219 protein-coding genes and 5 tRNA genes (1 of these 224 only partly in view) are annotated in these 224,646 nt (G+C 62.4%); 118 read left to right on the top strand and 106 right to left on the bottom strand.

Annotation, left to right across the window (positions count from 1 at the left end; genetic code table 11):
• The first annotated feature begins 18 nt into the window (after positions 1–18).
• Both AC07OE_RS01680 and AC07OE_RS01675 read left to right on the top strand, forming a co-directional pair.
• Positions 19–522 carry a hemerythrin domain-containing protein gene (locus AC07OE_RS01680; protein ID WP_495068826.1) on the top strand — a complete coding sequence of 168 codons (504 nt, stop codon included), beginning with the start codon at positions 19–21 and terminating at the stop codon, positions 520–522.
• Between the two features lie 113 nt (positions 523–635).
• A complete protein-coding gene (locus AC07OE_RS01675) occupies positions 636–1,685 on the top strand; it encodes an NADP-dependent oxidoreductase (RefSeq protein ID WP_495068825.1) in 1,050 nt (349 codons plus the stop codon).
• A gap of 111 nt (positions 1,686–1,796) precedes the next feature.
• On the opposite strand, the gene AC07OE_RS01670 is transcribed toward AC07OE_RS01675, so the two are convergent.
• Genes AC07OE_RS01670 through AC07OE_RS01660 form a run of 3 tightly spaced genes read right to left on the bottom strand, consistent with a single transcriptional unit; the run spans position 1,797 to position 5,742 of the window.
• Positions 1,797–3,005, bottom strand: coding sequence for a serine hydrolase domain-containing protein (locus tag AC07OE_RS01670; RefSeq protein WP_495068824.1), 1,209 nt, complete (start codon positions 3,003–3,005; stop codon positions 1,797–1,799).
• Positions 3,002–4,030 carry a methionine synthase gene (locus tag AC07OE_RS01665; protein ID WP_495068823.1) on the bottom strand — a complete coding sequence of 343 codons (1,029 nt, stop codon included), beginning with the start codon at positions 4,028–4,030 and terminating at the stop codon, positions 3,002–3,004. The genes AC07OE_RS01670 and AC07OE_RS01665 overlap by 4 nt, the downstream gene beginning before the upstream one ends.
• Positions 4,031–4,047: 17 nt before the next feature.
• Complete coding sequence (locus AC07OE_RS01660; RefSeq protein WP_495068822.1) at positions 4,048–5,742, bottom strand: long-chain fatty acid--CoA ligase; 1,695 nt, start codon at positions 5,740–5,742, stop codon at positions 4,048–4,050.
• Positions 5,743–6,097: 355 nt separating this feature from the next.
• Here AC07OE_RS01660 and AC07OE_RS01655 point away from each other — a divergent pair, with 355 nt between their 5' ends.
• The 5 genes from AC07OE_RS01655 to AC07OE_RS01635 all read left to right on the top strand — a co-directional run bounded on the left by AC07OE_RS01655 (position 6,098) and on the right by AC07OE_RS01635 (position 10,594).
• Positions 6,098–7,132 carry an amino acid ABC transporter substrate-binding protein gene (locus AC07OE_RS01655; RefSeq protein WP_495068821.1) on the top strand — a complete coding sequence of 345 codons (1,035 nt, stop codon included), beginning with the start codon at positions 6,098–6,100 and terminating at the stop codon, positions 7,130–7,132.
• A gap of 117 nt (positions 7,133–7,249) precedes the next feature.
• The gene (locus AC07OE_RS01650) at positions 7,250–8,425 is read left to right on the top strand and encodes an amino acid ABC transporter permease (protein WP_495068820.1); all 1,176 of its coding nucleotides are present in this window, start codon (positions 7,250–7,252) and stop codon (positions 8,423–8,425) included.
• A 9-nt stretch (positions 8,426–8,434) separates the two neighbouring features.
• A complete protein-coding gene (locus tag AC07OE_RS01645) occupies positions 8,435–9,538 on the top strand; it encodes an amino acid ABC transporter permease (protein WP_495068819.1) in 1,104 nt (367 codons plus the stop codon).
• 9 nt (positions 9,539–9,547) lie between these two features.
• Complete coding sequence (locus AC07OE_RS01640; RefSeq protein ID WP_495068818.1) at positions 9,548–10,291, top strand: amino acid ABC transporter ATP-binding protein; 744 nt, start codon at positions 9,548–9,550, stop codon at positions 10,289–10,291.
• Between the two features lie 6 nt (positions 10,292–10,297).
• The gene (locus AC07OE_RS01635; protein ID WP_495068817.1) at positions 10,298–10,594 is read left to right on the top strand and encodes a hypothetical protein; all 297 of its coding nucleotides are present in this window, start codon (positions 10,298–10,300) and stop codon (positions 10,592–10,594) included.
• Positions 10,595–10,597: 3 nt separating this feature from the next.
• On the opposite strand, the gene AC07OE_RS01630 is transcribed toward AC07OE_RS01635, so the two are convergent.
• Positions 10,598–11,335, bottom strand: a complete 738-nt coding sequence (locus AC07OE_RS01630) for a M14 family murein peptide amidase A (protein WP_495068816.1) — start codon at positions 11,333–11,335, stop codon at positions 10,598–10,600.
• A gap of 190 nt (positions 11,336–11,525) precedes the next feature.
• Between AC07OE_RS01630 and AC07OE_RS01625 the strand changes: the two genes are divergently transcribed.
• Entirely contained in the window at positions 11,526–12,044 is a 519-nt protein-coding gene (locus AC07OE_RS01625; RefSeq protein ID WP_495068815.1) for a flavin reductase family protein, read from the top strand.
• Between the two features lie 10 nt (positions 12,045–12,054).
• On the top strand, positions 12,055–13,410 hold the full coding sequence (locus tag AC07OE_RS01620; protein WP_495068814.1) for a TAXI family TRAP transporter solute-binding subunit: 1,356 nt from the start codon (positions 12,055–12,057) through the stop codon (positions 13,408–13,410).
• Here the strand turns inward: AC07OE_RS01620 and AC07OE_RS01615 are convergent.
• From AC07OE_RS01615 to AC07OE_RS01605, 3 genes are all read right to left on the bottom strand, one after another.
• Positions 13,407–15,767 (bottom strand): DUF1631 family protein, encoded by a 2,361-nt coding sequence (locus AC07OE_RS01615; RefSeq protein ID WP_495068813.1) that lies wholly within the window; start codon positions 15,765–15,767, stop codon positions 13,407–13,409. The two genes, AC07OE_RS01620 and AC07OE_RS01615, sit on opposite strands and share 4 nt — an antisense overlap.
• A 34-nt stretch (positions 15,768–15,801) precedes the next feature.
• A complete protein-coding gene (gene ettA, locus AC07OE_RS01610; protein ID WP_495068812.1) occupies positions 15,802–17,463 on the bottom strand; it encodes an energy-dependent translational throttle protein EttA in 1,662 nt (553 codons plus the stop codon).
• A 76-nt stretch (positions 17,464–17,539) separates the two neighbouring features.
• Complete coding sequence (locus AC07OE_RS01605; RefSeq protein ID WP_495068811.1) at positions 17,540–19,768, bottom strand: DUF1631 family protein; 2,229 nt, start codon at positions 19,766–19,768, stop codon at positions 17,540–17,542.
• 295 nt (positions 19,769–20,063) lie between these two features.
• Here AC07OE_RS01605 and AC07OE_RS01600 point away from each other — a divergent pair, with 295 nt between their 5' ends.
• Complete coding sequence (locus AC07OE_RS01600; RefSeq protein ID WP_495068810.1) at positions 20,064–21,815, top strand: DEAD/DEAH box helicase; 1,752 nt, start codon at positions 20,064–20,066, stop codon at positions 21,813–21,815.
• The gene (locus tag AC07OE_RS01595) at positions 21,709–22,401 is read left to right on the top strand and encodes a Rossmann-fold NAD(P)-binding domain-containing protein (protein ID WP_495069125.1); all 693 of its coding nucleotides are present in this window, start codon (positions 21,709–21,711) and stop codon (positions 22,399–22,401) included. Before AC07OE_RS01600 ends, AC07OE_RS01595 begins: the two co-directional genes overlap by 107 nt.
• A gap of 7 nt (positions 22,402–22,408) precedes the next feature.
• Here the strand turns inward: AC07OE_RS01595 and AC07OE_RS01590 are convergent, their stop codons facing one another.
• The 3 genes from AC07OE_RS01590 to AC07OE_RS01580 are packed head-to-tail and all read right to left on the bottom strand — an operon-like array spanning position 22,409 to position 24,502.
• Complete coding sequence (locus tag AC07OE_RS01590) at positions 22,409–22,789, bottom strand: cupin domain-containing protein (protein WP_495068809.1); 381 nt, start codon at positions 22,787–22,789, stop codon at positions 22,409–22,411.
• Between the two features lie 20 nt (positions 22,790–22,809).
• The gene (locus AC07OE_RS01585; protein WP_495068808.1) at positions 22,810–24,027 is read right to left on the bottom strand and encodes an MFS transporter; all 1,218 of its coding nucleotides are present in this window, start codon (positions 24,025–24,027) and stop codon (positions 22,810–22,812) included.
• Positions 24,020–24,502: a MarR family winged helix-turn-helix transcriptional regulator gene (locus AC07OE_RS01580; protein WP_495068807.1), complete on the bottom strand. Its 483-nt coding sequence runs from the start codon at positions 24,500–24,502 to the stop codon at positions 24,020–24,022. The genes AC07OE_RS01585 and AC07OE_RS01580 overlap by 8 nt, the downstream gene beginning before the upstream one ends.
• Before the next feature lie 80 nt (positions 24,503–24,582).
• Here AC07OE_RS01580 and AC07OE_RS01575 point away from each other — a divergent pair, with 80 nt between their 5' ends.
• Both AC07OE_RS01575 and gloA read left to right on the top strand, forming a co-directional pair.
• Positions 24,583–25,128, top strand: a complete 546-nt coding sequence (locus AC07OE_RS01575; RefSeq protein WP_495069124.1) for a PaaI family thioesterase — start codon at positions 24,583–24,585, stop codon at positions 25,126–25,128.
• Between the two features lie 26 nt (positions 25,129–25,154).
• Positions 25,155–25,568, top strand: coding sequence for a lactoylglutathione lyase (gene gloA / locus AC07OE_RS01570; RefSeq protein ID WP_495068806.1), 414 nt, complete (start codon positions 25,155–25,157; stop codon positions 25,566–25,568).
• Between the two features lie 64 nt (positions 25,569–25,632).
• On the opposite strand, the gene AC07OE_RS01565 is transcribed toward gloA, so the two are convergent.
• Positions 25,633–26,604 carry a helix-turn-helix transcriptional regulator gene (locus tag AC07OE_RS01565; protein ID WP_495068805.1) on the bottom strand — a complete coding sequence of 324 codons (972 nt, stop codon included), beginning with the start codon at positions 26,602–26,604 and terminating at the stop codon, positions 25,633–25,635.
• 90 nt (positions 26,605–26,694) lie between these two features.
• On the opposite strand from AC07OE_RS01565, the gene AC07OE_RS01560 reads away from it, so the two are divergent.
• Positions 26,695–27,321: a LysE family translocator gene (locus AC07OE_RS01560; protein ID WP_495068804.1), complete on the top strand. Its 627-nt coding sequence runs from the start codon at positions 26,695–26,697 to the stop codon at positions 27,319–27,321.
• On the opposite strand, the gene AC07OE_RS01555 is transcribed toward AC07OE_RS01560, so the two are convergent.
• The 9 genes from AC07OE_RS01555 to AC07OE_RS01515 all read right to left on the bottom strand — a co-directional run bounded on the left by AC07OE_RS01555 (position 27,318) and on the right by AC07OE_RS01515 (position 37,319).
• The gene (locus tag AC07OE_RS01555; RefSeq protein WP_495068803.1) at positions 27,318–28,949 is read right to left on the bottom strand and encodes a methyl-accepting chemotaxis protein; all 1,632 of its coding nucleotides are present in this window, start codon (positions 28,947–28,949) and stop codon (positions 27,318–27,320) included. The two genes, AC07OE_RS01560 and AC07OE_RS01555, sit on opposite strands and share 4 nt — an antisense overlap.
• Positions 28,950–29,146: 197 nt before the next feature.
• Positions 29,147–29,626 carry a VOC family protein gene (locus tag AC07OE_RS01550; RefSeq protein WP_495068802.1) on the bottom strand — a complete coding sequence of 160 codons (480 nt, stop codon included), beginning with the start codon at positions 29,624–29,626 and terminating at the stop codon, positions 29,147–29,149.
• A gap of 31 nt (positions 29,627–29,657) precedes the next feature.
• A complete protein-coding gene (locus tag AC07OE_RS01545) occupies positions 29,658–30,305 on the bottom strand; it encodes a dihydrofolate reductase family protein (protein ID WP_495068801.1) in 648 nt (215 codons plus the stop codon).
• 192 nt (positions 30,306–30,497) lie between these two features.
• Positions 30,498–31,139, bottom strand: coding sequence for a bifunctional 4-hydroxy-2-oxoglutarate aldolase/2-dehydro-3-deoxy-phosphogluconate aldolase (gene eda, locus AC07OE_RS01540; protein ID WP_495068800.1), 642 nt, complete (start codon positions 31,137–31,139; stop codon positions 30,498–30,500).
• 33 nt (positions 31,140–31,172) lie between these two features.
• Positions 31,173–33,041: a phosphogluconate dehydratase gene (gene edd / locus AC07OE_RS01535; protein WP_495068799.1), complete on the bottom strand. Its 1,869-nt coding sequence runs from the start codon at positions 33,039–33,041 to the stop codon at positions 31,173–31,175.
• Positions 33,042–33,127: 86 nt separating this feature from the next.
• The gene (locus tag AC07OE_RS01530; protein ID WP_495068798.1) at positions 33,128–33,679 is read right to left on the bottom strand and encodes a nucleotidyltransferase family protein; all 552 of its coding nucleotides are present in this window, start codon (positions 33,677–33,679) and stop codon (positions 33,128–33,130) included.
• The gene (locus AC07OE_RS01525; protein ID WP_495068797.1) at positions 33,669–34,679 is read right to left on the bottom strand and encodes an XdhC family protein; all 1,011 of its coding nucleotides are present in this window, start codon (positions 34,677–34,679) and stop codon (positions 33,669–33,671) included. The genes AC07OE_RS01530 and AC07OE_RS01525 overlap by 11 nt, the downstream gene beginning before the upstream one ends.
• 25 nt (positions 34,680–34,704) lie before the next feature.
• On the bottom strand, positions 34,705–36,843 hold the full coding sequence (locus tag AC07OE_RS01520; RefSeq protein ID WP_495068796.1) for a xanthine dehydrogenase family protein molybdopterin-binding subunit: 2,139 nt from the start codon (positions 36,841–36,843) through the stop codon (positions 34,705–34,707).
• 11 nt (positions 36,844–36,854) lie between these two features.
• Positions 36,855–37,319, bottom strand: a complete 465-nt coding sequence (locus tag AC07OE_RS01515) for a (2Fe-2S)-binding protein (protein ID WP_495068795.1) — start codon at positions 37,317–37,319, stop codon at positions 36,855–36,857.
• A 222-nt stretch (positions 37,320–37,541) separates the two neighbouring features.
• Here AC07OE_RS01515 and pdxH point away from each other — a divergent pair, with 222 nt between their 5' ends.
• Positions 37,542–38,180 carry a pyridoxamine 5'-phosphate oxidase gene (gene pdxH / locus AC07OE_RS01510; RefSeq protein WP_495068794.1) on the top strand — a complete coding sequence of 213 codons (639 nt, stop codon included), beginning with the start codon at positions 37,542–37,544 and terminating at the stop codon, positions 38,178–38,180.
• A gap of 12 nt (positions 38,181–38,192) precedes the next feature.
• Here pdxH and AC07OE_RS01505 read toward each other — a convergent pair whose 3' ends face one another.
• Genes AC07OE_RS01505 through AC07OE_RS01480 form a run of 6 tightly spaced genes read right to left on the bottom strand, consistent with a single transcriptional unit; the run spans position 38,193 to position 42,409 of the window.
• Complete coding sequence (locus tag AC07OE_RS01505) at positions 38,193–39,143, bottom strand: AEC family transporter (RefSeq protein ID WP_495069123.1); 951 nt, start codon at positions 39,141–39,143, stop codon at positions 38,193–38,195.
• A gap of 21 nt (positions 39,144–39,164) precedes the next feature.
• Complete coding sequence (locus AC07OE_RS01500; RefSeq protein ID WP_495068793.1) at positions 39,165–39,695, bottom strand: DUF3299 domain-containing protein; 531 nt, start codon at positions 39,693–39,695, stop codon at positions 39,165–39,167.
• Positions 39,696–39,739: 44 nt separating this feature from the next.
• Positions 39,740–39,982: a hypothetical protein gene (locus tag AC07OE_RS01495; protein WP_495068792.1), complete on the bottom strand. Its 243-nt coding sequence runs from the start codon at positions 39,980–39,982 to the stop codon at positions 39,740–39,742.
• Positions 39,983–40,002: 20 nt separating this feature from the next.
• On the bottom strand, positions 40,003–41,211 hold the full coding sequence (locus tag AC07OE_RS01490; protein WP_495068791.1) for an ABC transporter permease: 1,209 nt from the start codon (positions 41,209–41,211) through the stop codon (positions 40,003–40,005).
• On the bottom strand, positions 41,208–41,900 hold the full coding sequence (locus AC07OE_RS01485) for an ABC transporter ATP-binding protein (protein WP_495068790.1): 693 nt from the start codon (positions 41,898–41,900) through the stop codon (positions 41,208–41,210). The genes AC07OE_RS01490 and AC07OE_RS01485 overlap by 4 nt, the downstream gene beginning before the upstream one ends.
• The gene (locus AC07OE_RS01480) at positions 41,897–42,409 is read right to left on the bottom strand and encodes a Fur family transcriptional regulator (protein WP_495068789.1); all 513 of its coding nucleotides are present in this window, start codon (positions 42,407–42,409) and stop codon (positions 41,897–41,899) included. Before AC07OE_RS01480 ends, AC07OE_RS01485 begins: the two co-directional genes overlap by 4 nt.
• A 105-nt stretch (positions 42,410–42,514) precedes the next feature.
• Here AC07OE_RS01480 and AC07OE_RS01475 point away from each other — a divergent pair, with 105 nt between their 5' ends.
• The 5 genes from AC07OE_RS01475 (at position 42,515) to AC07OE_RS01455 (ending at position 45,596) form a co-directional block, all read left to right on the top strand.
• Positions 42,515–42,688, top strand: coding sequence for a hypothetical protein (locus AC07OE_RS01475; protein ID WP_495068788.1), 174 nt, complete (start codon positions 42,515–42,517; stop codon positions 42,686–42,688).
• Complete coding sequence (locus AC07OE_RS01470) at positions 42,685–43,449, top strand: metal ABC transporter ATP-binding protein (RefSeq protein WP_495068787.1); 765 nt, start codon at positions 42,685–42,687, stop codon at positions 43,447–43,449. Before AC07OE_RS01475 ends, AC07OE_RS01470 begins: the two co-directional genes overlap by 4 nt.
• A gap of 5 nt (positions 43,450–43,454) precedes the next feature.
• Positions 43,455–44,345 (top strand): metal ABC transporter permease, encoded by an 891-nt coding sequence (locus AC07OE_RS01465; protein ID WP_495068786.1) that lies wholly within the window; start codon positions 43,455–43,457, stop codon positions 44,343–44,345.
• Between the two features lie 42 nt (positions 44,346–44,387).
• On the top strand, positions 44,388–45,311 hold the full coding sequence (locus tag AC07OE_RS01460) for a metal ABC transporter substrate-binding protein (RefSeq protein ID WP_495068785.1): 924 nt from the start codon (positions 44,388–44,390) through the stop codon (positions 45,309–45,311).
• A 96-nt stretch (positions 45,312–45,407) separates the two neighbouring features.
• On the top strand, positions 45,408–45,596 hold the full coding sequence (locus AC07OE_RS01455) for a hypothetical protein (protein ID WP_495068784.1): 189 nt from the start codon (positions 45,408–45,410) through the stop codon (positions 45,594–45,596).
• Here the strand turns inward: AC07OE_RS01455 and msrA are convergent.
• A complete protein-coding gene (gene msrA, locus AC07OE_RS01450) occupies positions 45,593–46,135 on the bottom strand; it encodes a peptide-methionine (S)-S-oxide reductase MsrA (protein ID WP_495068783.1) in 543 nt (180 codons plus the stop codon). The genes AC07OE_RS01455 and msrA overlap by 4 nt on opposite strands.
• A 166-nt stretch (positions 46,136–46,301) precedes the next feature.
• Between msrA and AC07OE_RS01445 the strand changes: the two genes are divergently transcribed.
• The 6 genes from AC07OE_RS01445 to AC07OE_RS01420 are packed head-to-tail and all read left to right on the top strand — an operon-like array spanning position 46,302 to position 53,773.
• The gene (locus AC07OE_RS01445) at positions 46,302–46,994 is read left to right on the top strand and encodes a TetR/AcrR family transcriptional regulator (protein WP_495068782.1); all 693 of its coding nucleotides are present in this window, start codon (positions 46,302–46,304) and stop codon (positions 46,992–46,994) included.
• A 6-nt stretch (positions 46,995–47,000) separates the two neighbouring features.
• Positions 47,001–48,134, top strand: a complete 1,134-nt coding sequence (locus AC07OE_RS01440; RefSeq protein ID WP_495068781.1) for an efflux RND transporter periplasmic adaptor subunit — start codon at positions 47,001–47,003, stop codon at positions 48,132–48,134.
• Between the two features lie 3 nt (positions 48,135–48,137).
• Complete coding sequence (locus tag AC07OE_RS01435; protein ID WP_495068780.1) at positions 48,138–51,290, top strand: efflux RND transporter permease subunit; 3,153 nt, start codon at positions 48,138–48,140, stop codon at positions 51,288–51,290.
• Positions 51,291–51,338: 48 nt separating this feature from the next.
• The gene (locus tag AC07OE_RS01430; protein ID WP_495068779.1) at positions 51,339–51,992 is read left to right on the top strand and encodes a protein-L-isoaspartate O-methyltransferase family protein; all 654 of its coding nucleotides are present in this window, start codon (positions 51,339–51,341) and stop codon (positions 51,990–51,992) included.
• 29 nt (positions 51,993–52,021) lie between these two features.
• Positions 52,022–52,363, top strand: coding sequence for a rhodanese-like domain-containing protein (locus AC07OE_RS01425; protein WP_495068778.1), 342 nt, complete (start codon positions 52,022–52,024; stop codon positions 52,361–52,363).
• Between the two features lie 57 nt (positions 52,364–52,420).
• Positions 52,421–53,773, top strand: a complete 1,353-nt coding sequence (locus tag AC07OE_RS01420) for a TolC family outer membrane protein (RefSeq protein WP_495068777.1) — start codon at positions 52,421–52,423, stop codon at positions 53,771–53,773.
• Here the strand turns inward: AC07OE_RS01420 and AC07OE_RS01415 are convergent.
• From AC07OE_RS01415 to AC07OE_RS01405, 3 genes are read right to left on the bottom strand one after another with little or no spacing between them, the layout of a single operon-like run.
• The gene (locus tag AC07OE_RS01415; protein ID WP_495068776.1) at positions 53,770–55,077 is read right to left on the bottom strand and encodes a 3-deoxy-D-manno-octulosonic acid transferase; all 1,308 of its coding nucleotides are present in this window, start codon (positions 55,075–55,077) and stop codon (positions 53,770–53,772) included. The genes AC07OE_RS01420 and AC07OE_RS01415 overlap by 4 nt on opposite strands.
• Positions 55,074–56,147, bottom strand: a complete 1,074-nt coding sequence (gene waaC / locus AC07OE_RS01410; RefSeq protein ID WP_495068775.1) for a lipopolysaccharide heptosyltransferase I — start codon at positions 56,145–56,147, stop codon at positions 55,074–55,076. The genes AC07OE_RS01415 and waaC overlap by 4 nt, the downstream gene beginning before the upstream one ends.
• The gene (locus AC07OE_RS01405; protein ID WP_495068774.1) at positions 56,144–57,520 is read right to left on the bottom strand and encodes a phosphomannomutase/phosphoglucomutase; all 1,377 of its coding nucleotides are present in this window, start codon (positions 57,518–57,520) and stop codon (positions 56,144–56,146) included. Before AC07OE_RS01405 ends, waaC begins: the two co-directional genes overlap by 4 nt.
• Positions 57,521–57,637: 117 nt before the next feature.
• On the opposite strand from AC07OE_RS01405, the gene AC07OE_RS01400 reads away from it, so the two are divergent.
• From AC07OE_RS01400 to AC07OE_RS01390, 3 genes are read left to right on the top strand one after another with little or no spacing between them, the layout of a single operon-like run.
• On the top strand, positions 57,638–59,203 hold the full coding sequence (locus tag AC07OE_RS01400; RefSeq protein ID WP_495068773.1) for a DNA-3-methyladenine glycosylase 2 family protein: 1,566 nt from the start codon (positions 57,638–57,640) through the stop codon (positions 59,201–59,203).
• 49 nt (positions 59,204–59,252) lie between these two features.
• Positions 59,253–59,747 carry a methylated-DNA--[protein]-cysteine S-methyltransferase gene (locus tag AC07OE_RS01395; protein ID WP_495068772.1) on the top strand — a complete coding sequence of 165 codons (495 nt, stop codon included), beginning with the start codon at positions 59,253–59,255 and terminating at the stop codon, positions 59,745–59,747.
• Positions 59,744–60,664 carry a DMT family transporter gene (locus AC07OE_RS01390; protein ID WP_495068771.1) on the top strand — a complete coding sequence of 307 codons (921 nt, stop codon included), beginning with the start codon at positions 59,744–59,746 and terminating at the stop codon, positions 60,662–60,664. Before AC07OE_RS01395 ends, AC07OE_RS01390 begins: the two co-directional genes overlap by 4 nt.
• On the opposite strand, the gene AC07OE_RS01385 is transcribed toward AC07OE_RS01390, so the two are convergent.
• Positions 60,636–61,295, bottom strand: a complete 660-nt coding sequence (locus tag AC07OE_RS01385) for a DUF1345 domain-containing protein (RefSeq protein WP_495068770.1) — start codon at positions 61,293–61,295, stop codon at positions 60,636–60,638. The two genes, AC07OE_RS01390 and AC07OE_RS01385, sit on opposite strands and share 29 nt — an antisense overlap.
• A 146-nt stretch (positions 61,296–61,441) precedes the next feature.
• Between AC07OE_RS01385 and AC07OE_RS01380 the strand changes: the two genes are divergently transcribed.
• A complete protein-coding gene (locus tag AC07OE_RS01380; protein WP_495068769.1) occupies positions 61,442–62,113 on the top strand; it encodes a glycine zipper 2TM domain-containing protein in 672 nt (223 codons plus the stop codon).
• A gap of 81 nt (positions 62,114–62,194) precedes the next feature.
• Here the strand turns inward: AC07OE_RS01380 and AC07OE_RS01375 are convergent.
• From AC07OE_RS01375 to folC, 9 genes are all read right to left on the bottom strand, one after another.
• A tRNA-Asp gene (locus tag AC07OE_RS01375) sits at positions 62,195–62,271 on the bottom strand.
• A gap of 70 nt (positions 62,272–62,341) precedes the next feature.
• Positions 62,342–62,417, bottom strand: a tRNA-Glu gene (locus AC07OE_RS01370).
• Between the two features lie 32 nt (positions 62,418–62,449).
• A tRNA-Ala gene (locus tag AC07OE_RS01365) sits at positions 62,450–62,525 on the bottom strand.
• A 74-nt stretch (positions 62,526–62,599) separates the two neighbouring features.
• Complete coding sequence (gene gltX / locus AC07OE_RS01360; RefSeq protein ID WP_495068768.1) at positions 62,600–64,000, bottom strand: glutamate--tRNA ligase; 1,401 nt, start codon at positions 63,998–64,000, stop codon at positions 62,600–62,602.
• Positions 64,001–64,002: 2 nt separating this feature from the next.
• Positions 64,003–65,214: an O-succinylhomoserine sulfhydrylase gene (locus AC07OE_RS01355; RefSeq protein WP_495068767.1), complete on the bottom strand. Its 1,212-nt coding sequence runs from the start codon at positions 65,212–65,214 to the stop codon at positions 64,003–64,005.
• Between the two features lie 3 nt (positions 65,215–65,217).
• Positions 65,218–66,720 carry an amidophosphoribosyltransferase gene (gene purF / locus AC07OE_RS01350; RefSeq protein WP_495068766.1) on the bottom strand — a complete coding sequence of 501 codons (1,503 nt, stop codon included), beginning with the start codon at positions 66,718–66,720 and terminating at the stop codon, positions 65,218–65,220.
• 14 nt (positions 66,721–66,734) lie between these two features.
• The gene (locus AC07OE_RS01345) at positions 66,735–67,220 is read right to left on the bottom strand and encodes a CvpA family protein (RefSeq protein ID WP_495068765.1); all 486 of its coding nucleotides are present in this window, start codon (positions 67,218–67,220) and stop codon (positions 66,735–66,737) included.
• A 13-nt stretch (positions 67,221–67,233) separates the two neighbouring features.
• Entirely contained in the window at positions 67,234–68,055 is an 822-nt protein-coding gene (locus AC07OE_RS01340) for an SPOR domain-containing protein (RefSeq protein WP_495068764.1), read from the bottom strand.
• A gap of 15 nt (positions 68,056–68,070) precedes the next feature.
• Positions 68,071–69,414, bottom strand: a complete 1,344-nt coding sequence (gene folC / locus AC07OE_RS01335; protein WP_495068763.1) for a bifunctional tetrahydrofolate synthase/dihydrofolate synthase — start codon at positions 69,412–69,414, stop codon at positions 68,071–68,073.
• 152 nt (positions 69,415–69,566) lie between these two features.
• Here folC and AC07OE_RS01330 point away from each other — a divergent pair, with 152 nt between their 5' ends.
• The 3 genes from AC07OE_RS01330 (at position 69,567) to argG (ending at position 71,712) form a co-directional block, all read left to right on the top strand.
• Positions 69,567–69,917 carry an ArsC family reductase gene (locus tag AC07OE_RS01330; protein ID WP_495068762.1) on the top strand — a complete coding sequence of 117 codons (351 nt, stop codon included), beginning with the start codon at positions 69,567–69,569 and terminating at the stop codon, positions 69,915–69,917.
• Positions 69,918–69,981: 64 nt separating this feature from the next.
• Positions 69,982–70,308: a pyrimidine/purine nucleoside phosphorylase gene (gene ppnP, locus AC07OE_RS01325; RefSeq protein WP_310344513.1), complete on the top strand. Its 327-nt coding sequence runs from the start codon at positions 69,982–69,984 to the stop codon at positions 70,306–70,308.
• Positions 70,309–70,380: 72 nt separating this feature from the next.
• Positions 70,381–71,712: an argininosuccinate synthase gene (argG, locus tag AC07OE_RS01320; RefSeq protein WP_495068761.1), complete on the top strand. Its 1,332-nt coding sequence runs from the start codon at positions 70,381–70,383 to the stop codon at positions 71,710–71,712.
• Between the two features lie 61 nt (positions 71,713–71,773).
• Here the strand turns inward: argG and AC07OE_RS01315 are convergent, their stop codons facing one another.
• The 4 genes from AC07OE_RS01315 to murB form a co-directional block, all read right to left on the bottom strand.
• Positions 71,774–72,619 (bottom strand): restriction endonuclease, encoded by an 846-nt coding sequence (locus AC07OE_RS01315; RefSeq protein ID WP_495068760.1) that lies wholly within the window; start codon positions 72,617–72,619, stop codon positions 71,774–71,776.
• A gap of 26 nt (positions 72,620–72,645) precedes the next feature.
• The gene (locus AC07OE_RS01310; protein ID WP_495068759.1) at positions 72,646–73,791 is read right to left on the bottom strand and encodes a Fic family protein; all 1,146 of its coding nucleotides are present in this window, start codon (positions 73,789–73,791) and stop codon (positions 72,646–72,648) included.
• Between the two features lie 223 nt (positions 73,792–74,014).
• The gene (locus tag AC07OE_RS01305) at positions 74,015–74,251 is read right to left on the bottom strand and encodes a hypothetical protein (protein ID WP_495068758.1); all 237 of its coding nucleotides are present in this window, start codon (positions 74,249–74,251) and stop codon (positions 74,015–74,017) included.
• Between the two features lie 90 nt (positions 74,252–74,341).
• Entirely contained in the window at positions 74,342–75,412 is a 1,071-nt protein-coding gene (murB, locus tag AC07OE_RS01300) for a UDP-N-acetylmuramate dehydrogenase (protein WP_495068757.1), read from the bottom strand.
• 34 nt (positions 75,413–75,446) lie between these two features.
• Here murB and AC07OE_RS01295 point away from each other — a divergent pair, with 34 nt between their 5' ends.
• Genes AC07OE_RS01295 through AC07OE_RS01285 form a run of 3 tightly spaced genes read left to right on the top strand, consistent with a single transcriptional unit; the run spans position 75,447 to position 77,547 of the window.
• Positions 75,447–75,932 carry a YajQ family cyclic di-GMP-binding protein gene (locus tag AC07OE_RS01295; RefSeq protein WP_310344497.1) on the top strand — a complete coding sequence of 162 codons (486 nt, stop codon included), beginning with the start codon at positions 75,447–75,449 and terminating at the stop codon, positions 75,930–75,932.
• Positions 75,932–76,585, top strand: coding sequence for a retropepsin-like aspartic protease family protein (locus AC07OE_RS01290; RefSeq protein WP_495068756.1), 654 nt, complete (start codon positions 75,932–75,934; stop codon positions 76,583–76,585). The genes AC07OE_RS01295 and AC07OE_RS01290 overlap by 1 nt, the downstream gene beginning before the upstream one ends.
• 8 nt (positions 76,586–76,593) lie before the next feature.
• On the top strand, positions 76,594–77,547 hold the full coding sequence (locus AC07OE_RS01285) for an HD-GYP domain-containing protein (RefSeq protein WP_495068755.1): 954 nt from the start codon (positions 76,594–76,596) through the stop codon (positions 77,545–77,547).
• Between the two features lie 18 nt (positions 77,548–77,565).
• On the opposite strand, the gene plsY is transcribed toward AC07OE_RS01285, so the two are convergent.
• Both plsY and ybaK read right to left on the bottom strand, forming a co-directional pair.
• Positions 77,566–78,207, bottom strand: coding sequence for a glycerol-3-phosphate 1-O-acyltransferase PlsY (plsY, locus tag AC07OE_RS01280; RefSeq protein ID WP_495068754.1), 642 nt, complete (start codon positions 78,205–78,207; stop codon positions 77,566–77,568).
• Between the two features lie 31 nt (positions 78,208–78,238).
• Positions 78,239–78,730, bottom strand: a complete 492-nt coding sequence (ybaK, locus tag AC07OE_RS01275) for a Cys-tRNA(Pro) deacylase (RefSeq protein ID WP_495068753.1) — start codon at positions 78,728–78,730, stop codon at positions 78,239–78,241.
• Between the two features lie 90 nt (positions 78,731–78,820).
• Between ybaK and AC07OE_RS01270 the strand changes: the two genes are divergently transcribed.
• The gene (locus AC07OE_RS01270; RefSeq protein ID WP_495068752.1) at positions 78,821–79,381 is read left to right on the top strand and encodes a hypothetical protein; all 561 of its coding nucleotides are present in this window, start codon (positions 78,821–78,823) and stop codon (positions 79,379–79,381) included.
• Between the two features lie 6 nt (positions 79,382–79,387).
• On the opposite strand, the gene AC07OE_RS01265 is transcribed toward AC07OE_RS01270, so the two are convergent.
• From AC07OE_RS01265 to AC07OE_RS01255, 3 genes are all read right to left on the bottom strand, one after another.
• On the bottom strand, positions 79,388–80,455 hold the full coding sequence (locus AC07OE_RS01265) for an aldo/keto reductase (RefSeq protein WP_495068751.1): 1,068 nt from the start codon (positions 80,453–80,455) through the stop codon (positions 79,388–79,390).
• Positions 80,456–80,523: 68 nt separating this feature from the next.
• Positions 80,524–81,360 (bottom strand): glycine-rich domain-containing protein, encoded by an 837-nt coding sequence (locus AC07OE_RS01260; protein WP_495068750.1) that lies wholly within the window; start codon positions 81,358–81,360, stop codon positions 80,524–80,526.
• On the bottom strand, positions 81,341–83,128 hold the full coding sequence (locus AC07OE_RS01255) for an acetate--CoA ligase (RefSeq protein ID WP_495068749.1): 1,788 nt from the start codon (positions 83,126–83,128) through the stop codon (positions 81,341–81,343). The genes AC07OE_RS01260 and AC07OE_RS01255 overlap by 20 nt, the downstream gene beginning before the upstream one ends.
• A 25-nt stretch (positions 83,129–83,153) precedes the next feature.
• On the opposite strand from AC07OE_RS01255, the gene AC07OE_RS01250 reads away from it, so the two are divergent.
• From AC07OE_RS01250 to AC07OE_RS01215, 8 genes are all read left to right on the top strand, one after another.
• On the top strand, positions 83,154–84,056 hold the full coding sequence (locus tag AC07OE_RS01250) for an alpha/beta fold hydrolase (RefSeq protein ID WP_495068748.1): 903 nt from the start codon (positions 83,154–83,156) through the stop codon (positions 84,054–84,056).
• A 46-nt stretch (positions 84,057–84,102) separates the two neighbouring features.
• Positions 84,103–85,377 (top strand): hypothetical protein, encoded by a 1,275-nt coding sequence (locus AC07OE_RS01245; protein ID WP_495068747.1) that lies wholly within the window; start codon positions 84,103–84,105, stop codon positions 85,375–85,377.
• Positions 85,378–85,453: 76 nt separating this feature from the next.
• A protein-coding gene (gene prfB, locus AC07OE_RS01240; protein WP_310344824.1) for a peptide chain release factor 2 occupies positions 85,454–86,558 on the top strand; the annotation gives its coding sequence in 2 pieces (ribosomal slippage) (positions 85,454–85,534 and positions 85,536–86,558; 1,104 coding nt in all).
• Positions 86,559–86,561: 3 nt separating this feature from the next.
• On the top strand, positions 86,562–87,236 hold the full coding sequence (locus tag AC07OE_RS01235) for an HAD family hydrolase (protein WP_495068746.1): 675 nt from the start codon (positions 86,562–86,564) through the stop codon (positions 87,234–87,236).
• Positions 87,220–89,886: an aminopeptidase N gene (gene pepN / locus AC07OE_RS01230; RefSeq protein WP_495068745.1), complete on the top strand. Its 2,667-nt coding sequence runs from the start codon at positions 87,220–87,222 to the stop codon at positions 89,884–89,886. Before AC07OE_RS01235 ends, pepN begins: the two co-directional genes overlap by 17 nt.
• Positions 89,887–89,903: 17 nt before the next feature.
• Positions 89,904–90,743: a tetratricopeptide repeat protein gene (locus AC07OE_RS01225; protein WP_495068744.1), complete on the top strand. Its 840-nt coding sequence runs from the start codon at positions 89,904–89,906 to the stop codon at positions 90,741–90,743.
• A gap of 9 nt (positions 90,744–90,752) precedes the next feature.
• Positions 90,753–91,784 (top strand): class 1 fructose-bisphosphatase, encoded by a 1,032-nt coding sequence (locus tag AC07OE_RS01220; RefSeq protein WP_495068743.1) that lies wholly within the window; start codon positions 90,753–90,755, stop codon positions 91,782–91,784.
• Between the two features lie 37 nt (positions 91,785–91,821).
• Positions 91,822–91,897 (top strand) — tRNA-Thr (locus AC07OE_RS01215).
• A gap of 85 nt (positions 91,898–91,982) precedes the next feature.
• On the opposite strand, the gene AC07OE_RS01210 is transcribed toward AC07OE_RS01215, so the two are convergent.
• Positions 91,983–93,212, bottom strand: coding sequence for an MFS transporter (locus tag AC07OE_RS01210; RefSeq protein ID WP_495068742.1), 1,230 nt, complete (start codon positions 93,210–93,212; stop codon positions 91,983–91,985).
• A 95-nt stretch (positions 93,213–93,307) separates the two neighbouring features.
• Here AC07OE_RS01210 and AC07OE_RS01205 point away from each other — a divergent pair, with 95 nt between their 5' ends.
• The 3 genes from AC07OE_RS01205 to AC07OE_RS01195 all read left to right on the top strand — a co-directional run bounded on the left by AC07OE_RS01205 (position 93,308) and on the right by AC07OE_RS01195 (position 95,532).
• Positions 93,308–94,222: a LysR family transcriptional regulator gene (locus tag AC07OE_RS01205; protein ID WP_495068741.1), complete on the top strand. Its 915-nt coding sequence runs from the start codon at positions 93,308–93,310 to the stop codon at positions 94,220–94,222.
• Between the two features lie 356 nt (positions 94,223–94,578).
• The gene (locus AC07OE_RS01200; RefSeq protein ID WP_495068740.1) at positions 94,579–94,788 is read left to right on the top strand and encodes a hypothetical protein; all 210 of its coding nucleotides are present in this window, start codon (positions 94,579–94,581) and stop codon (positions 94,786–94,788) included.
• A 12-nt stretch (positions 94,789–94,800) separates the two neighbouring features.
• Positions 94,801–95,532, top strand: a complete 732-nt coding sequence (locus AC07OE_RS01195) for a hypothetical protein (protein ID WP_495068739.1) — start codon at positions 94,801–94,803, stop codon at positions 95,530–95,532.
• A gap of 12 nt (positions 95,533–95,544) precedes the next feature.
• Here the strand turns inward: AC07OE_RS01195 and AC07OE_RS01190 are convergent, their stop codons facing one another.
• Both AC07OE_RS01190 and AC07OE_RS01185 read right to left on the bottom strand, forming a co-directional pair.
• Positions 95,545–95,994, bottom strand: a complete 450-nt coding sequence (locus AC07OE_RS01190; RefSeq protein ID WP_495068738.1) for a globin family protein — start codon at positions 95,992–95,994, stop codon at positions 95,545–95,547.
• Positions 95,995–96,209: 215 nt separating this feature from the next.
• Complete coding sequence (locus tag AC07OE_RS01185) at positions 96,210–97,556, bottom strand: sigma 54-interacting transcriptional regulator (RefSeq protein ID WP_495068737.1); 1,347 nt, start codon at positions 97,554–97,556, stop codon at positions 96,210–96,212.
• A 94-nt stretch (positions 97,557–97,650) separates the two neighbouring features.
• Between AC07OE_RS01185 and AC07OE_RS01180 the strand changes: the two genes are divergently transcribed.
• Together AC07OE_RS01180 and AC07OE_RS01175 are read left to right on the top strand one after the other, a co-directional pair.
• Complete coding sequence (locus tag AC07OE_RS01180) at positions 97,651–97,866, top strand: hypothetical protein (protein WP_495068736.1); 216 nt, start codon at positions 97,651–97,653, stop codon at positions 97,864–97,866.
• A gap of 10 nt (positions 97,867–97,876) precedes the next feature.
• Positions 97,877–98,647 carry a YdcF family protein gene (locus AC07OE_RS01175; protein WP_495068735.1) on the top strand — a complete coding sequence of 257 codons (771 nt, stop codon included), beginning with the start codon at positions 97,877–97,879 and terminating at the stop codon, positions 98,645–98,647.
• A gap of 1 nt (position 98,648) precedes the next feature.
• Here AC07OE_RS01175 and AC07OE_RS01170 read toward each other — a convergent pair whose 3' ends face one another.
• A complete protein-coding gene (locus AC07OE_RS01170) occupies positions 98,649–99,953 on the bottom strand; it encodes a hemolysin family protein (protein WP_495068734.1) in 1,305 nt (434 codons plus the stop codon).
• Positions 99,954–99,977: 24 nt separating this feature from the next.
• Between AC07OE_RS01170 and AC07OE_RS01165 the strand changes: the two genes are divergently transcribed.
• Positions 99,978–100,838 carry a symmetrical bis(5'-nucleosyl)-tetraphosphatase gene (locus AC07OE_RS01165; RefSeq protein ID WP_495068733.1) on the top strand — a complete coding sequence of 287 codons (861 nt, stop codon included), beginning with the start codon at positions 99,978–99,980 and terminating at the stop codon, positions 100,836–100,838.
• Between the two features lie 55 nt (positions 100,839–100,893).
• Here AC07OE_RS01165 and AC07OE_RS01160 read toward each other — a convergent pair whose 3' ends face one another.
• From AC07OE_RS01160 to AC07OE_RS01125, 8 genes are all read right to left on the bottom strand, one after another.
• Entirely contained in the window at positions 100,894–102,375 is a 1,482-nt protein-coding gene (locus AC07OE_RS01160) for a DEAD/DEAH box helicase (RefSeq protein ID WP_495068732.1), read from the bottom strand.
• Between the two features lie 153 nt (positions 102,376–102,528).
• Positions 102,529–103,431 carry a KPN_02809 family neutral zinc metallopeptidase gene (ypfJ, locus tag AC07OE_RS01155; RefSeq protein ID WP_495068731.1) on the bottom strand — a complete coding sequence of 301 codons (903 nt, stop codon included), beginning with the start codon at positions 103,429–103,431 and terminating at the stop codon, positions 102,529–102,531.
• The gene (locus AC07OE_RS01150) at positions 103,428–103,964 is read right to left on the bottom strand and encodes a deoxycytidylate deaminase (RefSeq protein ID WP_495068730.1); all 537 of its coding nucleotides are present in this window, start codon (positions 103,962–103,964) and stop codon (positions 103,428–103,430) included. Before AC07OE_RS01150 ends, ypfJ begins: the two co-directional genes overlap by 4 nt.
• Positions 103,965–103,976: 12 nt before the next feature.
• The gene (locus tag AC07OE_RS01145) at positions 103,977–105,230 is read right to left on the bottom strand and encodes an MFS transporter (RefSeq protein WP_495068729.1); all 1,254 of its coding nucleotides are present in this window, start codon (positions 105,228–105,230) and stop codon (positions 103,977–103,979) included.
• Between the two features lie 3 nt (positions 105,231–105,233).
• The gene (guaD, locus tag AC07OE_RS01140) at positions 105,234–106,544 is read right to left on the bottom strand and encodes a guanine deaminase (protein ID WP_495068728.1); all 1,311 of its coding nucleotides are present in this window, start codon (positions 106,542–106,544) and stop codon (positions 105,234–105,236) included.
• Positions 106,545–106,631: 87 nt separating this feature from the next.
• Positions 106,632–107,036 carry a 6-carboxytetrahydropterin synthase gene (locus tag AC07OE_RS01135; protein ID WP_495068727.1) on the bottom strand — a complete coding sequence of 135 codons (405 nt, stop codon included), beginning with the start codon at positions 107,034–107,036 and terminating at the stop codon, positions 106,632–106,634.
• On the bottom strand, positions 107,033–107,668 hold the full coding sequence (queE, locus tag AC07OE_RS01130) for a 7-carboxy-7-deazaguanine synthase (RefSeq protein WP_495068726.1): 636 nt from the start codon (positions 107,666–107,668) through the stop codon (positions 107,033–107,035). The genes AC07OE_RS01135 and queE overlap by 4 nt, the downstream gene beginning before the upstream one ends.
• Before the next feature lie 9 nt (positions 107,669–107,677).
• Complete coding sequence (locus AC07OE_RS01125; protein ID WP_495068725.1) at positions 107,678–108,781, bottom strand: BMP family ABC transporter substrate-binding protein; 1,104 nt, start codon at positions 108,779–108,781, stop codon at positions 107,678–107,680.
• A 157-nt stretch (positions 108,782–108,938) separates the two neighbouring features.
• Between AC07OE_RS01125 and atzF the strand changes: the two genes are divergently transcribed.
• The 9 genes from atzF to AC07OE_RS01080 are packed head-to-tail and all read left to right on the top strand — an operon-like array spanning position 108,939 to position 117,726.
• A complete protein-coding gene (atzF, locus tag AC07OE_RS01120) occupies positions 108,939–110,642 on the top strand; it encodes an allophanate hydrolase (RefSeq protein WP_495068724.1) in 1,704 nt (567 codons plus the stop codon).
• Between the two features lie 9 nt (positions 110,643–110,651).
• A complete protein-coding gene (locus tag AC07OE_RS01115) occupies positions 110,652–110,873 on the top strand; it encodes a DUF4089 domain-containing protein (protein WP_495068723.1) in 222 nt (73 codons plus the stop codon).
• On the top strand, positions 110,870–112,279 hold the full coding sequence (locus AC07OE_RS01110; RefSeq protein WP_495068722.1) for an AtzE family amidohydrolase: 1,410 nt from the start codon (positions 110,870–110,872) through the stop codon (positions 112,277–112,279). Before AC07OE_RS01115 ends, AC07OE_RS01110 begins: the two co-directional genes overlap by 4 nt.
• A 1-nt stretch (position 112,280) precedes the next feature.
• The gene (hpxZ, locus tag AC07OE_RS01105; protein WP_495068721.1) at positions 112,281–112,655 is read left to right on the top strand and encodes an oxalurate catabolism protein HpxZ; all 375 of its coding nucleotides are present in this window, start codon (positions 112,281–112,283) and stop codon (positions 112,653–112,655) included.
• Between the two features lie 12 nt (positions 112,656–112,667).
• Positions 112,668–113,777, top strand: coding sequence for an ABC transporter permease (locus AC07OE_RS01100; RefSeq protein ID WP_495068720.1), 1,110 nt, complete (start codon positions 112,668–112,670; stop codon positions 113,775–113,777).
• Positions 113,774–114,694 (top strand): ABC transporter permease, encoded by a 921-nt coding sequence (locus AC07OE_RS01095; protein WP_495068719.1) that lies wholly within the window; start codon positions 113,774–113,776, stop codon positions 114,692–114,694. The genes AC07OE_RS01100 and AC07OE_RS01095 overlap by 4 nt, the downstream gene beginning before the upstream one ends.
• 10 nt (positions 114,695–114,704) lie before the next feature.
• Positions 114,705–116,330 carry an ABC transporter ATP-binding protein gene (locus AC07OE_RS01090; protein WP_495068718.1) on the top strand — a complete coding sequence of 542 codons (1,626 nt, stop codon included), beginning with the start codon at positions 114,705–114,707 and terminating at the stop codon, positions 116,328–116,330.
• Entirely contained in the window at positions 116,327–117,010 is a 684-nt protein-coding gene (locus AC07OE_RS01085; RefSeq protein ID WP_495068717.1) for a cysteine hydrolase family protein, read from the top strand. Before AC07OE_RS01090 ends, AC07OE_RS01085 begins: the two co-directional genes overlap by 4 nt.
• Positions 117,010–117,726, top strand: a complete 717-nt coding sequence (locus AC07OE_RS01080) for a GntR family transcriptional regulator (RefSeq protein ID WP_495068716.1) — start codon at positions 117,010–117,012, stop codon at positions 117,724–117,726. The genes AC07OE_RS01085 and AC07OE_RS01080 overlap by 1 nt, the downstream gene beginning before the upstream one ends.
• A 6-nt stretch (positions 117,727–117,732) precedes the next feature.
• Here AC07OE_RS01080 and AC07OE_RS01075 read toward each other — a convergent pair whose 3' ends face one another.
• Entirely contained in the window at positions 117,733–118,815 is a 1,083-nt protein-coding gene (locus tag AC07OE_RS01075) for a DUF1989 domain-containing protein (protein WP_495068715.1), read from the bottom strand.
• 182 nt (positions 118,816–118,997) lie between these two features.
• Between AC07OE_RS01075 and AC07OE_RS01070 the strand changes: the two genes are divergently transcribed.
• The 6 genes from AC07OE_RS01070 to AC07OE_RS01045 all read left to right on the top strand — a co-directional run bounded on the left by AC07OE_RS01070 (position 118,998) and on the right by AC07OE_RS01045 (position 124,439).
• Entirely contained in the window at positions 118,998–119,759 is a 762-nt protein-coding gene (locus AC07OE_RS01070; protein WP_495068714.1) for a GntR family transcriptional regulator, read from the top strand.
• 36 nt (positions 119,760–119,795) lie between these two features.
• Complete coding sequence (locus AC07OE_RS01065) at positions 119,796–120,908, top strand: BMP family ABC transporter substrate-binding protein (protein WP_495068713.1); 1,113 nt, start codon at positions 119,796–119,798, stop codon at positions 120,906–120,908.
• A gap of 23 nt (positions 120,909–120,931) precedes the next feature.
• A complete protein-coding gene (locus tag AC07OE_RS01060; RefSeq protein ID WP_495068712.1) occupies positions 120,932–121,567 on the top strand; it encodes a flavin reductase family protein in 636 nt (211 codons plus the stop codon).
• A gap of 55 nt (positions 121,568–121,622) precedes the next feature.
• Positions 121,623–122,417: a tetratricopeptide repeat protein gene (locus AC07OE_RS01055; RefSeq protein ID WP_495068711.1), complete on the top strand. Its 795-nt coding sequence runs from the start codon at positions 121,623–121,625 to the stop codon at positions 122,415–122,417.
• A gap of 118 nt (positions 122,418–122,535) precedes the next feature.
• Positions 122,536–122,706, top strand: a complete 171-nt coding sequence (locus AC07OE_RS01050; RefSeq protein WP_495068710.1) for a hypothetical protein — start codon at positions 122,536–122,538, stop codon at positions 122,704–122,706.
• Between the two features lie 224 nt (positions 122,707–122,930).
• Positions 122,931–124,439 (top strand): aminotransferase-like domain-containing protein, encoded by a 1,509-nt coding sequence (locus AC07OE_RS01045; RefSeq protein ID WP_495068709.1) that lies wholly within the window; start codon positions 122,931–122,933, stop codon positions 124,437–124,439.
• On the opposite strand, the gene AC07OE_RS01040 is transcribed toward AC07OE_RS01045, so the two are convergent.
• From AC07OE_RS01040 to AC07OE_RS01010, 7 genes are all read right to left on the bottom strand, one after another.
• Positions 124,432–125,484 (bottom strand): adenosine deaminase, encoded by a 1,053-nt coding sequence (locus tag AC07OE_RS01040; RefSeq protein ID WP_495068708.1) that lies wholly within the window; start codon positions 125,482–125,484, stop codon positions 124,432–124,434. The genes AC07OE_RS01045 and AC07OE_RS01040 overlap by 8 nt on opposite strands.
• Entirely contained in the window at positions 125,484–126,470 is a 987-nt protein-coding gene (locus tag AC07OE_RS01035; RefSeq protein WP_495068707.1) for an aromatic ring-hydroxylating dioxygenase subunit alpha, read from the bottom strand. The genes AC07OE_RS01040 and AC07OE_RS01035 overlap by 1 nt, the downstream gene beginning before the upstream one ends.
• 83 nt (positions 126,471–126,553) lie before the next feature.
• Complete coding sequence (locus AC07OE_RS01030) at positions 126,554–127,717, bottom strand: BMP family ABC transporter substrate-binding protein (RefSeq protein WP_495068706.1); 1,164 nt, start codon at positions 127,715–127,717, stop codon at positions 126,554–126,556.
• A 49-nt stretch (positions 127,718–127,766) separates the two neighbouring features.
• Complete coding sequence (locus tag AC07OE_RS01025; protein WP_495068705.1) at positions 127,767–128,687, bottom strand: ABC transporter permease; 921 nt, start codon at positions 128,685–128,687, stop codon at positions 127,767–127,769.
• Positions 128,687–129,772 (bottom strand): ABC transporter permease, encoded by a 1,086-nt coding sequence (locus tag AC07OE_RS01020; RefSeq protein WP_495068704.1) that lies wholly within the window; start codon positions 129,770–129,772, stop codon positions 128,687–128,689. Before AC07OE_RS01020 ends, AC07OE_RS01025 begins: the two co-directional genes overlap by 1 nt.
• On the bottom strand, positions 129,765–131,333 hold the full coding sequence (locus AC07OE_RS01015; protein ID WP_495068703.1) for an ABC transporter ATP-binding protein: 1,569 nt from the start codon (positions 131,331–131,333) through the stop codon (positions 129,765–129,767). Before AC07OE_RS01015 ends, AC07OE_RS01020 begins: the two co-directional genes overlap by 8 nt.
• A 13-nt stretch (positions 131,334–131,346) precedes the next feature.
• Positions 131,347–132,279, bottom strand: coding sequence for a LysR family transcriptional regulator (locus AC07OE_RS01010; RefSeq protein ID WP_495068702.1), 933 nt, complete (start codon positions 132,277–132,279; stop codon positions 131,347–131,349).
• A gap of 86 nt (positions 132,280–132,365) precedes the next feature.
• Between AC07OE_RS01010 and xdhA the strand changes: the two genes are divergently transcribed.
• From xdhA to AC07OE_RS00995, 3 genes are read left to right on the top strand one after another with little or no spacing between them, the layout of a single operon-like run.
• Complete coding sequence (gene xdhA / locus AC07OE_RS01005) at positions 132,366–133,844, top strand: xanthine dehydrogenase small subunit (RefSeq protein WP_495068701.1); 1,479 nt, start codon at positions 132,366–132,368, stop codon at positions 133,842–133,844.
• The gene (gene xdhB, locus AC07OE_RS01000; protein WP_495068700.1) at positions 133,841–136,177 is read left to right on the top strand and encodes a xanthine dehydrogenase molybdopterin binding subunit; all 2,337 of its coding nucleotides are present in this window, start codon (positions 133,841–133,843) and stop codon (positions 136,175–136,177) included. The genes xdhA and xdhB overlap by 4 nt, the downstream gene beginning before the upstream one ends.
• A complete protein-coding gene (locus AC07OE_RS00995) occupies positions 136,174–136,500 on the top strand; it encodes a helix-turn-helix domain-containing protein (RefSeq protein WP_495068699.1) in 327 nt (108 codons plus the stop codon). Before xdhB ends, AC07OE_RS00995 begins: the two co-directional genes overlap by 4 nt.
• Before the next feature lie 5 nt (positions 136,501–136,505).
• Here the strand turns inward: AC07OE_RS00995 and AC07OE_RS00990 are convergent, their stop codons facing one another.
• From AC07OE_RS00990 to AC07OE_RS00955, 8 genes are all read right to left on the bottom strand, one after another.
• Positions 136,506–137,195, bottom strand: coding sequence for an ankyrin repeat domain-containing protein (locus AC07OE_RS00990; RefSeq protein WP_495068698.1), 690 nt, complete (start codon positions 137,193–137,195; stop codon positions 136,506–136,508).
• A gap of 9 nt (positions 137,196–137,204) precedes the next feature.
• Entirely contained in the window at positions 137,205–137,702 is a 498-nt protein-coding gene (locus AC07OE_RS00985) for a GlcG/HbpS family heme-binding protein (RefSeq protein ID WP_495068697.1), read from the bottom strand.
• A 153-nt stretch (positions 137,703–137,855) separates the two neighbouring features.
• Positions 137,856–138,224 (bottom strand): hypothetical protein, encoded by a 369-nt coding sequence (locus AC07OE_RS00980; RefSeq protein ID WP_495068696.1) that lies wholly within the window; start codon positions 138,222–138,224, stop codon positions 137,856–137,858.
• A 73-nt stretch (positions 138,225–138,297) separates the two neighbouring features.
• Positions 138,298–138,930 (bottom strand): response regulator transcription factor, encoded by a 633-nt coding sequence (locus AC07OE_RS00975; RefSeq protein WP_094477666.1) that lies wholly within the window; start codon positions 138,928–138,930, stop codon positions 138,298–138,300.
• A complete protein-coding gene (locus AC07OE_RS00970) occupies positions 138,927–140,456 on the bottom strand; it encodes a sensor histidine kinase (protein WP_495068695.1) in 1,530 nt (509 codons plus the stop codon). The genes AC07OE_RS00975 and AC07OE_RS00970 overlap by 4 nt, the downstream gene beginning before the upstream one ends.
• Before the next feature lie 13 nt (positions 140,457–140,469).
• Positions 140,470–142,083, bottom strand: coding sequence for a diguanylate cyclase domain-containing protein (locus AC07OE_RS00965; RefSeq protein WP_495068694.1), 1,614 nt, complete (start codon positions 142,081–142,083; stop codon positions 140,470–140,472).
• Positions 142,084–142,221: 138 nt separating this feature from the next.
• Positions 142,222–142,872: a Crp/Fnr family transcriptional regulator gene (locus AC07OE_RS00960; RefSeq protein ID WP_495068693.1), complete on the bottom strand. Its 651-nt coding sequence runs from the start codon at positions 142,870–142,872 to the stop codon at positions 142,222–142,224.
• 83 nt (positions 142,873–142,955) lie between these two features.
• Complete coding sequence (locus AC07OE_RS00955; RefSeq protein ID WP_495068692.1) at positions 142,956–144,296, bottom strand: glycerate kinase type-2 family protein; 1,341 nt, start codon at positions 144,294–144,296, stop codon at positions 142,956–142,958.
• A gap of 181 nt (positions 144,297–144,477) precedes the next feature.
• On the opposite strand from AC07OE_RS00955, the gene AC07OE_RS00950 reads away from it, so the two are divergent.
• Positions 144,478–145,914, top strand: coding sequence for an 8-oxoguanine deaminase (locus tag AC07OE_RS00950; protein ID WP_495068691.1), 1,437 nt, complete (start codon positions 144,478–144,480; stop codon positions 145,912–145,914).
• On the opposite strand, the gene gudD is transcribed toward AC07OE_RS00950, so the two are convergent.
• A complete protein-coding gene (gene gudD, locus AC07OE_RS00945) occupies positions 145,911–147,263 on the bottom strand; it encodes a glucarate dehydratase (protein WP_495068690.1) in 1,353 nt (450 codons plus the stop codon). The genes AC07OE_RS00950 and gudD overlap by 4 nt on opposite strands.
• Positions 147,264–147,324: 61 nt before the next feature.
• Complete coding sequence (locus AC07OE_RS00940) at positions 147,325–148,104, bottom strand: FadR/GntR family transcriptional regulator (RefSeq protein WP_495068689.1); 780 nt, start codon at positions 148,102–148,104, stop codon at positions 147,325–147,327.
• An 85-nt stretch (positions 148,105–148,189) separates the two neighbouring features.
• On the opposite strand from AC07OE_RS00940, the gene AC07OE_RS00935 reads away from it, so the two are divergent.
• The 13 genes from AC07OE_RS00935 to AC07OE_RS00875 all read left to right on the top strand — a co-directional run bounded on the left by AC07OE_RS00935 (position 148,190) and on the right by AC07OE_RS00875 (position 167,308).
• A complete protein-coding gene (locus tag AC07OE_RS00935) occupies positions 148,190–149,017 on the top strand; it encodes an NAD-dependent epimerase/dehydratase family protein (protein ID WP_495068688.1) in 828 nt (275 codons plus the stop codon).
• A 2-nt stretch (positions 149,018–149,019) separates the two neighbouring features.
• On the top strand, positions 149,020–149,928 hold the full coding sequence (locus AC07OE_RS00930) for an SMP-30/gluconolactonase/LRE family protein (RefSeq protein ID WP_495068687.1): 909 nt from the start codon (positions 149,020–149,022) through the stop codon (positions 149,926–149,928).
• A 27-nt stretch (positions 149,929–149,955) separates the two neighbouring features.
• The gene (locus AC07OE_RS00925) at positions 149,956–150,936 is read left to right on the top strand and encodes a TRAP transporter substrate-binding protein (protein WP_495068686.1); all 981 of its coding nucleotides are present in this window, start codon (positions 149,956–149,958) and stop codon (positions 150,934–150,936) included.
• Between the two features lie 69 nt (positions 150,937–151,005).
• Positions 151,006–151,500 (top strand): TRAP transporter small permease, encoded by a 495-nt coding sequence (locus AC07OE_RS00920; RefSeq protein WP_495068685.1) that lies wholly within the window; start codon positions 151,006–151,008, stop codon positions 151,498–151,500.
• Positions 151,491–152,843: a TRAP transporter large permease gene (locus AC07OE_RS00915; RefSeq protein ID WP_495068684.1), complete on the top strand. Its 1,353-nt coding sequence runs from the start codon at positions 151,491–151,493 to the stop codon at positions 152,841–152,843. Before AC07OE_RS00920 ends, AC07OE_RS00915 begins: the two co-directional genes overlap by 10 nt.
• A gap of 40 nt (positions 152,844–152,883) precedes the next feature.
• Positions 152,884–153,858: a Bug family tripartite tricarboxylate transporter substrate binding protein gene (locus AC07OE_RS00910; protein WP_495068683.1), complete on the top strand. Its 975-nt coding sequence runs from the start codon at positions 152,884–152,886 to the stop codon at positions 153,856–153,858.
• 27 nt (positions 153,859–153,885) lie between these two features.
• Positions 153,886–155,430: a galactarate dehydratase gene (gene garD, locus AC07OE_RS00905; protein WP_495068682.1), complete on the top strand. Its 1,545-nt coding sequence runs from the start codon at positions 153,886–153,888 to the stop codon at positions 155,428–155,430.
• A 27-nt stretch (positions 155,431–155,457) separates the two neighbouring features.
• Complete coding sequence (gene garL / locus AC07OE_RS00900) at positions 155,458–156,240, top strand: 2-dehydro-3-deoxyglucarate aldolase (protein ID WP_495068681.1); 783 nt, start codon at positions 155,458–155,460, stop codon at positions 156,238–156,240.
• A gap of 24 nt (positions 156,241–156,264) precedes the next feature.
• Positions 156,265–157,152 carry a 2-hydroxy-3-oxopropionate reductase gene (locus tag AC07OE_RS00895; protein WP_495068680.1) on the top strand — a complete coding sequence of 296 codons (888 nt, stop codon included), beginning with the start codon at positions 156,265–156,267 and terminating at the stop codon, positions 157,150–157,152.
• 4 nt (positions 157,153–157,156) lie between these two features.
• Complete coding sequence (locus AC07OE_RS00890) at positions 157,157–158,134, top strand: TRAP transporter substrate-binding protein (RefSeq protein WP_495068679.1); 978 nt, start codon at positions 157,157–157,159, stop codon at positions 158,132–158,134.
• Between the two features lie 35 nt (positions 158,135–158,169).
• Positions 158,170–158,796 (top strand): LysE family translocator, encoded by a 627-nt coding sequence (locus tag AC07OE_RS00885; RefSeq protein ID WP_479599413.1) that lies wholly within the window; start codon positions 158,170–158,172, stop codon positions 158,794–158,796.
• 651 nt (positions 158,797–159,447) lie between these two features.
• A complete protein-coding gene (locus AC07OE_RS00880) occupies positions 159,448–160,332 on the top strand; it encodes a hypothetical protein (protein WP_495068678.1) in 885 nt (294 codons plus the stop codon).
• A 343-nt stretch (positions 160,333–160,675) separates the two neighbouring features.
• A complete protein-coding gene (locus AC07OE_RS00875) occupies positions 160,676–167,308 on the top strand; it encodes an SPM autocatalytic domain-containing protein (RefSeq protein WP_495068677.1) in 6,633 nt (2,210 codons plus the stop codon).
• Between the two features lie 86 nt (positions 167,309–167,394).
• On the opposite strand, the gene AC07OE_RS00870 is transcribed toward AC07OE_RS00875, so the two are convergent.
• From AC07OE_RS00870 to AC07OE_RS00860, 3 genes are all read right to left on the bottom strand, one after another.
• Complete coding sequence (locus tag AC07OE_RS00870) at positions 167,395–167,898, bottom strand: FxDxF family PEP-CTERM protein (protein ID WP_495068676.1); 504 nt, start codon at positions 167,896–167,898, stop codon at positions 167,395–167,397.
• Between the two features lie 133 nt (positions 167,899–168,031).
• Complete coding sequence (locus AC07OE_RS00865; RefSeq protein ID WP_495068675.1) at positions 168,032–169,471, bottom strand: mannose-1-phosphate guanylyltransferase/mannose-6-phosphate isomerase; 1,440 nt, start codon at positions 169,469–169,471, stop codon at positions 168,032–168,034.
• Positions 169,472–169,503: 32 nt separating this feature from the next.
• Positions 169,504–170,607 carry a nucleotidyltransferase family protein gene (locus AC07OE_RS00860; RefSeq protein WP_495068674.1) on the bottom strand — a complete coding sequence of 368 codons (1,104 nt, stop codon included), beginning with the start codon at positions 170,605–170,607 and terminating at the stop codon, positions 169,504–169,506.
• Positions 170,608–170,986: 379 nt separating this feature from the next.
• Here AC07OE_RS00860 and epsA point away from each other — a divergent pair, with 379 nt between their 5' ends.
• The 22 genes from epsA (at position 170,987) to AC07OE_RS00750 (ending at position 195,378) form a co-directional block, all read left to right on the top strand.
• Positions 170,987–171,781 carry an XrtB/PEP-CTERM-associated transcriptional regulator EpsA gene (gene epsA / locus AC07OE_RS00855; protein ID WP_495068673.1) on the top strand — a complete coding sequence of 265 codons (795 nt, stop codon included), beginning with the start codon at positions 170,987–170,989 and terminating at the stop codon, positions 171,779–171,781.
• Positions 171,774–173,195, top strand: a complete 1,422-nt coding sequence (locus AC07OE_RS00850; RefSeq protein ID WP_495068672.1) for an undecaprenyl-phosphate glucose phosphotransferase — start codon at positions 171,774–171,776, stop codon at positions 173,193–173,195. The genes epsA and AC07OE_RS00850 overlap by 8 nt, the downstream gene beginning before the upstream one ends.
• 40 nt (positions 173,196–173,235) lie before the next feature.
• The gene (epsL, locus tag AC07OE_RS00845; protein ID WP_495068671.1) at positions 173,236–174,402 is read left to right on the top strand and encodes an XrtB/PEP-CTERM-associated polysaccharide biosynthesis outer membrane protein EpsL; all 1,167 of its coding nucleotides are present in this window, start codon (positions 173,236–173,238) and stop codon (positions 174,400–174,402) included.
• Positions 174,403–174,414: 12 nt separating this feature from the next.
• The gene (locus tag AC07OE_RS00840) at positions 174,415–175,362 is read left to right on the top strand and encodes an EpsD family peptidyl-prolyl cis-trans isomerase (RefSeq protein ID WP_495068670.1); all 948 of its coding nucleotides are present in this window, start codon (positions 174,415–174,417) and stop codon (positions 175,360–175,362) included.
• A gap of 30 nt (positions 175,363–175,392) precedes the next feature.
• Positions 175,393–176,199 (top strand): polysaccharide export protein EpsE, encoded by an 807-nt coding sequence (gene epsE / locus AC07OE_RS00835; RefSeq protein ID WP_495068669.1) that lies wholly within the window; start codon positions 175,393–175,395, stop codon positions 176,197–176,199.
• A 16-nt stretch (positions 176,200–176,215) separates the two neighbouring features.
• Positions 176,216–177,592: a chain length determinant protein EpsF gene (epsF, locus tag AC07OE_RS00830; RefSeq protein WP_495068668.1), complete on the top strand. Its 1,377-nt coding sequence runs from the start codon at positions 176,216–176,218 to the stop codon at positions 177,590–177,592.
• Positions 177,589–178,437, top strand: a complete 849-nt coding sequence (gene epsG / locus AC07OE_RS00825; RefSeq protein WP_495068667.1) for a chain length determinant protein tyrosine kinase EpsG — start codon at positions 177,589–177,591, stop codon at positions 178,435–178,437. Before epsF ends, epsG begins: the two co-directional genes overlap by 4 nt.
• Positions 178,434–179,327 (top strand): exosortase B, encoded by an 894-nt coding sequence (gene xrtB / locus AC07OE_RS00820; RefSeq protein WP_495068666.1) that lies wholly within the window; start codon positions 178,434–178,436, stop codon positions 179,325–179,327. The genes epsG and xrtB overlap by 4 nt, the downstream gene beginning before the upstream one ends.
• Before the next feature lie 7 nt (positions 179,328–179,334).
• Positions 179,335–180,018: an exosortase-associated protein EpsI, B-type gene (gene epsI, locus AC07OE_RS00815; RefSeq protein WP_495068665.1), complete on the top strand. Its 684-nt coding sequence runs from the start codon at positions 179,335–179,337 to the stop codon at positions 180,016–180,018.
• Between the two features lie 37 nt (positions 180,019–180,055).
• Positions 180,056–181,348 (top strand): oligosaccharide flippase family protein, encoded by a 1,293-nt coding sequence (locus AC07OE_RS00810; protein ID WP_495068664.1) that lies wholly within the window; start codon positions 180,056–180,058, stop codon positions 181,346–181,348.
• Positions 181,349–182,509, top strand: a complete 1,161-nt coding sequence (locus AC07OE_RS00805) for a polysaccharide pyruvyl transferase family protein (RefSeq protein ID WP_495068663.1) — start codon at positions 181,349–181,351, stop codon at positions 182,507–182,509.
• On the top strand, positions 182,502–183,704 hold the full coding sequence (locus AC07OE_RS00800; protein WP_495068662.1) for a Coenzyme F420 hydrogenase/dehydrogenase, beta subunit C-terminal domain: 1,203 nt from the start codon (positions 182,502–182,504) through the stop codon (positions 183,702–183,704). Before AC07OE_RS00805 ends, AC07OE_RS00800 begins: the two co-directional genes overlap by 8 nt.
• A 6-nt stretch (positions 183,705–183,710) precedes the next feature.
• Positions 183,711–185,030 carry an O-antigen ligase family protein gene (locus AC07OE_RS00795; RefSeq protein WP_495068661.1) on the top strand — a complete coding sequence of 440 codons (1,320 nt, stop codon included), beginning with the start codon at positions 183,711–183,713 and terminating at the stop codon, positions 185,028–185,030.
• 6 nt (positions 185,031–185,036) lie between these two features.
• A complete protein-coding gene (locus AC07OE_RS00790; RefSeq protein WP_495068660.1) occupies positions 185,037–186,065 on the top strand; it encodes a glycosyltransferase family 2 protein in 1,029 nt (342 codons plus the stop codon).
• A complete protein-coding gene (locus tag AC07OE_RS00785) occupies positions 186,055–186,990 on the top strand; it encodes a glycosyltransferase family 2 protein (RefSeq protein ID WP_495068659.1) in 936 nt (311 codons plus the stop codon). The genes AC07OE_RS00790 and AC07OE_RS00785 overlap by 11 nt, the downstream gene beginning before the upstream one ends.
• Positions 186,991–186,997: 7 nt before the next feature.
• On the top strand, positions 186,998–188,230 hold the full coding sequence (locus AC07OE_RS00780) for a glycosyltransferase family 4 protein (RefSeq protein ID WP_495068658.1): 1,233 nt from the start codon (positions 186,998–187,000) through the stop codon (positions 188,228–188,230).
• Complete coding sequence (locus AC07OE_RS00775) at positions 188,227–189,348, top strand: glycosyltransferase family 4 protein (protein WP_495068657.1); 1,122 nt, start codon at positions 188,227–188,229, stop codon at positions 189,346–189,348. The genes AC07OE_RS00780 and AC07OE_RS00775 overlap by 4 nt, the downstream gene beginning before the upstream one ends.
• Positions 189,345–190,406 carry a glycoside hydrolase family 99-like domain-containing protein gene (locus AC07OE_RS00770; RefSeq protein ID WP_495068656.1) on the top strand — a complete coding sequence of 354 codons (1,062 nt, stop codon included), beginning with the start codon at positions 189,345–189,347 and terminating at the stop codon, positions 190,404–190,406. The genes AC07OE_RS00775 and AC07OE_RS00770 overlap by 4 nt, the downstream gene beginning before the upstream one ends.
• A complete protein-coding gene (locus AC07OE_RS00765; protein WP_495068655.1) occupies positions 190,403–191,509 on the top strand; it encodes a DUF1972 domain-containing protein in 1,107 nt (368 codons plus the stop codon). Before AC07OE_RS00770 ends, AC07OE_RS00765 begins: the two co-directional genes overlap by 4 nt.
• A 198-nt stretch (positions 191,510–191,707) precedes the next feature.
• A complete protein-coding gene (gene gmd, locus AC07OE_RS00760; protein ID WP_495068654.1) occupies positions 191,708–192,823 on the top strand; it encodes a GDP-mannose 4,6-dehydratase in 1,116 nt (371 codons plus the stop codon).
• Positions 192,824–192,831: 8 nt separating this feature from the next.
• The gene (locus AC07OE_RS00755; RefSeq protein ID WP_495068653.1) at positions 192,832–193,818 is read left to right on the top strand and encodes a GDP-L-fucose synthase family protein; all 987 of its coding nucleotides are present in this window, start codon (positions 192,832–192,834) and stop codon (positions 193,816–193,818) included.
• 123 nt (positions 193,819–193,941) lie between these two features.
• Positions 193,942–195,378: a phosphomannomutase gene (locus tag AC07OE_RS00750; RefSeq protein WP_495068652.1), complete on the top strand. Its 1,437-nt coding sequence runs from the start codon at positions 193,942–193,944 to the stop codon at positions 195,376–195,378.
• Positions 195,379–195,381: 3 nt separating this feature from the next.
• Here the strand turns inward: AC07OE_RS00750 and AC07OE_RS00745 are convergent, their stop codons facing one another.
• Both AC07OE_RS00745 and AC07OE_RS00740 read right to left on the bottom strand, forming a co-directional pair.
• Positions 195,382–195,978, bottom strand: coding sequence for an FxDxF family PEP-CTERM protein (locus AC07OE_RS00745; protein WP_495068651.1), 597 nt, complete (start codon positions 195,976–195,978; stop codon positions 195,382–195,384).
• A gap of 21 nt (positions 195,979–195,999) precedes the next feature.
• Positions 196,000–196,416: a type II secretion system protein gene (locus AC07OE_RS00740; RefSeq protein ID WP_495068650.1), complete on the bottom strand. Its 417-nt coding sequence runs from the start codon at positions 196,414–196,416 to the stop codon at positions 196,000–196,002.
• 208 nt (positions 196,417–196,624) lie between these two features.
• Between AC07OE_RS00740 and rfbB the strand changes: the two genes are divergently transcribed.
• The 10 genes from rfbB to AC07OE_RS00690 all read left to right on the top strand — a co-directional run bounded on the left by rfbB (position 196,625) and on the right by AC07OE_RS00690 (position 205,606).
• Positions 196,625–197,701, top strand: coding sequence for a dTDP-glucose 4,6-dehydratase (rfbB, locus tag AC07OE_RS00735; protein ID WP_495068649.1), 1,077 nt, complete (start codon positions 196,625–196,627; stop codon positions 197,699–197,701).
• Positions 197,698–198,603 carry a dTDP-4-dehydrorhamnose reductase gene (gene rfbD / locus AC07OE_RS00730; protein ID WP_495068648.1) on the top strand — a complete coding sequence of 302 codons (906 nt, stop codon included), beginning with the start codon at positions 197,698–197,700 and terminating at the stop codon, positions 198,601–198,603. Before rfbB ends, rfbD begins: the two co-directional genes overlap by 4 nt.
• A 4-nt stretch (positions 198,604–198,607) precedes the next feature.
• On the top strand, positions 198,608–199,507 hold the full coding sequence (gene rfbA, locus AC07OE_RS00725; RefSeq protein WP_495068647.1) for a glucose-1-phosphate thymidylyltransferase RfbA: 900 nt from the start codon (positions 198,608–198,610) through the stop codon (positions 199,505–199,507).
• A complete protein-coding gene (gene rfbC / locus AC07OE_RS00720; protein ID WP_495068646.1) occupies positions 199,507–200,058 on the top strand; it encodes a dTDP-4-dehydrorhamnose 3,5-epimerase in 552 nt (183 codons plus the stop codon). The genes rfbA and rfbC overlap by 1 nt, the downstream gene beginning before the upstream one ends.
• A gap of 119 nt (positions 200,059–200,177) precedes the next feature.
• Positions 200,178–201,911, top strand: coding sequence for a type IV-A pilus assembly ATPase PilB (gene pilB, locus AC07OE_RS00715; RefSeq protein WP_495068645.1), 1,734 nt, complete (start codon positions 200,178–200,180; stop codon positions 201,909–201,911).
• A gap of 20 nt (positions 201,912–201,931) precedes the next feature.
• Positions 201,932–203,149 carry a type II secretion system F family protein gene (locus AC07OE_RS00710; protein ID WP_495068644.1) on the top strand — a complete coding sequence of 406 codons (1,218 nt, stop codon included), beginning with the start codon at positions 201,932–201,934 and terminating at the stop codon, positions 203,147–203,149.
• A complete protein-coding gene (locus AC07OE_RS00705) occupies positions 203,149–203,994 on the top strand; it encodes a prepilin peptidase (protein ID WP_495068643.1) in 846 nt (281 codons plus the stop codon). The genes AC07OE_RS00710 and AC07OE_RS00705 overlap by 1 nt, the downstream gene beginning before the upstream one ends.
• 4 nt (positions 203,995–203,998) lie before the next feature.
• On the top strand, positions 203,999–204,607 hold the full coding sequence (gene coaE / locus AC07OE_RS00700) for a dephospho-CoA kinase (protein WP_495068642.1): 609 nt from the start codon (positions 203,999–204,001) through the stop codon (positions 204,605–204,607).
• Between the two features lie 22 nt (positions 204,608–204,629).
• On the top strand, positions 204,630–205,385 hold the full coding sequence (gene zapD, locus AC07OE_RS00695) for a cell division protein ZapD (protein WP_495068641.1): 756 nt from the start codon (positions 204,630–204,632) through the stop codon (positions 205,383–205,385).
• A gap of 17 nt (positions 205,386–205,402) precedes the next feature.
• A complete protein-coding gene (locus AC07OE_RS00690) occupies positions 205,403–205,606 on the top strand; it encodes a DNA gyrase inhibitor YacG (protein ID WP_495068640.1) in 204 nt (67 codons plus the stop codon).
• Between the two features lie 23 nt (positions 205,607–205,629).
• On the opposite strand, the gene AC07OE_RS00685 is transcribed toward AC07OE_RS00690, so the two are convergent.
• The 5 genes from AC07OE_RS00685 to AC07OE_RS00665 form a co-directional block, all read right to left on the bottom strand.
• Entirely contained in the window at positions 205,630–206,118 is a 489-nt protein-coding gene (locus AC07OE_RS00685) for an NUDIX domain-containing protein (RefSeq protein ID WP_495068639.1), read from the bottom strand.
• Complete coding sequence (locus tag AC07OE_RS00680) at positions 206,115–206,999, bottom strand: ATP-binding protein (protein WP_495068638.1); 885 nt, start codon at positions 206,997–206,999, stop codon at positions 206,115–206,117. Before AC07OE_RS00680 ends, AC07OE_RS00685 begins: the two co-directional genes overlap by 4 nt.
• A 9-nt stretch (positions 207,000–207,008) precedes the next feature.
• The gene (argJ, locus tag AC07OE_RS00675) at positions 207,009–208,238 is read right to left on the bottom strand and encodes a bifunctional glutamate N-acetyltransferase/amino-acid acetyltransferase ArgJ (protein ID WP_495068637.1); all 1,230 of its coding nucleotides are present in this window, start codon (positions 208,236–208,238) and stop codon (positions 207,009–207,011) included.
• Between the two features lie 10 nt (positions 208,239–208,248).
• A complete protein-coding gene (gene secA / locus AC07OE_RS00670; protein ID WP_495068636.1) occupies positions 208,249–211,002 on the bottom strand; it encodes a preprotein translocase subunit SecA in 2,754 nt (917 codons plus the stop codon).
• A gap of 141 nt (positions 211,003–211,143) precedes the next feature.
• Positions 211,144–212,100 (bottom strand): M23 family metallopeptidase, encoded by a 957-nt coding sequence (locus tag AC07OE_RS00665; RefSeq protein ID WP_495068635.1) that lies wholly within the window; start codon positions 212,098–212,100, stop codon positions 211,144–211,146.
• Positions 212,101–212,127: 27 nt separating this feature from the next.
• Here AC07OE_RS00665 and AC07OE_RS00660 point away from each other — a divergent pair, with 27 nt between their 5' ends.
• Positions 212,128–212,445, top strand: a complete 318-nt coding sequence (locus tag AC07OE_RS00660) for a hypothetical protein (RefSeq protein ID WP_495068634.1) — start codon at positions 212,128–212,130, stop codon at positions 212,443–212,445.
• A gap of 35 nt (positions 212,446–212,480) precedes the next feature.
• On the opposite strand, the gene AC07OE_RS00655 is transcribed toward AC07OE_RS00660, so the two are convergent.
• The 6 genes from AC07OE_RS00655 to petA all read right to left on the bottom strand — a co-directional run bounded on the left by AC07OE_RS00655 (position 212,481) and on the right by petA (position 216,646).
• Positions 212,481–212,556 (bottom strand) — tRNA-Thr (locus AC07OE_RS00655).
• 50 nt (positions 212,557–212,606) lie between these two features.
• Positions 212,607–213,071 carry a ClpXP protease specificity-enhancing factor gene (locus tag AC07OE_RS00650; protein ID WP_495068633.1) on the bottom strand — a complete coding sequence of 155 codons (465 nt, stop codon included), beginning with the start codon at positions 213,069–213,071 and terminating at the stop codon, positions 212,607–212,609.
• Between the two features lie 23 nt (positions 213,072–213,094).
• Positions 213,095–213,706, bottom strand: coding sequence for a glutathione S-transferase N-terminal domain-containing protein (locus tag AC07OE_RS00645; RefSeq protein WP_105262683.1), 612 nt, complete (start codon positions 213,704–213,706; stop codon positions 213,095–213,097).
• A gap of 103 nt (positions 213,707–213,809) precedes the next feature.
• Positions 213,810–214,565 (bottom strand): cytochrome c1, encoded by a 756-nt coding sequence (locus AC07OE_RS00640; RefSeq protein WP_495068632.1) that lies wholly within the window; start codon positions 214,563–214,565, stop codon positions 213,810–213,812.
• Between the two features lie 18 nt (positions 214,566–214,583).
• Positions 214,584–216,020 (bottom strand): cytochrome b, encoded by a 1,437-nt coding sequence (locus tag AC07OE_RS00635; protein ID WP_495068631.1) that lies wholly within the window; start codon positions 216,018–216,020, stop codon positions 214,584–214,586.
• Positions 216,021–216,031: 11 nt separating this feature from the next.
• Positions 216,032–216,646: a ubiquinol-cytochrome c reductase iron-sulfur subunit gene (gene petA / locus AC07OE_RS00630; protein ID WP_495068630.1), complete on the bottom strand. Its 615-nt coding sequence runs from the start codon at positions 216,644–216,646 to the stop codon at positions 216,032–216,034.
• 153 nt (positions 216,647–216,799) lie between these two features.
• Between petA and mscL the strand changes: the two genes are divergently transcribed.
• A complete protein-coding gene (mscL, locus tag AC07OE_RS00625) occupies positions 216,800–217,228 on the top strand; it encodes a large conductance mechanosensitive channel protein MscL (RefSeq protein WP_495068629.1) in 429 nt (142 codons plus the stop codon).
• Between the two features lie 80 nt (positions 217,229–217,308).
• Here the strand turns inward: mscL and pdxA are convergent, their stop codons facing one another.
• The 3 genes from pdxA to AC07OE_RS00610 are packed head-to-tail and all read right to left on the bottom strand — an operon-like array spanning position 217,309 to position 219,487.
• Positions 217,309–218,361, bottom strand: coding sequence for a 4-hydroxythreonine-4-phosphate dehydrogenase PdxA (pdxA, locus tag AC07OE_RS00620; RefSeq protein ID WP_495068628.1), 1,053 nt, complete (start codon positions 218,359–218,361; stop codon positions 217,309–217,311).
• A complete protein-coding gene (locus tag AC07OE_RS00615) occupies positions 218,361–219,113 on the bottom strand; it encodes a Nif3-like dinuclear metal center hexameric protein (protein WP_495068627.1) in 753 nt (250 codons plus the stop codon). The genes pdxA and AC07OE_RS00615 overlap by 1 nt, the downstream gene beginning before the upstream one ends.
• Entirely contained in the window at positions 219,110–219,487 is a 378-nt protein-coding gene (locus AC07OE_RS00610; protein WP_495068626.1) for a hypothetical protein, read from the bottom strand. The genes AC07OE_RS00615 and AC07OE_RS00610 overlap by 4 nt, the downstream gene beginning before the upstream one ends.
• A gap of 91 nt (positions 219,488–219,578) precedes the next feature.
• Here AC07OE_RS00610 and AC07OE_RS00605 point away from each other — a divergent pair, with 91 nt between their 5' ends.
• Positions 219,579–220,721, top strand: a complete 1,143-nt coding sequence (locus AC07OE_RS00605) for a S1C family serine protease (RefSeq protein ID WP_495068625.1) — start codon at positions 219,579–219,581, stop codon at positions 220,719–220,721.
• A gap of 105 nt (positions 220,722–220,826) precedes the next feature.
• Here the strand turns inward: AC07OE_RS00605 and tatC are convergent, their stop codons facing one another.
• The 8 genes from tatC to hisF form a co-directional block, all read right to left on the bottom strand.
• Positions 220,827–221,618, bottom strand: coding sequence for a twin-arginine translocase subunit TatC (gene tatC, locus AC07OE_RS00600; protein WP_495068624.1), 792 nt, complete (start codon positions 221,616–221,618; stop codon positions 220,827–220,829).
• Positions 221,619–221,639: 21 nt separating this feature from the next.
• The gene (gene tatB / locus AC07OE_RS00595; protein WP_495068623.1) at positions 221,640–222,083 is read right to left on the bottom strand and encodes a Sec-independent protein translocase protein TatB; all 444 of its coding nucleotides are present in this window, start codon (positions 222,081–222,083) and stop codon (positions 221,640–221,642) included.
• Between the two features lie 14 nt (positions 222,084–222,097).
• A complete protein-coding gene (tatA, locus tag AC07OE_RS00590) occupies positions 222,098–222,334 on the bottom strand; it encodes a Sec-independent protein translocase subunit TatA (RefSeq protein WP_495068622.1) in 237 nt (78 codons plus the stop codon).
• Positions 222,335–222,406: 72 nt separating this feature from the next.
• Positions 222,407–222,781: a histidine triad nucleotide-binding protein gene (locus AC07OE_RS00585; RefSeq protein ID WP_495068621.1), complete on the bottom strand. Its 375-nt coding sequence runs from the start codon at positions 222,779–222,781 to the stop codon at positions 222,407–222,409.
• Positions 222,778–223,173 (bottom strand): DUF4870 family protein, encoded by a 396-nt coding sequence (locus tag AC07OE_RS00580; protein ID WP_495068620.1) that lies wholly within the window; start codon positions 223,171–223,173, stop codon positions 222,778–222,780. The genes AC07OE_RS00585 and AC07OE_RS00580 overlap by 4 nt, the downstream gene beginning before the upstream one ends.
• A gap of 19 nt (positions 223,174–223,192) precedes the next feature.
• Complete coding sequence (locus tag AC07OE_RS00575) at positions 223,193–223,567, bottom strand: phosphoribosyl-ATP diphosphatase (protein ID WP_495068619.1); 375 nt, start codon at positions 223,565–223,567, stop codon at positions 223,193–223,195.
• A 12-nt stretch (positions 223,568–223,579) separates the two neighbouring features.
• Positions 223,580–223,993 (bottom strand): phosphoribosyl-AMP cyclohydrolase, encoded by a 414-nt coding sequence (hisI, locus tag AC07OE_RS00570; protein ID WP_495068618.1) that lies wholly within the window; start codon positions 223,991–223,993, stop codon positions 223,580–223,582.
• Between the two features lie 59 nt (positions 223,994–224,052).
• A protein-coding gene (gene hisF, locus AC07OE_RS00565) for an imidazole glycerol phosphate synthase subunit HisF (protein ID WP_495068617.1) crosses the window boundary here: on the bottom strand, positions 224,053–224,646 show its 3' portion. The gene runs 186 nt beyond the window's last position; the window shows 594 of its 780 coding nt (coding positions 187–780); its start codon lies off the right edge, out of view — the gene reads right to left on this strand; it ends in the stop codon at positions 224,053–224,055.

Raw genomic sequence — 224,646 nt, 5'->3', positions numbered from 1 at the left:
CCCTTTGGAGAGTGCCCCATGACCGCCACCCTGACCCCGCCCCCGTTCACTCCCGCGCCCCTGCAGTGGAGCGATGCCCTGTCCCTGGACATGCCGCTGATGGATGCCACCCACCAAGAGTTTGTGACACTGCTGGCCGACGTCGTGCAGGCCCCGGACGCACTGCTGCTGCCCCGCTGGGTCGCGCTGATCGCGCACACGCAGAACCACTTTGACCGCGAAGACCAATGGATGCAGGACACCGGCTTCGCTGCCGGCAACTGCCACGCCACACAACACAAGGTCATCCTGCAGGTGATGCGCGAGGGCGAAGCGCGTGGCCATGCGGGCGATCTGGATGTGGTGCGCCAGATGGCACGTGAGTTGGGCTTGTGGTTTCCACAGCATGCGCAGAGCATGGACGCCTCGCTGGCTCTGCACCTGCGCTCGGCCGGCTATGACCCGGCTACGGGCGCCATTACCCAGCCCGACCGCTTGCCCGCCCAGGCAATCCAAGGCTGCGGGGGCAGTTGCGGCGATTAGAGCCAGCACCCCAGCCGTTTGTCACCTTGGCTACCCCGCGCCCGCAGGGCCGGCGCTACGATGCGCTCCCGGCTGGCACGCGGTGCCCGTCGCCCCTTTTTCAGGAGCCCTCCATGTCCCTCGCCAACCTCGTCAACCTCGTCAACCACCAGATTCGCCTGGCAGCCCGCCCCGTGGGCATGCCCACCGCGGCCAACTGGAGTCACACCACCGAACCCGTGGCCGAACCGGCTGAGGGCGGTGTGACCCTCAAGACCCTGGCACTGAGCCTTGACCCCGCCATGCGCGGCTGGATGAACGAAGGCAAGAGCTACATCCCGCCCGTGGGCATTGGCGAAGTCATGCGCGCCGGCGGTGTGGGCGTGGTGGTGGCCAGCAAGAACCCCCAATACGCCGTGGGCGACTACGTGAGTGCAGGCTTTGGCGTGCAGGAATACATCACCATCGCCCAGGACGAGATGAAGCGCAACGGTCTGGTGAAGATCGACCTGCGTGCCGGCACGCTGACACAGTGGCTCAACGTGCTGGGCATGCCCGGCATGACCGGCTACTTTGGCCTGATGGACGTGGGCATGCCCCAAGCCGGTGAGACCGTGGTCGTGTCTGGCGCGGCCGGTGCCGTGGGCCAGACCGTGGGCCAGATGGCCAAGATCAAGGGCTGCCGCGTGGTGGGCATTGCCGGCGGCGCTGCCAAATGCGACTGGGTGGTGAAGGAGCTGGGTTTTGACGCGTGCATTGACTACAAGGCCGGCCCCGGCGCCGTGCGCGCAGGTCTGAAGGAACACGCGCCCAAGGGCGTGGACATCTACTTCGACAACGTGGGCGGCGAGATCCTCGACGACGTGCTGGCCCGCATCAACCGCAAGGCCCGCATCATCATCTGCGGCGCCATCAGCCAGTACAACAACACGACCGCCGTGCAGGGCCCCAAGAACTACCTGAGCCTGCTGGTGAACCGCGCCCGCATGGAAGGTATCGTCGTGTTCGACTATGCCGACCGCTACCACCTGGCCGTGGCCGAAATGGCTGGCTACCTGAAAGACGGCCGCATGAAGAGCAAGGAAGACGTGGTGGTGGGCCTGCAGACCTTCCCGGAGACATTGCTCAAGCTGTTCAACGGCGAAAACTTTGGCAAGCTGGTGCTGGAAGTGGCAAAGGGCTGAGACTCGCGGGTGCGCGGCTTGCTACTTTTTTGGTAGCTACCTGCGCATATTCCACGGGGGCTAGAGGCCTATTTAATCCTTAAGCCACCCTGCCCGGTGCCCAAAGGGGGCTCAGTCGTTCAGCGCCGCGTACACCAGGTTTCGGAACAGAGGCCGGTAGTAGTCGCGCTGGTTGGGCGCCTGCGTCATCAGGATGGCGAAGAAGTCTTTGGCCGGGTCCACAAAGAAGGTGGTGCCCGCAATGCCACCCCAGTAGTACAAGCCCTTGCTACCAGCCATGGAGGCAACGCCCTCGTGCGTGCGCACGGCAAAGCCCAGACCAAAGCCGTGGCCGGGCGGCAGCAGCTCGCCAGAGCGGCCTGCACGGTAGGGCTCGATGCTCCCCAGGTGGTCTGCCGTCATGGTGCGCACGGTGGACGGGCTCAGGATGCGCGGGCCCGCAGGCGCTGCGCCACCGGACAGCAGGCACTGGAGAAAGCGCGCGTAGTCCATGGCCGTGGACGCCAGACCAGCACCGCCCGCCTCCATGGGCGCGGCCTTGCGGATGTCCATCAGGCGCATGGGAACGCCACCGTCCGGGTCGTGCGCAAAAGGTTCGGCAATGCGGTGGTGTTGCGCGGGGGGCACCACAAAGGCGGTGTCCACCATGCCCAGGGGGGCGAGGATGTGTTGCTGCAGGTAAGCGCCAAGCGCCTGGCCGCTGACCACTTCGATAAGCGCCCCCAGCAAATCGGTAGCGCGGCTGTATTCCCACACGGTGCCGGGCTCAAAGCGGTAGGGAATTTGCGCCAGCGCCTGGGCAAACTGGGCATTGCTGTGTTCGCGTGATCCCAGGCGCGCTTTGGCGTATTGCACTTGGATGGGGTCATTGCCCAAAATCTCGTACGTGAGGCCCGAAGTGTGGCGCAGCAGGTCTTGCACCGTGGGCTGCGTCTTGGGCGGCTGCAGCACCATCTCACCATTCACCTGCGTGGCCACGGGCACATGGGCAAACGCGGGCAGGTGCTGCGCCACGGGGTCGCTCAGCAGCAGTTGTCCGCGTTCCACCAATTGCATCACCGCCACCGAGACCAGGGGTTTGGTCATGGAATAGATGCGAAAGATGCTATCCAGCGCCATGGGCGTGCCGTCCGCCGGATTTTGCTGGCCTACGGCACGGTGCAACACCACCTGGCCATGGCGGGCGATGAGCGCTACCGCGCCCGGCAGCCGGGCCTTGGCCACTTCGCGCTCCAGCACTTGCAACACGTGCGCGGTGCGGTCCGCATCAAAACCCACGCTGTCCGGTGCCGCCGCGGGCAAGGCGGCGCCTGCGCTCATGCGCCAGCCCCGTAGCGCTGGCGCGCTAGCGCCGCGCCCTGGGCCAGCGCCTCGAGCTTCTTCACCGCCACCTCGCGGCTCATAGGGGCCAGGCCACAGTTGGTGCAGGGGAAGATGCGGTGCTTGGGCACGTGCTGCAGCGCCACGCCGATGGTGTCAGCCACCTGCTCAGGCGTTTCGATCACATCGCTGGCCACGTCGATCACACCCACCATGACATCCTTGTTCTTGAGCAGCGCCATAAGGTCCGGCGGCACGTGCGAGTGGTAGCACTCTAGGCTCACCTGCTGGATGCTGCTGGCCGCCAGCGCGGGGAACACCTGCGCGTACTGGCGCCACTCCTGGCCCAGCGTTTCCTTCCAGTCGTTGTTGGCCTTGATGCCGTAGCCGTAGCAGATGTGCACGGCGGTGGTGCAGGTCAGGCCACGCGCGGCAATCTCCAGCGCCTGCACACCCCAGTCCACCGCGTCCTGCATATAGACGTTGAAGCCCGGCTCGTCGAATTGAATGATGTCCACGCCGTCAGCCTGCAGGGCCAGGGCTTCCTGGTTCAGCAACTCAGCAAACGCAAACGCCATTTTCTTCTTGTCGCCATAGAAGCGGTCCGCCACGGTGTCCACAATCGTCAGCGGGCCGGGCAAGGTGAACTTGAGTTTCTTCTTGGTGTGGGCGCGGGCCAACTGCGCTTCAAACGCATGCACACGGCCCTTGAGGCGCAGCGCGGCAATCACCTGGGGCACCTGCGCGTCGTAGCGGTTGTTCCGGATGCCCATGGTGACCTTGTTCTCAAAGTCGATGCCGTCCACCTGCTCCAGAAAGCCGTGCACAAAGTGCTGACGGCTTTGCTCGCCATCGCCCACCACGTCCAGCCCGGCGTCCTCTTGTTCCTTGATCCACAAGAGCGTGGCATCGGCCTTGGCCTGCTGCAGCTCGGGGCCGGCCAGCTTCCACTGCGGCCAAAGTTTTTCGGTTTCCGAGAGCCAGGAGGGTTTGGGCAGGCTGCCGGCGATAGCGGTTTCAAACATGGGGATTCCTCGGTCGATCAGGTGGGGGAGCGGCGTTCATTGTCCTGCAGCAGGCGCCACATGACCTTGCCGGCGCCGCTCTTGGGCAGAGCGTCGACAAACTGCACCACGCGTGGCACCTTGTACACCGCCATGGTGTCGCGACACCAGGCGATGATGTCTTCCTCGGTGGTGCTGGCATGGCTGGCACGGCGCACCACCACGGCCTTGACCGACTCGCCGCGGTAGTTGTCCTGCGTGGAGATGATGCAGGCCTCTTGGACCGCGGGGTGGCGGTACATCAGCGCCTCCACCTCGGCCGGCCAGACCTTGAAGCCCGACGCATTGATCATGCGCTTGAGCCGGTCGGTGATGAAGTAGTAGCCCTCGGCATCGACATGACCGAGGTCGCCGGTGCGGAAGAAGCGCCTGCCTTCGCGTTCAAAAAACACGGCGCGCGTAGCGTCCGGGTTCTTCCAGTAGCCCTGGAACACCTGCGGCCCATGCACCACGATTTCGCCCTGCTCCCCAACCTCCAGGTCTTGCAGGGTTTCGGGGTCCACCACGCGGGCGTCCACCCCCATGAAGGGAATTCCCAGGCACTGCTGCTTGGGGTTGTCCGTCGGGTTGCTGTGGCTGGGCGCAGCGGTTTCCGTCAGGCCATAACCCTCTGCATAGCGCAGGCCGTATTGCTCCCACAGGCGCTGCGCCACGGCCTGCGGCATGGCGGCACCACCGCCCCCGATGTAGAGCAGGCTGGAGAGGTTGAAGCTTGCAAAGTTGGGGCTGCCCATCAGGTCGATCACCATGGTGGGGATATTGGTCCAACTGCTGACCTGCCAGCGCGAGATGAGCTGGCCGGCAAGCTCGCGGTCCCAGCGCGGCATCAGCACCATGGTGGCGCCGATGTAGATGCTGGTGTGCATCAGGCTCACCATGCCGGTGATGTGGAACATGGGCACCACCATCAGCGTCACCGTCTGCATGGTGGCACCACCCCACAGGGAACTGGCCACCGCGTTGTGCATGATGCCGGCGTGCGTGTGCATGCAGCCTTTGGGCAGGCCGGTGGTGCCACTGGTGTAGGGCAGCAGGGCCAGGTCGGTCGGACCGGTCTCCAGCGGGGGCGGCGTGGCGTCTTTCGGCATATCCCCCCAGGCCTGCACTTGGCCCCCAGCCAATGCGGGCAAGGCATGGCGGGTGAGCAGCCAGTCGGTCCAGGCCGGGGGTGGCGCATCGTCCCCTGCGGCCGGGTCAAAGGCGTCGGTGAATTGGGTCACCAGCAGGTGCTGCAGGCGCTGGGCCTGCGGCAAGGCATCGCTGGCGCGGGCCAGCTCGGGCGCCAGGTCGGCGGTGGTGATGGCCACGCGCACATCGGGGTCGGTGATGTAGTGCTTGAGCTCTTCGGCCCGGTTCATGGGGTTCACCGGCACCACCACCGCGTTGGCCCGCAAGATGCCAAAGTGCGCGGCCACCAATTGGGGGCAGTTCTGCATATTGAGCAGCACACGGTCACCCTTGGCCACGCCCTGGGCGTGCAGCCAGGCAGCGACCTGCTCTGCTTGTGCGGCCAGCTCCGCGTAGGTGATGACACGGCCAAAGAAAATCAGCGCCGCCTTGTCGGGGTAGCGGCGTGCATTGGTGGCGAGGTTGTCCCACAGGGACGTGGCGGGAATGGTGATCTGCTTGGGTAGCCGCTTGGGCCACACCGCGTGGTGCGCGTGGGGGTTCATGGTGCCGTGTCTCCGTATCGTTGTGCGTGCACGATACGTGAACCCGCACGGCTTGAAAAACACACCTGTCACCGCAGCGACCAACCTCATCCGGACATGCAACCCGATCGTCTGTACGAAAGCGCTAAAGCCCTGTACCCCGTTGCCGCACTGCAGGCCCGTGGCATGCTTTCTGCTTTACGGGTTCACTGCAGAGCGGCGCGCGCAAGAATTAGGTTATTACTTTTTTGCATGCTGCTCGATGGTAAACCCCGATGATCCCGCCTTGGGAGCGACGCTAAAGTTCAGCGTCAGAAACGGGCGCAAACACCACTCTGGTGCACCCTGCTGATTCATTTATTTGGAGTAATGACTTATGAGCATCAAGAAACTGAAAACCCTGGCAGCCGTAGTGGCCGCACTGGGTGCTGTGATCGCAGCCCCCGCCCACGCGGGCAAAACACTGGACGCCATCAAGGCGCGTGGCCAAGTGGTCTGCGGTGTGAACACTGGCTTGGCAGGTTTCGGTGCAGCGGATTCCAACGGCAAGTGGACCGGCCTGGATGTGGACGTGTGCCGTGCAGTGGCCGCCGCTACCTTGGGTGATGGCGAAAAAGTCAAGTACGTTCCCCTGAACGCGCAGGCCCGCTTCACAGCGCTGCAGTCTGGTGAAATCGACATCCTGTCCCGCAACACCACCTTCACGCTGACCCGCGATGCCTCTCTGGGCCTGACCCAGACCGCCGTGACCTATTACGACGGTCAAGGCTTCATGGTGCCTGTGAAGAGCAAGCTCAAGAGCGCCAAGCAGCTCAAGGGCCAGACCGTGTGCGTGCAGTCCGGCACCACCACCGAGAAAAACCTGACCGACTACTCCAAGGCCAATGGCCTGGGCATCAAGCCCATTGTGTTTGAAAAACTGGAAGCTGCTGAAGGTGCGTACTTCGCTGGCCGCTGCGTGGCCTACACCACCGACGCATCTGGCCTGGCATCCACCCGCAACAAGGTGGCCAAGAACCCCGCTGACCACATCATCCTGCCCGAGCTGATCTCCAAAGAACCCTTGGGCCCCTTGGTGCGCCGCGGCGATGACGAGTGGACCACCATTGTGAAATGGGTGATCTACGGTCTGCTGGAAGCCGAAGAGTACGGCGTGACTTCCGCCAACGTGGATGACCTGAAAACCAATAGCAAAGACCCCGTGGTGGGCCGCCTGCTGGGCTCCACCGAAGACACCGGCAAGCTGCTGGGTCTGGACAAGGAATGGCTGGCACGCGCCGTCAAGACCACCGGCAACTACGGTGAAATCTTTGAACGCAATGTGGGCCCCAAGTCGCCCCTGCAATTGCCACGCGGTTTGAACAACCTGTGGAACAAGGGCGGCGTGCAGTACGCGCCTCCTGTCCGTTAAAGAGGCCATGCGAAGCGCTGTGATCCAGCGTTTCGCACCGCAAAAGGGCAGCCGCAGACACCATGCGCTGCCCTTTTCAACTGGTTGAGCGAATTCTCTGTGACTACAAGGGCTGACATGTCCACACCCTCTTCTCCTCCCAAGAAATCATGGTCCTGGCGCAGCCAGGCATTCCGTGGTTTGGTCTACCAGATCATTGCCGTCGTGGTAGTGCTGGTCACCGTGCTGTACCTGGCCCACAACACCACCACCAACATGAAGTTGCGTGGCATCCAGAGCGGCTTTGATTTCCTGTCCAACCCCGCGGGCTTTGACATTGGTGAAAGCCTGTTTGCCTTTGACTCGGGCGAGTCCTACTGGCGCGCCTACCTCGTCGGCTTTGTGAACACGCTGCGCGTGGCCGTGGTGGGCATCATTCTCACCACCATCCTGGGCACGCTGATCGGCGTGGGCCGCTTCTCGCGCAATGCCCTGATTCGCGGCCTGTGCACCGCCTATGTGGAGTTCTTCCGCAACATCCCGGTGCTGCTGCAACTGCTGATGTGGTACCTGATGTTTACCGAGGTGCTGCCGGCCTCCAACGAACCCCTGGTGGTCGGTCCGTTCTTTTTGAGCAAGGGCGGCATCAATTTCCCCATCCCCGAGTGGGCCACGGGCCACGTTTGGGGCGCGTGGGGACTGCTGCTGGGTGTGGGGCTGGCCTGGGCCTACCGCCGCTACGCCTACCGCGCGTTTGAAAAAACCGGCAAGCCCAAGAGCATGTTCTGGGTGCCAGTGGCCATCGTCGTAGGTACGGGCGTTGTGGGATGGCTGCTGGGTGGCGCCCCGACCGCCATGAACATGCCGGTGCAAGGCGACTTTGCCATTGAAAATGGTGGCGCGCTCACACCCGAGTACCTCTCGGTGCTGCTGGGCCTGACCATCTACACGGCGGCTTTTGTGTCCGAGGTGGTGCGAGGTGGTATCCAGTCCGTGGCATTGGGCCAATCCGAGGCTGCTGCAGCCCTGGGTCTCGGCCGTGGCCAGACCATGCGCCTGGTGATGCTGCCGCAGGCTCTGCGCGTGATCATTCCGCCCGTCACCAACCAGTTTTTGAACCTGACCAAAAACTCGTCGCTGGCCGTGGCCATTGGCTATCCCGATGTGGTGTCTATCGCCAACACCGCGATCAACCAGACCGGACGCGCCGTGGAATGCATCGCCATCATCATGCTGGTCTACCTGAGCACCTCGCTGTTCACCTCGATCAGCATGAATTGGTACAACACCCGCTCTGCCATCAAAGAACGTTAAGGGACGCACATGAGCGCAACTACTTTTCAACCCATTGCCGCGCGCCCCGCTCCCGTCAAAACGGAAGGCTTGGTGGCATGGATTCGTACCAACCTGTTTGGCGACTGGAAGACCACGCTGGGCACTGTGGTCATCGGCGCGCTGCTGCTGACGCTGCTGCCCCGTTTGCTGGGTTGGGCGCTGGTCCACGCCGTATGGGTACCCAACTTTGACGCCTGCCATGCCGAGGGCGCTGGCGCCTGCTGGGGCGTGGTGGTGGAGAAATTCCGCATCATCATTTTTGGCCGCTACCCGTTTGAAGAACAGTGGCGTCCGCTGGTCTCCACCCTGCTGCTGTTGAGCCTGCTGGTCATCAGCTGCATGCGCATGTTCTGGAAAGCCTGGCTGGGCCTGGCCTGGATTGCCGTACTGGCCTTCTTCTTCGTAGTGATGTACGGCGGCGTGCTGGGCCTGAGCCGTGTGGACACGGACCGCTGGGGTGGCTTGCCGCTGACCCTGTTGCTGTCCTCCCTGTCCATGGCCATGGCCTTCCCCATCGCCTTGCTCATTGCCCTGGGCCGCCGCTCCACCTTGCCCGCCATTCGCAGCTTTTGCACCATCTATGTGGAGCTGATCCGCGGCGTGCCACTGATCTCGGTGCTGTTCATGGCGTCCTTCATGTTCCCGCTGTTGATGCCGCAGGGATTCAACATCGACGTGTTGATCCGGGTGCTGGCTGGCATCACACTGTTCGCAGCAGCCTACATGGCCGAGGTGATCCGCGGTGGCCTGCAGTCCCTGCCCAAGGGGCAGATCGAAGCTGCCGCCACGCTGGGGCTGAGCTACTGGCAAACCCAGCGCAAGATCGTGCTGCCCCAAGCCCTGGCCATGGTGGTGCCCGGCATCATGAACAACTTCATCTCCACCTTCAAGGACACCTCGCTGGTGACCATCGTGAGCCTCTATGAACTCACGGGTTCCATGAGCCTGGCCCTGAACTCGGATGCGGACTGGCGCCCCTTCAAGATCGAGGGCTACCTGTTCATCGCCCTGATCTATTTCGGCTTTTGCTTCTCCATGTCGCGCTACAGCCTGTGGATTGAAAAGCAAGTCAACAAGAGCAAACTCCGCTAAGGAACGAATATGTCTGAACCCATCATTACCTTCAACAAAGTCAACAAGTGGTACGGCAACAATTACCACGTGCTGCGCGACATTGACCTGACCGTGACCAAGGGCGAGCGCATCGTGATCTGCGGCCCATCCGGCTCTGGCAAGTCGACGCTGATCCGATGCATCAACCGCCTGGAAGAGCACCAGCAGGGCCACCTGACGGTGGATGGCGTGGAACTCACCGACGATGTGAAAGCCATTGACGACGTACGCAAAAAAGTCGGCATGGTGTTCCAGCAGTTCAACCTGTTCCCCCACCTCACGGTGCTGGAGAATCTGACACTGTCGCCCATGTGGGTGGGCAAGATACCCAAGAAGGAAGCCGAAGAAAAGGCCATGCAGCAGCTGGAGCGCGTGCGCATTGCCAACCAGGCTGACAAGTACCCGCTGCAGCTTTCCGGCGGCCAGCAGCAACGCGTGGCGATTGCACGCGCCCTGTGCCTCAAGCCCAAGATCATGCTGTTCGACGAGCCCACCTCGGCGCTGGATCCCGAAATGATCAAGGAAGTGCTGGACGTGATGATCGAAATGGCCAACCAGGGCATCACCATGATTTGCGTGACCCATGAAATGGGCTTTGCTAAGGCCGTGGCCGACCGCGTGATCTTCATGGACCAGGGCCAGATCGTGGAGCAGAACACGCCGCACGAGTTCTTCAACAACCCGCAGAGCGACCGCAGCAAGGACTTCCTGTCCAAAATCCTCGGCCACTGACACACCGTGACCACTTTGGCACAACAGCAATGGGAGGTCCTGCACACAGGGCTGGCCCAGCTGCGCAGTGGCAGCCTGGGTGCGCACGGCCTGTCGGACCTGGCGCGCAACCAGCACGCCCTGCTGGACGCACTGGGGCCTCGCTACCGCGAGGTGCTGCTGCAGCTCATGGACCGGTTGGAATCCAGCGCCATGTTTTCGGAAGAGAGTTGCTCGTTCAGCCAGCAAGGCCTGCTGGACAACCTGCAGATTTGGCTGGAAAAAGCCAGCGCCCAACTGGGCGCAGCCCAGCCCAACCGCTGAACCCTACTGCGTAGCAGCCACGTGGGCCGGCCCCAGCCGGTCGGTGGTCCAGCGCAGCAAATCCATCCACATTTGTCGCGTCTCAGCCTCTTGTGGCATACGGGAGGCACTGGGCAACTCGATGGTGACCACCGGTACACGTTTGTGGATGCCCCCGTAATTGCCCAGCGACCCCGGGAAAATGCCGACCTGGTCCAGGTACAAGCGCCCGAGCTTGCTGGGAGGCACCGAGGGGCCGTCAAAGTCCAACACGCCATAGGGCGCGTGCACGCTGACAATCAGGTTGGGCTTGAAGCTGTCCATCTGCTCCAGCAGGAAGCGCGATTCGGGTTCAGACAGCGGCTTGTTGCCAGGCCAGCGACGCGGGTCGCGCTTGGTGCGCGTTTCCCAATACTCGCGGGCATCGCGCGCCCAGTTGGGTGTGGGAAAGTTGCGGTTCAGGTCTACGCCGTTGGCATTGGTACGGCGTGAGGGCCGGGCAAACAGGCCATCGGGATTCAGTGCGGGAATGAAGCGCCAGTGCACAGACAGGGCCATGTCCGACGGCGGGGTTTGGGCCAAGCCTATCCAGTGGAAAACCAGCGAGCTCGAAGCCATCTCGTCGCCATGGATACCGCCCACCACCAGCACGCGGAAGTTGGCGTCTGCCGGCTGGATGTCACGTCCCCACAGCGTACGTCCCTGCACTGATCGCACCTGCATGTCATGCAGCGCCGCCGCCTCGCACATGCCGGGGCTCACGTTCGGAATTTTGGAAGAATAATCGGCACAAGCCCTCGCCATATCTGCGCGAGCAGCTATTGAAACGATAGCAATACAACAGGCCAGCAGGGTTCGAATGTGCATAAGCCGGATTGTAGGGCGCGCAGGTTACAGGAGTTTTCAGCACTGGCGACCGCAGGAGGCTGCAAAAACCAGTTAAATTGCGTGCATGTCGTTGCCCCCCTCGCCGCAGCACGCGGTGCCGCCCAATTTCTCGTCCGCTGAATTCCGCCTGGCCTTGGGCATGTTTGCCACGGGTGTGACCATCGTGACGGCCCGTGCACCCGACGGCAGCCTGGTGGGGTTGACGGCCAACTCGTTCAACTCGGTGTCACTCTCCCCCCCACTGGTGCTGTGGAGCTTGGCTCGCACGGCGGGCTCGATGGCTGCCTTCAGCACGGGCTCCCACTACGCGATCAACATTCTCGGTGCCGAGCAGCAGGAGCTGGCCCGCCAATTCGCTGCCCGCCAGGGCGACCGGTACGCCGGTGTGGCATTCGCCACGGGTACCGGTGGCGCCCCCTTGCTGGAGGGCGCAGCTGCCACTTTCGAGTGCTTCAACCGCAGCCGCTACGAAGAAGGCGACCATGTGATTTTTGTGGGCGAGGTCGAACGCTGCAGCCACCGAATGGGCGCGTCCCCCTTGCTCTTCCACGGCGGGCGGTTTTACACCGAACACCCCCTCTGACCACACGTCCATGCCATCTTTGCCCCGCTCCGTACGCCATGTTCTGCTGTCCCTGCGCGACCTGCTGACCTCGGCCAGCCCCTTGGTCCTGGCTGCTGCCGGTTTGCTGTGGCTGGCCTACTGGTGGCTGGACCCCATGCCGCCCAAGCGCCTGACGCTGGCCACCGGCCCCGAGCAAAGCGCCTACGCCGAGCTGGGCAAGCGCTACGCCAAAGCCCTGGCCGCCAGCGGCATTGAGGTGGTGCTCTTGCCCAGTGAAGGCTCGTCCGCCAATCTGAACCTGCTGCGCACCGGCCAGGCCGACGCCGGGTTTGTACAGGGCGGCACGGGCAACGGCAATGTGCCCGACGACGAAGCCGAGGACTTGGTCACGCTGGGCAATTTGTTTGTCGAACCCATCTGGCTGTTCTACCGCACCGCATCTGCGCGGGCCGTGGTGCCCAGTGGACGACTGAGCTCGCTGACCCAGCTGAGCCACATGCGCGTCAACGTGGGGGCGGCCGGCAGTGGTGTGCCCAGGCTGATGCAAACCTTGCTGGACATGAACCGTGTGGAACCTCGCGCACTCAAGCTCTCGCAGCTGGAGCAGACACCCGCCACCGTGAAACTGCTGGACGGCCAGCTCGATGCGGTGGTGTTTGCCTCGGCCCCGGAAGCGCCCATTGTGCAAATGCTGCTGCAAACACCAGGCATCCGGCTCATGGACTTTTCGCAGAACGAGGCCTACGCACGGCGCCTGCCCTTTGTCAGCCCGGTCGTGCTGCCCAATGGCATTGTCGATTTAGCACGCAACATGCCCAAGGAGGATGTGCACCTGATTGCTACCACCACCAGCATGCTGGCACGCGACGGCCTGCACCCGGCCCTGCGCCAACTGCTGTCCCAGGCAGCACTACAGGTCCATGGCCAGGGTGGCTGGTTCAACCGGGCCCGCGAGTATCCCAACGCAGCCAATGCCGAATACCCGCTGGCCCCCGAAGCCGAACGCACGCTGCGCAACGGCACGCCCTCGTTGCAGCGCTACCTACCTTTCACGCTGGCCAATCTGATCGAGCGCATGTGGCTGGCCATGGGCATCATCATTGCCGTGCTGCTGCCGCTGGGCAAGATTGCACCGCCGTTGTACGCATTCAGGGTGCGCTCGCGCGTGTTCCGCTGGTATGGGCAGTTGCGCGAGATTGAGGAACGGCTGGAGAAGGACACTGAGCAGGCCCCCACCTTGCTGGAGGAACTGGAAGTGCTGGAAGCCAAAGTGGAGAAAGTGATCGTGCCACTGTCCTACACCGACGAGCTGTACACGCTGCGCAACCACATCGGGCTGGTGCGCCAAAAGCTGCAGGCCAAGCTGGCCGGCAAAGCCGCTTAGAGCGTCGAATCCACGCTGTTGCGCATAGCCTGCTGGGCCACGGCATCCAGCGCTCCATCGACCACCGGCTGCCCGGAAATCACTCGTAACTGGCCACCAGCGACCAGTTTGTCATGCGTGCGCCGCGTCATCGACTGGGTCGTGCCAGCGCCGCTGGTGAACAGGAAAAGCGTGCCATGCGGGCTGGCCCAGGTGAGTTGGGTACGCACCCACTGATCCCCGACCATCAGCTCAACCCAGGATCCCAGCGGCAGGTTGCCTGTGCTGACCACGGCAGCCTGGGCCGGCTTGGCTGGTGCAGCATCTGCTGCGACCGCAGGTGCCACCGTCTCGGTGGTCTGCGCTGGTTCTGGCAGTTCGATGAAATTGGAATCGTGGGCCTCTTCGGGCGCCACCCACGGGTCGCCGTCCTCCACCGGGCGGGTACGCACCACGGGCGCTGCAGGCACCGCAGGGGTCACTGGTTGTTCTGCGGGCTTGGCACCTGCACGGAAGGCCAGCTGGTGCAAACCCATCAAGGCCTCCAGGAAGGCACTGGTCTTGGTCGCCGGGTAGCGAATGGTGTCCAGTCCCTCGCGCAGGGTGCTGATCAGCAGCGGCACCAGGCGTGTGAGCTTGGCGACGTTCATGCGGGCCAGATCCGGGTGGGCACTCCACAGCGTGGCCGAGATCAGCGCCTGGTATTTGTCCGCCACACTGGAACCCGCACCGCCCTGCAGGCGCGCCTGTGCCACCACCTGGGCCCACGGGCCACAGAGAAACGCAATCACCACCTCAGGCACCTTGGCGGCGTCCGGGTGGGAATCAATTTCACGCGCAATTTTTTCGGCCAGCAGGTTGCGCTGCTCGGCCTGCTGCAGGGCCCGCACGGCCTGCGCGCGGGAGGCTTCCTGCGCCCGGGCCTGCGCATCCCAGAGCTGGCGCAAATCGGCCAGCACATTTTCAAAGGGCTCCGCACTGGTGATATCCACGTCCACCACCGGAGCCAGTGCCACTTGCACTTGCTGGAAGAAGTCGGCAAAGCCCGGGCTTTGCGGCGATGTGAATGCCAGGCTGCGATGGGTCAGCTCCTGCACCAGCACACGGGCCGCGTGCTGCTTGTCGGTGAAGATGCGCGGATCCACCAGCGCCAGACGCATCAATGCGGGCTCCAGGCCCCGAACCACCTGCTGTACCGGTGCCACCAGACGCGGATCGCGCGCAATGTTGTCCACCATCAGGTTGACCACTTCCAGGCTCAGGGCCTGTGCAATACCGGCGGCACTGCGGCGTATGGCTTCCCGGGTTGCGTGGGCGGCTTTTTCATCGGGCGCCACGAGAGCACCCGCACTGCGCCGTTGCTCCAACCGCTGGACCACGCGGTCCACCTGCTTCATTTCGGTCAGCGCTTCCAACGCGGCAGGCATGGTGGCGTCGAAATCCTGGTCCGCCCCCGGCATGGGTAAGCCGCCACTTTCAAACTCACGGGCGAATTGCTGGGCAAAAGCCGCCACCCGGTGGGGCGTACCATGCTGGTCCAACTCTCCGGCCAGCAGGCGGCGCAGACGGTCCAAGGTGAGCAATGCCGGATCACTTGCGCGGCGCGCGGCGCGCATCTCGGAGGCGATCAGCGCTTCGCGCTCGGCACTGCCCGGCGCACCTGAACTGATGGCCTGTGTGGCGGCACTTTTCGCCCCCCCCCCACCAGCAGTGCCACCACCCGGCGTAGGCACCACCGCATAGCCGGCAGCAACCACGCCCTGTGAACGCATTTGCTGCGACAGGCTGGTGTACAAATCGCGCAGCTCGCTGCCCAGCGAGACCCCCATGGTGGTCATCCAATCCAGCCGCAACGCCGCAGGCACCGCCAGGCGCTCGACCACCTGCTTGAGCGCCTGCAGATAAATCTCGGGTCGCAGCGGGTTGCGCTCAGGCCGCACCGTGGCCAAGCCCAAGGTGGCACAGATAAGGGTATTGAGATCCGCGAGGCTGGCTTCGGCCGCGAGCATGGCCATTTGCTGGGCGCGCGCCATGTTCACGCTCTCCTGCACCTGCACTTCGTCCATCAATTCCAGTTGGTCAAAATGCACCTCAGCCAAGGAAAGGCTGGGCGCTTTCGCGGTGGGCACGGGCTTGTTGAATGCTTCCAGCAGCACCTGCGGGTACTGGGTTCGCATGCCGGGCTCTTGCGCCAGCAAATGCCTGAGGGACTCCTCATGCACCTCCCGCTCCCGCAGGTCGCGTGCACTGGCAACCCGTGCATGCAGGGTTTTGCGCACCGCTGCGATCAGCTTGCCCATGATGGACGCACCTCCCGCAGCCGCCTCCCTCACCGTGGATTGGTACAGGGCGGCGTACTGAGGGCTGGGCTCATTCATGGTGTGGGCACTCCACAGGCGGGATGGGACAAGATTACTTCAAGGCCTTATAGCGCACGCGCTTGGGCTTGGCGCCCTCTTCACCCAGACGCTTCTTCTTGTCGGCTTCGTACTCCTGGTAGTTGCCGTCAAAGAAGGTCCACTGGCTGTCACCTTCGGCGGCCAGGATGTGCGTGGCAATACGGTCCAGGAACCAGCGATCATGGGAGATCACCAGCATGGTGCCGGCGAATTCCAGGAGCGCGTCTTCCAGCGCGCGCAGGGTTTCCACGTCCAGATCGTTGGACGGCTCATCGAGCATCAACACGTTGCCGCCAGCGATCAGCGTCTTGGCCAGGTGCAGACGGCCGCGTTCACCGCCGGACAGCATGCCAACCTTCTTCTGCTGGTCCGCGCCGTTGAAGTTGAAGCGGCCGCAGTAGGCACGGCTGGCCATCTGGAACTTGCCGACGTTGAGGATGTCGAGTCCGCCTGAAACATCTTCCCAGACGGTCTTGTCGTTGGACAAGTCGTCGCGGTGCTGGTCCACAAAGGCCATCTTGACGGTGGAGCCGATGACGACCTCGCCCGAATCCGGCTTCTCGCGACCGGCGATCAGCTTGAACAGCGTGGATTTACCGGCGCCGTTGGGGCCGATGATGCCGACAATGGCGCCAGCGGGGATGTTGAAGCTCAGATTGTCGATGAGTACGCGGTCACCAAAGGACTTGGTCACACCCTTGAACTCGATGACCTGGCTGCCCAGACGGTCGGCCACCGGGATGAAGATTTCATTGGTCTCGTTGCGCTTCTGGTATTCGAAGTCGCTCAATTCCTCGAAGCGGGCCAGACGGGCCTTGCTCTTGGCTTGGCGCGCCTTGGGGTTCTGGCGCGACCATTCCAGTTCCTTCTTCAAGGCCTTGGCGCGGGCTTCTTCACCCTTTTGCTCGGCTTCCAGGCGGGCTCCCTTTTGCGTCAGCCAGTCGGAATAGTTGCCCTTGTACGGAATGCCGGAGCCCCGGTCCAGTTCCAGAATCCACTCGGCGGCGTTGTCCAGGAAGTAGCGATCGTGGGTGATGGCCACCACGGTGCCGGAATAGCGTTGCAGGAACTGCTCCAGCCAGTCCACCGATTCGGCGTCCAAGTGGTTGGTCGGCTCATCGAGCAGCAGCATGTCGGGCTTGGACAGCAGCAAGCGGCACAGCGCCACGCGGCGTTTTTCACCACCGGACAACACGCCGATGTTGGCATCCCATGGGGGCAGGCGCAGCGCGTCGGCGGCGATTTCCAATTGGTGTTCAGAGTCGGTGCCGGCGGTGGCAATGATGGCTTCCAGTTCGGCCTGCTCGGCGGCCAAGGCGTCAAAGTCGGCGTCTTCGGCACCGTAGGCGGTGTAGACCTCTTCGAGGCGGGCTTTGGCGGCAAACACCTTGCCCATGCCGGCTTCCACGCTTTCACGTACGGTCTGGGTGGGGTCCAGTTGGGGTTCTTGGGGCAGGTAGCCGATGTTCAGGCCAGCCATGGGGATGGCTTCGCCTTCGATTTCCTTGTCGATGCCCGCCATGATCTTGAGCAAGGTGGACTTGCCCGAGCCGTTGGTCCCCAACACGCCGATTTTGGCGCCCGGAAAGAAGCTCAAAGAGATGTCTTTAAGAATGTGACGCTTGGGCGGCACGATCTTGCCGACGCGGTTCATGGAGAAAACGTATTGGGCCATTGCGAGTCTGGTTGTTTCAGCGGGAAAACCGACATTATCGACTGCCGCACTCCCGTTAGACCGAGCGGCCGCCGAATTAGCCTGCGCTACCCACGTTTCCGAGGTCGTTGCGCAGGGCAGCCTGGGCCACGGCGTCCAGCGCGTTGTCCATCACGTGGCCATCGGACACCAGATGGATCAGCCCCAGACCACGCAGGCGGTCCATGGTGCGGCGGGACATCGAGTGCGCCAGACCGCCCGACGAGATGAACATGAACAGCGTGCGGTGCGGGCTGGCCCAGGTGAGCTGGGCCCGTACCCACTGACCGTCCAACGCCAGGTTCACCCAAGACCCCGTCTGCAAACTGTCGGCACCCCAGGCACTTTGCAGTGCAGGGTCTGCCACGTCTGCAACTTCGGGAGACGAGGGTGGGGGTTCAAAGCCCTCGCGCAAAAAGCCTGAATCGGCGGCCTCACTCTCCGCCATCCAGAAGCCCGCAGGCTCCGAGCTGGCGCCGTCATCGTCCTCGTTGGGGTCGTGCGCCACGGTTTCCGCGGGGGCCATGCTGGCGTCCTGCGACGCAGCCCTGGCACTCTCAAACACCTGCTCGTGCACGGCTATCAGTCCGTCAAAAAACACCGGAATGCGCTCTTCCGGGTACTCGATGAGCTGCAGCCCCTGGCGAATTTTCACCAGCATTTGAGGTACCAACTCGACCAAGCGTGTGCGATTGCGCCGCGCCAGGCGCAGGCGCACGCTCCAGATCAAGTCGTCCACCAGGGCCAGGTAGCCGTCCGCATCCTGTGTGCCATCGGCACAGCGCAGTTGGGACTCGGCCACCACCTGGGCCCAAGGGCCTTGCAGAAACTTCACGACGAGCTCGGGCACGGTCTTGCGGCTCAGGCGCTCGGTAAAGTCCTGGCTGAAGCGCTCGGCCAGCAAGTTGCGCTGCTCGGCATGCAGCAAACCACGCGCCGCTTCTTCCGCACGGGCACGTTGCACCTTTTCGTCCTGCGTCCAGCCCTCTTCCAGCTTGCGCAGTAGGCGCGCGAAGGCGTTGGCATCTCCCTCGCCGCCCGTCAGTACGCTCAATGCGTTGTCAAATGTCTTCTGGAACCGGCTGAAACCGGGCTCGTCCTCCGAGGTGAAAGCCAAGCTGCGATTGGTGATCTTGTCCAGAAACAGGCGTGCCGGATGCTTTTTCTCACTGAAAAAGCGCGGGTCGGACTGGGACAGTCGGATCAGCACGGACTCCAAGCCTTTGAGACCCTGGCGCACTGGCGCGAGCAATCGGCGGTCCTGCATCAGGTTTTCCAACATCAGGCGCACCACCTCCTCCCCCAACTGCTGGCCCAGCGCGCGGCCTTGCACGCCATCTTTTGTCTGGCCCTTGCCGGCGATTTTTGCCTTGGGTACAGCTTGGCCAGACAGGTTGGCACGCTCGGCCAGCCGCTTCATCATGGGCTCGACCAGTTTCATGTCCTCCAGCGCCAGAAACGATGCCGGTACCGTGTGGGTGAAGTCCTTGATCCCCCGGGCTGCACCACTGGGGTCCAGCTCGCCCGATAGCAGACGGCGCAGTTTGTCCAGCGTCAACAAGGTGCGCGTGACGGAGTTTTCGGCCACCTTGACCTGCGCGCCAAAGGGTCCCGTGCTGGAGGTGGCAGAAGCCACTGGCTCCACGCCTTGGGAGCGCAACCAGTCCGTCACCTCACGGTACAGCTGGTGCAAGGCCGCGCCCAGCAGCCCGGCGGCAAGCGTCATCACAGCGCCACGCGCTTCATCTTCGGGCACCAGTTCGCCCAGCGCCTCGCGCAAGGAAAACACGAAGGCCTCCGGTTTGATGGGATTCAGGTGCGGCTGCACGCTGGACCAACCCAACAGGCTGCTGACGTAGCCATTCAGGGCAGGGAGCACGTCGTCCACCGCGGAGGTCACCTCCTGCTCGGTCAACGCCAGTTCAATGTTGGCATCGATTTGCTCGTCGTCCAGAAACTGGAAATCATCGAACTTGACCCGCGCCGGACTGACGCGACGCTGGGTGTCACCGCCATACACGGCGGCGCGCAGGGATTTGGAGAAAATGGATTTGAGTTCAGCCTGGCGCAGCACCAGTTGCTCGACCGTGACACGACGCAGCGGGTTTTGCCGGGCATGCAGGTTTTTGCTGTTCACGGGAGACAGGGCCGACTGCAACCCCAAGAGCACGTCGTCTACCAGTGCATCGCTTTGGTCCAACACCGCCTCAATGCAGGTTTGCAGCGAAGGCTTGGTTTGCCCCGGATCTTGGGCCACACCCAAACGCCGCAAAAGGTATTTTTTCATTGTGCCGACATTCTCCACATACGGGCGTGTTGCGCCAGTGGTTTGACAGTTTGTTACCGCACTTTAACCCCCTGTTTTGACCTGAACCAAACGCCTGTTTTCGGGGCCTGGGCCAGACCGTGCGACAATACACCCCATTGCGGCGCTTCAGTTGCCCGCAATACCAGCACCTTGCTGGGGACTGCCAAACCACATGGCGTCCCACTTTTGAATCCATCTGCCTTTGACTGACTGCTCGCCTTGGTGCCTGCAGAACGGCCGATTCCCAAGCGTCCCGGACGGACGCATCTATCCAATGAACTTTGAAGATCTGAAACTGGCACCCGCCATTGTCAAAGCCGTGCGTGAGCAGGGTTACGAGACCCCCACCGCGATCCAGGCCCAGGCCATTCCCCTGGTCCTCGAAGGCCACGACCTGCTGGGCGGCGCCCAGACCGGTACCGGCAAAACCGCGGCCTTTACCCTGCCCCTGCTGCACCGCCTCTCCATGAGCCGCAGCGCGCAAAACAAATTTGGCGGTACCGGCATCCGTGCCCTGGTGCTGACCCCCACCCGCGAACTCGCCGCCCAGGTGGAAGAGTCCGTGCGCCAATATGGCAAGTACCTGCAACTGTCCTCCACCGTCATCTTTGGCGGCGTGGGCATGAACCCGCAAATCTCCAAGGTCAAAAAAGGCGTGGACATTCTGGTGGCCACCCCGGGCCGTCTGCTGGACCTGGCGCAACAAGGCATGCTGGACCTGGGCCAGGTGCAAATGCTGGTGCTGGACGAGGCCGACCGCATGCTGGACATGGGCTTCATCCACGACGTGAAGAAGGTGCTGGCCTTGGTGCCCAAGGAAAAGCAAAGCCTGCTGTTCTCCGCCACCTTCAGCGACGAAATCCGCGAACTGGCCAATGGCCTGCTGAAAAACCCGCAAAGCGTGCAAGTCACGCCCCGCAACACCACGGTGCAGCGCATCACCCAGGTGATCCACCCCGTGGGTCGCGGCAAGAAGAAGGCCCTGCTGGCCCACATCATCAACGAGCAAAACTGGAGCCAGGTGCTGGTGTTCACCCGCACCAAGTTTGGCGCCAACAACGTGGCCGAGTTCCTCGAGAAAAACGGCATCACCGCCATGGCCCTGCACGGCAACAAGAGCCAGGCTGCGCGCACCCAGGCGCTGTCGGGCTTCAAGAGCGGCGATGTGCGCGCCCTGGTGGCCACCGACATTGCGGCCCGCGGTATCGACATTGACGACCTGCCGCACGTGGTGAACTACGAAATCCCCAACGTCAGCGAAGACTATGTGCACCGCATCGGCCGTACCGGCCGCGCGGGTGCCGACGGCGCTGCCGTGAACCTGGTGTGCCTGGACGAAGAAGGCTTCATGCAGGACATCGAGCGCTTCACCAAGCAAAAGATTGACGTCAAGGTCATCGAAGGCTTTGGCCCCGAACCCGGCGAAAAGGGCGAACCCATTGCCATGGGCCGCCAGACCATCTGGGGTGGCGCAGGCAAGCCCCCAAGCCGCGACGTGATGCAGGCGGCTGCCAAGGCCGCCCGCACCGAAATGCTGCAACGCGTGCGTGACAGCAAGGCCAGCCAGGGTGCACGCTCTGGCGGCGGCAACGGTGGTGGCGGCCACCGCGGTGGAAGCGGCGCAGGCAATGGTGGTGGCAATGGCGGCGGACGCGGTCCCCGCAGCGAACAGCAACCCCGTCCGCAGGGCGCACGCCCTCCACAAGGCCAAGGCCGTGGCCGCCCCCAGGGTGGCGGCAATGCCGAGTACCAACCTCCCGCAGGCTTCACGCATGAAGGCCGCGCACCGCGTCCCTCCAGTGCCCAACCCGACCCCATGCGCACCAGCGTCGATATGATGGCCGGACGCGGCGGTCGCCGTGGTGGTGGTGGATTTGGCGGCGGTGGCCGCAGCGGAGGTGGCAATGGCGGCGGATACGGTGGTGGTGGCGGAGGCTACGGCGGCGGTGGCCGCTCGGGTGGCTTTGGTGGCGGGGGCAACGGGTCTCGTGGGCCGCGAGGTTCTGGCGGCTCTTCTAGCCGATAACAGCTACAGCGCGGTACACAGTCTGGGGCGGCGCACGTTGCCCCTGACCCACCCCAAGCTGACCCAACACATCGTCGACTTCGCGGCGCTCCCCGAGCCGCCGCGGACCGACGATGTTTTTATTTGTCTGGGCACCACCATCAAGGTGGCGGGCAGCCAGCAGGCCTTCCGCGCCATAGACTACGAGGCCGTTGTGGCTGTAGCCCGCGCAGCCTATGCGCAAGGTGCTACTAAATTAGGAGTGGTGAGCGCCATGGGCGCGGACGCCCAATCCGGCATTTTCTACAACCGGACCAAGGGTGAGATGGAGACTGCCGTGTCTTCCATCGGCTATACCAGCGTGTCCATCGCACAGCCGTCCATGCTGGCGGGCAACCGCAGTTCGCTGGACCAGCCGGTGCGCAGCGGGGAAATCTGGGCGCTCAACATCTCGCGCTGGCTAGGGCCGCTGATTCCGGCCAACTACCGTTCCATCCAGGTAAAGGACGTAGCCGCGGGACTGATCCAGGCCGTGAAGGCTGGGCAACCCGGGGTGCGGCGCATTCTCTCGGGCCAGCTACAAGGCGCAGCCAGCCGCGCCCAGTGAACGGCGCCTAGCCGCGCACAAACAGGGTGACTAGCGGCTGGTCGCCGACCTGCTGGCTCCAGTGGCCATGGATGGCGGGGTCAAACGTAGCGCCTTCGGGCAGCAAGTCGGCGGAGTAAAAATGCTCACCCGCCTTGAAGATGCGCGATTCGCCATGCACGCCGATTTCCATTTGCCCCTGCAGGATGAAACACCACTGCGTGTGGCCCGAGCAGTGGAACTGGCTGCGAAAGCCCACCGGGCTGGTGCGCAGCTGGTAGCCGCCGGAGGCAAACACCGCGGACAATGCGGACTGCGGCGTGCCGCCGTCCAGCGGGATCTCTTCCTCGCGGAATTTGGCAAACCCGTCGGTGTCGGTGAACAAAATGACTTTGGTGAAGGTGCTCATGCGGCCGGAGTTTACGCGGGCTAGCGGACCAGTTTGGCCTCTTTGATCGGCAGGTGGATCAGCGCAGCACCCACAGCCAGCACGATGTCCATGTACCAAACCCAGTTGTAGCTGCCGGTGGCATCAAAAATCTTGCCACCCAGAAACGCCCCCAGGAAGCCGCCCACCTGGTGCGTCAGCATCACCAGGCCAAACAGCGTGGCCATGTGCGCCGTGCCGAAGAACTTGGCCACCAGCCCTGCCGTGGGCGGCACGGTGGACAGAAAGCTCACACCCATGACCGCGGCAAACACGAGTACCACGGGGCCGGTCTTGGGGGCCAGCAGGAACACCAGTACGGCGATGGCGCGCACGCTGTAGACCAGCGACAGCAGCGACTTCATGCGCCAACGGCCCACGGCCCAGCCCATGGCGATGCTGCCCACGATGTTGAACAGGCCCAGGATGCCGAGCGCCCAGGCGCCCCACTGCGTAGGCAGACCACAGGCGGCCACCACGCCCGGCAAATGCGTGGCCAGAAACGCCACGTGGAAGCCACACACAAAAAAGCCCGCTGCCAACAGCAAGAAACTGGGCGTGCGCAGCGCCAGGCGCACCGCCTCCCCCGTGCTCATGGTCTTGGCGCCAGGCGCTGCCACCTGTACGTTGTTGCCCTTGAGGAAGAAGGCCGCCGGCAGCGCCAAGAGCACCAGGCCCGCCATCACCTGCATGGCGTTGCCCCAGCCCACGCTGACCATGAGCGCCCCGGCAATGGGCGCCATGATGAACTGGCCGAACGAACCACCCGCATTCACGATGCCCGTAGCCATGCCGCGTTTGTTGGCGGGTAGCAGGCGCGTAGTGGCAGCCATCAGCACGGCAGGGCCGGCCATACCCGCGCCGCCAGCGGCCAGCACGCCAATGGCAAAAATCAACCCGGCGGTGGTGGTCATCAAGGGCGTGATGAAGGTGCCCAGCGCCACCAGCGACACCCCCAGCAACAGCACGCGCCCCGCGCCCACGCGGTCGGCGAAGGCGCCCGCAAACGGCTGGGTGAGCCCCCACCAAAGCTGGCCAAACGCGAAGGCCAGGCTGATGCTGCCCACGCCCAGACCCGTGGACGTGTTGAGCGAACTGAGGAATAGGCCCATGGTCTGGCGCGTGCCCATGGTCAGCGCGAAAGCGCCGGCCGCGGCCAGCAAAATCACCCAGACCGCAAAGCTGCGGGGGGCGGAAGTTGTGATTGGGGTATCAGACATCATCGTCTCCAGTGTCCAAGGGGGATAACAGTTCCAGGGATTCGTCAATCAGGGCGTGCAGCGCGTTCACGCGCGCCGCACCCAGGATGTGGTTGATGGCCTCTTGCGCCACGCGCCATCTGCGCTGCGCCTCAGTGCGCTTGGCCTGGCCGTCAGCGGTGGCGGTGATGAGGCGGCTGCGGGCGTCGTTACCCGCGTTCACTGCGATCCATCCGGCGGCAATGAGGGGCTGCAGGTTGCGCGACAGCGTGGAGGTGCTCATGCGCATGACTGCCGCCAGATCAACCGCCCGAAGCGGCCCCAGCTTCACCACGTGGGAGAGCAAGGAGTATTGGGTGATCTTTAGCCCGACCTTGCCCAACTCGGTGTCGTAGTGCACAGAGACGCGGCGCATCAGCTGGCGCAATTTCAGGTTGGTGCAGCCCTGCGGTTTGGGAACGTCGGTGACAGCAGCCGGCTTGACAAGGGTTTTCATGCCAATTATTGTAGATACATTAGTTGTATATGCAACAATATATTCTCAATAACCCTACCGCCGAGATTTCCATGAACACCATGACCACTCCCTCCACCCTGGATGCCTGGCTGGCCGAAGAAGCCGATGTTGTGAGCCGTTTGAACGCTGGCCCCGGCCCTGGTGTGGCCCGCCCGGACCAGATCGCGACGCTCACGGGCCTGGAGCAGATGCAGGCCATGCTGCGCGGCGAGCTGCCCTACGCTGCCATTGCCAAGACACTGGACTTCACCATCCTGGAAGTGAGCGAAGGGCGTGCCGTGTTCCAGGGCACACCGGGGCCGGCCCACCTCAACCCCATGGGCACCATCCACGGCGGCTGGTACGCCACGCTGCTGGATTCGGCGCTGGGCTGCGCGGTGCACACCATGATGCTGCCCGGGCGCGGCTACACCACGGCAGAACTGGGCGTGAACCTCGTCAAGGCCATCGGCCCCAAGGTGCAGCGCATCCGCGCCGAGGGCAAGGTGATCCACTGCGGCCGCCAGCTCGCCACCGCCGAGGCCCGTCTCTACGGCCCCGACGGCACGCTCTACGCCCATGCCACCACCACTTGCCTGGTGTTTGACCTCAAGCTGCCCCGGTAAACGCAGCCTACGGCACAATGTTCAGCATGCGATTCCTCCACACCATGCTGCGCGTTGGCAACCTTCAACGCTCCATCGATTTCTACACCAGCGTGCTGGGCATGCAGGTACTGCGCACCTCGGAAAACCCCGAGTACAAATACAGCCTCGCCTTCCTCGGCTTTGAGGGTGGCAACCCCGGCCAGGCCGAGATCGAGCTGACCTACAACTGGGGCGTGGAAAGCTACGAGCTGGGCACCGCCTACGGCCACATCGCCCTGGGCGTGCCCGACGCCTATGCGGCCTGCGAGAAGATCAAGGCCGCTGGCGGTAACGTGACGCGCGAGGCCGGCCCGGTCAAGGGCGGCACCACCGTGATTGCCTTTGTGACCGACCCCGATGGTTACAAGATTGAGCTCATCCAACGCAAAGAAGACGCAGCCGGCGCCGGACTGCGTTAAGCGATCCGCTACCAAATAGATAGCGGATAGTTCAATATCCACGGGGGCTAGGCCCCAATTTTGTTCATACACCCTCCCCATAGCAGACCTGAATCGCTTGCAGGCGCTGCGCGATGGCCCGGCGCAGGGCCACGGGGGACACCACCACCACATGTGGCGCCATGCGCAGCAGCTGGTAGCTGGCGTTTTCCAGCGTTTCTATCGGGATCTTGAGGCGCACCGTCTCGCCCTCGGGCGCTGACGATGCCTGGGCCGCCAAGGCCTTGGCCACCGCGCTGCTGAGCTGGCGCAGCTGCTTCACGCCCTGCGCCGTGGCCTGAACCATGGCATGGCCCTGGTACAGCTCGGCTTCAAAGCGCTGGATGGATTCAGTCCAATAGGCGGGCAGGTCAAAGCGCTTGGGCCGCGTGCTGGCCTCGTCCAGCAGCACCGCGCCAAGGATGTTGGAGATGCGGTAAGTGCGCGGCTTGGCATCGGAGCTTGCCACCAGATACCACACACCCGCCTTCAACACCAGCCCCAGAGGGTGCACGGTGCGCTGCACCTCGGCCTTCCAGCTGTCGTAGCGCAGGCTGAGCTGCCGGTCTTGCCACACGGCGGCGGCCACCGTGCCCAGGTGTGGCACGGGGTCGGCCTCACGGTACCAGTCGGCCGGGTCCAGGTGAAAGCGGGCCTGCACGCGCTGAGCATCGTCGCGCTGGTGCGCGGGCAGCGCGGTCATCAGCTTGAGCTGCGCATCCACCACCTGCTGACCCAGGCCCAGCTCGGCCGCAGGGCCGGCCAGCCCGCTCATGAAGACGGCTTGTGACTCGGACGCCGTGAAGCCCGTCAGCGTCGTCTTCCAGCCCTCTACCAGCTGAAAGCCGCCATTACGGCCCTGCTCTGCATAAATGGGCACGCCGGCTGCGGTGAGCTGGTCCACATCGCGGTACAGCGTGCGCACCGACACCTCCAGTACCTGGGCCAAGGCCTGTGCGCTCATGCGCCCGCGGGTTTGCAACAGCATCTGGATGGTGAGGAGGCGGCTGGCACGCATGGCTGCATGGTAGCCATAAAAGCTGACATTCGGTGGCAGCTATTGCCGAACACACTCATACCCATCTTCAGCAATTAACAAGGAATCGAGATGGAACACCTCTGGCTTTACGCGGTTTTGGTGGCGGGCATCGTGGTGCTGCCCGGCATGGACATGGCCTTTGTGCTGGCCAGCACGCTGGTGGATGGCCGGCGCTCCGGCGCTGCAGCCGTGGCGGGCATCGTATTGGGCGGCATGGTGCATGTGGCCATGGGTGCGCTGGGTGTGGGTCTGCTGTTGCAGCACTTTCCGCTGGCGTTCAACGCACTGCTGCTGGCCGGCAGCCTGTATGTGGCTTGGATGGGCTGGGGCTTGCTGCGCAACACGCAGGCGCTGTCGGAGGTGCAGGACCAGCCTTCGCGGCCCTTGCACAACACCTTCCTGCGGGCCACCCTCACCTGCCTGATGAACCCCAAGGCGTACATCTTCATGCTGGCCGTGTTTCCGCAGTTCATTCGCCCGCAGCTGGGCAATATCGCCGCCCAGTCCGTCGCCCTGGGCGCTATCACCGCCGCGGCGCAAATTGCCGTGTACGGTAGCGTGGTGCTGGTGGCCGCGCAATTGCGCGTGTGGTTGCGTGGAAGCTCCAGCAGCCAAACCACCTTCAGCCATTGGCTGGGCGGCTTGCTGGTGCTGACTGCGGTATGGACCCTGTGGATGGGATGGCGGGCCGCCTAAGCCAAGCGCGCCATCTGAAGCGGTGCCAACCGGACGGCCTGGGCTGCAGGTGCGCGCAACGCTGTTGCATCATCGTCGTTCAGCTTGAAGATACCTACCGTGCGCACCAAGTCGTGTGCCTGGGCTTTGAGACTGCTGGCCGCTGCAGCCATTTCCTCTACCAGGGCCGCGTTCTGTTGGGTGACTTGGTCCATTTGCATGACGGCCTCGCCAATTTGGGAGACCCCGGCGCTTTGCTCACCGTTGGCCGCACTGATTTCGCCCATCAAACTCGTGACGCGCTGAATGGAATCCACCACCTCGGTCATCGTGACACCCGCTTCGTCTACCAGATGACTCCCGAACTCCACCCGCTCCACGCTGGCATTGATCAAGGTCTTGATCTCCTTTGCGGCCGCGGCTGATCGGCCGGCCAAGGAACGCACTTCCGAGGCCACCACCGCAAACCCTCGCCCCTGTTCACCCGCACGGGCAGCCTCCACCGCGGCATTCAGCGCCAGGATATTGGTCTGGAACGCGATGCCGTCAATCACACTTATGATGTCGGAGATTCGTTTGGACGAATCGTTGATGCCCCGCATGGTCTCCACCACCTGGCCTACGACGGAGCCGCCTTTGATGGCCACATTGGACGCGTTGATCGCCAGCTCGTTAGCTTGGCGGGCGCTGTCCGCGTTTTGCTTCACCGTTGCACTCAGCTGTTCCATGGAAGCCGCGGTCTGCTGCAAGGCACTGGCCTGCTCTTCCGTGCGGCCACTGAGGTCGTTGTTGCCTTGGGCAATCTCTGAACTGGCAGCCGACACCCCCTCGGACCCCGAGCGCACCTTGCGCACCACCTGGGCCAGACTCGCTTGCATCATCTGCAGGTGAACCATCATGCTGCTGCTGTCGTTGGGACGCACCGCAATCTGCAAACTCAAGTCGCCATTCGCTACCGCTTTGGCTACCTCTGCCGCTGCAGCGGGCTCGCCCCCCAACTGCGAGGTGATGGAACGGGTCACCAGCCAACCCAGAACAATGGCCAATGCAAAACTCAAGGAGTTCGCGGCAATCAGCAGCGTGCGCGCCTGCTGGTAGTCGGCCTGCGACTCGGCGTATTGTTTTTCACTGTTGGCATGCTGGAATGCAATGTTCTCGGCCAATGCATCCTGCCATTTCTGCGTCGCGGGGATGGACTCTTTGAAGAGAACCTCCTTGGCCTCATCGTCCTTGTCGGCCAACCCAAGCTCCAGCACCTTGTCGTTCAACGGACGCGCGGCGTCACGGGCGCTCGATATCTTCTGGCGGTTTTGCCGCCCCGTCTCGCCGGCCGGGAATTTCTCCAACTCCGCCCATGCGCGGTCATAGTCGGCACGGGCTTTGGTGATCTTGAGAATCTCGCGCTCCATCTCAGCTTTGTCGGTCAACAGCACCACACTGCGCATCACCCGTGCAACCACGTGAACAGAATCGGACATCTCGGTGTTCAACCGGATCTTGACGTTGTTGTCGAGCACGACATCCTTGAGGTTGTCTTGGATAGCTGTCAGCTTGGAGATGGACAGCGCAGCGGCAAGCACGCTGATGAAGAGGACGATGCCAAAGGCGTAGGCCAGCCGACGGGCAACCGTCAAATTCTTGAAATTCATGTATTTCCTCCTTGAATTGCGTGTGGATTCGACAAGCACCTGTAGGCTTGTGTGACAGCCAAGCGAACAGGTTCCGGCACCCATAATGGCTAAAAAGGCAGGCTTGTCAATACGCAAAGCAGCCACGCACATGCCCCGACGGCGATGGGAAATACAGGCCCGGCTATTGGCGACGCCAGAGCGTTCGCTCTCAGCGATTAGCCCCGACGGGCCGCCTCGATTTTTGCGATGTCGATCTTTCCCATTTCCATCATCGCGTCGAACACACGCTTGGCCGCGGCACGGTCTGGGTCCGCCATGGCGATGGTGAGAGCCCCCGGCGTGATCTGCCACGACAGGCCCCAGCGGTCTTTGCACCAACCGCACTGGCTCGCCTGACCACCATCGCCCACGACGGCATTCCACAGGCGGTCCGTCTCCTCCTGGTCGTCCGTCGCCACCTGGAACGAAAAGGCCTCAGTGTGCTTGAACATGGGCCCGCCGTTGAGGCCTAGGCACGGAATGCCCATCACGCTGAACTCCACCGTCAGCACATTGCCCGCCTTGCCCATGGGGTAGTCCCCGGGGGCGTAGTGCACCGCACCCACCGCACTATTGGGAAAAGTCTTGGCATAGAACTGTGCGGCCTCCAGTGCGCCACCGTCGTACCAGATGCAGATCGTGTTCTTGGGGGTCATGGGGCTGCTCCTTGGGTGGGCTTGGGTGTGATCACTGCCGCGTCAATACCACGTGCGTTGCCAGCGGCGAACTCTCATGCCGGGTGCAGGCATAGCCCAGCGCCGGCAGGTTGATGCCTTCAAACAGCCGCTCACCCGCGCCCAGCAACACCGGGGAGATGGCAATGTGCATTTCGTCGATCAAGCGCAAACGCAGGTACTGCTGGATGGTGTTCACGCCACCGCCTACCCGCACGTCCTTGCCGCCAGCTGCGGCACGCGCACGCTCCAGCGCCACGGCGGGACCCTCGGTGACAAAGTGGAACGTGGTGCCGCCCTCCATGACCAGCGGCGGGCGGGCGTGGTTGGTCAGCACAAACACGGGCACGTGGTAGACGGGGTTGTCACCCCACCAACCGCGCCAGCTCTCGTCCGGCCAGGGCCCGCGCACGGGACCAAACATGTTGCGCCCCATGATCCAGGCACCCATGTTCCGGAAACCCCGCTGGGCAAAGTCGTCATCAAGGCCTGTGGCCCCGCCATCGTTACCAAACAGGTGCTTCTGAAACGTGCGTGTGGACATGGCCCAGCCATGCAAGGAGGTACCGCCGACACCCAGGGGATTGGCCAGGTCCTGGTCTGGCCCGGCACCGAAACCATCCAGCGAGATGGTGAAACTTTCTACGCGTAATTTGGACATGGGTTTTCCTTGGGTTGCGGGCAACAGTTTGCCCCAGACGGCGCCATTTGGCCAAAACTCTGTTCGACTCCCTGGGTCTGCAGGGTTACTTGGCTAGCCGCGGGGCGCACTGAACACTACAAAATTCATAGCTACTCGGGCAATAAAAAAGAGGGCCTCAGCCCCCTTTGTTATTGAATCACCTGCGCAGCCTTACTTGCGCAGTGCCTGCGTATCCTTCGCCAACTGCGTGATCTTGTCCCACTCGCCCTTGGCCATGGCATCGGCCGGCACGATCCACGAGCCGCCTACGCACACCACGTTGGGCAGGGCCAGAAACTCCGGCGCGTTCTGCAAAGTCACGCCGCCGGTGGGGCAGAACTTCACGTCGAAGAACGGGCCACTCCAGGCCTTGAGCATGGCGAGGCCGCCGGCTTGCATGGCGGGGAAGAACTTGAGCTGGGTGAAACCATCTTCCTGCGCCATCATGATTTCGCTGCCAGTGGCCACACCGGGCAACAGCGACAGGCCCAGGTCGCGGCAGGCTTGGCCCACGGCGCTGGTGTAGCCGGGGCTCACCGCAAAGCGTGCACCGGCGTTGGCGGCGGCTTGTGCATCGGCCTTGCTGCGTACGGTGCCGGCGCCAACCACGGCTTCGGGCACGTCACGGGCAATGGCTTCCATGCAGGCCAGGGCCTGGGGAGTGCGCAGCGTCACTTCCAGCATGCGCACGCCGCCAGCCACCAAGGCGCGGGCCATGGGCACGGCATGGGCCACGTCGTTGAGCACGATGACGGGAATAACAGGGGCGTCCTGCATCACTTGCAGGGCGGTAAAGGCGGGGGCTTGAGACATATAAATTCCAGATCGACGTTATAGATTGTTGGTTTAAAACCAGGTGCAGGCGCCCTCTTCGGCGGCCAGTGCGTTGCGGCGGAAGTTGGCAAACAGTTCGCGGCCCATGCCGATGCCGTTGGCAGCGCGCAGTTCTTCGGGCATGGTGTCCAGCGGGCGAGCCGCCCATTCGGCGTCGCTGACAAGCACTTGCAGGGTTTCTGCATTCGCATCCAGGCGGATGATGTCGCCATCGCGCACCTTGGCCAGCGGGCCACCCGCGGCGGCTTCGGGCGACACGTGGATGGCGGCAGGCACCTTGCCCGATGCCCCACTCATGCGGCCGTCGGTCACCAGCGCCACGCGGAAACCCTTGCCTTGCAAAACGGCGAGCGGCGGTGTGAGCTTGTGCAGTTCGGGCATGCCGTTGGCCTGCGGGCCCTGCCAGCGCACGACGCAGATGACGTCGTGGTTCAGCTCGTTGGCGCTGAAGGCCTTGTGCAGCGCATCCTGCGAGTCGAACACGCGGCAGGGTGCTTCGATGATGTGGCGATCGTCCGGCACGGCGGACACCTTAATGACGCTGCGGCCCAGGTTGCCCTTGAGCAACTTGAGGCCACCGCTGGCGCTGAAGGGTGCGCTGGCGGGACGCACCACGCTGTCGTCTTTGCTGACACCGGGGTCTTGCCACTGCAAGCTGCCGTCGGTCTTGGCCGAGGGGATGGTGGTGAATTCACGCAGGCCGTTGGCGCGCACGGTCAACACATCGGCGTGCATGAAACCGGCGTCCAGCAGTTCGCGGATCACATAGCCCGGGCCGCCAGCGGCCTGGAACTGGTTCACGTCGGCGCTGCCGTTGGGGTACACGCGGCTCAGCAGCGGCACCACATCGGACAGGGCCGAGAAGTCATTCCAGTCGATCACGATGCCGGCCGCGCGGGCCACGGCCACCCAGTGGATCAAATGGTTGGTGGAGCCACCGGTGGCCAGCAGGGCCACCATGGCATTGACGATGCAACGCTCGTCCACCACCTTGCCAATGGGCGCAAAACGTTTGGCCTTGGTGATGGCCAGCACGGTACGCACGGCTTCGCGGGTCAACTCCTGACGCACGTCCTGGCCGGGGTTGATGAAGGCAGTGCCGGGCACGTGCAGGCCCATGGCTTCGAGCAGCATCTGGTTGCTGTTGGCCGTGCCGTAGAAAGTGCAAGTGCCTTCGCCGTGGTACGCAGCACTTTCGGCGGCCAGCAGCTCGGGGCGGCCCACCAGGCCTTGGGCCGCTTTTTCGCGCACCTTGGCTTTTTCGTTATTGGGCAGGCCCGAGGTCATGGGGCCGGCAGGCACAAACACGGTGGGCAGGTGGCCAAAGTGCAGCGCGCCAATCAGCAGGCCGGGCACGATCTTGTCGCACACGCCCAGCATGAGCGCGGCGTCAAACACATCGTGGCTCAGCGACACGGCGGTTGCCATGGCAATGGCATCGCGGCTGAACAGGCTCAGCTCCATGCCCGGGGTGCCCTGGGTCACGCCATCGCACATGGCAGGCACGCCGCCGGCCACCTGGGCCGTGGCGCCGTGCTTGCGGGCTTCCACCTTGATGAGGTCGGGGTAGTGCTGCAGTGGCGCGTGGGCCGAGAGCAGGTCGTTGTAGGCGTTGACGATGCCAATGTTGGCGCCCTTCTCTTCCACGATCTTGAGCTTGTCCAGACCGGTGACGCGAGTCTTGTCGGCGTCGGGCATGGCGGCAAAGGCGTGGGCCACGTTAGCGCAGCCCATGCGGTCAGCGCCAGGCTTGCGGTTGGCGGCCTGGTCCAGTTGGGCCAGGTAGGCGGTGCGAGTAGCCACGCTGCGCTCGCGGATGCGGCGGGTGACGGCCTCGACAACGGGGTGCAAAGCGGCGGGGGATGGGGTGGTGTCTGGCATGGTGGTCTTGTAACTAAATTACACTTCCTGATGGTAACTGGGAAAGCACTGCTTGTGTGCAGGCAGAGTTACCAGGCGGGTACGAACTAGCGGGATTGCCGCCACGCGGCGCGGGCCCGCTCCAGGTCATCCAGGGTGTCAATGTCCATCACGCAACCCGCATCACTCACTATCATTTTGCTAGCTGCTCGCGCAGATACGACGGGGGCTGCACCCTGATTTCCCTGCAAACTGGCAAGCGCGTCACCACAGCGGGCGGCGAAGCGGACCGGGTGGCCGCGCTGGCCTTCAAACCACGGTACCAGAACATCCCCTTCCAGAGGCGCGCGGGCGATGGTAACCAAAGTATCCGGTTGTACCAGCGGCAGGTCCGCCGGCAGCACCATCCAGCCTCCCGGTGCATCGCGCGTGGCGCGCACGGCGGCAGCAATGCTGTCGCCCATGCCGGGGTGGCCCGCGTCTTCCAGGTGCCAGCGCAGACCGCTGGCGCGCACGGCGTCCAGCGTGCGCTGCAGCACGGTGGCGCCACACAGATCGGCCTGCAATTTGTGGGTGGTGCCGCCCGAGGCTAGAAAGCGCTCGCCCCGACCCGAGGCCAATACCAGCACCACGGGCAGGTGCTGGGCTTCAGGTGGCACAACTGGATGCGGCGTGGGTCACGGCAGGCGTAGCCACCGTGTTCTTGACCTGGATGATTTCGGCCAGGATGGACACGGCAATCTCGGCCGGCGTGCGCGCGCCAATCTTCAGCCCCACCGGACCATGCAAGCGGGACAGTTGTGATTCGGTCAAGTCAAAGTGCTCGGCCAGGCGCTGCTTGCGTGCCTCCTGGTTGCGGCGGGAGCCCAAGGCCCCCACGTAAAACGCATCGCTGCCCAGCGCCTCCAGCAAAGCCATGTCGTCCAGCTTGGGGTCGTGGGTAAGCGCCACGATGGCGGTGTGGGCGTCTGGCTGCAACGCGCGCACCACATCGTCCGGCATGCCCTCCACCCGGCGCACGCCGGGCACGCCCGCCATTTCCAGCACCGCGGCATATTCCTCACGCGGGTCGCAGACCAGCACTTCAAAGTCCAGCGCGGTTGCCATGCTGGCCACCGCCTGCGACAGCTGGCCCGCGCCTATAAGCAGCAGGCGCCAGCGCGGGCCAAACAGCGTGGTAAGTGTGGAGCCGTCAAACTGCATGGCTTGGCCACGCACCGCGTCATGCAGCGTGACCAAGCCGGTGGAGAGCGTGAGGGTGCGCGCCACCAGCTGGTGGTCTGCCGTGCGCTGCAGCACGGTACGAATCCAGCCGGTGTCTTGCAAGGGCTCTTGCACCAGGCGCAGGGTGCCGCCGCAGGGCAGGCCGAAGCGCGCGGCCTCCTCCTTGCTCACGCCATAGGCCATCATGGACGGCTTGCCCGCTGGTGTTGGCGCAGGTTGGTTCAGCGCGGCCTTGGTACGGGCGATCAGATCGTCCTCCACACAGCCGCCCGACACCGAACCGCTGACCACGCCATCGTCACGCACGGCCAGCAGCGCCCCGGGCGGGCGCGGCGCGCTGCCCCAGGTCTCCACCACCGTGACCAGCGAAACGGCGTGACCGGCCTGCTTCCAGGCCAACGCGTCCCCCAATACCCTTAAATCCAGACTTTCCATAGCTGCACTGTAGCGGCGTGGCCGCTCAGGCCGCGCGGATGGCCGCTTCGGTGATCGGTAGCTTGCGCACGCGTTTGCCGGTGAGCGCAGCCACCGCATTCGCAATAGCAGGCGCCACCAGGGCCGTGGCGGGCTCGCCAATGCCGCCAGGCTTCTCGGTGCTATTGACCAGCGTGATGTCGATCACCGGCGTTTCGTACATGCGCACCAGCGGGAAGGTGTTGAAGTTGGTCTGCTGCACGCGCCCGTTGACCAGCGTGATCTCCTGCATGGTGGCGGCCCCCAGGCCAAACACGATGCTGGACTGGATTTGCGCCTCCACGGTGTCCGGGTTCACCATGCGACCCAGATCGGCCGCCACGGTGACTTTGTGCACTTTCACGGCACCGCCCTCCAGGCTGATCTCGGCCACCTGGGCCATGTAGGTGTCGTAGCCTTCCATGAGCGCAATGCCGCGCGAGCGGCCCGCAGGGAGCGGTGTGCCCCAGCCGGCCTTGTCCGCCGCCAGCTTGAGCACATTGGCAAAGCGGGGCTGCGAGCCCAACAGGCTCATGCGGTAGGCGTAGGGGTCTTTGCCTGCGGCGATGGCCAATTCGTCAATGAAGCTCTCGTTGGCAAAGGCGTTGAGCGCGTGGCTCACCGAGCGCCAGTAGCCCACGCGCAGGCCAGCGTCGTGCTTGACCACGTCGTGGCGCGAGGCGGGGACCTCGTAGCCCGCTACGGCGGCCTCCGTCATCAGCGGGTCCTGCACCGGCGCTGGCAGGCCAAAGATGCGACCGGTAACCGACTGCGAAGTCAGGCGGAAGGTCATGGCGCTGGGCTTGCCGTCCGCACCCAGGGCTGCGGCCATGGTGTGGATGGCCTGCGGGCGGTAGAAATCGTGCGTCATGTCGTCTTCGCGCGACCACACCAGCTTGACCGGCTTGCCCACGGCCTTGGAAATTTGCGCGGCCTGGATGATGAAGTCGATGTCAATGCGCCGGCCAAAGCCACCGCCCAAGAAAGTCGTCTCCACGCTCACGTCTTCAGGCTTGACACCCACCGCAGCCGCAATCGCGCTTTGTGCGGCGTCTTGCCACTGCGTGGGCCCGATCAGGCGCACCTTGCCGTTGTTGTAGTCGGCGGTGAAGTTCATGGGCTCCAGCGGCGAGTGCGAGAGCAGCTGGCTCGCGTACTCAGCCCGCACCACTTTGTCCGATGCGGCAATCACCGCATCTGGGTCGCCCACGGCCTTCAGCGGTATCGGCGTGCCGGTCTTGGCCGCACCGCGCAGACTGTCGAGCATGGCTTTTTCATTCAGCGCAGCGCCCGCACCTTCGTCCCAGGTGATGTTGACGGTCTTGCGGGCGGCGTTGGCACGCCACCAGCTGTTGGCCACCACGGCCACACCGTCAGGGATCTCCACCACGGCAATCACGCCGGGCATGGTTTTGGCCTTGGTTGCATCAAACGACTTGACCTTGCCGCCGATCACCGGACACTGCTCCAGCGCCGCGTAGACCATGCCGGGCAGCTTCACGTCGATACCGAACTGGGCCGTGCCGTTGACCTTCATTGGGGTGTCCAGGCGCTTGGTGCGCTTGCCCACGATGGTGAAGTCTTTGGGGTCTTTGATGGCCACTTTTTCGGGCACCGGCAGCTTGGAGGCTTCCGCGGCCAGCGATCCGTAGCTGGCTTTTTTGCCGTTCGGTCCTATCACCATGCCGTCGGCCGCTTTGAGCGTGGAGCGGTCCACATTCCATTGGTTGGCTGCGGCAGTAATCAACATTTCACGCACCTGGGCGCCGCCGATGCGCAGCTTCTCCCAGCCATCACGCACCGAGGTCGACCCGCCGGTGAGCTGCGGGCCGCCCAGCAGCGGATTGCCATACAGCTTGGCATTGGGTGGGGCAATGCGCACCTTGACCTTGCGCAGGTCCACGTTGAGTTCTTCGGCAATCAGCATGGGCATGGAGGTGTAGACGCCCTGCCCCATTTCCGAGCGCGCAGAGATCAGTGTGATGGTGTTGTCGTCGGCAATGTGCACCCAGGCGTTGGGCGTGTGTACGGTGCCTGCAGCCTGCAGCGCGCCGGGCACCGCAATGCCCATCAGCAGGCCACCGCCGGCAATGGCGGAAGACGTCTTGAGGAAGTCGCGGCGGGAAGTGTTTTGGATAGTGGTCATGGTGCGGCTCCTCAGGCTTTGCGCATGGTGGAGGCCGCATCCTTGATGGCGGCCTTGATGCGGGGGTAGGTGCCGCAGCGGCAAAGGTTGCCACTCATGGCGGCGTCGATGTCCGCGTCTGTCGGGTTCTTGTTGCCCGCCAGCAATGCTGCCGCGCTCATGAGCTGGCCAGACTGGCAGTAGCCGCACTGCGGTACGTCATGCTTGATCCATGCCACTTGCAGCGGATGGGTGTTGTTGCGCGACAGCCCCTCCACAGTGGCCACTTTCTTGCCGGCCACGGTGGACAGCGGCGTCTGGCACGCGCGCACCGGCGCGCCGTTGACATGCACCGTGCACGCGCCGCAGAGTGCCGCGCCGCAACCGAATTTGGTACCGGTCATGCCCAGTTCATCTCGGATCACCCACAGCAAGGGGGTATCTGGCTCCGCATTCGCGGTCACTGCCTTGCCGTTGACTTGGAATTTGACGCTCATCGTGACATCTCCTGGTGAGAGGGGCATGGCGCGCACCGCCTGCCCTTCGGTTGTTGGTGCAAAACACAGCCTAGTACTCGGCACCACCGCCAGTTAGCGGGTAAGCCCTAATGCCAGGATGGCAACCGCTTGGCGGCCCCACCCCACTGTCCGCTGCGCGACACCTGTGGGCCTATGACCCAGCGCAACGCGTGGGCTGCGCGCACTTCCTATACTGCGGGCATGACCTCCATTGCTGACCTCCGCAAAAGCTACGAACGTGCCGAACTGGACGAAAAAGCCTCGCACGCCGATCCCCTGCAACAGTTTGACCAGTGGCTGAAAGAAGCCATTGCGGGCGAGGTACCCGAACCCAACGCCATGACGCTGGCCACGGTGGGCAGCGACCTGCGCCCCAGCACCCGCGTGGTGCTGATCAAGGGGTATGACGCGCGTGGCGTCGTCTGGTACACCAACTACGACAGCCGCAAGGGCCACGAGCTGGCCGGCAACCCCTATGCCGCCCTGCAGTTTCACTGGGTGGAACTGGAACGCGTGGTGCGCATCGAAGGCGTGGTGGAAAAGGTGAGCGCTGAGGAAAGCGACGCTTACTTCCACAGCCGCCCACTGGATTCACGCATTGGCGCCTGGGCATCCCCCCAGAGCGAAGTGATACCGGGACGTGGTGTGTTGGTGACCAATGCGGCCAAGTACGCCGCGCAGTTTTTGTTGCAACCACCGCGGCCGCCACACTGGGGCGGCTACCGGCTCAAGCCGGACAACTGGCAGTTTTGGCAAGGGCGCAAGAGCCGGTTGCATGACCGGTTGCGGTATTCCTTGGAGGCGGACGGCTCCTGGCGGAGGGAACGGTTGGCGCCTTAGGCCCCAGCCGCGTCAGGCAATCAAAGGCACCAGCGTCATCACTAGCGTGACGCTGAGCAGCGCCACCAGTGTGGACACCGCAACACTGGCCGTTACCAAATCCTCCGCCCGCTGGTAGCGCTGCGAGAACAAAAACACATTGGCACCAATGGGCAGCGAGGCGGCCACCACGAGCACCGTGAGTGACATGCCGCGCAGGCCAAATACATAGCCCGCCAGCGCCATGAGTGCGGGGTGCAGCAAGGTTTTCACCGCAGACACCACCAGCGCGCCCTTGAGGTGCTGGCCAATGGAAGCCTGCGACAGCGTGACCCCCACCAGCACCAGTGCCACCGGGCCGAAGGCGTTGCCCAGCAACAGCAGCGGGCGGTCCACCACCTCGGGCAGGGTCCAGCCCGTCTGCGCAAACAGCAGGCCGGCGATGATGGGCATGGGCACAGGGTGCACCACGGCGTTGCGCACGGCCAGGCCGATGGAGACCAGCGGGTGGCGCTCAGGCGCATCGCTGTGTTGGGACTGCTCACGCGCGTGCAGCAACTCCAGCACCACGGTGGCCATGGTCAGCAGCACCAGGGCGTGCAAAGAGATCAGGGTGAACAGCAGCACCAGAGCGTCTTTGCCATAGGCCAGCCCCACCAGCGGAATGCCGATCATCACGGTGTTGCTGAACGTGCCCGACAAGGCGATGACCGCCGCCCGGCTGCTAGCACCCTGGATTAGCAAGAGCGTCGTGAATAGGCCCGCGGCCACGGCAAAGTAGAGCGAGACGGGGCGAAAGTCCAGCGTCTCGACGTGCACGCTGCTCATGGTGCGAAACAGCAGCGCCTGGGTTAGCACCAGGAAAACGAGGTTTGAGAGATCGCGTACCGCCTCCTGGCGGATCAGCTTGGCCTTGCCGGTAACGAGGCCCACCACAATCAGCAGGACCACCGGCAGCAGGGAGGAGACGACCGGGTTGTCCAGCGGCATGCGCGGCCTGCCCGCTTACTTCACGGGCACCGCATCGGTGATGCGGTAGTACAGGCCATAGGGATCGTCGTTGAGCACCGCAAACTGGCCTTCCACCACCACGGCTTCCATAGAGTACTTCACCGGGGTTTTGGTTTTCACCTCCACCATGCTCTCGGGTCCGCCAGGCACACAGAAGGGGCAGGTCAACGGCACGGAGCTCAGCAGAAAGTGCTTCTGCTTCTCACCGGGCTCCAGCGGCATCATGAAGCCCTGGATGCGCTGGCTCTTTTTGTTGAGCGCCTGCACGTCCGACGGGAACACGGGCAACAGGCGGTTCTTGTCGTTCTTGGTTTTCACCGCGGTCAGCACCGACCAGGGCAGCACATCGGCGCGGTCCTTGAGCGGGGCAAACGGGCTGTTGGGGCCGTGCACACCGGGGCCGCTGCCCAGCGGAATGCCGCCCGGCGGAATGGCCGCTCCGCCCATGGGCGAACTGAGCTGGGCGATGGCAGCCCCAGCCAGCAGGCTGAGGGACAGGGCAAACACGCGGGCCAAGGGTTTCATGGTGTGGTCTCCAACGGGGCTAGTTTAAAGCCCAAGCCCGATTTTCAGTGTTCGTGTTTCATGCCGCAGAACTTGCCAATCGCCAGGCCCTTGCAAGCAGCTTGCAGGTCCTGGTTGCAGATGTCTTCATCCTTGCCCGACTCGCGGCAGGCCGCCGCTGCCAGGTGCGCGGCAGCGATGGCACGGTGCTTGAGCACGTCCTGCTTGGTGTCTTCGGCGCTTTCTTTTGCTATGGAAAAAGTAGCTACTTGCGCAAGAAATACAAGGGCCAGGAGTGTTTTTTTCATAAATACCTTGGAAAAGTAAGTTAGCGGGACTGGAGAAGTTCTAGAACGCTGACGCGGTACGCGCCGATGGCGGGTAACAGTGCGGACACCAGGGATACCCCCAGCGCCAGCGCGGGCACCACCCACAGCTCCACGGGCCAGACCACGCCACCAATCAGCAGCGAGTTGTCCAGCTGCAGCAGCCAGGCCAGCGCGGCAGTGCACGCCTGCCCCAGCAGCACGCCCAGCACGGCGGCCACCAGGCCCAACCACAGCGCCTCGCTGAGCAACAGCGCGGCCACCTTGCGCGGTGGTGCGCCCAGCATGCGCAGCAGAGCGAGGTCCGCCCGGCGCTCACGCACCGCGCTCCACAGCGCGATGAATACGCTCAGGCCTGCGGTGAGCAGCAGCACACCGGCAAAGGCGCGCAGCACATCGGTGCCCAGGCCCAGCATGTGCAGCAGGCGGCTGATCTCCAGCGCGGGGGCCGCGGCCTGCATCTCGGTACTCGTATTCACATAACGCGGAAAGCTCAGCGCGGCCATGGGCGTCTTGTACTGGACCAGCGCCATGGTGATCTCGCGCTCTTCTTCCATGACCTTGCGGTCATCGTCGTCCACCGCCGTGTAGTCCTCGTGCACCTTCCAGACAGATGCGGTGTCGGTCAGGACGAGCCGGTCCAAAACGCTGCCGCTCGGCGCGAGGATGCCAACCACCGTGTAGGGATTGTCACCATGCAAGTGGCCGCCCGCACCCAGGCCGTGCGAGCCCACAAAGGTCTGCCCCAGCTGCAGGCCCAGCTTGCGCGCCGTGGTGGCGCCCAGCACGGCCTGCATGGGCACACCCGGCGCCCACACCCGTCCCTGCGCCAGCTTGGCCTCGTAGTGGTCGATATAGGCCAGAGACGTACCGACGATGCGGTAGCCCGCCAGGTTGTCGCCCAGGCTGATGGGAATGATCTGCGCCACCAGCGGGTTCTTGGCCAGCTCTTTCACCGCTTTGAGCGGCACATTGCCGGGCGGCACGTCGATGTGCAGCACGCCCGAGAGGATGAGCTGCATGGGGCTGCCCTTGGCGCCCACCACCACGTCAATACCGGCCAGGTCGCGGTCGAACGCCTTGGACAGTTGCGCACCCACCAAGAGCAAAAAAGTAATGGAGGCCAGCCCCAGGCTCAGCAGCAGCACATTCAGCGCCGCACCCAGCGGACGCGACCACAGGTAACGCCAGGCGAACGATAAGGTCTTCATGCGGTTTGCTCCTGTTTCAGGAGCGGCTGGCGCAACAAGCGCAGGGGCTGGAAGCCGATTTGACCATCAACCGTGGGCGGAATGAGCGCTGCCACGCGTGCATCGTGCGTGGCAATCACCAGCGTGGCGCCGTGGGTGCGGGCCGTGGCCAGCAGCAGTGCCACGGCGTCGGCCGCGGCCTCGTCGTCCAGGCTGGCCGTGGGCTCGTCCGCCAGCAGCACGCGCGGCTGCAGCAGCACGGCGCGCGCCAGCGCCACGCGCTGCGCCTGCCCGCCGGACAGCTGCGCGGGCTTTCGATCTGCCAGCTCGGCCACGCCCAGCGCCTGAAGCGCGGTGTGGATGGCATCAGCGTCTTCGGGCTGGCCCGCGGCCCATTGGGCCATGGCCAGGTTCTGCTGCACGGTGAGTGCAGCACTGAGGTGCAGTTTTTGGGGAAGAAAGCCGATAGCCCCCGCCCGCCATGCGTCAGCCGCTACGGATTTGAGAGCATTCAGTGGCTGCCCGGCCACTTCCACGGTGCCGGCCGTGGGCGCCACCAGCCCGGCTACCAGTGCCAGCCAGGTCGATTTGCCGCAACCGGATGGACCACTGAGCAGCAGCACGGCGCCCTGGGCCACATCCACATCCGGGAACTGCAGCGCCACATCGGCGCCCGCGTAGTAGTAGCGCAGACCCTGCGTGCGGATCATGCGGCGGGCCCTGCCGCCGCTTCCGGTGCCGCTGTGCCGGTGGCGCAGTCCACGCAGACGCCGCGCACCGCAAAGTCCATGCTCATGCCCTGGTAGCCCAGCGCCGCCAGCGTTTCCAGCGCGGTCTGGGCGGCCTTTTCCAGGTCGTTGGCATTGGCCTTGAGCGCGCCGGCCAGCGGGCTGTCGCGGTGGCAGCTCTGACATTCGAAATGGGGGATGGCGTGCACGCTGGTGGGCATGGCCTGGTAGCGGCGCACGCGCTGGCTGTCCACACGGCACAGCAGCAGGCCCACTTGTGTGAGCCGGTCGATCAGGCGGTATAGCGTCACGCGGTCCAGCGCAGCTTCGGCATCGTCCGCTAGCGCGGCCTGCAGCTGGGCATGGGTGTAGCTGGTGTCCGGGTGGGCCAGCAACCAGCCCAGCACCTGGCGGGCAGCAGCCGTGCGGCGCAGGCCGTGGGCGGATAGCAGGGCGTCAATGGGGTCGGCGGATGGGGGCAAGGAGGCCATACAGCGCTTTCTAAAAATGCAATTGTGTTGCATTAAATGGAAATACGCAACCAAGTTGCGTTATATTCGCTTTCCATTTACTGCAATCCAGTTGCATTATTAACCATGAAATCCAATGCGCCGCCCCCGTTTACCCCGTCTTTACACCGCCACACGGCGCCAATCCGCCCCAGCGTGCTGGCCTGGCCCGCCTGGCGGCGTGCGGCGGTGGTGCTGCCCGCGCTGATGCTGCTGTGGCTAGCCGTGGCCTGGGCCAGCATGGACGTGGCGCCTTTATGAGCGCGCTGGTCACCCTGGACAACCTGACGGTGAGCTACCGCCGCCACCCGGCGCTGCACCACGTCAGCGGGCAGTTCGCCGCGGGCTCGCTCACCGCCGTGGTGGGGCCCAACGGCGCGGGCAAAAGCACGCTGCTTAAAAGCATGGCCGGGCTGCTGCCCACAGCGGGCATCCACCTGGGCCTGCCGCGCCACCAACTGGCCTACCTGCCCCAGCAGAGCGAGCTGGACCGCAGCTTCCCCCTGCAGGTGCGCGACTGCGTGCTGCTGGGCCTGTGGCGCCGCAACGGTGCCTTTGGCGTTACCACCGCCGCCATGCTGCGCGACGTGGACGCGGCCCTGCACACCGTGGGCCTGCAAGACTTTGCGCACCGGCCCGTGGGCACGCTCTCCAGTGGCCAGGTGCAGCGCGTGCTGTTTGCGCGCCTGCTGGTGCAGGACGCACAACTCATCCTGCTGGACGAGCCCTTCAACGCGGTGGACGCCAAAACGACGGCTACGTTGCTGGGCCTGGTGCAGCAGTGGCACGCGCAAGGCCGCACCGTGGTGGCCGTGCTGCATGACGATGCCCAGGTGCGCCAGCACTTTCCGCACACGCTGCTGCTGGCGCGCGAACTCGTGGCCTGGGGCGCCACGGACAAGGTGCTGACCGCACCCAATTTGCAATGCGCCCGCGCCATGGCTGAAGCGTGGGACGAGCAAGCACCCTGGTGCGAAGCCGATACCCCGGCCGCCACGCCCCAACTGCAAACTGCGAGCTAAGCCCCATGGACATCCTGTTTCCCCAGGCTTGGGACCTGCTCGTCGCCCCCTTTGCCGATTTCGCCTTCATGCGCCGCGCGCTGGTGGCCACGCTGGCGCTGGCGCTCAGCGCGGCGCCGCTGGGCGTGTTTCTCACACTGCGGCGCATGAGCCTCTTGGGCGATGCGCTCAGCCACGCCATCCTGCCCGGCGTGGCGCTGGGCTTCATGGTCAGCGGGCTGTCGCTCACGGCCATGGCGCTGGGCGGCGTGCTGGCCGGGCTGCTGGTCGTGGGCGTGGCGGGTGCAGTGAGCCGCTTCACCACGCTGAAGGAAGACGCCAGCCTGGCCGCCATCTACCTGGTCGCGCTGGCGCTGGGCGTGACGCTGATTGCGCGCAACGGCACGCAGCTGGACCTGCTGCACATCCTGTTTGGCAGCGCACTGGGCGTGGACATTGCGGGCCTGCGGCTGGTGGCCGGTGTGGCCACGGTGAGCGTGCTGGCGCTGGCCCTGATGTACCGCGGCCTGGTGCTGGAGACGCTGGACCCCGTGTTTCTGGCCGCCCACCGCCGCGGCCTGCCGGCCTGGGTGTGGCACCAGGGCTTTCTGGTGCTGGTGGTGGTGAACCTGGTGGCAGGCTTTCAGACCCTGGGCACGCTGATGGCCGTGGGCCTCATGATGCTGCCCGCCGTGAGCGCGCGCCTGTGGCACGACACCCTGCCCGCCCAACTGCTCAACGCCAGTGCCCAGGCGGCCCTGGCCGGCGTGGCCGGCCTGCTGCTGTCCTACCACTGCGACACGCCTTCGGGCCCCACCATCATTGGCTGCGCGGGTGCGCTCTACGCCACCTCACTCCTCCTGGCGCCCGGCGGCTGGCTGCCACGCCTGCGCAGCACGGCCCACCGCGTGGCCTGACCGCTCTTTCCCCTTCTGTATTTCCAACCCACTGGAGCTTCCATGCCGCACTCCCCTGTCTTTGCTGTCCTTCCGCGCCGTTTCCTGCTCGCCAGTGCTGCCGCCCTGGCGCTGCTGGGCACGCAGGCGCATGCCGACACGCCCTTGCCTGTCACTGCCAGCTTCAGCATCCTGGGCGACCTGGTGCGCGTGGTGGGCGGCGACCGCGTGGAAGTCACCACCCTGGTAGGCCCCAATGAAGACGCCCATGTGTTTGAACCCACACCCGGCCACGCCAAGACCGTGCTGGCCAGCAAGCTGCTGGTCACCAACGGCCTGGGCTTTGAGCCCTGGGCACACAAGCTGGTCAAGTCAGCCGGCTACCGCGGCACCGTTCTCGTGGCCAGCAAGGGCGTGAAGCCGCGCAGCATGGCAGACGAACACGGCCACACCGAGGCCGACCCCCACGCCTGGCAAAACCCGCAAAACGTCATCCTCTACGTACGCAACATTGCCGCCGGCCTGGCCCACGCCGACCCGGCAGGCGCTGGCAGCTACCAGGCCCATGCCGAGGCCTACGTCAAGGAACTGGAAGCGCTGGACATCTGGGCGCAGGCGCAGATTGCCAGCATCCCCGCGGCCAAGCGCAAGGTCATCACCTCGCACGACGCCTTTGGCTACTTTGGCGCGCACTACGGCGTGCAGTTCCTCGCGCCGCAAGGCATCAGTACCGAGACCGAGCCCAGCGCCAAGCAGGTGGCGCAGCTGATCCGCCAGATTCAGCGCGAAAAAATCCGCGCCGTGTTCCTGGAAAACATGGGCAGCCCCAAGCTCATTGCCCAGCTCAGCAAGGACGCAGGTGCCACGCTGGGCCCCACGCTCTATGCCGACGCGCTGTCGGCGCCCGACCAGCCCGGCGCCACCAGCTATCTGCAGTTGGCTCGCTACAACGTGACACACCTGGTCGCGGGCATGCGCTTGAACTAAGGCGGGTTTTTGCTATACCTACCGTAGCTGCCCGCGCAGCGTGCGCGGGGGCTACCGGCCAGGAAGGCACAATATCGGCCAACTGGAGAAAGTGCCATGAAGCGCAATGAAGAACCCAAACTCTGGGTCACCGTCCTGAAACTCGTTGTTGGAGCCATCATCCTCATTGGGGGCGTGGGCCTCGCCCTTTGGTATGTGGACCAGGTACAGGGACCGCCGCAGATTGCCAAGCCGGTGTCCGACTGGGGCATCGTGGGCGACTCGCCCCTGAAAGGCAGACGCTAGGCTTTTTGCAGCCGTGCAAAGGTCTTACGGAACTTGGCCACCTTCGGGGCGGCCACGGCCATGCAATAGCCCTGGTGCGGGTTGCGTTCAAAAAAGTCTTGGTGGTAGGCCTCGGCTGGCCAGTAGTTGTCCACCGGCAGCACCTCGGTGACGATGGGGCGGCTGTAGACGCCACTGGCCGCCATCTCGTCAATGACCTCACGTGCCACGGCCTGCTGTTCGGGGGTGGAGACGTAGATGCCGCTGCGGTACTGGGTGCCCACGTCGTTACCCTGCCGATTCAGCGTGGTGGGATCGTGGATCACAAAGAAGATCTCCAGCACCTCGCGCGTGGAAATTTGAGCGGGGTCGTAAACCAGCTTCACCACTTCGTTGTGGCCCGTGCTGCCGGTGCAGACGTCTTCGTAGGTGGGCTGAACCACGTGGCCGTTGCTGTAGCCGGATTCCACATCCACCACACCTTTGACTTGCACAAACACCGCCTCGGTGCACCAGAAGCAGCCGCCGCCCAACACCAGGGTTTGAAATGATTCCGACATGGGTTCTCCAATAATATTGACAGGGTTTATGCAACTTAGTCGCGCCAGACCGCTCCATCTTACGTAGCGTCCCCAAAACCCTGCGCTGCCGACCCGCTTTACAGCCCCCGCGTTTGACAGCCTGCAGGCGGGCGGCTACATTAATAACCAATCAGTCATTAATTTCATGCCCACCCCCCTCAACCTCTGCGAGATCGCCGCCAATGTGCGCGCCAAGCGCGAGCGCCGCAAGGACGCACGCCCCGGCGAGCTGCTGGCCGCCGCGCTGGAGCTGTTCGTGGAAAAGGGCTTTGCCGCGACCCGCGCCGAGGAAGTGGCCAAGCGCGCCGGCGTCTCCAAAGGCACGTTGTTCCTCTACTTTTCCAGCAAAGAAGAGCTGTTCAAGGCCGTGGTGCGGGAGAACCTGTCCGGCCGCTTTGTGGAATGGCGCACGGAACTGGAGCAGTACCAGGGCAGCAGCGCCGATCTGCTGCGCTACTGCGTCAACACCTGGTGGGAGCGTGTGGGCTCCACCCAAGCCGCAGGCATCTCCAAACTCATGATGAGCGAGGCTGGCAATTTCCCCGAGCTGGCAGCCTTCTACCAGACAGAGGTCATCCTGCCGGGCCGCGAGCTCATTCGGCGCGTGCTGCAGCGGGGCATCGACAGTGGCGAGTTCCGTCCCATGGACCTGACCTACGGCGTTTACAACGTGCTGGCACCCATGCTGTTCCTGGCCATTTCCAAGCACTCGGGCGGCGGCTGCATGCCTGCCTCCGATTTGTCGGACGTGGCGCAGTACATCAACTCCCAAGTCGATAATATTTTGTTCGGCCTGTGCACGCGCACGGCGCCTGTTACTCCCTCCTCTTCGAACTGAGCCCCCATGAAACGCTGGCTGAAATGGATTGTTATCGGGTTGGTGATCGTCTTGATCGTTGGGGCCGCTGCACGACTTCTTTCGGCCCGCAAAGCCAAGAAAGAAGAGCTGGAAGCCCAGCAGGCATCCCAAAAAGCCCAGGCAACGCTGGTTCTCCCCGCCAGCGATCTGATAACCGTCAAGACCATGGAGCTCACCCAGGGCCTGTCCATCTCCGGGCCGCTCAGGGCCGTCAACTCGGCATTCGTCAAAGCCCGTGTGGCAGGCGAGTTGCAGGGCCTGACCGTGCGCGAAGGCGATTTTGTGAAAGCCGGGCAAATCGTTGCCCGGGTGGACCCCACCGAATTCCAGGCGCGTGTGCGCCAGGCCCAGCAGCAGGCCGAAAGTGCCAAGGCCCAGGTGGACATTGCCAAACGCAACTTTGACAACAACCGCTCGCTGGTGGACCAAGGCTTCATCTCCAAGACCGCGCTGGACTCCTCCATTGCCACCTTGACATCGGCCGAGGCCACCTACCGCGCGGCCCAGGCCGGTGTGGACGTTGCCACCAAATCGCTGGACGACGCCGTGCTGCGCGCCCCGATTTCGGGCCAGATCGCCCAGCGCCTGACGCAACCCGGCGAACGCGTGGCGATCGACGGCCGTGTGGTGGAAATTGTGGACCTGAGCCGCTTGGAACTGGAAGCCAGCCTTAGCGCAACCGACTCTCTCAGTGTCAAGGTTGGGCAAACCGCCCAACTGACCGTGGAGGGCGCTACCAAGCCGCTCACCGCCAAGGTGGTACGTGTGAACCCCAGCGCCGTCGCGGGCAGCCGCGCCGTGCTGGCGTACCTGTCGATTGAAGGCAACGCTGAACTGCGCCAAGGCCTGTTTGCCCAGGGCACGCTGGCCACTGGCAGTGGCAGCAGCCTGGTCGTGCCGCTGAATGCCGTGCGCACCGACAAGCCCCTGCCCTATGTGCAGGTGCTGAGCAACGGGCAGGTGAAGCACCAAACCGTCACTCTGGGCGCGCGCGGCGACATCGCCGGCCAGACCATGGTGGCGGTGCAAGGCGTGGCCGAAGGCGCACAGGTGCTGGGCGGTACGGTGGGTACCGTGCGCGAAGGCACCCTGGCCCAAGCCCAAACTGCCGCAAAGTAAGCCATGTGGTTTACCAAGGTCAGCCTTAAAAACCCCGTGTTCGCCACCATGGTCATGCTGGCCCTGGTGGTGCTGGGCCTGTTCTCGCTGCAGCGCCTGCAGGTGGACCAGTTCCCCAACATCGACTTTCCCGTGGTGGTGGTGATTTCCGACTACCCCGGCGCCTCGCCCGAGATCGTGGAGAGCGAAGTCTCCAAGAAAATCGAGGAAGGCGTGAACTCGATTGCCGGCATCAAGGCGCTGACCTCGCGCAACTACGAAGGCCAGTCCGTCGTGGTCATCGAGTTCGGACTGCATGTGGATGGCCGCAAGGCGGCCGACGATGTGCGCGAGAAAGTGGCCTCGGTGAAACCTAATCTGCGCACCGAGGTGAAAGAGCCCCGCGTGCTGCGCTTTGATCCGGCGGCGCGTGCCGTCTGGTCGGTGGCCGTGCTGCCCGACACCACGGCCGGCGCCAAGGCGCTGAGCGCGGTGGAGCTGACCAACTGGTCCGAGCAAACCCTGAAGAAACGCCTGGAGAATGTGCGCGGTGTGGGATCGGTCACCGTGGTCGGCGGCACCCGGCGCGAGATCAACCTCTACCTGAACCCGCAAGCACTGGAGGCCTTCGGCATTACACCCGACCAGGTGGTGAACGCCGTACGCAACGAGAACCAGGACGTGCCCGTGGGCACCATCCACTCCATCGAACAGGAGCGCGTGATCCAGATCGCCGGGCGCATGGAGCGCCCGGAGGACTTCGGCAAGATCATCGTCGCCCGCAAGAATGGCGCGCCCGTATTGCTAGAGCAACTGGCCCGCATTTCTGACGGCGCCCAGGAAGTGGACAGCCTGGCGCTTTACAACGGCCAGCGCACGCTGCTGCTCAACGTACAAAAGTCGCAGGACGAGAACACCATTGCCGTGGTGGACGGCTTGGCCCAAACACTGGCCGAAATGCAGAAGCAACTGCCCCCCGGCGTACGGCTGGAGCCCATCATGGATGGCTCGCGCCAGATCCGTGTGTCGGTGGAGAACGTGCGGCGCACGCTGATCGAGGGTGCGGTGCTCACTGTGCTCATCGTGTTCCTGTTCCTGAACTCCTGGCGCTCCACCGTCATTACGGGGCTCACACTGCCCATTGCGCTGATCGGCACCTTCCTGTTCATGAACCTGTTTGGTTTCACCGTCAACATGATCACGCTGATGGCGCTCTCGCTATGCGTGGGCCTGCTGATTGACGATGCGATTGTGGTGCGCGAGAACATCGTGCGCCACGTGCAGATGGGGAAAAACGCGTTTGATGCCTCCATGGACGGCACGCAGGAAATCGGCCTGGCCGTGCTGGCCACCACGCTGTCCATCGTGGCGGTGTTCCTGCCCATTGGCTTCATGGGCGGCATCATCGGCAAGTTCTTTCACGAGTTCGGCATCACCATCGTGGCCGCCGTGATGATCTCCATGTTTGTGAGCTTCACGCTGGACCCCATGCTCTCCAGCATCTGGCACGACCCCAGCATCGAATCCCATGGCCGCAAAGGCCCACCCATTACCTTCTACGACAAGACCATTGGTCGGGTCACCGGCCTGTTTGACAGCGCCACCGAGTGGCTGGCTGACGGTTACCAGGGCATTCTGCGCTGGTCGCTGGCCCACAAGCTGGCCACCGTGCTGCTGGCCGTGGCCATTTTTGTGCTCAGCATTTTCATGGTGCCGCTCCTGGGCACCGAGTTTGTGCCGAAGTCAGACTTTTCCGAAACTTCACTCAACTTTTACACACCGGTGGGATCATCGCTGGAAGTGACCGAGGCCCGGGCCCAACAGGTCGAATCCATCATCCGTGAATTCCCCGAAGTGCGCTACACGCTGACCACCATCAACACCGGCAACGCCCAAGGCAAGATGTACGCCAGCATCTACGTGCGCCTGGTGGACCGCAAAGCCCGCACGCTGGGGGTGGACGCCATGTCCGTGGTGCTGCGCGAACGCCTGCGCCGGGTGCCCGGCATCACCGTGACCCACGTGGGCCTGCTGGACTCGGTGGGCGGCAACAAACAGATCCAGTTCTCCATCCTCGGGCCCGATACGGGTGAGCTGGAGCGCCTGACGCAGTTGGCCATCGAGAAGGTGCGCCCCGTGGTGGGCTTGGTGGACCTGGATTCCAGCGTCAAACCCAACAAGCCCACGCTGGACGTGCAGGTGCAGCGCAATGCCGCCTCGGACCTGGGCGTGGGTGTGGCACAAATCGGCTCCGCCCTGCGCACCCTGGTCGCCGGTCAAACCGTGGGCAACTGGCGCGCACCGGATGACCAGACATACGACGTCAACGTGCGCCTAGCACCCGAAGCACGCAGCAGCGCGCTGGACATGGAGCGCATTCCCTTCGCATTGGGCACCAATGCCGACGGCAGCCAGCGCATCGTGCGCCTGAACCAGGTGGCCAAGGTGGTCGAGTCCACTGGCCCGAACCAGATCAACCGGCGCGACCTCACGCGTGAGGTGTCGTTCAGCGCCAACGTGTCAGGCCGCTCGGCCGGTGAGGTGTCGGCCGACATCAAGACCGCCATGGACAGCATTGCCCTGCCCCCGGGCTACAGCTACCAGTTCAGCGGCTCCACCAAGGACATGGCCGAGTCGTTTGCCTACGCGGTGTCCGCGCTGGCCATGGCCATCATCTTCATCTACATGATTCTGGCCAGCCAGTTCAAGAGCTTCCTGCAGCCCCTGGCGCTGATGACGGCATTGCCGCTCACGCTGATTGGTGTGGTGCTGGCGCTGCTGGTGTTCAACTCCACGCTGTCCATGTTCTCCATCATCGGCGTGGTGATGCTCATGGGCCTGGTGACCAAGAATGCAATTCTGCTGGTCGACTTTGCCATTCGCGCCCGTGAAGACGGCATGGAGCGCAGTGAGGCCCTGCTGCTGGCCGCCAAGGTGCGGCTGCGCCCGATTTTGATGACCACGCTGGCCATGATTTTTGGCATGGTTCCGCTGGCGTTTGCGTTGACCGAAGGGTCTGAGACCCGTGCCCCCATGGGCCAGGCCGTGATTGGCGGGGTGATTACCTCGTCCCTGCTGACACTGGTTGTGGTGCCTGTGGTGTATTGCTACATGGACGATCTGGCCCACTGGGCCAAGCGCCTGTGGGGTGGTGCCAACAGCACCCCGGCCCCGTAGAATTTGGCCCCCTTGCCGCCGCCCCCCGATTCCGAAGGAGAGATAACGATGAATTTTGCCCAAGCCCGCTTCAACATGATTGAGCAGCAGATCCGCCCCTGGAACGTGCTCGACACCGACGTGCTGGAACTGCTGAGTACTGTACCGCGCGAGGATTTTGTTCCCAAGACCCACCAGATGCTGGCGTTTGCCGACCTGGAAATTCCGCTGCCTGGCGGCCAGTGCATGCTGGCACCGCGCCTGGAAGCGCGCCTGTTGCAAGACCTGGCCATCCAGCCGCACGAGTCGGTGCTGGAAATCGGCGCCGGTTCCGGCTTCATGGCCGCACTGCTGGCCCACCGCGCCCACCATGTGCTCAGCGTTGACCTGGTGCCCGAACTGGTGTCCCTGGCCCGCGCCAACCTGTCCGCCGCTGGCATCGCCAACGTCACCGTGCGGGAAGCCGATGGCGCCAAGCTGGCCGTGGGCGAAGGCAATTTTGACGTGATCCTGCTCAGTGGCTCCGTCACCCAAGTGCCGCAAGACCTGCTGCAGCGCCTCAACGTAGGTGGCCGCCTGGCCGCCGTGGTGGGCGATGAGCCGCAGATGCGCGCCACCTTTGTCACACGCACCAGCACCACCGAATTCCGCACTACCCAGCCTTGGGACGTCAATGCGCCGCGTCTGCAGCACTTTGCCGAACCCTCGCGCTTTTATTTCTAAGCTGCCAGCCCACGCTTCGCGCCCTGCCCATGATTGACCAAGTCCGCCCTTCCCAACTCACGCCCTGGTTTGCCAGCGTGGCCGAACACGGCGCGCCGCTGGTGCTGGACGTGCGCGAGCCGCATGAACTGGCCCTGGCCAGCGTACAGGCGGACGGATTTGAGCTGCTGGCCATTCCCATGGGGACGGTGCCGCAACGACTCGCAGAGCTGGACGCTTCCAGGCCCATCGCCTGCCTGTGCCACCACGGTGCACGCAGCATGCAGGTGGCGATGTTTCTCCACAGCCACGGATTTACCCACGTGGCCAATATTGCCGGCGGCATTGACGCCTGGTCGGCAGAGCGCGACGCCCGTGTGGCGCGCTACTGAACCGGCGTCATTTCCCACCCCAATCGTTCCACCTATCCGAGCCTGAGAAAGCACCCCATGTCCCGATCCACTGCCTCCCCCCGCTTGCGCCTGCTGCCCCTGTTTGTGGCCATGGCCTCCTGCCTGGCTGCATCCGCACAGGCCCAAAGCCTGGTAGACCTGTACACCGCTGCCCGTGGCTTTGATGCCAGCTACCAATCGGCCAAAAACCAGTATGACGCCACCCTGGCCAAGGCCGACCAGGCCAAGGCACTGCTGCTGCCCACGGCCAACCTCTCGCTGGGCGCCAACACCAACAACCAAGACGTCAACTCCCCAGTGGTGAGCCGCAGCTTCAGCTACGACTCCCAAACCGCCACCATCAGCGCCGCCCAGCCGCTGTACCGTCCGGCCAACAAGGCCAGCTACGACCAGGGTGTGAAGCAGGTGGAACTGGCCAATGCCCAATTGCTCGCGGCCGAGCAAGACTTGATCGTGCGGGTGAGCCAGGCTTACTTTGATGTGCTGGCCTCCAGCGACAGCCTGACCTTCGTCAAAGCCCAGAAAACGGCCGTGGCCGAACAACTCGCCTCAGCCAAGCGCAACTTTGAGGTGGGCACCTCCACCATCACCGACACCCGCGAAGCCCAGGCGCGCTACGACCTGGTCATTGCCCAGGAACTGGCCGCCGAGAACGACCTGCGCGTGAAGGCCATCGCGCTGAACCAACTGGTGGGCAAGAACGACGCCACTCCCAAGCCACTGGCCGCACCCATGGTGCTGCCACCGCTGGAGCCGGCAGACGCGGAAGTCTGGGTGCAACAGTCGGAAGACCTGCACCCCGGCCTGGCACAGCTGAAAGTGGCGCTGGAAGTTGCAAAGTTGGAAACCGCCAAAGCCGAAGCCGGCCACAAACCCACGCTGGACCTGACCGGCAGCTACACCATGGCCAATAGCCAAAAGGGCAGCTCCAGCGGCCCGGCGGCCTACGACACGCGCAGCAATGTGGCCACCGTGGGCCTGGCCTTCAATCTGCCGCTGTTTGCGGGCTTCTCCACACAAAACCGCATCAAGGAAACGCTGGCCCTGGAAGACAAGGCCCGCAGTGACCTGGAAGCCACCCGCCGCAATGTGGCGCAAGGTACGCGCACCGCCTTCTTCGGCGTGCTGTCGGGTCAGGGCCAGGTGAAGGCGCTGGAAGCTGCCGAGGCCTCCAGCCAGAGCGCGCTGGACGCCAACAAGCTGGGCTACCAGGTGGGCGTGCGCATCAACATCGATGTGCTCAACAGCCAGAGCCAGCTCTACAGCACCAAGGCCAGCCTGGCCAAGGCGCGCTATGACGTGCTGGTGGGTGGACTCAAGCTGCGCCAGGCTAATGGCACGCTCAAGGCCGAAGACCTGAACGCCATCAACAGCCAGTTGGCAAACTAAGCGGCTGCCAGCACCGCCGCCACGGCCTGCGCCGTGCGCAGCGCCGCACCGCGGTGGGCGGCCCCCAGCCCCAGGGCGGCTTGCCGGGCCTGCGCCAGTGCGGTGGCGTTGTGCAGCAACGCGCTGGCCTGGTCCACGGCCTGCGCCAGATCGGTACAGACAAACGCTGCCCCTTCTGCCGCCGCCAGTTGCGCGGCTTCGGCAAAGTTGTAGGTGTGCGGCCCCATGAACACGGGCACGCCGCAGGCCGCCGCTTCAATGAGGTTTTGCCCCCCCAGGCGCGCAAAGCTGCCACCCAGCAGGGCCGCCTGTGCCAAGCCAAAGTACAGCGCCATCTCTCCCACCGAATCGCCCAGCCACACATCGGCCGCCACGGGCGCATCACCCCACTGGCTGCGATGCGCCACGGTGTAGCCCGCTGCGGTGAACAGCGCAGCCACTTCGTCAAAGCGCTGCGGATGGCGAGGCACGATCAGCCACTGCACCCCTTTTGCTATGGTTTTAGGAGCTGTCTGCGCATACTCCATGGGGGCTGGAGGCATTTTTCTTTTCAAAACCTCCAACAGCATGGCCTCTTCGCCTTCGCGTGAGCTGGCAAACATCAACACGGGGCGCGCAGCCGCGGCGCGCCAGTCCAGACCTTGGGCCAGTTGCGCCGCATTGGGCGTGGCATCGAATTTGAAATTGCCCAGAACACCGCGCACGGGCGCACCGAGCTGCTGCAGACGATCCGCATCGGCCCGGGACTGCGCCCACACCGCGTGCAAGCGGCGGTAGGTGGGCCGGGCCAGCCAGGCCAGGCGCTGCGCCTGGCGCATGCTCTTGTCGCTCAGGCGCGCATTTAACAGGCACAGCGGCACTCCGGCTTGCGCGCTCTCGGCCACCAGGTTGGGCCAGAGCTCGGTTTCCATGAGCAGGCCGATGCGTGGCCGAAAGTGCGCAAGGAAACGGCGCACCGCGCCCACCGTGTCCCATGGCTGCCACACCTGTACATCACCCGGCTGCAACAGGCTGCGACCGGCCTCGCGCCCCGTGGCCGTGCCATGCGTGAGTAGCAGACGCATGCCGGGCAAGGCCAGGCGCAGCTCTTTCACCAGCACGGCAGCGGCCCGGGTTTCCCCCAGCGACACCGCATGCAGCCAGACCAGCGGACCTCCGCCTGGGGGCGTGGGCTGCGTGTAGTGGCCAAAACGCTCGTCCATGTGTTCGCCATACAGCGGCTCGGCCACCGCGCGGCGGCGCAGCTTGCGGCGCACCAGCGGCTGCAGCAGCCAGGTGGCGCAGGAATAGGCCGCGCGCATCATCGGCACAGCACCGGGGTGGCCAGGCTGTCCCAAGCCTGCCAGACGGCATCCACCGTGGGCTGCGGCTGGCCAAACACGCTGAGCTGGCGCTGCGGCAGGCGCGGTGCGGTGGCGACGTCGGTACCCGCCAGCACCTCGGGCCCGGTGCGCCAGGCAGTGTCAAAGTTGTAGATCTGCACATGCGGCAAATCCAGCGCCACGGCAATGTGGCTCACGCCGCTGTCCACGCCCACCACGCCGGCGCAGTGGGCCAGTGTGTCGGTCATCGCGTCCAGCGCCATAGCAGGCCAGACCCACGCGTCCTGCAGCTGCTTGGCAATGGCCTCACTGGTGATTTTTTCACGCGGCGAGCCATGGGGCAGGGCCACGGCAAAGCCCGCGTGGTTCAGGCGCTGGCCCAGCTCCACCCAGGCGGCCAGTGGCCATTCCTTGTCGGCACGCGAGGTGCCGTGCACCAAAGCCACCACGGCCTTCTTCGGTGTAAACGGGTTGTCGATCTGGCCAATCGGGCCGGGCTGCACACAGGCCAAGGCACCAGGCTTGAGGCCGCACAGCGCGGGGCCTTGCAAGTCATAGCCTAGCGAGGCAGCGCACAGGATGCGCGAGCGCTGCACAGCGTGCACATGGGGTTCGATTTCGATAGCCACGTCGGCCACCCAGCGGGCGGGTGCCTCAAAGCCCGAGCCTTCCGTCTGGTTGGCCAGGCCATAGCGCTTGCCAGTGGGCGTGGTACGCGCCAGCCAGGACACCAGGGCCGATTTGCTCAGGCCCTGCAGGTCAATGACTGCGTCGTAGGCCTGCGCTTGCAGCTGCGTCTTGAAAGCCTTCCATTCACGACGCGTGGTGGCCTGGAAAGGAGACTTGCGCCAGCGCCGCAGGTCGCAGGCGATGACCTGGCCCACGCCTTCGCAGCGCGCCACCAGCGGTGCAAACGCGCCCTCCACCACCCAATCAATCTGTGCCTGCGGATAGGCGCGGCGCAGGTCTTGCACGGCGGGCATGGCATGCACCACGTCGCCCAGCGACGACAACTTGACGATGAGGATGCGTTGGATGTTTGCGGCTTTCAATGGACGGCCTTTTGCAGTTCTGCCTGCGGCAGCACGGTGCGCAGCAGCGCCAGCATGTCGGCTTGGATGCGTTGCAATGCGGCCTCGGTGTGGCCCTCAAAGCGCAGCACCAGCGCCGGCGTGGTGTTGGAGGCACGCACCAGGCCAAAGCCATCGGGCCAGTCCACGCGCAGGCCATCCACCGTATGCACCACGGCGGGCGCTGCGAACTGCACACGTGCCATAAGCTGCGGCACCACCGCATGCGCCTGCTCGCAGGCCATGGTGAGTTCGGGTGTGGAAAAACTGGTGGGCAAGGCCTGCAGCTGTGCCGAGGCATCGGGCGCACGGCTCAGAATTTCGAGCAGACGGGCTGCAGCATAGGTACCGTCGTCAAAACCATACCAGCGCTCCTGGAAAAAGATGTGGCCTGTCATCTCGCCACCCAGCAGCGCGTTCACCTCACGCATCTTGGCTTTGATCAGCGAGTGGCCGGTCTTCCACATCAAGGGTGTGCCGCCGGCAGCCGCAATGGCCGAAGCCAGTTGCTGGGAGCACTTCACGTCAAACACCACAGTGCCACCGGGCGCACGTGACAGTGCATCGCGCGCAATCAGCACCATCTGCCGGTCGGCGTAGATAGTTTCTCCATCGCGTGTGACCACGCCCAGCCTATCGCCATCGCCATCGAAAGCCAGGCCCAACTCGGCATCACCGGCTTGCAGCGCGGTAATGAGATCACGCAGGTTCTCGGGCTGGCTGGGGTCGGGGTGGTGGTTGGGAAAATTGCCGTCCACGGTGCTGAAGAGCTCCTGCACTTCGCAGCCAATGGCGCGCAGCACGCCCGGGGCCGAAGCACCGGCCACACCATTGCCACTGTCCACCACAACATTGATCGGCCGCGCCAGTTGGATATCGCCCGCAATGCGGGTTGTGTAGTCTGCCAGCAGGTCTGCGCTGCGGCAGCTGCCGCCGGGCTGCAATACCCAGGTCTCGGCTTCCATGGTCTGGCGCAGGGCCTGGATGGCATCGCCATACAGCGCGGCGCCGGCCAGCACCATCTTGAAGCCGTTGTAATCGCGCGGGTTGTGGCTGCCGGTCACCTGAATGCCGCTGCGGCACAGGGTGCTGGTGGCGAAGTACAGCATGGGCGTGGTGACCATCCCCACGTCAATGACCTGCACGCCGGTGTCCTGCAGACCCTGGATGACGGCCGCCACCAGCGTGGGGCCGCTCAGGCGGCCATCGCGGCCCACAGCCACCGTGGTCTCGCCCTGCGCCATGGCCAGCGTGCCAAATGCGCGGCCCAGGCCCAGCGCCACCTCGGGCGTGAGGGTGGCGGGAACGATGCCGCGAAGGTCATAGGCCTTGAACAGGCTGGCCGCTACTTGCATGGGAGGAAAGGCACTTTCAGGTTGGCCGTGGATTGTAGGGTGCACCTGTGCACTGCGGCCGTAGGCACATGTCCGAAAACGGCGCATTTGTCGCCAACGGCTGCGTATCATGACCCCATGCCCACCCCAAAAGCGCCCCACACCACCGACACGGCCAGCAGCAGCGACCAGGCAAACTACCTGGCGCTGAAGGCGCGCGATGCACGCTTTGACGGGCGCTTCTTCACCGGCGTGACCAGCACCGGCATCTACTGCCGCCCGGTCTGCAAGGTGCGCACGCCACGGGCCGAAAACTGCCGCTTCTTCACCCTGGCCTCGCAGGCCGAGGCCGCGGGCTTCCGCCCCTGCATGCGCTGCCGGCCCGAGCTGGCCCCGTCCAACCTGCATGCGCTGGGTAGCCGCGCCTGGTCCACGCAAGACGCCTCTGCCATCCTGGCGCGCCAGGCCGCGGGCCTGCTGGATGCGCCGCAGCTGTGGAGCGATGGCAGCCCCAGCATGGCGCAGACTGCAGAGCGCCTGGGCGTGAGCGAACGCCACCTGCGCCGAATCTTCGAGACGCACTGGGGTGTGTCGCCCCTACAGTATTTGCAGACCCGCCGCCTGCTTACCGCCAAGCAGCTGCTGACCGATACGCAGCTGCCCATCGCCCAGGTGGCTGCGCTCAGCGGTTTTGCCAGTGTGCGGCGCTTCAACACTGTGTTTGCCGAGCAATACCGCTTCCAGCCCCGCGCGCTGCGCAAGGCCGGCAGCGATGCCGAGGGCGCCGCACCGGCCGACCACAGCGGCATGCGCTGCAAGCTGGCCTACCGCCCGCCACTGGACGCCACAGCACTGCTGCAGTTCTTTGCCACGCGCGCGCTGGACGGTGTGGAGCACGTGGACCTGCCCACCCACACGCTGGCCCGCACCTTGGCGCTGGACTGGGCGGGTCAACACCTGCAGGGCTGGGTGCAGTTGCGGGTGGACGAGGCCCGTTGCGAAGTGCAGGCCCTGGTCAGCGCATCACTGGCCGCCGCCCTGCCGCTGGTGCTGGTGCGCCTGCGCGCGCTGCTGGACCTGGACGCCGACCCCAATGCCATCCACGCCGTACTGGGCACCAGCTTCCCCCACAGCGCGGGCCTGCGCGTGCCCGGCACGCTGGATGGCTTTGAGCTGGCCGTGCGGGCCGTGCTGGGCCAGCAGATCACCGTGCAGGCCGCGCGCACGCTGGGTGCGCGGCTGGTCGCGCGCTTTGGTGGGCCGCTGACCACACCGGTGGCCGGACTCACGCACCTGTTTCCCACAGCCCAGGTGCTGCGCCATGCCAGTGACGACGACCTGGGGCAACTGGGCATCGTGCGCCAGCGGCAAGTCGCCATCCGCGCGCTGGCCGCTGCCGTGGCCGATGGCGCACTGGTGCTGAACCCCAGCGCCGACGTGCCCGGCACAGTGGCTGCTCTGCAAGCGCTGCCAGGCTTTGGCCCCTGGACCGCGCAGTACATCGCCATGCGCGCACTGCGCTGGCCCGATGCGTTTCCGGCCGGCGATGTGGCGCTGCACAAGGCGCTGGGCGTGCGCGATGCCAAGCGGCCCGCACAAGCGGCCGAGGCCGCCTCGCAGGCCTGGCAACCGTGGCGCAGCTATGCCACGGTGCGCGCCTGGTCGGGCGACCACGCCGATCCATCCACCACCAAGGCGCTATGAAAACCATAGCTTCTCACGCAATATTTACGGGGGCTACAGGCCTATTTCTATGAAATATCCATCCACCACCACACGCAGCACCCTGCGCAGCCCGTTGGGCACCATCATCCTCGCCGCCACCGACACCGCGCTGGTCGGCCTGTGGTTTGACGGGCAAAGCCACCAACCCGATACCAGCATTTGGCCAGAAGCGACACGGCACCCCGTAATGCAGAGCGCCAGTGACCAACTGCAGCAGTACTTCGCCAAGGAGCGCACGGTGTTTGACCTGCCACTGGACCTGTCAGGCGGTACCGCATTCCAACAACAGGTGTGGGCGCAGTTGCGGGCGATTGCCAGTGGCGCTACCGTGAGCTACGGCCACATTGGTCAGCAGTTGCACAACCCGCTGGCAGTACGGGCGGTGGGTGCAGCGGTGGGGCGCAACCCCATCAGCATCATCGTGCCCTGCCACCGCGTGCTGGGGGCCAACGGCGCATTGACCGGCTACGCTGGCGGCCTGGACCGCAAACTAGCGTTGTTGAAACTCGAAAGCCCCCTGTGACTGAACCCACCACGTCTCTTCCTTCGCACGCACCCGCCTGGGTACAAGATTTTTTGCTACTGGCCGCCATCTGGGGCTCCTCGTTTTTGTTCATGCGCCTGGGTGCGGTGGAGTTTGGTGCGCTGCCCACGGCCGGTGTGCGCGTGGGCATTGCCGCGTTGTTCCTGTTGCCAATGCTGGTGTACAAGGGCCAAGTGGCGACATTGCGCCAGCACTGGAAATTGCTGTTTGCCGTGGGCGTGATGAACTCGGCCATTCCGTTTGCCTGCCTGTCTTTTGCACTGCTGTCCATCTCCACGGGCTTGTCATCCATCCTGAACGCCACGGTGCCGTTGTTTGGCGCAGCGGTGGCGTGGCTGTGGCTGAAGGACCGCCCCCATGGCATGCGCATTCTGGGTCTGCTGATTGGCTTTTTGGGCGTGGCGCTGCTGGCCTGGAACAAGGCCAGCTTTAAGCCCAATGCCGAAGGCGTGTCCACCGGCTGGGCTGTGCTGGCCTGTCTGGCGGCCTGTTTCTTCTACGGCTTTTCCGCCAGCTTTGCGCGGCGCTACCTGGCTGGTGTGCCCTCGCTGGTACTGGCGACCGGCAGCCAGTTGGGCGCCACGCTGGGCCTGTCACCCTTGGCCTGGTATTTCTGGCCGGACCACACCGTGAGTGCCAAGGCCTGGCTGGCCGTGTTGGCACTGGGTGTGGTGTGCACCGGCATTGCCTACATTCTTTACTTCCGCTTGATCGAACGCGCCGGGCCGGCCAAGGCGCTGGCAGTGACCTTTGCCGTGCCAGTGTTTGCCGTGCTTTACGGCGTGCTGCTGCTGGGCGAGGTGGTCACGCCGTGGATGGTGGGCTGCGGCCTGGTGATCTTGCTGGGGACGTCGCTGTCCACCGGCATCATTGGATCGCGCCGGCCATCACGTTGATGCTGAGCGCCAGCACCAGCATGTTGAATCCAAAGGCGCTCACGCTGTGCATCAGGGTCAGGCGGCGCATCTGGCGCGAGGTGACCACCACGTCCGACACCTGCGACGTCATGCCCACCACATGGGCGTAGTACATGAAGTCAAAGTAATCCGGCGGCAGCTTGCCCGGAAACTCCAGCCCCGCGCCCCGTGGATGGCCGCGCAGCTCTTCCTGGTAGTACAGGTGCGCGTAGCGAAAGGAAAAAATGGTCTGCATCAGCAACCATGACGCACCCAATGCCAGCATGGACACCGCCAGGTGTCCGGCGCGCTGCGTGGCCGACAGGTCTTTGACATGCTGCAGCATCAGCGCGATCGCGGCAAAGCTGGCAAAGACGGACAGCAACAAAATCAGGAACAGCAGAACGCCGGGCTGGTCCTGCGCCTGGGCGCGTTCGCGGGTGCGCTCGGCGTCAAATTCCACCGCCAGCCACCAGGCCAGCACCAGGTAGGTCAGTGCGCCGGCCGACCAGGCCAGCAGGCCATGGGTTTGCGCCGCAAGGGGGATGGGGACCATGGCCACCGCCGCGGCAACGATGCCGCCGTATACCAGCCGTTGGTGACCTGTTGTCTCCGAGAAATGTTTGCGCATGGGCCATTGTCGCCGTGTTGCGGCGCAACAAGCCTGGGCGCCCTGCGCTCAGCTTTACACGAACCCTGTCAACGCGCGGCAGAAGGCAGCGCGTTACAGGGGGAGACTACAGATACCAACACCACAAAGCCGTTGAAACCCACGCCATGAAATTCCTTGCCAAAACCCTTGTGTCCTCTGCCGTCCTGGCCTTGGGCGGTGCGTGCCTTGCGCAAACCCAGCCGCAAGACGTGGGCCGTGTACTCTCATCCACGCCTGTGCAGCAGCAGGTGGCCGTGCCACGCCAGGTGTGCTCCAACCAGCAAGTGGCGGTGCAGCCGCAAAAATCAGGCGCCGGTGCAGCCATGGGCGCCATTGCAGGTGGTGCCATGGGCAACGCCATTGGGCACGGCTCTGGCCAGGCAGCGGCCACGGTGATTGGGCTGATTGGTGGAGCCATCGTGGGCGACCGCATCGAGGGCAGCCCTGCGCCGCAGATACAAACCGTACACAACTGCGGTACCCAAACCTTTTACGAAAACCGCACGGTGGCTTACAACGTGGTCTACGAATATGCGGGCCGACAGTATTCGGTGCAGATGCCCAACGACCCTGGCCCCACCATCCAACTGTCTGTCGCACCCGTGGGCGCCAGCCCGCAGCAAGAGGTAGCGCCAGCGTATGCCGTGGCACCGCCGCAGCCCGTCTACACCCAACCACCCGTGGTTGTGATGTCGCAGCCGGTGTACCCCCTCTACTACACGCGGCCCTACTACCCACCCGTCAACCTGCACTTTGGCTACGGCTGGGGCGGCGACTGGCACCACCATTGGCGTTGAAGGAAGAACGGGAGTACATGTTGCGCCCCGGAAATGGCCAAAGAAAAAGCCCTTGCATTTGCATGCAAGGGCTTTTCAATTTGGCGGAGTGGACGGGACTCGAACCCGCGACCCCCGGCGTGACAGGCCGGTATTCTAACCAACTGAACTACCACTCCTGGTAGACAACGTTCACTCTTGCGAGCCAAGTGTTATCAACTTGTGCCGTCTTAGCTTGCGCTAAAAACTTGGCGACCCTACGGGGATTCGAACCCCGGTACTCACCGTGAAAGGGTGATGTCCTAGGCCTCTAGACGATAGGGTCAAAACCTTGGAACTTGTCCGTTTCAGAAGATTTGGTGGAGGTAAGCGGGATCGAACCGCTGACCTCTTGCATGCCATGCAAGCGCTCTCCCAGCTGAGCTATACCCCCTAATCCTAAGAACTTTGCTAACGATTGTTTTGCAGTGTTCTTATCTTCCGAGCCTCAAATTATATACAAGTTTTTCAGCCTCTGGCAAGTCTGGCAATAACTTTTTCTCTTCCGCTCAATTCGAGCACTGCATCCAGCGATGGCGTCTGCGCCGTACCCATCACCAGCACACGCACGGGCATCGCCAGTTGCGGCATCTTCAAACCATTCGCAGCCAGCACTTCCTTGATCACCGCGGCAATGCTGGCCTTGTCCCAGACGCACGTCGCCAGCTTGTCTTTCAGCAAGGCAATGGCAGGCAACACCGCATCGGTCACGTGCTGCGCCTTCTCCGCGGCATCCACCGCAACGTCGCTGTAAAACTTGGCGGCCCAGGTGGCCAAGGCCACGGTGGTGTCGCAGCGGTCTTTGAGCAATCCGCAGACCTGCGGCAAGTGGGAAGCAATGACGTCTTCCGACAAACTGATGCCTTGCTTGACCAACTGCGCAGCCACCAGCGCGGCCAGGCGCGCGTTGTCGGCCTGTTTGATGTACTGCGCGTTGACCCACAGCAGCTTGGCCGGGTCCCATTGCGCGGGGCTCTTGTTCAGGTGCGTGCCGTCAAACCAGCTCACCAGTTGGTCGCGTGTGAACAGCTCGTCATCGCCATGGCTCCAACCCAGGCGGGCCAGGTAGTTGAGCATGGCTTCAGGCAGGTAGCCGCCCTCTTCGTAGGCCGTGACGCTGACAGCCCCGCGGCGCTTCGACAGCTTCTGGCCATCGTCGCCCAGGATGACGGGGCAGTGGCCGAACTGTGGCAACGTTGCGCCCAACGCGTGGAAGATATTGATCTGCCAGGGCGTGTTGTTGATGTGCTCGTCACCGCGGAACACATGGCTGATCTGCATGTCCCAGTCATCCACCACCACCGCAAAGTTGTAGGTGGGGATGCCATCGGTGCGCACGATGATGAGGTCGTCGATCTCGCGGTTGCTGATGGTGATGGGGCCCTTGACCAAGTCGTTCCAGGTCACATCGCCGTCGGGCGGATTGCAAAAGCGCACCACAGGCTTGACGCCTTCCGGCACGGGCGGCAGGGTCTTGCCGGGCGCGGGGCGCCAGGTCCCGTCGTACAGCGCTTTCTCACCACGCGCCTTTTTGGCTTCGCGCACCGCGTCCAGTTCTTCGGGTGTGCTGTAGCAGTAGTAGGCCTTGCCCTCGGCAATCAGTTGGTCCACCACGGCTTTGTAGCGGTCCAGGCGTTGCATCTGGTAGACCGGCCCTTCGTCGTATTCCAGACCCAACCAGCGCATGGAGGCCAGGATCTGGTCGACCGAATCTTGCGTGGAACGGGCGACATCAGTGTCTTCAATGCGCAGCACAAACTCACCACCAAAGTGGCGTGCATAGGCCCATGAATACAACGCCGTGCGCGCGGTACCGAGGTGCAGAAAACCGGTGGGAGAAGGCGCGATGCGCGTGCGAATTTTGCTCATGTTCACAGGGTGTTCAGACCACGCGCCAGATCGGCGGTGATGTCATCAAAATGTTCCAGGCCCACGGCCACGCGGATCAGGCCTTGGCCAATGCCAGCCAATTGGCGTTGCGCCTCACTCAGGCGACCATGCGAGGTGCTGGCAGGATGGGCCGCCAGCGTTTTGGTGTCCCCCAGGTTGGTGCACAGCGAGAGCACTTGCATGCTGTCCAGTACATGGAAAGCGTTCTTGCGCGCGGCGTCCCCATCCGTCGCCTTCACTTCAAACGACAGCACCGCACCGCCCTGCCCCGACTGCTGGCGCATGGCCAGCTCGTGCTGCGGGTGGCTGGGCAGGCCGGGGTAGAACACGCGGGCCACCTGCGGCTGGGCTTCCAGCCACTTGGCAACGGCGAGGGTGTTTTCAGACTGCGCCTTCACGCGCAACGCCAGGGTTTCCATGCCCTTGAGCAGCACCCAGGCATTGAACGGCGCCAGCACCATGCCGGCTGTGCGGATGACGGGCAGGAAGAGTTCGTCGCGCTGCTTTTGCGTGCAGCAGATGGCACCCGCCATCACACGGCCCTGGCCGTCCAGGAACTTGGTGCCCGAGTGGATGATGAAATCCGCGCCCATGCGCGCGGGGCGCTGCAGCACGGGCGTGGCAAAGCAGTTGTCCACGGCCAGGAAGGCGCCCGCGTTGTGCGCCACATCGGCCAGCGCCTGGATGTCGCACACCTCGGTCAGTGGGTTGGTGGGCGTCTCGGCAAACAGCAGCCTGGTGGTGGGGCGCACGGCGGCCTTCCACGCGGCGAGATCGGTTTGCGGCACAAAGGTGGTTTCCACGCCAAATTTCGCAAACTCGCGGCTGAACATGGGAATGACCGAACCGAACACCGACTGTGAACAGATCACATGGTCGCCCGCCTTGAGCAGAGCCATGCCCAACAGCAAAACGGCGGACATACCGGACGACGTGGCAATGGCGGCCTCGGTGCCTTCCAGCGCAGCCAGTCGCATCTCCATGCTGCTGACCGTGGGGTTGCCCACGCGCGAGTAGGTGAAGCCCTCTTCCTCCATGGCAAAGCGGGCAGCGCTGGAGGCAGCGCTGGACTGCACGTAGCCGCTGGTGAGGTACAGGGCTTCGGAGTTTTCGCCGTACTGGCTGCGCTCCACGGCGGTACGTACGGCCAGGGTGTCCAGGTGCAGGTTGTCAGGTAATTTGCTGTGGGCCATGGTTCAGTCCGCGTGGTTGGGCAGGGCCAGGCGTGAGGTATCTTCCTGGCTTTCTTCACCGCCCACGCGCTTTTCGTTCAGGCGTTCGATGTCATCGGACGAGATATCGCCGGTGACGTAGATGCCGTCGAAGCATGACGCATCAAAACCCGCCAGCTTGGTGCTCAGCGAGCCAATGGCCTTCTTCATGCCGTCCACGTCCTGGTAGATCAGTGCGTCGCAGCCAATGATTTCGCGCACCTGCTCCACCGTGCGGTTGTGTGCCACCAGCTCGCTGCTGGTGGGCATGTCGATGCCGTAGACGTTGGGGTAGCGCACGGGCGGCGCGGCGCTGGCCAGGTAGACCTTGCGTGCACCGGCGTCACGCGCCATCTGCACGATCTCGCGGCTGGTGGTGCCGCGCACGATGGAGTCGTCCACCAGCAGCACGTTGCGACCCTTGAATTCGCTGGCAATCACGTTGAGCTTCTGGCGCACCGACTTCTTGCGCACGCCCTGGCCGGGCATGATGAAGGTGCGGCCCACATAGCGGTTCTTCACAAAGCCTTCGCGGTACGGCAGGCCCAGCAACTGGGCCAATTGCGCGGCGCTGGGGCGGCTGGATTCGGGGATGGGGATGACCACATCGATCTCGTTGGGCGGCACGGTGGAGATGACGCGCTTGGCCAGCGTCTCGCCCAAATTCAAGCGGGCCTGGTAGACCGAGATGCCGTCCATGACCGAGTCCGGGCGGGCCAGGTAAACAAATTCAAAAATGCAGGGCTTGAGCGTGGGCGACTCCGCGCACTGCTCGGCATGCACCTTGCCGTTCAGATCCACGAACACGGCCTCGCCGGGGTTCACATTGCGGTCGAACTGGAAGCCCGTGCCCTCCAGCGTCACCGACTCGCTGGCCAGCATCACATTGCCATCGCCGTTCTTGCCCATGCAAAGCGGGCGGATGCCGTAGGGGTCGCGGAAGGCCAGCACGCCGTGGCCGGCGATCAGCGCGATCACCGCGTACGAACCCTTCACGCGCTTGTGCACATTGCGCACTGCGGCAAAGATGTCCAGGGGTTGCAGCGGCAGGCCGCGCGTGGTTTTTTCAATCTCGTGCGCCAGCACGTTGAGCAGCACTTCGGAATCGCTCTCGGTATTGATGTGGCGGTGGTCGGTGTTGAACAGCTCGGCCTTCAGGGCGTGGGCGTTGGTCAGGTTGCCGTTGTGCACCAGCACGATGCCAAAGGGCGCGTTCACGTAGAAGGGCTGCGCCTCTTCTTCGCTGAAGGCATTGCCCGCCGTGGGGTAACGCACCTGACCCAAGCCGCAGTTGCCCAGCAAGCTGCGCATGTTGCGCGTGCGGAACACGTCCTTCACCATGCCCTTGGCCTTGTGCATGAAGAACTTGCGCTCCTGCTGGGTGACGATGCCGGCTGCGTCCTGGCCGCGGTGCTGTAGCAGCAGCAAGGCGTCATAGATGAGCTGGTTTACAGGTGCATTGCTAACAACGCCAACGATTCCACACATAGGGTTTCACTCACTCAAGGTAAATACTTGCCAAACTCTTCAGGCAGCAGGGGCTTGAGGCCGCCCAGCACCACGCTGGTGACCTTGGGGCCGGTGGCTTCCTGCCACCAGGTGCCGGTGTGCAGCGGCGTCATGCCCACCACCACCGTCACAGCCAACAACAGCACCACGCCGCGCACCAGGCCAAAGCCTGCGCCCATCAGCCGGTCGGCGGGCCGCAGCCCCACCGCCGCCACCAATTTCTTGATCAGGAATGCCACCAGGCTGCCCGCAAAGATCGACAGCACGAACACCAGCACAAAGCCCGCCGCATAGCGCACGGACTCTGCTGCATTGCCCATGGGCAACCAGCCCGCGGCGTCCGGCGCAAACCACTGGGCCAGCACAAACGCCACGCCCCAGGTCAGCACCGACAACACTTCGTAGACCAGCCCACGCCATGCCCCCACCACCATGGACAGAAGCAGCACCGCCAGAAATATCCAGTCCAAGGTGGGCATGTGAGGCCGTTGCTTACAGTTCCAAGATGGCCGCAGGCAGGCTCAGTTTTTTAATCTTGTCGGCCGCCTTTTGCGCCTCGGCCTTGTTGGCAAAGGGGCCGATGCGCACGCGGGTGCGCTGCGCGTCCTTGGTGCCCACCACCTGGGTGTAGGTCTTGAAGCCCAGCGACTCCACCTTCTGGCGCGCTTCACGCAGCTTGGCGGCTTCCACATAGGCGCCTACCTGCACCACAAAGCGGCCGTCCGACGCATCCGCCTTTTTCTCGGCGGGCTTGGCCGCGGCCGCGGCCGCTGGCTTGCCATCCAGCAGGGCCTGGGCCTTGGCGGCTTCGGTCACCTTGGCGGCGGGCTTTTCAGCCGGCGCTGCGGGTTTGGGTTCGGGCTTGGCTTCCACCTTGGCCGCGGACTTGGCGTCTGGCTTGGGTACCGGCTTGGACTCGGTGATGATGGTTTCCGCCTTGGGCTCTGGCTTGGGGGCAGGCTTCGCTTCGGGTTTGGGCTCGGGCTTGGCGGGTGCCGAGGCCACGGGTGCGGGCGTTTCGCCCTCAATGGCGCCAGCGCTGACTTGCGACGGTGTGCCGCTGCTCACCGGCACTTGCGGGGTGCCCAAGGGGCGCACCTTGGCTTTGTCGGGAATTTCGATGGGGATGTCCACCGCAATGGGGCGCGGCTGGCTGTCAAACAGCAGCGGGAAACCAATAACGCCCAGCAACACGAGTACCGCAGCCCCAATCAACCGGTGCCGTGCGCGCTTGCGCATGGCCTCCACGCTCTCGGCGGCGGTGGGTGGGGTGGGCTGCTCGTCGCCGCCTTTGCGAAACTTGAAAAAGGCCATGGATGGGGTGACGGTTCAGGTGGCTTGGGGCGGGAAGTGTTTGGCGTGCAACCTGGGCGTGCCCTGCTGCAAGACACCACCCACGGTGTAGAACGATCCGAAGACCACGATTCTATCAGCGGGGTCTGCCGCGGCGATGGCCGCCTGCAGGGCCTGCATGGGGTCGGCAAAGGCCTGGGCGGAGGCGTCTTTGCGCGTATTGTGGGCGCTCCACTGGGCCTGCAAGTCAGCACCCGACGCGGCCCGGGGCGACGGCAAATCGGTGAAATACCAGCGGTCCATTAGCGGCGCCACCCGGGCCAGCATGGGGGCTAGGTCTTTGTCGGCCATGGCGCCAAAAATGGCGTGGGTGGTGGGGTAAAAGCCCATGGCGTCCAGGTTGGCTGCCAGCGCAGCCACCGAATGCGGGTTGTGCGCCACGTCCAGCACCAGCGTGGGCTGACCCGGAATGATCTGAAAACGCCCCGGCAGCTCCACCAGCGCCAGGCCCACGCGCACGGCCTGGGCCGTGACGGGCAGCTTTTCACGCAAGGCGGTCAGCGCGGCCAGCACGCCGGACGCGTTGACCAACTGGTTGGCACCCCGCAGCGCCGGGTAGGCCAAGCCGCTGTAGCGCCGGCCCCGCCCCGCCCAGCCCCATTGCTGCTTGTCGCCGGACACATTGAAGTCGGCGCCCACGCGCCACAGGTCAGCGCCCACTTCCAGCGCCCGGTCCAGCACGCTTTGGGGCGGCACAGGGTCGCTGACGATGACCGGGCGGCCGGTGCGCATGATGCCGGCCTTCTCGAAGCCAATGGCCTCGCGGGTGTTACCCAGCAGCTCCATGTGGTCCAGGTCGATGCTAGTGATGACAGCGCAGTCGGTGTCGATGATGTTGACGGCGTCCAGCCGCCCGCCCAGGCCGACTTCCAGAATCACCACGTCCAGCCCTTCGCGGGACAAGGCCAGCAAGATGCCCAGGGTGGTGAATTCAAAGTAAGTGAGCGCGATTTCTGGGCCACTTTGACCGTCATTTCCCAGTCTAGCCCTCTCCACGTCTGCAAAGGCAGCTACAAATTTGCTAGCAGGTGCAGTCTCGCCGTTCAGGCGCATACGCTCTTCAAAGTGCACCAGGTGGGGCGATGTGTACACCCCGGTCTTGTAGCCCGCCTGGCCCAATATCGATTCGAGCATTGCGCAGGTGGAACCTTTGCCGTTGGTGCCGGCCACGGTGATGACAGGGCAGTCAAACTTCAGGTTCAGCCGCTGGGCGACGGCGCGCACACGGTCCAGGCCCAGTTCGATGCCGTTGATGCCCTTGGGGTGCAGGCGCTCGCAGTGGGCGAGCCAGTCTTGTAGCGTATTGGGTGTTGTTTCCATTGGGTTGGATTGTCGCAGGGCTGTGTTTTCCTTCGGATCAGGCGGGTTAGACGTTCTGCTTCGTGTCCCCCGGCCTTCGGCCTCCTCTTTGACCTACGCAGAACGCCCAACCCACCTGATCTGCGGCTGCGGGCGAGTGCAAAATAGCTCCCATGATCACCCTCTACGGCATTCCCAACTGCGACACCGTCAAAAAAGCCCGTGACTGGCTCACCCAGCACGGTGTGGACTACCAGTTTCATGACTTCAAAAAGCAGGGCGTGCCCACCGCCCTGCTGCCCGGCTGGATTGCCACGGCGGGCCTGGACATCCTGATCAACCGCCGCGGCCCCACCTGGCGCAAGCTGGACGAGGCCACCCAAACCCGCATGGTGGACGCGCCCTCGGCCATCGCCGTGATGCAGGAACACAGCAGCGTCATCAAGCGGCCCGTGGTCGTCTGGGGCGACGGCACGGTGACCGTCGGCTTCAGCGACGCGACCTTTGCGGCCCGCCTCCCGTAAAATCGCGGGTTGCCCGGTGCCTGGCGTGCCGGGCCCTTATTTCCATTACTTTTTGCCCAGCACCATGACCACCACCCACTTCGACAACGTTTCCGTCACCACCAAGGCCAATGTCTACTTCGACGGCAAGTGCGTGAGCCACGGCTTCACCCTGGCCGACGGCACCAAGAAGTCGGTGGGCGTGATCTTGCCCGCCACGCTGACCTTCAACACCGGCGCCCCCGAGATCATGGAATGCGTGGGCGGCAGCTGCGACTACAAGCTGGACGGCACCGACGCCTGGGTCACCAGCGGCGAAGGCCAGAAGTTCAGCGTGCCCGGCAACGCCAAGTTCCAGATCCGCGTGACCGAGGGCTTTGAGGCTTACCACTACATCTGCCATTTCGGTTAATCCAGGCAGATCCATCTGCTCCCATTTTCATAGCTGCTTGCGCATATTCCACGCGGGCTAGAGGCACATTTCATGTCAAACACCATTCTGCAAAACATCCCCGTCGGCCAAAAGGTCGGCATCGCCTTCTCCGGCGGCCTGGACACCAGCGCCGCCCTGTTGTGGATGAAGCAAAAGGGCGCCCTGCCCTACGCCTACACGGCCAACCTGGGCCAGCCCGACGAGGCCGACTACGACGAGATCCCCAAGAAGGCCATGGAATACGGCGCCATCAAGGCACGTTTGGTGGACTGCCGCCCGCAGCTGGCCGCTGAAGGCATTGCCGCGCTGCAATCCGGCGCCTTCCACATCACCACTGCTGGCAACACCTACTTCAACACCACACCGCTGGGCCGCGCCGTGACCGGCACCATGCTGGTGACCGCCATGAAGCAGGACGATGTGAACATCTGGGGCGATGGCTCCACGTTCAAGGGCAACGACATCGAGCGCTTCTACCGCTACGGCCTGCTGACCAACCCCGCACTGAAGATCTACAAGCCCTGGCTGGACCAGCAGTTCATCGACGAACTGGGCGGCCGTTCTGAAATGTCCGCCTTCATCACCGCCAATGGCTTTGGCTACAAGATGAGCGCCGAAAAAGCCTACAGCACCGACAGCAACATGCTGGGCGCCACCCACGAAGCCAAGGACCTGGAGTTCCTGAACAGCGGCATCAAGATCGTCAACCCCATCATGGGCGTGCCCTTCTGGCGTGACGACTGCGTGGTGAAGGCCGAAGAAGTGAGCGTGACCTTTGAAGAAGGCCGCCCCGTCGCCCTGAACGGCGTGCAGTACCCCGACCTGGTGAGCCTGATCCTGAAGGCCAACGAAATCGGCGGCCGCCACGGCCTGGGCATGAGCGACCAGATCGAAAACCGCATCATCGAAGCCAAGAGCCGCGGCATCTACGAAGCCCCCGGCCTAGCGCTGCTGTTCATCGCCTACGAGCGCCTGGTCACCGGCATCCACAACGAAGACACCATCGAGCAATACCGCGAAAACGGCCGCAAGCTGGGCCGCCTGCTGTACCAAGGCCGCTGGTTCGACAGCCAGGCCATCATGCTGCGCGAGACCGCCCAGCGCTGGGTGGCCAAGGCCATCACCGGCACCGTGACCCTGGAACTGCGCCGCGGCAATGACTACTCGCTGCTGAACACCGAGTCACCCAACCTGACCTACGCGCCCGAGCGCCTGAGCATGGAGAAGGTGGAAGACGCGCCGTTCAGCCCGCTGGACCGCATCGGCCAACTCACCATGCGCAACCTGGACATCACCGACACCCGCGCCAAGCTGCAGGTGTATTCCAACGCCGGGCTGCTGGAGTTGGGTAAGGGGGATGACTTCTTGAAGCTTGGGAAATAGTCAGCCAAATTCTTAAAAACACAAAGCCCGCATCTGCGGGCTTTGTTATTTGTCGAAGTGACTAAACGTTTTTGAAATAGGCCTCATCAATGAGAACTTCTTCAACTACGCGCTCTTTGATCTGAACTCCAATTCGCAATTCTTTTAGCTTTTCCACCAAGGCCTCGCCGTCGATAAGATCAATTGGCGGTGCACCGTCTCGTTGCGCCTCAGTCCTCGCATCTTTTGTAAACGTGCCAGTTGTGATTAACAACCCTTTGTCAGCGCGGCCAACCATCGCTCCTCGGAAATCTCGAACGGTTGGTGAGGACACGCTACCTTGGTATCTCTTGCATTGAAAAATCACATGAAAAGATAGGAGCCCGCCAATGCGGACAACACCTTTTCCGTCTATGCCTCCATCATTTGTTTTCCCGGTCACTTCAACTTGAATAAATCCTGACTCCCGAAGGAGACGCTGGCACAAGCGTTCAAAAGCATCCGGTTGCATTGCTTTAATGACCGCTAGCAGCTTGTCTTCCCAGTCAATTTCTTTGAGCTCTTCTGACACATCGACATGATCAACCTCACTGCCACTGCTTACTAGATCTCGGTCTAGGGACTGAACAAACTTTTTGACTAGGTCTTTGTTCAAAGTATGGTGTTTTTGTCCTTCACTCGTTAGAGCCCAAACCCCTCTAGAAGAGTTATCGAGAGCCCCGTAGCGTTTCAAGTAATTTCTGGCCCAAGCCAATCTGTAGCTGAGTTTCGTGCGATTGCCACGATGGATTTCCGAGACCTCAGCTTCCGTCAATTTCAGAATCGTTGCGACTTCGTCTTCTTGTTCCGCAACAGACGCTGATCCACCCAAGTTTCGTACTGCCTGCAGTAGTGGATTAAATAGGTCGTCGTATTTTGGGATTGGCATAGGTTTTCAACTCCCTCTCAAATTTCTTATTCAGCCAGCAGCGCAATGTAAGCGGTGTAACTGTAGCTGCGGTTCTTCTTCTGCCCGGTTAACTCGGTAACGACACCCAAATCTTCCAGCACCTTCACCGCCGCCGTGGCGGTAGGGAAGCTGGTGGCCAGCCTCTGACGGACTTGGTCGATGGTGAAGCGCGGCATCATGGGTAGCATTTCAAACAGACGGTAGCTGCTGGGCCCGGCTCTGGGCGCGGCCAGCAAGGCACGGCGGTCGGTTGCCAGCAGCGTGGCGATGGCCACAATGTTGCGCTCAGCCTCCTGAGCTGCCACGGTCACACCTTCCAGAAAGAAAGCAATCCAGCCTTCCCAATCGCCTTCCAGGCGCACGTTGGACAGGCGACGGTAGTACTCGGCTTGGTGTTGCTTGAGGTAGCCGCTGAGGTACATCAAGGGCTCTGGCAGCAGGTGCCAATGCTCCAGCAACGCGGCAATCAGCAAGCGGCCAATGCGGCCGTTGCCATCCAGATACGGGTGAATAGTCTCAAACTGCTGGTGGATGAGTGCGACCTTCACCAGCGGTGGCAAGGCCTGGCTTTCGTCGTGGATGAAGCGCTCCAGGTCTGCCAGCAACGCAGGCACTCGCTCGGGCGGTGGCGGTACAAACACGGCGTTGCCAGGCCGCGTGCCGCCAATCCAGTTTTGCGAGCGGCGCAGCTCGCCCGGTTGTTTGCCATTGCCGCGGGCGCCATCCAGCAGCAGCCGGTGCGCATCACACAGCAGGCGCACGCTCAAGGGCAGACCTGCCGGGTCACGCAGCTGTGCTTGCACCAGCCGGAAGGCACGCAGGTAGTTGGTGACCTCTTCCACGTCGTCGGTGTTGCTCACCGCGAAGCCCGCTTCTTCGTCAAACAGGTCTGCCAGCGTGGCCTGGGTGCCTTCGATCTGCGAGGTCAGCAGCGCCTCTTTGCGGATGGAGCTGTAGAGCAGCCAATCCACCGAGGGCACCAGCCCGGCCACGCCAGACAGGCGGGCCAACGCCAGTTCTGCCGCACGGTTGGCCTCCACATAACACTCGGGTGCCAGCACGGGCTTGGCCGGCGGCAGCGAGTGCGGCACAAATGCCTGTACGGACTCGCCCAGCGTAGTGGAGATAGCGTAGGTGCCAGTGGTGCGCATGGTTTGAAAGATATCTTTAATGGAGCCAAGTCACATTAAAACAATCTTTAATTTAAGGCGCAAGTATGAAAGCGGGCTTGAATAGAAGAGCCGGACGGACCGAAAACCGTGGGCACCAGTTCTTTACAAGCCAAATTGGCCCGTAACCCTCCTGGAATATGCGCTAGCAGCTATCAAAAGCATAGTACCTCTGGGCGCCGGCTGGAGTCCTAAAGGCTCTCCCTCATACCCGCCCTTCATCAATCAAGCTCCGCGCATAGTCATACGCTGCCAGAACTGCCTGCTCTTCACTCGGAAAGTCGTTGGGCACCGCACGGCGTGGGGCGGTCTCGGCTTTCAGGCGGGTGAACTCGGCACCGCGCTCTATGCACACAGCAGCGCGCCAGCGGTGTGTGGTTTTGCGTTCGGTGCTGACACGGGCGCAGTAGCCGGCGTGTTCGATAGGTGCAAAGGCAGACATGACAACCTCCATTTCTGCAAAGACACGGAGATAACGGTAGTCCCTTTAAATCGGGGAAGCAAGGCTACCCCGGAAAACTTTGCGGTGTCTTTACACCACCACCGGCTCGGGCTCCAGCCGGATGCCAAAGCGCTCGTACACGCTGGTCTGAATGGCCTTGGCCAGGGTCATGACCTCGCCGCCGGTGGCGCCGTTGCCGTCCACGCCAGCGCCACGGTTCACCAGCACCAGGGCCTGGCGCTCGTACACGCCGGCCTGGCCCACGCTCTTGCCTTTCCAGCCGCAGGAGTCGATGAGCCAGCCGGCGGCCAGCTTCACCGAGCCGTCGTCCATGCGGTAGTGCACCACCTTGGGGTCGCGGGCGATGATGTCGGCGCACTGCTCGGGCGTCACGGTAGGGTTCTTGAAGAAGCTGCCAGCGTTGCCGATGACGGCGGGGTCGGGCAGCTTGGAGCGGCGCACCTCGCACACCCAGTTGTAAATCTGGCGCGCGTCGGGCTGCGCAATGCCGGTGTCGGCCATCTTGCGTTCCAGGTCGGCATAGCCCAGCACGGGTTTCCAGACCTTGGGCAGCGCAAAGCGCACGCGCAGAATCAGAGCCCGGTCTTTCAGGCCTAGGGACTGCCCGCCCGCCGTGGGCAGCGGGCCGCCGTGCTTGAACACCGAATCGCGGTAGCCAAAGGCGCACTGGGCGGCGTTCAGCGTGAAGACGTGGCCGGTTTGCAGGTCGATGGCGTCCAGCGATTCAAACCGGTCCTGCAGCTCCACGCCGTAGGCGCCCACGTTTTGCACCGGGGATGCGCCCACGGTGCCGGGGATCAGCGCCATGTTTTCCAGCCCGGGGTAGCCCTGGTCCAGGGTCCAGGTGACAAAGTCGTGCCAGGGTTCGCCGGCGCCGGCTTCCACCACATAGTGTTTGTCGGTCTCGGCCACCAGGCGGCGGCCAGGCACCTCCACCTTCAGCACCAGGGGCTTCACGTCGCCCGTCAGCACGATGTTGCTACCCCCGCCCAGCACAAACTTCGGGGCGGGGCCCCACTCGGGGTCGGCCAGCAGGGCTTGCAGGTCGGCCTCACTGGCGATGCGCGCCAGCGCATGCGCCTTGGCGACGATGCGAAAGGTGTTGTAGGCCTGCAGGGGAACGTTTTTCTCGACTAACATGGCAGGATTGTCTCACTGCCATTTCGAGTCCCGTATGCCCTCTTTTGATACCGTCTGCGAAGCCAACCTGGTCAAGGTGAAAAACGGTGTGGAAAACACCGTCAAGGAAATCACCACCCGCTTCGACTTCAAGGGCACGTCCGCCAAGATCGAGATCAAGGACAAGGAAATCACCCTGATCGGGGATGCCGAGTTCCAGCTCGACCAGATTGAAGACGTGCTGCGCAACAAACTGACCAAGCAGGAAGTGGATGTGCGCTTTCTGGACCGCGGCGATGTGCAAAAAATGGGCGGCGACAAGGTCAAGGTCGTCATCAAGGTGCGCAACGGCATTGAGAGCGAGCTGGCCAAGAAAATCCAGCGCCTGATGAAGGACAGCAAGCTCAAGGTGCAGGCCGCCATCCAGGAAGAAAAAGTGCGCATCACCGGCGCCAAGCGCGACGACCTGCAGGCCGCCATGGCCCTGATCCGCAAGGACGTGACCGACATTCCCCTGAGCTTCGACAACTTCCGCGACTGATGGCCTCCGCCCTCCGCCCCCTCCTTGCAGTGGCCTGCCTGCTCCTGGCGCACAGCGCCTGGGGCCAGACCGTGGCCATCAACGGCGTGTTGGGCAGCAAGGCGCTGCTGATTGTGGACGGCGGCTTCCCCAAGGCGGTGGCCGTGGGTGATACCTACAAGGGCGTGAAAGTGCTGGCCATCCAGGGCGAGCAGGTCACGCTGGACCTGGGCGGCAAGCGCCAAACGCTGCGCGTGGGCGATGCGCCCGCCAGCGTGGGCGACAGTGCGGGCCAGCAGCTCAGCGGTGCGCGCGTGGTGTTGACAGCAGGCCCCGGCGGGCATTTCATGAGCGAAGGCCAGATCAACGGCCGCATTGTGCAGTTCATGGTGGACACGGGGGCAACGTCTGTCTCCATGAGCGTGAGCGATGCCAAGCGCATCGGCCTGAACTACCAAAACGGCCAGACTGTGCAACTGGGTACTGCCAACGGTACGGCCCAGGGCTGGCGTGTCACGCTGGATTCCGTGCGGCTGGGCGATGTGCTGGTGACCGGCGTGGATGCCATCGTTTCGCCCGGCAACATGCCGTATGTGCTGCTGGGCAATAGCTTTCTGAGCCGCTTCCAGATGAACCGCAACAACGACCAGATGGTGCTGGAGAGACGCTTCTAGGCCTGGCCATGAAAGTCCGCGACGAAAACGAATACGAGGACCTGCTGGGTCAATGGTCGGACCTGGAGAGTGGCCTGGGCATCATCCTCAGCAACCCAGGCAACACCCAGCAATTTGCGCACCGCGTGCTGCAGTACGACCGTTGGATGCAGGGCCTGCTGCAGCGCGACCCCGATGTGGGCCTGTACCTGCTGTTCCAGCTGGCCAGCAACTCGCCAGTAGGCTACAGCGCTTCCCACGCGCTGGTGTGCGGCGTGCTGTGCCACCTGGTGGCCACCGAGCAAAACCTGCCCCTGAAGGAGCGCAACAGCCTGGTGCATGCCGCGCTGACCATGAACATTGCCATGACGGCCCTGCAGGACGAGCTGGCCACCCAGGTGGAAAAGCCCAGCCCGCAGCAGCAAGACGCCATCCGCGCCCATACCATCAAGGGCGCGATGATGCTGGCCAACCTGGGCGTGGGGGATGACGACTGGCTGGACATCGTCTCCAGCCACCACGACGAGAGCCTGGACAAGGAAGACCTGCGCACGGCCTCCACTGCAGTGCGGCTTACGCGCATCCTCATGGTGGTGGACCGCTATGCGGCCATGATCAGCCCGCGTAAATCACGTTCGGGCCGCAGTGCGATTGAATCGGCCCGCTCCATCATGACCCGGGCCACCTCGTCAGTAGATGAAATTGGCCACGCCCTGGTGCGCGCCGTGGGCCTGTGCCCACCCGGCACCTATGTGCGGCTGGACAACGACGAGCTGGCTGTGGTGGTGCGGCGCAGCCACAAGAACAACCAACCCTTTGTGGTGGTGGTGGGCAAGCCCGGTGGCGAACTGGAGCCCAGCCCGCGCCTGCACAGCACGGCAGAGGCGTATCCGCGCATCCGCTCGGCCCTGCCATCGGCGGCGGTGCGCTCGCCGCTCAACCACTTCCACATCCTGCAGCTGGGCAGCCACGCGCTGGCCTGAGCCTGCGCGGCTGAAGGCTCAGGCCTTCTTCTTGCTGCCGAGCTTGGACTCGGTGCCCTTGATGAGGCGCGAGATGTTTTCCGAATGGCGCCAGATCAGCAGCAGCGACATCACGATGGTGGACAGCAGCAGGCTCTTGTCCATGGCCCAGGCCACACCGTCACCAAACGCGTAGTACACCGGGGCAAACACCGCCGCCACCAGCGAGGCCAGCGACGAGTAGCGGAACGCGTACGCAATGATCAGCCAGGTCAGCCCCACGGCCAGCCCCAGCCAGCCGCTGGTGGCCACAATCACGCCCATGGCCGTGGCCACGCCTTTGCCGCCCACAAAGCGGAAGAACACGGGGTACAGGTGGCCCAGAAACGCGGCCAGCCCCACCAGGGCCATGGTGCCTTCTTCCAGCCCATACGGCTTGCCCCACCAGGCCACAGCCATCACCGGCAGCCAGCCCTTCAGGGCATCCAGCAGCAGCGTCACGATGGCGGCGGCCTTGGAGCCCGAGCGCAGCACATTGGTGGCGCCGGGGTTTTTGCTGCCATAGGTGCGCGGATCGTTCAGGCCCATCACACGGCTCACGATCACGGCAAACGAGAGCGAGCCCACCAGGTAGCCCGCCAGCGCTGCCAGGGCGGGGTAAAAAGCTGCAACAGAATTCAAACCAGTCTCCAGTCCATGCGCGGTGCGCGGGTCAATCGTCCAGTGCGCACTGTACCTGCTTGGCGCCCAGCAACTGGACGCAAACACTAGGGTCTATCCCCACCAGGTAGCCACGCCGCCCGCCATTGATGCAGATGCGGGGCAGCTCCAGAATGGTGGATTCGATGTAGACGGGCATGGTCTTGCGCGTGCCAAACGGCGAGGTGCCGCCCACCAGGTAGCCACTGTGCCGGTTGGCTACCTCGGGTGCGCAGGGCTCTACCGATTTGGCCCCAATCTGCCGCGCCAGGTTTTTGGTGGACACCTTGCGGTTGCCATGCATCAGCACCACCAGCGGCTTGGCGTCCTGGTCTTGCATGATCAAGGTCTTCACCACCGTGAACGGATCAAACCCCAACACCTCGGCACTGTGCTGCGCACCGCCATGCTCCAGGTACTCGTAGGGATGCTCGGTGAAGGCGATCTTGTTCGCCTTCAGCAGTTGGGTCGCGGGGGTTTCAGAGACGTGGTCTTTTTTGGCCATAAGGGCGTATTTTCGTACGACTTGGCGGGCGGCAGGTGAAGCAAAATCCGTTTGCAGCGGCATTGCTACTTGGACGATACTCCGCGACAAATGAAACTCAAAGTACTGCCGGCCCATAGCTCTTTGAGCACATTTCAAATTGCCACGATAGCTCTGGTTTGTTGCGCCCTGTTTGGCAACAACATTGCCAACCTAGTGATTCCGAACAACCAAACCATAGAGTTTCTGAGTTCCGTAAGCGGTGATAGAACGACAAGTTCCACGATGCGCCTCTTGTACTTCGGCATGTTGGCAACATGTCTATTGGTCGTACTGTCGTTGGTCGCGAATCCAAGCAAATGGATTGTCGCGATTGCCTTCTGTATCGCCGTATTTGCCATCGGAAACACCACACAGTCCACACTCAACATTATTTGGGACCAATCACCTCCAAAGTTGATCGTTGGAGACTTGGTGGGTATCTCGAAGGATACGAAGTACGGAAAAACACTTTGGGCTACCGTTCAGAACAGTAGCAATCAGTCCGTTCGAATTGCAACCCAGTATGACTTGCGTCGCAATCTTGTCGAGATAAGGGATACCAAAGTGTCGTTCTATTTGTGCGCAGGCTACTTTGCGAAACCCTACATTTGCAGCAGCGCTCGCAAGTGACGTTTGTCACACCGCTGGATCGCGAATCTCCCAGCGGATGGCGTCGATTTGCGTCAGCAGCTCGGCGGACAGCGTGGTGCCCCAGGCGTTGATGTTTTCGTCCAACTGCTCCAGCGTGCGCACGCCGATGATGGTGCTGGCGACTTGCCATTTGGTGTAGCAGAAGGCCAGGGCCAGCTGCGTGGGGGTCAGGCCGTGCTCCTTGGCCAGCGCGTTGTAGCGGCGCGCGGCCTTGAGCGCATCGGGGCGGCCCCAGCGCTGCTTGCGGGTGGACTCGAACTTGCCCAGGCGCGCGTCTTTGGGCGCGCCTTCGCCGGTCAAACCAGTTTCGTCGTACTTGCCGGTCAGCAGGCCAAAGGCCAGCGGCGAATACGGCAGCAACGACACACCCAGGCGGTGCAGGGTTTCGTCCAGGCCGTTTTCCACGGTGCGGGCCAGCAGGCCGTAGTTGTTTTGCACCGAGGCAATGCGCGGCAGGCCGTGCTGCTCGGCCAGGCGCACAAACTCGTGCACGCCGTAGGACGTTTCGTTGGACAGGCCGATGGCGCGGACTTTGCCCGCTTTCACCAGCGTGTCCATGGCGCGCAGCTGCACTTCAATGCTGCTGCCACCCACGTTTTCGTTCTTGGGGTCGTAGTACATGCCGCCGAACATGGGCACGTGGCGCACGGGCCAGTGGATCTGGTACAGGTCGATGGTCTCGATGTTCATGCGCTTGAGGCTGCCCTCACACGCCGCCACGATGTCTTCAGCCGTCAGGTTACTGCTGCCATTGCGTACCCAGGGCATGCCGCGCGAAGGGCCGGCCACTTTGGTGGCGATGACCAGCTTTTCGCGGACTGCGGGGTTCTTTTTGATCCAGTTACCGATGATTTTTTCGGTCAGGTTGAAGGTTTCGGCGCGCGGTGGCACGGCATACATCTCGGCCGTGTCGATGAAGTTGATGCCACGTTCCAGCGCGTGGCTGAGGATGGCGTGGGAAGTGGGTTCGTCCACCTGTTCGCCAAACACCATGGTGCCCAGGCAGATGGGGGTGACGTGCAGGTCGCTGGAGCCAAGTTGAACGGTTTTCATGCGGGATCTACTCAGAAAATGGGGTGAAGAAAAGGCGAATCGAAGGATGTTAGCGCGGAGTGAAAGACCTAGTCGCCACCACAGCCTCCCCCGCATCCACTGTCACCGCCACAGCCACTGTCCGAACTGCTGTCGGAGCTGAAGCTGAAGCCGTCGGACGCCCCATCGCCCCCGCCCCCACATCCGCCACCGCCGCCATCGCTGAAGCTGGTGCCGCAGTAGGCGTCGGAAGCAGCCTTGTTGTCGATGTCGCGGCAGTTGGGCACATAGGTGAAACCGCCCGCAATGGCGAACTTCTTGTCCAGCGCAAACAGCAGCGGCAGGCGCGTGGGCGCGCCTGGGTTGATGCTCTCTTCCTTGCAGGCCCAGAACCAGGCGCGGCGCAGGCCGCTGTTGCGCTTGGGGTCGCGGCCCAGCACCTCGGCCGGGCTGTGGTGCAGCAGGCTGCCAAACGCAGCATCGCACCACTGCTGGTAGCCGCGTGTGTGCAGGATGAACTCGTGCCAGGCCGCGTCCACCACCTTGGACGGCATGGCCACAAACTGGCGCTTGCTGCGCAGGTAGGCGATAAAGAACTGGCGCAGACCGTGCAGCACCAGCTCGGTGTCGCGCGCGCTGAGCTGCGGGTACTGCGCCATGAGCTTGGCGCCCAGAAAGCGCGGCAGCGGCGCCTCGCGCACAAACTGGCGGCGCAGACTCAGCTCCCAGGCCTGCAAGGCCAGGTACAGCACCACGCACCCAAAGACGCCCATCACCATCAATACGATAAACACGTTGCGCCAGGGGCGGGCCGCAAGCAGCCCCAATACCAACAAGGGCCATGGCAGCCACTTGCCCCAGCTCAGCCAGCTGATGCGCCGAAGCAGCGTGGGCCTGAACGTGGCGTCAAGCGCGGGCAGCTGCATAGCGCGCCTCCTCTTGCAGGCGCAGCACGCGACGCTGCACCTTGCCGGTGGTGGTCATGGGCAGAGCATCCACAAATTCGATCTCTTTGGGGTACTCGTAGGGTGCCAGCTGGCCTTTCACGTGGGCCTGCAGCTCCAGCGTGAGTTTGGCATGCAATTGGGCTATAGCCCCCGTATCTCCTGCGCAGGCAGCTATGAAATCAGGAGCAATGACGACGTAGGCCTTGACCAGCGCGCCGCGCTCGGCGTCGGGCTTGGGCACCACGGCGGCGTTGATGACGGCCGGGTGCTTGACCAGGCAGTTCTCAATCTCGCCCGGGCCAATGCGGTAGCCCGCGGCCTTGAACACATCGTCGCTGCGGCCCTGGTACCAGAGGTAGCCCTCGGCATCGCGCACCGCCAGGTCACCCGTGCGGCACCAGTCGCCGGTGAACTTGGCGGCCGTGGCGGCGGGGTTTTTCCAGTAGCCCAGGAAAAAGATGGGGTCCGGGTGGCCGTGCACGTCAAACCGATTTAACGCCACATCACCGGGCACGCCCACCGCACACTCGTTGCCGTCGTCATCGATCACGGCAACGCGGTGGCCGGGGTAGCCCATGCCCATGCTGCCGCCCTTGGCGGGCCAGTGGCGGCTGGAATTGCCCACGATGTAGTTCATCTCGGTCTGGCCAAACATCTCGTTGGGCGTCACGCCCAGCTGCAGCTCGCAGTAGCCAAACACCGCGTCGCCCACCGCCTCGCCCGCGCTCATGATGGCGTCGAGCTTGAGCTTGAACTGCTGGCGCACGGTCTTGCCTCCCACGCCGCCCTCGCCGGGGTAGGCCTTCATCATGGCCTTGAGCGCGGTGGGAAACAGGAAGGTGTGCGTTACGCCGCAGTCGCGCATCAATTCGAGTGCCGTCTGCGGGCTGAAGCGCCCGTTGTAGGCCACGATGGGCCGACCGAAGTACAAGCTGGGCAGCAGCGCGTCCATGAGCCCGCCGGTCCAGGCCCAGTCGGCCGGGGACCAGAACACGGCGTTGGAGCGTTTGTTGTCTTTGCCGTTGAAGCCAAACCAGTTGTGGCTGGCCACAAAGCCCGGCAGGTTGCCAATGAGCGCGCGGTGCGGAATCAGCGCGCCCTTGGGGTTGCCTGTGGTGCCGCTGGTGTAAATAAGCACGGCGGCCTCGTCGGCGCGCGTGTCCACCGCCGTGAAGTGCTGGGGCGCCTTGGCCAGCGCGGCGGCGTAGTTGAGATCGGCGCCGCGGGTGGCGGCGGCCGCCCCCACGCCGATGACGGTGCGAAGCAGTGGGCAGTCGTCACGCACGCTGTTCAGCGCGTCCATTGCGGTAGCGTCGCAAATGGCCACCACGGCCTCGCTGTCGTGCAGGCGGTACTGCAGCGCCTCGGGCCCAAACAGCATGGAGAGCGGCATGGCCACAGCGCCCAGCTGCAGCACCGCCATGTAGGCCACCGCAGTCTCAAACCGCTGCGGCAGCACAATGCCCACGCGGTCCCCACGCTGCACGCCCAGCTGGTGAAGCGCGTTGGACAGGCGGTTGGCCTGCTCCTGCAGCTCGGCATAGGTATGAAAAGTGCTGCTAGCCCCCATGGAATATGCACGAACAGCTATTCTTTTAGTAGCATCCGACTGCTGCGCCCAGCGGCCACAGCAGGCCTGCGCCATGTTGAAGAACTCGGGCACCTGCCAGCCAAAGCCCGCGTGCAGTGCGGCGTAGCCGGGGGGCAAGGCGGGGGTGGTCTTGTCTCTGCGTTGACTGACTGGCATGCCGTGTCTCCTTATGATTCGGTGAATGTACCAAGTCAAAAGAGCCTGCCGAAGCGAATTCGTCCCCATCCGTAATCTCACCTACCACGTCCAGGTCTGGGGCCAGCCCGCGCCTGGCAAGACTCCGTTGGTCATGGTGCATGGCTGGATGGACGTTGCCGCCAGCTACCAGTTTGTGGTGGACGCCCTGGCGCAGGACCACTACATCATCGCCCCCGACTGGCGCGGCTATGGCAAGACCCAGGCCCCCGGCACCGACAACTACTGGTACCCCGACTACCTGGCTGATCTGGACTTTCTGCTGGACCACTACGCGCCGGGCCAGCAGGTCAACCTGGTAGGCCACAGCATGGGTGGCAATGTGGTGATGCTGTACAGCGGTGTGCGCCCCGAACGCATCCGCCGCCTGGTGAACCTGGAAGGCTTTGGCATGCCCGCCACCATTCCCGCACAAGCGCCTGGCCGCTTTGCCACCTGGATGGACGAGCTGAAGAAGCTGCACGCCGGCGAGATGGACCTGAAGGCCTACGACAGCGCCGACGGCGTGGCCCGCCGCCTCATGAAAACCAACCCGCGCCTGGGCCAGGACAAGGCCGACTGGCTGGCCCGCCACTGGGCTGCCGAAACGGCGGATGGCAAGTGGGTGATTCAGGGCGATGCGGCGCACAAGGTGACCAACGCGCAGCTGTACCGTGTAGACGAGGTGCAGGAGATCTACAGGCGCCTCACCATGCCCGTGCTGGCGGTGGAAGCCTCGGACAACAGCCTGGACCTGTGGTGGAAAGGCAAGTACACCCTGGCCCAGTACCACGAGCGCCTGCAGGTGGTGCCGAATGTGGAGATTGCCCGCATTGAAGACGCCGGACACATGATGCACCACGACCAACCCGAGGTGCTGGCCCGGCTGATCGAGCGCTTTATCGCCTAGGCGCCTCATAATGGTTGGCTGAGAGCCCCTTGCACCAGGAGACCCCATGCCAGCCAGTCACCGCCCCAGCCTCATTGCCGCCGCCGTTCTGGTGGCCATTGGCGCCGCTGCCAGCCATGCACAAACGCAGGTCGTGAAGCCTCCAGTGGCCCAGTACTGGATGGACGTGGCCACCATGCGCATGGCCGACATGGACGAGCTGCCCAACATGGGCGCCATGGGCGGCCTCGCAGCCAGCATAGCGGGTGTGAAGGGCATGGGCGACAACAGCTTTGGCGCCACCAAGGGCATGATGCCCGGCCGCTGGCTGGACATTGCGGTCACCACCCAGCGCAAGCCCGCGGGCACCATCGCCACCCAAACCATTCCGCCGGGCCTGAACTTGGGCGCCAGCCTGACCCTGCTGCCGCCCGAACCCGTGGCCAGCAAGGGCACGCCCCAGGGCCGTGACACCGAAGACGGCGTGCCCGAGCAGCCCAAAGGCCGCATCCTGCTGTACTGGGGCTGTGGCGACACCGTGCGCGCCGGCCAGCCCAAGGTGCTGGACTTTGCCACCGCCAAGGCCGAGGACTACGCCCAGTTCATGCGCGGGCGTGCCACGCGCGAGCGCGGCGCCACGGCCGCCCCAGGCAACGCCATCTGGCCCAACCCGCAAAACAAGCAGCAGGTGCCCAAGGGCGCATCCCTGGTGGGCGACCACAAGGTGACGGGCGACGGCATCCCCGCCAGCCTGCAATTTGGTATTGGCCAGGTGCAAGACTTCATGCCACCGCTGGCCCTGGCCGCCACAGGCGGCGGCGCCAACGCCACCAGCGTGGCCTGGCCAGCCCAGCCGCAGGCGCGCGCCTATTTTCTGAACGCCATGGGCGGCAGCGATGGGGAGATGGTGCTGTGGAGCTCGGCCGAAACACCCGAACCTGGCTGGGGCCTGATGGACTACCTGAGCACCCCCAACCTGGACAAATGGCTGGCCGACAAGACCCTGCTGCCCACCAGCCAGACCCAGTGCGCCATTCCGGCCGGCATTTTTGCCAAAGTGAACGGCGCCATGGTGCAAGGCATTGCCTATGGCCAGGAGCTGAATCTGGCCCACCCGCCCCGCCCCACTGACAAAAAAGTGCCCTGGGCGCCCGACTGGGCGGCCCGTGTGCGCGTGAAGAGTGTGGCCACCCTGCCACTGGATGGCTCGGCCAACGGCCGCGCCGCAGCGCCCGCCAAGCCCGAGGCAACGGACGATTCCCAGTCCAACAAATCGCTGCTGCTTGCCGTGCCGGGCGTGCCCGGTCTGGGCAATGTGCTCAAGGGCCTGTTCGGCCGCTAGGGCTGGCGCGGGGCGCGGGGCGCGCCAAGCATGAGAAAATCGAGGTTTTCCCTTTCCGCAGAACGAGAACACCATGATCGAAGCAGAGCGCGTCAACCTTATCGGCACCACCCTGGCAGACCTGACCGCCAGGACCCAAGAACTTCGGGGGTATCTTTGACTACGATGCCAAAGCCGAGCGCCTGCGCACCGTCAATGCATCGCTAGAAGACCCCACCGTTTGGAACGACCCCAAACGCGCCCAGGAGCTGGGCAAAGAAAAGAAGATGCTGGATGGCGTGGTCGTCACCCTGAATGACCTGACCAGCAATCTGGCCGACAACACCGAGTTGTTCGAGATGAGCAAGGAAGACGGCGACGAAGCCGGCCTGCTCACCATCGAAGCCGAAACCGCCAAACAGGCCACCATCATCGAGGGCTTGGAATTCCGCCGCATGTTCAACAACCCGGCCGACCCCCTGCCCTGCTTCCTGGACATCCAGGCCGGCGCCGGTGGCACCGAGGCGTGTGACTGGGCCAGCATGCTGCTGCGCCAGTACCTGAAGTACGCCGAACGCAAGGGCTTCACCGCCACGGTGGAAGACATCACCGACGGTGACACCGCCGGCATCAAGGGCGCCACCATCAAGATCGAAGGCGAATACGCCTTTGGCCTGCTGCGCACCGAGACCGGTGTGCACCGCCTGGTGCGCAAAAGCCCGTTCGACAGCTCGGGCGGCCGCCACACCTCGTTCGCGTCCGTGTTCGTCTACCCCGAGATTGATGACTCCATCGAGATCGAGATCAACCCCAGCGATGTGCGCACCGACACCTTCCGCGCGTCTGGCGCCGGCGGCCAGCACATCAACAAGACCGACTCGGCCGTGCGCCTGACGCACATTCCCACTGGCATCGTGGTGCAGTGCCAGGACGGCCGCAGCCAACACAGCAACCGCGACGTGGCGTGGAAGCGCCTGCGCAGCCGCCTGTATGACTTTGAGCTGCGCAAGCAGCAAGAGGCACAGCAAAAGCTGGAAGACACCAAGACCGATGTGGGCTGGGGCCACCAGATCCGCAGCTACGTGCTGGACAACAGCCGTATCAAGGACCTGCGCACCAACGTCGAAGTTTCGGCCACCCAAAAGGTGCTGGACGGGGATCTGGATGTGTTCATCCAGGCTTCGCTGAAGCAGGGCATCTAAGGCATGCTGGACGCTTTGATTTTCGACATGGACGGCACCATGATCGACTCCATGCCCTCGCACCAGGAGAGCTGGGCGGTGTTTGCCCAGCGGCAAGGCATGGACGTGGACATTGCTGACCTCATGCGCCGCACCACCGGCCGCACCGGCATCGAGTGCATGCGTGACCTGTTTGGCCAACCCGATATGACGGTGGACCAGGCCATGGCCCATGTGCACGAGAAAGAAGCCGTGTACCGCGAGATCTTTGCGCCCATCTTTGCCGAGGTGGCGGGCTTCAAGGCCTTCTTTGCGCAGGCGCACACGCGCGGCCTGAAGCTGGGCGTGGGCACCGCGGGCGACCGGCACAACCAGGCCTTTGCCTACCAGCACCTGCAGATGCCGATTGCCCCACTGACGACTGTGGGTGGCGACGAAGGCCTGCCCGGCAAGCCGGAGCCCGCCATTTTTCTGGAAGCCGCGCGCCGCATGGGCGTGGAGCCCGCGCGCTGCATCGTGTTTGAAGACGCGCCGCTGGGCATCGAAGCCGCACGCCGCGCCGGCATGCGCGCCGTGGGCATTGCCAGCAGCCACCACCCTGACGAACTACGCGGCCCGCACGTGCTGGCCGTGGTGCCCGATTACCACGCCCTGATCACATCCCAATTTCTGGAGACACACCATGTTGCAACTTCGTGAGGCCTCGGGCCCGGCTGCGGTGATCCACCGCGGCGACTACACCGCCCCCGCCTACTGGATCGACACCGTCGATCTGAGTTTTGACCTGGACCCCGCCAAGACGCGCGTGCTCAACAAGATGACGTTGCGCCGCAACCCCGATGTAGCGGCCCAGCCCCTGCGCCTGGACGGCGAGGAACTGAACCTGGCCCGTGTGCTGGTGAACGGCCAGGGCACCAGCTTCAAGATGGAAAACAACCAGCTGGTGCTGGAAAACCTGCCCGAAGGCACCGAGCCCTTTGCGCTGGAAATCTTCACCACCTGCGCGCCGGCGAAGAACACCAAGCTCATGGGCTTGTACGTGAGCAACGAGTCGTTCTTCACGCAGTGCGAGGCCGAGGGCTTTCGCCGCATCACCTACTTCCTGGACCGTCCCGATGTGATGGCCATGTACACGGTGACGCTGCGCGCCGACAAGGCCAAGTACCCGGTGTTGCTCTCCAACGGCAACCTGGTGGAACACGGCGCGCTGGAAGACGGCCGCCACTTTGCCAAGTGGGTAGACCCGCACAAGAAGCCCAGCTACCTGTTTGCGCTGGTGGCCGGTCAGCTGGTCGCGCGCGAGCAGCGCATCGTGTCGCGCGCGGGCAAAGAGCATTTGCTGCAGGTGTATGTGCGCCCCGGTGACCTGGACAAGACCGAGCACGCCATGAACAGCCTGATGGCCAGCGTGGCCTGGGACGAAGCCCGCTTCGGCCTGCCGCTGGACCTGGAACGCTTCATGATCGTCGCCACCAGCGACTTCAACATGGGCGCCATGGAGAACAAGGGCCTGAACATCTTCAACACCAAGTACGTGTTGGCAAACCAGGCCACCGCCACCGATGTGGACTACGCCAACATCGAGAGCGTGGTGGGCCACGAATACTTCCACAACTGGACCGGCAACCGCATCACTTGCCGCGACTGGTTCCAGCTGAGTCTGAAGGAAGGCCTGACCGTCTTCCGCGACCAGGAGTTCAGCCAGGACCTGTGCGCCGAGCCCAGTGCCCGCGCCGTCAAACGCATTGAAGACGTGCGCGTGCTGCGCACCGCCCAGTTCCCCGAAGACGCGGGCCCCATGGCCCACCCGGTGCGGCCCGACAGCTACATCGAGATCAACAACTTCTACACCGTCACCATCTACGAGAAGGGTGCCGAGGTCGTGCGCATGATGCAGACCCTGACCAGCCGCGCCGGCTTTGCCAAGGGCATGACGCTGTACTTCGAGCGCTTTGACGGCCAGGCGGTGACCTGTGACGACTTTGCGCAAGCCATTGCCGACGCCAACCCGGACTCGGCGCTGGCCAAGTTGCTGCCTCAGTTCAAGCGCTGGTACAGCCAGGCCGGCACACCGCGCCTGGCCGCCCGCGGCGAATACGACGCTGCGGCACAGACCTACACCCTGCACTTCACCCAAAGCTGCGCGCCCACACCGGGCCAGGCGGCCAAAGAGCCGTTTGTCATACCCGTGAGCCTGGGCCTGGTGGGCGCAACCTCCAACACCGACACCCAGCTGTTTGTGATGACCGAGGCCGCGCAAAGCATTACGTTCAACAACGTGAGCGAAGAGCCCGTGCCCTCCATCCTGCGCGGCTTCTCCGCGCCGGTGGTGCTGGACTTTGACTACACCGACGCCCAGCTGCTCACGCTCTTAGCCAACGACCCCGACCCGTTCAACCGCTGGGAAGCCGGCCAGCGCCTGGCGCTGCGCAGCGCTATCAATTGCATAGCTACTGGCGAAGATTCCACGGGGGCTAAACCCCTAAACGATGCCTACATCGACGCCATGCGCGCCGTGCTGCGCCACCCCACGCTGGATGCCGCGTTCAAGGAACTGGTGCTGACCCTGCCCAGCGAGACCTACATCGCCGAGCAGCTGGATGTGGTGGACCCGCAGCGCATTCACGCCGTGCGCGAGGCCATGCGCCTGCAGCTGGCCACCGCCCTGCAGGCCGACTGGGAATGGGCGTTTGAGGCCCACCAGCACAACGGCGCCTACGAGCCCGACCCCGTATCCAGCGGCCGCCGTGCGCTGGCCGGCATGGCGCTGGCCTTCCTGTGCCTGGCTGCGGTGCAAAGTGGTGACACCGTGTGGCCCGGCAAAACGCTGCAGCGCTTCAAGGATGCTGGCAACATGACCGACCGCTTCAACGCGCTCGCGGCCCTGGTGGGCAGCGGCCACGCACTGGCGGCGCAGGCCTTGGCCCGCTTCCACGCGCTGTTCAAGGACGAGGCGCTGGTGCTGGACAAATGGTTTGCCCTGCAAGCGGGCACCAGCGACCGTGGCGGCCAGGTGCTGCCCGCTGTGCGCCAGCTCATGGCCCACCCGGACTTCAACCTGCGCAACCCCAACCGCGCGCGCAGCGTCATCTTCAGCTACTGCAGCGCCAACCCCGGCGGCTTCCACCGGGCGGACGCGGCAGGCTATGTGTTCTGGGCCGACCGCGTGATGGAGCTGGACGGCATCAACCCGCAGGTGGCCGCCCGCCTGGCCCGCGCGCTGGACCGCTGGAAGAAGCTGGCCGAGCCCTACCGCAGCGCCGCGCGCGAAGCGCTGGTGCGCGTGGCCGCCAAAGTTGACCTCAGCAACGACGTGCGCGAGGTGGTAGACCGCGCGCTGGCGGACTAAACGCCCGGCACGCAGCCATGGCCCTGTTCGGTTTCGCATCCCCTGCCGAAAAGTTTGCGCGACGCTTCAACCCGCTGCGCGACACGGTGTACGACGCCGATGCCATGTTCAGCGGCTCGGCCATGTCGGAAGATCTGGAAGCGCTGCTGCCGCTGGCAGAGAAAGTGGGCGCACAGTCTGCCGAGCTGGCCGACCTGCTGTGGCTGCAGTTTGTGGTGTTTGCCAAGCGCCAGTGGGCCTCTGAGGGCCTGCCCCTGGGTCTGCGCGCGCTGGCCATCCGCGAGTCGCGTGGTGGCCTGACGCCCAGCGACCGCTTTGAGCAGCATTACGCCCTGGGCAAATCGGCTGTGCAGGCCGAGGAATACGACACCGCCATTGCGCACCTGCAGCAGGCCACCGAATGGTCCCCCCACGCCAGGGCGACACTGAGCCTGGACCAGAAGCTGGGTATCCGCGAGGAGATTGGCTACGCCTTCCACGAGGCTGGTCGCCATGCTGAGGCCCTAGCGCACAACCGGCAGCTGCTGGCCGATGCACAAGACGCCTTTGGATCAGGCACCGATGAACGCCTTGCAGGCGTCATCAACAACCTGGCGCAAAACGCCTACGAGCTGGGCGACACCCCCCTGGCCAACACCTACCTGCAGCAGCGCCTGGCCCTGGGCCAGGCCTTGCAAGACAATGACATCATTCTGGACACGCTGTTCCAGCAAGGCGTGCTGGCGCATGAAGCCGGCGATGCGGCACAGGCCCGCGCCTTGTTTGAGCAACGCGTGGCCATTGCCCGCGCCAGCGGCGACGAAGACCTGCTGGACGACGCGCAGGCCCGGCTGGACGAACTGATTTCCAAAACTTAGGACTTTTCCATGACACAACGCATATCGCTCACGCGCTACCTGATCGAGAAGCAGCGCGGCCACGAAGGCCAGGCGGCGGGCCCTGGCGCCATCCCGCCGCAGCTGCGCCTGCTGCTGGAGGTGGTGGCCCGCGCCTGCAAAAGCATCAGCCTGGCCGTGACCAAGGGCGCCCTGGGTGGCGTGCTGGGTGCTGCCGAGAGCGAGAACGTACAAGGCGAAATCCAGAAGAAGCTGGACATCATCGCCAACGAAGTGCTGATTGAAGCCAACGAGTGGGGTGGCCACCTGGCCGCCATGGCCAGCGAGGAAATGGAAGGCATCTATGTGGTGCCCCACCGCTACCCCCAGGGCGAATACCTGCTGATGTTTGACCCGCTGGACGGCTCCAGCAACATCGATGTCAACGTCAGCATCGGCACCATCTTCAGCGTGCTGCACAAAGACCCTGAAGGCCCCGCCGTGAGCGAGCAGGACTTTTTGCAACCTGGCAGCCAGCAGGTGGCCGCAGGCTATTGCATCTATGGTCCACAAACCACGCTGGTGCTGACGCTGGGCGAAGGCGTTGCCATGTTCACACTGGACCGCGAGCAAGGCTCGTTTGTGCTGACGCAGGAGAATGTGCGCGTACCCGAAGACACGCAGGAGTTCGCCGTCAACATGAGCAATATGCGCCATTGGGACGAACCCGTGAAACGCTATATCGACGAATGCCTGCAGGGCAAAGACGGTCCGCGCGGCAAGGACTTCAACATGCGCTGGATTGCCAGCATGGTGGCCGACGTGCATCGCATCCTGACCCGCGGCGGCGTCTTCATGTACCCCTGGGACAAGCGCGAGCCCGAGAAGCCAGGCAAGCTGCGCCTGCTGTATGAAGCCAACCCCATGGGCTGGTTGATTGAGCAAGCCGGTGGCGCCGCTACCGACGGGCGCCAGCGCATCCTGGATATCCAGCCCACCAAGCTGCACCAGCGCGTGAGCGTGTTCCTGGGATCGAAAAACGAGGTGGAACGCGCCACGCGCTACCACTCCGAAGCCGCCTGACTGCGGTAGCCAGCCCGTTATAATCGGGGGCTAAGTTGCCGGTGTAGCTCAGTCGGTAGAGCAGCTCATTCGTAATGAGAAGGTCGGGTGTTCGATTCATCTCTCCGGCACCAAATTTAAAGCCCGTTGTTCAATATGGACAACGGGCTTTTTCGTTACGCATTGAGGTAGCTACATATCCTCAAGGTCACCACATCATCAGCAAGCGCTGGTCGCACCCGGGGCATGCGCCAGCGCCACGGCCGGCACCGACTGGCTTCGCTCCAGCCACACGCTCACGCCGGCCAGCACCAAGCCCATTAGTGTCAGCAGCGCACCCACCCAACCCAGTGCCGCCAGGCCCAGTGTGCTGGCCACTACCTTGGCACCCAGCCATGCACCCAGGGCATTGCCCAGGTTGAAGGCGGCAATGTTCAGGCTGGAAGCCAGGTTTTGCCCAGCACCCTCGGCCTGCTGCAGCACCCGCATCTGCAGCGGTGCCACGGTGGCAAAGCCGGCCGCGCCCAACAGGCCGGTAAACAGGATGGCGGCCCACGGCGTGTGCAGCGCAAACGTCATCGTGCCCAGCACGGCGGCCAACGCCAACAGGGTGCCCAACAGCGTGCGCACCAGGTACTTGTCAGCCAGCTTGCCGCCCAGCAGGTTGCCGCCAATGAAGCCGGCGCCAAACACCAGCAGGATGGGTGACACGGCTGCCGCACTGAAGCCACTGATCTGGGTCAGCAAGGGCTGGATGTAGGTGAACAGCGTGAACACGCCGGCAAAGCCGAACACCGTCATCGCCAGGCCCAGGAGCACCTGCGGGCGAGCCAGCACCTTGATCTCTTCACCAAAAGAGGTGCCTTGGTCGGTGACCTCGTCTTTGGACACCAATGCGGCAATAACCGTCAGCGCCAGCAGCCCCAACATGGCAACGGCCCAAAAGGTGGCGCGCCAGCCAAAGTGCAAGCCCAGCCAGGCACCCGCTGGCACACCCAGCAGGGTGGCAGCGGTCAGGCCGGTGAACATGATGGAGATCGCGCTGGCCTTGCGCTCCGGCGCCACCAGACTGGTGGCCACTACCGAGCCGACGCCGAAGAAAGTGCCATGGGCCAACGAGGTCAGCACGCGCGCGGCCATCAGCACTTCGTAATTGGGCGCCAGCGCACAGGTCAGGTTGCCCAGCGAGAACACGGCCATCAGCGCCAGCAACACCGTCTTGCGCGGCCAGCGGCCGGTCAGCGCCGTGAGCACCGGCGCACCGGCAAACACACCCAACGCGTAGCCCGAGATCAGCAGGCCGGCTGCGGCAATGGACACCCCCAGGTCGCTGGATACCTGCATCAGCAGGCCCATGATGACGAATTCGGTGGTGCCTATGCCAAAGGCGCCGGCCGTCAGCGCGAACAGCGCTGGAGGTAGTCGGTTGGAAGAGGTAGGGGATTTCATAAGGGCGTTCCAAAAGTGAATACCGCTATGGTCGTGATTTGCAGTTTTTAAATAAAGCAGCAAAATGGCGAATCACTTTCAATAAATACCTATAAATGGAACGCTTGGATGACCTCGCCCTCTTCCTGCGCGTGCTGGACCAGGGCTCCATCAGCGCCGCCGCACGTAGCCTGGACCTGAGCCCGGCCGTCGCCAGCCAGCGCCTGGCGCGGCTGGAAAAAGAACTGGGCGTGCGCCTGCTGCACCGCACGACACGCCGCCTGCACCCTACGCCGGAGGGCCTGGCACTGGCCGAGCAGGGACGTAGCTTGGTGGAGGACCTGGATGCCCTGGTGGGCAGCCTGCGCCAGTCTGGCGAGCTGGTCAGCGGTACGCTGACCGTCACGACCTCTGCCACCTTCGGGCGATTGCACCTGTCGCCGCTGTTGCTAGAATTCATGGCGTTGCATCCCGGGGTGCGCGTCAATGTGGACTTGAATGACCGCGTGGTGGACTTGGTGACCGCCGGCTTCGATCTGGCCGTGCGTGTGGGTGCGTTGGCGGACTCCACGCTGGTGGCCCGACGCCTGGCGCCCAATCAACGTGTGCTGGTCGCCTCACCCCATTACCTGGCGCAGCGAGGCACGCCGCAGATGCCGGCCGATCTGGCCCACCACGATTGCCTGATCCTCACAGGCGCCAATGGCCGCCAGGACCGCTGGACGATGGGTGACGGACACGGTGGTGAGACCATGGTGCAGGTGCAGGGCCGGCTGGAGAGCAACTTCGGTGAGTTGTTGCGCGACGCTGCGGTGGCCGGCAGTGGCATTGCGCTGCACTCCTCCTGGCATGTGGCCGAAGACCTGAAGGCCAAGCGCCTGCAGGTGGTTTTGCCCGACTACCCGCTATCCGCCACCGGCATCTGGGCCGTCATGCCCCAAAGGCGACTGGTTCCACCGCGCGTGCGCGCCTTCGTGGACTTTCTGGCCGGCAGATTGGGCTATAGGCCGCCCTGGGATGTGGCGCTTTAAAACCGTTGCCCGCGAGAGCCGCGGGCTTTTCACGGGCAGGCCGGCTAGCTCCGCTTTCTGGCCATCTCCATCCAGCAAATGTTGCAACGCCAGCGTCCTGGTGCCAGCTCCACGCCGCCTTCGGGAGGACGTTCACCCTGGCATTTTCCAGAGCAGAAACGAAAACGCGCCGAATCTCTCAACCCATGGCTGATGTCCTCAGGCTGGGTGCTCACGCTGGCTGACGGAGACATTGGCTGCATTCGGTGTCACCTTTCGGTTCAATTCAAAGTCAGACCCATAGTAACAAGGGTTTTTGACGCTCCCATGGCGCCATGGCAAGCAGTATTCGGGCCAGCGGCAACGTAAAATTGGGCATGAGTAAACCTGCAGACAAAACCAAGATTCTGGAAGACGGCTTGCGCTACAAGTCCAAAGTGGGAGGATCGCCATTCCTGACTGCATCCAACCCCGGAGCAGCCACGATGTCGTGCTTCCTGTGCGGCAAGCATCGCCCACGCAGTGAGCTGAAATCGCGCAAGTTCATCGGCAAATCCCAGGCCGTGTGCGACCCCAAGTGCAGCTGATGCCGACAGGCCATGAGCCGCTTTAGCGCCGAATTTGCACGCCTGTATGAGGTGCCCGACCCGGCGCCCCCAGCGCAGGGGTGTCTGATTACCCCGGAGGGCGGCGTCAAAGCCATGGTGCTGGAGATAGCCCAACCTGCGGAGTGGCCAGACCTGTCCGCCGTATGGCATGGCACGCAAAGCGAATGGGAACTGCCTGCGACGGCTATTGCCGTGTCAGGAACCGACGGACTGCAGCTGTGGTTCTCTGTGGCCGAACCCATCCGTGCCGATAACGCGGCTGAATTCCTGGCGCTGCTGCAGCGCAAATACCTCAGCGCGGTGCCTGCCAAGCGGGTTCGCCTGTTTCCGTCCCCTGCATTGAGTGGGAACGCGGAGGCGGTCCAAGCAAACCGGGTGCCGGCCCTTCAAGAGAGCGGCAACTGGTCGGCCTTCGTGAGCGCAGACCTTGCCTCAATCTTCGGCGAGGAGCCCTGGCTGGACATTGCTCCCAATCTGGACCAGCAAGCGGACATCCTCTCCCGGCTCAAGTCCATGAAAGTGTCCCAGTTTCACGACGCGTTGGATCTCTTGCGTGGCACGCCGCAACCAGAAACGCCGCCAGCCCCATCCACGGTCAACGCCTCGAGCGAAGGCGTCGTGGTGGGCCCGAAGGCCTTCCTGACCCAGGTGATGAACGATCCTGCTGTTGCGCTCAAAGACAGGATCGAAGCGGCGAAGGCTTTGCTGCCCTACGAGCGCTGACGCTACCCGCCCTCAGGCAACCGTCATGTCCTGCTCATGGCGTTTGATGCGCTCGGCCTCCAACGCGCCAAACTGCATCACGTCGGCCAGCAGGCCGTAAGCCGCGGTCCAGGCTTCGCGCACTTCGGGGGTGAACTTCTCGCCCAGACCGGCGCTCAGCGTCCACAGCAGAGCAGTACCCACCGTGACGTAGTGTTCTTCGCGCACGCCGTAGCCCACGTGGCGGGCGCCCAGGTTGCGCAGCACGGGGGCCAAGTTGTCCAGGTCCTTCAGACCGTGTACGGCCGATCCGATCATGGACATGAGCATGCGGCCCTGGTTGGGCATGTCGCCCTTGAACAGGTGCTTGAGCGAAGGGTCCAGCGTGAAGAGGCGGTCGTAGAACAGCTCGGCCGCAGTGGCGGCGAGGGGGCGCACATCTTCAAACGATGCCTGGACGAGGTTGATTTGTTCGGAGTTCATGGTGTTTTCCTTCGGTACTTGTTGAATAAGACCCGCACTACTACCCACGAAGCGTGCCAAAACTTTTCTTCAACGAAATCAACAACTTAGCAAAAACCGCAGGGAATGGTTTGTCGGCAAACACCGACACGCCCTTGCCCCATCAACCAAAACTTCAATGAAATCAACGACTTAGGGTGTCGGTGTTTGCCGACAGTTTGGCCAGTCCGGAAGACTCAGTTTTTGAACTGCGCAGGCTCCAGCTGATGGCGAGCCATCAGCGCGTAAAAGTCGGTGCGGTTGCGCTGAGCCAGCTTGGCGGCCTGGGCCACATTGCCGTTGGTGATCTTGAGCAAACTGGTGAGGTAGTCGCGCTCAAACTCCTTGCGCGCCTCATCCAGCGAGAGCAGTTCGGGCCCCTGGGTGCTGATGGCGCTTTGCACCAGCGTGGCGGGGATGACGGCGCCGGGGCTCATCACCACGCACTTCTCCACCACGTTTTGCAGCTGCCGCACATTGCCGGGCCAGGGCGCCACGCTGAGCTGCTCCAGCCCGCCGGGGGCAAAGGTGCGCACGGGCTTGGCGTAGCGCAGCGCCAGGCTTTGCAAAAAGTAGTTGGCCAGCAGCGGAATATCTTCACGCCTGTCGGCCAGCGGCGGCAGCGTGAGGCCCACCACGTTGAGACGGTAGTACAGGTCTTCGCGGAAGGTGCCGGCAGCCACCTCGGCCTCCAGCGTGCGGTGCGATGCGGAGATGACACGCACGTCCACCTTGTGCGGCTTACTGGCGCCCACGGGGCGCACCTCGCGCTCCTGCAGCACGCGCAGCAGCTTGACTTGCATGGCCAGCGGCAGGTCGGCAATTTCGTCCAGAAAAATCGTGCCCTTGTGGGCGCTGGTGAACATGCCAGGGTTGTCGCGCACGGCGCCGGTGAACGCGCCCTTCACATGGCCAAACAGCTCGGCCTCCACCAGGTTCTCCGGGATAGCGCCGCAGTTCACGGCCACAAAGGCTTCATCCGCCCGCGCGCTGGAGGCGTGCACGGCGCGAGCCAGCAGCTCTTTGCCTGTGCCGCTTTCGCCGTGGATGAGCACCGAGGCATCGCTCTGCGCGACGCTGCGGGCCTCGGCCAGCAGCTTTTCCATGCGTGGGCTGCGCGTGATGATGGCTTCGCGCCAGCGCTCGCCGGGCGCCTCACCCGGCATGTCGGCGCCCAGCGCGCTGGAGATGGCCAAGGCACGGTCCACTTCACGCATGAGCGCAGCGCCTTCAAACGGTTTGGTGATGTAACCGAACACGCCTTTTTGCATGGCGCGCACGGCGTCGGGGATGGTGCCGTTGGCCGTGAGGATCACCACGGGCATGAGTGGGAAGCGGCGGTGGATGGCCTCGAACAGCTGCAGGCCATCCATCTCGGGCATGCGCAGGTCGGTGATGACCATGTGGGGCACTTCGAGGTCGAGCTTGGAGAGCGCCATGGGGCCACCGTCGGCTGAGGTCACGTCGTGCCCCTCGTAGCGCAGGCGCATGGACAGGGACTTCAGCAGGTCTGCGTCGTCGTCAACGACAAGAATGCGCGCCATGGTTCTCCCACCAATTGCAAAACAGCGCACATCTTGCCACGGTGCGCCAGCACCATCGGTCAAAATGCGGCTCCGCCTTCTATTGGAGCTCCCCATGCGCGCACTCTTTGGAATCGTCAGTTTGCTGGTCGTACTGGCCATTGTGGGCCTGCTGGCCAAGAAGCAAATGGGCAGCGCCACGGCAGTGGTGCCTGGGGCTGCGCCCGACGCCACGCCGCAACAACAGAGCCAGCAGATCCAGCAGCAAGTCAAACAGTCCGTGGACGCCGTGATGCAACAAGCACGCCCCATGCCGGACGACACCAAATAACCCGCACTCCATGTTCCTTGCTTCCAAACTTATTGGCCTGTTGTCCCAACCCCTGCTGTGGGTGTTTGTCGTGATGGTGCTCAGCCTGCTGGTGCTGCAACGCCGCCCGCGGGCTGGCAAGCGTCTGCTGGGTTTGGCGCTGGTGCTGATGGTGCTCACGGCCTGGATGCCACTGCCCGAGCTCGTCATCCGCCGACTGGAGGCCCAATACCCCGAGCTGGCGCCCCAGGCCGACTTGAGTGGCTATGTGGGCATGGTCGTGCTGGGCGGTGCCACCGAATCAGGTCGCACGCAGCAGGCCCACCTACAGCCCATGCTCAACGATGCGGCCGAGCGCATGACTGCGCCAGTGGCCATGCTGCGCAGCAACCCCAAGCTTCGCATGCTGTTCACCGGGGGCGAGGGCATGCTGATGGGTGTTGGCCAAACCGAAGCCGAGCGCGCCAAGATGTTCTTTGACAGCATGGGTGTGAGCGGGCCCCAGGTGCAGTACGAATCGGCCTCCCGCAACACCTATGAGAACGCAGTGCTGACCGCACAGTTGCCGGGCGTGGACCGCACGCAGCGCTGGTTGCTGGTGACCTCCGCCTGGCACATGCCGCGCTCCATGGCCACGTTTGCCAAGGCAGGCTGGAACGTGACGGCCTACCCGGTGGACTTTCGCACCGGGGACAGCAGCGACTGGCAGGACTTCTCGTTGGCCGAAGGCGCGATGCGCTGGCAGTTGGCCCTGCATGAACTGTTGGGCTTGGTGGCCTACAGGCTCACCGGGCGCCTTTAGCTCAGGGATCGCCCAGGGTGCGGCGGGCCTTTACCTTGTCGATGCGGCGGCCTTCCAGCTGCAGCACCTCAAACGCCCACTGCGCACAAATGATTTGCTCACCCTGCGCGGGCAGGTTGCCCGACACGGCCATCAACAAACCGGCCAGTGTGTTGTAGCGCCCGCGTTCCTCGTCAGGCAGCTCGTCGTCAATCTCCAGCCGGGCCTTGAGTTCACCCACGGGCATCAGGCCATCCAGCACCCAGGTACCGTCATCCTGCAGCGTGGCCCACGCCTCGGTTTGCGCATCGGGCTGCAGTTCGCCGGTAATGGCTTCCAGCAGGTCATGCGGGGTGATCAGGCCCTGCACCACGCCGTACTCATCCACCACAAACACCATGCGCGCGGACTTGACGCGGAACTGCTCGATCAGCTCCATGCCGCTCAGCGTCTCGGGTACAAACACGGCGGGCTCCACCGCCGCCTCAATCGGGCCCTGGTGCGAATCGCCCAGTGCCAGCAGGCGCGCCACGCTGATGATGCCGACCACGTTGTCCAGCGACTCGCGGCACACGGGGTACCACGAATGGCCCCCGTGCGTGGCGTTGGCCCCTGCCTGCGCCAGGCACTGGGCCACGGTCTGGCCGGCCTCCAGCCAGACCATGTCGGTGCGCGGCAGCATCATGGAGGCGAGCTGGCGGTCATCCAGGTGGAAGACGTTGCGCACCATCTGGTGCTCATGCTCTTCGATGATGCCGGCGTCCACCCCCTCCTCCAGGCTGGCTGAGATTTCGGCTTCGGTGACGGCGCGGTTGTCACTGGCGTTCAGGTGCAGCAACTGCAAGATGCCGTGCGTGGCAAACGAAAGCAGACGCACAAAAGGCTTCGCACCCTTGGCCACCCATGTCATGGGGATGGCCAGTGCGCGGGCCACGACTTCGGGGTAGAGCTGACCAATGCGCTTGGGCACCAGCTCTCCAAACAAGATGGTGATGAAGGTGATGGTGGTCACCACCAGCGCCGTGGCCGAGATTTCGGCGGCGCGGTGCGAGATGGGTAATGTAGCGCCCAACCATCGGGCAACGCCATCGCTAAACGCGGCCTCGCCTACGATGCCGTTGAGCATGCCGATGGAGGTAATGCCAACTTGCACCACTGACAAAAAGTGGGTGGGGTTGTCCAACAAGGCCAGGGCGGCCAGGGCGCCCTTGTCGCCCGCATCGGCCATGGTGTGCAGCCGCACTTTGCGGCTGGCGGTAAGCGCCAACTCTGACATGGCGAAGGCGCCATTCAACAAGGTCAGAACAATGATCAGCAAAAAATCCATGGAACCCAAGCGAGAATCGAGACCATGGCAATGTACCTTATCGGTGATGTGCAGGGCTGCAATGCCGCACTGGACCAGCTCACCCGACTGATCGATTTCTCCCCGAGCCGCGACACGCTCTACCTGCTGGGCGACCTGGTGAACCGCGGGCCGGACTCGGCCGGCGTGCTGCGCCGGCTGATGGGCTACGGCGCTTCCGCACGCTGCCTGCTGGGCAACCACGACCTGCACCTGCTGGCCGTGGCCCATGGCGTGCGCAAGCCCGGCCGCCACGACACATTGGCCGACCTGCTGGCCGCGCCCGACCGCCCAGCCCTGCTGGACTGGCTGCGCCAGCAGCGCATGGCGATGCGGGAGCGCATCGGGGGCTCTGAGCTTTTAATGGTCCACGCCGGCGTGCTACCTGCGTGGACCGCTAGCAAAACCATAGCATTGGCAGAGGAAGTGGAGGCGGTGCTGCGCTCGGATGCAGTGGGCGATTTCTTCCAGTCCATGTATGGCAATGCGCCCGAACAGTGGAGCGACGACCTGACCGGCATCGCGCGCCTGCGCGTGATCGTGAACGCGCTGACGCGCATGCGCTTTTGCACACCCGAAGGTGCCATGGAGTTCGCCACCTCGGGCCCGGCCGAACAGGCTCCCGCAGGCTACCTGCCCTGGTACGAGGCGCCGGGGCGCCAGACGGCCAACGTCACCGTGGCGTTCGGCCACTGGTCTACCCTGGGCTGGCTGGGGCGGTCCGACGTCCTGGCGCTGGACACCGGCTGCGTGTGGGGCGGTTGCCTCAGCGCGTTGCGCGTGGAGCCTAACGCCAATGACGGTGCGCCCTGGCGCACCGAGCTGTTGCAGGTGCACTGCGAGCAGTCACAAAAGCCGGGGGAATAAAACTGGCATAAAAAAACGGCGCACCAGGCGCCGTTTTCGTTTGGAGTGCACTGACTCAGTCGGCCTTGAACAAAGCAGCCACTTTGCGCTTGGGCTTGATGTTGGCGGAAATGCTACGCGTGGTGGTGCGGGCCGTAGCCTCCCAGGACGGCGCCGCTTCAGGCGCCGCAGTGGGCTCATAGGGCTTGTCGAAGAAGGGGTCGCGCGACACTTGCACCGGGCGGTTGTAGTCGTTGCGCGGCGCACGCGGCACGCGCACACGGTCGCCATCGTCACGCGCGCCACGGCCTTCGCCGCGTCCGCCGCTGCGGCCGTTGTCGCTCACCGCGCTGCCATCTTCGTGGTACATGCGGCGGCCGTCGTTGATGCGGCCTTGCTTGCGAATGTCGGGCTGGTCTTCTTCAAACTCCACGGCTTCGAGGTCGATCTTGGTCTTGATCAGTTTCTCGATGTCGGCCAACAGGCGGGCGTCGTTGCCGCCGCCCACAAAGGTCACGGCCAGGCCGGAGGCCCCGGCACGGCCCGTGCGGCCAATGCGGTGCACATAGTCTTCGGCGTTGAAGGGAATGTCGAAGTTGAACACCGCGGGCACGTCCTTGATGTCCAGACCGCGGGCGGCCACATCGGTGCACACCAGCAGGTCCACTTCACCCTTTTTGAAGGCATCCAGCGCTTTCAGGCGCTCGTCCTGGCTCTTGTCACCGTGCAGCGCGGCGGTCTTCAGGCCCTCGCGCTCCAGCGAGCGGGCCAGTCGGGCACAGCCCAGCTTGCTGTTCACAAACACAAAGGCTTGCTTCATGCCGCGGGTCTTCAGGATCTGGTGCAGGGCGTGGCGCTTGTTGTCCTCGCCCACGCTGTAGAAATGCTGCTCGACCGTGGACGCCGTCGCGTTGGAGCGGGCCACTTCGATGGTGACGGGGTCTTGCAGGTAGCTATTGGCCAGGCGCTTGATCTCGGGCGAGAAGGTGGCGCTGAACAAGAGTGTGGTGCGCTGCTTGGGCAGGTAGGAAAGGATGCGCTGCAGGTCCGGCAGAAAGCCGATGTCCAGCATGCGGTCAGCCTCGTCCAACACCACGTACTCGACCTGGTTGAGCACGGCGTTCTTGGCTTCGATGTGGTCCAGCAGGCGGCCTGGGGTAGCCACCAACACTTCCACGCCTTTTTTCAGCTCCAGGGTCTGGGGCTTCATGTCCATGCCACCAAACACCACGGCGCTGCGCAGGCTGGTGTGCTTGGCGTACATCTTCACTTGCTGAGCCACCTGGTCGGCCAGCTCACGTGTGGGCAGCAGCACCAGGGCGCGCACGGGGTGGCGGGCGGGAGAGGTAGAAGCGTTTTCGTGCTTCATCAGGCGGTGCAGTAGGGGCAAGGAGAAGGCAGCGGTTTTGCCGGTGCCGGTCTGGGCGGCGCCCATCACATCTTTGCCCGTGATCACCACGGGGATCGCCTGCGCCTGGATGGGCGTCATGAATTCGTAGCCCATATCGGCCACGGCACGCTTAAGCGGCTCGGCCAGCGCCAGATCGGCGTATCGCATGGGCGGGGCTTCGGCGGGTGCGGCGGTGGCAGGCGCGGAAGCGGGGGATTGCAGTTCAGTAGTCAATTCGGTCAGGCATAGCCAAAAAGGTGCTATCCATCCGATAGCGGGGCGCCCCAAGACTCAGGGCAAACCCCGATTATCCCACTACTCTTACAAAGTGCGGCTGGAGAAGGTGTCGCAGCCCTTGACGCTGCCGGTTTTTAAACCTTGCGAAAACCAGCGCTGACGCTGGGCACTGCTGCCATGGGTGAAGCTTTCCGGCACCACCGCATGGCCGCTACCGCGCTGCAGGGCATCGTCGCCAATCTTGGCGGCGGCGTTCATGGCCTCTTCCACATCGCCCTGCTCCAGCAGTTGGCGGGCGTTGTTGGCGTGGTAGGCCCAGACGCCGGCAAAACAGTCGGCCTGCAGCTCCAGGCGCACGCTCAGGGCGTTGGACTCTGCCGCGCTGGCCCGGCTGCGGGCCTGCTGCACCTTGGCGCTGATGCCCAGCAGGTTTTGCACATGGTGGCCCACCTCATGGGCGATCACATAGGCCTGGGCAAAGTCGCCGGGCGCCCCCAGCTGCTTTTGCAGGGTTTCGTAAAAGCCCAGGTCGATATAGACCTTCTGGTCGGCCGGGCAGTAAAACGGGCCCATCGCGCTCTGGCCCTGGCCGCAGGCGGTGGGCGTGGCACCGCGGAACAGCACCAGCTTGGGCTTTTGGTAATCGGCACCGCCCTTTTTGAACACATCGGTCCACACGTCCTCGGTGTCGGCCAGCACGGTGGAGACGAATTTGGCCATCTTGTCGTCCGCCGGTGGGCGGTGGGCCGGGGCCTGCTGCACCTGGGGTGCAGGCCCGCCTTCGCCACTGAGCAGGCCCAGGATGGTGAGCGGGTTGATACCCAGGGCCCAACCGCCCAGCAGCGCCACCACGATGGTGCCCACGCCCAAGCGGCTGCCCAGCAGTCCCCCGAGCAAACCGCCCAGGCCACCGCCGCCAAAGCCACCACCAGACCCGTCGCGGCGGTCTTCGACGTTGTCGGATTCGCGGTTGCCTTCCCATTTCATGGTGTGGGCTTCCCTTGGGTGGAGCCTTCGATGAACTGGGCCAGCTCTAGGGACCAGTCGGCGGACTCGGGGTGCAGTTCCTGCAGGGATGCGATCTCGACGCCTGCATCGGCCAGCATTTTTTCAGAGGCCCCGTTGATGCGCTCCTGGTGCGCCTTCTTGTCGAGGTAGACCACGCGCTTGATGCCGACCTGGATGATGGACTGCACGCACCGGGGGCACGGGTACTGGGTCGCGTAGATGGTGGACCCGTGCAGCGGCAGCGTCGTGCAGTTGAGGATGGCGTTCTGCTCCGCATGCACGATGTAGCTGTGGCGGGAGTTCAGCGGGTCGTTGTCGTCGTCTTGCCAGTAGTGCTCGTCGTCGTCATTGCAGCCGCGCGGCAGGCCGTTGTAGCCGACGCCGGAAATCTTGTTGTCCGGGCTGACGATACAGGCCCCGTTGCGCTTGCGCGCGTCCTTGGAGCGGCCGGACGCCAACAGCGCCACCCCCATGAACATCGAATGCCAGTGGAGCAGAGGAAGATTCTTCATGCCCCAAGCCTATCATTCCTGCCCGACTGACACCAAGTCCCCCGTGCTGGGCGTAGCGCTGGCACGCCGCTCCAGCAGGACGGACGCCGCGAACACGAAGAGGCCCATAAAGGACAGGAAGGCACCCACATAGCCGGTGGACGCATAGCCGTAGCCAAAGGCAATGGCCAGGCCGCCCAGCCAGGCGCCCAGGGCGTTGGCGATATTGAAGGCCGAGTGCATGGAGGCCGCAGCCAGGGTTTGGCCATCCGATGCCACGTCCATCAGCCGCGTCTGGGTGGCCGGGCCGGCGGCAAAGGTGCAGCCGATCAGGAAGGCGCACAGGCACAGCATCCAGGGTGACGCGGCAGTCAGGCTGAACATCGTCATCACCACGATGTTGTAGACCAACATGCCGCCGATGGTGCCCATAAGGTTGATGTCGGCCAGCTTGGAGCCCACCACATTGCCCACATTCATGCCGATACCAAACAACACCATGATCACCGGGATCATCTTGACCGGCATGTGGGCCACCTCGGTGGCCGTGCTGGCGACGTAGGAGAAGATGGCAAACATGCCGCCAAAGCCGGTAGCGGCCAGCGTCAGGGTGAGCAGCACCTGGGGGTGGGTGAACGCCACCAGCTCGCGCATCACGCTGGCGCCCGCTTCGGGTGTGTCGCGCGGCAGGTAGATCCAGATGAGCGTCACGGTCAGCACGCTCATAAGTCCGACTGCAAAAAACATGACGCGCCAACTGAGGTACTGGCCAAACAGCGCCATGACCGGTGTGCCGATCAGCGTCGCGCCGGTCAACCCCAGCATCACGTAGCCCACCGTGCGGGCCCGCATGTCCAGCGGCACCAGGGAGGCAGCCACCAGCGCCGACACGCCAAAGTAGGCCCCGTGCGGCAGACCGGAGAGAAAGCGCAGCACGATAAAGCTCAGGAAACCGGGCGCCACCGCACTGGCGAGATTGCCCAGCGTGAAGACGGCCATGAGGATCAGAAGCAGCGTGCGGCGCGAGGATTTAGCGCCGGCAATGGCAATGAGTGGTGCTCCCACCACCACGCCCAGCGCATAGGCGCTGATGACATAGCCAGCCAGCGGTGTCGTCACGGCAAAGGTGCTGGCCACATCGGGCAGCAAGCCCATGATGGCAAATTCACCGGTGCCGATAGCGAAACCGCCACAGGCCAACGCCAGAATCACCAGCACAATTTGTAGCCGTGTCAACGGCACGGACACTTCAGTCTCAATCATGGTTTCCTTGAAAAATGGGCGCATGCCCTAGTGGGCTTGGGAAATCACAGTCTTTTCAATCAAGCGGTCGTCGCCGAGGACGATCAGCGAGAACAGCAGTTCGTCCAGGTTGGACGCCAGCGCCGTCTTGTGCGCCAGCAGCGGCGTGGCCTGGGGGTTGATGATGACAAAGTCCGCCTCGCTGCCCGGTTGCAGGTCGCCCACCACACCGCCCAGCCCCAGGGCTGCCGCGGCGCCTGCCGTGTGCTGCCACCACAGGTGCTGGGGCGAGAGCGACAGGCCGGGCTTGGTCTGGCCCTCGCGGCCCACGTAGTAAGCCGCCAGCATGGTGTGGAAAGGGCTGAAGCTGGTGCCACCGCCCACATCGCTGGCCAGGCCGTAGGCGTAGCCCACGCGGTCGGCGCCCTCATAGTCGAAGAAGCCACTGCCCAGGAACAGGTTGCTGGTGGGGCTGACGGCCGCTGCGGCGCCGGCATCGCGCATCAGCGCCCGGTCATCGTCGTCGAAGTGGATGCAATGGGCGTAGATGGCGCGGTCGCGCATCAGGCCAAAGTCGTCGTAGGTGGCCAGGTAGCTGCGGGATGCGGGGAAGAGTTCGCGCGCCCAGGTGATCTCGTCCTTGTTCTCGGCCACATGGCTCTGGATCCATACATCGCCGTAGCGCTTGGCCAGCTCGCCCGCGCCGCGCAGTTGGGCCTCGGTGCTGGTGGGGGCGAAGCGCGGGGTGATGGCGTAGCCCAGGCGGTCCACGCCGTGCCAGCGTTGGATCAGCGCTTCGGTGTCGCGCAGGCTTTGCTCGGTGCCACTCACACTGCCCTGCCCCTGGTTCAGCAGGCCCGCGGGCGCATGGCGGTCCATGAGGCACAGACCGGTGATTAGGCGCATCTTCTGCACCTGCGCCTCGGCAAACAGCGCGTGGACCGATTCCACATGCGAAGTGGCAAAGGTGAGCGCGCTGGTGACGCCGTTGCGCAGCAGTTCCGCTACAAAAAAAGTAGCTGCTTGCGCACTGTATTCGGGGGCTGCAAAGCGTTTTTCTTCTGGAAAGGTGTAGTTTTCCAGCCAGGGCAGCAGGCCGGGCGCAGGTGAGCCGATGACGTTGGTCTGCGGGTAGTGGATATGCAGGTCGATAAATCCCGGCGCGATGATGCGGCCCGGAAAGTGCTCCACTGCCACATCGGGGTACTGGGAAGCGATGGCACTGTATGCGCCAATGGCCTGCACCACCTGGGTGCCTTGGGCATTGGGGCCCACAACGAGCAGGCCATCGGTTTCAAAACGGGCCTGCCCCGGGGCGTCGGGGGCAAACCATAAAAGGGAGGCGCGGTAGGCTTTCATGCGGGCGAGCATATAACGCGGCGCAGCAATCTCTATACCAAGCTGCGCATAGCCCCTATGGCGCCACCGGAAGGCGCAGCAAGGCCTTCAGGCGCGCAGGGTGCAGCTGTCGCCAATGCCCTCGCGCCAGACACGCACCTGCCACAGACCGCTGAACTCCTGCGCCATGGCGCGCCAAATGAAGGCGGCGAGGTTTTCCAGCGTGGGCGGCCCCAGGCCTTCCACTTCGTCCAGCAGGTGATGGTCCAGACGCGGACGCAGCACGGCAATGGCGTTGCGCAGGTGGCCCAGGTCCACCACCATGCCGGTGTCCTCGTCGGCATTGCCGGCCACGGAAACTTCGGCGTGGTAGGTGTGGCCGTGGATGCGGCGGCTGCCAGCGACCTCCTCCGCGTCGTCCAGGGTGCGCTTGAGCGTGTGGGCCGCGTCGAAGAAGAACTTCTGGCTCACCTCGCAGCGGCGCGGAAGGGGAATGGCGGGCACTTGGGTCATCGGATGCCTGTGATCTTGTGGGTTTGCAGGGACAGGCGCCACTGCGGGCGCTCCAGGCACTGGGCGATGCAGGCCCGCGTGTTGTCGGCCCGCAGGATGTTGTCCATGGGCTGGAGGTAGCGGTGTTCAAAGTCCGCCGCCTCGCATTCGGCCAGCGTGATGCCGGGCTGGGGCCAGACCAGCTTGAGCTCGTGGCCGCTGCGCTGCACCCAGCTGGAGCCGGCCTTGGGGCTCACACAGATCCAGTCGATGCCCTCAGGCGCAGCGATCGTGCCATTGGTTTCCACCGCAATGGCAAAACCCTGCGCGTGCAGAGCATCAATCAGCGCGGCATCCACCTGCAGCAGGGGTTCGCCGCCGGTCAACACCACAAAGCGGTTCGCCGCATCGGTGTCGGGCCACTGTGCGGCAATGCGCTCAGCCAGCGCCTGCGCAGTTTTGAACTTGCCGCCCAGCGTGCCATCGGTGCCGACAAAATCGGTGTCGCAAAACTGGCAGACAGCGCTCGCGCGGTCCTGTTCGCGGCCGGTCCAGAGGTTGCAGCCGGCAAAGCGGCAGAACACCGCCGGGCGGCCCGCGTTGGAGCCCTCGCCCTGCAGCGTGTAGAAAATTTCCTTGACCTGGTATGTCATCGCTGGCCCCTAATGGCTGAGCTTGCCCTGCACGCCGGCCACCAGCCAGTTCATGCCCAGGATGTCCGCGTCGCCCAGGGTCTTGCCCTTGGCAATCACCAGCTTGCCTTCGTTGTCCCGCACATCGGCCCGGGCCGCAAACGGGTGCAACTTGCCCGCTGCAATGTCCTTCTGCCGCTGCAGCACCTCGGCTTGCACGGCCTGGGGCACCTTGCTGCCAAAGTCGCCCACGCGGATCATGCCTTCCTTGACCCCGCCCCAGACGTTGCCACTCTTCCAGCTGCCATCCAGCACGGCCCGTGCGCGCGCAGTGTAGTAGGCGCCCCACTGGTGGGTCACCGCCACGATCTGCGCATCGGGCGCCACTTTGCGCATGTCGGAGTGGTAGGCCACGGCCAGCTTGCCACGCTCCTGGGCGGCCGCCATCACCGCATTGGAGCCGGTGTGGAAAGCGATCACATCCACGCCCTGGTTGAACAGCGTCATGGCAGCGTCGCGCTCGCGCGTGGGGTTGAACCACTCACCCAGCCATACCACCTTGACCTGGGCCTGTGGATTGACCGAGCGCATGCCCAGCGTGAAGGCGTTGATGCCCTGCAGCACCTCGGGGATGGGAAAGCCCGCCACATAGCCGGCCAGGTTGCTCTTCGTCATGCGCCCCGCAGCGACGCCGGCAAGATACCGGCCTTCGTAGTAGCGCGCATTGGCCGTGGCCACATTGGGCGCGGTCTTGTAGCCGGTGATGGACTCGAACTTCACATCCGGAAACTCCTGCGCCACTTTGAGCGTGGGCTCCATATAGCCAAAGCTGGGCGTGAAGATGAGCTGGTAGCCCTGGCGTGCCAGGTCGCGGATCACGCGCTCCGCGTCGGGGCCTTCGGCCACGTTCTCTACATAGGTGGTTTGCACTTTGGCACCCAGGGCGGCAGCCACGGCCTGGCGACCTTCCTCATGCTGGCGCACCCAGCCCGCATCGCCCAGGGGCGCGACGTACAGAAAGCCAACCTTGAGCGGCTGGTCCTTGGCAGGGGTTGGGGTCTGGGAAATGGCACCCTGGGGCGCCAACAGAAAACAACAAGCGGCCACGACAGTGGCTGCGAGGTTTTTATACATGGTAGTCCTCTACATGGCTCCGAACACAAAAGACAAAGCCCGCCGGAGCAGCGGGCCTTGCGACGTATTTTAACCGGCGAGGCCCGAACGGCACAGGGACCGGTTTTTTTGGCACAGCTTTTGCAATCCCATCTTGGATACAAGACAGGACTCCAACATGGTGCAGAGCAGTTCCCGGAGTGATGGTGATGCCCCCCAGGCCTGGATCGCGCGCTTTGCCACGCCTTTGGCGGGCAGCAGCACCGGCCCGCTGGCGGGGTTGCGTTTTGCGATCAAGGACAACATCGACGCCCAGGGTCACCCCACCACGGCCGCCTGCGCAGAATTTGCCTACGTAGCCGCCGCGCACGCCACGGTGGTGCAAAAGCTGCTCGATGCTGGTGCGGTGCTGGTGGGTAAGACGAACCTGGACCAGTTTGCCTGCGGCCTCAACGGCACGCGCTCGCCCTATGGCGCGGTGCCCAATGCCTTCAACCCCGATTACGTATCCGGCGGCTCCAGTGCCGGTTCGGCCTATGTGGTGGCCACCGGCCAGGTGGACTTTGCGCTGGGCACCGACACCGCAGGTTCGGGGCGGGTGCCGGCCGGGCTCAACAACATCGTGGGCATCAAGCCCAGCAAAGGCCTGCTGAGCGCGCGTGGCGTGGTGCCTGCCGCCCAGAGTGTGGACTGCGTCTCCATCTTCGCGCGCACCGTGGACATGGCTGCCCGCGTGCTGGCGGTGGCGCAGGGGCCCGATGCACGCGACCCGTATTCGCGCACGCTGACGCTGGCCCACACCCCCTGGGGCCAGCAATTCCGCTTTGGGGTGCCCATGCAGCTGGAGTTTTTTGGGGATGCGGCCGCACAGCTGGCGTTCACCGAAGCCATGGCACGGCTCACCGCCATGGGGGGTGTGGCCGTGCCGATTGACTACACCCCGCTGGCGCAAGCCGCCACCCTGCTCTACGAGAGTGCGCTGGTGGCGGAGCGCTATGCCGCCGTGCGCGCCTTCTTTGACCTGCACGAAGACAAGGTGATGGAGCCGGTGCGCAGCATCATTGCCAAGGGCCGCAACTACAGCGCTGCCGACCTGTGCGCCGCACAAACCCAGCTGCTGGCCTGTGGCCAGCAGGCCGCCGCCATGTGGAAGGCCATCGACGTGCTGCTGGTGCCGACCGCGCCCACGCACTACACCATCGCCGCCATGCGGGCCAACCCCGTGGTGCTGAACCGCAACCTCGGGGCGTACACCAACTTTGTGAACCTTCTGGACTACGCGGCCATCGCCGTGCCCAGCAGCCTGCGCCCCGACGGCCTGCCCTTTGGCATCACGCTGATTGCGCCCTGCGGCAGCGACTGGCCGCTGGCCGAGCTGGGCCAGCGCTACCACCACGCCACCGGCCTGCCCCAGGGGGCACTGGACCTGCCCCTGCCCGCGCCACAGCCCCTGGCGGGCATTGCCACCAGTGCGGCACGCATGCAGGTGGCCGTGGTGGGCGCCCACCTCTCGGGCATGCCGCTGAACAGCCAGCTGCTGGAACGTGGTGCCCGGCTGGTACAGAGCACCACCACCGCGCCGGCCTACCGCCTGTACGCCCTGCCCGGCACCGTGCCACCCAAGCCCGGCCTGCGCCGCGTGGCCAACGGTGGCGCGGCCATTGCGCTGGAGGTGTGGGACATGCCCCAGGAACAGGTGGGCAGTTTTCTGGCGCTCATCCCCCCGCCGCTGGGCCTGGGCCGCGTGGAGCTGGCCGACGGCACCTGGGTCACCGGCTTCATCTGCGAAGGCCACGCGCTGGAGAGCGCACAGGACGTGACCGCGCACGGCGGCTGGCGCGCCTACCTGGCGGCCCGCCTGACCCAGTCCACCACGCCTTGAGAGGCCGCCATGACCGAAGCCGAAATCCTGAACTACGTGAAGGCCAGCGCCGCGGCGCTGGACCTGCCGCTGGACGAAGCACGCACGCTGCGCGTGGCGGCCCACCTCACACGCACCGCGCAGTTGGCCCAGCTTCTGCTGGACACCCCCATGGAGCCGCACGACGAGCTGGCCGAGATCTACAGGCCTTTGGCCTTCCAGCCCCTGTCAAATATGCGCAGCAAGCTATGAAAAACATAGCGAACTACATTCAGGGACTCACCAGTGCTGCGCTGGCGCGGGCCATTGCGGCGGGCGACGTCAGCGCCCGCGAGGCCACGCAGGCCTGCATGGACCGCATCGACACCACCGATGGCGCCATCAACGCCTTCACCAGCACAAGCTACCCGCGCGCCCTGCAGGAGGCCGACGCAGTGGACGCCCGGCGTGCGCGGGGCGAGGTGCTGCCGCCACTGGCCGGCGTGCCGTATGCGGTAAAGGACTTGTTTGACGTGGCGGGTGAGGTGACCCGCGCGGGCTCCAGGGTGAACCGTCACAACCCGCCAGCCGCGCACGATGCCTTTCTGGTGGCACAGATGCAGGCGGCCGGCGCCGTGCTGGTGGGATCACTCAACATGGACGAGTACGCCTATGGCTTCACCACCGAAAACACGCACTACGGCCCCACCCACAATCCGCACGACCTGACGCGCACCGCGGGTGGCTCCTCCGGCGGCTGCGGCGCAGCGGTGGCCGCAGGCCAGATAGGCATTGCGCTGGGATCGGACACCAATGGTTCCATCCGCGTGCCCTCGTCCTTCTGTGGCACGTGGGGGCTCAAGCCCACGTTTGGGCGGCTGTCACGCCGCGGCTCCTATCCCTTTGTGCAGAGCATCGACCACCTGGGCCCGTTCGCCGACTCGGTGGAAAGCCTGGCCCTGGCCTACGACGTGCTGCAGGGCCCGGACCCGCTGGACCCTGGCAGCCACGCAGTGCATGTGCAGCCCGTGGGCTCGCTCCAGCAGGGGGTGCAGGGCTTGCGGGTGGGTCTGCTGGGCGGCTACTTTCATGACCATGCCACCGACCCGGCCCGCCAAGCCGTGGCCACCGCCGCCAAGCTGCTGGGTGCGGTGGATACGGTGGAGTGGCCCGACGCAGCGCTGGGCCGGGCAGCCGCCTTCATCGTCACGGCCAGCGAAGGCGGCAGCCAGCACCTGGACGATCTGCGCACCCAGGCCGATGACTTTGAGCCGCTGTCAGTAGACCGCTTCATTGCGGGCGCGTTGATTCCGGCGGCCTGGTATCTGCGGGCGCAACGCTTTCGCCGCATCTACCGCGACAAAGTGAATAGGCTGCTGCGCCATTGGGATGTGCTGCTGGCACCGGCCACGCCGGTAGCCGCGCCGCTGCTGGGTTCGGAGTGGCTGGACATCAACGGCACGCTGCTGCCTACGCGCCCCTCCATCGGCCTGCTGACCCAACCCATCTCGTTTGCCGGTTGCCCTGTGGTGGCCGCACCGATGTGGCCCAGCGGCACTGGCGGGCTGCCCATTGGCGTGCAGATCATCAGCGCACCCTGGCGCGAAGACCTGGCCCTGCGTGCGGCGTATGCACTGCAAGCAGCGGGCGCCGCACACCTCAAACCTGTGGAGTTCTAGCGTGGACATCAACCTGCCCGACGTGTTGGCCGAAGTGACCCTGCAATGCGAGCGCTACGAGCGCGCGCTGGTGGACAACGATGTGGCGGTGCTGGACGAGCTGTTCTGGAACAGCCCGCTCACACTGCGCTACGGCGCCACAGAAAACCTGTACGGCTATGACGCCATCGCGTCGTTCCGCGCCGGGCGCTCGCCCCAGGGGCTGCAGCGCGCGGTGCTGAAGAACGTGATCACCACCTATGGGCGCGACTTTGCCACCGCCAATGTCGAGTTCCAGCGCCTGGGCAGTGCCAAGACCGGCCGCCAAAGCCAGACCTGGATGCGCACGCACCAGGGCTGGCGTGTGGTGGCTGCCCACGTGAGCCTGCTTGGATAAAGGACCCGACCCATGCGCAACACCCTGACCCCTGTGGCCCTGCCCGTAATGGCGATTGCAGCGGCCCTGCTCGTATTCGGCGTGATGGTGGCATTTGCCAGCGTCAACCCGCTGGAGGTCTGGACCCTGCTGTTCCAGGGTGCATTTGGCAGCTGGTTTGCCTGGCAAAACACCTTGCAGCGCGCCGCTCCCCTGATGCTGACCGCGCTGTGCGTGGCCATCCCCGCGCGTGCCGGACTGGTCATCATCGGCGGCGAGGGCGCGCTGGTGCTGGGCGGCCTGGCCTGCGCCGCGGTGGCGCGCAGCGTGCCGCTGCCCGATGGTGTGGCGGGCTCGGTCATCGTCTGCATGGCCGGTGCGCTGGCCGGCGCGCTGTGGGTGGCACTGGCGGGCTGGCTGCGCCAATACCGCGGCATCAACGAAACCATCAGCAGCCTGCTGCTGGCCTACATCGCCATCGGCTTCTTCAAGCACCTGGTGGAAGGCCCGATGCGCGATCCGGCCAGCCTGAACAAGCCCGCCACCTACTCGCTGTCGGAGGGGCTGCGCATCGGCGGGATTGCGGGCTCCGAGGTGCACTGGGGCCTGGCACTGGGTGTGCTGGCCTGCATCGGTCTGGGCATCTGGCTGCGCTGGACGGCCTCGGGCTTTGCCATTCGCGTGGTGGGCGGCAACCTGCGCACCGCGCAACTGGTGGGACTGCCGGCGTCCGCACTGGTCATCGTGGCCTGCGCGCTGGGCGGTGCCTGCGCCGGCCTGGCCGGTGCCGTGGAAGTGGCGGCGGTGCACACCAATGCCAATGCCTCGCTGATCGCGTTCTATGGCTACGCCGGCATCCTGGTGTCGTTCATCGCACGGCACAACCCGATTGCCATCATCCCGGTCGCCATTTTGTTTGGTGGCTTTGGCGCAGCGGGCAGCCTGCTGCAGCGCCGCCTGGGCCTGCCCGATGCCTCGGTGCTGGTGCTGCAGGGCATTGCATTCGTCTTCATCCTCGCCAGCGAAGCGCTGCGGGATGTGGACTGGAAAGCGCTGTTCGCCAAACTGGCCCAACTGGCCGGCCCCGCCCCGCAGGCACCAGCGGCTGCCTCCAATCTCACACCGGAAGGAAACACCCCATGACTGCAGACCAGTGGATTGCCTTGCTCGCCGGCATTGTGGGCGGTGCTCTGCGCGTGGGCACCCCGTTCCTGTTTGTGAGCCTGGGCGAATGCCTGACCGAAAAATCGGGCCGCATCAACCTGGGCCTGGAAGGCGTGTTGGTGCTCTCGGCCATGGCCGCGTTTGCCGGCGCCTACCTGGGCGATTCAGCCTGGATCGGTGTGCTCAGCGGCGCATTGGCGGGTGGGATGCTGGCGGCGCTGCATGGCGTGCTGTGCTCGCTGCCGCGCGTGAACGATGTGGCCACCGGCATTGCGCTCATGCTCTTGGGCACGGGGCTCGCGTTCTACCTGGGCAAGCCCTATATCCAGCCGCAGGCACCGCAGATTCCCGCACTGGAGCTGGGCGGCTGGAGCAGCTCACCCGCGGTGCAGTCGGCCTTGCAAATCAACATGTTGTTGCCGCTGGGCCTGGCGCTTGCAGTGCTCTTGTGGTGGGGCTTTGCCCGCACGCGCTGGGGCCTCTTGGTGCGCTTGGCCGGGGACTCGGCCAACGCGGCCCGTGCGTTGGGCTACTCCATCACCGGCATCCGCATTCTGGCCACCACCGCGGGCGGCATGGTGGCAGGCCTGGGCGGAGCCTCGCTCACGCTGTTCTACCCCGGCAGCTGGAACGAGGGCATCTCCAGCGGACAAGGCCTGATTGCCGTGGCGCTGGTGATTTTTGCGCGCTGGAGCCCGCTGCGCTGCATTGGCGCCGCCGCGCTGTTTGGCGGTGCCGGTGCGATCGGCCCGGCGCTGCAGTCGGTTGGTGTGGGCTGGGGCTACCACCTGTTCAACACCGTGCCCTATGTGCTCACGCTGCTGATCCTGGTGCTGACCTGCAAGCCTGGCAGCGTGGCCCAGGGCAGCCCGGGCGAACTGTCGGCCACCCGCTAAAGGACGCACCATGAGCACCTCTCACCTGATTCCACCGCCCAAGCCCGCCACTGGCGCGCTGCGGCTGGAGACCTATGAACTGACCAAACGCTTCGGCAGCTTCACGGCCATGGACCACGTGACCATGACCGTGGAGCCCGGCACCGTGCATGCCCTGCTGGGCGAGAACGGTGCGGGCAAGAGCACGCTGGTGAAATGCGTGGCCGGCTTCCAGCGCGCCGAAGAAGGCAGCATCATGGTCGACGGTCGCGAGCAGGACATTGCCAACCCCGTGATCGCGCGTGCCCTGGGCATCGGCATGGTGTACCAGCACTTCACACTGGCGCCGGGCATGACGGTGGCCGAGAACCTGCTACTGGCGGCTGACAAGGTGCCGCTGCTGGTGGACTGGAAAACCAAGCGCGCCGAGCTGCAAGCCTTTTTGGCCACCACCCCGTTCAGCCTGAACCTGGACGCCTGCCCGGCCGACCTGGCCGCGGGCGAGAAGCAGAAGCTGGAACTGCTCAAGCAGCTCTACCTGAAACCCCGCCTGCTGATCCTGGACGAACCCACCTCGGTGCTGACGCCGCAGGAGGCCGATGAGGTGCTGGGCCACATCCGCGACTTTGCGCGCCGTGGCGAGTGCACCGTGATCATCATCACGCACAAGTTCCGCGAAGTGATGGCCTATGCCGACGCAGTGACCGTGCTGCGAAAGGGCCGGGCGGTGCACCACTGCCGCGTGGCCGACACCACGCCCGCGCTGCTGGCGCAGGCGATGATGGGAGACGCTGCGGCAGATACAGAACAAAAATCGCCTGTAGCCCCCGTGGAATCTTCGCAGACAGCTCCTGATTCCATAGCAAATTCCGGCACCCCTGCCTTGCAGGTGAACGATCTGCACGCGTTGGGAGACCGTGGCACGCTGGCCGTGCAGGCCTTGAGCCTGTCTGTGATGCCCGGTGAAATCCTTGGCATTGCCGGCGTTTCTGGCAATGGCCAGCGGGAGCTCGTGGAGGCACTGGTCGGCCAGCGCACACGCCTGTCGGGCACGGTGCAGGTGATGGGCCAGCCCTACCAGGCCACGCGCCAGGAAAACCGCACGCTCAAAGTGCGCAGCCTGCCCGAAGAACCCTTGCGCAACGCCTGCGTGGGCGATTTGAGTGTGGCCGAAAACATGGCGCTGCGCGACTTTGACCAGGCACCACTGGCTGTGGGCGGCGTGCTGCGCTTTCCGACCTGGCGCGCCCGGGCGCGCGCCTGGATCACCGAATACGGCATCAAGACCCAGGGCGAGACGGCCGCGATCCGCAGCCTGTCGGGCGGCAATGTGCAGCGCGCTGTGCTGGCGCGCGAGCTGGCCGGCGACATCAACGTGCTGATCGCCGCCAACCCGGTGTTCGGGCTGGACTTTGCCGCCGTGGCCGAAATCCACAGCCGGCTGCGCCAGGTGCGCGGCCGCGGCGCCGGCGTGCTGCTGATCAGCGAAGACCTGGACGAACTGCTGGAGCTGGCCGACCGCATTGTGGTGATGAGCGAAGGCCGCATCGTGTTCGAAACCACCGCCGCAGCGGCCGACCGCCATGTGCTGGGCGCCCACATGGGCGGCGGCGCGCATGGCGAAGACCATCCCGTTGCTGAAAAGGCCGCCGCATGACCCCCACGACCACCCTGCTCTCCCTGCCCGCCGAGCCCTTTGCCTACGACTTTGCGGTGGCACACACCGCGCTGGTCATCATCGACATGCAGCGCGACTTTGTCGAGCCCGGCGGCTTTGGCGAAACCTTGGGCAACGATGTGTCGCTGCTCACCGCCATCGTGCCGGCCTGCCAGGCCATGCTGGCTGGGTGGCGCCAGGCTGGTGGGCTCGTGGTGCACACCCGCGAGGCGCACGATGCCGACCTCAGTGACTGCCCCCCCGCCAAACGCAACCGCGGCAATCCCACGCTGCGCATCGGCGATGTCGGTCCCATGGGCCGCATCCTCGTGGCCGGAGAGCCGGGCAACGACATCATCCCCGAGCTGGCGCCGCTGCCCGGTGAGATCGTCATCAACAAGCCCGGCAAGGGCGCGTTCTACGCCACCGGCCTGCAGGAGATGCTGACCGGGCACCGCATCACCCACCTGATCTTCATGGGGGTGACCACCGAGGTCTGTGTGCAAACCTCCATGCGCGAGGCCAATGACCGCGGCTATGACTGCCTGCTGCTGACGGACTGCACCGAGAGCTATTTCCCGCAGTTCAAGGCGGCTGCGGTGGAGATGATCCATGCACAGGGCGGCATTGTGGGCTGGACCGCACCCAGCACGCGGGTGCTGCAGGCGCTGGCGTTGTAGTGGCCACAACCCCATCGCCTGTCCCTGCGTCTGCCGAGCGCGTCTCACGCGCTGCCCAGGTGTATGAGCAGCTCAAACGCGACGTGGCCGAATTCCGTCTGGTGCCGGGAGACCGCTTCACCGAGCAGTCGGTCTGCGAGCGGCTGGGGGTGTCACGCACGCCAGTGCGCCACGCACTGACCCGGCTGCAGCAGGAGGGCTATGTGGAGGTGCTGTTTCGCAGCGGCTGGCGCGTGCTGCCGTTTGACTTTGACAAGTTCGAACAGCTCTACGACCTGCGCATGGTGTTGGAGTCCACCGCCGCGCACCGGCTGTGCGAGGACGGTCTGCATGCAAGTGCCCCCCAACACCGCGCCCTGCTGGACAGCCTATTTGCACTATGGCTGGTGCCGGTCGCGCAGCGCTGCGCCGACGCGGTGCAGGTGAGCCAATGGGACGAGGCCTTTCACTGCACGCTGGTGGAGGCCGCTGGCAATGCCGAGATGGCACGCGTGCACCGGGATGTGACCGACCGCATCCGCATCATCCGCCGGCTGGACTTCACCAAGCAGGCACGCATCGATGCCACCTATGAGGAACACGGCAAGATCCTCAAGGCCATACGTGCCAAGCGTGGCGATCAGGCCGCCATGCTGCTGCGCGCGCACATTGCCACCAGCCAGGCCGAAGTGCGCAAGATCACGCTGCACCAGATGCACATGGCACGCCAGGGCTAGGGAGCCTCACAGATGCTGTGTCTCCCACCAGCTGAACAGCACATCACGCAGGGCTGCACCATCGTCGTCGCCGTAGTACACCTGCAGACCGGCCTGCTGCAAGGACGCGTACTCGGCCTCGTCCAGTGCCACATCGAGTGCGCTGATGCGCAGGGGCACGTTGGTGAAGCTGGCCTGGTAGCTGGGGTCGCGCCGCAGGGCACGCTCGGTGCGGATGTGGGGCTGTTTGAAGTCGGCCGGCGTGCGCTGGTTGGTGTAGCTGGTGAGCGGCGGCACGCTGGCCATGTCACGCACGCTGGCGTGCCAGATTTGCAGCTTGACAGGTTTGAGCGAGAAATTGCTGGTGCGCATGATGTCGGCGCCACAGATGTTGGGCACAGCCAGCAGGTCCATGAGCGCGAGCAGGTCCACATGGTCACCGGGTTTGGATTGCTGGCGCGTGATGTGGCCGCGTCCGCCATGCACCTCGGTGCGCATGAAGAGGTTGAAGGAGTCGTGCACATCGTCGGGTGTCAGCCCGTACTCGCGTTGGGCCTCGGCCTGGATATCGTGACAGTTGGTGTGCACCGGCATGCCGTAGCTGGACTCGTACAGGTAGGCACTGCAGCGCGGGAACAGCACATCGTTGCACTGCGCCGTGTCCTCCAGCAAATACACCATGGCACGCTCGCGCGGCGGCGCGGACCACAGGAAATGCCCCGCAGTGGGCAGCAGGCCATGCACGGTTCTTGTGCGGCCCGTGTGCATGTACTCCTTGTAATCGTGCAGGTTGAAGCAGTTGAAGTCGATGCACTGCCCGCCTTCGATCTGCTCGATACGCAGAAACTGGCCCTGCAACAGCTCCAGTGCTTTTCCGGTGCCGGGCTCGATGACCAGCTCCTGCAGCAGCTCGCGCCGCGTGTCCAGGCCGCTGAGGTCCGGCACCACCGGCGCAGGCCGTTGCGGCGCGGGCCAGTTGCGCTCGCGCAGCGCGCGCCTCACCAGCGCGGTGCGGTCGGTTGCCGCGCCCTGGGCCACGGTGTTGTCAATCAGGGTGAGCTGTTGCTGGTTCAGCAGCAGGGTGACGGTGCGGTGAGACATGGCGGTCATGGCAGTCCTTTGCGGTGGAAATCTTGTATACGTGATTTCCGCGGAGTGCAGCAATGAGCATGCCAACCAACTGGAGGCCGCTGGCATGGTTGACGCCTCGCCTTGGTGCAAAAGCACCTGAAATCCTTGGCACAGAGCTTGCTGAATGGCAGGAACCATTTTGTATACCTGCTGCCTCCACCATGCTGACCCCCGCCAAAAAAGCCGAGCTCGCCTACAAGTCCATCCGGCGTGCCATCGTGGAGCACGCCCTGGCCCCGGGCACCAAGCTGCCCGAAGACCAGTTGGGCCTGCAGTTCGGCGTGAGCCGCACGCTGATTCGTGCGGTGCTGAGCCGGCTGGCATCCGAGGCCCTGGTCGATATTGGCAACAAGCGCACTGCCACCGTGGCCCAACCCAGCCTGGACGAGGCACGTGCGGTGTTTGAAATGCGCCGCGCGCTGGAGGCCGAGGCCGTGCGCATGGTCATGGCACGCTGGCAGCCCGCCATGGGCGCCACACTGGAAGGCCATGTGCGCCAGGAGCAGCAAGCGGCTCGCGATGGCAAGGTGCCCGTCTCTATCCGGCTGGCCGGCGAGTTCCACACACGGCTGGCGCAGATGACGGGCAACCCGCTGATGGAGCGCTACCTGTCTGAAGTGGTCACACGCTGCTCATTGATTCTGGCGGTGTACGGGCGCCCCCACTCTTCTGACTGCGCGTGCACCGAGCACCACCAGCTTATAGAAGCCTTTCGCAAGGGCGATGCCGAACGCGCAGTGCAGCTGATGGCGGAACACCTGAGTGGCATCGAAAAGCGTGCCCTGCTGCCGGACCTGGCCCCGGCAGGGCAGGAGCTGGCCCATGTGCTGTCGCGCTACAGCGATGAACTTGCACCGCCCGACACCACGACCACCACCCAACCCATCCGCACCGCCGCCAAACGCCGGGCGTCGGGAACCTAGTCCTCGTCCCTTGTCCTCAACCTTTAGGAGTTCACCATGAAGTCATCGTCCATCGATCGCCGCAAGTTTCTGGGTAGCACCATTGCCGGGGCTACCGCCATGGCCGCGGGCAGCGCACCACTGTCCGCCCTGGCACAGGGCAAGACCACCACGGTGGGCATCATCTATGTGGGTCCGCGCGATGACTATGGCTGGAACCAGGCCCATGCGGTGGCCGCCAAGGCGCTGAGCCAGGTGCCGGGTGTGAAGGTGGTGGAAGAAGAAAACGTGCCCGAGACCACGGCGGTACGCAAGACGCTGGAAGCCATGGTGCAGGCCGACGGCGCCTCGCTGATCTTCGGCACTTCGTTCGGCTACTTTGATCCCTTCATGATCGAGATGGCCAAGAAATACCCCAAGGTGGAATTCCGCCATCCCACATCCCTGTGGTCGGCCGACAAGCACCCGATGAACCTGGGCGGCTACTTCTGCTTCCTGGACCAGGCGCACTATGTGAATGGCATTGCCGCCGGCCTGTCCACCACCAGCAACAAGATCGGCTATGTGGCCGCCAAGCCCATCCCCATCGTGCTGCGCAACATCAATGCCTTCACCATGGGCGTGCGCAAGGTCAACCCCAAGGCCACGGTGCAGCTGGTGATCACCGGTGAATGGTCCGCCCCGGTGCGCGAGGCCGAAGCCACCAACTCGCTGATCAGCTCCGGCTGCGATGTGATCGCCTGCCATGTGGACAGCCCCAAGATCGTCATCGAGACCGCCGAGCGCAAGGGCGTGAAGACCCTGGGCCACAACGCCTCGCAGGCCAAACTGGCGCCCAAGGGCTTCATCACCGGTGCCGAGAACAAGTGGGAAACCGTCTACAAGTCGTTCGCCGCCAAGATTGCCGCCGGTGAAAAACTGCCCAATACCTTCTTTGGTGGCTACGACAAGGACATGGTGCTGAGCACTCCATTTGGAGCCGGTGCCAGCGAGAAGGCGCGCAACGCCGCCACCGCAGCCATCGCCGATCTGAAGGCTGGCAAGCCGTTTTTTGTGGGCCCCATCAAGAGCAACACCGGCAAGGTGGTCATCGACAAGAGCTACGGCCTCTACGACCCCTTCCTGGACCGCATGGACTACCTGGTGGAAGGTGTGGTCGGCTCGCTCTGAACGGCAGACACGCAATAGGACCTATGGACATCGACTTCGCCCAGCTCACGGAATACCAACGCTACAAGCTGATGGCCAGCCTGATTGTGCCCAGGCCTATTGCACTCATCACCACCCTGGGCGCGGGCGGCGTGGTCAACGCCGCCCCGTTCAGCATGTTCAACATGCTGGGCGAGGAGCCGCCCATTGTGATGGTCAGCATCAACCGGCTGAACGACGGACACCTGAAAGACACAGCCGCCAACATTGTGCGCACCCGGGAGTTTGTGGTGCACATGACTGATGAGGCCATGGCCGAGAAAATGCACCGCTGCGGCGAGCGCCTGCCGCCCGATACGAGTGAGCTGGCGCACGTGGGTCTGCATGCGCGGCCTTCCAGAGCGGTGGCTCCCCCCTGCATCGTGGAAGCCCCGGTGGCCTTTGAGTGCACGCTGTGGGAGACACTGGAGACCGCCAGCCGGCAGATCTTCATCGGCAAGGTGGTGTGGATGCACGCACGCGACGGTTTGATCGATACCGAAACCTGGCGCGTACGCCTGCAGGACTACCACCCGGTGGGCCGCTTTGGTGCCAGCTTTTATGTGCGCTCCAGCGACCGCTTTGCCATGGCCGACCCCGGTACCGCTGACGCCACGGTGACCCCGATCGACGAACTCTAGAAAGGCGGAGGCCAGCACGGCATAATTGAGAACAATTCTTATTTGAATCGTTTTCATGTCCTCGCTTTCCGCCACTCCTTCCCAACTGCCACCGCTTCCTGCCACGCTGGAGGAAGCCGTTGCCCTGACCCCGACCGACTGGCACGCGGCTACCGCGGCGGAGCCTGTCGCTGCCGCGCAGTGGATGTTGCACAACGCCCGTCTGGGCCATGCCGATGCCCAGACCATCCTGGGCCAGTGGCTGCTGAACGGCCATGGTCTGGAACGCGACCCGGTGGGTGCACTGGCCTGGTTTCTGAAAGCTGCCGCCCAGGGCCACCCTGTGGGCATCAACATGACAGGGCGCTGTTTTGAAAATGGCTGGGGTACCGAAACCAATACGTTTGCCGCTGCCAATTGGTACCGCCAGGCTGCGGGCAAGGGCCTGGATGCCGGCATGTACAACTACGCCAACCTGCTGGCCACAGGCGAGGGTGTGAAGCAGGACGCCGCAGCAGCCCTGCAGTGGTACCGCCAGGCCGCGGCCTTGGGTCATGCCAAGTCCATGACCAAGATCGGCTTTTTTTACGAGGATGGCCGCGTCGTACCCCAAGACACCGCGGCTGCATTCACCTGGTTTGAGGGTGGTGCGCGCGGAGGAGACTTCCGCGGTCAATACAACTACGCCAGCATGCTCGCCGCACGCGGACAGTTGGACGAGGCCATGGTCTGGTTGCGCAAGGTGCCATTGACCGCTACCCCTGGCTACAAGCGGCTGGTGGGCGAACAACTGCTGCAGTCGCCCCACCCCGCATTCCAAGCCATTGGCCAGCAAATGCTGAACTCGTTGCCCAACGCGGTAACTTCCTAGCGCACCACGCCATCAGTGCGTGCGCCTGTGGCCGCAGGGATACGCGCTGGGGCAGCAGCAGCTCCAGCTCCGCGTCAGACTGGGCCAAGATTTCCATCCAACCCGACACCTGCATCCTGTGCACAGTGCCGCGCGCCATCACGGTGTGCTGCACCAGGGTGGCGTGGTCCAGGTGAATGCGCTGCACCAGGGCAGCGGTGCCCACAGCGACCCGGACCACGGTGCCACGTGGCATTTTCTGGAACAGGGATTGCCCACGGGCCAGCCTGAGCTGACGGGTTTGGAATGATGATCCTGAGCGGCTTGGCATACGAAACCTCCTGCGTGCTGCGGTAGAGACCCGGGTCCGGTGGGGTTGGGCTTGGGGGAAATCGTATGGCGCACGGCACGTTGGCAACAGACACAGTGGCGTACTGTCTTTGCCAGAACAGATACGGCATGAGGCATCTGTTACGGTACGGTTTTGATAAATCTGTATCTGTTCTTCCTGCCCCGGATCAAGGACTATCGGCCATGGACACCGCATTGACCTGCACCACAGAACACCAACCACCCAGTGCGGCAGAGCCCATCTACCAGCGCCTGGCCGCGCACTACCGCGGTGCCATTCAGGTGGGTTCGCTGGTGGTGGGCGACCGCATGCCCTCGCTGCGCAGCCTGATGCGCCAGCACGAGGTCAGCCTGTCGACCGCCATGCAGCTGAGCCGGCATCTGGAGAGTGAGGGTTGGCTGGAAGCGCGGCCGCGCTCGGGCTACTTTGTGCGCAAGCCCTTGCGCAACACGCTGGCGGCGGTCAGCGAACCGCGCATGGACATCACGCCAGACCCGGCGCAGTACGTTGGCATCCATGCGCGCGTGTCGGACTTCATTGCGCGCGGCCGGTTGCACATGGTCAAGACCAATCTGGCCGTGGCACGCTGTGCGCCCGAACTCTACCCGGCCGATGCCCTGAAGCTGGCCGCCATGCGGGTGCTGCGCACACACCCCCAGTTGTTGGTGTCGGCCTCGTCCCCGCGCGGCAATCCGGAATTTCGCGCGGTGCTGGCCAAGCGCGCGCTGAGTCTGGGCGTCACCTTGTCACCTGACGAGGTGCAGATCACCAATGGCTGCATTGAGGCGCTGAACCTGGCACTGCGCGCCGTGGCCCAACCCGGTGACACCATCGCGGTGGAGTCCCCCACCTTCTACGGCCTGCTGCAGGTACTGGAGGCACTGGGCCTGCGTGCACTGGAGATACCGACCAGCCCCCAGACCGGCATCTCGCTGGACGCGCTGGAGATGGCGATGCAGACCTACGACAACATCAAGGCCGTGGTGGTGGTGCCGCATTTGCAAAACCCGCTGGGCAGCATCATGCCGGACACGCACAAACAAGGCCTGGTGCAGCTCTGCGAGCGCCAGGGCGTGGCCCTCATTGAAGACGACACTTACAGCGAGCTGGTCAACGAAAGCACCCGTGGTGACACCCCCTTGCGGGCGATGAAATCCTGGGACACCACAGGCAATGTGATTTATTGCGCCTCGTTGCACAAGATCCTGGCGCCCGGTGCACGCGTGGGCTGGATGACTGCAGGCCGCTGGCAGGCGCGGGTGGAAATGCTGAAGTTCAGCCAGACCCGCAGCAACGAGGAGTTGTCACAGCTGGCGCTGGCCGACTACATGGCCTCACCCGCCTACGATCGCCATTTGCGCCGCCTGCGCAGCACCTTGCATGTGCAGCGCGAAAAAACGGCGCAGGCCATCGCCAGCTATTTTCCCGAGGGCACGCGCCTGAACGTACCCGACGGCGGGCTGTCGCTTTGGGTGGAGTTGCCGCAGAAGCTGTCCAGCCGACGCGTGTTCGACGCTGCCCTGGCGCAGCAGATTCTGGTGACACCGGGGCAGATGTTTTCCAACAGCCTGCGCTTTGATTCCTACCTGCGCATCAATTGCGGCTGGCCCCACCAGCATGACGTGGAACAGGGCCTGCGCCGTCTGGGGCAGATCGTGACGACCCTGCTGGAAACCCAGACGCCTACCTGAACGTCTCGAACGCCGCGTCCAGCCGCTGCACGTACTGCCGGCGCAGCGATACATCGATGAAGCTGGCGTCAAAGCTGTTGCGTGCCAGCGTATAGGCATGTTGTGCCGTCAGGCCCAGGGCCGCAAAGGTCTGGGTGAAGTTTTCGTTGATGTAGCCACCAAAGTAGGCCGGGTCGTCCGAGTTGACCGTGGCCATGATGCCGGCATCCAGCATGGTGCCGATGTTGTGCTGTTTCAGAGTGGGGAACACGCGCAGCTTGAGATTGGAGAGCGGGCACACGGTGAGTGGCATGCGGTCCTTGGCCAGGCGCTGCATCAGCGCGGCATCGTGGATAGCTTGCACGCCGTGATCGATGCGCTCGACTTTCAGCACATCGAGTGCGCTCCAGATATAGGCAGGCGGAGCTTCTTCCCCCGCATGCGCTACCAAACGGAAGCCCAGTTCCCGCGCGCGCGCGTAGACCTTGGCGAACTTTTCGGGCGGGTGGCCCACTTCGCTGGACGCCAGGCCAATGCCGACGATCTTGTCGCGCAGTGGCAGCGCCTGCTCCAGGCATTCAAAGGCTTCCTCCTCACTCAGGTGGCGCAGAAAGCAAAGGATCAGCGAGGCCGTCATGCCGAATTTGGCGGGCGCATCGGCGCAGGCCCGGTACAGGCCGTTGATGACCACTTCGGCGCTCAGGCCGTGACCGGTATGCGTTTGCGTGTCAAAGAAGATTTCGGTGTGCAGCACGTTGTCGGCCTGTGCTTTGGCCAGGTAGGCGCAGGTCATGTCGTAGAAGTCCTGCTCGGTCTTCAGCACCATGGTGCCCTCGTGGTAGATGTCCAGGAACTCCTGCAGGTTATTGAACACATAGGCGTCACGCAGTGCCTGTTCGCTGGGAAAGCGCAGCGGCACGTTGTTGCGCTTGGCCAGCGCAAACATCAGTTCGGGCTCGAGCGAGCCTTCGATATGCATGTGCAGCTCGGCCTTGGGCATGGCGCGCAGCAAGGCCGGCATGCGGTCTGCCGCAACGGGTTGGACGGTGGGGTAGGTAGAGGCCATTAGCAGACTCCAAAAGTAATGTTCTGTTGTTTCAGGTAGCGGCGGTAGGCGGACGAGGCCTTGTCCGCGGCCGTGTGCAGTTCGGCCCGCAGGTCCAGGGGCAGACGCTTTGGGGTCTGCGACTCCAGCACCGGCTTGTCCTGCATGAAGATGGTGTGCTGGAAATCTTGCAGCTTGGTGTCAGGCGAATCAAAGTCGGCCATGGCCAGTCGAAACCAGACCCGGCTGCTCTCCGGCGTCAGCGGGCAGATGAACAGCGCGATCGATTCACGGAACCCCTGCAAGGCCACGCTGGCGGCATCGGGCACCTTGGTCAGCACCGCGGTATAGGGCGCGACCACCTCGTAGGTGTACTCCACCTGTGCGGGCGCGGTGGAATGCACATTGCTCTGCGGCTGCCAGGCCTTGCACTGCGTGGCCCGCAAGCCGGTGGGGGTGGGCTCCACCGTGTAATCGTCGATGGCCGTGGCGTCGCGCATGCCGAGCCAGCCGTCATGCACAAAGCCGAAATGGGCCATGTCCAAAAAATTCTCGATGATGCGCGGCGCACTGGTGGCCACGTCGTAGGGGCCGCAGTTCACCTTGCGCAGCTGGGCATCAGTCTCTGCGGCAAAGGCGGGCAAGGCAACGCTCTTCGCTGCATCGGCCGGCAGACACACCCACACGAGCCCGTACGCCTCTTGCGCCGCATGGGTCTGGGCGACATGGGTAGCGGGCGCCTTGAAGCCGGGCAGTGCCGGCACATGCGTGCATTGCCCATGGGCGTCAAACTGCCAGCCGTGGTAGGGACACTCCAGGTGCCCGTTGCACACCCGGCCCAGCGACAGCTGGGCGCCGCGGTGGGGACAGCGGTCGGCCCAGGCGCGGACGTGGCCCGTTGCGTCACGCCACAGCACCAGCGCCTGGTCCAACAAACGCACGGCCACAGGCTGTGCAGCGACTTCGCTGGCCAGCACCACCGGGTGCCACAGGGCAGTTTCCTTCATGCCTTGGTCTTTCACTTGAAGTTCTCTTATCTTCCAAACACAAAGGGCCGCCCAGAGGCGGCCCTTGCATCACACCGTTGCCATTACTTGGCGCCGGGGACCTTGCCTTCCACGCCCTTGACGTAGAAGTTCACGCCAGACAGGAACTTGTCGTCGGCGGATTCACCGTCCTTGAGGACTTCCTTGCCAGCGTTGTCTTTCAGCGGACCCTTCCAGATCACGAAGGAACCATCGGTCAGACCCTTCTTGATCTCGTCGATCTTGGTCTTGGTTTCGGCGGGCACGTCTTCAGCAATGGACACGATATCGATCGCGCCGTCCTTCACGCCCAGCCAGGAGCCAGTGCCACCCTTCCAGGTGCCGTCCAACGCTTCCTTGGTGGCCTTGATGTAGTAAGGACCCCAGTTGATGATGGAGGACGCCAGGTGGGCCTTGGGGCCGTAGGCAGTCATGTCGGAATCCCAGCCGAAGGCGCGCTTGCCCTTGGCTTCGGCCGTCTTCAACACCGCGGGGGAGTCTGTGTTCTGGAACAGCACGTCGGCGCCGCCGTTGATCAGCGACGTTGCGGCTTCAGTTTCCTTGGGGGGATCAAACCAGTTGTTCACCCACACCACTTTGGTCTTGATCTTGGGGTTGCTGCTTTGGGCGCCCAGCGTGAAGCTGTTGATGTTGCGGATCACTTCGGGAATTGGCACCGAGGCCACCACGCCCAGCGTGCCGGTCTTGCTCATCTTGCCAGCGATCACACCCGCCATGTACGCACCTTCGTAGGTGCGGCTGTCGTAGGTGCGCATGTTGTCGGCTTGCTTGTAGCCGGTGGCGTGCTCGAACTTGGTGTCCTTGAAGTCCGCAGCGACCTTGAGCATGGGCTCCATGTAGCCGAAGGTGGTACCGAAGATCAGCTTGTTACCGTCGGTCGCCAGCTCGCGGATCACGCGCTCGGCGTCCGGGCCTTCAGGCACGCTTTCCACAAACTTGGTGACGATCTTGTCGCCGAATTCCTTTTCCAGGGCCTTGCGTCCGTTGTCGTGCGCAAAGGTCCAGCCGCCGTCGCCCACAGGGCCCACGTAGGCAAACGCGATCTTCAGGGGCTCTGCCTTGGGCGCCGGTGCGGGGGCCGATGCAGCAGGTGCAGGGGCAGGCGCGGGTGCCGGCTCTTCCTTCTTGCCACAGCCCACCAGGGCCGCGCTCGCGACCGCGGTGAGGGCCGCGATCTGGAGCAGTGAACGTTTTTGCAAATCTGTCATGTCACTTCCTTTAAAAAAACGAGAGAGAAAACCGAAACGATAGAAACACTCAGGAGCCCGGATAGAACGGCTTGCCAATGGAAGCTGGCATATTAATCCGAATCCAGCGCGGGTTGCGCGAGATCAGCGCCAACACCACGATGGTGGCCACATAGGGCAGCATCGTGAGGAACTGGCTGGGCACTTCCACCCCAATGCCCTGCAAATGGAATTGCAGCATGGTGACACCCCCAAACAGGTAAGCACCAAGCAACACCCGTGCCGGGCGCCAGGTGGCGAAGGTGGTCAGCGCCAGCGCAATCCAGCCCTTGCCGGCCACCATGCCCTCCACCCACAACGGGGTGTAGATGATGGAAATGTAGGCGCCCGCCAGGCCGCACAGCGCACCGCCCACCACCACGGCCAGCAGGCGGATGCCGCGCACCGGGTAGCCCAGGGCATGGGCAGATTCGGGGCTCTCACCCACGCTGCGCAAGATCAGGCCCGCACGCGTGCGGTACAAAAACCAGATCAGCGCCAGCGCAAACAGAACGGTCAGGTAGACCATGGGGTGGTGGCGGAACAGGGCCGGGCCGATGAAGGGAATGTCCGCCAGCCCGGGGACGGCAAAACTGGGGCGGTCAGGCATCTTGGCCTGCACATAGGAAATGCCAGCGAAGGCCGAAAACCCGGCGCCAAACAAGCTCAGTGCCAAGCCCGTGGCGTACTGGTTGGTGTTGAGCCAGATGACCAGCACGCCAAAGATGGCCGCCATGACGGCGCCTGCAGCCATGCCGGCCACAAAGCCCGCCACGTCGCTGCCCGTGTGCACCACCGCAGCAAAGCCCGCAATGGCGGCGCAGAGCATCATGCCCTCGGCACCCAGGTTCACGATGCCGGCTTTTTCATTGATCAACAGGCCCAGGGAGGCGATAGCCAGCACGGTGCCCGCGTTCAGCGTGGCGGCAATGAGCAGTGCGTAGGCGTCCATTACTTCTTTCCTCCGGCGGCGGAGACCCATTTCAGGCGGTAGTTCACCAGCGTGTCGCAAGCCAGCAGGCTGAACAGCAGCAGGCCCTGGAACACGCCCGTCAGCGATTTGGGCAGGCCCAGGCGCGATTGCGCCAGCTCCCCCCCGATGTAAAACATGCTCATCAGCAAGGCCGAGAGCACCATGCCCACGGGGTGCAGGCGCCCCACATAGGCCACGATGATGGCCGCAAAACCGTAGCCAGCGGGCACATAGGGCGTGAGCTGCCCCACCGGGCCCGCCACCTCCAGCGCGCCCGCCAGACCGGCCATGCCGCCCGACACCAGCAGCGCCGTCCACAGCGCGCGGCGCGACGAGAAACCGGCGTAGCGCGATGCGGCAGGCGCCAAACCGCCCACCTGCTGGGCAAAACCGGCCCGCGTGCGAAACAGAAACACCCAGACTCCCGCCACGCCCACCAGCGCAAACAATAGGCCAATGCTCACGCGCGAGCTCTGGAACAGGCGCGGAATGCGCGTGGCCGCTTCAAAGGTTTTGGTCTGCGGGAAGTTGTAGCCGCCAGGGTCTTTCCAGGGGCCGTAGACCAAGTAGCCCAGCACCTGCACCGCCACGTAGACCAGCATCAAGCTCACCAGAATTTCGTTGGCGTTGAACTTGTCGCGCAAAAAAGCCGTGAGCGCTGCCCAGACCATGCCCCCCGCAATACCTGCCAGCACCACGGGCACCACCATCCAGCCGCCCGTTGCCTTGTCGGCCAACAGGGCCACGCCACCGGCGCACACCGCGCCGATGATGTACTGGCCCTCAGCGCCAATGTTCCACACATTGGAGCGGAAACACACGGCCAGCCCCAGTGCAATGAGCAACAGCGGCGTGCCCTTGACCACTAGCTCGCCCACGGCATAGCCGCTCTTGATGGGTTCCCAAAAGAAGACCAGCAGACCACGTACCGGGTCTTTGCCCAGCGCAGCGAACAGAATGACGCCAATGATGACCGTCACCAGCAGCGCCAAGAGTGGCGAGCCGTAGCTCCAGCCCTTGGACGGCTGGGGGCGCGCTTCGAGTTTGAGACCGGACTTAGCCATGGGCCACCTCCGCTTTCACAGGCGCGTTCCACAAACCACTCATCCACTCTCCAATCTTTTCCACCGTGGCCTCTGCCACCGGCACCGAGGGCGACAGCTTTCCACGCGCAATCACGTGCAGGCGGTCGCTCACCTCAAACAGCTCTTCCAGTTCTTCGCTGACCACCAGCACGGCGCAGCCCGCATCGCGCAGCGCCAGGATGGCCCCGCGGATTTGTGCGGCCGCCCCTACGTCCACGCCCCAGGTGGGCTGGGACACGATGAACAGCTTGGGCGCCGCGTCAATCTCGCGGCCCACAATGAACTTCTGCAGGTTTCCGCCCGACAGCGAACGGGCCACCGCCGTGGGTCCATTGGCTTTCACACCGAAGGTTTTGATGATGCGGGCGGCATGCTCCTCGAGCTGGCGCACGCGGATCCAGCCGCCGGCAAACTTGGGCATAGAGATCGATCCGGTGCGGGTCAGCAGCATGTTTTGCGCAAGGCTCAGTGTGGGCACTGCGCCGCGGCCCAGGCGTTCTTCAGGCACAAAGTGCAGGCCCAGCGCACGCCGTGCGCCAGGATGCAGGGCCGACACATCGGCAGCACCCATGCGCACGCTGCCCTTGGGCGCGCGGCAGTCTTCGCCGGATAGCGCGTAGAGCAATTCCCTTTGCCCGTTACCGGACACACCGGCAATGCCCACCACCTCACCCGCATGCACGGTGAGCGAGATGCCGTCCAGGTCCACACCAAACTGGTCTTCGCGCGCCAGGCTCAGCTGGCTGACCGTCAGCACCGGAGCGCCAGCTTGCTGCGGGCGATGCTCCAGCTGCGGCGGCTCGGCGCCGATCATCAGGCGCGAGAGCGATGCGTTCGATTCTTCGGCCGGGTTGCACACGCCGGTGACCTTGCCACCGCGCAGCACGGTGCAGGCATTGCACAGCTCGCGAATCTCGTGCAGCTTGTGGCTGATGTACAGAATGCTGCAGCCTTGCGAAGCCAGCTTTTTCAGCACCACAAACAATTTTTCCACCGCCTGCGGCGTCAGCACCGAGGTGGGCTCATCCAGGATCAGTAGCTGCGGGTTGGTCAGCAGCGCACGGATGATTTCCACACGCTGCATCTCGCCCACGCTCAGCGTGTGCACCGGGCGGCTGGGGTCGATGTCCAGGCCGTACTCGGCGGCCTTGGCGGTGATGCTTGACGTCACCTGTTCCAGGCTTTGCGCCTTGTCCAGACCCAGCCAGACGTTCTCGGCCACGGTAATGGTGTCAAACAGGTTGAAGTGCTGGAACACCATGCTGATGCCCAGGGCCCGCGCTTCCTTGGGGTTGCGGATGGTGACGGGCTTGCCGTTGAACAGGATCTGGCCGGCGTCGGGCTTGACCGAACCGTAAATGATCTTCATCAAGGTGGACTTGCCGGCCCCGTTTTCGCCCAGCACCGCATGGGTCTGGCCCGGCAGCACGCTGAGCGACACGTCGCTGTTGGCCACCACGCCGGGATAGGCCTTGGTGATGCCGGTGAGCTGGAGCCTGGGAACGGACGAATGCGGGGAGTCTGGTACGGGTGGGGCCATGGGTGCGTGTCTCTTATTCTTTTCGGAGTTCGGCAGCGACCGACTTGATGCGCTCGCGCAACCACTTGTTGGAGGCGCTGGTATGGGTGCGGGCATGCCAAAGCTGGTAATACATCATGCGGGGGAACTCCACGGGGCAAGGCAGTATTTTGACGGGGAGTGTGTCCACAAACCGCTCACAGTACTGCCTGCCGGTGGTGAGCACCAGCAAGGTTGATGCCACCATGCCCGGAATCAGCCCGAAATGCGGGCAGCGCGCCACGATATGCCGCTGCAGGCCCAGGCTGCTCAGGTGGTCGTCGATCACGCCCTTGGCACCGGGGTGGGTGGCGCCGGGGGCAATGTGCTCGGCCTCCAGCCATGAGGCCTGGTCCCAGCCGCGGCGCACGGCCGGGTGCTTTTTGGACACCAGGCAGACCACCTCGTCGCCAAACAGGCGGCCCAGGTGCAGGTCGTCGGGCGGCTGCGGCCAATTGCCGATCACCACGTCAATATCGCCCTGGGCCAGCAAGGTGCGGTAGTCGCTGGCGCCGGACAGGGCATGGATTTCGATCTCGGCCAGCGGCGCGTGCGACTTGATCTGCGCCACCAGCTGGGGCAAGAACAGCGGGTCCAGGTAGTCGCTGGCGGCCAGGCGGAAGGTGTTGCGCGCCGTGGCGGGCTCAAAACCCCGCGCGTCGGAGAACAGCATCTCGGCGGCACGCAATATGCTGGCACTTGGTTCCAGCATGCGCAGCGCCGTCTCGGTGGGCACCATGCCCGAGCCGGAGCGCACCAAAAGTGGGTCGCCGGCGAAGTCGCGCAAGCGCTTCAGCGACGCGCTCACCGCCGGCTGGTGCATGCCCAGACGGATGGCGGCTTTGGAAACGCTGCGCTCGGTTAACACGGTATGAAGGACCCTGATCAGATGAAGGTCTATCTTGTCGAAAAGGGATTGGTCTCTCATACAGGCGTGTAAATTGGTGCCATATGCTAATGCGTATGGGAACGATGCCCCTCCCGACTTACCCTCCCGCACGAGGAACCCATTCCATGACAACCCAAGTTTTGAGATTCATCCGCCGCGGCGAGATCGTGACGCTGCCCGGCGTCCCCCCCACCCGCACGCTGCTGGAGGTGCTGCGCGAGGACCTGCACTGCACCGGCACCAAGGAAGGCTGCAACGAAGGCGACTGCGGCGCCTGCACCGTGGTGGTGGGTGAAGAAGTCAATGGCCAACTGCAGACCAAGGCCGTCAACAGCTGTATCAAGATGGCGCACAGCCTGGATGGCAAGGCGCTGTGGACGGTGGAAGACCTGGCCAGCGACGATGGCCGGCTGCATCCTGCCCAAGAGGCCATGGTGCAGTGCCACGGCTCCCAGTGCGGCTTTTGCACCCCCGGTTTTGTCATGAGCCTGTTTGGCCTGTACCAGCAGCACGCCCACGCCGGCCAGCCCATCACCCGGGCCGACGCCCAGCACGCGCTGAGCGGCAACCTGTGCCGCTGCACCGGGTACCGGCCCATCCTGGACGCCGCCCAAACCATGCTGGGCCTGCCCGCCGTGCCGGTGGACGAGGCCAAAACGCTATCAAAACTGAAGCAGCTTGCGCAGATTCCACGGGGGCTAGAGGCCGATTTGGCTTACAAATCCCCCACCACGCTGCAGGGCCTGCTGGCCGCGCGCGCCAAGCACCCGCAGGCACAAATCGTGGCCGGCTGTACCGACGTGGGCCTGTGGGTCAACAAGATGCACATGGACTTCCCCCAGGTGCTGGACGTGACCCAGGTCGCCCAATTGCGCCGTGTGGAGCAGTACCCCCACCACATCGCCATTGGCGCCGCGGTGACGCTGACCGACGCCTTTGCCGCCCTGGTGGCCGACCGGCCGCAGCTGGGCGCCTTCGCCAGCCGCTTTGCCGGCCTGCCGGTGCGCAACGCCGGCACACTGGGCGGCAACGTAGCCAACGGTTCACCGATTGGCGACTCGATGCCGCTCTTGATTGCCCTGGGTGCCAACGTGGTGCTGATGGCCTTGCGCAAAGGCCGGGTCGTGCACCGCGAGCTGCGCCTGGAAGACCTCTACACCGGCTACCGCAAGAACGTGATGGCCCCGGACGAAGTGCTGGCCTGGATCAAGGTGCCCAAGGCGGTTGCCAAAGAGCACTCGCGTGTCTACAAAATATCCAAACGCTTTGAAGACGACATCTCCGCCGTCTGCCTGGCGCTGAACCTGCATATCGTGGAGGGCAAGGTGGCCCACGCCAGCATCGGCGTGGGTGGTGTGGCGGCCACGCCGGTGCGCGCCCGCAAGACCGAAGCGGCGCTAACCGGCCAGGCCTGGACGGCCGACACGGTGATGACAGCCATGGCCACGCTGCGTACCGAGTTTTCGCCCATCTCCGACATGCGCGCCAGCAGCGCCTACCGCACCGAGGTGCTGGGCAACCTGCTGCAGCGCTACTGGCTGGATAGCCAGGGCCTGGCCGCCGTCAACCTGGAAAGCTTTGTGCTGGAAGGAGAAGCCGCATGAATGCCAACACCCCTATCGCGGGACTGACTGCTTCGCACGCCGCCGGTGTGTCCCACGCGCATGAGAGCGCCGTGGCCCAGGTGGCCGGCGCCGTGCACTACATCGACGACTTGCCCGAGGTGCGCGGCACCCTGCATGCGGCGCCCATTCTCTCGACCGTGGCACACGGAAAGCTGCTGGGCGTGGATGCCAGCGCCGCGCTGGCCATGCCCGGCGTGGTGAGCGTGGTGCTGAGCGAGGACATTCCCGGCGACCCCATGCTGGCCGCCTTTGCGGGCGACGAGCCCGTGTTCGCTATGGACACCGTGCAGTTTGTCGGCCAGGTGGTGGGCGTGGTGGTGGCCCACACCGCCATGCAGGCCCGCCACGCGGCGCGCCAGGTCAAACTGAACATCGAGGCCCTGCCCGCCGTGCTGACCGTGCAGCAGGCGCTGGACGCCAAGAGCTTTGTGCTGCCGCCCGTGACCGTCAAGCGCGGTGATGCGACCGCAGCACTGGCCGCTGCACCGCACACCCTGCACGGCACGCTGGAAGTGGGCGGCCAGGAACATTTCTACCTGGAAGGGCAGATTGCCTACGCCATGCCGCTGGAGCAAAACCAGTGGTGGATTTACAGCAGCACCCAGCACCCCGGTGAGGTGCAACACTGGGTGAGCCACGCGCTGGGCATCGACAACCATGCGGTGCGCGTGGAGTGCCGGCGCATGGGGGGCGGCTTTGGCGGCAAGGAAACGCAGGCCGGCCACCTGGCCGTGTGGGCCGCCGTGGCCGCGGTGAAGACCAAGCGCGCCGTCAAGCTGCGCATGGACCGCGACGACGACTTCATGGTCACCGGCAAGCGCCACCCGTTTGCCTACGAATACCGCGCAGGTTTTGACGACAGCGGCCGCCTGACCGCGCTGCAGCTGCAAATGGCGGCCAACTGCGGCTTCAGCGCCGATCTGTCGGGCCCCGTGGCCGACCGCGCCATCTTCCACAGCGACAACGCCTACTACCTGCAGGATGTGGACATCACCTCCTACCGCTGCAAGACCAACACGCAAAGCCACACGGCGTTCCGCGGCTTTGGCGGGCCGCAGGGCGTGATCCTGATCGAAACCATCATGGGCGACATCGCCCGTGCGCTGAAGCTAGACCCGCTGGACGTGCGCCTGCGCAACCTGTACAGCGACGAGGCCATTGCCGGCACCGACCAGAAGCGGGATACGACCCACTACCAGATGAAGGTGGAGGACAACATCCTCCAGCCGCTGCTATCAAAACTGGAGCTGTCTGCGCAATACCGACGCCGGGTAGAGGCCATTTCTGCTTGGAACACCAGCAGCCCGGTACTCAAGCGCGGCATCGCCATCACGCCGGTCAAATTCGGCATCAGCTTCACCGCCACGCTGTTCAACCAGGCTGGCGCGCTGGTGCATGTGTACACCGACGGCAGCGTGCAGGTGAACCACGGCGGCACCGAAATGGGCCAGGGCCTGCACACCAAGGTGGCGCAGATCGTGGCGGACGAGCTGGGCATTCCATTTGCCCGCGTGCTGTGCACCGCCAGCGACACCAGCAAGGTGCCCAACGCATCGGCCACCGCCGCCAGCGCCGGCACCGACCTGAATGGCCGCGCCGCCCAGTTTGCCGCGCGCCATGTGCGCGACAACCTGGCGGCCTTTGTCTGCGGGTTGGACGGCTGCGGTGCCGGCGCCATCAAGTTCAAGGGTGGCGAGGTGTTCTCGCCCGTGGCCACGCGCAGCTTTGACGAGGTGGTGAAGCTGGCCTACGCCAATCGCATCCAGCTCTGGAGCGACGGCTTCTACCGCACGCCCAAGATCCACTACGACAAGACCACGCTGACCGGCCGCCCCTTCTACTACTTCGCCTATGGCGCGGCGTGTACCGAGGTGGTGATCGACACGCTGACCGGCGAGAGCCGGGTACTGAAAGTAGACATCCTGCATGACGTGGGCCGCAGCATCAACCCGGCGATTGACGTAGGGCAGATCGAGGGTGGCTTTGTGCAGGGCATGGGCTGGCTGACGACTGAGCAGCTGGTGTGGAACGACAAGGGGTATCTGAGCACCCACGCGCCCAGCACCTACAAGATTCCCACCGCGGGCGATGTGCCCGAGCACTTCAAGGTGGACCTGTGGCCCGAGCCCAACCGCGAGGACAACGTGTTTGGCAGCAAGGCTGTGGGTGAGCCTCCGTTCATGCTGGCCATCAGCGTCTACGAGGCGCTGCGCGACGCAGTGGCACAGGCCAAAGGCGATGGCGCCGCCGTGCGGCTGACCGCCCCGGCCACGGCCGAAAACGTGCTGCGCGCGTTACAGTCCGGGGCATGACGCCAGACACCGCCACCACTCCCGCCGCACTCCCATCCCCCATCACGCTGACCATGCCCATTCCCACGGGCGAGCAGCTCAAGGCCGCGCGCCTGGCTGCCGGGCTGAACCAGGCCCAGGCGGCCGAGCTGATGGGCTATTCCCTGCAAACCGGCAGCCGCGGCGGCCTGCAGTCTCGCACCTGGCAGGCGCTGGAAAGCCCGACCGACGAACGCTGCATGCAAGGCCCCATGTTCGCCATGTTTTTGCTGCTGACGGGGCAGCACCCGGAGCTGGGTTTGGTGAGAAAGGCTGACCCGGCGGCACCTGCTACCAGCGAGTAAGCCGCTCAGGGCTTGGCACTGGCCTGCAGCAGGGCCACCATGGTCTGGTAACCGCGGGCCTGGGCCAGCTGCAGCGGCGTGTGGCCGCTGCGGTCCGTCAGCTTGGGGTTGGCCCCGGCCGCCAGCAACTGGCGCACGATGTCGGTGTGGCGCGTGCCGCCATCCCCCAGCACCACCGCCTCGATCAACGCCGTCCAGTGCAGGTTGTTCACATGGTCCAGCGGCGCACCGGCCGCAATGAGCTGGCGCACCACGCCCGTGTGGCCCAGGTGCGCAGCGGCGATCAGCGCCGTGCCCTCGTAAGGGCTCGTCGTGTTCTTGGCACTCGCACCCAGCTGCAGCAACAGTGCCAGCGTCTCTTCGTCATTCGCTACCGAAGCAATCGTCACCGGGTCGTACTGCTGGTACTCCATAGCGTTCAGGTCTGCACCGGCTGCTGCCAGCAGGCGAATCGCTTCGCGTTGGCTGGCGTAGGTGGCTACATGCAGCGGCGTGCGCTGCTGGGCGTCGCGCACCTCCAGCGCCGGCTTGGCCGCCAGCAGGGTGCGCAGCTTGGCCACATCACCACGGTGCGCGGCACCCAGCAGGCCCGTGTACTGCGTGGCCTGGGCCGCGCTGGGCGCAACCTGCGCCTGGGCGGGGGCCAGCCCCAACAAGGCCCAGGCGATAGCTATGGCAAAAAGAGGCTGGCGCATGGCGAGACCTTACTTCAGCAGGTCAGCCACGGTGGCCAGAGCCGCCACGGCGCACTGCTCGTCCAGATGGCCGCCAGGTGCGCCGCCAATGCCCACGGCACCAATCACTTCGTTGCCCACCTTCACCGGCACACCGCCGCCCACCAGCAGCATGCCGGGCAGGTAGACCAGCGTGGCGGCTGCGGGGTTCTTCTGCGCGTTTTCCATCATCGCCAGCGTGGTGTTCTTGGCGGAGGCGGAGGTGTATGCCTTGGCGCGGCTGGCTTCCACGGTGTGGGGGCCGGCGTTGTCAGCGCGCTGCACGGCGCGCACGGTGCCCGCGCGGTCCACCACGGTGGTGGTCACGGCATAGCCCTTGTCCTGGCAGGAAGCCACAGCAGCCGTGGCAATGCGGTTGGCCAGGTCCAGCGACATGTTGTGCTCGGTACGCACCGCCTGAGCTTGCGCGCCAGCGGCGGCGAACAGGGCGATGGAAGCAATGGCGAGGGCAGACAGGGACTTGTTCATACGGTTCTCCTATAGGGTTTTAAGGGACGGCAGACTGTTGTTTGCCGTTGGGAGAACTGTAGAAAAAGGGGGCGCTGCGGGGTATTCGTAGGCTTACGCGCGGGGCTCCGTAGAAATACGGAGACCGGAACAAGCTACTTGATGGGCTCGGAGCTACTTACCTTTGAGCAATTTTCCTGTGCGTCCATCGACGATCACTACCGCATGGGTCGGAATTGAAAAGGAAGGAACAACCCCATAGTCTTCCAGCAGGTAATACGAATCCCTGTCCGCAAAGTAGGTGCAGAGATAGGTTGCATGGCAACGATTACCGTGGGTTGCAATGACTTCGCCTACTGACACAGTGAAGTAGGCGGGGGGAGAATATTCAGGATTGAATGACGGTATTTTGTTCGACTGGGACATCTGGGCCATAACTGAAACCACTGCAACCTTTTGGTAGCTTGAAGCACCTAATGGAGTAGTACAACCGCCCAACACACCCGTCAGAAGCACCACCACCGCGAACGCGAGAAATCTCATTACAAACCTCGTTAGATAACTGGACAAAAAGCTGTCTTGTCTGAATGGCCAATTCAACACGTACTCACCCCTTTCACCCATCCCCTTCTTCCACCAACGCCGCATAGTGCCGAATCAAATGCGCCAGCGACGGCGCTTCCAGCTTCTCGAACAAATTGGCCCGATGCGTCTCCACCGTGCGCGGTGACACGGCCATCGCGCGGCCGATTTCTTTGTTGGTGAGGCCTTCGATGATCAGGCCCAGCACCTCGCGTTCGCGCTCGGTCAGGCCCGCGTAGCGCTGGCGCGCAGCCTGGTCGGCGGCGTGGCGCTGGCGGGATTTGACGTGGCGGCGCACGGCTTGCTGCAGGGTGTCCAGCAGCAGTTCGTCGTTCACCGGCTTCTCCAGAAACTCGGCCGCACCGGCCTTGAAGGCACGGCGGCACAGGTCTACCGTGCCGTGGCCGGTGAGCATGACCACGGGGTGGTCCACGCCCGCGGCCTGCAACTGCTCCAACACCGCCAGCCCGGAGATGCCGGGCATGCGCATGTCCAGCACCACAGCGCCCAGGCTGTGGCGGTCAAACTCGGCCAGAAAGCGCTCAGGGTCGGCCCAAGGCTGCACGCGCAGGCCCACGGTGCTGATGAGCAGCGCCAGTGCGTCGCGCACGGCCTCGTCGTCGTCCACCAGGTGGATCAACGGGGACAGGGATTCGGCGGCGCTCATGCGGCGTCTCCTGCGGTGGCGGTGGGCAGTTCCAGCACAAATACCGCCCCCGGTTGCGCCGGTGTGTAGCGGATGCGGCCCCCCATTTCGGCGGCCAGCGTTTCGCACAGGCTCAGGCCCAGCCCAAGGCCACCGGGGCGCCCGCTCACAAAGGGTTCAAACAGGCGATCGGCCAGCGCGGCTGGCACGCCGGGGCCGTTGTCTTGCACGCTCAGGCGCACGGTGGCGGGCGCCACAGCCTCAACGGTCAGCGTGAGCACGCGCGCCCTGCCCTGCACCTGCTCCAGTGAGCTCAACGCGTTGATCACCAGGTTGTGCAAGATTTGCTCCAGCGCCACGGGGTCGCCCAGCGCCAGCAGCGAGGTGGGGCCTTCCAGCTGCGCGGCCACTGTGCGTTTGCGGCATTCGGGTTCCAGCAGCTGCAGCACATCGCGCGCGGCCTGGGCCACGTCCACCGGTGTGGTGGTGCCGGTGTTGGGCCGCTCGATAGCGCGGCGCAGTCGGGCCACCACCTCGGCGGCACGCCGGGCTTGCACCACGGTCTTGTCCATGGCGGCCTGGGCCTGGGCCACGTCGGGCGGGTCCTCGACCAGCAGGCGCACCGTGGCCTGGGTGGTGGCCAGCACGGCAGTCAGTGGTTGGTTCAGCTCATGGGCCAGGCCGGCGGCCAGCTCACCCAGCGCATTGAGGCGCGACACTTGGCCCAGGCGCAGCAGCTCTTCGGCGCGCTGGCGCGCACGGCGCTGGCGCAGTGCGCTGGCCAGTGCGGCCAGGGCAAGGCTCCAGCCCGCCAGCCAGGCCAGCCAAGGCCACCAGGGCAGGTCGGCCAGGCCGTAGCTGCGCTCGGCCACCATGTCAAACGGCTGGCTGGCCGCGGCCAGGTGTTTGCGGAACACAAAGCGGCGCAGTGCGCGATCGTCCCCCGCATGGATTTGCCAGCGCGCGGTGCCCAGCTCCAGCCACGCGCGGGTGTGGCGTGCAGTGGCTGCCTCGGGCCCGTCACCAAAGGGCCAGTCGGCCCAGGGCACCATGAGCGGCAGCGACACCTCCAGCGCGTACGACGCGGCATCGGGCACGCCACTGGCCGGTGCCATGGCGATCCAGAAGCGGCCAGCCGCAAAGTCTGCACGCGCCAGCTCGGGCGCCCCCTTGGATGCTTCGGCCGCGCTCAGGTCCGCGGCCAGCGCCGCGTCTACGGGCCAGGTCTGGTGGGGTGAGCGCTGCCACATGTTCAGAAATTGCGGGTAGATCGCGGGCAGGCGGCTGTCCAGCTCGGGCTGCATGAGGCTTAGCGTGGCCAGCACGGCCTCGTGCTGCAGCGCGCGTTGCGACAGGATGCGGTGGGCAATGCGGGCGTCGGTTTCAAAGTCGGCCTGGCTGCGGTCCATGGACAGCACCAGCAACCAGGCACCGCCCGCCAACAGGCCCAACAGCCAAGCAGCGGCCCAGACGGGGCGCCCTTGCCGTTGGGAAAAGCGGGCCAAAGAGGCGGGGAGTGAGGAAGCTGGTTGAGAATGAATGCGCATGGAAAATTGTGGCCTATTGCGGCCGGGCGTAAAACTGCACCCCGTCCCGGCCCGATGTCTTGGCCTGGTACATGGCAAAGTCCGCCGCACTCAGCAGGCTGCTGAGTTCGGTGCCATCCTGCGGAAAGCAGCTCACGCCGATGCTGGCGGTTACCTGCAGCGCGTGGTCGCCCAGCTGGTAGGTAGGGCGCAGCACCGCAAGGATTTTTTCGGCCATGCGGTGGGCGTCGTCATGACCCTCCACCAGCACCACAAACTCGTCGCCGCCCAGGCGGGCAACCAGATCGCCCTCACGCACGCAGTCTTCGATGCGCTGCGCCACTTGCTGTAGCAGCAGATCGCCTAGGTCATGGCCCAGGCTATCGTTGACCGCCTTGAAGTGGTCCAGGTCAATGAATAGCAGCGAGGTTGCCCCCTCGCTACGCTCCATGCGGTGCAGGGTGCGCTTGAGTGCGTCCATGAACATGGCGCGGTTGGGTAGTCCGGTCAATGCATCGTGGTAGGCGCGGTAGCTCAGCTCGTCATGTGCGCGTTTGCGCTCGTCCACATTGAGCAGCGCCGTCATCACGCAGTCATGCCCGCCATAGCGGATGCGCTGGGACGAGTACAGCCCCCAGAAGGGCTTGCCGTGGGCGTCCTTCAGTTGCAGCTCCAGGTCGGACACGCGCCCCGTGGCCTGGATGGCCGTGACCAGGCGGTCCCGGTCGGCAGCGTTCACATAAAAGTCCCGCGGGCGTATGGCGTCCAGCGGACCATCCCCCAAGGCAAACTGACTGCGCGCATGGTCATTGGTGTAGACCACGCGCTCGTCAGACATGCGCACGATGATGAAGGGCAAGGGCGCGAACTGCAACACGCTCTTGAGCTGCTCCTCGCCCTTGCGCAACACTTCCTGGGTCAACTCAAACTGCAGCAGCAGGCGTCGCGAGGCCCAGTAGGCCAGCGTCAGCATGATGAGTACCGCCACCAACACCACCAGCAGGATTACCAGCGTGTACTTGCGCGCAGCCTCACCCAGGGTGTAAGAGAAGTTATCTTCCAGCGGCGTGAGCGCGTCATTGATGGCGTGCAGCTGCAGCAGAAACTGCCGCACCTGTTCAGGTGTCAACGGGCCGGCGAGGATGGCAGCGTGAATGTTAGACCCCACCAGCCTGAGCTGTTCGATCTGGTGGTCCGCCGCGGCCCAGATGGTGATGGCCTTGTCGATATCGGGCAGGTCGCGAAAGCGCCGAAACAGGAACACCATGCCGTCAATATCGTCCGGGTGGTTGCGCCCTTGCAAGAACCCATCGTGGGCGATGGCCAGGTTAGGGTCCGGCTTCTCCAGTTCGATGCGGGCCTGCCGGTCCCCGGTGTTGACGGCCAGGGCCGAGAGGTAGGCGCCATAGTCGGCCTCGTTGGCGTACAGGGTGTAGCGGGTCAGGGCATAGAGGGCGTCCTTCTGCCCCTTGGACCACAGGCCCTCGCCCGCCACATAGGCGCGCACGGCGGAGAGCAGGGAGATGCTGAGGCAGGTGAGGACAAACACGCCCACCACCACCGAGACAAATATCCAGACGACGACAAATAGCCGCGTGCGCTTGCGAACGGGAAGGGCTGGGGCGGACAGGTCAGCCTCAAGGGCCATCGGCATCTCCCAATGAAGACATGCCCACCTTGTTCTTGTGACGGCTTCTGCATGCTTGGCACCACTATAGCGGGCCACCTGCTTTTCGTACACCGCACACAGGCCCGCAAGGGGCCGCTGCAGCCGCAGGCTCTGCCGCTAGACGCCTGCCAGGTCGCGCAGCCCTTGGGGATCCACCAGCTGAACGACCCGGCCCGAGCCGCTGATGAGGCTGCGCTCCCGCAAGTGGCGCAGCACGCGCGACAGGGTCTCGGGTGCGATGCCCAGCTGGATGGCGATGAGGCGCTTGCGCTGCTGCAGCTGCACCTGGCACGCGCCCTGCTCTGTGGACTGGGAGTGCCGCAGCAACCATTCGGCACAGCGGGCCTCAGCGCCCTTGGCGAGGCGGCTGACCGCCAGCTCGGTTTGTTGGCGATGGGCACGGGCCATGTCCATGAGCACGCTGAGTGCGGGCTTGCTGGTTTCAGGCAGAGTGGCCAGGAACACCGCCAGCGGTACCGCACGCAGCCGCACCTCGGTCTGGGCCACGGCGTCCATAACTGCGGGCTGGGCCAGCACCGCCGCCGCGGCGTCCAGCCAGCAGGGGCCGGTGAGCGTGCCCAGTGGGTGCTCCAGCAGCGACCCCTCCAACAACGAGGTGCCCTGCACGCCTTGCACCACCTGGCCGGACTCCAGGTACAGCACTTCGGTGGTGGGATCGCCACGACGAACCAAGATGGCCCCGGCGGCCCGGGTCTGGGCGGGACAGGTAGCCCAGAGGGCGGCGAGGGAGGGAACAGGGGCCAACATGCGGCCACTGTGCCGCGCCTTGGCGCCGGGCACTTTGAGGCATATCAAGCTTTGCGCAGACCGAGCCGGCCCCCGCGGGGCCTTCAGCGCAACAACAACGCCCGGAAGTCGTTCACATTGGTGTGGGTGGGCCCGGTGGTGAACAGGTCCCCCAGGGGGGCAAAGAAACCCACCGCGTCATTGCGGTCCAGGCAGTCCGCCAGCGAGATGCCAGCCGCCTGCGCACGCGCCAGGGTGTCCGGGGCCACAAAGGCGCCCGCGTTGTCCTCCACACCGTCAATGCCGTCGGTGTCGGCCGCCAGTGCCCACACCCCGGCCTGCCCTTGCAGCGCCTGGGCCAGGCCCATGCAAAACTCGCCGGCCCGGCCGCCGCGGCCCTTGGCGGCGCCTTCACGGCGCGGGCGGATGGTGACCGTGGTTTCGCCACCGCTGAGGATGACGCAGGGCCGGGCAAACGGCTCGCCACGCTGGGCCACCGCCCGCGCCAGCGCTGCATGCACCTTGCCCACCTCGCGGGACTCGCCTTCCATCTCGTCGCTGAGGATGTGCGCGGTCAACCCCATGGCACGCGCCGCCGCGGCCGCTGCTTCCAGCGACTGCTGGGGTGTGGCAATCAGGTGCACCTGGTTGCGGGCAAACACCGGGTCGCCGGGTTTGGGGGTCTCCAGGGTGCCGTCTTCCAGTGCTTTCAGAATGAAATCGTTCGCCAGCCCCCGTGGAATATGCGTCAGTCGCTTCAATATTGATAGCGCATCGGCGCAGGTGGTGGGGTCGGGCACCGTCGGGCCGCTGGCAATGACGCTAGGGTCGTCGCCCGGCACATCGCTGATGAGCAGCGTGACCACCCGGGCCGGATGGCAGGCTGCGGCCAGGCGCCCGCCTTTGATCGCGGAGAGGTGCTTGCGCACGCAGTTCATCTCCTGAATGCTGGCGCCGCTCTCCAGCAGCATGGTGTTGATACGTTGTTTGTCTTCCAGGCTGATACCGGGCGCAGGCAAGGTGAGCAAGGAAGAGCCACCACCGGAAATCAGGCAGATGACCAGATCGTCTTCCGTCAGACCCTCGGTCAGCGCCAGGATGCGCTGGGCGGCGGCCAGGCCCGCGGCATCGGGCACGGGGTGGGCAGCTTCCACCACCTCGATGCGCTGCGGCGCAGCGTCCGCCGGGCGCGGCGGGGTGTGGCCGTAGCGTGTGACCACCAGGCCGCTCATGGGGGCGTCCTGCGGCCACAGCGCGTCCAGCGCATGGGCCATGGCGCCACCCGCCTTGCCGGCGCCCAGCACCAGCGTGCGGCCTTTGGGCACAGGGGGCAAAAATCCGGCTAGCGTGTGGCTGGGCAAGGCCTGGCGCACGGCGGCCCAGTAGAGCTGGGTGAGCAGTTCGCGGGGCTCCACATCGGAGAAACGGGTGGGTGTGTTTGGCATGGTCATCGCTTTACTCATGGTACTTGAGGCAAAATTCAACGGCGCTTCGCGCAAGCACAGCCCGGGATGCTCGGCAACGTGGTGCTCGCCTCTGGTGGCTCTTGCAGCCCGCCAGCGGGATTCGGCCTCGGCAGGACCCACCCTTGCAGGTGGGCGACTTGTTTGACGGAAAGACTCTGACATGGGCACTTTGCTGATCCACAACGCGCGGGCAATCGCCACGTTCGACAACACCAACCCCGCGCACTCCACCGAGCTGCGTGACGCATCCATCTACATCGAAGGCAATCGCATCGCCTTCATTGGCGCCACCACCGACCTGCCCCCGCAGGCCCTGCAGGCCGACGAGGTGATTGACGCCTGCCACCACCTGGTCACCCCGGGCCTGGTGAACACGCACCACCACATGTACCAGAGCCTCACGCGGGCCATACCCGAGGTGCAAAACGCCGAGCTGTTTGGCTGGCTGCGCGGGCTGTACCCGATCTGGGCCGGACTCACCCCCGAAATGGTGCAGGTGAGCACGCAGATTGCCATGGCCGAGCTGCTGCTGAGCGGCTGCACCACCAGCAGCGACCACCTCTACATCTACCCCAACGGCGTGCGGCTGGATGACAGCATCGAAGCCGCGGCCGAAATCGGCATGCGCTTTGTGGCCACGCGCGGCAGCATGAGCGTTGGACAAAGCCAGGGTGGCCTGCCGCCGGACCGCGTGGTGGAGCGCGAGGACTTCATCCTGAAGGACACGCAGCGGCTGATTGAGCGGTACCACGATGCGTCGCACGGCAGCCTGCTCAATGTGGCGGTAGCGCCCTGCTCGCCTTTCAGCGTGAGCCGCGACCTGATGCGCGAATCGGCGCTGCTGGCGCGCCAGTACGGCGCACGCTTGCACACCCACCTGGCCGAGAACGACCACGACCTGGCTTATTCCAAAGAGAAGTTTGGCTGCACGCCCACGCAGTACGCGCAGGACCTGGGCTGGCTGGGCCACGACGTGTGGCACGCGCACTGCGTGAAATTGGACGACGAGGGCATCAGCCTCTTCGCCGCCAGCCGCACCGGCGTGGCGCACTGCCCCTGCAGCAATATGCGCCTGGCCAGCGGCATTGCACCGGTGCGTCGCATGCTGAATGCGGGCGTGCCCGTGGGACTGGGTGTGGACGGCAGCGCCAGCAACGACGCCGCGCATATGGTGAACGAGGCACGCCAGGCACTGCTGCTGGCGCGCGTGGGCCGCGCCATGCAGCAGCCCGAAGTGCGCGATGGCCGCACCTTCTTTGGCTGCGACCTGGGCCCGGCCGAGATGACGGTGCGCGACGCGCTGAGCGTGGCCACACGCGGTGGCGCGCAGGTGCTGGGGCGCAGTGACATCGGCCACCTGGCCGTGGGCATGTGCGCCGATCTGGTGCTGTGGGACCTGGACACGCTGGGCTTTGCCGGCGGCGCCATGCACGACCCGGTGGGCAGCCTGCTGCTGTGCGCCAGCCCGCAGGCGGACTACACCCTTGTCAACGGGCGGGTGGTGGTGCGCGAAGGCCATCTGGAAACCGTGGACCTGGGCCCGCTGATGGAGCGGCACAAGCGGCTCGCGTTGCAGTTGGTAGCCAGCGCGACCTAACGCACCAGGCAGGGGCTCTTGGGGTTGAACGTCCACCCCGGAATCAGGTACTGCATGGCCATGGCGTCGTTGCGCGCGCCCAGGCCGTGCTGCAGGTACAGCTGGTGGGCCTTCTCCACTTCCGCCATGTCCAGCTCCACACCCAGGCCGGGCGTGGTGGGCACTGCAATCTGCCCGCCCACAATCTGCAGCGGATCCTTGGTCAGGCGCTGACCGTCTTGCCAGATCCAATGCGTGTCGATGGCGGTGACCTTGCCGGGCGCGGCCGCGGCTACATGCGTGAACATGGCGAGCGACACATCGAAGTGATTGTTGGAATGCGAGCCCCAGGTGAGGCCCCAGGTCTGGCAGACCTGCGCCACGCGCACGGAACCCTGCATGGTCCAGAAATGCGGGTCAGCCAGCGGAATGTCCACCGACTGCAGGGCCAGCGAATGCGCCAGCTCACGCCAGTCGGTAGCAATCATGTTGGTGGCCGTGGGCAGGCCGGTGGCACGGCGGAATTCGGCTACCACCTCGCGGCCCGAGAACACGCCTTCGGCACCGCAGGGGTCTTCGGCATAAGCCATCACACCATGCAGGTCGCGGGTGAGGCGAATGGCGTCCTTGAGCAACCAGCCGCCATTGGGGTCCAGCGTGATGCGGGCCTGCGGAAAGCGCGCATGCAGCGCGCGAATGGCTTCGACCTCTTCTTCGCCACGCAGCACGCCGCCCTTGAGCTTGAAGTCCTGAAAGCCATAGCGCGCGAAGGCCGCCTCGGCCAGGCGCACCACGCCGTCGGCGTCCATGGCTTTTTCGTGGCGCAGGCGTTTCCAGTCGTCGGCCTGGTCGGGCTCACTGGCGTAGGGCAAGTCGGTCTTGTGGCGGTCGCCCACGTAGAACAGGTAGCCCAGCACCGCCACGCTGTCGCGTTGCTGGCCATCGCCCAACAGGGCCGCCACGGGCACGTTCAGGAACTTGCCCAACAAATCGAGCAGTGCGCTTTCAACGGCCGTCACGGCATGGATGGCCACGCGCAGGTCAAAGGTCTGCAGGCCGCGGCCCTCGCTGTCGCGCGCGGCAAAGGCCTCGCGCATGCGGTTGAGAATGGCGTTGTAGTTGCCAATCGACTGGCCCACCACCAGAGAGGCGGCGTCTTCCAGCGTCTGGCGAATCTTCTCGCCACCGGGCACTTCGCCCACACCGGTGTTGCCACTGCTGTCGGTCAGGATGACGATGTTGCGCGTGAAAAACGGGGCATGGGCGCCGCTCAGGTTCAGCAGCATGCCGTCATGGCCCGCCACAGGGATGACGCGCAGTGCGGTGACGGTGGGAGCGCCACGCGCGGCGCCAGACTGGGGGGTGGTCATGGATCAAGTCTCCTCAGTGAGGCACTCGACATGGCGCCCCTACAAGTCAGACATCATACAACTAAACTGCGTCAGGCTGCGACTTTCTCAAGCGGTCTTTGCTGTTGGCCAGGTGCGTGCGCATGGCGGCGCGCGCGGCATCGGCGTCCTGGTTGCGGATGGCGTTGAAGATGTATTCGTGCTCGCCGTGCACGCGGCGCAGGTAGTTGAGCCGCCCTTCTGGCGCACTGTTGGGCGTGTTGACCCGGGTGCGCGGAATGATCATGGTGCCCAGGTAGGTCATCAGGTCTGCGAAGTGGCGGTTGCCCGTGGCCTTGGCCACTTCCATATGGAAGCTGAAGTCCGAGGGCACGGCGTCGGAGTCTTCCTGAATGGAGGTCTGGAAGGCATCGAGCATGGCCTGCATGGCTTGCAGATTGGCGTCGGTGCGGCGCTGGGCAGCCAGGCCCGCGGCCTCGGTCTCCAGGCTGATACGCAGCTCCAGCAAGGCAATCACGTCGGCCACGGTGGCAAAGTCGACGTCGGCAATTTGAAAGTTGCCACTGCTCTGCGGTGCCAATGCAAAGGTGCCCACGCCGTGGCGGGTTTCCACCAGGCGGTTGGCCTGCAGGCGCGAAATGGCCTCGCGCACCACGGTGCGGCTCACATCGAAGCGGGCCATGATTTCGGATTCGGTGGGCAATTTATTGCCAGGCTGGATCACGCCTTCGCGGATGCTGGCGGCCAGGCTCTCCACCACTTCGTTGACCAAGCCACGGGCACGGCGCGGACGCGCGGCATCCCCAGCGTCAACAGGTGCCGGTTGCGCGACAGCGGCTCTAGGGGTTTGCACTAGGTCCATGGAAAAGCCCTTGACTCGGTTGGAACAGGTGTTGACAATTTAACACATCAGACAACATACAACTGACAAGGCAGCGATAAATTTCATGACCATCAAAGTACACCACACTTTGCTGATGACGGGTGCAGCAGGCGGTTTGGGCACGGCGATGCGCGACCGGCTCAAGGCCAATTGCGAGGTCTTGCGCCTGTCCGACCGCGCCGATTTTGGCCCCGCTCGCGCTGGCGAAGAAGTGGTGCTGGCCGACCTGGCCGATGCTGCCGCCGTGGATGCCATGGTCAAGGGCGTGAACGCCATCGTGCACTTTGGCGGCATCTCGGTCGAAGGCCCGTTTGAACCCATTCTGCAAGCCAACATCCTGGGCGTCTACAACCTGTATGAAGCGGCGCGCAAGCATGGCGTGAAGCGCGTGGTGTTTGCCAGCTCCAACCATGTGACTGGCTTTTACAAGCAGAGCGAAACCATCACGCTGGACCACCCTGCCCGCCCCGACAGCCTGTACGGTGTGAGCAAGGCCTTTGGTGAAGACCTCTCGCGCATGTACTTTGACCGCTATGGCATCGAAACGGCCTGCGTGCGTATCGGCTCCTCGTTTGCGGAACCCAAGGATCGGCGCATGCTGGCCAGCTGGCTCAGCTTTGACGACCTGCACCGCCTGGTGACCGCCTGCCTGACCACGCCCATCCTAGGCCACACGGCCATCTTCGGTATGTCCAACAACGCCGTGGTTTGGTACGACAACAGCGCGGCACGCCATGTGGGCTATGTGCCGCAGGACAGCTCGGACCCATTCCGCGAAGCCATCTACGCACGTACGCCACAGCCCGACATCACCGACCCGGCAGCGGTCTACCAGGGTGGTGGCTTCCTGTTCCAGGGTGAGCCCATGACCGCCCACAAGGCGGGCAAATAGCCATGGCCAAAAGCACGCCCACCGTGCTGACGGCCACGCGAGACCGCGTGGGCGAAAGCCCGGTCTGGTCGGAGGCCGAGCAGGCCCTGTACTGGGTGGACATTGAGGGGCAGCGCATCCACCGCCTGGACTGGGCCAGCCGCCAGCAAAGCACCTGGAACCTGCCCGAACGCGTGGGTTGCATTGCGCTGAGCCAGCGCGGCACGGTGATCGCGGCCATGGAAACGGGCATTTTTGAGGTGACGCTGCAGGCAGCGCCCGCGGCGACGCTGCAATGCCTGGCCACGGTGCAACATGCACAGCTTGGCATGCGCTTCAACGACGGGCGCTGCGATGCCAAAGGGCGCTTCTGGGTTGGGACCATGTGCATGGACATGTCACTGGCCAGCCCGGCAGGCCGCATCTACTGCCTGGATGGCCAGGGCCTGCACGCCACGCCGCTCACCGGCTACATCACGCCCAACGGCATGGCCTTCAGCCCCGATGGCACCGAGGCCTATCTGTCGGACTCTCACCCCCAGGTACAGAAGATCTGGCGCTACCGCTATGACGCCCCCACTGGCCGCTGGAGCGCCCCGCAGGAATGGGTGGACATGCAGAAACTGCCCGGCCGGCCTGATGGCGCAGCCATGGATGCCGAGGGCTGCTACTGGATCTGCGCGAACGATGCCGGCATGGTGCACCGCTTCAGCCACACCGGTCGGTTGCTGCAGTCCATTGACCTGCCTGTGAGCAAACCCGCCATGTGCGCGTTTGGCGGCCCTGAATTGCAACACCTGTTCATCACCTCCATCCAGCCCGCCAAGCCCATGCCTGGCTTTGATGCGGCCCTGGATGGCGCCGTGTTTGTCTTGCAACCGGGCGTGCAGGGGCTCCCTGAGCCCTTGTTCTCCCAATTTCCTGTTCCCTGATATCAACCACCCACTAGAGGAGACACCATGAAACTCAACAAACTAGCCTATGCCTTGGCAGCCATCGCGCTGACGGTTACCGCCCAAAGTGCCTTGGCACGCAACTTCCGCTCGGCCGATGTGCATGCCAAGGACTTTCCGACCAACATGGCGGTGAAGTTCATGGGGGACGAACTGTCCAAAGCCACGGGCGGCAAGGACAACATCAAGGTGTTTGGCGACAGCGCGCTGGGATCGGAGAAGGACACCGTGGAGCAGGTGAAGATCGGCGCCCTGGACATGGTGCGTGTGAACACAGCGGCCTTCCACGGCATCGTGCCGGAATCCATGATTCCTTCGTTTCCGTTTCTGTTCCGCGACATCGAACACTTCCGTAAAACCATCTACGGCGCCCAGGGCGACAAGATTCTTGCGGCATTTGACAAAGCAGGTTTTGTAGGCCTGGCCCTGTACGAAAGCGGCGCACGTTCCATCTACGCGCACAAGCCCATTCGCTCGTTGGCAGACACCAAGGGTATGAAGATTCGCGTGCAGCCATCGGACCTGTGGGTGAGCACCATTGCAGCCATGGGCGCATCCGCAACCCCCATGCCCTTTGCCGAGGTTTACACCGGCCTGAAGACCGGTCTGCTGGACGCGGCAGAGAACAACTACCCCTCGTACGAAGAGGCCAAGCACTACGAATCGGCGGCTGTGTATTCCGAGACCCTGCACTCGATGGGACCTGAGGTGTTGGTGTTCTCCAAGAAGATCTGGGACACACTGACACCGGAAGAACAATCGGCCATTCGCAAGGCTGCCAAGGCTTCGGTGCCCTACTACGTGAACCTGTGGGAAGCCAAGGAAAAAGAAGCCCGCGCAGCCGTGGTGAAAGGTGGCGCCAAGATCATTGCCGCGTCGGAAATTGACCGCAAGAGCTTTGTAGATGCAGAGCGCCCTGTGTGGGACAAATTTGCCACCACCCCCGAACTCAAGGCCCTGGTGCAAGACATCGTGAACGCCAAGTAAGCGCGCTCCAACTCCGGGGAGTTACCGTGGCGCAGCGCTGCGCCACGGCTTGAAGCAAAAAGGAACGGTATGGAAATGTTTTCCGCAATCAACGCGAGACTCTCGCGTTGGACGATGTGGCTCGCCTGCATATGTCTGGTCGGCCTGCTCAGTGTCGTCATCTATGGCGTGGTGCTGCGCTACGTCTTCAACAATGCGCCCCCCTATGTGGAGCAGGTTGCCCTGCTCTTGGTGGTGTCGGTCGCCATGTTTGGTGCGTCGGCTGGTGTACGTGACGCGGGCCACATCGGTCTGGATTCGTTGGTCGTCAAGCTACCCGCGAGCGTCCAGTTTTGGATCCGCCTCGTGGTGCAGTTGCTGGTCATCAGCTTTGCCATTGCGCTGCTGATCGGCGGAGGCTTGATGGCTGTGTCCACCCACAACAGCACGATTCCCACCCTGGGCTTGTCAGAAGCGGTGCGCTATGTGCCTGTGCTTCTGTCTGGTGTGTTGATTTCCCTGTTTTCCCTGGAGCACATCGTGGCCCAGTTCACTGGCAAGAAAGTGACTCCGTCATGGCACTGACCGTTTTATGCCTTAGTTTTGTTCTGTTCCTGCTGATGGGCGTGCCCGTCGCTTTTTCCATTGGCCTGAGTTGCCTGGCCACTTTTGCGGTGGAAGGCCTGCCGTTCGAGACGGCCATTCAAATGATGGTGTCGGGCATGAACGTGTTCTCGTTCCTCGCGATTCCTTTCTTCATCTTCTCCGGTGAGCTGATGCTGCATGGCGGCATCGCCGACAAGATCGTCAACTTTGCGCGCAGCCTGGTGGGCCACTGGCGCGGCGGCCTGGGCTTGGCCAACGTGGTGGCATCCACCTTGTTTGGCGGCGTCTCCGGCTCCCCGGTGGCCGACACGTCCGCCATGGGTGGGGTAATGATCCCCATCATGAAGCGCGAAGGTTACAGCGCGGCCTACGCCGTCAACGTGACTACCCACGCTTCGCTGTCCGGCGCGCTGATGCCCACCTCGCACAACATGATCATCTATGCCTTTGCAGCGCAAGCGGCCACCGGCATGATTGACGGCCATGTGATCAAGGGTGTCTCCATCGGCGATCTGATGTTTGCGGGCCTGATCCCCGTCTTCTGGATCATGGTGTGCATGCTGGTCACCGCCTACTGGCAAGCCGTGAAGTACGGTTATCCCAAGCGCCCGGATGGCTCCACCATGCTGGAGAAATTCCCCGGCTGGGCTGCAGTCATGCGCTCCTTCATTGCGTCCATGCCAGGCCTGATGGTGGTGGTCATCATCCTGGTGTGCATCATGAAAGGTGTGGCCACGGCCACCGAGGCGGCGGCCATTGCGGTGAGCTACTCGCTGCTGCTGACGGTGTTCATCTACCGCACCATGTCCAAGGAGAAGCTGCTCAAGTCGCTGGCCAAAGCATCCAAGACGACTGGCGTGATTCTGCTGCTGATCGGCGTGTCCAACATGCTGCGCTACCAGATGGCCTACCTGGAGATTCCGGATGCCATTGAAGCCGCCCTGCTGGCTGCAACGACGTCGCCCTGGCTAATGCTGCTGTACATCAACATCATTCAGATCATTTTGGGCATCTTCCTGGACATGGCCGCCCACATCCTGATCACGACGCCCCTGTTCCTGCCGCTGGCCATTCAGATGGGTGTGGGCCCGGTGCAGTTCGGCATGATGCTGTTGCTCAATTGCGCGCTGGGCTTGGTCCATCCGCCGGTGGGGACGGTGCAGTTCGTCGGTTGCGCGATTGGCAACATCTCCATTGGTGAAGCCACCAAGACCGCATGGCCCTATTACCTGGCAATTTTTGTTGCCATCACGCTGGTGACCTACGTGCCGTCGTTCTCCACCTGGCTGCCCACCCTGATCACTGGGCACGCGGTGCTGTAAGACTTCTACCGCTTACAGACCTCAATTACAAGGACGCACCATGCAACGCCGACACCTCCTCCAAACCGGTCTGGCCTTGGTTGCCGCACACCCAGTCCTGGGCCGTGCGGCGGACACCTGGCCCAGCAAGCCCATCCGTTATGTGGTGCCCTTCGCCCCCGCAGGCACCACCGACATCCTGGCGCGGCTGATCGGCCCCAAGCTGGGCGCGGCGTTGGGCCAGACCATCGTGGTGGACAACCGGGCAGGAGCCGGCGGCGTGCTGGGCGCAGACGTGGTGGCCAAGTCGCCACCCGACGGCTACACGCTGTTGGGCAGCACGATCTCCACCCACGCTATCAACCCGGCACTGAACCCCAAGATCGCCTACAACGCGGCCAAGGACTTCGAGCCCATCACCATGATTGGAACCACGTCCAACGTGATCGTGGTACCGGCCAACAGCCCGTTCAAGACCTTCCAGGAACTGCTGGCCTACGCGCGGGCCAACCCGGGCAAGCTGGCGTTCTCTTCATCGGGTGCGGGCTCATCCCAGCACATGGGTGGTGAACTGCTCAAGCAGATGGCCAAGGCCTACATCCTGCATATCCCCTACCGTGGCAGCGGTCCCGCCGTACAGGACGTGATTGCCGGCCAGGTGAACCTTGGCATTGACACCCTGGTGGCTACTGCGGCGCATATCAAAGCAGGCACGCTGCGCGCGCTTGCGGTCACGTCCAGCAAGCGGGTCAAAGGCTTTGAGCAGGTGCCTACCGTGGCAGAGTCTGGCGTTCCGGGCTATGACGTGGTGAGCTGGCAAACCGTACACGCGCCTGCGGGCACGCCCAAAGACATCATTCGCCGCTTGTACGAGGAAATCTCCAAAATTCTGGCCCAGCCAGACACCCGGGTCCGGCTGGATGCGCTGGGCTTGGAGCCGTCTGGCATGCCTCCGGCAGAGCTGGCCGCGTTTGAAACCGCCGAGCGCGCCAAGTGGGCCCGCGTCGTGAAGGAGGGTGGCATCAAGGCGGACTGACTCCCCCTTGGTTGACCTGCATTTGCCATGACAACTTCTCCCCTCACCATCCGCATGCATGCAGCCGACAACGTGGCCATTGTGGCCAACGACGGCGGCCTGGCTGCGGGCACCGTATTGCCTGACGGCCTGACGCTGGTGGACCGCGTGCCACAAGGTCACAAAGTCGCGCTGGTGGCCATTGCCAAGGACGCAGCGGTGCTGCGCTACAACGTGCCGATTGGCTACGCGCTGAAAGATGTTCCAGCCGGTGCCTGGGTGCATGAGCGCCTGCTGCACATGCCAGAGGCGCGATCGCTGAGCGACCTGCCACGTGCCACCACACCTACCTGGAATGCGGAGCCGCTCACCGGCTATACCTTCGAGGGCTACCGCAACGCCGATGGCTCGGTGGGCACGCGCAACATTCTGGCTATCACCACTACCGTGCAGTGCGTGGCAGGTGTGGTGGACTTCGCGGTGCAACGCATCAAGGCCGAGCTGCTACCCCGCTACCCGAACGTGGACGACGTCATCGGCCTGGAGCATAGCTATGGCTGCGGCGTCGCCATCGATGCGCCGGACGCCATCATTCCCATCCGCACGCTGCGCAACATCTCCAAGAACCCCAACTTTGGCGGCGAGGTGATGGTGGTGAGCCTGGGCTGCGAGAAGCTGCAGCCCGAGCGCTTGCTGCCGCCTGGCAGCATTCCGCTACAAACCAACGAAGCTCTCGACGTGGTGTGCCTGCAGGCCGAGAAACATGTCGGCTTCATGAGCATGATTGACTCGGTGCTGGCTTCGGTCGTGCCGCATCTGGAACGTCTCAACGCCCGCAAACGCGAAACGGTACCTGCCAGCGAGTTGGTGGTGGGGGTGCAGTGTGGTGGCAGCGATGCGTTTTCTGGCGTGACTGCCAACCCGGCTGTGGGCTTTTGTACCGACCTGTTGGTGCGCGCCGGTGCCACCGTGATGTTCTCGGAAACCACCGAGGTGCGCGACGCCGTGGAACAGATGACGGCACGCGCCACCACGCCCGAGATTGCCGACGCCATGGCACGTGAGATGGCCTGGTACGACGCCTACCTGGGCCGTGGCCAGGCCGACCGCAGCGCCAACACCACCCCGGGCAATAAAGCCGGTGGCCTGTCCAACATTGTCGAAAAGGCCATGGGCTCCATCATCAAGTCGGGCACGGCACCCATCAGCGGCGTGCTGTCGCCGGGCGAGAAGCTGCAGCACAAGGGCCTGCACTACGCGGCCACCCCGGCCAGTGACTTCATCTGCGGCACGCTGCAACTGGCCGCGGGCATGAACCTGCATGTATTCACCACCGGCCGCGGCACGCCCTATGGTCTAGCCGAAGTGCCGGTCATCAAGGTTGCCACCCGCACCGACCTGGCGCGCCGCTGGCACGACCTCATGGACGTGAACGCAGGCCGCATTGCCGATGGCGAAGCCAGCATTGCCGACGTGGGCTGGGAACTCTTTCACCTGATGCTGGAAGTTGCCAGCGGACGCAAGCAGACCTGGGCCGAACACTGGAAGCTGCACAACGCGCTGGTGCTCTTCAACCCCGCCCCCATTACCTGATCGCACAGATTTCTCAAAGGCATTCCCATGACCTATCCCACCCCCTACCGTCCTTTCCCCAACCAGTTCAAAAAAGACCTGTTGGCCGGCAAGCGCCTCATCGGCTGCTGGTCGTCTCTGGCCAGCCCCATCACCGCCGAGGTGCTGGGCGTGGCTGGATTCGACTGGATCCTGATGGACGGCGAACACTCGCCCAACGACGTGATCACCTTTGTGCCCCAACTCATGGCGCTCAAGGACAGTGTGAGCGCGCCCTTTGTGCGCCCCACCAGCAACAACGAGGTGGAAATCAAGCGCCTGCTGGACGCGGGGTTCTATAACTTCCTGATTCCCTTTGTGCAGAGCGCAGACGAAGCACGCCGCGCAGTGGCCGCAACGCGCTATCCGCCTGAGGGCATACGCGGTGTGTCGGTGTCCCAGCGCAGCAACCGCTATGGCACGGTGCCCAACTACTTCCAGGAAGCAAACCAGCACATGTGTGTGGCCGTGCAGATTGAAAGCCGCGCCGGCGTAGCCGCTAGCGGCGAGATAGCGGCGCTGCCGGGTGTGGATTGCGTGTTTGTGGGCCCCTCCGATCTGGCTGCAGGCTTTGGCCATTTGGGCAATGCGGCCCACCCCGAAGTACAAGAGGCGATTGCCCACGTGTTTGCCCAGGCCAAGGCCCACGGTAAGCCCACAGGCATCCTGGCGCCCGTTGAGGCCGATGCGCGCCGCTATATGGACATGGGCGCCACCTTTGTGGCCGTGGGCAGCGACCTAGGCGTGTTCCGCTCGGCCACGCAGGCCCTCAAGGACCGCTACGCCGCTTAACTTCTTTCTCTTCACCACACGACTATGACCACACTCGGATTCATCGGCCTGGGCATCATGGGTGCCCCCATGGCCGGCCACCTGCTGGCCGCAGGCCACACCGTCTACCTGAACACCCGCAGCGCTGTGCCCGCACAGCTGCTGGACGCCGGTGGTAAAGCCTGCGCCAACGCGCAGGAAGTCGCGCAGAAGGCCGACATCATCTTCCTGATGCTGCCCGACACGCCTGACGTGGAGGCTGTGCTGTTTGGTGAGAACGGTGTGGCGGCCGGCCTGAGCAAGGGCAAGACCGTGGTGGACATGAGCTCCATCTCGCCCATGGAGACCAAAGCCTTCGCGGCCAGGATCAACGCGCTGGGCTGCCAGTATGTGGATGCGCCCGTGTCGGGTGGTGAAGTGGGCGCCAAGGCCGCCAGCCTTACCATCATGGTGGGCGCCGAAGAGGCCACCTTCAACGCCGTACTGCCGCTGTTGCAGCTGATGGGCAAGAACATCACGCTGGTGGGCGGCAATGGCGATGGCCAGACCTGCAAGGTGGCCAACCAGATCATCGTGGCGCTGAACATTGCGGCTGTTGGCGAGGCCCTGCTGTTTGCGAGCAAGGCCGGCGCAGACCCCGCCAAGGTACGCCAGGCGCTGATGGGCGGCTTCGCTGCATCGCGCATTCTCGAAGTGCATGGCGAACGCATGGTCAAACGCACGTTCAACCCCGGCTTTCGTATCAACCTGCACCAGAAGGATCTGGCGCTGGCGCTCAGCGGTGCCAAGTCTCTGGGCCTATCGCTGCCGCAAACGGCGGGCGCAGCCCAGCTCATGCAAGTGTGCGCTGCCAACGGCATGGACCAGCTGGACCACTCGGCCCTGGTGCGTGCCCTGGAAATCATGGGCGCCCACGAAGTCGCGCAGGCCTGACGCCATGCCACCCCGCAACCCTGGGGCTTGGGCCCTGGCTGGACTGTTGGCGTTCGCCTGCGGCAGCACTGCAGCGCAGACCAAGTTGCGCGCCTGGAACATCCATCCCGATGGCTACCCGGTCACGCAAGCCCTGCAGAGCTTTGCTGACGAGGTGGCCAAGTCCACCAAAGGGCGCTACCAGATTGAGGTGTTTTCCAACGCCACACTGGGTGATCAGCCCAAGGCGGTGCAAATGCTCAAGTCGGGCGAGGTGGACATTGCCGAATTCAGCTCGGGGCCACTGTCGGATGCGGTGCCGGGCTTGAAAGCATTGAACCTGCCGTTTCTGTTCACCGACTCGGCCCACATGTTCAAACACCTGGACGGCAAGCTGGGCGAGCGTTTTGCCGCCAAGCTACAAACCGCAGGCTTTGTGGTGCTGGGCTGGTACGACGGTGGTGGTCGTTCGTTCTACTGCGCCAACCGCAGCATTGGCGGCTTTAAAGACCTGGCCGGTGCCCGCATCCGCGTGCAGCAGTCCGAGGTGTATATCGAGATGGTGAAACTGCTGGACGCGACCCCCGTGGCCCTGCCTTTCAAGGACGTGCTGGGCGCGCTACAGCAAGGCAGTGTGGACTGTGCCGAGAACAACATGCCGTCGTTTGAATCCACCGGCCACTACAAGGTGGCTAAGTCGGTCTATGTGACCAACCACGTGGTATCGCCCGAGGCCCTGGTGGTATCCAGCAAGCTGTGGGCCAGTCTGGGCGCGGAGGACAAGGAAGCCTTTCGCGCAGCCGGCGCGCAGTCGGCCACCTATATGCGGGAGCTTTGGAACAAGCGCGTGGCCTCGGCCATTGACATGGCTACCAAGCAGGGGGTGCAGTTTGTCCGCGTCAAGGACGCGGCACCCATGGTGCGGCGCATGGCCCCGCTGTACCGCAAATACATGGACGACCCCAGCACCCGCGAAGAGCTGCTCGCCATCATCGGCAACTGAAGCCGCTCCGCCCCGGACCCGGTAGGATGTAGCCCATGCCTACCCTGAACACCTTCCTCACCTTCTTCGGCGCCTCGGTGCTGCTGGCGTTGTCACCCGGCCCCGACAACGTGTTTGTGCTGCTGCACTCAGCGGTACACGGCCGACGCGCTGGCCTGTTGGTCGTGCTGGGCCTGTGCAGCGGCCTGCTGTTTCACACGGCGGCCGTGGCGCTGGGCCTGGCGGCCGTGTTTGCGGCATCGGCCACAGCGTTCACCGTGCTCAAACTCTGCGGAGCCGGCTACTTGCTGTGGCTGGCCTGGGGCGCTTGGCGTGCGCCCGTGGGCATCATGGACAGCGACACCTCACCCCCGATGACTGCGGCGCAGACCTATGGCCGCGGCGTGCTCATGAACATCACCAACCCCAAGGTGGCGATTTTCTTCCTCGCCTTCTTGCCGCAGTTTGCCGACCCGCAACAAGGCAACATGGCGCTGCAGATCAGCATGCTGGGCGGCGTGTTCATCCTGGCCGCACTATTGACCTTCAGCACCATCGCCTGGTTCGCCGCAGGCTTCGGGCAGGTGTTCAAGCGCTCCCTGCGCGCGCAACGCATCTTGAACCGCGTGGCCAGCGTAGTGTTTGTGGGTTTGGCGCTGCGGTTGGCGACGGCGCAGCGCTAAATGTGCTACTTGGCTGAGAGAAGGCCCACCACAAATCGAGCCAAGCGTGCATACCTTATACGCGAACGACGGCTATTTCGAGAAGACCCAGCGGGTGAGTGCAACTGACCCAGATAGAGACGTGCGACATCTTGAACCTGCACGGCAATGTGGGGCAAGAGGGCAACCCAGCCAATGCCGCCTTGCTGCGCAACAACGTGCAGCAGGGGGGCAGTCCAGATCTGCTATGCATTTGATAGCTACCTTCGAATACCCGGCAGGGATCAGAGGCACTTTTTTCTTGAATCTACAAATTCACCCGTTTGGGGGATATACGAATAAACCATCGCAAGGTAGATTTCCGCCGCATCACACATGCGTCTGTAAAACAATAGACCTTTGTGCCTACATGGATCCTGTCGTTTAAAAACTGTTTTCAATCTTTCACCACACCACAACACACCACCGCACAGATATCAAGTCCGCACTGCACAAATCAGTTTGGCATTGTGTTTGCTCGTCGCACTGTTGGGCATGCTGGTGCCTGACGACATCTACCGCATCGACTCCATGAAATCAAGGCTCGCCCCAATCACCACTCACTTTGCGATAAGAGGAACTCTCAACTGTGATGACATGCAAATGCCAAACCGTATGTTCAAACGATTTTGAATGAAGAACGACACCATGATCGAAGACACGCCCCCCAAATTGCAACGCTGTAGCGGTTTGCCGTGGGGGGCCTTGCAGAGCATCTTTTGTCGTCGGAGTTATCTGGCGTTCCTTGTGGTGTTGGGCATGAGCACCGGGCTTGCTTGGGCCAAAGGACCCGTGCTGAATCCTGCGCAACTCGGGACATTCTGTCCGCCGGGCAGTGAGTTGGCGGACGCGAAGCACAGCCAGATTCTTAGCATCAAGGAACAGGCGCAGATCAAGAAAACGGTTCAAGGATTTATGGCCTTGGATGCTGATGCGCGGCGCGGAGGGAATCCATTGGGCACGGCAGAGTATTGGAGCAAAGGTTACACGTTGCGCTTCGAGGATAAAGCCGCCCCGGTAGATTGGTTGCAATATATTGCCCTCCGGTTTTCAAATTTATGTGTCCAAGAAGACTCCGTTTTTTATGTTCTCTTGTTTGATATTGCAGTATTTGGCCCCGGGGAGCTTCCGACGGTTTGGAAAGGTAGTCAACTATCTACTCAAAAATACTGGGATGCTTTTGAGAGAGTTTTGATTAGACCGCCAAGTGCCACTGCAACCGCAATTCCCAGACAACCCCTCATTTTTACAGCACTGCCTCTATTCAAAGACAGCGCCAGACACTGGGTAGTTGATCAGAGCAAAGTGCCCAACTTAATCCAATTCCGCAGAAGTGAATGGCGGCGTCAAATTGACCAGACAAATCTGTTTTCTTGTAGTCAACCTAAAAGCGGCCCCCAATACAGTGCTGATCGGTGTGCGCAGATGGAAAAAGATAAAGCCACTCTTAAACAACTCAGCCGCCCGGCGTGGAGCGTAGTCCCCAAAGACTTCAAACCAGCTTCGTCGCAGCGTTAACCGGTCTAGCATCAACAAAAACAGGGAGGCCAACATGGGCGATATTGTTCAATCAGCACGCAGCACATTCTTCGGCAGCAGAACCTGGGTCTACGGCAAAAATCACGGCGGTGCCAACAACCCCAACGCTTTTCAAGGCAACCAGGCGGATTGCACCTATTTGGTCTATCAATCCAATTTGCATGCTGGCTACAACGTACCTTATTTAAATACTGGCAGTTTGATCAAAAATGGAACTATTTCTCCTGAAGCCGCCAAGTACTATGAAATAGTAGATGCCAAGGATGCCCGGCCAGGCGACACGGTGTACTACCCGCGCGCAGCTAAAAATGACAATCACGTCATGGTGCTAACTGCATGGGATGGCAGTAAGAGTACCGGTGTCGCTCTGGGTGCGCAAAGCACCGACACAGGACTCAAGGACGATATAAAAATTGGCGCAGATGCACCTTACTGGAAAGCCCCAACCCTCATCCTCCGCCCCAAAGCAGAAACCTACGTCGCCGAGTTGGATCTTACTGGCGGGCCGGGCACGGGCATCGGCTCCCCGCGTGTGGCAGCTGCAGTCAACTTGCTCAAAACCGAAGGAGCTATGGAAGGTTACCGGCCTGGCATTTACACCGACAGCGGTGGTGTGCCCACGGTAGGAAATGGCTTGGCGCTTGTCGTCAATGGCAGCAAGGGTTGGGCCGTGCGCAGCGAGGAAGAGGTCAAAGGCCTTCTTCGAATTGCAGGTTTGCCCGAGAGCAAATCCGATGAGTTGCCTTGGGATACTCTGAAACAGGCGGCACAGGATTTGCGATCAGGCGACATGGATTCCGCGAAGGCACGGTTCGGTGACGGCAAGAACCCGGCAGCGAACGAGTTTTCCGTGAGCCCGTTGCAGGCGGATCGTCTGACAGGTGCATTCATCGTGGCGGACACAACGCCCAAGTTGATCGCAGGTTTGGGTGGGCCCACTACCTACAACCAACTCGCCAATGGTGAATTTGCAGCTGTCGCTGGTGGTACTTATCAGAGTCCGAACTGGCTTAAAAATCACCCTGATTTTGTCAAAGCCTTTAAAGAAGGAGATGATGCTACAGCTCAAGCGGCTTTTGGCACTAGCAAAAGAGGCTTGGCAGAGGCCGATGCATATGCAGGAAAAGTGGATGCCATCAATGGGAACCTTGGCTCTGGCCCCACTAGGAATGCATCCACTGGCCCAGAAGGCCACTGGGAAGACACCGGTATCCCACTGACTGACGCCAACGGAAGCCAAACAGGTGTCAATGTACAAAAATGGGTTGAAGATGCCCCCATCCAATCCACAGGCAACACTGGCGGCTTCACTGCCGCGTTCAGCACACAGTCTTCTAGCTCAAGCCCCGCCGCGACACTCCTCCAACCCACCACACCCAGCGCCACGAAAATCAGCGCAGACGGCAGCACAGCTACTCTGCCCAACGGCCAGATCATTCACGCCGGCGCGGGTTCAAGTTTGAGCATTGATATAGACGACAATTTGATCGTCGACCGACCTGCTGCGGGCTGGGCCAACGCGGACGGCAGCCCCGCTGACATCCGCCAGCTCACCACTTACAACGCCAAAGGTCAACAAGTCGGCACGGTGATTGCGCAGAATCTGCCGCACCAGTCAGCCTTGATTGAAAACGGCGAAGAACGCAGCATTGCTGTGCCCAATACCGATGGCACCACCACTATGGTGCTGGCACACTTCAGTGCTGGCACTGGCTGGATAGACAATCAGAGCGGGAAAACCGTGCTCAGCCTCAAAGACTGGCAAGCACAAACTGATGCCCACAATGCGCACCTGCAACCCGCCCCCAGCGCCGACAACGATTACCAGCCCAACCAAAGCAATGGCGAGGCGGAGGCCGCCGCCTGTATTGCCAACCAAAACGCCGTCCACCAAACCGGCAGTACCCCCACTACCAAACTCAAACCAGACCTCACGTCAGAGCAGTCGGACGCACTCTTGGCTAACTTGGGCCTGAAACCCACAGCCACCATTCCGGGAGGCGTGCAATACGCCGACGCAGGCAACGGTGGTGTGGTCAGTGATGCAGGTGGCGGCGGTGGTAGTGGTAGCAGTGCCGGAATTTCAGCATCAAATCTGCCCCTAGCCCCCGCAGTACGCGCGCCAGCAGCTACACAAACCATAGCAAATCCCGACACCCCGCAGAACTTGCAGGCCTACATGAACGGCCCCGGTGCCTCCTTGAGTCCGGCCCAACAGTACGCGCTGGCCACCCAGCTCGGCCACTTGGGCCTGGGTGCGGTGGACGGCATTACTTTAAGCCTGCACACCCTGCCCGGTGGCGGCGCCCTGCTGGCTAATGCCGATGGCGACATCGTGGGCGAGGTCAGCATCTCCACCAACGGCGCGCTGCGCTTGCAAGGCAGCGCCATCTACGCCGATGGCTCCACCACCCCGGTCGATGTGCATGTCACCGGTGCGGGCCACGTCATGTCCCACACGGACTACCAGCTCAGCCAGACCAACGCCGCACTCAACCTCATCCAGGGCCTGGACGGTTTGCAGCACTGGGACCAGATGAATGACCTAGGCCACTTCAGCAGTCTGCTGGGGTTGGCCAACAGCATCAACACCCTCAGTGACGGTGGCCTGGGCAACCTGGGTGGCTTAAACACCTTCTCCAGCTATGTCAGCCTGGCACGGAGCCTTGAGAACGGCAACCTGCTGGGTACGCTGTCCAGTATCAACGGGCTGAGCGATCAGGCCATCGACGGTGCGCTTAACAGTGCCTTGGGCAGCACCGGTGTGCCGTACTTGGGCATTGCCGCGGCGCTCAATGATTTTGAGCACCACCCGGGGCAAAGCATTGGCTCCCTGGTGGGCATGTACTTTGGGCCGCTGGGCAGTGCACTGGGCGGCATGATTGGCAGTCTGCTGGACGAAGCAGGCCTGTTTGGCGACAAGCCGCCACAGCCCGAAGGAGTCGCGCATTTTGAGTGGGATGCCAGTGGCAACATCCAGATCCTCGTGGACTTCAACCAAAGCCACGGCGGCGAGATGGCGCAGCGGACCGCGCAAAGCGTGCAGGGCCTTCTGCAATCCATCGTCCAAAGCATCAACGACCAGACGCTTGACACTAGCGACGATGTGGCCATCAACCCCTACCTGTTGCCGCGTGTGGGCTTCTCGCAGAGTGGCGGCGCGTGGATAGAGATGACCACCCCAGACGGCGGTCGCTACCGCGAGATGATCCAGGGCGAGAACTTGGCCCAGCGTCTGTTCGACGTCCTTACAGAGAACGGTGGCATTGCCCCTGCGTGGCAAGTGCAGACGCAGCTGGGCCATATGCAGCAACTGCTGGCCCGGGGTGCCGGGCAAGGTGAAATCGCCGCGGAGCTGGGCGCAGGCGCCGGAGGCCATGCGTACCACGGCAACCAGGCGTACGCGCTGGAGGGCAATGCCACGGAGAGCGCGGATTTCAAGACACAGAGTTTTGGTGCACTCGTCGTGCATCTTGGCGCCAGTGCCGTGCAGTCCGATGCAGTGCAAGCCAGCGTTCAAGCTCTTCAACAGCTGCAAGACCAGCAAACCGAACAGCGCGTGGCCACCAGTGCGTTATATCGTGACACGGAAAACGACGGCTTCTACGAGAAAACCCAATGGGTGAGCGCTACCGATGCCCATGGGAACGTGCAAGGGCTGCTGGTGCTGGACTACAACGGCAACGGCCAGATCGAAACACGCGACATTTTGAATCTGGGTGGCAACGCGGGGCAGGCGGGCAACCTGGCAAACGACGCAACCCAGGCCAGCGCCAACGCGCACTTGCAGCGCAACAACGTGGAATGGCTGGATGCGAACGGCGATGGTGTACTGGACAAGAGCGACCCGGCGTTTGCCGCCATCAAGCTGTGGGTGGACCTGAACCAGGACGCGCAGCTGGATGCCGGCGAACAGGCGGACTTGGCGAGCTTGCACATCACCAGCATCAACTTCAAAACAGGCGAAGTGACATATGCGGATGGCCGCCGTGATGCGCTGAGCGCGACCACGTTGCAATCGGACACCGAAGGGGTGCGCTACACCCAGGTGCAAGAAGCTGATCCAGATGGAAAGCTGCACGTCCTCAATGCAGGGCAGATGTTGGAGCACGAGGGCTACCAGGGGCAGGTGCAGATCGTCGATCAAGGGGGCGTGACGCGCTGGGGTGCCGTGCGCGAAGCCACGTTTGAGCATGATGCACTGACTACTGGCGACTGGGAAGGAACATCCGAACAGGAGCAACACCGCCACGGCGGGACCAACGTAGCCGGTGCGCCCACGCAGACCAGTGCTACCGGAGTATTGAGCTTGGGTGCAGTGAAACGATCGGACGGCCAAGATAAGGTGTTGTCAGAACGGCGCGTGGTGTTTGTCCCCACCGTCACGACTCTTGAGCAAGGGCGCGCAGGCCACCTGGCGGACCAAATAGTCCGCAGCGCGCAAGAAGGTGCACTAGCCGGAGGCCTTGGAACGGGCTTGGGTGCGCTGGCAATGGTGGGATTGGGTGCGGTTCAAACGACCGCGTTTGCGACAACAGATGTCAAGCGGACGCACGAGGTGTTTTTAGACGACCAAGGGCTGGACGCGCATGCACGTTTCACCGGACCAGATACACGAAGTCTCGAATCGTCTGACACGAACTCATCAAGGCCACGGATCACTACACCGGCATACCAGACTCAAGGGAGCTGGCAGGATGAGCCAAGGCACGTGGTAGCTGCACCAGCCCCTGCAGGCGTGTTGGCGGATACCGATGCATTGCAACGCACGGGCTTGGATGTGTCTGCTTACAGCGGATTGCGGGAAATACGAGCCACATTGGTGAACAACGGTGCTCCCACCCTGATCACCGGCAGCAACACAGGTTCTCCTGAGAATGACTCCACCCATGCCTCAACGGTATTTGCAAACGAAGAGATGCGGCTTGACTTGCCGAAAGTGGCGGGCGAAGTGCTCGCGGGTACCGAAGACACCGTGCTACGCATTGGTACTGATTTGCTATTGGCCAACGACAGCACTATCAATGCAAGCGCACAGTTGGGCACTGCGCCATTGCACATTAGTGCAGTGAGCAACCCGAGCCACGGGCAAGTGAGTTTGCAAACCAGTGTGAACGGTGCCGGGCAAACGGTGACCGAAGTGGTGTTTCTGCCTGGCCCAGATTTCTTTGGTACGGCCAGCTTTAGCTATACGGTTACCGATCAGTACGGGCTCTCCAGCATTGCCACTGCGACTTTACTGGTTCAAAACGTGAACGATGCGCCCTATGCGCAGGGTGAAATGGTGGGTGGTGCCAGCGAGGACGCAAACTTCTCGATCGACAAGGCTCTGCTGCTGGCTAATGATGGAGATGTAGACGATGCTGCCTGCGCGCTGAGCATTGGCTGGGTAGGCAATGCAGTAAATGGCACAGTGCTTCTGGATGCAAATGGCAATGTAGTGTTCACTCCGGGTCTGAACTTCAACGGCAATGCAGAGTTTGAGTACATGACCATGGACGCAGCAGGCCTGTTGTCACCCGCAGTGCAGGTGGTGATGCCAGTCGCCGCTGTAAATGATGCGCCGCTGGCCGTGGATGACCAGTTTCAAACCTATGTCAACAGCACTATGACGATTGGGTTTGCGCAACTTCTTGGCAATGACTCTGATGTGGAAAACGATACGTTGAATTTGGTGAATGTTGGCAATCCTTCGCAAGGTGTGGTTTCCATCGTCAACGGACAGGTGGAGTTTGTGCCGACTCCTGGTTTCACCGGAACTGCATCGTTCGACTATCTTGCAGACGATGGAAACGGTGGACAAACCTGGGCAACAGCCTTTGTGGACGTGAAGCAGCCACCAAACCTGTATGCATCGGTAAACCTGTACGGCGCCAGTTTCTATGGCACCGGCTACAACTCAGGCTACCGCCTTGACATGGCGGATGTCAGTTTTGGAATATCGGACGATGGTGACACGGCCTTCGCAAGCCTGGCACTGCAAAGCTTGAGTGTGCTGCGTATTGATTACTCCAGGCCAGAGGGTTCTGGCGGAAACATCACTTATCCCAACTATGCTTGGCAGAACATGGTAGGGGTAAACGCTTTCTCCTACAACAACACCTATATGAATTTGGACGTGCAACGGGGCTACGGGTTTACGGATTTCCAAAGCACTTGGCATGTCACGGACAACCGTGGTTTGACCAATATTTGGCACTTGAACTACAGCATGAGCAGCGGTGTCTCGAGCTATATGGAGTATTCAGGATATGTAGGCCCGGTAGTTTTATCGCTGGATGGCTCTACGCCGTCATACATCGACACCCACTACTCCAAAGTACGTTTCGATATGGACATGGATGGAGTTGCAGACAAAGTGGCATGGGCTGCCCCCGGCAGCGGGGTGCTGGGCATCGACTTGAACGGCGACCACCGCATTGGCAGTGCAGATGAGTTTGCATTCAAGCAATACGTAGCTGGCGCACAAACCGATTTGGAAGGTTTAAAGGCCTTTGATACCAACCACAACGGCCTGTTGGACGCGGGTGATGCGCAATGGTCCCGGTTTGGCGTGTGGCAAGACAGGAATGCTGATGGGCAGACCCAAGACGGTGAATATCTGACGTTGGATGCACTGAACATCGCCACCATCAATTTGCAGTCCAATGCACAGATGCACAGCGGAGCATCCGCTGGCGGAGGGGCAAGTGCAGATGTCGCCGTGATGGGGGACACCACCTTCACCCGCACAGATGGAAGTACTGGTGTAGCCGCCGACGCGATGCTTGCCTATCAATCAGGTGTGCACACACAAGCCGCGGAAGCCGACTTGGCACGCATGGCACTATTTTTTAACCAAATGGCAAATACATCGCAGCATCACGATGCTGAGCCTTTGGGTTTTGTACCAGTGCAGCCCGTAGAACCGACGCTGGTCCACGAAGAACTACTGACTCTGCACGCCACCGGTTGAACCACCCAACCTCTGGGCGCCGAGGTACTACCTTAAATGAAAAAAGGCTTGTCTTTCGACAAGCCTTTTTGCTGAGTGCGTGAAGATTACGCAGCTGCGGCTTGCTTGCGGCGGCGGGCAATGCCACCCATCAGACCCAGACCGGCCAACAGCATGGCGTAGGTTTCGGGTTCTGGCACGGGGGCAACCTTCAGTGCAACGCCGTACAAACCGCCAGCGGAGCCAGTTGCGGTGCCCGCGATGTCCACGTGATAGCTGCCAGCACTTGGCAAATTGAACGTGTATTCGCTGTTGTTACCAACAAACGAGCCGAAATTCACAGTCCCGTTGGGGTGGCTGTTGTTCCAAACATTCACGGTCAGGCCGGCAATGTTGTAGAAACTTAACAACACAAGATTGTTGGCAGCCCCGGTCAATACGGAAGGGCCAGCAATGCTGAAATTAATGGTGTCTTCAAACGAGCCAACTGAATGCGAAAACGTGTTGGTGTAGCTTCCAATCGTTCCTGCATCCACAGTGGTCGCTTGTGCGACTCCGGTAGACATCGCCACAGCGACAACACTGGCAATAAGTGCTTTTTTAAGCATCATGGTAATCCCCTTGGTATGTGAACTCGGCGCATACCCAGAATAGGACTGCTGGCTTCGAGTTAGGGCAAGTTTCCACGGATCGGTGATAAGCGTATATAGCCTGATCGGACTAGCCAAATGACTTACTGCACACTTAGCGTCCGTATACGTCCTCAAACCGCACGATGTCGTCCTCGCCCAAATAGCTACCGGACTGCACCTCGATCATCTCTAGCTCCACTTTGCCGGGATTCTCCAGACGGTGGGTGGTACCGAGCGGAATGTACGTTGATTCATTCTCGGAGAGCAGATAGGTTTTTTCACCCTGGGTCACCTTGGCGGTGCCGCTCACCACGATCCAGTGCTCCGCACGGTGATGGTGCATTTGCAGCGACAAGGCCGCACCGGGTTTGACCACAATGCGTTTGACCTGAAATCGCTCGCCCGAGTCCACGCTGTCGTACCAACCCCAGGGCCGGAATACCTTGCGATGGGTCTGCCCCTCGCTGCGGCCCGCCTGCTTCAGGCGGTCCACAATCTTCTTCACGTCCTGGGTCTTGTTTTTGTGGGCCACCAAAATGGCGTCGGCGGTTTCGACCACGATCAAGTCGTCCACGCCCACACAAGCGATCAAACGCCCTTCCGACAAAGCCAGGGTGTTGCGACTGTCCTGCATCAGCACGTCGCCCTGCGCCACATTGCCGTCGGCATCTTTGGGCAGCACGTTCCACAGCGCCTCCCAAGCCCCCACATCGGACCATCCTGCAGACAGAGGAATCACCACACCCACTGGTAAGCTGGTGTTTTGACCGGCTGCAATGCGCTCCATCACCGCGTAATCGATGGAGTCGCTGGGGCATTGGCTGAATGCATCCTTACCCACGCGCACAAATTCACCGTCCGAACTACCTTGCGTCCAGGCGGCTTCGCAAGCACTAGCGATGTCCGGCCGGCAGGCCTGCAACGCCGACAACCACACCGAAGCGCGCATCATGAACAGACCGCTGTTCCAAGAGTAGCTCCCTTCGTCCAGATAGGCCTGTGCCGTCTGCAAGTTGGGTTTCTCTACGAAACGGGCAATCCGCTTGGCACCGTCACTGCCAAAGTTCTCGCCCGACTGGATATAACCATAGCCGGTTTCTGGTGCGTCCGGCGTAATGCCGAAGGTCACCACCGCGCCGTCGTTCGCCAAGGCAGCGCCTTTTCGCACCACGTCCTGGAAGGCATGGGTGTTCACGATCACATGGTCCGCCGGCATGACCAACAGCACAGGGTCCGCTCCGTTTTTCATAGCTGCTCGCGCAGCAATGGTAAGGGCTGGCGCCGTATTTCTCCCCAAAGGTTCCAGTACCACCGTGCCTGGCTTGCCCATCACGCGCAGCTGCTCGGCGATCACGAAGCGGTATTCCTCGTTGCACACCACTAGGGGTGCGGCCAATTCAGCGCCCGCAATACCCTCCACACGACGCACAGTGGCTTGCAGCAACGAGTCTTCACCAATCAAGGGCAGCAATTGCTTCGGATATTTCTCGCGGGACAGGGGCCACAAGCGGGTCCCCGATCCCCCCGACAGCACGACCGGTTGAATCAACATGGCATTTCCTTCAATAGTTAAATCTTTGTGTTTCAAGCGCGGGCATCGCCCCAACGCAAGCGAGCCGTGTCGTCACCGCGGTACAGCGTTTCACCATGGCGGTTCACGCAATAGTGGCGGGACACAATCATTTCAAAAAAGTGCATGTCGGCGGGAATGCGCGTGTACTCAAACAGCACACCGCGGGTAATGCGTGCTCCAGTGCGGACAACACTTCCATGCCCAATCCAAGCAGGGCCAATGATGGTAGCGCCAGGCTCAATCTTGACGCTGGATCCGATGTACACCGGCCCCTCGATCTTCACCTGCTCCCAAGGGATTTGCGTATTCAGGCCCACCCACACACCTGGCTTCACTTCTTTGCCCGGCATGTGCATGTAGTCGATTTCGCCTTGCAGCACGCGCTGCAACACCGACCAATAGTCACTCACCCGACCAATGTCCAGCCAATTGAAGGGACGGTTTTGCACAAAGAAGGGCTGCTTTTCGTCTGCCAATTGCGGGAAGAGCTGGGAACCGATGTCATACACCTTGCCCGCAGGCACCTTGTCCAGCACCGCCGGTTCAAAGATGTAAATACCCGTGCTGGCCAGTGTTGATTTTGCCTCTTCGGGCTTGGGCTTTTCCTGGAAAGACTGGATGCGGCCATCAGCATCCGCCACCACCGTGCCATATGAGGACACTTCTTCCAATGGCACTTCCAGAGCAACGACGCTGGCCAGGGCGCCTTTGGCCCTGTGCTCCGCCAGGGCGGCGGTGATATCCAAATCAATCAGCGCGTCGCCACACAGCACCAGTGTGGTGTCGTCAAAAAAACCGCTGAAATCCTGGATGCGCCGCATCCCTCCGGCCGACCCCAAAGGACGAGGAAGGATGTCGCCATGCTCGCGTATCCCCTCGTACGAATAGCCAATCTCCACCCCCCAGCGCTGTCCATCTCCAAAATACTCTTCAATCCGCTGGTGGTGGTAGGCCACGTTGACCATGATTTCTGTGATGCCATGTCGCGCCAAGTGCTCGATCAAGTACTCCATGACCGGCTTGCCCAAGATAGGCACCATGGGCTTGGGCAAATCCCGCGTCAAAGGACGTACGCGAGTGCCCTGACCGGCCGCCAGAATCATTCCTTTTGCCATTTTTTCCCTTTTATCCTGCCGCTGTTTTTGGCAGTTGGGCAGTGTACCGGGCACGTCCTAGTCCATACGGACTAAGCCTGCGGTCCATATGTAACCAACATGCAAAAACAAAGCCAAGTCTGTCACAGCGCTGCCACAACCATGTGCATCAATGCCAGACGCAATACCCCTCAATCAGAGTCTGTTACCAAGATGAAACAGATGAAAGAACGCGTTCGAATACTTTAGACAAATGTGCATTAGTTCACATTTGACTGTCGCTTCGTACCATTTGGCACAAATTCACCCATTTGGGGGATGGGCACATGTCCAAGGCCTAACTATCATCGCGCACTTGTCTGCTTATCCGCGTTAACCCTAATACCTGCGTATCCACCCCATGTTGTTCCTTCCCTCGCTCTCTACCGAGGATCTTCACCACTACCACCGGGTTGTGACCCATTCGGTGGAAGTACGCAGCCACTTTGACGTGCTCATATGGCTACAGGGTGATATGCAACGGTACCTGCCGCACGACATCCTGGTTGCGGCCTGGGGCGATTTTTCGACGGGTGCGGTCCAGCACGACATCATTTCTGCCATGGCTGGGGTGCGCTCGCACGTTTCCCATGCCCCAGCCCTGACACCACTCTTGGTTACGTTGTTCAACCGTTGGACTGAATTTGGAAACAAACCCTTCAGCCTCAATGCTGGCGAAAGTGGCTTCCTGCTGAACGACTCTGGCCTGAAAAGTGCTTTGGGTGGTGCATTGCAAAAAATGCGCTCTGCCACGGTGCACGGCATCCGGGACGAGCGAGGGAGTCACGATTGTCTCTACGTTGCCTTCAGCGTCAAAGACGTCTTCACCGATATGGAGCGCGGAGCCATGTCCATGGTGCTCCCCTATATTGATACGGCACTGCGCCAAGTGGAGCACCTACCCCACCAGGCGCAATTGCAGTCGCAAGGCAATGGCAAAGACACGCCGCTGACGGTGGAACATGACCTTACCGACCGGGAAGCCGAAATCCTGAAATGGGTGGCTCTGGGCAAAACCAATCCCGAGATAGGCAGCATCCTGGAGATCAGCGCCTTCACGGTCAAAAACCACATGCAACGTGTTTTCAAGAAGCTCGACGTCTCCAACCGCGCCCAAGCTGTGGGCAAATTCCGCGCCTGGGTCAACCATGTCTAAGGCCCACGTTACGCTGTCCGCCGCCGCCCTCAACCGCGGCTCAGAACACCCTACCCTGGGCAAAGACAATCTGCTGAGCCTGTTTGAGTCCGCCGTGTGCCCCGGCGCCCTTGTCGCGTCTTTGTGGGCAGTGGCGTATTACTTTGAAGGCAGTTTGCCCCCCGCCTACCTCCTGCTGGCTGTACTCACCTTCGCACTGACCTTTCCCGGTGAATCCAGACTGCAAACGTCCATGGGCTCCGTGTTGTTGGACATTGCCATCAACTGGATCTGGATTGCCGGCCTGCTGGGCGTTACCGGTTACGCCACCGGGTATATCAAAGAGTTCTCACTCAATGCCCTGACCGCCTGGCTGTGGGTCGCACCCTCCGCTGAACTGCTGGCCTGCCTCACCTTACGCGCGGCGGCACCCTGGGTGATCAAACTACAGGGCCCCAAACAGCGGGCCTTGATTGTGGGCATGAACGAACAAGGCCTTGCACTTGCCAACAAGCTGAAGGACTCTCCCTATTCGCGCATCGAGTTTGCGGGCTTCGTGGACAGCCGCGGAACCGACCGCCTGCACCCCAACTCTCCGCATGCCTTGCTCGGCAAGATCGACCAACTGGCATGCATCGCCCAACAAAACCGCATCCAGGTCATCTACCTGTCACTGCCCATGGCATCGCAGCCTCGCATCCTGCACATTCTGGATGAACTGAAGGACACCACTGCCTCCATTTACTTTGTGCCCGACATGTTCGTCACCGACCTGATCCAGGGCCACCCCAGCGTCGTATGTGGCATGCCTGTTATCTCCGTGTGCGAAACCCCTTTCCGAGGCTTTGACGGCGCCGTGAAACGAATGAGCGACGTGGTGTTCTCCTTGCTGATTCTTCTGTTGATCACGCCCGTACTTGCCGCCATCGCGGTTGCAGTCAAGCTAGGATCCCCTGGCCCCATCATCTTCAAACAGCGCCGCTACGGGCTGGACGGTGAAGAGATCCTGGTCTACAAGTTCCGATCGATGACGGTGACCGAAGACGGTACAACCGTCCAGCAAGCCACCAAGAACGATTCACGCATCACCCCTCTAGGGGCATTCCTGCGTAAGACTTCACTGGATGAACTTCCCCAATTCATCAATGTGCTCCAAGGCCGCATGAGTATCGTAGGCCCCCGGCCCCACGCCGTTGCTCACAACGAGCTCTACCGCAAGCTCATCAAGGGCTACATGGTGCGCCACAAAGTCAAGCCTGGCATCACTGGCTGGGCCCAAGTCAACGGCTACCGAGGCGAAACCGAAACGCTGGACAAAATGCAAGGACGTATCGACTACGACCTGGATTACCTGCGCAATTGGTCGCTGCGGCTGGACATTCACATCATCCTCAAAACCGTGCGCCTGGTGGTCAAAGACCAGCAAGCCTATTAAGCGCATGCGGCGCATTACTTGTCTTTCTTGGGCTATAGCATTGCTGCTTTGCAATGCGACGACGCTTCACGCCCAGGAAAAGCCACTGGTCTTCAATGCGAACTACACAGTTCAAACCGATAGCAACCTGTTTCGCCTGCCCAGCAATGCCAACACGCAGGCCCTCATCGGCAAAAGCAGTGCTGCTGAGCAGATCGGCGTCACCACCGTAGGGCTAGGGTTCAACACCCAACAGAGTCTGCAAAAATTTGAGTTGGATGTGAGTTTGGTGGACTACAAATACCAAAACTTCAACTACCTCAGCTTCACTGCCAGCAACTATGCGGCGGCTTGGCATTGGGCCGTGACGCCTCGTCTTACCGGCAACTTCACGACCGACCGCAAAGAAACACTGAACAGTTTCAGTGACTATCAGGGCTACACCACACGCAATCAGCGTGTGGACACCACCACCCGCATAGACACTGTTTACGAATTGGATGGTCCATGGCGCCTCATTGCGGGCGCCAGCACCACCCGACAAGCCAACCAACAAGCCTTGCTAGCCGGTGGCGACTACACCATTGCCTCTGCAGATGCGGGGCTGCGCTATGCGTTTGCCTCCGGCAGCACACTCACTTACCAGGCACGTCTGGGCAACGGCAGCTATTTGAACCGGGTCGTACCCAACACCGGGTCGTACGACGACCACTTCAAGCAATGGGACAATGATTTGCGCCTGCGCTGGAACCTGAACGGCGGCAGCAACGCTGAGGTGTATGTCACCCACATCGATCGAACACACCCCACCTACGGTGCACGCGACTACAGCGGCTTCAATACGGGAGCCAATCTGGATTGGGCGATCAGCGGAAAATCGCTACTCTCTCTCGGATTCAGCCATTTGCTGGACTCCTACACCACCAGCAATAGTAACTACAGCCAAACAGACAAAGTCTCCGTAGGGCCCGTGTGGCAGTTCAGCCCCAAAGCGGCGTTGCGCATGCGCCATGAGTGGGCACAAATAGACTATTTCGGCAGTCCCACAGCCGCGGCCAGCAGCCAGCGGCGCGACGTCACCCGCGACACCAGCGTATCCGTCAACTGGCAGCCCTACCAACAAGTTTCCCTGAATGCAGGCTTGCAAAACAGTAACCGCGGCTCCAACCAAGCCGGACTTGATTTTGAAAGCACGCTGCTGTTTTTTACCGCCCAAGTCAATTTTTGATTGCACTACACCATGAACATTTCCTCCCAACGCTTCGCCACCGCCGTCCTGGCGGCATCCATCGCTATTGGCTTGGCCGCTTGCGGCAACAAGGACGACAAGAAAGTGGCCACCCAAGTCGCGGCCAAAGTAGGGTCTGAAGAAATCTCCGTGCACCAAATCAACCAAGTGCTCAGCCGTACCAACATGAATGGCGCAACCCCAGAGTCAGTACAGGCCATGGGGCGCGATATTTTGGAAAAGCTGATTGACCAACAACTGGCCGTCGACCAAGCAACTGAGAACAAGCTACACCGCTCACCCGAAGTAGTCGCCCAAATCGAGGCCGCACGCCGGGATATTTTGGCCCGTGCTTACATCCAGCAGATCGGCGCTGCCACGCCCAAACCATCTGCCGATGAAATCAAAAAGTATTACGTCGACCACCCCCAATTGTTCAGCGAACGCCGGGTCTATAACGTGCAGGAAATTGTGGTTCCAACGTCTGCCGGCGTAGCAGATCAGTTGCGCCCGTTTGCGGCTGCTGGCAAACCGATTGAAGAAGCAGCAGCTCTGCTCAAGTCCAAAAACATCCAGTTTGGCGGTGGTGCAGCAACCCGTGCCGCCGAGCAAATTCCGCTCGAAATCCTGCCGCGCATCCACGCACTGAAAGACGGTCAAAGCACTCTGATTGAGACCCCCCAGACCATCACACTGCTGCGCGTGGTTTCCTCGCAATCCTCCCCTGTGGCCCAAGACGCCGCTCTGCCACGCATTGAGCAATTTCTGGTGAATCAGCGTGCCGGCGAAGCCGTTGCGGCCAATATCAAACAATTGCGCTCCAGCACCAAGATCACTTACATGGGCGAGTTTGCCAATTCCGCGCCAGCTCCAGCGGCACAGGTGCCCGCAGAGCCATCTGCGACACCAGAAGCTGCGAACAAAACCTCCCTCGAAAAAGGTGTGGCTGGTCTTAAATAAGCCCACAAACCGCTCGCACAAATTGCCACCATGAAAACATTACGCCTTCCTCAATTTTTGCTCGCTGCGTTGCTGGCGCTAAGTAGTTTTGCAGCATATGCCCAAGACAAATCTGACTACCCCTTGGGAGCCGGCGACACCATCCGCGTACAGGTTTTTCAAAATCCGGACCTCACCATAGAAACCCGCGTTTCGGAAAGCGGCAGCGTCACCTACCCACTCATCGGGGCTGTGGAGCTGGGTGGCTTGTCGGTGGCGGCGGCAGAAAAGAAAATTGCGGATGCCTTGCAACGTGGTGGCTTCATTCAAAAACCCCAGGTCAACATTGCACTGATCCAAATTCGCGGCAACCAGGTATCGGTGCTGGGCCAGGTGGCGCGCCCTGGACGCTTTCCGCTGGAAACTGTCAACACCCGCTTGAGCGACATGCTGGCGAACGCCGGTGGCGCAACACCTAGCGGGGATGACATCGTTATCGTGACCGGTGTGCGCGACGGCAAAGTCTTCCGCAAAGAAATCGACATCCCCTCCATCTTCCTGACCGATAAACTGCAGGACAACTTGGTGCTCCAAGGTGGCGACACCATCTACGTTCACCGCGCACCTGTTTTCTACATTTACGGCGAAGCGCAACGCCCCGGGTCCTACCGCATTGAGCGCGACATGACGGTCATGCAAGCCCTGGCTCAAGGCGGAGGCCCCAGCGCCCGCGGCTCCGAAAAACGCTTGCGCCTGAGCCGCAAACTGCCCAACGGAAGCATTCAACAGCTTGAGCCGCAATTGACCGACCCCGTGCTCCCCAATGACGTGATTTACGTCAAAGAAAGCATCTTCTGATTTCGGGCATCACACCATGACATTCCAACAATTTTTTCTCATACTCCGCGCGCGCTGGAAGATCGGCCTGCTAGTCTTTGCAGCTACGGTATTTGCCACGGTGGGTATCAGCCTTTTATTGCCAAAGCAATACACCGCAAGCACCGCAGTTGTCGTGGACGTGAAATCGCCTGACCCCGTGAGCGGACTGATGCTGCAAGGCATGATGGCCCCTGGCTACATGGCAACCCAAGTAGACATCATCAACAGTGACCGCGTTGCACAAGCGGTGGTTGTGGGTTTGGGAATGGAAAAAAGCCCAGCCATTCAAGCGCAGTGGCAAGAAGCTACTGAAGGCAAAGGCCAACTGCGCGTTTGGTTAGCGGACCTCTTACAGAAGAAGCTGGACGTTAAGCCCTCCCGCGAGAGCAACGTCATCAGCATCAACTACACCGGCGCAGACCCCGAATTTGCAGCCACCGTTGCCAATGCCTTTGCCCAGGCCTATATGGACGTGAACCTCGATCTGCGTGTCGCCCCGGCCCGTCAGTTCGCAACGTTCTTTGATGAGCAGACAAAAACTGCCCGCGACAAACTGGAAAAGGCCCAGCAAGCGCTGTCCGACTACCAGCAGAAGAACGGGATTACCTCCACCGACGAACGGATGGACTTTGAGACCGCAAAACTCAACGAAACCAGCAGCCAACTGACGGGTGTGCAAGGCCAGACCACCGACAGCCAAAGCAAGCGCCAGAGCGGCAAGGCGGATACCGTCGCAGAGGTCATGCAAAGCCCACTCATCAACGGCCTGAAAGCCGACATTGCGCGCGCGGAAGCCAAACTGGCGGAAAACAAAGGTAACTTGGGTGTCAACCACCCCCAGATTCAACAGGCCGAATCTGAACTAGCGACGCTGAAGGCGCAGCTCGAAGCTGAAACACGCAAGATCACAACCTCTATTGAAACCGCCTACCAAGTCAGCAAGCAGCGCGAAAGCCAGCTTCAAGGTGCCCTTGCCACCCAAAAGGCACGTGTGCTGGTGCTGAACAAACAGCGTGACGAACTGAACGTTTTGCGCCGCGATATTGAATCCGCCCAACGCGCGTTCGAAATCGTGAGCCAACGCGCGTCACAGACCAATATTGAAAGCCAGACCAACCAAACCAACATTGCGGTGTTGAATCCGGCCATTGCCCCGCCAGACCCCTCCAAACCCAAGATTCTGCTCAACACCCTGGTTTCCATATTTCTGGGTGGGTTGCTCGGCATTGGACTTGCGTTGGTTCTCGAACTCATGAACCGCCGCGTGCGCTCGACGGAAGACTTGGTGGAAGCGCTGGAACTGCCTGTGCTGGGCGCCATCAGCTCCGCATCGGGAATGTTCAAACGCACGGCCATTGGAGTACGCACATGACTCAAGTAAGAACCATTGGCGATATTCTGGTAGCTACCGGCCGCCTGAGCCATGACGACGCAGCGCGCATTGTGGAGCGCCAACACAAAGACCAGGTGCAGTTTGGCGATGCCGCGTTGTCCCTGAAAGTTCTGACCAAGGAAGACATCGACTTCGCCCTTAGCAAGCAGTTTGACTACTCCTACCTGAACGACCAGGACGACACCGTCAGCCACGAATTGGTAGCAGCCTACAAACCATTCAGCCGCGTAGGCGAAAACCTGCGCGCGGTGCGCAGCCAGCTGATGCTACGCTGGTTCAACACCGACTCCGCACACAAAGTTCTGGCCATCGTGAGTCCCGGCAGTGGCGAGGGGCGCAGCTTCATCGCGGCCAACCTTGCGGTGGTCTTTGCACAGCAAGGCGAGCGCACACTGCTCATCGATGCAGACATGCGCGCCAAGCCTGACCGTGCGCAACACGCCTTGTTCAAGCTGGGCAAGAGCGCGGGCCTGTCGGGGATTTTGGCAAATCGCGCTGGCCTTGAGGTTGCCCAACTCATTCCCGGGCTGCCTGGTCTGGCTGTACTGCCCGCCGGCGCCATCCCGCCCAACCCCCAGGAGCTGCTCGGGCGCCCGGCATTTGGAGACCTGCTCCGCATTGCCAGCCAGCAGTTTGACGTGATCATTATTGACACCCCCGCGGGGACCGAATACGCCGATGCAGAAATCGCAGCAGCACGTGCGGGAGCCGCGCTGCTGGTGGCCCGCAAAAACACCAGCCTGCTGCCGCAGGCCACACAACTGTCGCGCCGCCTGCAAGACAGCGGGGTTGCGTTGGTAGGCTCGGTGCTAAACGACGCATGAGCTCCGTGTCCCGTGCGCGAACCGCCTTCCAGGTGCAGCTCTTGGCTTGGTTGCCCGTGGCATTGGGGCTTGCCGCCTTGTACCTGCCCAGCCTGCACGACCTGTTCACGGGCATCTGGGCCAAGGATGAGCAGATGCACGGCCCCATCGTGCTGGGAATCTCGTGCTGGCTCATCTACCGCAATTGGCCCAGCATGCTTGCGGCCAGCAAAGGTGAAAAAACCACCGCCTGGGGTTGGCCATTCTTTGCACTGGGCTTGTTCTTCTATGCCTTGGGCCGCTCGCAAGACATCTTGCTGCTGGAGGTGGGCTCCGTCATCTGGCTTCTGGTGGGCATAGCACTGCTCACTCTGGGGCCCAAAGCACTGAAGGCCCAGTGGTTTGCGCTGTTCTTCATGTTCTTTATGGTCCCGCTGCCCGGCGTCGTAGTCGACATGGTCACCATGCCCATGAAAATGGCTGTGTCGTACGTAGCAGAGCATGTGCTCTTCTGGGCGGGCTACCCCATTGGCCGCAACGGCGTTATTTTGCAGATAGGGCAATACATGCTGCTGGTAGCCGATGCCTGTGCCGGCCTGCATACCCTGCTCACATTGGAAGCCTTGGGCCTGCTATACCTCAATATTGTCCGGCGCGACTCCCTGTTCAGAAACGTCGGCTTGGCCACCCTCATCGTCCCCATCTCCTTCACGGCCAACGTGATTCGCGTGATGGCGCTAAGCCTCATCACCTACCATTTTGGCGATGCCGCAGGCCAAGGCTTCTTGCACGGCTTCGCGGGTATGGTTTTGTTTTTGACTGCGCTGCTGCTGATCATCGGATTCGACAATGCGTTGCAAGCACTCGAAGCTGTTAAGGCACGCAAAACAGCATCGCTGAGCCTGAGGTAACCGCGGCATGTTGAACCAATCAAAATCCTGGGTCTTGGCTGCCTGCATGCTCGGCGCTGCCGTGGCAGCTTGGGCCCTGACACCGCACACACTGATGTCGGAGCAGCGTACCAAGGTCACCCTGGCGAACCTGATACCTACTGCATTTGGCGACTGGAAAGAACTACCCCAGTCCGGCCGGCAGATTGTCAATCCACAACAAACCGCCATATTGGATGAGATCTATTCTGAGACCCTATCCCGGGTCTATGTGAACTCCAACGGCGCTACCGTCATGTTGTCGTTGGCCTATGGCGCCAACCAATCCCGCGATCTGCAAATCCACAGGCCCGAGGTCTGCTATTCAGCGCAGGGGTTTCAGATCCTGGACACCGAAAAAACGAGTGTCTCCACCAGCGCGGGGGAGATCCCCGCCATGCATGTGGTTGCCAAATTGGGCCAGCGCAACGAACCCATTACCTACTGGGTCCGCATCGGTGAAAAAGTTGTGCGCGGCAACCTGGAGCAAGGTTTTGCACGCCTGGGCTACGGGCTTGGCGGCGTGGTTGCAGACGGCATTCTGTTCCGCGTGTCCAGCATCTCCGCCGAGAACGACAAAGCCTACGCAATCCAAAAGCAATTCATCGACGACCTGCTGAATTCCGTCCCCGCTGATACGAAAGCGTATCTGCTGGGCGACACCAAGTCCTAGCCTTCGCTGGCTAGGACTATCAACAGCGAGGCATCCTTTGCTACGACACACCATTTTCATGGCGCTATCCACAGCACTGCGGTTGCTCACCGGTGTTGTGGTCTTTATCGTCATGGCCCGTATGTGGGGGCCAGAACGGTTTGGCTCGTTCATGTACCTCTTCACTATCACTTCGCTGGTGGGGCTGATCGTTGACTACGGCTTTGGGCAACAGCTTATGCGCGACATAGGCTATGACAAAAACAAGACACGCCACATCATGTCGGGTGTACTCGCCGCGAAGTTGCTTTTGTCCGCAGGCGTAGTCGCCGTTTCTGCGATCGTATCGTTCACATCATGGGGTGCCTCGCAGCCCATTGGAGTGTTTTGGATCCTTTTGGCTACTTGTATCGCAAGCTCTTTTGCAGAAACGTATACCTGTGTTTTTCGAGGCCTAGGTCAGTACCAGGAAGAAACACGGATTGCCGCTTGGGTCAATTTTCTGCATTTTGGTGCAGTCCTCGCACTGCTTGCCATGGACTACGGTGTCACGGCCATTGCCCTTGGCTTCTTGGCATCCCGCGTCCTTTTCCTGGCGCTCACCCTACGCACCTACCGGCGCATAGCGCCCGTGGCTCAGTTGGAACAAGCGCACGGCCTGCGCGAAGGTCTGCGAAACCTGCGTGCCGGATTGCCTTTTGCTGCAGAGGCAGGTTTTACCAACTTCCAGTCGCAGGCGGACACCCTTATCGTCCATCACTTTTTGGGGCCCGCGGCCGTGGGTATCTACCAAGCTGGCCTGAGGCTCATGCAAGGTGCCAACACATTTGCACAGGTACTGAGCAACGTTTACCTGCCGCCCATGGCAAGCAAGATCAACGATGCCCCAGCACTCAAGCATCTTGCAAACCGACTCTTTATCCAAATGCTTTTGCTTGGTGCGGGATCGCTGCTGGTATTTGGCTTCGGTGCCAACCTCATCACGCACACGCTCTACGGCAACAAATTCCAGGACCTCAGCAAACTAATGCCCCTGTTTGGCCTGCTATTGCTTTTTCGCTACATCGCCGCCAGCCACGGCGTAACACTCAGCGCCGTAGGACTGCAATCCACCCGCGTCGCTGCGATCACTGCGGCGCTGATAGCGCTGTTCACCTCTGCTTACTTTTTACTGCCGCGCTACCAACTGCCAGGCATGCTCTATGCGTCCATCATCGCCATCACATGCCTTTATGTGGTCTACGCACTGAACTTGGTCAGCCGAGGCTTTCCCTTGGGCATCAACAAGCTCAACGGTGCAGCCTTTGCAACAGTGCTCGGCGTTGCACTTTTCTTGATATCTGGAATTTAAATGTTAACCATCGGTCTGCTCTGGCACTCCCTCAGCTCCAGTAACTTAGGCGTGGGTGCGCTCACACTTTCCCAAATCGCCATCATCGAGAAAGCGGCTGCGCGCGCAGGCAAGCAAGTGCAGTTCAAAGTCTTTGGAACCATTGGTGTGGAAAACTACGGCGCCACTCCTGGCGTGGTCAGCGTGCTGGGCGTAGAGCGCAATTTCATCGCCCCGTGGAAATCTCCGTTTTTCAAACAAATCCGCGAATGTGATCTGGTGCTGGACATTGGCGAAGGCGACAGCTTCACCGACATCTATGGCCTGGAACGCTACTTCATCCTGGTAGGCACCAAGTACGCCACCTGGCTGTCAGGTGTGCCACTGATCCTCAGCCCACAAACCATTGGGCCTTTCAACGGTGCGGCTACCCGTGCGGGCGCCAAGTTCATCATGCGCCGCAGCAAACGGGTGTTTGCGCGGGATCACCTGTCCATGGAATACCTGCAGGCCAACGGCATCCAAAACGCAGACGAAGTCATCGACGTTGCGTTCGCCCTGCCCTTTGAAAAGCAAACGCCCGTGGCAGATGGAAAGACTCGAGTCGGAATCAACGTCTCGGGCTTGCTGTACCACGGGGGCTATACCCGCAACAACCAGTTCGGCCTGAGCCTGGACTACGCAGCACTCACCCACGCCATGTTGGACTGGTTCACCGCCAACCCAGACTGCGAGGTGCATCTGGTATCCCACGTAGTGCCAGAGTCCATGCCGGTAGAGGACGATTATCAAATCTCTCTTCAGCTGCAAAAGCGCTACCCCACCGTGCAAGTTGCCAAGCGCTTCACCTCCCCCAGCGAAGCCAAGTCCTTCATATCGGGCATGGATTTTTTTGTGGGTGCACGCATGCACGCATGCATCGGCGCATTCTCCAGCGGCGTGCCCGTAGTGCCATTGGCCTATAGCCGCAAGTTCAACGGCCTGTTTGAATCCCTGAACTATGGCCACTTTGGTGATTGCAAAAAAGACAGCCTGGAGCAGGCCCTCACCAAAGTGCAAACAGCTTTTGTCAACCGCCACGCGCTCAAAGCAGAAGTGGACGCTGGCAACCAGATTGCACAAACCAAATTGGCCAAATACGAAAACTACTTGGCCGACGTGCTGAAAGATCTCAATGGCTGAAGCCAAAAGCATTGAATGGATAACGGCCAGCGGCCTTTGCACGGGCTGCGGTCTGTGCGGGTCCATGTTCCCTGGCAAAGTGAAAATCGCACTGCGCGAAGACGGCTACCTGCGCCCAGTGGCACACACGCCACTCACCGCAGAAGATAACGCCAAGCTATTTGACACCTGCCCCGGCGCGCTCATCCAACATGAGGCACAACAGACCAACTACCACCCCCATTGGGGCCCACTGGTAAAAGTGCGCACAGGCCATGCAGTGGACCCCACGACCCGACACGAAGGCTCATCGGGTGGCGTTCTCTCTGGTTTGCTCATTCATCTGCTGGAAAGCAAGCAAGTCGACTTTGTCGCCCATGTAAAAGCTGCCAGCGATGACCCCCTAGGCAATGAACTCTCCATCAGCCGCACGCGCGAAGATGTGCTGGCGGGCGCTGGTTCGCGCTACGCGCCATCGGCGCCACTGGCCAAGCTGGCCGAGCTGCTGGCATTGCCCGGGCGCTTTGCGTTTGTGGGCAAGCCCTGCGATGTTGCTGCCCTGCGCCGCTATGAAAAGCTAAACCCCGGCGTCAGCGACAAAGTGCCTTTCATGCTTTCTTTCATGTGCGCAGGCATTCCCAGCCGAAAAGGCACCTTGGCCATTCTGGACAAGTTTGGTGTGCCACCAGAGCAAGTCAAGTCATTTGCCTACCGTGGCAATGGATGGCCCGGCAAAACCACCGCCATCACCCAAGACAACCAGCGCTTTGAGACCGACTACTCCACATCGTGGGGCACAGTGCTGAACCGCCACTTGCAGTTCCGCTGCAAGATCTGCCCCGACGGCACCGGCGAATTTGCTGACGTGGTGGGCGCCGACGCCTGGTACGGCAAAGACGGTTACCCAGACTTTGCCGAACGCGAAGGGCGCAGCCTGGTGCTGTCGCGCACGGACAAAGGAGAAGCCTTGGTGCAAAGCGCCAAAGCAGCCAACGCCATTGCGACAGAACCGCTGGCAGTAGAAGAAATTGCCAAGATGCAGCCCTACCAGTTGAACCGCAAGCGACTGGTGTTATCGCGCATCACCGCACTGTGGTTGACCCGACGCCCTGCACCACGCTACGCCCACTTCCCCCTCTTTCGCTTGGCCACACAGCTCAGCCTGCGCGAAAACATCAGCAGCTTCAGAGGCACACTGCGCCGTTTGATTGCGTAAACCACCATGCGCGCACAACCAACCACCCCTGAGAAAGAAACCAAATACTTTTATTTGTTCTTGGCTCTGGTATTCATATTGCCGCTGTGGCCCAACTATGCAGAGCTGAAGTTTGGCGGCATCCCTAATTTGGCTCCAGATCGTCTTCTGCGCGTCGCTTTGTTCTTTGGCTTTGTTGGTATTTTCTTTACCAACTCTGCTTCCGTGAAGGTAATGAAGCAGCGTTTAGAGAAACACTGGATTCTGGTACTCGTTCTGACATCCTTCTACGGCATACGAATACTCAGCGCGTTTGAGTCACACAATACTATTTTCGAATTATATGCATTTTTCAGAAATGAGTTTCTAGTCACCTTTCCAATTTTCTTTTATGCGCTACTGGCTATTAAAGACGAAAAAAGCGTCGATAAAATATTTATAACACTAGTGATTTCTGGATTTTTTGCCAGCATTGTTGCACTAGTGGACTATTACAAGCAAAGAAATCTATTCATAGGATTAATTCCTGTCAGTAGTGACTATCTAATGGGCGTATTTTTAGATAAAACAAGAGATGATAGTTATCGTGCACAAGGAACATTCGAACATCCCATTATGTTGGGGCAATTCTTTATTTTGCAACTACCGATAATCTGGACACTCTTAAGAAGAAGTACAAAAATTCTATCAGCACTTTTTTATATATGCACGGGAGTGCTATCGCTTGCCTCAATTTATGTAAGTGGATCTAGAGCAGCACTGGGCCTAGGCCTTGTAGCTATTACTCTGTTTATTTTCTGGGAGATTTATGCCTGGACTCAGGCATCTAAAAATAGAGTCCTGCAATACCTAGTTATTTCTCAAATACCAATTCCGATTATTGGTGCTTTGGCGATGCTGTATATGTATAGAGACAATGCAATTGGAAGAACGCAAGAGACCTTATCAAGCACCAATGCAAGAATAGAGATGCTGATCGGCGGAACACCAAAGGTGTTTGAATCTCCCATATATGGACATGGATTAGGAGAGCATCTGTCGGTTTTTTCCCTAGTTGGAAGAGCAGGAATCCGAACATTGGATAATTTCTATTTATTAATTGGGCTGGAATCTGGATTGCTGGCTGTCGCCTTACTAATCATATTTTTTGCCATTTGCTTATTTAAAAATAAATTCTTAATAAGACAATACACAACAAACATAGTTAGACCGTATGTAGCAATGGGCATAGCAACTTTTGTATATGCAATACAAATGGCATCCCACTCGTTACATCAACAAATGTGGATTATTTTAATATTTTCCGCATCAACAATAGTTTTAAACGAACAGTTTTCAAAAGAATGAGTAAAGATGTTTTTGCAGTTCGGTGTAAACCTCCCATCAGAGAATATAGAAAAGGTAGCGATCCTGCTTCTTAACTGGAACGGCTGGCAAGACACGATTGAATGCTTGCAAAGCGTCTCCCAAAGCACGGGCGTAGCGTTCAGCATCGTGGTCTGCGACAACGGTTCGCATGACAGCTCCTTGGAAAAAATCGCCAACTGGGCCCACGCGGCCTCCAGGCCTTTTGCCTTGTACGACCGTACGCAGGCGGAAGCGGGTGGAGCTGTTGGCCAAGACGAACCGCTGGTGTTGATACAAACCGGAGCCAACTTGGGCTTTGCCGGTGGCAACAATGTGGGGCTGCGGTATTGCCTGGCCCATGGTGGCTTTGACTACGTATGGTTGCTAAACAACGACACGGTGGTGGCGCCTGATGCGCTGCAGCAGTTGGTTGCGCGCGCGCAGCAAGACCCCGCTATTGGCATATGTGGATCGAAGCTGGTTTTCTACCACCAGCGTGGCCAAGTGCAGGCCTATGGCGGATCTGCCTTTGATGCGCGCCGCGGGGTGGTCGTGCCCATTGGGCAATTTGCACCTGTAGAAGCGGCCTGCGACGTGGCTGCGGTAGAGGCGCAGACGGCCTATGTAGTGGGTGCCTCCATGCTGGTTAGCACACCATTTCTGCAAACGGTGGGGCTGATGTGTGAAGACTATTTTCTGTACTTTGAGGAAATAGACTGGGCCTTCAGGGCGCAGGGCAAGTTCAAGCTGGCCTACGCGGACGCCAGCGTGGTGTGGCACAAAGAGGGCGGCACCATTGGCTCCAGCAGTACCAAGGAACCATCCGCAACATCTACCCGCTACCTCTATCGCAACCGGATGATCTTCAACTGGCGCTACAACCGCGCGCACTTTGCTCGCTGCTTGGTGCAAGTGGGCTTTGAGATGCTGGTGCTGCTTAAGCGCAGGCAGTTCAAAACCGTGAAGGTAGCGCTGCGCTCCAGTCTGGCCGGGTTGCTGGCCTTACGCCACACGGGGGTGCCCTATGCAGGCTAAGCCTTTGCTCTCCATCGTCATCGTCAACTACAACGGCCTGCGCTTTTTGGACGAATGCATTGCGTCCATTGCCCAGCATGTGCGCTGCAGTCACGAGGTCATCGTGGTCGACAACGCGTCCGCAGACGGCAGTGCAGAGTACATAGCGTCTGCGTTCCCGCAGGTGCGCCTGATCAGCAGCGCCGTGAACACTGGCTTCACGGGTGGCAACAACTTGGGCGTGCGCGCAGCCCAGGGCGATTTGGTGCTGCTGCTCAACAACGACACCAAGCTGCTCGGCCCCATAGATGACGCGGTGGGTGCTTTTGGCAATGCCAAGTTGGGTGCACTGGGGGTACATCTGTTCTATGGTGATGGGCGCAACCAGCCTTCGGTGGGTTACGAGCACACGCCGCTGCGCGTTGTGCTGTCGTGGCTGGGGTTGGCGTCGGTGCATGCGCTGCCTAGCGTGTTTCGCCGCACCGAGACACGCACCACGTTTTATGAGCAACCCCATGCCGATGTGGCCTGGGTGTCGGGTGCATTTTTGCTGACGCGCCGCAGCCTGTGGGACACCATAGGCGGGCTGGACGAGCGCTACTTCATGTACGTGGAAGACGTGGACTATTGCAAGCATGTGCATCTGCACGGCTACACCGTGGCCTACCTGCCAAGTGTGCAGGTGTGCCACTACGAAGGTGCAGGCAAGGCCTGGATAGGCCAGAGCGCATTGACACGCACAGTACGGTCTTATCGCCTCTACTTGCACAAGCATTACGGTGCACTGGTTGCCCGCGCCACGGGCCTGCTACTGGCGGCTGTGTTGGCGCTCAGGGTGCCGCTGTATGCACTGAAGCACAGGCTGCAGGGCAACGCCATGGCGGGCGAAAAGGCCAAGGGCTATGCGGCAGCGGCCAGGCAGGCACTGGCAGCGTTGCAGGGATGAGGTACGCATGAAACTCATCGTTCTGTCGCCTTTTGTGTACTACCCGGGTGTGCCGCATGGGGGGGGCGCTTTGTGCTGGGGGCAGCTGGAAGGTTTGGCTGCGCAGCACGAGATTCACTTTGTGGCATTTGCCCAAAAAGACTCTGCAGAGTTGGTGACTGCACTGCCCCACTTGCAGCGTGTTTGTGCCTCCGTCACCACGGTGCACCAGCCGTTGGACAAGCTCACCATATTGCGGGCCAAGTTGGCGCAGCTGTGGCTCACGCCCGTAGGCGCGTCCATATGCGATGTGCCAGCTATGCGAATAGCGCTGCAGCAGACCCTGGATCGCACGCGGGCCGATGCGGTGCTGGTGCAGTTTCCACAAATGGCGCAGTACGTAGCCCTGTGTAGTGGCGTGCCCACTCTGATGGATGTGCAGGACGCCTACTCGGTGTCCGCCTACCGCCAGTACAAGCCCGTAGGCTCATTTGTCAAACGCTTGCTGGGCTTTTTAAATTGGCTGGGATGGCTGCGCTACGAGTCGCGCTGGTACGCCAGGTTCAGCGCCGTCGCGGCCATTACCGAACAAGACCGGTTGGGCTTGGAAGTATTCAGCCCCGGTTTGGCCGCGATCACCAGCCCCGCTGCAGTAGCCATACCCGAACAAGCCTGGGCACCGGTATCCACCCAGAAAATTGCGTTTATTGGGTCATTCACCCACCAGCCCAATGTTGCTGCGCTTTTTTTCTTTATCCACCAAGTATTGCCCCACGTACTGCAAGCCTACCCGGATGCGGTGTTTGAGGTGGCGGGCAAAGGCGTGCCACACACCGCACAGGCGCTAGCGAACAAGAACATTCAGTTTGTCGGGATGGTGCCGGATGCCTACGACTTCGTGCGCTCTGCGGCAGTGGTGGTGGTGCCGCTGCTGAGCGGCGGTGGCATCAAGATCAAGACGCTGGAGGCCATGGCCTGCGGCTGCCCCATTGTGACCACCAGCATTGGTGCGGAAGAAACCGGGGCTAGCGATGGCCAACACATGTTGATTGCGGATGCCCCCAAACTTTTTGCACAGCATGTGATAGCGCTGCTGGGCAACCCCAGCCTGGGCTTGCAGCTGGGTGCCAACGCCCGGACGCTGGCGCAACAACATTTCTCCTGGCCAGCCAAATGGGCATCGCTCAGCAGGTTGCTGGAACACGCCGTAGACCGGCACAAGGCGATGACAACAACACCAAGCAAAGGCACGCAGGTATGAGAGTAGGCTTTGACCTGCATGTGGTGGACGGTCTGTTTCAGGGCTCTCGCACCCACGTGATTGAACTGTTTGCCCGTGTGGCCAAGCTGTGCCCAGAAATAGAGTTTGTCTGCATGCTGGACGATACGGCTTCTTTCTTGAACAACTACCCGGCGTTTGCTTTGCCAAATGTTCGGCTGGAACGTTTGGCACACACGGGCTCTGTGCGTCGGCTGATGTGGGAATTGCCTCGCATGCAAAGACGCCTGGGCCTGGATTTGCTGCACACGCAGTACATCATTCCCCTGCCCTCGCTGTCAAAGACCGTGGTAACCATTCACGACGTGCTGTTTGAGAGCCACCCGCAGTACTTTCAGCCGGTGTTCCGTTTGCGCTCGCGCATCTTGATGCGCTGGGCCGCGTATCAGGCGGAGCACATCTTTACGGTCAGCGAATTCTCCAAGCGTGAAATTTGCAAGCGCTATGGCGTTGCCCCGGCACGGGTAACGGTGACCACCAACGCGGCCGACCGGGGCCGGTTTTACCCCAGCACCGATGGGGCGGACTTGGTGGCAGCGCGGGGGCTGCAGCCGGGTGGCTACTTTTTGACCGTGGGCCGCCTGGAGCCACGCAAAAACCATGTAACGCTGTTCAAAGCCTACGCGGCGTTGGGACAGGATGCACCGCCGCTGGTGGTGGTGGGGCAAAAAGACTTTGGATTTGATGCCATGTTTGCAGTGCTGGCGCAGGCTGGCTTGCAAGACAAGGTGGTTTTTTTGGACAACGTGGGGGACAGGGAGTTACCCGCGCTGTACCGGCATTGCCTGGCATTTGCCTACCCATCTCTGGCTGAGGGTTTTGGCATGCCGCCACTGGAAGCCATGGCCAGCGGCGTGCCAGTTATCGTGGCCAACAACACGGCACTGACCGAGGTGGTGGGCGATGCGGGGGCACTGGTGGAGTCCACCGATGTGCAGGCCCTGCGAGATGCCATGCAGGCGCTGGCAACTGACGCCCCTCTGCGCGCAGCGCTGGCGCAAAAAGGGCAAGAGCAGGCACAGCGCTTCTCTTGGGATGAGGCCGCCCGACGGGTGGCTGCGCAATACAGGGCCATAGCGGCCAAGGACCAAACACCATGATGATCCGCACTCTTTTGGCACTGGCTATGGCCCTGTGCGTACAACTCGCTGCCGCCCAAGCCAATACATACAACGTGGGGGTGTACTACTTTCCAGGCTGGGCAGACAACCAAAAGGGAGCGGAGTTTCCCTTGCCGTGGGAAAAAATCAAACCGTTTCCGGAGCGTGAGCCGAAGCTGGGTTGGTACAGGGATGGCTCTGACGATGTCATGCGCCAGCAAATTGACTGGATGGCGGACTACGGCATCAACTTTGTGGCCTACGACTGGTACTGGAGCAAGGACGGCAAGGTATTTCTGGAGCACGCGATTGCCGCCCACATGCGCGCGCCCAACCGCGACAGGGTGAAGATTTCGCTGCTCTGGGCCAACCATGATGGGGTGCCGTCCAGCCGCGACAATTTTGAACGAATGGTGACCTACTGGGTGAAGTATTACTTTCAGCGGCCCGAGTTCCTGCGCATAGATGGCAAGCCGGTGGTGTTTGTGTTTTACGCAGACTTTTTGAAAGCGGATGCCGCCAAGTTTGGGGCTACTACCAAGGAGCTGCTGGACTCTGCCCAGGCCATTGCCCAGCAAAACGGGCTACCTGGCATTTACTTTGTGGCGGGCACTGGAGCCGGGTCACCCATGATTGACAGCTACGCCAAAGAATCCGGCTATTCGGCGTTGTCTGCATACAACCTGCACCAGGGTTTGTATTCCTCGGTGATGTCACACAACTACCCGGAACTGGACAAGGCCTACCAGGAGCATTGGGGGCGCTTTGTTGCCAAGGGCAACCTGCCCACCATCGTGCCCATGACGGCCGGATGGGACAAACGCCCCTGGGGTGGCAGCAAGGACGCGCTGCATGACCAGTCCGTCAGCAACGCCAGCCAGTTTGAGGCACACCTGAATGCGGCCAAAGCCGCCATGGATGCCGCCAAACCCGGCAGCCCCAAGATGGGCGTGATTTGCTGCTGGAATGAGTTTGGCGAGGGCTCCTACATTGAACCGACCAAGAAGGACGGATTCAGCTACCTGGAAAAAGTAAAGAAAGTATTTGGTACCCCATGACGCAAAAGACTCTGCGCATTCTCGGCACCCGCGGCGTGCCTGCAGCCCACGGCGGCTTTGAGACCTTTGCCGAATACCTATCGCTCTACTTGGTGGCCCAAGGCTGGCGCGTGGTGGTGTACTGCCAAGACGAGGGCACTGGCCCTGTGTTTGAAGACACTTGGCAAGGGGTGGAACGCGTGCACTTTCCGGTGAGCCAAGAGGGGCCCAAGGGCACCATCGTGTTTGACTGGCAAGCCACCGCCCACGCCGCAAAGCACCGGGATTTGTGTCTGACGCTGGGCTACAACACGGCGGTGTTTTGTGCGCTGCTGCGGATCAAGGGGATACCCAACGTCATCAACATGGATGGCATTGAGTGGTCACGCATGAAGTGGGGGCCAGTGGCCAAGACTTGGTTTTGGCTGAATGACTGGGCAGGTTGCTGGCTGGGCAACCACCTGGTGGCAGACCACCCACAAATCAAGGTGCACCTGACCAGCCGCGTGCGGCCTGGCAAGATCACCACCATTCCCTATGGCGCAGACGCGGTAACCGCGGCGCCAACGGCTCCCATTGAGGCACTGGGTTTGCAGCCCGGCAAGTTCATGACCGTGATTGCACGGGCTGAACCCGAAAACTCGTTGCTGGAAATTGTGAAGGGATTTTCTGCAAAACCGCGTGGCATGCAGCTGGTAGTGCTGGGCAACTACTCTGAGACCAATGCCTACCACCGCGCCGTGAAGGCGGCCGCCAGCGATGAGGTGCGTTTTGTAGGCGCCATTTACGACAAGACGGTGGTGCAAGCGCTGCGTTTTCATAGTGCCGCGTATGTGCACGGCCATCAGGTGGGTGGCACCAATCCATCCCTGGTAGAGGCTCTGGGTGCCGGCAATGCAGTCATCGCCCAGGACAACCGGTTTAACCGCTGGGTGGTGGGCGATAGTGCGGTGTACTTCACGGGGGCAGATGGATTTGCTACTTGTGTGGACGAACTACTCGCCAGCGCCGACAGACTGGCCGAACTTAAGCGCGCGGGGCTTGCCCGCTACCAGACAGAGTTCACCTGGCCGCATGTGCTGAAGCAGTACGAGGATCTGCTGGAAAATTATCTGCCGCACTAAATTGCTATAAAAATATGAGCTTCTTGCCCAATATTCACGCGGGCTAGAGGCTTATTTTGTATATTCCGGCGGAAAAGATGGGGCGCTGCCATGGACCTCGCCAAGATCTAGACCCTAATGGCAAATCTTTTCCATAGATTCGCTTCAGCACGCCGTCGATAATGGTGCGGACTTACCTTTTGCAAGCCCCATATATCCATGACCAAAGTTGCACTTATCACCGGCGTAACCGGGCAGGACGGCGCCTACCTTGCGGAGCTGCTGCTCAAAAAGGGCTACCAAGTGCACGGTATCAAGCGCCGCGCGTCCAGCTTCAACACGGACCGGATTGACCACCTGTACCAGGATCCGCATGTCACCAACCGAAACTTTACGTTGCACTACGGGGACCTGACGGACAGTAGCAACCTGATTCGCATCATCCAGCTGGTACAACCCGACGAGATTTACAACCTGGGTGCGATGAGCCATGTGGCGGTGAGCTTTGAAAGCCCTGAGTACACAGCAGACGCAGATGGCATGGGGACCTTGCGGATTCTGGAAGCCATTCGCATCCTGGGGCTGGAAAAGAAAACCCGCTTCTACCAGGCGTCCACCTCGGAGCTGTACGGCTTGGTGCAAGAAACGCCGCAAAAAGAGACCACGCCGTTTTACCCACGTAGCCCCTATGCCGTAGCCAAGCTTTACGCCTACTGGATCACGGTGAACTACCGCGAGGCGTATGGCATTTACGCCTGCAATGGCATCTTGTTCAACCATGAGAGCCCACTGAGGGGGGAGACATTCGTAACCCGCAAGATCACGCGCGCCGTCAGCCGAATTGCCCTGGGTTTGCAGGAGTGCCTGTACCTTGGCAATCTGAGCGCACTGCGCGACTGGGGCCATGCGCGGGACTATGTGGAGATGCAATGGCTGATGCTGCAGCAAGACCATGCGGAAGACTTTGTCATTGCCACAGGCGTGCAATACAGCGTGCGCCAATTTGTGGAGTTTGCCGCAGAGGAACTGGGCATCAAACTGACATGGGCCGGCGAAGGCGAGCATGAAACCGGAACGGTGGTGGCGGTCACGGGCAAGGATGTCCGCTGCAAAGTGGGAGACGTCATTGTGCGGGTGGACCCTCGCTACTACCGCCCTACAGAAGTAGAAACTTTGCTGGGCGACCCCACCAAAGCCAAGGAAAAGCTGGGCTGGGTGCCCAAGACCACGCTGAAAGAGCTGGTGGTGGAAATGGTGCAAGCGGACTACACCAGCGCGAGACGCGATGCTTTGGTGAAGTTGGCTGGCTTTCAGACCTACGACCACAATGAGTGACGCTGCACATGGAAAAGACCGCAAAAATCTATGTGGCAGGCCACCGAGGCTTGGTGGGCTCAGCCATCGTTCGCAACTTGCAGGCCGCTGGCTATGACAATCTTCTGCTGCGCACCCATGCTGAATTGGACCTGACCAACCAAGCTGCCACATCGACCTTCTTTGAGGAGGAACGACCGGACTATGTATTTCTGGCAGCGGCCAAGGTGGGCGGCATTTTGGCGAACAACGTCTACCCCGCTGAATTTATTCGGGACAACTTGGCCATTCAGGGCAACCTCATTCATGCGGCCTATGTGAGCCAGGCCAAGCGCCTGATGTTTTTGGGGTCCAGCTGCATTTACCCCAAGCTGGCACCCCAGCCCATGCGTGAAGAGCACTTGCTCACGGGCCCGCTGGAGCCCACCAACCGGCCCTATGCGCTGGCGAAGATTGCCGGAATAGAGATGTGCTGGAGCTACAACCGCCAGTACGGCACCAAGTACCTAGCGGCCATGCCTACGAACTTGTATGGTCCGGGCGACAACTACCACCCCGACAACAGCCATGTCATCCCGGCGTTGCTCCGCAAATTCAACGATGCCAAAGCGTCAGGTGCCGCAGAGGTTGTGGTTTGGGGCACAGGTACCCCGCGCCGCGAGTTCATGTACAGCGAAGACATGGCGGCAGCTTGTGTGCATCTGATGAACTTGCCAGCGGAACAGTATGACGCGCTGCTGGGGAGCGATGAAAGCAAGTCCGGGCGGTTTGAGCCACCGTTGATCAATATTGGTGTGGGCGAAGACCTTTCCATCCAAGCGCTGGCGCAAGCCGTGCAGGAGGTGGTGGGCTTCCGGGGCAAATTGGTCTTTGATACCAGCAAGCCCGATGGCACACCGAGAAAGCTGATGGATGTGTCCAAGCTGCACAGCACCGGTTTCAGGGCATCGACTCCTTTGCGCGCCGGCTTGGAAAAGGCGAATGCAGATTTTGTGCAATCGGTGGGTTCACGATGAACGACGCATGCTATCAAAAGAGAAGCTGAAGGTTTATATTTCATGGGGGCTACAGCCATATTCTTTGCATAAACCCAAAGGAGCTATAGACGCAGCCCTGCTGCCCTCTTAGGATGCCGCCCCATGAACGTTTCTACCCTGCAAGACATTGCGGCCCAGTCGGGCGTGGCCTTTGGCACCAGCGGCGCACGCGGCCTGGTGGCCGACATGACACCGGCACTGTGCCATGCCTACACCACGGCGTTCATCAACGCAGTGGCACCCAAAGCCACGTCTGTGGTACTCGGACACGACCTGCGACCCAGCAGCCCCGCCATTGCCGCGGCCTGCGCTGCCGCGCTGACGGACTTGGGCCTGACCGTGGTGTACGGCGGCGCCCTGCCCACGCCAGCCCTGGCCCTCTATGGCGCGCAAACGGGTGCGCCAACGGTGGTGGTCACAGGCAGCCATATTCCGTTTGACCGCAATGGCATCAAGTTTTACCGGGAAGACGGTGAGATCTCCAAGCCTGACGAACAGGCCATGCTGGGTTACCTGGTGGGGTTGCCTAAAAATCTGAAGCTGCCGGCGCTGCCCGCGCCGGTGCCGCAGGTGGCGCAGGCGTACGTGCGCCGCTATGTGGATTTTTTTGGTGCGGGCACGCTCAACGGCGTTACGGTGGCGGTGTACGAGCACTCCAGCGTCGGGCGCGATGTGTTGCGCCATATTCTGGAAGGACTGGGCGCCGAGGTGATCTCTCTGGGCCGCACGGACACCTTTGTGCCCATCGACACCGAGGCTGTGCGCCATGAAGATGTGGAGCAGGCCAAGGAATGGGCAGAGCTGTACGACTTTGACGCCATCGTCTCAACCGATGGCGATGCGGACCGCCCGCTGATTGGCGACGAGCTGGGCCAATGGCTGCGCGGTGATGTGGTGGGTATTTTGTGTGCCCAGTACCTGCAAGCCCACGCTGTGGTGACCCCGGTGAGCAGCAATACGGCGCTGGAGCAAAGCAAGGCGTTTCCCCAAGTGGTGCGCACGCGCATTGGGTCGCCGTATGTGATTGCAGGCATGGAGGAGGCACTGGCCTCGGGTTCGGAGCTGGTGGTGGGCTACGAGGCCAATGGCGGATTTTTGCTGGGCAGCCAGGTGCTGCGCCACGGCCAGCGCCTGGGCCCTCTGCCCACGCGCGATGCGGTACTGCCTATCGTGGCACTGCTGTGCGCTGCCAAGGAGCGGGGCTTGAAACTGTCGGAGCTGGGCCGCGACCTGCCCAAGCGCTTTACCGCCAGTGACCGGCTGCAGAACTTTGCGACACTCAAAAGCATTGGACTGATTGCGCGGCTGAAAGCGGATGCGCGCCTGATGAGCGACCTGCTGGCGCCCGGTGCGGGGCCTGTGGAGTCGCTGGATGAAACCGATGGCCTGCGCGCCACGTTTGCCTCGGGCGACATCGTGCACCTGCGCCCTTCGGGCAACGCACCAGAACTGCGCTGCTACGCCGAATCCAGCTCCGCCAAGCAGGCACGCGCCTTGTGCGATGCCTGCTTGTTGCAGGTGCTGCGGGTCGCGGGTTAATTCTTAAGACTGGGCCGTGCGGCGCCGCGCTACCCAGCCCACCAGTCCCAAGCCAGCCAGCAGCATGGCCAGGGTTTCGGGCTCTGGTACGGGAGACACGTTAATGTTGTCCACTGCCACGTAGGCACCGGAAAAACTGCCTAAGCGTACCGAGTTCACATTGGTAAACCCCGTCAGGCTGTACGAAGCAAATGCTCCAGGAGCTACCGAAACGGTGTTGGTGACATTGACACCACTGGTCCGGAAACCCGTGATTTCTATGGAGAGCGGGTTAGGCCCAAAGTTATGCCAGCCCCCCAAATCAATGCTGCTGACGTTGAATGCCGAGCCGGACACCGCTGCGAAAGACTCTGTTCCGGTGCCACTGGAGCGATACACCAGGAAATGTGTGCCATTGCTGGCACCGAAATCGCCAGCATCAAAAATGCCGTGCAAGTCAGTCGTGGTGAACCGGTAGCCGGTGCTAACCAAGTTACTAGCGGTTGCGGCAAGGGGACTAGAGAGGTCTTCAAAGCTGACAGTGCTGGCAAACGCTTGGCCACTTGCCAGCAAAGCGCCAAGACTGAGGCTGGCTCCGAGGACTTTGATTGCAGTTTTCATTGTGTTTTCTCCCATCAAATCTCAAAGAATGCCCGTGATGTAGGCGGTTGCAGACGTGCTTTTCGGGCCGCTGACTGTGCAACTCGTTGTCACATTGGGGCCAATAGCGGTAGGAAATCCTGGTGGCCCCATGCTGTAACCGGCCGGCAACCCGCCTTGTAGCAAGCTGCCAGCATCCTCACACTGGGCAATGGCCACGCCCGCAGTGGAATTTGCCTTGCGCGCAGCGTAGTTAATAGATGAGGCTGAAGAAATACCGCCGGCAACACCTTGGGTAGCCGCCACTTGGGCATCAGAGCCCAAATCGACAAACTTGGGAATTGCCACTGCCGCCAACACACCCAGTATCACAATGACCATGACCAGTTCAATGAGCGTAAAACCCCTCTGGTTTGGAGAAATACCGCCTGACTGCGAATCGTGACCCAAAATCTGCATAAGTAACAATTTGTTACCCAGGATGATAAGCAGAATGGATGGCTTTGCAAATAGGCCGTCGGGACTAGGCAGAACCTATCTCCCGGCACCAAATTTGCTGTGTATTCGCGATAGTCTGATCGGACTAGCCTGGGCACCCACGGCTTAAACCATGTCTGTCGACGGCGATAATCGAACACGCTCTTAGCGCTTCAGGGATTTATTCACAATGACTATTCTGGTTACCGGCGGCGCCGGCTTTATTGGCAGCAACTTTGTTCTGGACTGGCTTGCCGGCTCGGACGAAACGGTGATCAACCTGGACAAGCTGACCTACGCGGGCAATCTGGAGAACTTGGCCAGCTTGGCTGGCAATCCCGCACACGTCTTCGTGCAGGGTGACTTTGGCGACACGGAACTGGTAAAGCGATTGCTTGCTACGCACCGACCACGCGCCGTGATCAACTTCGCCGCAGAGAGCCATGTGGACCGCTCCATCCATGGCCCGGAAGAGTTTATCCAGACGAACATCGTGGGTACGTTTCACCTACTGGAAAACGTGCGCGGATATTGGGGGGCGATGGAATCGGATGCGAAAGCTGCATTCCGTTTTTTGCACGTCTCCACCGACGAGGTCTACGGGTCTTTGGCCAAAACCGATCCGGCCTTCACCGAAGATAACAAGTACGAGCCCAACAGCCCTTACAGCGCCAGCAAGGCGGCCAGCGATCATTTGGTCCGGGCCTATCACCACACCTATGGCCTGCCGGTGCTGACCACCAATTGCAGCAACAACTATGGCCCTTTTCATTTCCCGGAAAAACTGATTCCACTGATGATCGTCAACGCCCAAGCCGGCAAGCCATTGCCGGTGTATGGCGATGGCCAGCAGGTGCGTGATTGGCTCTATGTCAAAGACCATTGCAGTGCCATCCGCAGAGTGCTGGAGGCGGGCAAGGTCGGTGAGGTCTACAACGTGGGCGGCTGGAACGAGAAACCCAATCTGGACATCGTGCACACGGTTTGCGCGCTGCTGGATGAACTGAAGCCCCGCGCTGACGGCAAACCGTACAAAGAACAGATCACTTACGTCACCGACCGCCCCGGTCACGACCGGCGCTATGCGATTGATGCCCGCAAAATTGAGCAGCAACTGGGCTGGAAGCCCGCTGAAACGTTTGAAACCGGCATACGCAAGACGGTGCAGTGGTACCTGGACAACCCGACTTGGGTGAGCAACGTGCTGAGTGGCGGATACCGCGATTGGGTGAGCAAGCAATACGGTACGGCGAAGGCTGCCGCATGAAGCTTTTACTGCTCGGCCGCAATGGCCAGGTAGGCTGGGAGTTGCAACGCGCCCTCAGCGTGCTGGGTGACGTGGTGGCCTTGGGCTCGAATGCCGCGGGCAATCCTGACGGTCTGTGCGGCGACCTGACTGACCAGCGGGGGCTGGCAGAAACCGTGGAGCGCGTTGCGCCAGACGTGATCGTGAACGCCGCCGCCCATACCGCCGTGGACAAAGCCGAGAGCGAGCCCGATCTTGCGTACGCAATCAATGCCCTAGCCCCCGCCACGCTTGCACAAGCAGCTACAAAAACAGGAGCATGGCTGGTGCACTACAGCACCGACTATGTGTTTGACGGCAGCGGCTCGGCGCCCTGGAAAGAGACAGACGCGACGGGGCCGCTGAGCGTATACGGGCAATCCAAGTTGGCGGGCGAACAAGCGGTCGCCACCACACCCAAGCATCTGATTCTGCGCACCAGTTGGGTCTATGCTGCGCGCGGCGGGAACTTCGCCAAAACCATGCTGCGATTGGCGGCGGAGCGTGAGGCGCTGACCGTGATCCATGACCAATTTGGCGCCCCAACTTCAGCCGAACTGCTGGCGGATGTGACCGCGCATGCGCTGAGAGTGCTGCGGGAACGGCCCGATCTGGCGGGTTTGTACCACTGCATTGCAGGCGGTGAAACCACCTGGCACGGATATGCCCAGTTTGTATTGGGCCAGGCGCGGGCGCTGGGACTGCCGCTGAAGGCCGGGCCAGACCAAATCCAACCGATCGCCACCAGCAGCTACCCAACGCCCGCAAAACGCCCGTTGAACTCGCGCCTGGACACCTCCAAGCTGCAGGCGGCGTTCGGGCTGTCTCTGCCGCACTGGCAAGCCGGCGTAGCGCGCATGCTGACCGAAATCTCAGGGAAATAAACACATGACAACGACCTCCAGCAAACAGCGCAAGGGCATCATCTTGGCGGGCGGCTCCGGCACTCGCCTGTACCCTGCCACGCAAGCCGTCAGCAAGCAGTTGCTGCCGATCTATGACAAGCCCATGATTTACTACCCGCTCAGTGTTTTGCTGCTGGCGGGCATTCGTGAGGTGCTGGTCATCAGCACACCACAGGACACGCCGCGCTTTGAGCAGCTGCTGGGTGACGGCAGCCAATGGGGCATCCAGATTACCTACGCCATCCAGCCGTCGCCCGACGGCCTGGCGCAGGCGTTCTTGATCGGCGAAGCATTTCTGGATGGAGCCCCCAGTGCTCTGGTGCTGGGCGACAACATTTTCTACGGCCATGACTTTGCAGGATTGTTGGAGAGTGCGACGCAACAGACAACCGGAGCCACCGTATTCGCCTATGCCGTGCAAGACCCGGAACGCTATGGCGTGGTGGAGTTCAACGCGGAGGGTCGCGCCATAAGCCTCGAAGAAAAGCCCAAGGCCCCAAAGTCGCGCTATGCGGTAACGGGCCTGTATTTCTATGATGAACAAGTGGTGTCGCTGGCCAAGCAGGTCAAACCGTCGGCGCGCGGCGAGCTGGAAATTACCGACCTGAATCGCTTGTACCTGGAACGCGGGCAGTTGGACGTGCAGACCATGGGGCGCGGTTACGCCTGGCTGGATACAGGTACACACGAGTCGATGCTGGAGGCCAGCCAGTTCATCTACACGATTGAAAACCGGCAGGGCTTGAAAGTAGCCGCACCGGAAGAGATCGCCTGGCGGAGTGGCTGGATAGACGATGCGCAGTTGCAAAAACTCGCACAGCCACTCGCGAAATCGGGCTATGGCCAATACCTGCTTCGTTTGCTCAAGGACAAGGTGTACTGATGAAAGTCACGCGCACGGCAATTGCCGACGTATTTCTGTTGGAACCCAAGGTGTTTGGAGATGAAAGGGGTTTCTTCTTCGAAAGCTTCAATGAGCGCGTGTTTCGCGAAGCTACGGGAGTGACTCTTCCGTTCGTACAAGACAACCACTCCAAGTCCGGGCAGGGCGTGTTACGTGGATTGCATTACCAGCTCAAGCACGCACAGGGCAAGCTGGTGCGCGTGGTTACTGGCGAAGTGTTTGATGTCGCTGTGGATATCCGCCCGCAGTCTCCAACCTATGGAAAATGGGTCGGTGAAATTTTGTCGGGAACCAACAAACGCCAACTCTGGGTGCCGCCCGGTCTGGCCCACGGCTTTCTCGTGCTTTCGGATTCCGCTGAGTTTTTGTACAAAACCACAGACTATTACGCTCCGGAATTTGAGCGCTGCATCGCTTGGAATGACCCCACACTGGCGATCTCTTGGCCAAGCATGACAGAGCCCCCAAAGCTATCCGCCAAGGATGCGTCAGGCGCGCCCCTCGCACAAGCTCAGCTGCGCTTGGACTAAGCCGCTCCGCGGCCGGTGCCTGTTGGGTTGGAAATTTGCCACGTACAAATTGGCTAATTTGTTACTCAGACACATCTTTGGTGCGTGATTGCCCTTGTCATCGTATATCCTAGTTGGCTATGGCGTCTGCTGATACCCTGAACCGCGAAACCACTACGGTAGCCCTGCCCGGCATAGGCCGCGCCTTGGTTGCCGCAGGCAAGCTGGGACAGAAAGCGGCAGAAGACATTTATCGCAAAGCGGTTGGCGGCAAAAACAGCTTTATGGCCGAACTGGTGGGTTCGGGCGCAGTGTCACCGGCGGACCTGGCATCCACACTGTCCCAAGCCTTTGCGGCCCCCTTAGTCGACCTGGATGCGGTAGACGCACAGCGCCTCCCCAAAGGGCTGCTGGACCCCAAAATTTGCGCAGATTTCCGCGTACTGGTGCTCAGCAAGCGCGGCAACCGCTTGATCATTGCCACCGCTGACCCGTCAGACCAAGCGGCCGCAGAGCGCATCAAGTTCTCGACCCAAATGGGGTTTGACTGGGTCATCGCCGAGTACGACAAACTCTCCAAGCTGGTAGACGCCAATGCCACGACGGCCACCGAGGCGATGGAAGACATCATTGGTGGTGACTTTGAATTCGACGAGTCCGCTGCCGAAGTCCCGACAGAAGCCACCAACGCCAACACGGCCGAGGTCGAGGATGCCCCCGTCGTTCGCTTCCTGCACAAAATGCTGATGGACGCCTTCAGCATGCGGGCATCGGACTTGCACTTCGAACCCTACGAGCATACCTACCGGGTGCGCTTCCGCATTGACGGTGAATTGCGTGAAATCGCGAGCCCCCCGATCGCCATCAAGGACAAGCTGGCATCGCGGATCAAGGTGATTTCGCGCATGGACATCTCGGAGAAGCGAGTCCCCCAAGATGGGCGCATGAAACTCAAGGTTGGTGCCGACCGGGTGATCGATTTCCGGGTCAGCACCTTGCCAACGTTGTTTGGTGAAAAGATCGTGATCCGGATTCTGGACCCCAGCAGTGCCAAGCTGGGTATCGACGCCCTGGGCTATGAAGCCGAAGAGAAAGAGCGCCTGATCAAGGCCATTGGTCGCCCCTACGGCATGATTCTGGTCACTGGCCCCACGGGTTCCGGCAAGACGGTGTCGCTGTACACCTGCCTGAATATGCTGAACCAGCCTGGCGTGAATATCGCCACGGCGGAAGATCCGTCTGAAATCAACTTGCCCGGCGTCAACCAGGTCAACGTCAATGAAAAGGCTGGACTAACCTTTGCGGCTGCGCTGAAGTCCTTCTTGCGCCAGGATCCCGACATCATCATGGTGGGGGAAATCCGCGACCTGGAAACAGCGGACATCTCGATTAAGGCTGCGCAGACCGGGCATTTGGTTCTTTCCACCCTGCACACCAATGATGCGCCTACGACGCTGACACGCATGCGCAACATGGGTATACAACCCTTCAACATTGCGTCTAGCGTCATTTTAATTACGGCGCAACGTCTTGCCCGCCGCCTGTGCCTGAATTGCAAGCAGGTTGCTGACGTGCCGGCACAAGCTTTGCGCGATGCCGGGTTCAAAGACAGCGAATTGGATGGCAGCTGGAAGCCTTACCGTGCAGTCGGCTGCTCCATGTGTAACAACGGTTACAAAGGTCGCCTTGGCATTTACCAGGTGATGCCGATTAGTGACGAGATTCAGCGCATCATCTTGCGTGACGGTAGCGCCATGGACATTGCCGCGCAGTCTGAGCTGGAGGGCGTGCGATCGCTGCGCCAGGCGGGTCTGCATAAAGTGAAACTCGGGCTGACTTCGTTGGAAGAAGTGCTGGCCGTGACCAACGAATAAAAGACCACCCAGGGGACCCTATGGCAACAGCAAAACCTGCTGACAACAAAGACGCAGTTTTCGAGTGGGAAGGCAAGGACCGCAACGGCAAACAAGTCCGTGGCGAAATCCGCGCGGCGGGTGAAAACCAGGTCAAGTCCTCTTTGCGGCGGCAGGGTGTTACCCCCACCAAGATCAAAAAGCGCCGTATGCGCTCTGGCAAGAGCATCAAGGCCAAGGATTTGGCCATCTTTACGCGCCAACTCGCCACCATGATGAAGGCGGGTGTGCCGTTACTGCAAGCCTTTGATATTGTGGGACGCGGCAACCCCAATCCCAGTGTCACGAAGTTACTCAATGACATCCGCCAGGATGTGGAAACCGGCACATCCCTGAACGCAGCTTTCCGAAAGTTCCCGCTGTACTTTGACAACCTGTATTGCAACTTGGTCGAGGCCGGTGAGTCGGCGGGTATTCTGGACCAATTGCTGGACCGGCTTGCGGTCTACATGGAAAAGACTGAAGCTATCAAGTCCAAGATCAAGTCTGCGTTGATGTACCCAATTGCTGTGCTGGTTGTAGCTTTTGTCGTGGTGTCCGTAATCATGATTTTCGTTATTCCGTCATTCAAGCAAGTTTTCTCATCTTTTGGTGGTGAATTGCCAGCACCAACCTTGGTTGTGATTGCCATGAGCGAATTTTTTATCAGCTACTGGTACCTGATTTTCGGTGGCTTGGGCGGAGGCATTTATTTCTTCCTGCAAGCCTGGAAACGCAACGAAAAAGTGCAGGCATTCATGGACCGTGTGATGCTCAAGCTGCCCATCTTTGGCGTGATGGTAGATAAGAGTTGTGTCGCACGATGGACCAGGACACTATCAACCATGTTCGCGGCCGGGGTCCCTTTGGTCGAAGCACTGGATTCTGTGGGTGGCGCGTCAGGCAATATCGTTTACCAGCAAGCCACGCAAAAGATCCAGCAAGAGGTGTCAACAGGTACCGCCCTGACTGCCGCCATGACCAATGCCAATCTGTTTCCCAGCATGGTGCTGCAGATGTGTGCCATTGGCGAAGAATCTGGCTCCATTGACCATATGTTAGGCAAAGCAGCGGACTTTTTTGAGGCCGAGGTGGACGACATGGTGGCCGGCATTTCCAGTCTGATGGAGCCCATCATCATCGTGGTGCTCGGTACTGTTATCGGCGGCATTGTGGTGTCCATGTACTTGCCCATCTTCAAGCTGGGACAAGTGGTTTGATGTTGAGCGGTGTGCAATGGCTGGATGCCAGTCTGATCGGCCTGCTGGGACTATTGCTTGGCAGCTTCCTCAATGTGGTGGTGTACCGGTTGCCCAAAATGATGGAGCAACAGTGGGCAGCGGAATGCGCAGAATTCTCGGGTAAAGAAGCCCCCTCCGCCCCCACATTCAACCTGATGGTGCCCCGCTCTCGCTGCCCACATTGCGGTCACGTCATTCGATGGTTTGAAAACATCCCGGTCGCCAGCTACCTGGTGTTGGGCGGCAAGTGCTCTGCCTGCAAAGCAGGTATAAGCCCACGCTACCCTCTGGTAGAGCTTGCAACCGGCGCCCTGTTCTTTTGGTGTGCGTGGCAATGGGGTGCAGGTACCACTGGTCTCGCTTGGTGTGCTTTCAGTGCCATGCTTCTGGCACTGGCCCTGATCGACTGGGACACTACCCTGTTACCCGATGACGTCACGCTTCCCCTGCTGTGGCTTGGGCTTATTGCTGCTGCGCTGCAATGGATACCCGTGCCACTAAGCACTTCCTTGTGGGGTGCTGTGGCAGGCTATCTGTCCCTCTGGACCATCTATTGGGTCTTCAAATTGGTGACCGGCAAAGAGGGCATGGGTTATGGGGACTTCAAGCTGTTTGCTGCCTTGGGTGCGTGGTTTGGCTGGCCTTTGCTGATCCCCATGATTTTGCTGGCGTCTGTCATTGGCGCTGTCGTAGGCATTGGCATGAAATTTACCAGCGGCCTGCGTGAGGGGGGCTATGTACCATTCGGCCCCTTCCTGGCCGGTGCCGGATTGACCGCCTTGCTGCTGGGTCCCCAGGTGATGCGCCAGGCCGTGGGCCTGTGAAACCATGCTAGGTGCCCTGCGTTTAGGCCTCACTGGAGGCATAGGCAGCGGCAAAAGCACGGTAGCGGCCTTCTTGGCAGGCCAGGGCGCTACTGTCATTGACGCCGACGCTTTGGCACGCGCCACCACCGCCCCGCGCGGGGGTGCCATCCCTGCGATTGCGGCCACCTTTGGTCCTTCGATGCTTACCCACGAAGGTGCTCTGGACCGCGAAAAAATGCGGCAACTCGCCTTTGCAGATCCGTCGGCCAGAGTCCAGCTCGAAAACATCGTCCACCCGCTGGTCGGCCAAGCCATAGGCCAGGCGACCCAAGCGGCTAACGCAGCGGGAGCTGCGCTCATCGTGTATGACATTCCTTTGCTAGTGGAGTCCGCACACTGGCGGCACGATCTGCCGCAGGTGCTGGTTATCGACTGCAAGGTGGAGACTCAGGTCCGGCGGGTCATGGCGCGCAACGGATTGAGCGAAGCAGATATCAGCCGAATCATCGCGACCCAGGCCCCACGCGTACGGCGCTTGCGGGCCGCCGACATGGTGGTCTTCAATGACGGAATTGCATTGGCTGAACTTGCACTCCAAGTGCAGCAAATTGGCCAACAGTTCGGGCTATGATTCGGCGACCGGAAAATACAGCGTGATCCTCTACGAATACCCCTTCAACGAACGCATTCGCACTTACTTGCGACTTGAACATCTGTTTCTGCGCCTGGCAGAATTGATGTCACGCGCCCAGCCGCTGGACCACCATTTTGCGCTGGCCACGATTTTTGAAGTGATGGACGTGGGCGCCCGGGCAGATCTGAAATCCGATGTACTCAAAGACCTGGACAAACAAAAGCAGGTACTGAATGGTTACCGCGGCAACCCAGCGATTGCAGAAGGTGTGCTGGACAAGGTCATTGCCCAGTTGGACCACTGCTTTACCTCCCTGAATGGACTCACCGGCAAAGCGGGCCAGTCGCTGACCGAGAACGACTGGCTCATGAGTATTCGCAGCCGTGTCGGCATCCCGGGCGGGACCTGTGAATTCGATTTGCCCGCCTACTACGCTTGGCAACACCGTGACGTGGCTACACGCCAGGCCGACCTGCAGCGTTGGGCGTCCACACTGGCGCCGCTGGCGGAATCCATCCACCTGTTGTTGAAAATGTTGCGCGATTCCGGCGCTCCGCAAAAGGTAGTCGCTGTGGGGGGGCAGTTCCAGCAAAACCTGCCGCAAGGGCGCACCTTCCAATTGCTGCGCCTGGCGCTTGACCCGTCACTGCAACTGATACCAGAAATCAGTGGCAATCGCCTGATGGTCTCCATCCGCCTGATGCGCCACGATGCCGACGACCGCCTGCATTCCAGCGGAGAAGATGGTGCGTTCGAACTAACCCTGTGTTCTTGAACCGAGGTTGTACGGCCATGGCCCAGACGGATACACCCAAGATCGTGCGCTGCCCCCAATGTGGCGGAGACAGCGTGTACAGCCCCAGCAATGTTTATCGTCCATTTTGTGGTGAACGTTGCAAAAACCTGGATTTGGGCGCCTGGGCCAGTGAATCGTTCCGCGTCCCCACCGAGGCCCCACCTGACGACCAGGTGTTTGGCGACGCCAAGCTGCAATAGAAGCCAAACTGGCCCCTAGCCCCCTATAAATCTGCCCCAGCAGCTACAAAATATGTAGCACCCTTGTGGGCACGCTCGGCAGCAAACCAGTCCAGCACTGGCACAGTACCCGGCAATACCGGTTGTACCTGCACAGGCAACTGCTCCCAAGAACAACTTTGCGCCTCACGCATCTGCAGTTCACCTGACCAATCAAACACTTTGCAGAAGTGCAAGCGCACCAAGGCGTGGGGATAGTCGACCAGCTCGACTTTCCAGGGAGTCACAGCACCGATGGTGATTCCAATTTCTTCGTGTAACTCGCGGCGCAACGCCTGCTCCACGGTCTCGCCTTCCTCCAGCTTGCCGCCAGGAAATTCCCAGTAACCCGCGTACGCCTTGCCAGCAGGCCGCGATGTGAGCAAGAAAGCGCCATCATTGCGCACCAGAACACCCACAGCCACCTCGACGGCCTTGCGGTCCGGGCCACCAGCGCGCGCAGTGCCAGGATCGGCCATCAGCGGTCCGCTCATACGGGGTCACGCCCCGCAAAGTCTTTGGCGAACTGGTAGGCGACACGGCCACTGCGCGAACCGCGCTCCAGCGCCCACAACAGAGCCTCGGCGCGCGCTGCCGCAATGCGCTCGGGCGCTATCCCCAGAGCGCTGAGCCATTGGGCCACGATGGCCAGGTATTCGTCCTGGTTGAACGGATAAAAGCTCACCCACAGGCCAAAACGCTCAGACAGAGAAATCTTTTCTTCCACGCCCTCACCCGGATGCACTTCACCATCCTCGGTGTGCTTGTAGGTCAGGTTCTCGGACATGTACTCCGGCAGCAGGTGGCGACGGTTACTGGTTGCGTAGATGAGCACGTTGGGTGTGGCTGCTGCCACGGATCCGTCGAGAACCGACTTCAGCGCCTTGTAGCCCGCTTCGCCTTCGTCAAAGCTCAAGTCATCACAAAACACGATGAACTTCTCGGGCCGCTGGGCCACCAGATCCACGATGTCGGTAAGGTCCACCAAGTCAGCCTTGTCCACCTCGATCAACCGCAGTCCCTGCGTCGCATAGGTGTGCAGGCAGGCGCGAATCAGCGATGACTTGCCCGTTCCACGCGCACCGGTCAGCAAGACATTGTTGGCCGTGGCGCCGCGCACAAACTGGGCCGTGTTGCGCTGGATTTTTTCTTTCTGCTCGCCGATCTCTCTCAGATCACCCAGTGACATCGCACCTACGTGCTGCACCGGTGTGATCACGCCTTGGCCAGAGCGGCGACGGCGGTAGCGAAAAGCGATGGACGCGTCCCAGTCCGGCTGCTCCACGCCATGCGGCAAAGAGGCTTCCACCCGGGCCATGAACAGTTCGGCGCGTGCCAGAAAACTGGCCAACTCTTTGGTCAGGCTGTCGGTCATGGGCGTCGCTCAGGATCGGTAGTCGGCGTTGATGGTTACGTAGTCGTGGCTGAAATCGCAAGTCCACACCGTATCGGTGGCGGCACCGCGGCCCAGGCCCACACGCACGGTGATCTCGCTCTGTTTCATCACGCGCTGGCCGTCTTCTTCGCGGTAGCTGGGGTTGCGGCCACCACAGGTTGCCACATGCACATCGTCCAGATGCAACTCTATGCCCGTCTGGTCCAGGTCATCAATGCCGGCATAGCCCACGGCCGCCAAGATGCGGCCCAGGTTGGGGTCACTGGCGTAGAACGCTGTTTTGACCAAGGGCGAATGCGCGATCGCATAGGCCACTTTTCGGCATTCTTCAGCCGTGCGCCCGCCTTCCACCTGCACGGTGATGAATTTGGTGGCACCCTCGCCATCACGCACAATGGCTTGGGCCAACTGGCGTGCCACACTCAGCATGGCAGCCTTCAGCGCCTGACCATCGGCCGACTGCAGAGACGTGATTTCGGGATTTCCTGCTTTGTTGCTGGCAATCACCACCAGCGAATCGTTGGTAGACGTATCGCCATCCACCGTCACACGGTTGAAGGAGCCTTCAGCCAGCGACAGCGACAGCTCGTGCATCACGGCCTGACTCACGCAGGCATCGGTAGCAATAAAACCCAACATGGTGGCCATGTTGGGCCGAATCATGCCCGCGCCCTTGCTGATACCGCTGATGCTGATCTGCCTGCCGTCAATTGCGACCTGGGCACCGTAGGCCTTCGGCTGCGTGTCGGTGGTCATGATGCCTTCGGCCGCCTTCAACCAGTTGTCCAAGCGCGCATCGGCAATGGCCGCATCCAGGCCTGCTTCAATGCGATCGATCGGCAGCGGCTCCATGATCACGCCCGTAGAGAACGGCAACACCTGCCGCGCATCAATGCCCAGCTTGCCAGCGAGGGCCACACAGGTGCTTTGCGCACGCGCCAATCCATCGGCACCAGTGCCCGCATTGGCGTTGCCCGTGTTGATCAGCAGCGCGCGCATCGACTGTCCCGAAGCCAGGTGCTCGCGACATAGCTGCACGGGCGCAGCACAAAAACGGTTGGAGGTGAACACCCCCGACACGCTAGCACCTTCGTCCAGCAAAACCACGGTCAGGTCTTTGCGACCCACCTTGCGCACACCCGCTTCGGTCACGCCAATGCGCACCCCAGCGATGGGAAACAGGGTTGCCACATCGGGCAGGGGAAGGTTCACAGGCATGGGCGTATTCTCAGGTCAGTTGGCCGTGGCAGTGTTTGTACTTCTTGCCGCTGCCGCATGGGCAGGCGTCATTGCGCCCCACACGCGGCACATCGGCAGCGCTGGGTTTCACCGTGGTGCTATCCACCGTGGTCTCCACTTCACCGGTTTCAGTGGGGGCGCTGTAGGTCACGTTGGCAATGCTCTCGCCACGGGTCTCCATGGCGTCTGCCGCCTGCTCCAGTTGCTCGTTGGACTGGATCTTGACCGTCATCAGCACCTTGGTGACTTCGTGCTTCACAGAATCCAGCAACTGGCCAAACAGTTCGAACGCCTCGCGCTTGTACTCCTGCTTGGGCTGCTTCTGGGCGTAGCCGCGCAGGTGGATGCCTTGGCGCAGGTAGTCCAGCGCGCTCAGGTGGTCACGCCAGTGGCTGTCGATGCTCTGCAGCAGCACCATGCGTTCAAACTGCGTGAAGTTCTCGGCGCCTACCAGATCCACCTTGGCCTGGAACGTCGCATTGGCCGCTTCCACCACCGTGGCAACCACGTCTTCGTCGGCAATGGAACTGGCCTCTGATACTTTCTTTTGCAAGTCCAGTTCCAGCTGAAAATCGTCAGCTAGTGCTCTTTCCAGGCTGGTCACATCCCACTGCTCTTCCACCGACTCTGCGGGCACGTACTGGCGCACCAGGTCCTCAAAGGCACCTTCGCGCAGCGAGGTGATTTGGGCGCTCAGGTCCTGTGCATCGAGGATCGCATTGCGCTGTTGGTAGATCACCTTGCGCTGATCGTTGGACACGTCGTCATATTCCAACAGCTGTTTGCGCATGTCAAAGTTGCGCGCCTCCACCTTGCGCTGCGCACTCTCAATGCTGCGCGTGACGATACCGGCCTCAATGGCCTCACCATCAGGCATCTTCAGGCGGTCCATGATGGACTTGACGCGGTCACCCGCGAAGATGCGCATCAGCGAATCGTCGAGACTCAGGTAGAAGCGTGAGGAGCCGGGATCGCCCTGGCGACCGGAGCGACCACGCAGTTGGTTGTCAATACGGCGCGACTCGTGACGCTCGGTGGCTATGATGCGTAGGCCCCCCAGGGCCTTGATGGCTTCATGATCTTGCGTCCATTGCGCGCGAACCGCCTTGATTTTCTCTTCCTTGGCGGCCACATCCAGACTTTCATCGGCTTCCACTGCCTGGATGTCTTTTTCGATGTTGCCGCCCAGCACGATATCGGTACCCCGACCTGCCATGTTGGTGGCAATAGTGATCATCTTGGCACGGCCAGCCTGGGCCACGATGTCCGCTTCGCGGGCATGCTGCTTGGCGTTGAGCACTTGGTGCGGCAGCTTTTCCTTCTCTAGCAGCTGGGCGATGATTTCCGAATTCTCGATGGAGGTGGTGCCGACCAATACGGGCTGGCCGCGCTCGTAGCATTCGCGGATATCCTTGATCGCGGCCTCGTACTTTTCACGCGTGGTTTTGTACACACGGTCCAGCTGATCTTCACGGCGGCTGATGCGGTTCGGAGGAATTACCACGGTCTCCAAACCGTAGATTTCCTGAAACTCGTAGGCTTCGGTGTCAGCGGTACCGGTCATGCCTGACAGCTTGCCGTACAGGCGGAAGTAATTCTGGAAGGTGATGGAGGCCAGCGTCTGGTTCTCAGCCTGAATTTGCACGCCTTCCTTGGCTTCCACGGCTTGGTGCAGGCCATCGCTCCAGCGGCGACCTGTCATCAGGCGGCCCGTGAATTCGTCCACGATGACGATCTCACCCTGCTGCACCACATAGTGCTGGTCGCGGTGGTACAGGTGATTGGCCCGCAGCGCCGCATACAGGTGGTGCATCAGCGTGATGTTGGCCGGGTCGTAGAGGGAGGATCCCGCAGGAATCAATCCAAGCTCCGCGAAAATTTGTTCGGCCACTTCATGGCCCTGCTCGGTCAAAAACACCTGATGACTCTTCTCGTCCAGCGTGAAGTCGCCCGGCTTGATGATGCCCTCACCGGTGCGCGGATCAGCTTCGCCCTCTTGCTTCACCAGCTTGGGGATGGCCTTGTTGATGGCAATGTACAGGTCTGTGTGGTCTTCCGCTTGGCCACTGATGATCAGGGGCGTACGCGCCTCGTCGATCAGGATGGAGTCCACCTCGTCCACGATGGCGTAGTTCAAGCCGCGCTGCACGCGATCGGCCACTTCGTAGACCATGTTGTCGCGCAGGTAATCGAAACCGTATTCGTTATTGGTGCCGTAGGTAATGTCGGCACGGTAGGCGGCCTGTTTCTCCTCGCGCGGCGCCTGGGGCAGGTTGATACCTACGGTCAAACCCAAGAAGTTGTACAAGCGCCCCATCCACTGCGCATCGCGGCTGGCCAGATAGTCGTTCACCGTGACCACGTGGACGCCCTTGCCACTGAGGGCATTGAGGTACACGGGTAGCGTGGCGGTCAGCGTCTTGCCTTCACCCGTGCGCATTTCCGAAATCTTGCCGTTGTGCAACGACATGCCACCCAGCAGCTGTACGTCGAAGTGGCGCATCTTCATCACACGCTTGGAACCCTCGCGCACCACGGCAAACGCTTCCGGCAGGACAGAGTCCAGTGTTTCACCCTTGGCAATGCGGTCCTTGAACTCCTGCGTCTTGGCGCGCAGACCATCATCGGTCAACTGTTCAAACTGCGGCTCCAGCGCGTTGATGCGTGCCACGACAGCACGGTATTGCTTGAGCAAGCGGTCATTGCGACTGCCAAAGATTTTGGTAAGGATATTGGTGGCCATGCATGCAAGACTGGCCTGGACCCCAACATGGGTTCGCAGAACAGCGCAGTCCTTTTTCTAGTCTGGGTGAAATGGGGACGTTCCGGGAAAAAACAACCGCCACGGCGGGCAGCTTTGACCAGGAAAGCCAAACCCCGGATTTTAGCGTTGCGGCGCAGCCGCTTTGGACTGGGCCACTTGGGTCGCCGGCAGATTGCGGCCCGCATTGAGGAATTTTTGCGGATCCTGGGGAACACCCTGCACCAGCACCTCAAAGTGCAAGTGCGGCCCGGTGGAGCGGCCAGTCGTTCCCACCTCGGCTATTTTCTGGCCACGTTTGATCAAATCGCCTTTTTTTACGAATACCTTGGAGGCATGCGCGTACCGGGTAATCAGGTCATTGCCATGGTCGATTTCCACCATATTGCCGTACTGCGAGTGAAATTCCTGCGTGACAACCACCCCACCGGCGGCGGAATAGATAGGGGTGCCGGGCTCTGCGGGGAAATCCAAACCAGTATGCAAGGCCGAGCGACCTGTGATGGGATCAATGCGCCAACCAAATGTCGAGCCCAGGTTCGCATCGTGCACCGGCGCCTGGGTGGGCACCATCATTTTCTTGATTTTTTGCTCAAACAAACGCGACTCAATCACCGTCATCACGTCCGTGCGCTGGTTCGCCAGCACGTCCAAGTCGGCCAACGTGGCATCCAGCTCCTGCAAGGTCAGATCACGACCATTGACCAGCGCGCCACCTTGCCCCGGCTTGATCTTGATGTCGGCAGGGTTGACGCCCGCCAGACCGGAGACGCGCTCACCCAAGGATTCGAGTTGCAGCATCTTGGCCTGCATCTCGCCCAGCTTTTTCGCCAACACCTCGATGTTCTCGCGCATATAGCGGTCACGCTGGGCAAATTCGTCCTTCACCACAAGACGTACCAGCGAGCCCACGATGGGCCAACCCTCGCGCGCACCCTTGAGAAACACCCAGTGATACAGACCGGCAGACACCAGCATAAGCACAAACGACAGACCCAACAGAGACAGAATCAGCTTGGCGCCACTCAAATGGAAAGCCCGGCTTTTGGCCATCCACGCGTCCGTGATAATCACTTGCATTGATTCAAAACCTTTTCTCTTTCAAGCATGATCCGAAACCATCGCGCCGTCACGGTGTTGCAGGCAACCCAAGAGTCGCCCACCTTGGCGCGTCTGGCCGATATGGCCATGGAGTCGTCGGCCCGGCTGAAGAGCCTGGAAACCCTGATCCCACGTGCACTGCGCTCCGCGATCAAAGCGGGGCCGATTGATGGCCCAGTGTGGTGCCTGCTACTGGACAACAACGCGGTTGCGGCCAAAGTGCGGCAATTGCTCCCTGCCATGGAAGCGCACCTGCGCTCCAAAGGGTGGGAGGTTAACTCAATTCGGTTAAAGGTCCAAATGGCGCCGACGGCCACACGGTAAATGGCGACGGGTATTTGTGTGTGAAGGAGGGGGAATGGTGCCGCTTGTCGGATTCGAACTGACGACCTACCGCTTACAAGGCGGTTGCTCTACCAACTGAGCTAAAGCGGCACGGGCTGGATTCTACATCACGCGCAGAGCAGGTTTTGCCTGCAAGGCGCTTATTTCACACGTGTAAGGGAGGGGCGACCACCGGCCGGGCGCGGTGTATCGGGGCCGCCATCATCAGGCTTGCCAGGCACAGGCGCTAGCGCCGAGGCCTTGGACTCTACCGCCGGGACCTTGGAGTCTGTGGTACCAGGCAACGCCGACACAGGAAACGCCATGCCCTGTCCATTTTCACGCGCATAAATGGCCAGCACCCGATGCACCGGCACCAGAATGTCGCGCGCCACACCGCCAAAACGCCCCTTGAACTCAATAAAGTCATTGCCGAGCTTCAACGCACTGGTTGCGTCAAAACTCACGTTCAGCACGATTTCACCATCCTTGACGAATTCGTGGGGCACGCGCACCGAGTCGTCCACCTGCACCGCAATGAAGGGCGTGAATCCATTGTCCGTACACCATTCGTACAGGGCACGAATCAGGTACGGTCGGGTGGAGTTGGTGTCTTGGGCGTCCATCATGGCAGTGTGCAGTCGCCGAGTTACTTGCGCATGACCTTTTCAGATGGCGTCAACGCCTCAATGTAGGCGGGGCGCGAGAAGATGCGTTCAGCGTACTTGAGCAGGGGTGCCGCATTTTTACTAAGGTCAATGCCATAGTAGTCCAGACGCCACAGCAGAGGAGCAATCGCCACATCCAGCATGGAGAAGTTCTCACCCAGCATGTACTTGTTCTTCAGGAACACGGGAGCCAGCTGCGTCAATCGGTCACGGATGTGGGCGCGGGCTTTTTCCAGTGCTTTTTCGTTGCCCTTGGAGGCACGGGCTTCCAGGGTCGACACATGCACAAACAACTCCTTCTCGAAGTTCAGCAGGAACAGGCGCACACGGGCACGGTCCACAGGATCGCCGGGCATTAGTTGGGGATGAGGGAAACGCTCATCAATGTACTCATTGATGATGTTGGACTCGTACAGAATCAGGTCCCGCTCCACCAGAATTGGCACTTGGCCGTAAGGGTTCATGACGCTGATGTCTTCGGGCTTGTTGTACAGGTCCACATCGCGAATCTCAAAGTCCATGCCCTTCTCGAACAGCACAAAACGGCAACGGTGGGAGAAGGGGCAGGTTGTTCCTGAATACAGCACCATCATGGCGAGAGACTCCTAAAAAATGAAAAAGAGTGGGTCGCCTTGGCAAACCCACTCTGACACCATCACACGCAGCCCAAAAGCCGCGGGACAGTACGAACCGCAGTTACTTGACGTCTTTCCAGAACGCTGCGTTCAGACGCCACGCGAACAGAGTCAACACTGCCAAGAACAACAGTACCCAAACGCCCACCCGCACACGGGTGTTCTGGGCGGGCTCGCCCATCCACTGCAGGTAATTCACCAGATCGCCCACCGCCTGGTCATACTGGGCAGGCGTCATGGTACCCGGTGTGATCTGCTTCCAGCCAGTCAGCACGCTCACTTCATGGCCATGTTGCTCCACCGTGTCGTATTGGGGTTCACGCTCGCCTTGCAGCTCCCACAGCACATGCGGCATGGCAACGCTTGGGAATGCGAGGTTGTTCCAGCCGGTGGCCTTGGTGGGGTCACGGTAATAGGTGCGCAGGTACGTGTAGAGATAGTCAGCACCTGTACCACCAGCGCCCGCCCGCGAACGCGCGATCACGGTCAAGTCCGGAGGATTGGCACCAAACCACTCCTTGGCCTGACGTGGATCGATAGCGGCCTTCATGGTCTCACCGACTTTTTCAGTGGTGAACAACAGGTTGTCCTTGATCTGCTGGTCCGTCAGACCAATGTCCTTCAAGCGGTTGAAACGCATGAATGCTGCCGAGTGGCAATTCAGGCAGTAGTTCACAAATAGCTTGGCGCCGTTTTGCAGGGAAGCCATGTCATTGGTCTTGACCGGGGCCTTATCCCAAGCAATACCGCCGGTATTGGCATGGGCACCAGCAACCAGGCCGAGCGCCATGGCAAGTGTCATCAGTACTTTTTTCATCAGTCTTTTCTCCGGCGCTCAGTGGGCAACGTAGTTGACGCGGGATGGCACGGGCTTGGGTTCACCCAGTGCGCTCCACCAGGGCATCAGCAGGAAGAAGCCGAAGTAGCCAAAGGTGAACAATTGGGACACGCGCTGCGCGACGTCCTGGCCAGCCAGGCTGCCCCACACGCCAGGAGCCTGGATACCGAGGTAGCCCAGCACTGCGAACATGAATACAAAAGCACCATACAAATACTTGTGCCAGTCAGGGCGGTAGCGAATGGACTTGACCGGGCTGTTGTCCAGCCAAGGCAGGAAGAACAGGATGACCACGGCACCACCCATCACCACCACGCCCCAGAACTTGGCATCGATAGAGAGCATGAGCGCAGCAACGACGACTGCCCCGCCGCCGATCAGGCCCTTGAAGATAGTAGGCATCTTCACCTTGAAAATGCCAAACGCTGCAGCGCCCAACACACTCAGAATCAGCGCGTACATCATCTCGCTGGTGATGGCACGCAGCATGGAGTAGAACGGTGTGAAGTACCAGACAGGCGCGATGTGCGCTGGCGTCTTGAGCGGATCGGCCGGAATGAAGTTGTTGTACTCCAGGAAGTAGCCGCCCACCTCCGGTGCGAAGAAGATGATGGCGGTGAACACCATCAGGAACATGCTGACCGCAAAGATGTCATGCACTGTGTAGTAGGGATGAAAAGGCACGCCATCCAGGGGGTGGCCAGCCGCATCACGGGGAGCGTTGGGACCCTTGATTTCGATGCCGTCGGGGTTGTTGGAGCCGACGTCGTGCAGCGCCAGCAAGTGCGCCACCACAAGGCCCAGCAGGACCAGGGGCACGGCAATCACGTGGAAGCTGAAGAAGCGGTTCAGCGTCGCGTCGCCCACCACGTAGTCACCGCGGATCAGCAGCGCCAGGTCAGGACCGACCAAAGGCACGGCCGCAAACAGGTTCACGATCACCTGGGCGCCCCAGTAGGACATCTGGCCCCAAGGCAAGAGGTAGCCCATGAAGGCTTCGGCCATCAGGCACAGGAAAATGGCGCAGCCAAAGATCCAGACCAGCTCACGCGGCTTGCGATAGCTGCCGTACAGCAGGCCACGGAACATGTGCAGGTAGACCACCACAAAGAACGCAGAGGCGCCCGTGGAGTGCATGTAGCGGATCAACCAGCCCCATGGCACGTCGCGCATGATGTATTCGACCGAACCGAATGCCAGCGCGGCATCGGGCTTGTAGTGCATGACCAGGAAGATGCCGGTCACGATCTGGATCACCAGCACCAGCAGCGCCAGCGAGCCGAAGATGTACCAAAAGTTGAAGTTCTTCGGAGCGTAGTACTCCGACATGTGCACCTTGTAGGCATCAAAGGCCGTGGGGAACCGGTTTTCAAACCAGTTGGTCACCTTTTCGCCCGCCGAGGCATTAGGAGAGATTTCCTTGAAAGTCGCCATGTCTATGTTCCTCAGGCTTTCTTGTCTTCGCCGATCAGCAACTTGCTGTCAGACAGGTACATGTGCGGCGGCACTTCCAGGTTGTCGGGCGCGGGCTTGTTCTTGAACACGCGGCCAGCCATATCGAAGGTGGAGCCGTGGCAGGGGCAGAGGAAGCCACCGTGCCAGTCGTCCGGCAGAGACGGCTGGGGGCCAGCCTGAAACTTGTCAGACGGAGAGCAACCCAGGTGGGAGCAAATACCCACGGCTACAAAGTACTCGGGCTTGATGGAACGGCCTTCGTTGCGGGCGTATTCGGGGGTCAGTTCAGAGGGCTTGCGCTCTGACTTGGGGTCGGCCAGCGAGGCGTCGTTGGCCTTGAGGGCTTCCAGCTGCTCCGGCGTGCGGCGCACAATCCAGACCGGCTTGCCGCGCCATTCCACGGTGACTTTCTCACCAGGCTTGATGCCTGAGATGTCCACTTCGACCGCCGCGCCGGCGGCTTTAGCGCGCTCGGAAGGCTGAAAAGTGCTCACAAAAGGAATGGCGGTGGCAACACCGCCCACTGCACCGGCGCAGCTGGAAGCTATCAACCAGGTCCGTTTGCTGGAGTCGATCTTTTTGCTGTCGACAGGGGTTTCACTCATGAGAATCCTCAATGAACATCGCTAGTAGGGGTAAGCCGGGATTGTAGCTGACGGCAGTAGGGGCATTCAACGTGCCGTTTGGCACGAACACCGGCCAGGGGCCCACTTTTGTAGGTAATACTGCGGGTCTTTCAACCTTCATGGAGCCAGACGATGGGAATGATTCAGGAATTCAAGGATTTCGCGGTCAAGGGCAATGTGATTGATCTGGCCGTCGGTGTGATCATTGGTGGGGCCTTTGGCAAGATCGTGGACTCGGTCGTGGGCGACCTGATCATGCCGCTGGTGGGTGCCATCATTGGCAAGCTGGACTTTTCCAACCTGTTCTGGGTGCTGGGCGCCGTACCGCCCGGCACCGACGCCACGCTGGCAGGCCTGAAAAAAGCCGGTGTCCCGGTGTTTGCCTATGGCAGCTTCATCACCGTGGCGGTGAACTTTGCGATTCTGGCCTTCATCATTTTCCTGATGGTCAAGCAGATCAACCGCCTGAAGAAGGAAGCCCCGGCCGCCGAACCGGCCCCGGTTGTGACACCCGAAGACGTGCTGCTACTGCGCGAGATCCGCGACAGCCTGCGCAAATAAGCAATCACCATCGCGCAGCTTGCTATTGATTCAGTAGCTGCAAGCGCAATGGATACGGGGGCTAGAGCCCCCTTTTCTTTTTAAACGGCTGTGCTGCAAAGTTGGCGCGCCATGTGAATGGCGGCCAGTAGGCTGGATGGATCAGCGCGGCCCGTGCCGGCAATATCAAACGCGGTGCCGTGGTCCGGGCTGGTGCGCACCAGTGGCAGGCCCAGCGTCACATTCACGCCCTGCTCCACGCCCAGGTACTTCACCGGAATCAATCCCTGGTCGTGGTACATGGCCACGACCACATCAAACTCGCCTGGATGCCCCGCCGCATGGCGGGCCCGCATGAACACCGTGTCGGGCGCATAAGGCCCAAACACCTGGCAGCCCTGGGCGCGCGCAGCCTCCACGGCCGGAATCACCGTGTCCAGCTCCTCGTGGCCAAACAGGCCGCCCTCCCCCGCATGGGGGTTCACACCCGCCACCGCAATGCGCGGTGTACGGCCCAGCGTACGCAAGAGCGCGGCATGGGTGATGAGAATGGTTTGCAGCACGTTGTCCATGGTTACGGCGGCCAGCGCGTCGCGCAGCGAGACATGGATACTGACCAGCACAGTGCGCAGCTCGTCGTTGGCCAGCATCATGCGCACGGGCATGGCGTCCACCGCCACGCCGGCATGGCGCGCGGCGGCGGCTTGCAGCATCTCGGTATGGCCCGGGTAGGCGTCATACGGGGCACCTGCGGCAGACAGGGCTTCCTTGTGCAGTGGAGCCGTGACCAGTGCAGCCACCTCGCCGCGCAGCGCGGCATCCGCCGCCCACAGCACGCAGCGGCCGGCGAACTCGCCAGCGGCCGCACTGACCTGGCCCCAGGCCACGGGCGCCAAGGCATCGCCCACCTGCAGGACGGGCAGGCAGCGCGGCGGCAGTTGCTGCACTTCGAACGGAGTAGCGATCTGCACCACAGGCAGCGGCACCACGCCCTGCACCACGGCCAGCGCACGTCGCATGGCCTGCACATCGCCGGCTACAAAGCAACCGCGCAGCGCCTCGGGCTCACGCAGAAAGCACTGGGCAATGATTTCGGGACCAATGCCGGCGGCGTCGCCCAGCGTAAGGGCGATGGGGGAAACAGGCGTACGCATCATGCGGGATTGTCGATGTCGATGAACTGGTGCGAAAGACCCAGCTGTGCCGCCACGTGGGCTCCCACCGCGGGCGCACCATAGCGCTCGCTGGCGTGGTGGCCGCAGGCAATGTAGGCCACGCCGCACTCGCGGGCGTAGTGGGCCTGGGGTTCGGAAATCTCACCGGTGAGAAAAGCATCGGCCCCGGCGGCAATGGCATCTTCAAAATAGCCTTGGGCACCGCCGGTGCACCAGGCAATGCGGCGCAAGGGCTGCGTACCGCCAGACACCAGGGTCACCGTGCGGCCCAACCGGGTCTGCACACGGTAGGCCAAGTCCTGCGCCGTGCTCAGGTCTGCAGGCGCCGCGCCCAGGAAGCCCAGCTGCTGCTCCCCAAAGCGAGTGTCCGCCGCCAGCCCCAGCACCTGCCCCAGCTGTGCATTGTTGCCCAGTTCGGGGTGGGCATCCAGCGGCAGGTGGTAGGCGAACAGGTTGATATTGTGTGCCAGCAGCAGACCCAGGCGCTGGCGCATCCAGCCGGTCACACGGCCGTCGTAACCGCGCCAGAACAGGCCATGGTGCACGAGGATCGCATCGGCCTTGGCCGCAATGGCCGCTTCGATGAGCGCAAGACTGGCGGTCACCCCCGATACCAGGGTATGCACATCGGCGCGCCCCTCCACCTGCAGGCCATTGGGTCCGTAATCTTTGAAGCGCTCGGGTTGCAGCAGCGCGTCCAGCGTGGAGAGCAAGGTGGTGCGGTCGGTCATGGTGTGATTGTCGGGGAGGATTGGGGTTGCAGCGTGCTGTCGCAGCCCCGCCCGGCCGCAACCCAGCGGTGCGCTGTGCGGCGCAGCACGGCCGCAGCCAACAACTGCACCCACCGTACACCACGACCCCCGGCCCAGGGCATCGCCGCCTGCGCCACCGCATGGGGCGCCGTGATGGCACCGCAGCGGTATGCGGAGTCCGCCTCGCTCCAACGCAGCGCGTCGCAGGCGCCGCGGCGCCTGCCTGACAGCAGCATGCCCAGCGGGCAGGGTTCGACCAGGCAACACACGCCGCAGCCATTGCAGGCTGCGCCCACAGCGGGCTTGGGCGGGGCCTCGGAGTGAATGTGGATGGTGTAGGTGGACGATGGCATATGTGCTGGCTGCACTGTAACGCGCGGATGCTTGCCGCCTACAATTTGCCCCGTGCGGCGCGCCTGTGCGCTGCCCATGCTGGATTTACCGATGAAACGTCTCTGGTTGCTGTTTTCCCAAACCGCCACGGTGCTGCTGGCAGCATATTTTGTGGTGGCCACGCTCAAGCCGCAATGGCTGGGCCATTCACCTGGCGCGGGCGGTGCCATTGCCCTGCTGGAGGCCCCTGCCCTGGCGCCCGGCGAAGTCCCGCCCGGCAGCTTCCGTCTGGCGGCACAAAAAGCATCGGCCGCCGTGGTCAGCATCAACACCAGCAAGGCGGCCACCAAAAACCCCAACGCCAATGATCCCTGGTTCAAGTTTTTCTATGGCGACCAGGGCAGCGAAGCCCAGGGCGGCCTGGGTAGCGGTGTGATCGTCAGTGCCAGCGGCTACATCCTGACCAACAACCATGTGGTGGAAGACGCCGACGAGATCGAGGTATTTCTGAACGATGGCCGCCACACCAAGGGCAAGGTCATCGGCACGGACCCCGACAGTGACCTGGCCGTCGTGAAGATCGATCTGGACAAGCTGCCCACCATGGTGCTGGGCAACTCCGACACCCTGCAGGTGGGCGACCAGGTGCTGGCGATTGGCAACCCGTTTGGCGTGGGCCAGACCGTGACCAGCGGCATCGTCAGCGCGCTGGGACGCAACCAGCTGGGCATCAACACCTTCGAGAACTTCATCCAGACCGATGCGGCCATCAACCCCGGCAACTCGGGCGGCGCGCTGGTGGACACCAACGGCCACCTGCTGGGCATCAACACGGCCATCTACTCACGCTCTGGCGGCAGCATGGGCATTGGCTTTGCCATTCCCGTCACCACGGCCAAGCAGGTGCTGGACGGCATTGTCAAAGACGGCCAGGTCACGCGCGGCTGGATTGGCGTGGAGCCCAACGACCTCTCGCCGGAGCTGGCCGAGACCTTTGATGTGAAGACCAAGGAAGGCGTGATCATTACCGGCGTGCTGCAAAACGGACCGGCGGCCCAGGCCGGTGTGCGCCCCGGGGACGTGATCGTCAGCATTGCCGACCATCCGATTGCCGATGTGACGCAGTTGCTGTCGGTGGTGGCCTCGCTCAAGCCGGGCACCGCAGCGGCTTTCACCATTGAGCGCAAGAACCAGAAGGTGCAGCTCAACGTGACCCCTGGCGTGCGCCCCAAACCAAAGGCTGCACCCCACTAGCATCAGCTGCGACACCAAGCAAAAAGGCGACCCCAGGGTCGCCTTTTTGCTATGGATTCAGGAGCTACTTTCGCAATGGATACGGGGGCTAGCGGCCTGAAAGGCTCAAGAACCTGAAGTGGGTGCCTCTTCAGGTGGCGCCTGGGTGTGCTTGATGAACACCTGCGCCGCCCAGATACCGATCTCATACAGGATGCACATGGGAATGGCCAGCGCGAGCTGCGACACCACGTCGGGCGGCGTGACGATGGCAGCCGCCACAAAGGCCACCACGATGAAGTAGCTGCGAAAGCCCTTGAGTTTGTCGATGCTGACCAGCCCCATGCGCGCCAGCACGATCACCACAATGGGCACCTCGAACGCCAGCCCGAAAGCCAGGAACATGGAGAGCACGAAGTCGAGGTAGGCCTCGATGTCGGGCGTGGCGGAAATGCTCTTGGGCGCAAAGCTCTGGATGAACTTGAACACCTGGCCAAACACGAAGAAGTAGCAAAACGCCACCCCCACGAAGAACAGCAGCGTGCTGGAGATCACCAGCGGGAGCACCAGCTTTTTCTCATGGCTGTACAAGCCTGGCGCCACAAAGGCCCACACCTGCCACAGCACCACCGGCAACGCCAACAGAAACGCCGTCATCAGCATGATCTTGAGTGGCACCAGAAATGGCGAAATCACCGAGGTGGCGATCAGCTTGCCCCCCGCGGGCAATGAGCCCACCAGAGGCGCTGCCAGAATGTCGTACAGCGCAGCCGGCCCCGGGTAGATCGCCAGCAGGGCCAGGGCCACGCCCACGGCGATGGCGGCCTTGACCAGGCGGTCGCGCAGCTCCATCAAATGCTGCACAAAGGGCTGCTCGGTGCCGGCAAGCTCGTCTTGCGGATTGTTGTCTGATGCCATGGGGAAAGGTGGTGGTGCCGGTCAGCGCACGCGGGGCGGCCGAAACCGTGCCACGCGGGCTGCGCCCGACTGCGCCCGGGTACGCACGCCCGCACGGGCCTTGTACCACTGGGGCATGGCGCCTTGCTTGAGGCGCCAGTTCTTGTTCGGGTGCTTGTATTGGGGGGGCTGGGGCTCCAGCGCCGCGTCGGTGGCGTCGGACCACGACTTTTCAAAATCGCTGGCCTGCGTCTGGATGGAGTTCTCCACGTCGCGCGCGGCACCCTCCACCGTTTCACGCATCTTCTTGAGCTCATCGAGCTCCATGGATCGGCTCACCTCGGCCTTGACGTCGGCCACATAGCGCTGCGCCTTGCCCAGCAAGGCACCCACGGTGCGGGCGACTTTGGGAAGCTTCTCCGGCCCGATGACGACCAGCGCCACCGCGCCGATCAGCGCCATTTTCGATATGCCGAGGTCAATCACGCAGTGCTATCGCTTCAGTTTTTTTGCTTGGCTTCCACGTCGATCGTGGTTTTTTCAGACGCGTTGGCCACTTGCTGCGCGGGGGCAGCAGGCTTGTCGTCAGCCGAGGCTGCACCATCACGCATGCCGTCCTTGAAGCCCTTGACCGCACCGCCCAAGTCAGTACCGATGTTCTTGAGCTTCTTGGTGCCGAACACCATGACCACGATCAACAGAACGATCAACCAGTGCCAAATAGAAAATGAACCCATGATTTACTCCTAACGATGTATTGAATTCTAGTCGGCGTGGGCAAAGCCCTTTTATTGCGCCGCCGCTGTTTACTACCCACGCAGCCAAGGGCGCGGGCCGCCCATGACATGGAAGTGCAGGTGGTGTACCTCCTGCCCCCCCTCTGCGCCGGTGTTGGTCACCAAACGGTAGCCGCCATCCGGGTAGGGATTGCAACCCTCCTGCAAGGCCAGCTTGGGTACCAAGGCCATCATATGCCCCATGAGGGCGGCATGTTCAGGCCCCACCTGCGCCATGCTGGCAATGTGGGCTTTGGGCACCAGCAAGAAATGGACCGGCGCCCAGGGATTGATATCGTGGAAGGCGTAGACCTGATCGTCCTCGTAGACCGTTTTAGACGGAATCTGCTTGGCAATGATCTTGCAGAAAATGCAGTTGGCGTCGTGCCCCGGTGTGTGTGTGCTCATGCACCAATCTCCTGGCCCTTGTTCATGGCGATGAAGCCGCTAACGATGCGATAGAGGAACCACAGTGACACCAGCCCCCAGGCGATATAGCCGGGAATGATGAGCAGGAGCCACAGGGGCGTGGTGACGATGTACAGCAGCCCGGCCATCAGCACCGAGCGGATGCGCCAGCGGAAATGCGAGGCATGCCAGGTGCCGGCCGCATCTTCGCGCTTGACCATGTCCAGAATCAGCGCCACCAGCAGCAACGTCACGCCAAACTGGCCACCAGGAATGAAGGCGCTGACCGCCACGATCAGGTGCAACACATAGCTGATAGTGCCCACGGTGTTGAGCGACTGCAGCTTTTGCAAACTGGCCGCGTCGTCGGGGGTGGTGAAGTTCTGGCTCATGCGCACTCCTGGTTCAGGGTTAGGCTTTGGGCTCCGCCTCACGCGCAATGACTTTGCGCAGGGCTTTCTCTTCCAGCCCGCTGGTGCCCACACGGCGCTCCAGCTCGGCAATCACATCGGCAGGCGACAGGCCGTAGTGCGACAGTGCCACCATGCAGTGGAACCACAGGTCGGCCACTTCGTAGACGATCTTGCTGGCGTCACCGCCATGGTCCGCGTCCTTGGCGGCCATCACCACCTCGGTGGCTTCCTCGCCAATTTTCTTCAGGAAGGCGTCGGGCCCCTTGTGCAGCAGGCGGGACACATAGCTGGCGTCCGGGTTGCCGCCATTGGCTACCTTGCGGCTTTCAATCACGGCGGCCAGGGCGGCCAAGGAGTCTTGAGAAATGGACATCTTGCTAGCTCATTATTTATAGATGGACTCGGGATCTTTCAAGACCGGGTCCACGGCTTTCCACTCGCCATTTTCCAACACGCTGAAAAAGCAGCTGTGACGGCCGGTGTGGCAAGCGATGCCAGGCTCATGACCCAACTGGGTCACCTTGAGCAGGATCACATCGTTGTCGCAGTCCATGCGGATCTCGTGCACCTTTTGTACATGGCCGGACTCCTCCCCCTTGTACCAAAGTTTGTTGCGCGAACGGCTGAAGTACACCGCCTGGCCCAGCTCGGCCGTCTTTTGCAGGGCCTCGCGGTTCATCCAGGCGAACATGAGCACATCGTTCGTGCCCTGCTCCTGCGCAATCACCGGCACCAGGCCTTTGGAGTCCCAGCGAATGTGTTTGAGCCAGCTCACGGGAGGGGTGGGAGTGGGTTCCATGTGCTACTTAATTCATAGCTGCTCGCGCAGCATTGATGGGGGCTAGAGGCCTAAAAGGCTTATATGCGAACGGGAATGCCGCGTTCGGCCATGCGGGCCTTGGCCTGGGCTACGGTGTATTCACCGTAGTGGAAGATGCTGGCGGCCAGCACCGCATCGGCCCCGCCCTGCTGCACGCCGTCGGCCAGGTGGTCCAGGTTGCCCACGCCGCCAGAGGCGATCACGGGCACGCTGATGGCATCGGCCACGGCGCGGGTCAGCGCCAGGTCAAAGCCGCTTTTGGTGCCGTCGCGGTCCATGCTGGTGAGCAAAATCTCGCCCGCCCCGCGGCGCGCCATCTCGGTGGCCCAGGCCACGGCGTCCAGGCCGGTGTTTTTGCGGCCACCGTGGCTGTACACGTCCCAGCCGGCACCACGGGTGGCGGCGTCTTCGTCGGAGCGGCGCTTGGCGTCAATGGCCACCACGATGGCCTGGGAGCCGTATTTCAGGGAGGCGTCTTCGATCACTTGGGGATTGGCCAGTGCCGCCGAATTGAAGCTCACCTTGTCGGCCCCCGCATTGAGCAGGCGGCGCACGTCTTCCACCACACGCACGCCCCCACCCACGGTCAGCGGAATGAAGACCTGGCTGGCTACGGCTTCGATGATGTGCAG

The organism is Rhodoferax sp. GW821-FHT09E07, assembly GCF_059416145.1.
This window is presented reverse-complemented; position numbering and strand designations above follow the sequence as displayed.

Excerpts from the sequence above, each read along its gene's own strand:
- AC07OE_RS01680 (WP_495068826.1), top strand. The coding sequence starts at position 19 with ATGACCGCCACCCTGACCCCGCCCCCGTTCACTCCCGCGCCCCTGCAG.
- AC07OE_RS01675 (WP_495068825.1), top strand. The coding sequence starts at position 636 with ATGTCCCTCGCCAACCTCGTCAACCTCGTCAACCACCAGATTCGCCTG.
- AC07OE_RS01670 (WP_495068824.1), bottom strand. The coding sequence starts at position 3,005 with ATGAGCGCAGGCGCCGCCTTGCCCGCGGCGGCACCGGACAGCGTGGGT.
- AC07OE_RS01665 (WP_495068823.1), bottom strand. The coding sequence starts at position 4,030 with ATGTTTGAAACCGCTATCGCCGGCAGCCTGCCCAAACCCTCCTGGCTC.
- AC07OE_RS01660 (WP_495068822.1), bottom strand. The coding sequence starts at position 5,742 with ATGAACCCCCACGCGCACCACGCGGTGTGGCCCAAGCGGCTACCCAAG.
- AC07OE_RS01655 (WP_495068821.1), top strand. The coding sequence starts at position 6,098 with ATGAGCATCAAGAAACTGAAAACCCTGGCAGCCGTAGTGGCCGCACTG.
- AC07OE_RS01650 (WP_495068820.1), top strand. The coding sequence starts at position 7,250 with ATGTCCACACCCTCTTCTCCTCCCAAGAAATCATGGTCCTGGCGCAGC.
- AC07OE_RS01645 (WP_495068819.1), top strand. The coding sequence starts at position 8,435 with ATGAGCGCAACTACTTTTCAACCCATTGCCGCGCGCCCCGCTCCCGTC.
- AC07OE_RS01640 (WP_495068818.1), top strand. The coding sequence starts at position 9,548 with ATGTCTGAACCCATCATTACCTTCAACAAAGTCAACAAGTGGTACGGC.
- AC07OE_RS01625 (WP_495068815.1), top strand. The coding sequence starts at position 11,526 with ATGTCGTTGCCCCCCTCGCCGCAGCACGCGGTGCCGCCCAATTTCTCG.
- AC07OE_RS01620 (WP_495068814.1), top strand. The coding sequence starts at position 12,055 with ATGCCATCTTTGCCCCGCTCCGTACGCCATGTTCTGCTGTCCCTGCGC.
- AC07OE_RS01615 (WP_495068813.1), bottom strand. The coding sequence starts at position 15,767 with ATGAATGAGCCCAGCCCTCAGTACGCCGCCCTGTACCAATCCACGGTG.
- ettA (WP_495068812.1), bottom strand. The coding sequence starts at position 17,463 with ATGGCCCAATACGTTTTCTCCATGAACCGCGTCGGCAAGATCGTGCCG.
- AC07OE_RS01605 (WP_495068811.1), bottom strand. The coding sequence starts at position 19,768 with ATGAAAAAATACCTTTTGCGGCGTTTGGGTGTGGCCCAAGATCCGGGG.
- AC07OE_RS01600 (WP_495068810.1), top strand. The coding sequence starts at position 20,064 with ATGAACTTTGAAGATCTGAAACTGGCACCCGCCATTGTCAAAGCCGTG.
- AC07OE_RS01590 (WP_495068809.1), bottom strand. The coding sequence starts at position 22,789 with ATGAGCACCTTCACCAAAGTCATTTTGTTCACCGACACCGACGGGTTT.
- AC07OE_RS01585 (WP_495068808.1), bottom strand. The coding sequence starts at position 24,027 with ATGTCTGATACCCCAATCACAACTTCCGCCCCCCGCAGCTTTGCGGTC.
- AC07OE_RS01580 (WP_495068807.1), bottom strand. The coding sequence starts at position 24,502 with ATGAAAACCCTTGTCAAGCCGGCTGCTGTCACCGACGTTCCCAAACCG.
- AC07OE_RS01575 (WP_495069124.1), top strand. The coding sequence starts at position 24,583 with ATGACCACTCCCTCCACCCTGGATGCCTGGCTGGCCGAAGAAGCCGAT.
- gloA (WP_495068806.1), top strand. The coding sequence starts at position 25,155 with ATGCGATTCCTCCACACCATGCTGCGCGTTGGCAACCTTCAACGCTCC.
- AC07OE_RS01565 (WP_495068805.1), bottom strand. The coding sequence starts at position 26,604 with ATGCGTGCCAGCCGCCTCCTCACCATCCAGATGCTGTTGCAAACCCGC.
- AC07OE_RS01560 (WP_495068804.1), top strand. The coding sequence starts at position 26,695 with ATGGAACACCTCTGGCTTTACGCGGTTTTGGTGGCGGGCATCGTGGTG.
- AC07OE_RS01555 (WP_495068803.1), bottom strand. The coding sequence starts at position 28,949 with ATGAATTTCAAGAATTTGACGGTTGCCCGTCGGCTGGCCTACGCCTTT.
- AC07OE_RS01550 (WP_495068802.1), bottom strand. The coding sequence starts at position 29,626 with ATGACCCCCAAGAACACGATCTGCATCTGGTACGACGGTGGCGCACTG.
- AC07OE_RS01545 (WP_495068801.1), bottom strand. The coding sequence starts at position 30,305 with ATGTCCAAATTACGCGTAGAAAGTTTCACCATCTCGCTGGATGGTTTC.
- eda (WP_495068800.1), bottom strand. The coding sequence starts at position 31,139 with ATGTCTCAAGCCCCCGCCTTTACCGCCCTGCAAGTGATGCAGGACGCC.
- edd (WP_495068799.1), bottom strand. The coding sequence starts at position 33,041 with ATGCCAGACACCACCCCATCCCCCGCCGCTTTGCACCCCGTTGTCGAG.
- AC07OE_RS01525 (WP_495068797.1), bottom strand. The coding sequence starts at position 34,679 with ATGGAAAGTCTGGATTTAAGGGTATTGGGGGACGCGTTGGCCTGGAAG.
- AC07OE_RS01520 (WP_495068796.1), bottom strand. The coding sequence starts at position 36,843 with ATGACCACTATCCAAAACACTTCCCGCCGCGACTTCCTCAAGACGTCT.
- AC07OE_RS01515 (WP_495068795.1), bottom strand. The coding sequence starts at position 37,319 with ATGAGCGTCAAATTCCAAGTCAACGGCAAGGCAGTGACCGCGAATGCG.
- pdxH (WP_495068794.1), top strand. The coding sequence starts at position 37,542 with ATGACCTCCATTGCTGACCTCCGCAAAAGCTACGAACGTGCCGAACTG.
- AC07OE_RS01500 (WP_495068793.1), bottom strand. The coding sequence starts at position 39,695 with ATGAAACCCTTGGCCCGCGTGTTTGCCCTGTCCCTCAGCCTGCTGGCT.
- AC07OE_RS01495 (WP_495068792.1), bottom strand. The coding sequence starts at position 39,982 with ATGAAAAAAACACTCCTGGCCCTTGTATTTCTTGCGCAAGTAGCTACT.
- AC07OE_RS01490 (WP_495068791.1), bottom strand. The coding sequence starts at position 41,211 with ATGAAGACCTTATCGTTCGCCTGGCGTTACCTGTGGTCGCGTCCGCTG.
- AC07OE_RS01485 (WP_495068790.1), bottom strand. The coding sequence starts at position 41,900 with ATGATCCGCACGCAGGGTCTGCGCTACTACTACGCGGGCGCCGATGTG.
- AC07OE_RS01480 (WP_495068789.1), bottom strand. The coding sequence starts at position 42,409 with ATGGCCTCCTTGCCCCCATCCGCCGACCCCATTGACGCCCTGCTATCC.
- AC07OE_RS01475 (WP_495068788.1), top strand. The coding sequence starts at position 42,515 with ATGAAATCCAATGCGCCGCCCCCGTTTACCCCGTCTTTACACCGCCAC.
- AC07OE_RS01470 (WP_495068787.1), top strand. The coding sequence starts at position 42,685 with ATGAGCGCGCTGGTCACCCTGGACAACCTGACGGTGAGCTACCGCCGC.
- AC07OE_RS01465 (WP_495068786.1), top strand. The coding sequence starts at position 43,455 with ATGGACATCCTGTTTCCCCAGGCTTGGGACCTGCTCGTCGCCCCCTTT.
- AC07OE_RS01460 (WP_495068785.1), top strand. The coding sequence starts at position 44,388 with ATGCCGCACTCCCCTGTCTTTGCTGTCCTTCCGCGCCGTTTCCTGCTC.
- AC07OE_RS01455 (WP_495068784.1), top strand. The coding sequence starts at position 45,408 with ATGAAGCGCAATGAAGAACCCAAACTCTGGGTCACCGTCCTGAAACTC.
- msrA (WP_495068783.1), bottom strand. The coding sequence starts at position 46,135 with ATGTCGGAATCATTTCAAACCCTGGTGTTGGGCGGCGGCTGCTTCTGG.
- AC07OE_RS01445 (WP_495068782.1), top strand. The coding sequence starts at position 46,302 with ATGCCCACCCCCCTCAACCTCTGCGAGATCGCCGCCAATGTGCGCGCC.
- AC07OE_RS01440 (WP_495068781.1), top strand. The coding sequence starts at position 47,001 with ATGAAACGCTGGCTGAAATGGATTGTTATCGGGTTGGTGATCGTCTTG.
- AC07OE_RS01435 (WP_495068780.1), top strand. The coding sequence starts at position 48,138 with ATGTGGTTTACCAAGGTCAGCCTTAAAAACCCCGTGTTCGCCACCATG.
- AC07OE_RS01430 (WP_495068779.1), top strand. The coding sequence starts at position 51,339 with ATGAATTTTGCCCAAGCCCGCTTCAACATGATTGAGCAGCAGATCCGC.
- AC07OE_RS01425 (WP_495068778.1), top strand. The coding sequence starts at position 52,022 with ATGATTGACCAAGTCCGCCCTTCCCAACTCACGCCCTGGTTTGCCAGC.
- AC07OE_RS01420 (WP_495068777.1), top strand. The coding sequence starts at position 52,421 with ATGTCCCGATCCACTGCCTCCCCCCGCTTGCGCCTGCTGCCCCTGTTT.
- AC07OE_RS01415 (WP_495068776.1), bottom strand. The coding sequence starts at position 55,077 with ATGATGCGCGCGGCCTATTCCTGCGCCACCTGGCTGCTGCAGCCGCTG.
- AC07OE_RS01405 (WP_495068774.1), bottom strand. The coding sequence starts at position 57,520 with ATGCAAGTAGCGGCCAGCCTGTTCAAGGCCTATGACCTTCGCGGCATC.
- AC07OE_RS01400 (WP_495068773.1), top strand. The coding sequence starts at position 57,638 with ATGCCCACCCCAAAAGCGCCCCACACCACCGACACGGCCAGCAGCAGC.
- AC07OE_RS01395 (WP_495068772.1), top strand. The coding sequence starts at position 59,253 with ATGAAATATCCATCCACCACCACACGCAGCACCCTGCGCAGCCCGTTG.
- AC07OE_RS01385 (WP_495068770.1), bottom strand. The coding sequence starts at position 61,295 with ATGCGCAAACATTTCTCGGAGACAACAGGTCACCAACGGCTGGTATAC.
- AC07OE_RS01380 (WP_495068769.1), top strand. The coding sequence starts at position 61,442 with ATGAAATTCCTTGCCAAAACCCTTGTGTCCTCTGCCGTCCTGGCCTTG.
- gltX (WP_495068768.1), bottom strand. The coding sequence starts at position 64,000 with ATGAGCAAAATTCGCACGCGCATCGCGCCTTCTCCCACCGGTTTTCTG.
- AC07OE_RS01355 (WP_495068767.1), bottom strand. The coding sequence starts at position 65,214 with ATGGCCCACAGCAAATTACCTGACAACCTGCACCTGGACACCCTGGCC.
- purF (WP_495068766.1), bottom strand. The coding sequence starts at position 66,720 with ATGTGTGGAATCGTTGGCGTTGTTAGCAATGCACCTGTAAACCAGCTC.
- AC07OE_RS01345 (WP_495068765.1), bottom strand. The coding sequence starts at position 67,220 with ATGCCCACCTTGGACTGGATATTTCTGGCGGTGCTGCTTCTGTCCATG.
- AC07OE_RS01340 (WP_495068764.1), bottom strand. The coding sequence starts at position 68,055 with ATGGCCTTTTTCAAGTTTCGCAAAGGCGGCGACGAGCAGCCCACCCCA.
- folC (WP_495068763.1), bottom strand. The coding sequence starts at position 69,414 with ATGGAAACAACACCCAATACGCTACAAGACTGGCTCGCCCACTGCGAG.
- AC07OE_RS01330 (WP_495068762.1), top strand. The coding sequence starts at position 69,567 with ATGATCACCCTCTACGGCATTCCCAACTGCGACACCGTCAAAAAAGCC.
- ppnP (WP_310344513.1), top strand. The coding sequence starts at position 69,982 with ATGACCACCACCCACTTCGACAACGTTTCCGTCACCACCAAGGCCAAT.
- argG (WP_495068761.1), top strand. The coding sequence starts at position 70,381 with ATGTCAAACACCATTCTGCAAAACATCCCCGTCGGCCAAAAGGTCGGC.
- AC07OE_RS01315 (WP_495068760.1), bottom strand. The coding sequence starts at position 72,619 with ATGCCAATCCCAAAATACGACGACCTATTTAATCCACTACTGCAGGCA.
- AC07OE_RS01310 (WP_495068759.1), bottom strand. The coding sequence starts at position 73,791 with ATGCGCACCACTGGCACCTACGCTATCTCCACTACGCTGGGCGAGTCC.
- AC07OE_RS01305 (WP_495068758.1), bottom strand. The coding sequence starts at position 74,251 with ATGTCTGCCTTTGCACCTATCGAACACGCCGGCTACTGCGCCCGTGTC.
- murB (WP_495068757.1), bottom strand. The coding sequence starts at position 75,412 with ATGTTAGTCGAGAAAAACGTTCCCCTGCAGGCCTACAACACCTTTCGC.
- AC07OE_RS01295 (WP_310344497.1), top strand. The coding sequence starts at position 75,447 with ATGCCCTCTTTTGATACCGTCTGCGAAGCCAACCTGGTCAAGGTGAAA.
- AC07OE_RS01290 (WP_495068756.1), top strand. The coding sequence starts at position 75,932 with ATGGCCTCCGCCCTCCGCCCCCTCCTTGCAGTGGCCTGCCTGCTCCTG.
- AC07OE_RS01285 (WP_495068755.1), top strand. The coding sequence starts at position 76,594 with ATGAAAGTCCGCGACGAAAACGAATACGAGGACCTGCTGGGTCAATGG.
- ybaK (WP_495068753.1), bottom strand. The coding sequence starts at position 78,730 with ATGGCCAAAAAAGACCACGTCTCTGAAACCCCCGCGACCCAACTGCTG.
- AC07OE_RS01270 (WP_495068752.1), top strand. The coding sequence starts at position 78,821 with ATGAAACTCAAAGTACTGCCGGCCCATAGCTCTTTGAGCACATTTCAA.
- AC07OE_RS01265 (WP_495068751.1), bottom strand. The coding sequence starts at position 80,455 with ATGAAAACCGTTCAACTTGGCTCCAGCGACCTGCACGTCACCCCCATC.
- AC07OE_RS01260 (WP_495068750.1), bottom strand. The coding sequence starts at position 81,360 with ATGCAGCTGCCCGCGCTTGACGCCACGTTCAGGCCCACGCTGCTTCGG.
- AC07OE_RS01255 (WP_495068749.1), bottom strand. The coding sequence starts at position 83,128 with ATGCCAGTCAGTCAACGCAGAGACAAGACCACCCCCGCCTTGCCCCCC.
- AC07OE_RS01250 (WP_495068748.1), top strand. The coding sequence starts at position 83,154 with ATGTACCAAGTCAAAAGAGCCTGCCGAAGCGAATTCGTCCCCATCCGT.
- AC07OE_RS01245 (WP_495068747.1), top strand. The coding sequence starts at position 84,103 with ATGCCAGCCAGTCACCGCCCCAGCCTCATTGCCGCCGCCGTTCTGGTG.
- AC07OE_RS01235 (WP_495068746.1), top strand. The coding sequence starts at position 86,562 with ATGCTGGACGCTTTGATTTTCGACATGGACGGCACCATGATCGACTCC.
- pepN (WP_495068745.1), top strand. The coding sequence starts at position 87,220 with ATGTTGCAACTTCGTGAGGCCTCGGGCCCGGCTGCGGTGATCCACCGC.
- AC07OE_RS01225 (WP_495068744.1), top strand. The coding sequence starts at position 89,904 with ATGGCCCTGTTCGGTTTCGCATCCCCTGCCGAAAAGTTTGCGCGACGC.
- AC07OE_RS01220 (WP_495068743.1), top strand. The coding sequence starts at position 90,753 with ATGACACAACGCATATCGCTCACGCGCTACCTGATCGAGAAGCAGCGC.
- AC07OE_RS01210 (WP_495068742.1), bottom strand. The coding sequence starts at position 93,212 with ATGAAATCCCCTACCTCTTCCAACCGACTACCTCCAGCGCTGTTCGCG.
- AC07OE_RS01205 (WP_495068741.1), top strand. The coding sequence starts at position 93,308 with ATGGAACGCTTGGATGACCTCGCCCTCTTCCTGCGCGTGCTGGACCAG.
- AC07OE_RS01200 (WP_495068740.1), top strand. The coding sequence starts at position 94,579 with ATGAGTAAACCTGCAGACAAAACCAAGATTCTGGAAGACGGCTTGCGC.
- AC07OE_RS01195 (WP_495068739.1), top strand. The coding sequence starts at position 94,801 with ATGAGCCGCTTTAGCGCCGAATTTGCACGCCTGTATGAGGTGCCCGAC.
- AC07OE_RS01190 (WP_495068738.1), bottom strand. The coding sequence starts at position 95,994 with ATGAACTCCGAACAAATCAACCTCGTCCAGGCATCGTTTGAAGATGTG.
- AC07OE_RS01185 (WP_495068737.1), bottom strand. The coding sequence starts at position 97,556 with ATGGCGCGCATTCTTGTCGTTGACGACGACGCAGACCTGCTGAAGTCC.
- AC07OE_RS01180 (WP_495068736.1), top strand. The coding sequence starts at position 97,651 with ATGCGCGCACTCTTTGGAATCGTCAGTTTGCTGGTCGTACTGGCCATT.
- AC07OE_RS01175 (WP_495068735.1), top strand. The coding sequence starts at position 97,877 with ATGTTCCTTGCTTCCAAACTTATTGGCCTGTTGTCCCAACCCCTGCTG.
- AC07OE_RS01170 (WP_495068734.1), bottom strand. The coding sequence starts at position 99,953 with ATGGATTTTTTGCTGATCATTGTTCTGACCTTGTTGAATGGCGCCTTC.
- AC07OE_RS01165 (WP_495068733.1), top strand. The coding sequence starts at position 99,978 with ATGGCAATGTACCTTATCGGTGATGTGCAGGGCTGCAATGCCGCACTG.
- AC07OE_RS01160 (WP_495068732.1), bottom strand. The coding sequence starts at position 102,375 with ATGCGATACGCCGATCTGGCGCTGGCCGAGCCGCTTAAGCGTGCCGTG.
- ypfJ (WP_495068731.1), bottom strand. The coding sequence starts at position 103,431 with ATGAAATGGGAAGGCAACCGCGAATCCGACAACGTCGAAGACCGCCGC.
- AC07OE_RS01150 (WP_495068730.1), bottom strand. The coding sequence starts at position 103,964 with ATGAAGAATCTTCCTCTGCTCCACTGGCATTCGATGTTCATGGGGGTG.
- AC07OE_RS01145 (WP_495068729.1), bottom strand. The coding sequence starts at position 105,230 with ATGCGCCCATTTTTCAAGGAAACCATGATTGAGACTGAAGTGTCCGTG.
- guaD (WP_495068728.1), bottom strand. The coding sequence starts at position 106,544 with ATGAAAGCCTACCGCGCCTCCCTTTTATGGTTTGCCCCCGACGCCCCG.
- AC07OE_RS01135 (WP_495068727.1), bottom strand. The coding sequence starts at position 107,036 with ATGACCCAAGTGCCCGCCATTCCCCTTCCGCGCCGCTGCGAGGTGAGC.
- queE (WP_495068726.1), bottom strand. The coding sequence starts at position 107,668 with ATGACATACCAGGTCAAGGAAATTTTCTACACGCTGCAGGGCGAGGGC.
- AC07OE_RS01125 (WP_495068725.1), bottom strand. The coding sequence starts at position 108,781 with ATGTATAAAAACCTCGCAGCCACTGTCGTGGCCGCTTGTTGTTTTCTG.
- atzF (WP_495068724.1), top strand. The coding sequence starts at position 108,939 with ATGGTGCAGAGCAGTTCCCGGAGTGATGGTGATGCCCCCCAGGCCTGG.
- AC07OE_RS01115 (WP_495068723.1), top strand. The coding sequence starts at position 110,652 with ATGACCGAAGCCGAAATCCTGAACTACGTGAAGGCCAGCGCCGCGGCG.
- AC07OE_RS01110 (WP_495068722.1), top strand. The coding sequence starts at position 110,870 with ATGAAAAACATAGCGAACTACATTCAGGGACTCACCAGTGCTGCGCTG.
- AC07OE_RS01100 (WP_495068720.1), top strand. The coding sequence starts at position 112,668 with ATGCGCAACACCCTGACCCCTGTGGCCCTGCCCGTAATGGCGATTGCA.
- AC07OE_RS01095 (WP_495068719.1), top strand. The coding sequence starts at position 113,774 with ATGACTGCAGACCAGTGGATTGCCTTGCTCGCCGGCATTGTGGGCGGT.
- AC07OE_RS01090 (WP_495068718.1), top strand. The coding sequence starts at position 114,705 with ATGAGCACCTCTCACCTGATTCCACCGCCCAAGCCCGCCACTGGCGCG.
- AC07OE_RS01085 (WP_495068717.1), top strand. The coding sequence starts at position 116,327 with ATGACCCCCACGACCACCCTGCTCTCCCTGCCCGCCGAGCCCTTTGCC.
- AC07OE_RS01075 (WP_495068715.1), bottom strand. The coding sequence starts at position 118,815 with ATGACCGCCATGTCTCACCGCACCGTCACCCTGCTGCTGAACCAGCAA.
- AC07OE_RS01070 (WP_495068714.1), top strand. The coding sequence starts at position 118,998 with ATGCTGACCCCCGCCAAAAAAGCCGAGCTCGCCTACAAGTCCATCCGG.
- AC07OE_RS01065 (WP_495068713.1), top strand. The coding sequence starts at position 119,796 with ATGAAGTCATCGTCCATCGATCGCCGCAAGTTTCTGGGTAGCACCATT.
- AC07OE_RS01060 (WP_495068712.1), top strand. The coding sequence starts at position 120,932 with ATGGACATCGACTTCGCCCAGCTCACGGAATACCAACGCTACAAGCTG.
- AC07OE_RS01055 (WP_495068711.1), top strand. The coding sequence starts at position 121,623 with ATGTCCTCGCTTTCCGCCACTCCTTCCCAACTGCCACCGCTTCCTGCC.
- AC07OE_RS01045 (WP_495068709.1), top strand. The coding sequence starts at position 122,931 with ATGGACACCGCATTGACCTGCACCACAGAACACCAACCACCCAGTGCG.
- AC07OE_RS01040 (WP_495068708.1), bottom strand. The coding sequence starts at position 125,484 with ATGGCCTCTACCTACCCCACCGTCCAACCCGTTGCGGCAGACCGCATG.
- AC07OE_RS01035 (WP_495068707.1), bottom strand. The coding sequence starts at position 126,470 with ATGAAGGAAACTGCCCTGTGGCACCCGGTGGTGCTGGCCAGCGAAGTC.
- AC07OE_RS01030 (WP_495068706.1), bottom strand. The coding sequence starts at position 127,717 with ATGACAGATTTGCAAAAACGTTCACTGCTCCAGATCGCGGCCCTCACC.
- AC07OE_RS01025 (WP_495068705.1), bottom strand. The coding sequence starts at position 128,687 with ATGGACGCCTACGCACTGCTCATTGCCGCCACGCTGAACGCGGGCACC.
- AC07OE_RS01020 (WP_495068704.1), bottom strand. The coding sequence starts at position 129,772 with ATGGCTAAGTCCGGTCTCAAACTCGAAGCGCGCCCCCAGCCGTCCAAG.
- AC07OE_RS01015 (WP_495068703.1), bottom strand. The coding sequence starts at position 131,333 with ATGGCCCCACCCGTACCAGACTCCCCGCATTCGTCCGTTCCCAGGCTC.
- AC07OE_RS01010 (WP_495068702.1), bottom strand. The coding sequence starts at position 132,279 with ATGAGAGACCAATCCCTTTTCGACAAGATAGACCTTCATCTGATCAGG.
- xdhA (WP_495068701.1), top strand. The coding sequence starts at position 132,366 with ATGACAACCCAAGTTTTGAGATTCATCCGCCGCGGCGAGATCGTGACG.
- xdhB (WP_495068700.1), top strand. The coding sequence starts at position 133,841 with ATGAATGCCAACACCCCTATCGCGGGACTGACTGCTTCGCACGCCGCC.
- AC07OE_RS00995 (WP_495068699.1), top strand. The coding sequence starts at position 136,174 with ATGACGCCAGACACCGCCACCACTCCCGCCGCACTCCCATCCCCCATC.
- AC07OE_RS00990 (WP_495068698.1), bottom strand. The coding sequence starts at position 137,195 with ATGCGCCAGCCTCTTTTTGCCATAGCTATCGCCTGGGCCTTGTTGGGG.
- AC07OE_RS00985 (WP_495068697.1), bottom strand. The coding sequence starts at position 137,702 with ATGAACAAGTCCCTGTCTGCCCTCGCCATTGCTTCCATCGCCCTGTTC.
- AC07OE_RS00980 (WP_495068696.1), bottom strand. The coding sequence starts at position 138,224 with ATGAGATTTCTCGCGTTCGCGGTGGTGGTGCTTCTGACGGGTGTGTTG.
- AC07OE_RS00975 (WP_094477666.1), bottom strand. The coding sequence starts at position 138,930 with ATGAGCGCCGCCGAATCCCTGTCCCCGTTGATCCACCTGGTGGACGAC.
- AC07OE_RS00970 (WP_495068695.1), bottom strand. The coding sequence starts at position 140,456 with ATGCGCATTCATTCTCAACCAGCTTCCTCACTCCCCGCCTCTTTGGCC.
- AC07OE_RS00965 (WP_495068694.1), bottom strand. The coding sequence starts at position 142,083 with ATGGCCCTTGAGGCTGACCTGTCCGCCCCAGCCCTTCCCGTTCGCAAG.
- AC07OE_RS00960 (WP_495068693.1), bottom strand. The coding sequence starts at position 142,872 with ATGTTGGCCCCTGTTCCCTCCCTCGCCGCCCTCTGGGCTACCTGTCCC.
- AC07OE_RS00955 (WP_495068692.1), bottom strand. The coding sequence starts at position 144,296 with ATGCCAAACACACCCACCCGTTTCTCCGATGTGGAGCCCCGCGAACTG.
- AC07OE_RS00950 (WP_495068691.1), top strand. The coding sequence starts at position 144,478 with ATGGGCACTTTGCTGATCCACAACGCGCGGGCAATCGCCACGTTCGAC.
- gudD (WP_495068690.1), bottom strand. The coding sequence starts at position 147,263 with ATGACCACCCCCCAGTCTGGCGCCGCGCGTGGCGCTCCCACCGTCACC.
- AC07OE_RS00940 (WP_495068689.1), bottom strand. The coding sequence starts at position 148,104 with ATGGACCTAGTGCAAACCCCTAGAGCCGCTGTCGCGCAACCGGCACCT.
- AC07OE_RS00935 (WP_495068688.1), top strand. The coding sequence starts at position 148,190 with ATGACCATCAAAGTACACCACACTTTGCTGATGACGGGTGCAGCAGGC.
- AC07OE_RS00930 (WP_495068687.1), top strand. The coding sequence starts at position 149,020 with ATGGCCAAAAGCACGCCCACCGTGCTGACGGCCACGCGAGACCGCGTG.
- AC07OE_RS00925 (WP_495068686.1), top strand. The coding sequence starts at position 149,956 with ATGAAACTCAACAAACTAGCCTATGCCTTGGCAGCCATCGCGCTGACG.
- AC07OE_RS00920 (WP_495068685.1), top strand. The coding sequence starts at position 151,006 with ATGGAAATGTTTTCCGCAATCAACGCGAGACTCTCGCGTTGGACGATG.
- AC07OE_RS00915 (WP_495068684.1), top strand. The coding sequence starts at position 151,491 with ATGGCACTGACCGTTTTATGCCTTAGTTTTGTTCTGTTCCTGCTGATG.
- AC07OE_RS00910 (WP_495068683.1), top strand. The coding sequence starts at position 152,884 with ATGCAACGCCGACACCTCCTCCAAACCGGTCTGGCCTTGGTTGCCGCA.
- garD (WP_495068682.1), top strand. The coding sequence starts at position 153,886 with ATGACAACTTCTCCCCTCACCATCCGCATGCATGCAGCCGACAACGTG.
- garL (WP_495068681.1), top strand. The coding sequence starts at position 155,458 with ATGACCTATCCCACCCCCTACCGTCCTTTCCCCAACCAGTTCAAAAAA.
- AC07OE_RS00895 (WP_495068680.1), top strand. The coding sequence starts at position 156,265 with ATGACCACACTCGGATTCATCGGCCTGGGCATCATGGGTGCCCCCATG.
- AC07OE_RS00890 (WP_495068679.1), top strand. The coding sequence starts at position 157,157 with ATGCCACCCCGCAACCCTGGGGCTTGGGCCCTGGCTGGACTGTTGGCG.
- AC07OE_RS00885 (WP_479599413.1), top strand. The coding sequence starts at position 158,170 with ATGCCTACCCTGAACACCTTCCTCACCTTCTTCGGCGCCTCGGTGCTG.
- AC07OE_RS00880 (WP_495068678.1), top strand. The coding sequence starts at position 159,448 with ATGAAGAACGACACCATGATCGAAGACACGCCCCCCAAATTGCAACGC.
- AC07OE_RS00875 (WP_495068677.1), top strand. The coding sequence starts at position 160,676 with ATGGTGCTAACTGCATGGGATGGCAGTAAGAGTACCGGTGTCGCTCTG.
- AC07OE_RS00870 (WP_495068676.1), bottom strand. The coding sequence starts at position 167,898 with ATGATGCTTAAAAAAGCACTTATTGCCAGTGTTGTCGCTGTGGCGATG.
- AC07OE_RS00865 (WP_495068675.1), bottom strand. The coding sequence starts at position 169,471 with ATGTTGATTCAACCGGTCGTGCTGTCGGGGGGATCGGGGACCCGCTTG.
- AC07OE_RS00860 (WP_495068674.1), bottom strand. The coding sequence starts at position 170,607 with ATGGCAAAAGGAATGATTCTGGCGGCCGGTCAGGGCACTCGCGTACGT.
- epsA (WP_495068673.1), top strand. The coding sequence starts at position 170,987 with ATGTTGTTCCTTCCCTCGCTCTCTACCGAGGATCTTCACCACTACCAC.
- AC07OE_RS00850 (WP_495068672.1), top strand. The coding sequence starts at position 171,774 with ATGTCTAAGGCCCACGTTACGCTGTCCGCCGCCGCCCTCAACCGCGGC.
- AC07OE_RS00840 (WP_495068670.1), top strand. The coding sequence starts at position 174,415 with ATGAACATTTCCTCCCAACGCTTCGCCACCGCCGTCCTGGCGGCATCC.
- epsE (WP_495068669.1), top strand. The coding sequence starts at position 175,393 with ATGAAAACATTACGCCTTCCTCAATTTTTGCTCGCTGCGTTGCTGGCG.
- epsF (WP_495068668.1), top strand. The coding sequence starts at position 176,216 with ATGACATTCCAACAATTTTTTCTCATACTCCGCGCGCGCTGGAAGATC.
- epsG (WP_495068667.1), top strand. The coding sequence starts at position 177,589 with ATGACTCAAGTAAGAACCATTGGCGATATTCTGGTAGCTACCGGCCGC.
- xrtB (WP_495068666.1), top strand. The coding sequence starts at position 178,434 with ATGAGCTCCGTGTCCCGTGCGCGAACCGCCTTCCAGGTGCAGCTCTTG.
- epsI (WP_495068665.1), top strand. The coding sequence starts at position 179,335 with ATGTTGAACCAATCAAAATCCTGGGTCTTGGCTGCCTGCATGCTCGGC.
- AC07OE_RS00805 (WP_495068663.1), top strand. The coding sequence starts at position 181,349 with ATGTTAACCATCGGTCTGCTCTGGCACTCCCTCAGCTCCAGTAACTTA.
- AC07OE_RS00800 (WP_495068662.1), top strand. The coding sequence starts at position 182,502 with ATGGCTGAAGCCAAAAGCATTGAATGGATAACGGCCAGCGGCCTTTGC.
- AC07OE_RS00795 (WP_495068661.1), top strand. The coding sequence starts at position 183,711 with ATGCGCGCACAACCAACCACCCCTGAGAAAGAAACCAAATACTTTTAT.
- AC07OE_RS00790 (WP_495068660.1), top strand. The coding sequence starts at position 185,037 with ATGTTTTTGCAGTTCGGTGTAAACCTCCCATCAGAGAATATAGAAAAG.
- AC07OE_RS00785 (WP_495068659.1), top strand. The coding sequence starts at position 186,055 with ATGCAGGCTAAGCCTTTGCTCTCCATCGTCATCGTCAACTACAACGGC.
- AC07OE_RS00780 (WP_495068658.1), top strand. The coding sequence starts at position 186,998 with ATGAAACTCATCGTTCTGTCGCCTTTTGTGTACTACCCGGGTGTGCCG.
- AC07OE_RS00775 (WP_495068657.1), top strand. The coding sequence starts at position 188,227 with ATGAGAGTAGGCTTTGACCTGCATGTGGTGGACGGTCTGTTTCAGGGC.
- AC07OE_RS00770 (WP_495068656.1), top strand. The coding sequence starts at position 189,345 with ATGATGATCCGCACTCTTTTGGCACTGGCTATGGCCCTGTGCGTACAA.
- AC07OE_RS00765 (WP_495068655.1), top strand. The coding sequence starts at position 190,403 with ATGACGCAAAAGACTCTGCGCATTCTCGGCACCCGCGGCGTGCCTGCA.
- gmd (WP_495068654.1), top strand. The coding sequence starts at position 191,708 with ATGACCAAAGTTGCACTTATCACCGGCGTAACCGGGCAGGACGGCGCC.
- AC07OE_RS00755 (WP_495068653.1), top strand. The coding sequence starts at position 192,832 with ATGGAAAAGACCGCAAAAATCTATGTGGCAGGCCACCGAGGCTTGGTG.
- AC07OE_RS00750 (WP_495068652.1), top strand. The coding sequence starts at position 193,942 with ATGAACGTTTCTACCCTGCAAGACATTGCGGCCCAGTCGGGCGTGGCC.
- AC07OE_RS00745 (WP_495068651.1), bottom strand. The coding sequence starts at position 195,978 with ATGAAAACTGCAATCAAAGTCCTCGGAGCCAGCCTCAGTCTTGGCGCT.
- AC07OE_RS00740 (WP_495068650.1), bottom strand. The coding sequence starts at position 196,416 with ATGCAGATTTTGGGTCACGATTCGCAGTCAGGCGGTATTTCTCCAAAC.
- rfbB (WP_495068649.1), top strand. The coding sequence starts at position 196,625 with ATGACTATTCTGGTTACCGGCGGCGCCGGCTTTATTGGCAGCAACTTT.
- rfbD (WP_495068648.1), top strand. The coding sequence starts at position 197,698 with ATGAAGCTTTTACTGCTCGGCCGCAATGGCCAGGTAGGCTGGGAGTTG.
- rfbA (WP_495068647.1), top strand. The coding sequence starts at position 198,608 with ATGACAACGACCTCCAGCAAACAGCGCAAGGGCATCATCTTGGCGGGC.
- rfbC (WP_495068646.1), top strand. The coding sequence starts at position 199,507 with ATGAAAGTCACGCGCACGGCAATTGCCGACGTATTTCTGTTGGAACCC.
- pilB (WP_495068645.1), top strand. The coding sequence starts at position 200,178 with ATGGCGTCTGCTGATACCCTGAACCGCGAAACCACTACGGTAGCCCTG.
- AC07OE_RS00710 (WP_495068644.1), top strand. The coding sequence starts at position 201,932 with ATGGCAACAGCAAAACCTGCTGACAACAAAGACGCAGTTTTCGAGTGG.
- AC07OE_RS00705 (WP_495068643.1), top strand. The coding sequence starts at position 203,149 with ATGTTGAGCGGTGTGCAATGGCTGGATGCCAGTCTGATCGGCCTGCTG.
- coaE (WP_495068642.1), top strand. The coding sequence starts at position 203,999 with ATGCTAGGTGCCCTGCGTTTAGGCCTCACTGGAGGCATAGGCAGCGGC.
- AC07OE_RS00690 (WP_495068640.1), top strand. The coding sequence starts at position 205,403 with ATGGCCCAGACGGATACACCCAAGATCGTGCGCTGCCCCCAATGTGGC.
- AC07OE_RS00685 (WP_495068639.1), bottom strand. The coding sequence starts at position 206,118 with ATGAGCGGACCGCTGATGGCCGATCCTGGCACTGCGCGCGCTGGTGGC.
- AC07OE_RS00680 (WP_495068638.1), bottom strand. The coding sequence starts at position 206,999 with ATGACCGACAGCCTGACCAAAGAGTTGGCCAGTTTTCTGGCACGCGCC.
- argJ (WP_495068637.1), bottom strand. The coding sequence starts at position 208,238 with ATGCCTGTGAACCTTCCCCTGCCCGATGTGGCAACCCTGTTTCCCATC.
- secA (WP_495068636.1), bottom strand. The coding sequence starts at position 211,002 with ATGGCCACCAATATCCTTACCAAAATCTTTGGCAGTCGCAATGACCGC.
- AC07OE_RS00665 (WP_495068635.1), bottom strand. The coding sequence starts at position 212,100 with ATGCAAGTGATTATCACGGACGCGTGGATGGCCAAAAGCCGGGCTTTC.
- AC07OE_RS00660 (WP_495068634.1), top strand. The coding sequence starts at position 212,128 with ATGATCCGAAACCATCGCGCCGTCACGGTGTTGCAGGCAACCCAAGAG.
- AC07OE_RS00650 (WP_495068633.1), bottom strand. The coding sequence starts at position 213,071 with ATGGACGCCCAAGACACCAACTCCACCCGACCGTACCTGATTCGTGCC.
- AC07OE_RS00645 (WP_105262683.1), bottom strand. The coding sequence starts at position 213,706 with ATGATGGTGCTGTATTCAGGAACAACCTGCCCCTTCTCCCACCGTTGC.
- AC07OE_RS00640 (WP_495068632.1), bottom strand. The coding sequence starts at position 214,565 with ATGAAAAAAGTACTGATGACACTTGCCATGGCGCTCGGCCTGGTTGCT.
- AC07OE_RS00635 (WP_495068631.1), bottom strand. The coding sequence starts at position 216,020 with ATGGCGACTTTCAAGGAAATCTCTCCTAATGCCTCGGCGGGCGAAAAG.
- petA (WP_495068630.1), bottom strand. The coding sequence starts at position 216,646 with ATGAGTGAAACCCCTGTCGACAGCAAAAAGATCGACTCCAGCAAACGG.
- mscL (WP_495068629.1), top strand. The coding sequence starts at position 216,800 with ATGGGAATGATTCAGGAATTCAAGGATTTCGCGGTCAAGGGCAATGTG.
- pdxA (WP_495068628.1), bottom strand. The coding sequence starts at position 218,361 with ATGCGTACGCCTGTTTCCCCCATCGCCCTTACGCTGGGCGACGCCGCC.
- AC07OE_RS00615 (WP_495068627.1), bottom strand. The coding sequence starts at position 219,113 with ATGACCGACCGCACCACCTTGCTCTCCACGCTGGACGCGCTGCTGCAA.
- AC07OE_RS00610 (WP_495068626.1), bottom strand. The coding sequence starts at position 219,487 with ATGCCATCGTCCACCTACACCATCCACATTCACTCCGAGGCCCCGCCC.
- AC07OE_RS00605 (WP_495068625.1), top strand. The coding sequence starts at position 219,579 with ATGAAACGTCTCTGGTTGCTGTTTTCCCAAACCGCCACGGTGCTGCTG.
- tatC (WP_495068624.1), bottom strand. The coding sequence starts at position 221,618 with ATGGCATCAGACAACAATCCGCAAGACGAGCTTGCCGGCACCGAGCAG.
- tatA (WP_495068622.1), bottom strand. The coding sequence starts at position 222,334 with ATGGGTTCATTTTCTATTTGGCACTGGTTGATCGTTCTGTTGATCGTG.
- AC07OE_RS00585 (WP_495068621.1), bottom strand. The coding sequence starts at position 222,781 with ATGAGCACACACACACCGGGGCACGACGCCAACTGCATTTTCTGCAAG.
- AC07OE_RS00580 (WP_495068620.1), bottom strand. The coding sequence starts at position 223,173 with ATGAGCCAGAACTTCACCACCCCCGACGACGCGGCCAGTTTGCAAAAG.
- AC07OE_RS00575 (WP_495068619.1), bottom strand. The coding sequence starts at position 223,567 with ATGTCCATTTCTCAAGACTCCTTGGCCGCCCTGGCCGCCGTGATTGAA.
- hisI (WP_495068618.1), bottom strand. The coding sequence starts at position 223,993 with ATGGAACCCACTCCCACCCCTCCCGTGAGCTGGCTCAAACACATTCGC.